Origin of the sequence: Peribacillus sp. FSL K6-5616 (assembly GCF_038008245.1) — a bacterium.
In the GTDB taxonomy this organism is placed as follows: Bacteria; Bacillota; Bacilli; order Bacillales; family DSM-1321; genus Peribacillus; species Peribacillus frigoritolerans.
In genome coordinates this window covers 1719271-1949956 of the sequence record NZ_JBBOYT010000001.1, presented here as the reverse complement: position 1 = coordinate 1949956, position 230686 = coordinate 1719271, and the positions used below count along the sequence as shown (strand labels likewise).

The window sequence follows — 230686 nt, the reverse complement described above, 5'->3', positions numbered from 1 at the left end:
ATTTGGGGGCTATGTTTTGTTTGCTTCCCTTTTTATCGGTACTCTGCATGCAGAGGGTAAACTAGATGACCACGACAAGACTTTATCTATTTCTTTTTTCATTCTTAAGTCTTTTAACGTGAGCTCTCATTTTATCTAATTCCTTTTGTTTCCCTTCTTCATCATTTGCCAATGCAGAAAATAAAGCTATCGTGCCTAATTTGTCGAATTCTACATCTCCAGATCCACCTTTAGTAAAACTAAAGTATAGTTCCGTAAACGCCTTAGCCATTAATTCGTAGTTCTTTTCTTGGTTTACTCTTTTTCACATTAGAATAGTCCTTTCAATTAAACTATTTATTCTTTTCCTTATACAAAAATAGCCTACTTTCTTCTTTGGCTATACACTCGAAAAGCTTCCTTCTAAAATATTCATTAATATCGATATTATCCGCTGAAATAACTTCTACATCGGTCATATCGACATCATTAAGATTAATTTTCTTTGACTTTTTATCCAATCAATATCACTCTCCTGTCCTACATAATAATCTCCAAACAAAATATCTTATATTCACATTTCACTAAATTATCTATGAAAATAGTAACGAGTAACATTATAGAAAATAAAAAATCACCAATCGTATAGACTGGTGATTTCTATTCATTTTGTATATTTAGCTAAGATTAACTTCACTTCTTTTTTCAAGTATTCATCTACTGTAAATTCATTTAGGAATGTTCTACTCTTAATCCACAGTTTTCTTTTTGGTTTTGCTTTAGTCATTTTTTCACTCCCTTACCTCTACCCCAACAATATCCTCAAACTTCACCCTAATAATATGTCCCTTCTCATTTTCCAACTCTAAATGTATCATCTTTGTCAAAGGATCTAACCTATGTATCATTCCTGTATATTCCCAATCAAATCCATCTTCCCAAACAGTAAACATTACAGGTGAAGCAAACTCCATAGCAGTGTGTATCTTGTCCTCAAACTCCTCTAACTGGTACTCATCTAATATTGGCTTTAATTGACGGTAATAATCCTTATTTACATGATTAAGTAATTTAACGTATTCGGGAAGCATTAAAGCTGGTTGCCATTTTAACTTTCCTCGATCTTTTATAGACATAAGAACATCTCCATTTCATTCTATAAATACATTATAGAACATTTGTTCTTAATTTAGTCAAAAAAATGAACAGGAATGCTGCCCCGTTAGTTTAAGTACATTCTTTCACAATCTCAATGGTGTAGAGCCTTTTTAGACACAATCCAATCACCTAAAAAATAGAGTTGATAATGGGGTACAAGATATTCGTATGGTACTTTATCCTGTACAAAGAACTTCCAACCATTACTTTTGCATTATGTTATTGTATAATTTAGGTATTACATAAAATGAGGTGGCATGCATGGAAACTATCCAAACAGAATTAGTAGACGGCTGGAAACTTATAGCACATCCTGATTATACGGTTTTCTCTAATGAAAAAAGCTATATTGTAGTGCAGAAAGACGATATGAACGAAATGATTATAGCCTTTTCTATCAACAACAACACATTTAGTGTAACTAGTTGTAATTGGGGATTAAAATTCGATTTCCGTAGCGATGAAAAAACAATTGCCATAACCACCGATCCAAATGAATATGAAGAAGATGAAGATGAAGATTGAAAAGTAAAGCATCCTTTCGAGGGTGCTTTCTTTTTATCTAAAGCACAACAGGGTAAGATGGGGTTAGAAACTCTATGTTTCTTTACTTTTATATTCCTACTTTTAGGGGTACCTCCAACATTTCGAAAATAAGCAAATATCAACCTAAAAAAGTCGATTTCCTGTATTGATAAGGAATCGAATCGACTTTTTTGTTCGCTTGTTAGACTAACGCACCCGTTCGTATTATAAGGTCATCCAGAAAATATTTCTGGTTGACCATTTTTTATATCGATATATGATAACCGTAGCCGGGGTAGAACGTCCGCACCTGTGGGACTAGATCCCGTCAACTAAACAGTTCGCCCCCTACTTGTAGAAACATGATTGAGGCTGGTTGGGACTATGATCTCGTATAACAAGCGAAGCTATGATACTACAAGAAGGAATTGGGGTACCGGTGACTTTATATTAGGAGGAGATAATTTATGAATCCAGTTGTTGGTCTGGATGTGGCAAAAGGGGAAAGTCAGGTTCAAGCGTTCTTGGATAAAAAGCAGCCTTACAAAAAAGGCTTTAAAGTAGCACATACTCTTGAAGGGTTAGCTAGTCTTCTAGACTTTATTAGAGAAGTAGAAAATGTATCCGGGGGACGGCCTCCCATTGTATTAGAATCCACTGGACATTATCATACACCAGTTGTCCAGTATTTCGAGGATAGAGGGTACTTATTGATTATCGTAAATCCACTCATATCGTATCGAGCTAAGAGTTCTAGTTTACGCAAGGTAAAGACAGATGTTATTGACGCTCGTCATCTCTGCGAGCTGTATTATAAAGAGGACTTAGAGCCGTATAAACAGCGAGGAATCCAACTCTTAAACTTACGTAACCTTACAAGACAGCACGAAAATATTACAGGCCTGTTTGTACAAACTAAATTACAATTTCAAGCAATTTTGGATCAAGTGTTTCCTGAATACCGTGGGGTTTTTGGTGACTTACATTCATATGTTTCTTTACTAACCTTACAAACATTTCCTACATCACAAAAAATCCTGGATACTGGTGAAGAGAAAGTTGCCAAGAAAATAAAGGAATTATGTAAAAGTCGTTCGCAAAAATGGGCAGACAGTCAGGCAGAAAAACTGATGGCCGCCGCAGTTCAAAATCCATTTCAGAAAAACTTATATCATAGTCTGACCTTAAGCCTGGATATGTATATTAATATGCTTCTTGAATACAAAAAGCATCTATCCAAGCTTGAAGATGAGATAGATGCTTTAGCAAAAGGTATTGAAGAGTGTAAGGTTATCCAATCGATCCCTGGTATCGGTGAAAAAATCGCTGCCAAGATAATTTCTGAAATTGGGGAAATTGATCGGTTTAATCACCCTAAGAAGCTGGTTGCATTTGCCGGAATCGATCCAAGTGTTTTTGAATCTGGTACATTCAAAGGTACTTTAAATCGGATTACCAAAAGAGGTTCTAGTAGGCTACGACACGCCTTATATATGGCTGTAAAATGTGCCATTCGTGATAGTCGCAAAAAGAAAACGACAGATGAAATCATTCCTCGTAACAAGAGATTACGAGAGTTTTATGATAAGAAACGTGAGGAAGGAAAGCCCTTTAAAGTAGCTGTGATAGCATGTGCCAATAAATTCTTACATTGGATTTATGCACTTTTAAAAAGCAAATCAACTTTCCAAGATCTAGCCTAGTTTTAAAGTATAACTAAATAGCCCAAAACTTTCCAAACACAGAACCTTGGAAGGTTATTTGGCATACGCAAATTTAGTATAACATGAAACATTTTAAGTGTTTATTGAAAAATGTTGACAAACTATTGGCTGGTTTAGTTGCATAAGAAAAGGAGCTACTGATTAGCTCCTGTTAATGAAGTAAAGCACCCGTTCGCACAATAAGTGATATTGATTTTTTTTACATTAAACCTATTACTACCCCAATAATTGAAAAAGAAAATACTAATAAAATCAATAAGATTATTAAAGGAGCTATCTTCTTTAGAAATCCTTCTTCTTTGTTTTTAAAACTTATATAACTAAAAACCAGGCTAAGTACACCTGTAATAAAAGAACTAGAAAATAATACTTTTAGGAAAACAACCATCATACCTTCAGGTTTATCAGGAGCAAATTCATAAGCAATAAACATTGTTATTGCACTTATAATGCTTAATATCGCAGATCTTTTGCTGTATTTTTCGTTCATTTGTTTTAAACTCCCTCATCTTTAACTAAGAAACCTTAAGTTAAACAATTTTTTATATGAAAATATTATAATTCCACAAATCACAGTTACTCCTACAAATGTGAAAAAGTAAAGAAAAGGAGAATTTACCTTACCAAAAACTACTTCATTTTGAAGTGTTTCTACTTTATCCCATGCACTTGCAATATCTGGTTTATAGTTCCTTGTTTTTATATATCCGACTAACATCATACCGACTAAATAGATTATATGAATTGCAATTGAACCAATAAATGCTTGAAAAACCAGCTTCATTTAGACCCTCCTTTACAACCTCATACTACCATAATAACCCATATGTGTTAATGAACTAAACTGCCCCGTTAGTTTAAGTACAATATTTCACAAACTTTCTTTTGGTAAAAGAAAAAGAGGGAATTCACCCCATAATCCATTCATATAAAAAATATCCGCCTGTACCTATTAAAAAGTATTTAAGAAAAATCAAAAGTTTACTTGGCTTATCGTGATTTGCAAGTAACATAACTAATCCAAATAGAACCCCAAATCCAAGTGATTTAAATAAAAGTGTCATTTTAACCGTCCTTAAACAAAAGTTAATGTGATTATAAATTTTAGATAACAGTATTTTTTAAAAGTAACCTGCCCCGATAGTTTAAGTACATTTCTTCACAATCTTATAACAACCTAAACATAAATTTCCAATTTTTGTTTAGGTTGCTGAACAAAAGTAAAAAAGCAAACATTTCATAAATAAATTATTATTTGTCCCAAAACTCGTCCTTTTCTGAACACACCACTGTTCGATTTGAAAAAGACGTTTTTTATTACCTTTCTCGTAACAAAACCCTGTTCATTATTCTTCGTTCAATAACCTAACTCTTTTTATCTTATATTACAATAAATATAAAGGAAAAATAAGAAAGAGTGATTTGAGTGTTAATTGGATATGCACGTGTGTCGACGGGATTACAAAATTTAGATTTACAGATGGACGCCCTTACGCAATATGGGTGTTCCAAAATTTTCCACGATAAAATGAGTGGGGCAAAAAGGCAGCGTCCTGGTTTAGAGGAAGCGCTTCAGTATGCACGTGAAGGCGATACGATTGTTGTTTGGCGATTGGATCGATTAGGACGCAATATGCAAGATTTAATTCAAATTGTGAATAGCTTAAATGAACGTGGTGTGGGCTTCCACAGTCTACAAGAAAATTTAACAATGGAAAAAAGTAATGCCACAGGCCAATTGATGTTTCATCTATTTGCGGCATTTGCGGAATTTGAACGTAATTTAATTGAGGAACGTTCGGCTGCCGGGAGATCTGCAGCTAGAGCACGTGGTCGTCTTGGAGGACGTCCTGAAAAATTTGGACCGAAAGATATTGAAATGATGAAGTCACTAATTGAAAATGGTACACCGATTAAAGACGTCGCAGAAAAATGGGGTGTATCTCGAACAACGATTTATCGGTATTTAGAAAAACAGTAAATCGGAAAGGTTGATGTCTATGCAAAATGAACTTCCTCCATTAACAGCTTATTCAGAAAAACAGCGAGAAACAGCCAAGGAAAAATATAAAGTCATTGCGCCGTATCTTCAAAATGAGAAAACATTAACTGTCCTTACTGAAGAAACCGGCATCGCAAAAAGAACGCTACAATACTGGATTCGGGACTATAAACAATTTGGATTAAAAGGTTTAATTAGAAAAACAAGAAATGATGCTGGCAAAATACTTTCAGAACCGGAAGTTGTCGTGTCGATTGAACAGTTGATTTTGAAGTACAAAAGGAACTCACTGACGTCTATTCATAGAATGATCTGTGAGCAATGTCTGAAACAAGGATGGCAACAACCAAGTTATTATCAAGTGTATAAGATATCGCAGTCTCTTTCGCAAAGCTTAAAGACGTTAGCGCATGATGGCCAAAAAGCATACGGAAATCAATTCGATCTAATTCATCGAAGAGAAGCAAGCTATCCCAATGAGATTTGGCAAGCCGACCATACGTTACTCGATATCCTTGTGCTTAATGAAAAAGAACAACCCGAACGACCTTGGTTGACGATTATTTTAGATGACTACAGCCGAGCAGTCGCTGGCTATTTTTTAACCTTTCAAGCACCTTCGGCTATCCAAACAGCACTCGCTTTACATCAGGCCATTTGGCGAAAACGAAATCTAGATTGGCCAACCTGTGGAATTCCTGAACAGTTTTATACCGATCATGGTAGTGATTTTACATCGAATCATTTAGAGCAAGTGGCCATTGATTTGAAAATGAACCTCGTTTTTTCAGCAGTGGGCGTTCCAAGAGGTCGTGGGAAAATTGAACGCTTCTTTTCAAGCGTCAACCAATTGTTTTTACAAGACTTACCTGGATATATAGGAAATGGTACAAAGGATACCCTTTTGACGTTGAAAGAACTGGATGGAAAATTAGCCGATTTTATTGTGTACAATTATCATCACCGTACTCATGGAACAACTAAAAAAGCACCGATTCATACTTGGAATGATACAGGATTTTTACCAAATATGCCGGAAAATTTAGAAAGTCTAGACCTATTACTGCTACATGTTGCCAAAGCAAGAAAAGTACATTCGGACGGGATTCATTTCCAAGGTCTAAGATATATTGATGTCACACTTGCTGCGTACGTCGGTGAAACGGTTGTGATTCGTTACGATCCACGAGACCTTGCTGAAATAAGAGTTTTTTACGAAGATCACTATTTATGTACGCCTATTTCTCCTGAAATTTCCGATTATACAGTGGATTTAAAAGACATTATTTCTGCTAGAAATAAACGGAAACGTTCTTTAAAAAATCAAATCACCCCAGAGAAAACCCTCATTGAAGAAATTATCCATTCTAAACAAAGCCAAATAGAAGTGGGTTCGGAGAAAACTGAACCAATCAAATCAAAATTGAAGAGGTATTTCAATGAGTAACACACAAACATTTATTGAAACGAAGGAATATAAGCGATTCGCAGAGTTTTGTGATGCATGTATCAAGTATCAATATATGGGAATTTGTTATGGTCTACCTGGTGTGGGGAAAACATTGTCTGCTAAACAGTATGCACGATGGGATTACCTCGAGAAGCAGATTAACTATGAAAAAGTTGAATTTATAGACGCTCATGCAGACGAAAAAATTTTAGAATGTCATACGCTTTTCTATACTGCCCCACCTGTTAGTGCAACGAAATTAACTGGTGCCATTCATGTGATAGGAGCTCGATTAAATATAGTGAAAGATGTCTATCGGGCACGTATTGGTGAGAAGGAATTAAATACTTCGAAGGCTTTTAAAGGGATTAACTTAATTATAGTGGATGAAATCGATCGTCTGAAACTACAACATTTAGAGCAACTTCGTGACATCTATGACCAACATGACTTAGCCATGGTTTTCATAGGGATGCCAGGGATTGAAAAAAGGTTAGCACGTTATCCCCAGCTTTATTCCCGCATTGGATTTGCACATGAATATCAGAAACTCAGTAAAGACGAGATGCACCATATTTTAGAATATAAATGGGATGAATTAGGTATTTCTATTAAACGAGAGGACTTTTCCGATTATGAGGCACTTACTAGCATAATGAAAGTCACAAATGGTAACTTTAGACTTATCCACCGTCTATTTACACAAATTGAGCGAATCCTTGAAATCAATAACCTTTCATCAATTACCACCGAAGTAGTAGAGGCTGCACGAAATAGTTTAGTGATTGGACATAATTAATGAAGAAACCCAGCTGATCTTCTAATGTGAAGGTTGCTGGGTTTTATAGTTGAGTGTGCAAAATAGTACTTAAAAAAGGTGCAAAATAACTCCTAAAATGACAGATTAACATTAATAGTAAAATCAGCATTATACAAAAGTTAATACTTTTAGACAGTTGTTCAAAATTTAATTGCATTTTCTATTGACTAAACGTTCATTCAATAATAAAATAAATCTGAAAATTCAGTGATAAAAAAGGAGGGGTTGCATTGGATTTACATTTCGAGGTTAATGGCAAGGGGCTTCCTGTTGTTCTTATTCATGGTAGTGGTGTTGATTTAAGGCAATGGACATTTTTAGCATCTCTTTTAACAAAAAATTACCAAGTGATCGTTTTTGATGGCCGTGGTGCCGGAAAATCCCCATCCCCCATAAAACATGCAAACTATGTAGAGGATGTATTGGCACTAATGGATTACCTGGAACTTAATCAGGCAACGATTATAGGTCATTCCATGGGCGGGCAGATTGCCACTGATTTCGCCCTTAATTACCCAGAAAGGGTATCGAAACTTGTATTAATTGCTCCTTCTTTAACTGGTTTTCCCTATTCAAAGGAGTTTGAACAATATCATAACAAGATATTGGAAAGTGCCCCCAATATAGATAAGATGTTAGAGCTTGCCCTTCATTCACCAACATATCAAGTTGTTATCGATAGTCCGCACAAAGATCTCACTGTCCAAATGCTCAGGCATCATTTCGGGCGCTTGCTTAAGTGGCCCGCTGAATTCTGCATGATATGGCCACAGCCGCCAGCAATGGAACGATTAGAAGAATTGAACACCGAAACTTTATTCTTTATCGGCAAAAAGGACTTGGCAGATAATTTCCGAGTTGCCGATTGTTTCCGAAAGGTTCCAAACATCCGTTTCATCGAAATAGAGGATGCCGATCATATGCTGCCCCTCACCCATTCTGAAGTTTTATATCAAGAATTCACTGCTTTTATGGAGGATTGAAGACAAAATGCCACGTACACCAGAAGAGAATGACCGTATTCGCCAAGCATCCAAAGAAAAAATTCGCGCTGCAGCCATGGAGTTATTTATAAAACAAGGCTATTACACTACTTCCATAAGCGATATAGCCAAGCAGGCGGGCATTTCGAAAGGGTTACTCTATAACTATTACAAAGGAAAAGAAGAGCTGCTTTCTGAAATGGTCGAAGCCAGAATCAGGGAAGTGGTGGAAGTCATGGAAGAAGCGTTCACGCTAAATACACCTCGTGAACAGCTTGAACATATTATCAATGGTGCCATTGATAATATCCTCCAAAAACCAGAAGTCCACCGGTTCTATCTACACCTTCAAACTCAGCCAGAGTCTGATGAAGAGTTGATAAAATACAGTCATCTCATACTTGAAGAAAATGCTAGACAATTTGAGTTTCAATGTAAAATATTTGAAAGTATGGGTGAAAAGGATCCAAGGAAACGATCGTTATATTTTTCATCTGTGCTACAAGGAATTATGTTGATGATATCCACCTATCAACAAGGGTTTCCGGTAGAAGAAATAAAGAACCAGATTATAAGCGAGTTTTGTAACTAATCTGAATGAAGATTTAAAGAGGAACTTCCACAATCGGGCGCTAATATGGAGAAAAATGAGATCGTCAACAAAAAAATCTCCATGATTATCTATAGGCCCTATTTTATGCCTAAAGTTTTAACAATTAATAGCTGAATTCTTTGTGATCTTGATAAGATGATCCCGTAATAAAAAAATCTCTTCAGAAACCTAACTGAAGAGATTTTTTTCGTAACGGCCCGCTTGAACCCAAAACGATAAATGAAGACGATAACTCTGCCCATCTATTCTACTAACAGAATACCGTCGGCAATCGGGCGTTCACCTGCTGCATCAGATGGTCTTGTGACTCGGTCATCCCCAACTGTCATGGTCGTCGATCCGCCGCCGTCAAGATTGATGGCATCGACTGCCCCTAATGACTTCATGACTTTCGCACTTTCTTCAAAATTAGCTCCCACGCTCCATCCGGGTGCGCGTCCATCAATGGTGACAAATAATAAATTGCCATTCTCTTTGATTCCTGCAAGCGTTCTTGGATTACGACGTTCCCCAAAACGATAATAAAAACCTGGATCTTCTTCCCAGTGAAAGCCTTCCTCTACGGCATTAATGGAAATTTCTCCGTTTTCCAATAATCGAGGACCTCCATTAATCATACTTGAAGTTTGGTCTAATTTTAATTGCTTTCCATCCCCGATGATTTTACTTTTCACTTGAATCTTCATTCCTTGTCGGGCATGGTCACGAAGCCACTCTGCCGCCTCCCCCGTTCCCGCAAGAACAGAACCACTGCTTGGAATGTCTCCCCCACGCTTGTTACGGATTTCCGCCACTACCCCGGCATGATTTACTACCACTTCCATACCGTCGCCCGATTCTGTCTTTTCACCAAATACGGACGTATATTGGATAAGTTCACTTTCATCCTTACAAGTAAAATCATGTTTTGCCCGTTCTGTTGTCGTATCCCCTCCAACACCGCCACAATTGCGGATTAATCCTGGCTTCCGATTTAACCCATCCACTTCCCTAACCGCACCATCAGATGAAGTAGCCTGTATCGACGTGGACACAGATGCAATGTTTGCCTTCTCTTCAACAGTAGATAAAATCAGAGCTGAACGGCCATTTATAGCTTCACTGACAAGTTGACCTTTGCTTGCAAATATACCGGCAAGATCGCCTGGTGTTCCATCCTTCTCTCCCATAACGAAGTATCCAGCATTAACTCCTGCAATGGCATCCTTTCTATCAGAGATTTGGGTCAATGTTTCTTTTCCTGCCACTGCATCATTTGCTAATTCAGGCACCACATGCCCATTAAATCGATCCTGATCCACTTCAAGGACGTTCACTACCCATGGTCCTGTTGTTTTCTCTCCGTCTTCACCCGTATACACAGTCCGAAGTCCCGTATATCCTTTTTCAGATAACTTGTTTCTCATTTCGGCTGCATCCGCTTCCAGCTGATATTGACCGATGCGAACAATGTACCCAAGCGCTCCCTTTTTCCGGTCATCCACGGCCCGATCCGATTCTTTTATGATATGAGCATTTTTGAAACCGTCTTTCTTTAAACTTTCCAACAATTTCTTTGCCTGCTTTTGTGTTTCTACAAATGCCACATCCACTGTATAAAAGTCTTTAGAAGATGTTTCACCACGATTGATTTTGGTATACTTCACTCCTGGTGCTAGATTCATGGAGGTTCTTTTCTCCTGCAAATTTGGCGTTCCTAGCGGAAGCAAATGATTTTTCATTTGCACTTGTGATTGAACATTCAATTTTGCTTGAACTGGAGTTTCGGGAATGGCATTTACAAACATCACAGATGCCAGACTAATAGAGGCGATAGGCAAAATTGGCTTTTTCCATAATTTTTTCATTTTTTTCCTCCAATAAAGTTATGTCCTCCTTTAACTTTATTGTCTAAATGTGATGGAAAATTAAAAAAACTATTATATTTCAGTCAATTTTAAGTGAACAAAAATGAGTATAAATACTCGATAAATATTACAATTCAGATTTGTGATTGAATAAATTTTGAGTATTTTGTCTTTGTATACAGTTAATCAAAATTTTTGCTGGCTAATCGTGAATATTATAAGATATGTGTGGGGTTATCTCCTAGGAGGCGAAATTTATGGAGACAGTAAAAAAGAACTTGTTGTTAATACCAATCATTTTGTCGGTTATCAATGTTATCTGCCTTGCTTCATTCCTTATTGGACTTAGTGTTATGAACCACCCAATTTCAAGCATTTTAACTGATTTAGGGTTGTTATGCCCATTGATCGCAACTTTATCATTCTTCTATTTAGTGATTAAAGTCAAAAAGCATTCCGCATTAAAGTACTTTCATTTCGTAAATGCGGTTACATTTCTTGTCCCCATATGTATTCTTACGTTTCTTATACTTCGATTCTTAAACGATTGGGATATTTACTTTTAAAATGACTGCTATTTTTTCATTTATACAAAAAAAGCCCTCATAGGGCTTTTTTGCTAAGCTAATTTTAAGCATAATAGTTCTATTCCATTTCAAATATCATCCAAATAGTTTTGCAAAGGTATTTTCACCGGCGATGCCGTCTGCAGAAAATCCATTGGCCCTTTGAAATGCCTTCACAGCTATTTCCGTTCCGCTTCCAAAGATACCATCCATGCCATGTGGATTATGTCCTTCCAAATAAAGTGCAGCTTGAAGGATATAGGTGATATTCCCTTCCGCCCCTTCCCTAACATTAGGTGAAGCCGCTTTTGTTTGGGGTCCCCATATTCCATCAACCTTAATCTTTGCACCATATTGTTTATTCAATTCGGTTTGAAAACCCTTGATCAGGGCTTTTTTAGTATTGGGACCATAATATCCATCAACATCTATTTTTGAACTATATCTGCTATTTAATGTCCTCTGAATTGACTTGATAGTTTGATTGCCGCTGTCCTTTGCTGGTGTATCTTTTACAATGACTTCAGATTCGACTTGTGTAGCTGGTGGAGTGGTTCCATTCACTTTTGATATCAGTCTAGGCTTTGTTCCCGCATTTAACTGAGAATAAGTCAGTCCGCCCGTCATATCCAAGTGCGGATAATCTTTAAAGTTTGACCAATCCCCGCCCCATGCAAAGCCCAAGGATTTACCAATAGCCGCTACACGTCTCCATTTTGCATCAACTGTCCATTTGGCATTCTTTCCATCATCGCTGACGATGAAATAATCAATGGCTAGTCCATAGTTATGATAAGATTGACCTGGCTTCGCGTTGGTCACTCTCGGTTTCGATAAATCACTATAGTTTTTACCATCGTATATATAACCTAGGCGACCTTGACCATATAGCTTTGCTTGCTCTTCCATAGACCGATAACCTGCGCTGATTTGCACGAAAATGCTTTCTTGGTATGCCCGTTTAACCATTTCCAAGGCTGATTCTTTTACGACTGGATGAATTCCGCTGCCCATATTCTTTTCTGAACGATCCAATAAAGTTTCTAATTTAACCGTCAATTCAATCACCTCCTAATATGTTATGGTGCTAATTAGGAAATGCTTGTACACCTACCTTGACGTTACAAAAAAATCGCCCTTTTTATGTGAGTCTAGTAAGCTTTCATCGTTCTAAAATAAAAAAGGCACAACCCCTAATGGAATTGTGCTTTTTTATATTGGCTGTTTTCGCATACTTAGTTCCTATTTACCAAGTAGTGCGGTGTGGTTGATTTCCCCTCCAGATGCTCGCTTTCCGCGGGGCGGGCGGTGAGCCTCCTCGGCGTAAACGCCTGTGGGGTCTCACCTGTCCCGCTACTCCCGCAGGAGTCTCGCACTTCCGCTCCAACCTTAAATAGTTTCGTTTTAAAAACAACAATCTTTACGAAAAGAGCCTTTATATTATAGTGACTTATTTTGATCTTCTTGATCTTTTCCAATGACTTTTATCAATTCATCCAGCTTTTCATTTCTTTCTTGATCTAATCTTGTCTTTGCATTGATGAATTTTATGATCTTAATTATGAAATAAACACTTAAAAAAATAAGTCCCAAATAAAACAAAATCGGTATGATTGCAAAAAGCCCTATTAAACTGCTGGCTTGGTCCATGAATAATCCCTCCCAAATGTAAAATATAGTATTATTATACAGGAAAAACAAAGAAGGCGTCCGATATCGATTTATTATTCAATTAATTTGCTTAAAAAAACTGAAGCTAGCTTTTAATTGTTCCAATTAGTCATTAGATAGGGTAAAACAATATTCAAGGATTTGGGTCAGAAAAAGGGAGATGTTTAAGTTACCCATACAAAAACCCTTTATCTATTAAAATATAATATCATGACCATATTTTTCTTAGCGATCTAATCAGAAAATGCCTCGTATTTCTTTTATACATGATCCCTTTTTATAATAAGGCTTTCCATATCAAGGAACCTTGTCGACCTTTTCCGGGTATTAGAGGTTCGTGTATACGTAAGACCAAGAGTTTCCAAAAGTCTTGAAACTCCACCAAATGTATACCACTATCCTCATTCCTGTTCAAGCTCAGACAATTTTCAGCTAAAGTGTAATTCTTTAATTCGAATAAGGTTAGTGTTAACATATAGTAAATATATCTTCCAATGAAGGAGCCAATCATGAATTCCAATATTTTATTGCGTAATAATGTAAAGATTAGAGGAAGAGGTACACGACCAATGATATTTGCACCAGGTTTTGGTTGTGATCAAAATGTATGGCAATCAGTTGCAAAAGATTTCGAAGATGAATACCATATTATTCTATTTGACTATGTTGGGTCAGGTAATTCAGATATACAGGCATATAATGTGGAAAGATACAGTACTCTTGATGGGTATGCACAAGACGTACTTGATGTTTGTTCCGCATTAGACCTAAAAGATGCTATATTTGTTGGACACTCTGTTGGATGTGTGATAGGCATGCTGGCATCAATTAAACATCCTGAATATTTTTCTAAACTTGTCCTGGTTGGTCCTTCCCCTTGCTACCTGAATCTCCCTAATGATTATTACGGGGGATTCGAGAAAGAACAACTTTTAGGATTGATTGATATGATGGACAAAAATTACATAGGCTGGGCAACCGCTTTTGCGGGAACGGTCATGAGTAATCCAGATCGCCCAGGGCTTAAACGGGATTTAGAGAATCGTTTTTGTTCTACTGATCCCATTATCGCAAGACAATTTGCGGAGGTTACCTTTTTTGCAGACAACCGTAAAGACTTAGCGAAAGTAAAAGTACCATCACTCATTTTGCAATGTTCCAATGATGTTATTGCACCGTCAGCAGTAGGTGAATATATTCATAAGCATCTTCCTGATAGTACATTGAAAATGATGAAAGCAACAGGACACTGTCCACATATGAGTCATCCTGAAGAGACGATATTCTTAATTAGACAGTTTTTGGATGAATTTCCGACAAACGATTTATAGATAGAGATGGGTGTGAATTTTTGTGAATGAACAACTAAATGAGGCACCCTGCGGATATTTAACTTTATCAGAAGAAGATGATATTTTATCCGTTAATCAAACCTTACTTAAATTATTGGGGTATAATCTCGATCAATTGCAAGGGCAGCCTATTAATTTTATCCTTTCGGCTTCAGCTATACTCTTTCATCAGCTTTATCTGGTTCCTCTGATTAAGTTAGAAAATCAGATTGAGGAAATATATATATCCTTAAAGTCTGTAGATGATGAAGAAATACCTATGTTACTCAACGCTGTTCAAAGAGAGCGAGATGGAAGAACCATTATTGAGTGTGTGGTGATTCCAATGCGAAAAAGAAACGAATTAGAAAATGAGCTTCTTATAGCGAAAAAAGAGGCAGAGACCGCACTAAATGCTAGGAATAAGGCTTATGCTGATTTAGAGATTGCTCATGAAACGATGAAAATGCAAAAGAATAAGCTGATTGAATTGAACGAAAAAAATGAAAAATATAAAGTAGATACAGAAAGAGAACTGGGTCTTGCCAAAAAAATCCAACAGACACTATTACCAGTTCCTATTATTAATGAACATCTTGAAATTCAAGCGTATTATAAAGGATCCAATCAATTATCGGGTGATATATATGGTTTTTACCAAATTGACGCCAAACGGTATGGCCTTATCCTACTTGATGTGATGGGGCACGGGCTTTCTTCTGCCCTAATAACCATGTCCCTACATTCCATATTTGAAAGATTAATTTTAAAAGGTTCAGAAGTGAAAACGGTGATGAAGGAATTAGATGACCATCTCCATTCTTTATTCAAAAACACAAGTAAATCTTCTCATTACTGCACTGCCGTCTACCTTTTAATCGATACTGATAAGAGAGAAATTAATTATATCAATGCCGGCCATCCATCCGTTCTTTTACAGGATATAAACGGAAAACAATATGAGTTGCGTTCTAATCGGCCACCACTCGGGATGTTTGAAGATATAATTTTTAAAACAAATACCCTTACATACAATAAGGAAAGTATGCTATGCCTTTATACAGATGGAGTTGAAGAACCTATAGGTTCAGACCGTTTATGCTCATTGTTAAAGACCTATTCTGCTGCCCCTTTATCTACACTTAAGGAAGAAGTTATACAATCGCTTAGATATGAAGAGGACACTCTCCAACGTAAAGATGACCAATGTCTTATTTTAGTTAAACTAAAATAAAAAATCAGGGTTGTGCCATCTGCTACATAAACTAATCCAAGTTACTGTTCAATTTCTTGGGAGTTCGTATAGTGGATACTATGTTCGAAACGCCCTTCTATTTAGGGATTAACTTTAGTTCAATGAACTTTAATTTTCTATGTCCCATGCTTAAAAACACTCAGCCATAATGGTTGAGTGTTTTTTTCATCTTTATATATTTCAGCGCTATTCCACTAATATATACCACGCATGCCCAAATAAAAAAGGCAGCCACTAGGCCTGCCTCTGTTGAACAACTTATATCCAGTCATTCATTTAGTGATTAATAAAAACGGCGCCTGTTTTTTTTGCATTTGCACTTACATTTACAACGCTTTCCAGGAAACCATACTGTACTTGGGTCATTGTTCTCAAAACATTTTTCTTCATAACAACAATTTATCTCCATCCTAACACCCTCCTTACTATTGTATATGCATGGACTGATGGAAGGTGTGGACAAGTTGCTAAAAGTTTAGACTGAATGCAAATCAATTCATCTTCCATGATTCTGGACAATTTCCAATGTATGTGGAAGCAAACTGAAATCTCCCCAAGTTTTATGGCCAGGAATACAATCTTCGCATCATTATAAACATACATTAAATTCTTCATCGTATTGGCCAAGCTTCCAGGTTAGCTTCATCAATGATTCCAGAATTCTTTTGTTCAAGCTCGAATATCATATCACCAAATAATAAAGCCATTCGCACCGACCTTATTACCTTGGATTTCCGTATATGTTGTATGAACCCATACATCCTTCTTTATTTGAGTTAATATTATTGATCCATCTTCACTCGTTAATACCGTTGTTTTTGATTTGGTCACATGAGCTGAAGCCGGCGTGGGAAATGTTTAGTAATAAAAAACAAAAACTTGCTAACACGATTATAAAAATCCTTTTTTTAACTTTTTCATATAATTCTTCCTTTCTAAACTATATTTATAGATTTATATGCACTTCCAAATTTCAGTTCAAATATATGATTTCTCAACGATTAAACCATAATATAGTTATGTAAACAAATATTCTTCATAATTTTAAAAAGAGTCAATCGGAAAACCTCAATATCAAGTATTTAACGACGCATGCGGAAAATGATAACGCGAACCGAGCAATTTTATCCCTCTTCTTAAGATGCGGCATCCGGTTGAATGAGTTATTCACCTTTAGCTACTAGACTTGGTTTGCGAAGAAAAAAGCAATACTAGCAGGGATGACGGTTTAGTTCACGGAGTTTAGCAATCTGGCAAAAGTTATTGACAATGATTATCATTCCTATTAATATGTTGATGTAGTCATTGAAAATGAATATCATTATTAATTAGACATTTTTTGGTATATTTTTAACCTACATTATAAACAGTAAGGAGAAAATCAAAATGAAAAAGCTATTCATACCCTTCCTGCTCTTGTTCGTACTTATTCTTAGTGCCTGTGGGAACAACGAGAAAGCGAACGAAAATAATGATTCCAAGACAAAACCAGAAACAATTACATATCAATCAGAAACTGGTCCTGTTGAGATTCCTAAAAACCCAAAAAGAATAATTGCTCTCTCCAATGGACCTAATGTATTGGCTTTGGAAGGTAATATTGTTGGAATAGATCAATGGACTAATATGAATCCCCTTTTTCAAGATAGACTAAAGGGAGTGGAAGTCGTTTCAGAAGATGATCTGGAGAAAATCATTGAACTGGAACCAGACCTAATCATAGCGGGATCCGAGATGAAAAATATCGGAAAGCTAAATGAAATTGCTCCGACTGTTGTATTCACTTGGGGAAAATTAGATTATTTATCACAGCAGATAGAAATCGGAAAACTTTTAAACAAAGAAAAGGAAGCAAAAGAATGGGTTAAAGATTTCGAAACGCGTGCAGAAACAGCAGGAAATGCAATACGTGCAAAAATTGGTGAAGATGCAACCGTTTCTGTCATTGAAAATGATGCTAAAGAGTTTTATGTATTTGGAAATAATTATGCACGCGGAACAGAAATATTGTATCAAGCAATGGACTTGAAAATGCCTGAAAAAGTAAAAGAAAAGGCACTTAAATCCGGCATTTATGTCCTCTCATCTGAAGTGCTTCCTGAATATACTGGAGATTATATTATCTTTAGTAAAAACCCGGACGTAGTTAATTCATTTGTGGAGACCGAAACATGGAAAAATATACCTGCAGTTAAGAACGATCGTATATTTGAAATAAATAGTAAAGCATCCACTTACAGTGATCCAATCACTCTAGAGCATCTTCTGGAATTTTTCGAAAAATCATTTCTTAACAAATAGTATGCAAAGAAGGAATTCTTTAAATGAGAATTCCTTCTTTTATGTGTTTTATACTTGTATCTTCGAAAAAACAAAAAGCACTTTTGCCTAAAAGGCAATCAAGTGCTAAATATAACTGATATTCATATCAACAATGAAAAGGCCTAAACTTTACCGTTAAGGTCATACAAAAAAACAAGCTTTTCTTATCCTCCATTATTCTTTCTTGAGGTATTCTTCTAAAATACTCTTATCATATTCAGTTTCAGGTAAAAGACCCAAACGATTATATTCCCAAATAACCCTTCTTTCGTGATCATCTGCATCTGATAGATCTTCATAATCATAGTCAACCTTAAATTTTCCTGTACTTTCTAAAGTAAAAGTTAAATTGGTCCATTGTTCTTGATTATTATCTTTAAATTCATCTGATAATTCTTTTAAAACCTTCATTAACCTCCGCCATGTATCTCTATACTCTATTCTACTAATACTATGTAATTCAGGGATATCGTGACTATATATGAGTTTATCATTAATATTAGACTGATAGAAAAAGAACGCAGTCCCTGTCCCCTCATTAACTTCTCCATACAAAATTACTTTACTCCATTCTTCTGGAATCATCTCATTTACAGTTTGAGCTATTTTCTGATAATATTCATTTAGTTTTGATTCATTCATTTTTTATCCCCCCTGCTCTATTTTCAATTTTTCTTAACATTCCCAGGTTCACCTAATAAGTATTGTTAAGTAAAAAAACCTTCTCCCTTAGCAAGAAGGTCTATTTTATGTTGTTAGAACAACGGTAAACTACCCCTTTTTATATAATTATAGTTTTCAATATTATGGTTTAATGAGTAGTTTTCCAATAAGTATTTTTTTACATTATTTAGACTTTCAATATTAAAATAACCAGATTCAATTGCATTTTCACCTAATATTCTTAACGTTTCATCATCAATCACTTCAATCACTTGAGGAACAAAGTCTCTTTTTTCCTTTTTATATGCTTGATAAGTTGTATAAGAAACAGCATCTAAAACTGAATACATGCATATTGTTTTTGTACATCTTTTTCTTTATTTGCAAACTCAGCTACATCTACAAAATCTTCGCTATCTATGTAGTTACACAAATCATCCGCATCGATTTTTTCTCCTTCAAGCCATTTCCAACAGGAATCTAGAGCTTCTCTACCAGTTTTATATCCGGGTTCGTCCATACTAATTATGTTATACATATTTTCAGCTATTACCAATCCTATTGCAACCTTAGCGGCTGCGTTTAGATTATTGATAAAATCCATAACTATCATTCCCTCTTTCTGCTACTGAATCTATTTGTCTAGTTGGCTACACTTTACCCGTACCCTTAGAAACACTCTCCCCTGAAACACCCTCTACTTTTCTATCCTTCACCGTGAATCTCTGATAGGCTTCCTTAATTGTCTGCTTTTCCATCACAACTTGGGGAAGGCTTGGTCCTCCTGCGAGGGATACTTGTTCCACACTTATACGTTTAGGAATTTCTTTTTTACAGATTTCTTCACCTATATTTTTTAACGTGGTTTTTCCTGATCTCGCGATGTCTGTTATTGTAGCCTGAACCTTCTGAACCTGCTTTTGCGCAAATTCCTTGCTGTAAGGGACGAACTTTGTACCACTTGCCACTTTATCAGCGACTTTGGCCGCCCAGCCACACCGCCGATTCCAAGTGCCATTAACAGGCCGTTCTGGCGCTGTTCCTCGGTTAGCTGGTTGCCGAACATGTCTTTGCCTGTGGCCGCTTCACCGAGGCCGTTGGCTGCGAGGAGCCCGTATATCCCGTATTCGGTTTTCTGGAGGAGGCTAAAGCCTTTTGTCGTTTTATAGGCATCTAGTTCGTGGTTCGCTGGACAGCTTGCGCCCTGTTACTGGATCGACTCCGTTATTTGATTTGATTGCTTTACTTTTCATGTCACTTTATCCAACCACTTGCGTACACTCCCAACCCGATTTTAATCCATATATGTGATTACTTTAACCTTAAAACAATTAAAGCAAAAAAGCCTTGAAAGGCAAAAGCCAATCAAGGTCTTATTTACAAATTCCTTTGTTTCACATCTTCGAACCATATATCAAAGATATCATCAGGCAATAGTTCGTCATCATTAGAATATACTAAATCATATTTGTATTGACCTTTTAAACTGTTTTGTTTCACATTATAATGTAATTTTATCTCAGTAGGCATTTCTTTATTAAACTCTTCACACTTTTTATGGATAAGTTTCAAATTTTCATTCCCGATTCTTAAAGTAGCCTTTTGTCTTTCTCTTGAAACATCATACACTACATTATGTTGACCCTCAGAGTTTTTTATTGCTTCATTTAATTGATGTTTATGAACAATCTTTCCGTTGATTTTGTAGAAAACATCAAAAACATACATTTTTGGTTCATAAGAACAATATATATATATGTCATCTGCTTTATTATCGACATACTCTAAACAAATGGCCACCATATCTGATTGGTACTCTGAAAAGTAATCTTCAAATACCTTTTCCATAGCTATACCTCCTAATTCTCTATACTAATGAATCTCACACGTCCATCTATTTCATATTCTATATCGAAACCACTCGGTCTCATTTTATCCCCATCATAATTAACTTTAACATTGACGGAAACAAATTTACCTTCTTTTATAGCTGTAGCCCATTGATTTTCTAACTTCTTGTATTTACTCAAATTTACACTACTCGATTGAGATACAAGATTATCTAAATCAGGAGAACCTCCAAATCTATCAGCAGCTAAATGTCCAGCATGATCTCCGGCTTCTTTTCCTGGCGTATTAGATTTATGTGGTAATCTACTTGCTCTTTCTGTTAATTTTAAGTCATCTGCATTAAACTCTTTAAGCCTCCCCATGTTGTCTGTCTCATATAAATACTCATATTCTCCTGCTTGATACTTAACATTTGGTTTTAACGTTCTATCTTTATGCATATGACTACCGTCCCTAATGATACCATCTGGAACCTGACTTGTTTTATTACCCGTACCCTTAGGAACACTCTCCCCTGAAACACCCTCTACTTTGCTATCCTTCACCGTAAATTTCTGATAGGCTTCCTTAATTGTCTGCTTTTCCATCATAACTTGGCGAAGGGTTTGTCCTCCTGCAAGGGATACTTGTTCCATACTTATCCGTTTAGGGATTTCTTTTTTACCGATTTCTTCACCTATATTTTTTAACGTGGTTTTTCCTGATCTCGCTATGTCTGTTATTGTAGCTTGAACCTTCTGAACCTGCTTTTGCGCAAATTCCTTGCTGTAAGGGACGAACTTTGTACCATTCGCTACTTTATCGGCGACTTTGGCCGCACCTGCCACACCGCCGATGCCTAGTGCCATCAACAGTCCGTTCTGGCGCTGTTCCTCGGTTAGCTGGTTGCCGAACATGTCTTTGCCTGTGGCCGCTTCACCGAGGCCGTTGGCTGCGAGGAGCCCGTATATCCCGTATTCGGTTTTCTGGAGGAGGCTAAAGCCTTTTGTCGTTTTATAGGCATCGAGCGCGTGGTCCGCTGCGTTGAGTCCTTTGGCCGTTTTGTATAGGGCGCTTCCGCCTTTGATGGCCCGGCCGGCCCAGCCGACGACGGGGATGAATCCAGCGGCGGCCATGGCGCCGGCGGCGATTCGTTCGGCATCGGACAGCTTGCGGCCCGTTACTGGATCGACTCCGGTTGAGGCCCTGATAGAATCATAATATCCCGTGAATTCCCCTGTAAAGGTTTTTGTCGTATCCCAGGCCTTTTCGTACCATGGGCGGTTTTCGAGTTCTTCCATTTCCTGTTCGATTTTCCGGGCTTCGGCTTGCTGCTTTTTGAAGGTTTGATAGTCTTTCATCTGACCGGCGACTTCATCCTTCACTTGATAGACGTCACTGCTCTTGAATGCCGATTGATCGAACGTCATCGGCGAAACGTTGCCGTCCTGTTTGGTGGCATCAAGCAAGGCACGGAAGAGGCCAACGGCCACGTTTTCCTGCCCGACGGACACATCATATTCCTCGACCAATTGCCGGTCGACATTCTCGACCTTTGTCACGGTGTCATCCAGCCTATGCCCGGCCAGCGTGATTTTTTCATTAAAGTCCTTTTGATCGAACATATCAAGAGGCAGGATATCATCAATGCTGTTCAGGATTCTTTGGAGATCGTTCGCTTGTTCATCGACAAGCGATTTCGCTTGGTTGATGCCGTTCGTCACTTCGCCATCTAAAAAGGGAACCTCGACCACCGTATTTCCGGAGAGGTCCGCCTCTTCCAGACTGGCCGGTATGCCTTCCAAAAAACTGATTTGGGTCGTGAATAGTTCCATCCAGGCGTCCGCCACCTCGATTTGCGCTTCATAGAAGCTTTTGATGGCGGTAGCACCAGCTCCCTGAAACTCGTTATCCAGGCCGACAATGCCCTGAAATTCCTTTTTCAGGGCTGCGACTTCCTTCTTTAGGTCTTCATATTGCTTGGCACGCGACTGGGTTGCGGCCGTCAATGTCTCGGCTTCATATATTTTCATCTCACAGGATACCCATGTGAAGACGTATGAGCGATGGCTTCATCCTGTTCTTTTAATAAGTCAATGTTGGCACGGGTATCTTCCACATTTTTCTGGACGATTTTGATATATTGCTCGAAGACCTTCTCCAGGTTCGTTTCCCGATCGATCCATTTCGAAGTGAATTCCAATTTATTGTTGCCAAGCTCGCCTGCCGGCAAATTTCCAAGCGTGACTGTACCAAGTGCCGTCTTCACTTGATCGACTTGCTTCATTACGGCAGGATGATTCAGTTTGATTGTCGTCATTAAAACAACCGCCTTTTTAAATCGGATATTTTACTTTCCAGCTGCTCAAATGCCTCTTCTCCTTTGTTCAAAAGGGAGTCGGCTTCTTGGGCTATATTCCCCGCTATGCTCAGAAGTGTATTCTCGGCATTCAGCTTTGTAATCATCGCCTCGATTTTCCATTGGTAATCATCATAATCATCATGAATGATACTGAACATCACATTATAGGCATCATGACGGGCATCCTGAAAGTGATCCGAACGGTTCCCTGTCCAGCTGCCACCAAGCTCAGGGTCTTTTATTTTCCTAATCTCGTTAAGACACATGCTCTGCTCTTTTATAATATCGTTTTTCGCATTTTCTAATCGATCAATTTTCACATTTAAATCAGCTTTTTTACTGGAGATAGCAGAGTGTATATTACTCAAAATATCTGCATATACCATGAAACTCACCTCAGAAACAGTATAATCCTACACTAAATGTCATATTTTCCTATTTAATATTATAAGGATTATAGTCCGAGAGTTAAATAGGGATAAATATGCTATTTTATCAGTTAAAAGAGAAGATTGGCATAAAAAAGTTCCTACATACCATATTCTTTATACCCGGCATTTTACCAATTTTAAACAAGTAAACCCTTTGAATTCTCTATATAAATTTCCGACACTTCATTCAAACTGTCCTTGACTGTATCTATGCAGCAAGTCATCCCGAACAAATTCCCTGCAAGAGGAAGATAAATGTGACCGCTCGGGATGTATTAAATCACCAAAAGGCAAATCACCGACAAATTTAACTTCACCTTCAAAGTCCTGTCCGGATTCAGCATCAAAACCGATGAACTTCACAAAGCAAGTTTTGTGTCCGGTTTTCATAAAATCAATTACTGTTAACACATGATTATGTATATCATTCATACTTTTTCCTCCAACCATGAAATCATTAAGTAAAAATATTTTTTTCTAGCATTCCGATTAAAACAATTATGGTTTAGATCGCTAAGGTGTAAAACATTGGAAATAGGCACTCCTGCTTTCCATGAATTACTTTATTTTTCTATGTATTTTGTTCAATCTTTTGCTGAAGTTACATGAACTGATTTCTTCATTCATTTATGTTTTTTGTTCGTTTCCAAGCATGTTTATGATTTCCCATTACTTCCACCGAAGGTCAGTCTGGGAGCCTCGATGACCTTCCCTCTTCTATATAGATTTATAACCTGCTATAATCTAAGGATTGGAGGTGTGAGAAATGAAAGAAATCATCCAGATATTAGCTGAAATCGTCAATAATCTTCACGATTTCATCCTATTCTTTGTAAGTGACACATTAAATTCAAATGCAACGGACAAAGATTTGCATTTTTGGATAATGGGAATCATCGGTATCATCATATTTTTGTTCGTGTTATTTTTATCTAATTTAATTGCCCGGATGCGTTTTGGTATAACGATACTCTCTTTCCTTTATACCTTTACAGTCATGGTTGTTTTAGTATTTGCCATTGAGATACAGCAAGCCCTTACCAGCAGAGGAAATATGGAGTTTCAAGATGCGGCGATAGGCCTATGGGGGTTCATCGTATTTTTCATGGTTTTTGCTGTACTATCATCCTTATTCCTATTGGTGAAGAATTTTTTCAAGCAATCAAAATAAAGGTAACGATAGGTCACCTTGCTTAAAACATTCCTAATGCCTTTCAATAACTGGAAATTTGGGTTTTGTATTGGCGGGAATGATAAATTCTCTGTAGAATTATCTTAAATCGAAAGCAAGGTTACAGAGAAGCAAATATGATTCGGGGAATTACTTCGATTCATTTTCATTGAATAAATCAATGCTGAACAGATTAAAAGAATCGTCGTCATTAATACGTTCCTGATCATTTCCTGTTATATCAGGACTATTTTCCCTGCGGCGGCGATTTACTTCCCTTAATTCCGCTTCCAGAAATTCTGCTTGTTCGTGGGAAAGCTTGATCGTGATTTCATTATTTTGATCATCTGCAGCTTTCAAGAGGACATAGCTATCCGCAGCATTACGTAAAGTCACATTGCTTACTGTTAAGTTCATGTTCGCTAGTTCATATCTTGCCTTCATAATGTAAAAAGAACCTCCATCGGAAAATACCGGATAAAATAAAGTATATTAAATATACTCTACTTCAAGATATTTAAATATACAAATTCTTTGTTTGGAAAAGCCTTGAAACCTAAGAAAGCTACCTCCTTAAAGATTTCCGACAATAAAAAATTGGTGTGCCGCATCATAAAAGATTCGTTCTTGAATAAGGGTACAGAAGGGGTTCTTCACTTGAAACTCCAGAAGTTCTGGAACCAATTTAGCAATTGAATGCGAAATCGTCCCTTTCTTAAAAAATACTTGAATGAATTCGGATTGACTATAAACAATGGAACCCTCCATTAGTGGAAAGGTTCCATTTATTTTTATACTTCCTTCTCGATCGCTCTAGTAATATGGTATGGACCCATGCCTTTATTTGAAGTAATGACGGTTCTCAATCGCTTTGCCGGATATACCGCAGAATTGAAACTTACCCCCGGGTCATACCCCATAAGGTGGTATTTGAAAATCGCGTCATTTTTTTTACGGATCCATATACCATAGCCATAGTATTCCCCTTCATCTTCTGTAGCAATATGGGTTTCCAATAAGAGATTGGTATATTCTTGATTCAGTAACTGATTGGAAAATAACCCATCCCAAAACCTGAACATATCTGATGTGGTAATATACGCCCCTCCATCCGCACTGCCTTTGATGGGAAGGGAATAAACGTTGGTTCTCCATGCTCCATTTTCTTCGTCTATGTACCCTAATGCAGTATTTTTAGGTAGCTGATCCATGGAAAAATAACCGGAATTTTTCATATCACAAGGCAGAAAGATGTTCTTGTCGATATATTCGGTAAATTCAAGTCCGGTTAGTTCCTCAACAATCAATCCTAATAAAATATAGCCTGCATTATTGTAATGAAACCTTTCCCCGGGTTGAAACATCATCACCTCATCTTGAAACATTGGCAGTAAATCTTTTAATCCTTTTACATGGTACATCGGATTATTCTTCCATAGCTCCTCAAAATCATCCATCACTTCTTCATCAAAGTAATCAGGGATGCCCGAAGTGTGTGTTAAGAGGTGATGTATGGTCACATTTTGATTGAAATTAGGAAACATGATCCGAACACAGTCTTTAAGCTTAGAATCGAACCTAAGTTTTCCTTTTTGTATTAACTGGCAAATGGCTATCGCGGTAAACAGTTTACAACCGGAAGCAATACCGAATCTTGTTTCGGTCGTATTCATGATTTCATCCGCCCGATTGGAATAGCCATGTGCTGAACTATGGATCAAATCATCTCCCGCTTTCACACTGATTACACCCGAGAATTCAATTTCCTTGCTCGTTGCTTCAATATTCCTGGATATATCCATATGTAAGAGTCCCCCTTTGCCGGTAAAATTTTCATTACTGATGTATTGGCCAAGGTGCTTGTTTGGTCTTGCAAAAAAAACCCGCATCTTATGTGATGCGGGATAACTTATCTTAGTTTTCACTCGTTATTTCCACCAAGTATCATAAACATTAATGGCTTCATTGCGTTTATGTTCGGTTTTAGTATACCATCCTTCGATGATTTCAGCTGCTTCCGTTCTGATTTCCTTGCCTTCAAGATAATCATCGATTTCATCATAGCTAACGCCTAAAGCCACTTCATCAGGAAGTAACGGTTTGTCATCTTCTAAATCGGCCGTTGGTATTTTCGTATAAAGGCGCTCAGGAGCACCGACGAATTTCAGGATTTCTTTTCCTTGCCTTTTATTTAAGCGGTATAAAGGAATGATATCCGCTGCACCGTCACCATGTTTCGTAAAGAAACCTGTGATCGCTTCAGCTGCATGGTCCGTACCAAGCACAACGCCTTTATACAGCCCGGCTAAATCATATTGCACCTTCATTCGCTCTCGTGCTTTAACATTTCCCCTTAAGAAATTCGATAGCTTTTCAGAAACTGCTTCTTCCACAGCTTTGACAGATGCATCCACCGCTTCCTTGATGTTGACTGTAACCGTTTGGCTTGGCTTAATGAATTTTAAAGCCAGCTGCCTATCATCTTCATCTGCCTGTACTCCATATGGCAAGCTTACAGCAACAAACTTATAGTCGCTGCCATTCGTTTCTTCATTTAATTCATTGACAGCGGTTTGGGCAATATAGCCCACCAGTGTTGAATCTTGACCTCCGGAAATTCCAAGTACAAAGCTTTTCAGAAACGTATTTTTCTTCATATACCCTTTTAATAGATCAACACTTTTCCTGAATTCGGCTTCGGGATCGATCGTTGGCTGGACAAGTAATTTTTTTACGATTTCTTTTTGTAATGGACGCATTGGCATTTCCCCGCTTTCTAATAAAATAGATTGGTCATTTCGTTAGCATTCTTTCAACTTTGGCTTTAACTTCATCTATATTCCTCATTTTATTATCCCAACAATCCTGGCTTAGATCTACCGGATATTCTTCAGGATTAAGTGCACGAAGGTACTCCGGCCATAATACTTGGAGATTTTTTTGCGTGAAGGCCTTGATCTCATCTATGGTCGGCAATTCATAAATCAAACTTCCATCCTTGAAAATATCCACATGCAGATCAACCGCATCGAAATCCGTGACGAATTTACTTAGGAATGTATGGACAGGATGAAACATTTTTAATTTTTCCTGTTCCTGCGGCTTCTCATATTCCATCGCCAAATAATCACCTTCAGCATGATGGTTCACTTTATTGATGATTCGATATACTCGTTTTAAGCCAGGTGTCGTAACCTTTTCAGGGTTAGAAGAAATTTTGATGGTATCTCTCATATTCCCATCTTCGCCCTCTATTGAAACCATTTTATAAACAGCACCCAGCGCTGGCTGGTCATAAGCCGTAATCAATTTGGTTCCGATGCCCCAAATGTCAATTCTTGCTCCTTGTTGTTTCAGATTGATGATTGTATATTCATCAAGGTCATTGGAAGCGACAATCTTCGCATCATGGAACCCTGCAGCATCAAGCATACGTCTTGCTTCTTTTGATAAGTAAGCTAAATCACCACTGTCAAGGCGGACGCCAATGAAATTGATTTTATCACCCAATTCCTTGGCAACACGGATTGCATTTGGGATGCCAGAACGCAATGTATCATACGTATCAACCAAGAATACACAGTCTTTATGGGAAACGGCATATTTATGAAAAGCCGTATATTCATCTTTATAAGCTTGGATCATGGAATGTGCATGCGTCCCTGAAACAGGAATGCCGAACAGCTTTCCAGCCCGTACATTACTAGTGGAATCAAAGCCAGCAATATAGGCCGCTCTCGCTCCCCAAATTGCGGCATCCATTTCTTGGGCCCGCCTTGAACCGAATTCTAGGGCAGATTCTTCTCCGATGACCTGCTTGATGCGTGATGCCTTTGTTGCCACGAGTGTGTGATAGTTCACAATGTTAAGCAACGCAGTTTCTATGAGTTGAGCCTCACCAAGCGGTGCTTCCACCCGTAATATCGGTTCATTGCCGAAGACGAGTTCCCCCTCTTTCATGCAGCGGATCTCTCCCGTGAAACGGATGTTCTTCAAATATTTCAAAAATTCTTCATCATAGTGCAGATCATTTTTTAAATAGTCGATATCACTTTCCGAGAAGGAAAAGTTTTGAAGGTAATGGACAATTTTTTCAAGTCCTGCAAAAATCGCATATCCGCTATTAAATGGAAGCTTTCTGAAAAATATCTCGAAAACTGCCTTGCGGTTATGTGTTTTGTCCTGCCAATAAGTTTGGGCCATATTAATTTGGTATAGGTCAGTGTGTAATGCGTAACTGTCATCGTTGTATTTTTTTTCCATGGATAGTTCCTCCCAAAAGAGAAGCATTCGCTTCCCTTCTATTCTGTTGCTTGAATCGAAATTATAGAATGGTTGCTCCAAGAGATCCTTTAAAATGTCCAAGCGCCCAATGATGACCGGCATCATTGAACGAGGCCACTGCATGTTCATATACAAAAATTTTATAGCCTAAATTATAAGCGTCGATTGCCGTATGCAAAATACAAATATCTGTACAAACTCCGACTAAATATACATCGGTAATGTGACGTTCCCGCAGGCGGATATCAAGGTCCGTTCCTGCAAAGGCCGAATAACGTGTTTTATCTATATAATGAACATTCTTTTGATTTTTATTTGTTTCATATTCCTCTTTTAACGCCCCATATAGGTCTCTACCCATTGTACCGCTAATATTATGCGGTGGAAACAAATTCGATTCGGGATGTAAGCGGTCTCCTTCTTCATGTAAATCAATCGCGAATACCGTATATTCGCCTTGTTTGATAAACTCCTTGGTTATGCTGACAAGTTCCTTCTCGATATCCTGACCTGGCTTCCCGCAGGTCAATGAACCCCCGTCTGCCACGAAATCATACGTATAATCTATATTGATCAATGCCTTTTTTCCCATATCACCAATTCCCCCTTAATAGTAAATAGAGTCCATGACAACCTCTGCATTAAACCGGTAAAGCTGTGAAGGCCGATACGAATTACGTTTCGTTTTCTTTTGCATTCCCTTTTCATCCAATACTTTCTCCAAAAACGGAAGTTTCGGGGCTTTTGCATAAAAAAGTGAGTCTGCACTGATTTTTGCATCATCTCTGGCTGTCAGCAAAACCCGTTGCAGTTCAGAAAGTGTAAATTCATCCGGCAGGAATTTTTGGGCTATCGTCGTTTGCACCATTTCTTTTTTCAATACATTCATCGCATCGTTAATAATTGTATAATGATCAAATGCAAGATCTAATTGTAAGGCTTCCTGAATCGTGAACAATTCAACCTCAGCTGCGTCGTCATTCGCTTTTCTTTGATGAAGAAACTCTTCCTGGACAATTGCATAAAAAGCATTGGATATGATCCATCCCCTGGGATCGCGCCCTGGGCGGTCATAAACCCCGAAATGCTTGACATGGAATCCAGCTACGCCCGTTTCTTCTTTCAATTCTCGTTTAGCTGCTTCATAGGCAGTCTCGGCAGCATTGACAAAGCCTCCGGGTAAAGCCCATTTATCTCCTTCAACATTGGGGCTTCCTTCCTTATCTTTTGAGGCACGTTTGATTAATAATAGCTTCAAAAACATTTCTGGCGGGGCTTTCTCTGCCGTTTTCTTCGTAGTAATAGTAAAAATCGCAATATCTGCTGTGTATCCATCTGGAGTAATATATTTCCTTTTTTCCTGCTGAGCCATGGCAACTCTCACTTTCTTTCACTAAGTATGGAATTAAGTAATTAGTAAATCTTTAATTACTAATTATAGTACTCTTCCTTGTGTGATTTAGCAACTCTAAATCAGAAAAATTTTCTAATTATTTAAATAACCATTCATTTTATTCCATGAAAAAAAGCCCAGTCATGATGAACTGGGCTTTTTTATTGAACACTTTATACGGGATAGACCCCATGCTTACGATCGGTAAATGTCAATTGCTTACTGCTATACGCTTCAAAGCGCGCGCTCAATTCATCACGCAGGTCATTCGGCTGGATGATGCCATCAACGATCATTTCAGAGGCTAAGCGGTAAATATCGATATCTTCATTATACTCATTGCGCTTCTGTTCGATGAATTTAGGGCGCTCTTCTGGTTCCATCGCATTGATTTTATTGGCATAGACTGCATTGACCGCAGCTTCAGCACCCATGACCGCTATCAATGCCGTCGGTAAGGCAAGAACGCAGTCCGGTTCAAAAGCGGGACCGGCCATCGCGTATAGTCCGGCACCATAAGCTTTACGGACGATAACGGAAATCTTGGGAACAGTGGCTTCACTCATGGCCGAGATCATTTTCGCACCATGGCGAATGATTCCTGCCCGTTCGACCTTCGTCCCAATCATGAATCCTGGAATATCCACCAGGAACAACAGCGGTATATGGAAAGCATCACATAAGTTGATGAACTTGGCAGCCTTATCAGCTGAATCATGGAACAGGACGCCGCCCTTGACTCGCGGCTGATTGGCTATGATCCCTATCGTTTGTCCATTCAGCCTTGCAAGCCCAGTGATTAATTCAGGGGCAAATAGCTTTTTGATTTCACAAAATGATTGCCTGTCTATAACCCTATCGATCAGGTCGTACATATTGAAGGCTGCATTCTGATTTTTTGGAATCAGTTCTTCCAAAGTTTTTTCGAAATTCGCAGGCAGCTCAGGTTTTACGCTTTTAGGTCTTTCTTGATAATTTCCTGGAAAATAGCTTAAGTACCTGCGCGCAAACGCGATCGATTCTTCCTCCGACTTGACAAGTACATCGCCGCATCCTGAAACGGAACAATGCATTTTCGCCCCGCCCATTTCCTCTTCGCTCACCTTTTCGCCAATGACCATTTCTGCCATTCTCGGTGAACCTAAATACATGGATGCATTGCCATCAACCATTACGACAATATCACAAAAAGCTGGAATATATGCGCCGCCGGCGGCAGACGGACCGAACAATAGACAAATTTGCGGGACTTTTCCTGATAGCTTCACTTGGTTGTAAAAGATGCGGCCAGCTCCGCGGCGGCCCGGAAACATTTCTACTTGATCCGTAATTCGTGCCCCGGCAGAATCGACTAAATAAAGAAGGGGCAGCTGTAACTTTTCGGCTGTTTCCTGAATGCGAATGATTTTCTCGACGGTCCTTGCTCCCCAGGATCCAGCTTTTACAGTCGAATCATTGGCCATGACACAGACCCTTTGACCATTGATTTTTCCGATGCCCGTAACCACACCATCAGCAGGCAGACCAACACTTGCACAATTGGCAAAGAAAGCGTCCTCTATTTCTACCCCTTCATCGAAAAGCAGCTCTAGACGTTCACGTACGAAAAGCTTTCCTTTTTCAGCGTTTTTTTGATGATACTTTTCTAAACCGCCTTTTTTAATCGTTTCAACCGTTTCGGTTAGTTTATCCGTCGTTACCATCCCTGTTCCTCCTTCAAAGAAATCATTGGCCTCTATATACCGGTTTGCGTTTTTCCTTGAATGCTGACAGACCCTCCAGTCGGTCAAGGGTTTTTAAAGTTGTCTGATAGCAGTCATTTTCAATTTGCAATCCTGTTTTCAAGTCAGTCTCAGCCCCTTGATTGATCGCCGCTTTTGCAGCCCTTAGTGCTAATGGGGCATTGACCGCAATCTCCTTAGCCAATTTTTTCGCTTCCTCAAGTAATTGTTGGGGTGAATATACATGACTGATGATTTTCAAGGCATGCGCCGTTTTTGCATCCAATCTCCTTGCCGTATAAATCAGTTCTTTCGCTGTCGGCATTCCGACTATCCGGGGCAGTCGCTGTGTACCGCCTGCACCAGGGATGATGCCTAATGACGTTTCAGTCAGCCCCACCTTTGCCGTATCCGATGCGATACGTATGTCACAAGCGAGTGCCAATTCCAGCCCACCGCCAAAAGCCGAACCGTTAATCGCGGCGATGACCGGTACTGGAAGGTTTTCTACAGTCGTAATCGTGTCTCCGATCAACTTGACTGTCTCCTTGACTTTATCATCATTCATACCCGCTCTTTCCTTAAGATCCGCACCTGCACAAAACGCCTTTTCACCTGCTCCGGTTATAATGACTGTTCGTAAATTGGAATCTCTCTTCAATTCATCCAGCCCTTCGACTAAGCAATGAAGCAATTCTGTGGATAAAGCATTAGCAGCATCCGGCCGATTCAAGGTCACGAGGGCAATTCCCTTTTCTTCATACCTTATATCAACTAATGAAGTCATACCTTCACCTCGATTTCGCTTATTGTGCGTTATTTACAGCCATCTGATGGCTAGGCAATGGTTTTTCCAAAAAGCTTTGAACCATGGCCGCAGCCTTCATAAGCTTTTCGGGATTGATTCCTGTGTGAATCCCCATTTTATGTAGCATATGAACCAGGTCATCCGTAGCCACATTTCCGCTCGCGCCTGGTGCATACGGGCATCCCCCTAAACCTCCGAGCGAAGAGTCGAAAGTGTCAATACCATAATTCAGTGATTCAAGAATATTTGCGAGTGCCATTCCCCTTGTATCATGAAAATGGAGGGCAATTTGGCTCATATCATATCTTTTTACAGCCTGTTCAAGGAACAGTGCAACCTGCCTTGGAGACGCGACCCCAATGGTATCACCCAATGAGACTTCGTCGATGCCATATTCAAAAAGTTGATCACAAACACGGAAAACCTGATCAGTCGAAACTTCCCCTTCATACGGACAGCCGAAAACGGTTGAAACATAGCCCCTGACCGTTTTCCCGCTATTTGCTGCTGTCCTGATGACATCCTTCAATATTGGAAAGGTATCGGAAATCGACTTATTGATATTTTTTAGATTATGCGTTTCACTAGATGACATGAACACGGAAATATCATCGATATTGGCTGCAAGGGCCGACTCCAGACCCCTTTGATTCGGTACAAGGGCCGCATAAGTGATACCAGGCTTGCGCTTTATTCCCTTAGCCACCAGGGCGGCATCACTCAATTGGGGAATCCACTTTGGGTGTACGAAAGAAGTCACTTCTATATAAGATAATCCTGTATCAGAGAGCTGATCGATCCACTCCATTTTGCTTTGTGCAGGTATTATGACCTTTTCATTTTGCAGCCCGTCACGGGGTCCAACTTCCTTAATTGTCACTTTTTCTGGCCAATTCATCATACCCCTCCGTCCCTTTATTCAATGACGGCCAAAACGTCGCCTTCATTTACGAAATCCCCTTCATTCACTTTTAGTTCTTTAATGGTGCCAGCTTCCTCGGCTGCAATGGGGATTTCCATTTTCATCGATTCCAAGATAATGATATCCTGTCCGTCGGTTACACTTTGCCCCTCATTTGCTACGATTTTCCAAACGCTTCCTGCCATGCTTGCCTTTAATTCTGCCATTTTATTTTCCTCCCGAACATTGTGTTTTAAGTTATACAGTCAATTTTTGAATATATTTCGCAATGAAATCCGTAGTCGTATCTCCTTGGGAAAAAGCTTCATGAGAAATTATTTCCATCAACAAAGGAAGGTTTGTTTTAATTCCTTCTATTTTATAGCATGCCAGCGCTTCTCTTAATCTCTCAATCGCTTTATCCCTTGAGTCGCCGCTCACCACCAATTTGGCGATCATCGGATCATAAAAGTGGGATACGACCGATGTTCCATGAACCGCCAATTCATGACGAATCCCTTCACCTTCCGGAAGTTCCATGGTGGTGATTCTCCCCGGTGCCGGATAAAAGGTTTTCGGATCTTCAGCATAAATGCGCACTTCAATGGAATGTCCGTCCTGTTTAATCTCACTTTGGGTGAAATCCAATTTGTTGCCAGATGCAATTTTAATTTGCTGTTCGACTAAGTCCAGTCCCGTAATTTCTTCAGTGACAGGATGCTCTACCTGAAGGCGTGTATTCATTTCCAGGAAATAAAAGTTTTTATCTGCATCTACTAAAAATTCGAGAGTGCCCGCATTGCTATAACCGATGGATTTTACCGCTTTCACTGCAGCCATTCCCATCCTGTTTCTTGTTTCTTCGTCAAGGAAAGAAGATGGAGCCTCTTCCACGACCTTCTGGTGGCGCCTTTGAACGGAGCATTCCCTTTCCCATAAGTAAACAGCATTCCCAAAGGAATCCGCCAATACCTGAATTTCGATATGACGAGGCTTCTCAATCAATTTTTCTATGAACATATCTCCATTTCCAAAAAATAATTGGGCACGTTTTTGATTCCCTTCGAAGGCTTTGGTTAGTTCATCTTCATTAGCAACGGCTTGCATGCCGATTCCCCCGCCGCCTGCTGCTGCTTTTAACATGACTGGATAGCCAATCTTTTCGGCAACGGCTGCCGCTTCTGCACTATCAATTAACGGACGTGAAAATCCAGGCACCAATGGAAGACCGGCTTGCTCCATCTTTTTCCTCGCCTCGACTTTATTGCCCATTTGCTGGATGATCTCTGGTTTGGGACCAATGAATATCAAGCCGGCTTCTTCGCATGAACGTGCAAAATCTGCATTTTCACTAAGAAAACCATAACCAGGATGAATGGCATCCGCTCCGGTTTCCTTAGCTATTTCCAAAATCTTATTGACGTTTAAATAGCTTTCCTGCACTCTCGGACCACCCAATAAATATGCCTCATCCGCCAATCCCACAAAAGGCGAATCCGAATCTGCTTCCGAATGGACAGCGACAGTAAGTATTCCAAGCTTTTTGCATGTACGAATAATGCGCGATGCTATTTCTCCCCTGTTTGCGATAAGAATTTTTCGAATCATTCGATATCCTCCTTATTTAGTGCGTTCCGTTAGTAGGTCAAGAGTTTGTTGCCGAAGCTTATACTTTTGGATTTTTCCGGATGCAGTCATTGGATAAGCATCGGTAAATTGAAAGTAACGCGGAATTTTATGAAAAGATATTTTCCCTTTGCAATACTCTATCAATTCTTTCTCCGTAAGGGTTTCTCCTGCTTTCAAAATGATCCATGCGGCTACCTCTTCCCCATACTTCTGATCAGGAACGCCGAGTACCTGGACATCGACAATTGCAGGATGTTGATAGAGGAATTCTTCAATCTCACGGGGATAAATATTTTCCCCTCCACGGATGATCATATCTTTCAGCCGGCCAGTAATCTTGCAATAACCCCTTTCATCCATCACCGCTAAATCTCCCGTATGAAGCCAGCCTTCCTGGTCAATCGCCTGCTCAGTGGCTTCCGCGTTATTATAATATCCCTTCATTACATGGTATCCCCTCGAACAGAGTTCACCCTGTGTGCCACGCGGGACTTCATCCCCTGTAGACGGATCGACAATTTTCACTTCCACTTTCGGCAACGCCCTTCCCACTGAAGAAACACGAAGTTCGATCGGATCATCCGTTCTCGTCATCGTAATTCCTGGAGAGGATTCCGTTTGACCATAAGTTATTGTAATTTCCGAGATGCCCATCTTATTCACCACGCTTTTCATGACTTCGATCGGACATGTGGAGCCTGCCATGATACCAGTCCGTAACGAACTTAAATCATAATCGTCAAAGTCATCGAGATTAAGTTCAGCAATGAACATCGTCGGTACACCATGAAGCCCCGTACATTTTTCGGCTTCAACTGTCTGAAGGACAATGCGTGGATTAAACTCCACGACCGGCACCATTGTTGCCCCTACTGAAACAGATGCCATCGTACCAAGGGAACAACCGAAACAATGAAAAAACGGAACCGGGATGCATAGCCGGTCAGCTTCGGTCAGCTTCATGCATTCCGCGACATTCAATCCGTTATTGATCAAGTTGGAATGCGTCAACATCACTCCTTTTGGAAATCCTGTCGTCCCTGATGTATATTGCATGTTAATCACATCGCCTGGAGCCAATTCCTCCATCCTCATGTCCAGCGATTCCTCCGAAACGGATTTGCCCCCGCTAATGACTTCATCCCATGAAAACGTTCCGGGATAACGTTTTTCACCTAAAACGATGATATTTTTTAATTTTGGCAGTTTCTCAGATTGTAATTTTCCTGGTTCTGCATTTTTCAATTCAGGAATGATTTCATACAGCGTATCTATATATGAATGATCCTTATATTGTTCCATCAGGATGATCGTCGTCGAATCGGATTGCTTTAACAGGTATTCCAGTTCACTTGTGCGGTAATTAGTATTGACCGTCACCAGCACCCCGCCCATTTTTGCGGTGGAAAATTGGGAAATAAGCCATTCCGGTTTATTGGATGCCCAAATGGCGATATGTTCACCTTTTTTTATATCCAGTGACATGAACCCCCTGGCAGCCTTTCGGCAAATCTTTTCAAATTCGCGATAAGAATGGCGCAGGCCTAGTTCATGGTACACAACCGCTTCATTATCACCATATTGTTCAGCTGTCCTTTCAAGCAATTTCCCGATCGTAACATCTAGCAAATCAGACATCAAACTCCTCCTAATCAAATAAAGGTAAGAATGAACGCTTTTTGCTGTATAGATAACATCTGCTTTTCACCTAAATGAACCCAAGCATCAAGTTCATTTTACGTTCCGTAAAGATTAACAGCCTAATTGCCTGGCGATAACGAGTCTTTGAATTTCGGATGTGCCTTCACCAATTTCCAATAACTTAGCATCTCTTAAATAGCGTTCCACTTCATATTCTCGCATGTAACCAGAGCCGCCATGTATTTGAATCGCTTGATTGCTGGCGCGGAACGCGGTCTCACTTGCAAAAAGCTTGGCGTATGCCGCTTCCTTTGCAAAAGGTTTTTTATTGTCTTTTAACCATGCAGCCTTATATACCATATTCCTCGCCAATTCGATTTCCATCGCCATGTCAGCAAGCTTGAATTGAATGGCCTGGAAATTCGATATGGTTTTACCGAATTGAATGCGCTCTTTTGAAAAAGCTAAAGCTCTGTCAAAGGCAGCCTGAGCGATACCGACGGCCAAAGCTGCAATGGAAATCCTTCCACCATCAAGCGTGAATAAGAATTGTTTGAACCCTTTGTCTGGATCTCCCAATAAATTTTCCTTTGGCACCCGGACATTATCCAGAATGATTTCACAAGTATTGGAAGCCCGGACTCCCATTTTTTCATAATTGCTATTGATCGTAATCCCTTGGGTATCGGTTGGCACGATGAATGCCGAGATGATGTTTTTGCCCCTTGTATCTTTGCCCGATACAGCAGTGACGGTAACCGTTCTTGAATAGCTGGCATTTGTTATCCATGTTTTCTCGCCATTAATCACATATTCATCACCTTCCAACACGGCAGTCGTTCTCGTACCGCCAGCATCGGAACCCGCATTAGGCTCTGTCAACCCGAAAGCTGCCAGGGTTTCACCGGTCGTGATTGGAACCAGATATTTTTGCTTCTGCTCTTCGGTTCCAAAATAGTAAATTGGACTTGCCCCGAGCGAAACGGCTGCTGCATAACTTAAGCCGGTTCCCCCGCACGCCTTGCCAACCTCTTCTACGGCAATGGCATACGAAATCGTATCTCCGCCCGAACCGCCATATTCTTCAGGAAACGGAATTCCAAGCAACCCGAGTTTCCCCATTTTTTTGAATACATCTTCCGCAAACATGGACTTTGCGTCCAACTCTATCGCAATCGGTTTAATTTCCTTTTCGGCAAACTCCCTAACCATTTCCTTAATCATCTGCTGTTCTTTTGTAAGTGAAAAATCCATGTGTTCATTCCCCTTTCTATTGAGACCGACTAGTTGGTCTGTACAAATCAAGTTGATTGTTCAATCCACAACAACTTGGTTCTTCAGTAAAAATGGCTGGGTGATTTCCGCTTCTTTTTGTTTATCTATCAATAGGGCATTCAGAATTAAATCCACGTAAATATCACCGATTTCGTCGATCGTTTTTCCGCCGTCCCTTTTGTACCATTTGTAGGACCAGTTCACCATGCCCAGAATTGACATCCCGGTAATTTCCACTGGCAATTCGCTGCGGAATACTCCCTTGTCAATACCTTCTTTGATAACGGAAAAAATGATTTCTTTATACGTTTGACGCTTTTTTTTGATTGCTTCAACATAAGGTGGTTTTAAGTAAATGCTTTCTTGATAGAAAACTGAGATGTGTGGTTTATAGAGGTCAAAAACTTTAACAAATGATTGAATGATCTTTTGCATTTTTTCTGTTGGATGGGTACTTTCTGAAATGGCTTCCTGTGCTTTTATTAAAACATATGAAATAAAGTAATCATGGATGACAAATAAGAGTTCATCTTTGGAAGAGAAATGGTGATAAAAACCACCTTTGCTAGTTCCGCATGCCTTAACGATTTCGTTGACGGAGACACCATGAAAACCATGCTGATCGAAGAGCGTCAACGATGTTTCAATTATTTTTTCTTTTAACTCCGTAAGACTGCACCCCCTTTGTATCCGCTTACATTCTTTCTATCCAGAATAAAGAGCTTGATTATGTATAAACTGGATTTATTTAGATTTTACCAAATAATTAAAAATTGTCAATTTTTAATTATCAACAAAAAAACAGCCCTCAAAACCAAGAGCTGTCAATCCAGTTTATTTAAGAAGCAGTCGATACCATGTCATTTACTACCCTTGACCGGTTTAACTTGGGCTTTTACAAGCTGCCACCCATTATTATATTTCCATACTGATTTGATCTCCAGTATCGGATCACGCTCATCGGACCCTTTTACATTTTGGATTCCAATAAGCGCTTTTCCTTTTCCAAAAACGGTCTTGAAATCCAGTGAAGAGTATGGATCAACCAAAAGCTCTGTCGGTTCATTTAGTTTTCCATTTTGATAAATGCCCAATTTATCATAAGCTTGTTTTCTGGAACTGACATCCATCACCACAGGTTTTTGACCTTCAATAATGATTTCCGCTTTGTATCCGTCAAGAAATTGTGCCATTACGGGAACGGATGGCGGAACTTCCAGCTCCTTCACTTTTCCATCCTTGAATGTATAGGCATAACTGGATATCAACCGCTCTCTACCTTCCATCAAAACCGTAACCAATACATCCCGGACCCCATCATCATTCAAGTCGGCAATCTTTAGATCTGGATTATACCCAGCTTCAAGCGGGACGTCGATTGTACGGCGATTGCTTTCCACACTTAACTCAATTTTTTTCAGAAACTTGCTGCCTTCCTCATAAGGCAGTCCCTGAACCTGGATGATGTCTATTTTCTGGTCACCTGTTACATCTCTTTTAGTTGATATATATGTGCCATCCACCTGAAAATTTTTATCATGCGCTTCAACCGCTTGATAGCTCAAAAATAGTGAGATGACTAAAACCGCATATTTTAGCAAATCTAACTTTTTCATAGTGATAACCTCTCTTTTCAAAGATGAACTAATTTGACATTTGTCGCCGTTTGAACTTTCGACGCTGATCTTTCATGAAGATGGACCAGAAATAATAGAACCCTGGGACTAATATCGCAAAGCCCACGATATACGTGGCAAACACGGCCCGGAATGAGGTTGGATCGGTAAATCCTGAAAGAATCGTGACATTTGGATAGATGATATAAGGTAAATGAGCGATACCATAAACATAACTGCCGATTAAATACTGTATGATAATCGCAATGACAGCGAGGCGTGGCATCCCTTTAACCTCCTGCTTAGAAAAATAGGGCAGGTACAGTGCTATCCCGCTAATGATGAAAAAAATGAGCGAGACGAATAACAATGCAGAGTTTTTCATCATTCCTTGGTAAATCCAATTCGCTTCGTATCTTAACGTAAGCATGACCAACAGAGCCATGACCAACATAAGCGGTCCCGTTATCATCGCATCCCTGCGATATATTTTGTATGCTTTCATTTCGTCGGCCTGTTTTGAGTAATCGGACAGGAGCAAAGAAGATAAAAAAAGCGTGCTCATAATTCCGAATCCCACAAATGCATACTCATTCGGACTCGTGAAAAGTTTAGATAAATTCAATTCTTCATTTCCTCTCATGCCTTCGACAAACCCAAGATGGGTGATTGGCAATACGCTGATTAATAGCCCCGGTATGATCAATCCCGTCAATCCTGAGATATACGTTAACGCTTTTTCATATTTGTCAACGCTATGCGAGAAAACCAAGAAAGCACTCCTAATACATAGCAGAACCAATATCAGGCTTGCGGGAACGATCAAGGCTACCCCAATCGGGAATACCGCACCTGGGAATAAACTGTAAATCGCAATGACAAGACCAACCACAAAAGTATTCGTCACTTCCCAAGTTGGTGATAAATAGCTATTCGCTATCTTGGTAGCATTCGTCTCTTCCTTTTTAATGTAAGTCATTGCCCAGAAGCCCGCGCCGAAATCCATAGAGGCCATGATGGCATAAAGAAAAATAAAGCCCCAGACCAGTGTTATTGCAAGAAGAGCATCACTCATTCGCCTTCCCCCCTTTTATGAATTCGAATCGAAAAGTCTTACATCTTTCTGTTCGGCTTTATATATATCATCCATTACGGAATGACGTTTGAAATAATACAAAAGTGTAAACACGACAGAAACGCATAAAATGATATATACAATAATGAACATCGTGAATAAGAATCCAAGGTTTTCGTACGAAGTGACTGAATCCTCAGTTGTCAGCATCCTGTATATCGTCCATGGCTGTCTGCCGGTACAGGCAAAAATCCAACCGCATTCTATCGAAATCACCGAAAGCGGCCCTGATGCAACAAACAGCCAAAGAATCCATTTTGGATATGTCTCCTTTTTCAGCCATTTATTCCATACCAATGCAAACAGTGCCAACGCGATTAAGCCTGAACCAATCATGACCATGGCGTTGAATAAGATATGGACATAAAGGGGCGGCCAATACTCTTCCGGAAAATCGTTCAAACCGGTCACAACCGTATCGAAGCTATTACCAGATAGAAAGCTTAATAACCATGGGAATTCAATCCCATACTTCACTTCCTGGGCTTCCCTATCGGTATAACCGAACAAGGTAAGTCCGGCATGGTCCTGTGTTTCAAACAACCCTTCTGCCGCTGCCAGTTTTTCCGGCTGTTCCCTATATAAATGCTGCGTAGTCGCATGACCATTCAATGCCGTCAAAAACGAAAAAACCAAGCCCAAGACAATACTGAGCCTCAGTGCCTTTTGGTGAAAATTAAATTCAGCAGTGCCATATTTATTTTTCAGCATCTTATAGGCTGCGACGGATGCCACGACAAAAGCGCCTGTTGTATAAGCAGTCAGGGCCGTATGTCCAGCCGTCACCAAGAAACTTGGGTTGAAAAATGCCGCCCAAGGATCGACATCGACGATTTCCCCATTTTCAAACCGGAACCCAGCAGGTGTCCCTTCAAAAGCATGGACATTCGAAATCAAAACAGCCGAAGCCAATGCTCCGAATGCAACAAAGAATAAACTCACGATTCGGGCCCATGGCTTGATTTTTTCAGCAGCATACACATAGATTGACATGAACAGTGCTTCAACCATGAATGCATAAATCTCGATCTGGAATGGAAGCGCCATGACGCGTCCAATTACTTCCATGAACCCAGGCCATAATAGTGAAAGCTGCACACCCGCAATCGTACCGGTCGGAATCCCGACCCCAAGCAAAACCCCTAATGTTTTGGTCCAGCGTTTAGCCATGACGACATACTGTAAATCCTTAGTCCTTTGAAACATCAATTCCGCTGCCAACATCATCATCGGCAACCCGACGCCGATCGTTGCAAATATGATATGTACAGCCATATTCGTCCCGAACATTGCGCGGGCCATTTGTATATGATCCATACTGTCTTCCTTTCTACCCTTTGTCTCTTGGTAGTATCTCCTCAGTAAAGGAAAATATTTAATAATATTCCACAAACTAATTTTTCATAGGTTTTGCAGTAGGTAGGTATTTACTTAATGATGTTTTTGGATGATTGTTTAGAATATATTCTATCGAGGTTATTTTTGGTATATATTTTACGTGGAATTCACCAATTCACTAAAAAAATTGGTTACTAAGCATTTAGATGACAAATTATTGAATATCCTTCATAAATGGTAACCCAATAGGAATAAGATAGCGTAAATCCCATATAGAAAGTGTAACAAGAGAGGAGAAAAACACTTTGTCCCTTTTCAAAGATCCGCTATCACCAGATCAAATGCTGGCTGTTATCAGAAATGGCCTGGGGCCTTCTCAGATCCCCAAAAAAATCATTATCATTGGTGCCGGCATGTCTGGGTTGGTTGCAGCATCCCTTTTAAAACAAGCGGGGCACGATGTTACGATATTGGAAGCAACCGGGAGGGTCGGAGGGCGTGTTTTGACGATACGGGAGCCATTTTCAGAAGGTTCCTACCTTGAAGCCGGTGCCATGCGCATTCCGAATTATCATTACTTAGTTGCTGAATACATCAAGAAGTATGGTCTACGAGTCAACACTTTTGTGAATGCGACTCCTAATGATCCCATTTATGCCAATGGAATCAAGACGACCGCTGCCATATATCAACGGAACCCGGATATACTGAGGTATCCTGTAGCTCCCCATGAAAGAGGTAAAACAGCTGAAGAATTACTCAACATGGCAATTAAGCCTGTGACTGACTTCATCATTCAAAACCCACGTAGAAATTGGGAAATTGTCATTAAAGAGTTTGATAAATACTCCATGAACTTCTTTTTGCAGTATAATCCAGTCGGAATCAGTCTATCTACAGGGGCGATTGAAAGCATCAAAGTCCTAATGGGTTTAGAAGGATTCCCGGAACTTTCTTTTCCGGCCATACTTAGGGAGCTTATGCCTCTCTTTAATCCAGACGTGAATTTTTTTGCAATCGAAGGTGGAAACGACCGGCTTCCTTATGCTTTTCTGCCGGAATTGAATGATAATTTAAACTTCAGATATGAAGTGACAAAGATCGTTCAACATGATAATCAAGTCACCATCCATTCCAAACATACTCAAAGTCAAAACCCCTTAATGGTTACCGGTGACCTTGCCATCGTGACGATCCCTCTTCAATTGCTGCAATTTATAGAAATTGAACCCCGGAATTCCTTTTCCCATAATAAGTGGAAGGCAATAAGGGAACTCCATTATGCCGCTTCCACAAAAATCGGACTTCAGTTCACGCATAGGTTTTGGGAAAAGGAAGGAATCTTCGGCGGTAAATTGACAACCGATTTACCCATTAGATTTTCTTATTACCCCAGCCAAACGAGCAACCAGCGTGAATCGGGTCTCATCATAGCTAGTTATACATGGGAAGATGACGCCACTTTGTGGGATATCCTTCCAGAAAATGATCGTATACAACACGCATTGAAAAATTTGGCAGTGATCCATGGAAAACAAGTATATGATCATTTTTTATCAGGAGCTTCTTATAGCTGGACACTGAACCAGTATTCCTACGGCGCTTTCTCCATGTTTAAACCTGGTCAGGAGACGGACTTGTTTCCATACATCCCAACCCCTGAAGGAAGGGTCCACTTCGCTGGGGAGCATACATCAACCGTACCAGCTTGGATTGAAGGAGCCATCCAATCCGGAATCAGGGTTGCACATGAAGTGACGAATCTGCCTAGAACTTTCGGCGGGCCTTGAATGGACCATTTCCTTGGCTATTAAGTAATCTCATCAACAAAGAACACTTGACAAAAAACCTTCCATTTGGAAGGTTTTCATTCTAATGCCCAGCTCGGCATGTCCAATTGGCCATCTTTTTCCAGCGAAAGTAAGCATCGCCAGCATCGACAATTTTTCAAGTCCCCTTAAAGTAGTCAAACTTCACTTTATCCCTCCTTTTGAACCAAAGTCTACGATCCTTAAGTCCACTTTATAATTAATATCGGCTTTACTGAAAACTTCGTCCCATTTATTCTTATTTTTCTCCCAAAACTTTGGATGCTGATTTTGCACATAACGATACAATCCTGCTACCCCTGTTTTATAATCATGCTGTAATTTGTCTACGATTTTCTCGACATCCTTTTTCACTTCATCCTCGGCAAGATGCTCAATCTCTTTTAGATAGTATTCTTCAAATGAATTCTCCTTACCATACCAATCTTCCGAAAGTCTTGCTGTATACCCGACCTTTATATTGATCGTCAAATGATCACCGTTCAATTCAGTCGTGATTTTCCTCCTTGTCCTATTGATCACTTCAACACTTATAGGCTTACCGTGTTGGAGCGTTTCAATTAGTCCACCTTTAACCTTTCCGTTTAACCAATTTAAAGCAGCTATATCCTCATCATTCATGACCCCGACCAACTTTGAATTGTTGATCACCCCTGCACCCTCCAATATTAATTTCCCACCCCTAATATCAACGGCCTGAATGGCAAAGCTTCCATCTGATTGCAAATTTGAGGATGCTTTGCCCAGTGTTTGAGTTGGGAGAATTTTATTCGTTCGCTTCTCATTATCTTTCAATTCATAGATTACATTCGAAGGAATTTCCCCATCGTCGGCTAATTCCAAAATTTCTTTCGTCGGTCTCTTTGTTAATAAAACAAGACAACTTCTCCTCGTATTGTTATCGCGTATAGACTGATTAATGATTGCCTCCATTGGGTATTTCCTCAACACATCTTCATTAATAAGGATGATACGCTGATGATTGGTTAAAACCGTATTGGTTATGAGTAACGAATCCCTAATTGCTTCATGCAGCGTTTTGGCACTGACGGTAACATTTTTATATTTTAGTTGAGCCTGATTTTCCTGAACACTATTTCCTGGAGGCACCAGAATTTGCTGTGTCAACATGATTTCGTCCTTCTTTTTGCTTTTATCAATTCCCATTCCCACCACGAGCGATAATTCTTCAATATTTTCACTGTCCCAACAGCCAGCCAGTAATGGAATAAGCAAGATTAACCATAATCTTTTCATCCGCTTCTTCTGCTCCTTTTCACTTGAACGATTGCAAAAGTAATAATTGGCAAGCCAAACAATATAAAGGGAAATATATATCCCAGCAAGTCGCTCATTTTAAAGATCTCGATTGTATTTTTCGGAATTTTGGCTAGAAAAAAAATAACAGGAACCAATACAATGAGGTTCGTTGAATAGGAATTATTAAAAATTTTCATAAGCCCTTCTGCTGCGAAGTAGTAGTAAATCGCATGAGTACAAAAAAACTGCAAAATCCAGGTTATTAAGAGAAATAGCTCCATACGTTCTAAAAATATTCCTGTTACTTCAAAGGACTGAATAAAAGAAATGGTTGGCCAAGTAACTGCCATGACCTCCGGGACAGTCAGCGTAGCCACTACCAGAACATATGTAATTACATATAAAATCAGCGGTATGAAAAAACCGATTAAAACGCCTCTTCGTATCTTGTTTTCATTTTTAACGACGCCAAACAAAAAAATGAAAAGTTCAATCCCAAAAAAAGACAAAGTCCCGGAACCCATTCCTTTCATGACAGGGAGAAACCCTTTCGCAAGAACAGGCTGCATATTTTTAAGATCGACTACCCTAAGACTAAACAAGTAAATGAGCAACACAATGACAATTGTCAGTGGGAGAAAAAAGATGCAGACCTTTGCTATGGCTTTAATTTGACCTGTCAATAGATGGGCACTTGCTAAAATCATGGAAAGTATCACGATCTCAACTGGGGTTTCCTCCAATAAATAAAAACGGACCATTTCACTCATCGCAAGAACTTCAAAGCTGGCCACGCCTATAAAGTACACCACCACGACCAACCCAATAAGTTTGGAGAGCCACTTACCATAGGCCTCCTCCATGTATGAGTAATAGCCTTTAACCTTATGTTTTTTTAACAGTACAACCAATAAGCATATGAAAAGGGCAATAATAATCCCATTTAAGATCAAGATGATCCATCCATCGGTCGAATGGACTTTTTCCGTTATCGTCCTTGGAAGCGTCAGCATCCCAATTCCTAGCATGCTGCAGGAAATGATCGCTGCCAATTCCCCACTAAGAATTTTGCCTTCGGACTGGCCCAAAAGAATTCCCCCCCTTTTTACGCTTCGGTAACCGTAGGAACGCATCCTTCCAAGTCTTTTTACCGATAAAATCCATTGGTTGAAAATAAGGTTCTTGGAAGCTGGTTAATTTTGACAAATGGCTGATAACGATGATAAAGAATAATGTGGTTCCGTATAAACCTAAAACGGCGGCAAAAATCATCGCCCCGAACCTTAATGCCCTGAACGCCAATCCAAAGCTATATTGCGGGACCGTAAAAGAGGTAATCGTCGTGATCGAAACGATAATGACCATGAGGGAACTTACAATATTCGCTTGAACTGCCGCTTGGCCAATAATGACTCCGCCAACCAATCCAACCGTTTGACCAATGGGCGATGGGAGCCGAATACCTGCTTCGCGAAGCAGTTCAATCGTTACTTCCATGATGATGGCTTCAACAAACGGCGGAAATGGCACGTTCTCCCTTGTACCCGCGATGGTCATCGCCAGTTCTGACGGAAGCAATCCAGGGTTGAACGAAACCAAGGATATATAAATCCCTGAAAGAAATACGGTAACAAATAAAGATAAATAGCGAAGTACACGTAAAAAAGAACCCGCTACCCACCTTTCATAATAATCATCCGGTGACTGCAGCAGCATCGTGATCGTCGTTGGTGCCATCAAAGCAAATGGCGAGCCGTCAACCATGATGACCACCCTTCCCTCCTGCAATGCAGCCAATACTTTATCTGGACGCTCCGTATTTTGGATTTGCGGGAAAGGGGTTAACGCTGTATCTTCAATTAATTCCTCGAGCATCCCCGAGTCTTGGAGATCAGTAGCTTTCACTTCATTTATCCGTTTATTCACTTCATTCAGCAGTGAATCGCTCGCTTTTCCTTCATAATAGATCAACGCAACTTCCCGTTTTTCCATCGTCCCGAACTTCTGTTGTTGGACGATAAGGTTGGGATGGTTCGAATATTGCCTTATCAAGCCGATATTTTCTTGAAGACTTTCGATAAACCCAAGCTTCGGTCCCCTGACAACCCTCTCAGTTGAAGGTTCACCCAGTGTACGAACTTTTTCCTTTTCCAGATTCAAGACATAACCATTTACAATTCCATCTATAAATAAAAGCGTTTTCCCGTCAAAAATATACTCTATGCCTTTTTCATATGTTTCAACATCAGCCTGTTCCCTGACTGAACAGATTTTGGAAATGACCAACTGCTCGATTGAAACCGGGTGCGTTGTTTCGACTTGGGCAGCTGATAAATCCAGGACTATATCATTTAATGCAGGGTAATCCATCGTTCCATTTAAAAATACGAATAATCCTGAAATTTCATAACCGGGAATGAATACCTCTTTAAAAACGACATCAGCCTGCATATTCAATTCAGATTTCAATTCTTCCTGTTTTTGATCCAATTTTATATGCAAGGGTTTACTTTTCATGGAGAACTCCTTTGGTTAAATGGGGTTTTATTGTATCAGTTTCCTCTATTTTCATTTTTTTTATGCGAACAGGATATGGAGGCAGCTTTTACACCATTTTATTATTGATATCCCTTTCTATAGCGAGCAACATTAACATCCAAAGTGGTTAATTTGTAATTAAATTGCAAATGCTAGGATAATAAGCTTTAGTGCAGAGGTGACAACATTGTTTAACCGCAGAACGTTCAAAAAAAAGCCCCATAAACCCAACGAAAAAAATGATGAATTAAATAAAGTTTCGGAAGTAAGGGACCTATTCAATACCCTATCTTTATCCAATGATTTCATAAACCATCAAGGAACATATAATGGCATTGGCTATTGGGTTTCTTTTTATCGCTCGTTGATCGATGCACAGGTACTTCATGAAAGTGTTCTTTCGGTCATACCTACTCTGGAAACGATAAACTTGGAGCAAATTAAAGAAAACGTACCTATTGAAAACACACTGATCACCAGTACCAAGGTTGTAATCGAAAAAAGGATCATGAGAGGCGAAATTGCACTTCGGTTAGATGGAAATCTTGATGAATGCCTATTAATCAATGTTGCGGCCCAACAAGGAAGACAAGTTGATAAACCTGAACTTGAATTTGGAATAATAAGTGCACAAGAAGCATTTGTCGAGGATCTTGATATCAATCTTAATTTAGTCAGAAAAAGGCTTCCTATCCCTGAATTGCAAGTAAATGAAATGACTGTGGGATCTCTGTCTAAAACGAAAGTGGCCGTTTTATCGATAGAAGGGATCGTTGATCAGGAAAATGTTGATAATGTTATCCAAAGGATCAATGACGTTGAGTTTGATGAAATATTGGACGGGTCATATCTCGCGCAAATGCTATATGATAATTCAAATACCTTGTTTCCCCTTTTCCTTAATACGGAAAGGCCTGATCGCATCGCAAGTGCCTTGGCTGAAGGCAAGGTAGCCCTGTTAGTCGATCGGTCGTCCTCTGTACTTATTACTCCAACCATTTTGTTGGAATACTTTATCACGATGGAAGATTATAATATGCCTTGGATTCCGGCATCGGCATTCCGTTTATTAAGGATTTTCGCGGTCGCTTTTTCGATATTTGCCACTCCCATTTATGTAGCCGTGCTGACGTATCATTATGAACTGATTCCTAAAGATCTTTTGGAAACGATCGTAACTTCAAGGAACTTAATACCTTTTCTGCCTTTAATCGAAGCATTATTCCTGGAGATCTCCATTGAGTTATTACGGGAAGCCGCTGCCAGGCTGCCAACAAAGGTAGGTCAGACATTAGGTATCGTCGGCGGTATCGTTATCGGTCAAGCCGCTGTAGTAGCTGGTTTGACCAGTAATATCTTATTAATCATCGTTGCCCTCTCGGCATTGGCATCATTTGTTACTCCCATTTATAAAATGGGGAATGCCATTCGGCTGCTGCGGTTCCCCTTTTTAATCGGTGCCCAAATTTGGGGGCTGCTCGGCATTACCATATCAGCTGTGTTTTTGATGACCCACCTTATCAAATTAACGTCAATGGGACACCCGTACCTTGAACCGATATACCCATTTCGCATGCCAGATTGGAAAGACAGCTTTGTTCGGCTTCCTTTCAATCTTTTCAAATCACGTCCTGTAAATTTACGACCAGATGATAAATCCAGACAGCCTCATCCAAAAAAAGCAAGAATCAAAAAAAATGATTTTAATGAATGATCTAAATGAGGGTCCCATATGAACCAAGCTGGTGTTAATGAAAAGTATAAAGTGTCACCGTTCTATGCGTTTTTTTTAGTGCATTCCATGCAAACGGGAGTAGGCGTTTTAAGTTTTCAAAGAGTTTTAGCGAAGACAACGGGAACAGATGGCTGGATTTCGATCCTACTGGCCGGCCTGATCGTCCATATAATGATTTGGGTCATTTATAAAATCTTCAGTATCGTTCCTGGTGATATCATTTCTGCAAATAATCAAGCATTCGGGAAATGGATGGGAAATTTCTTCAGCCTATTATTCATTCTTTACTTTTTTTTCCTCGGGATGACAGTCATGATTAGCTATATAAATGTCATACATGTATGGATGTTTGAAGAGGTACCATCTTGGGCTTTTTCAGTGGTCTTCCTGGTTTTGATTTATTATATTCATACGGGAGGATTCCGAACAATTACAGGTATTGCCTTTTTAAGCGTCCTTTTGACATACTGGCTTTTATTTGTCCTATTCTATGCCATGAAATACTCTGAATTCACCAATTTGCTTCCTGTTTTCCATCACACTCTATTGGACATATTGAAAGGAACCAGAGGTACTTCATTGACGCTGCTTGGTTTTGAAATGATCGTGATGTATTATCCGTTCATCAAAAATGCTAAAACTTCACAAAAATATGCCCATTGGGGGGCCTTAACGACAACCTTAATAACCGTATTCGTTTATTTGGTTTCACTTGTTTTTTATTCACAAAAACAGTTGGAACTGACTATATGGCCGACATTGTCAATGACCAGCGTTGTCGAATTGCCCTTTATCCAGCGATTTGAGTATATAGATGTTTCTTGGTGGGCCATCATTATCATACCCAACATGACCATCGCCTTGTGGTCAGCAAGCCGAGGTTTCAAGCGCTTGTTCAATGTTCAGCAAAAATATCCATTATGGGGGATGTCGATTATTATCCTGCTTACCAATATATTTATTTTTGATATCGATTCCCTCTATATATTGAATAAAATAATCGATCCATACGGCGTACTCTTTATTGCTTTATACTTGCCTCTTCTTTTGGCCATCATCTATATAAAGAAAATGAGGAAACGTATATGAGAAAATTATTTCTTGTTATCTTGGCTTTGCCCCTCCTTTGCAGCTGTGCCGAGCCAAGAGTGGTGGATGAAGTCAATATGTCCCAGGCCATTGGCTACGACATACTGAAGAATGATAATGTCGAAGGAATGTTCGTCATTCCTATCTTCCAGCAGGACATGATGGGTAAATATCAAATCTTAAGCGGAACATCGACGACAACAAGTGATGTCCAGGCTGTCGTTTCCAAAAAAGCGGATAAGCCGGTATTGCTTGGACAGACACGCATCATTTTATTCAGTGAGAAAATGGTTCGGGAAATCGGAATGACAGAACTGACCGATTATCTCTACCGTGAACCACAACTTGGAAACAGGGTCATTTTGGCCATCGTTGAAGGAAAGGTCAAGAATGTCATAAATTCGAAACCATCAAATAAGAATGTGAATATTGGAATTTTTTTATCAGGTTTGATCAATCAACAAATTGAAACAGGTAATGGACCGGATACTAACCTCCATCTTTTTTTAAGAAACTCTCTAGAAGATGGCGGCGATTCGTTTCTTCCTTTATTTATATTAATCAATAATGAAGTTTCGGTTTCTGGAGCCGCCCTATTTCATGAAAATAAGATGGTCAGCAAAGTCCCCACGGATGATATGTTCATCTTCAAAACATTAGTTCAACATCATAGGCGGGGAATATACAAATTCAAATTAAAAGACAAGAGAAAAAGCGATATTGTAGTGGAAAGTATCCGAAGCGGTTCAAGTTATGAGGTATCCAGCTCAGAGAGAAATCCCTCGATCACGATCAAGATCAAAATTAAAGGACAAATCAAGGAATCCATGCGAAGTGAAAACCTTACCAATAGAAAGATGATAAAAAAAATTGAAAAGGAAATGGAAGCTGATATAACCAAGCAAGCAAACCGTCTTATGAAAGATTTTCAGGAAAAATCCCTTGATCCGATTGGGCTGAAGGAAAAATATCACGCCAAAAATAAAAAATTGACCTATGAACATTGGAAAAAGATTTATCCGACAATGGACATTAATATAGAAACCAAAGTTAACATCACCCAAACCGGGGTCTCAGAATGATGAATTATCGATATGCCATTTAGAAATCTTCATCCGATTGGAAAAACTACATTCATACTAAATTGCTGGTGAACAGCTCAGTTATTTAACTGCATGGCTGGCAGATGCTTTTGAAACAGCAAGAATTGTGGTTAGCCGGATAAATGAATCTGATTATCTACCTATCGTCGTTACATTAATAACAGGAGCTGACTATATGAATACACCTATGAAATCGATCATCGCTTTCTCAGTATTAAGTATATGTTTAATCGAAGGATACTCATTTGCTTCCGCAGGTAACGAACAAAATGAATTGAAATCGGATAAAGTGACCTTTTTTGGGTCCCCAACTTCTGCGATTTCCAGTTCAGTTGCTGTGCCTCAAAGTTATAACCGGTTATTGTTTAGCGGAACAGTCGCTCCTCTTTTAAACAAGGATGGAAAAACCACTTATGAGAGATATGGCAATACAGAAAAGCAGGCAATCGGAATCTTAGAGAAATTAAAAGCAGATTTGAAAACAAAAGGACTTTCCCTCGCTGATGTAACCTATCTGCGTGTGTATGTCGCGCCAGATCCAAACAAGGGAAATACGCCAGACTATCAAGGTTGGTTCGATGCTTACGCTCTATTCTTTAATACAAAGGAAAATACAGTGAAAACAGCCCGTTCTACTGTAGGGGTGCAAAGTCTGGTTTCGCCGGATTACCTCATTGAGATTGAAGCAGAAGTAGCCTATAAAAATAACAGCAAGTCAAATAAATAGACGATCGATGTGTATGGACATGATTCAACATATCGATGTTCCAGCCACTCCGGAAAACCTTTGAATACCAAAAGAGACAGGAAATTATTCCTGTCTCAGACTGTAGACAAACTCGATGAAAATCGAGTTTGTCTATTTTTATGGCTTGTACAATTTGGACGTTGATTTCCACTCCAGGCACTCGCTTTCCGCGGGCGGTCGGGGAGCCTCCTCGGCTTTCGCCTGCGGGGTCTCCCCTAGACGCGCTTTTCCCGCAGGAGTCTCGTACCTTCCGTTCCAATCAACTTTGTCTTACCTTTTAGATAGAACACTTTTGCCTGGAGTCATGTTTGTTTTAAAATAGAAGTATTAAAACTTGAGGTGATGAGGATGCTTTCTAAACATGATTCTATTCAGCGAGATCAACTTGAAATGATTACTTTAGATCAATTGGTGCCACCGAACCATTTGGTTCGTAAAATGGAGGCTGCCATTGACTTCACTTTCATTTATGACTTGGTGAAAGATATGTATTCAGAGGTAGGACGCCCAAGTATTGATCCAGTTATTTTAGTTAAACTGACTTTCATTCAATATACCTTCGGTATTCGTTCCATGCGTAAAACGATTGAAGAAGTTGAAACCAATATGGCTTACCGTTGGTTCTTAGGCTATGGTTTCCATGATAAAGTACCTCATTTCTCTACGTTCGGGAAAAATTATGAGCGACGCTTCAAAGATACAGATCTGTTTGAACAGATTTTCTATCGCATTTTAATGACAGCTGCTAATAAAAAGTTAATAAGTGCTGAACACGTTTTCGTGGATTCCACACATGTGAAAGCCAGTGCGAATAAACGGAAATTTGAAAAGAAAATCGTTCGTAAAGAAACACGAGCGTATCAAGGACGTCTTCAAGAAGAAATCAATCAAGATCGTGAAAACCATGGAAAAAAGCCTTTTCCACCAGATAAATTTGATAAAGAAGAGACCAAAGAGATTAAAGAAAGTACAACGGATTCTGAGAGTGGCTACTATGTGAAAGATGAACGAACAAAACAGTTTGCCTATTCATTCCACGCGGCCGCAGACCGCAACGGTTTTGTATTGGGAACGATTGTAACACCTGGAAATACACATGACAGTCAGATCTTAGAGCCACTAGTTGAACAAGTGATTGAGAAAGTTGGAAAACCGGAAGCCGTTGCCGCAGATGCAGCTTATAAAACACCAGCGATTACAAGCTACCTATTTAACAAAGAAATCATACCGGCTTTACCTTATACACGTCCTCGCACCAAAGAAGGATTTTTCCGCAAACAGGACTATGTATACGATGAACATTTTGATTGTTACCTTTGCCCTTCGGGCGAAACTTTAAAGTACTCAACAACAAATAAAGAGGGCTATCGCGAGTACAAATCGCCAAAACAAATTTGTACAACATGCTCATTTTTATCTCGGTGTACAGAAAGCAAAGACTGTCAAAAAGTGGTGACACGGCATATCTGGCAAACACATGTGGAAGAAGCAGATCATCTGCGTCATCATCAAGATGTAAAACCTATATATGCAAAACGTAAAGAAACGATTGAGCGTGTATTCGCAGATGCAAAAGAAAAGCATGGTATGCGTTGGACTACTTTAAGGGGACTTAAAAAATTGTCGATGCAGGCGATGCTTACTTTCGCTGCCATTAATTTAAAGAAGATGGCCAATTGGACATGGCAAGGTCCAAAAATGGCCTAACATAGTGGGCTCGTAGAGCCCCAATCTCTAAACTTTAGGCGAAAATTCAAAGGGAATTTCAAAAGGGGTTCAGAATTTTTTAATTCCGAACCCCTTTTGTCTACAAACTGAGACAGGAAATTATTCCTGTCTCTCATTTGTTTTAATCAATCATGAAAATTCGTTCCATCCGTCACTTCTTTGACAATGCCTGCATTGATGACGAAGTCGCCGAAATGCTCTCCTTGCTGACGTTCTTTTGCATAACGGGAAAGAAGTACACGCAACTCTTTTAATATCTCTTCTTCACCGATGTTTTCACGGTACATTTTACTTAATCGGCTTCCGTCGAATGCCGCACCGAGATACATATTATATTTACCAGGTGCCTTACCGATAAAACCAATTTCACCGAGTGCATGCCGGGCACAGCCATTCGGGCAACCAGTCATGCGTATGGTGATTTCTTCATTCCTCAGGCCGTTTTCATCAACGATGGCCTCGATTTTATCAATCAGAACCGGCAAATAACGCTCTGCTTCGGCCATTGCCAACCCGCATGTCGGAAGCGCCACGCATGCAATCGAGCTGCGTCTGAGCGCCGAATGATGTGCACCATCCGTCAAACCGTACGTTTCAAGCAATTCTATGATTTTTTTCTTTTTCTGGCTTGACACATCTGCAATGATCAGGTTTTGATTGGCAGTCAATCGGAAATCACCCGTATGGATCTTTGCGATTTCGCGCAAACCGGTCATCAGCTTGTAATCATTGATATCGGCAATTCGGCCACCCTCGACAAATAGTGTAAAATGCCATTTACCCTGCATGCCTTTTACCCATCCATAGCGGTCGCCATTATTATCAAAATGGTAAGTTCTCGCTTCCTCCAGCTTCCATCCTAGACGATTTTCCAGTTCAGCTTTTACCGGTTCGAGCCCAAGCCTGTCTACCGTATACTTGAACCGGGCATTTTTCCGTACGGATCGGTTTCCGTAATCACGCTGAATCGTAATGATTTTTTCAGCCACATCCAGTATTTTGTCTGGCTGGCAAAAGCCGATTACCGTGGCTAGTTGAGGATATGTCGCCTTGTCACCGTGGGTCATTCCCATACCGCCGCCGATCGCCACATTAAAACCAACAAGTTTTCCATTTTCAACAATTGCTATGAAGCCAAGATCTTGGGAGTAGACATCAATGTCATTAGATGGCGGGACCGCAATGCCTATTTTAAACTTCCTTGGCAAATAAAGCTTTCCGTACATTGGTTCGACTTCCTCCAATTCCGGAGTAGCGACAACTTTTTCTTCATCCAGCCAGATTTCATGGTACGCCCTTGTACGTGGCAATAGATAATCACTCAATTTTTTCGACCATTCATATACTTCGGAATGGATTTCGGATTGAAATGGAATCGAATTGCACATTACGTTTCGGTTTACATCTCCGCATGCAGCGATTGTATCCAACATGGAAGCATGGATTTCCTGAATGGTTTTTTTCATATTCCATTTTAAAATACCATGCATTTGAAACGTCTGCCTTGTTGTCAATTTCAAGGTTCCGTTACCGTATTTCTGGGCAAGGTCATCCATAACAAGCCATTGAGAAGGCTGTGCAACCCCGCCGGCCATGCGGACACGCAACATAAATTGATAGGCAGGCTCCAGTTTTTGTTTTTGACGCTCATTACGCAGATCCCGATCATCCTGCAAATAGCTGCCGTGGTGTTTCATCAGTCGATTGTCATCATCCGGAATACCGGCGCTAATCCGATCCTGCATCACTGTTCCAAGTGTACCTCGCAAATAATCGCTTCTTTCTTTAATTTGCTCAACATCACTTGGCGGGCCTGCTGGTGCTTTCAATAGTGGGTTCACCATGTTGTAATCTCCTTTTCTTCCAAATTTCAATACACATCACGTTGATAGCGTTTATTCTGTTGCATATCTTCTAGATAAGCTTGCGCATCAGCATGGCTCATATTGCCTTCTTTTTCAATGATCTCAATAAGCGTATTATGGACATCATGTGCCATGTTTTTCTCGTCACCGCAAATGTATACAGCTGCTCCTTTTTGAAGCCATTCGTATAATTCCTCGCTTTGCTCGCGCATCCGGTCTTGAACATACACTTTTTCATCCGTATCGCGGGAAAAGGCCACATCCATTTTCGTAAGTACACCTGTTTTCAACCACTTTTGCCATTCAGTTTGATAAAGGAAATCCGTCACGAAATGCTGATCTCCGAAAAAGAGCCACGTTTTCCCTTTCGCTTCCGATTCTTCGCGATCCTGGATAAAGGATCTAAACGGGGCAATGCCCGTTCCCGGTCCAACCATGATAATTGGCGTATCTGGGTTCTTTGGCTGCTTAAAGTTCTGGTTATGCTGAATGTAAATGGGCAGCACGTCCCCTGGCTGTAATCTGTCCGCACATAAAATCGAGCAGACCCCTTTTCTTTCCCGCCCATGACTTTCATACCGAACAGCTCCGATTGTCAAATGCACTTCATCCGGATAGGCGGATAAGCTACTCGCAATCGAATACAGACGGGCTGGCATTTTCCGAAGGATCGATACAAACTCTTGCGCCGATTCACCCCATGAACCAAAATCACGGACAAAATCAAGCAAATCACGGCCTTCTCGATATTCTTTCAACCTTTCTTCATTACCAGGCTTTAAAAGCTCCTTTAAATCCTCGTTACCAGAAAGCTGTGCCGCTTGTTCAATGAGCGATTTGGTCAATACCGTTATTTCAAAGTCGGAGATGAGCGATTCCCTAAGCTGACGAAGTTCCCCCTGCTTATTGACCTTCACGGTTTCTTCAGGATCCCAATCCAGTTCCATAAGAAGCATATCCACTAAGTCCGAATCATTTTTCGGATAAATGCCAAGGCTGTCACCAGGTTCGAATGTAAGGCCTGAGCCTTCAAGAGATAACTCAAGATGATGAGTTTCTTTATTCGATCCACGGCCGTTCAAATTTATATTTTCCAACACTTCCGCTTTAAACGGATTTGTTCTCGAATAAGAAGTTTGTTCACCTACAGAAGCATTTGCTGCGGGAACTGCAGCAGCAGAACCGACTTGCCCTTCACTTAAACTGGAAATGACTCCTTCCAGCCATTCGGAAGCAGGCTCATCATAATCAAGGTCACAGTCCATACGCGGAAATAACCGTGTCCCCCCAAGTTCCTCCAAGCGTTTATCGAATTGTTTTCCCGTTTCACAGAAAAACTCATATGAGCTGTCCCCAAGCGCCAATACCGAATAGCGGAGACCCTCAAGGCTTGGTGCCCTCCTGCCATGAAGGTACTCATGGAAAGACAATGTATTATCCGGCGGATCACCTTCTCCATGCGTGCTAACGGCAATCAGAAGATTTTCGATTTTTTTCAAATTGTTGACTTTAAAGTCACTCATGGAAGAAATGGTAACCTGAAAGCCATTACCCTCAAGCTTACTCGCCGCATTTTCTGCCAGCCCTTGAGCATTGCCCGTCTGTGAACCATACAGGATGGTCACTTCTTTTGATATTGTCTTCCCGCCGCCTTGAGCTTCCAATACTGGGGCCTCGGCTGAACTTGAGTTCGAAACTGACAAAGATGCAGTCAGATAACCGCTCAACCAAATTTTTTGTGTTTCGTTCAAGCTTGGCAGCAGGCTGTTAAGGAGTTCTGCTTGCTCTTGAATAAAGGGACTGTTACTTACCTGAAGTTGCACGATTTCCACCTCACAAAGGATATTAACTTATCTTAGTTGATTATTATGTATAACGAGTGGGTTTAAAAATTTTATTTCGATCCATAAATTAATTAACTCGTTTACTCCTATAGACCAAGTCGGTTTTAACTGCAAAAAAAATGAAAAATACAGTTATATAGGTTCATAGCACGCAACAAAGGACAATAGCTTTCCCAGCCTATACTCTTCCTAAAATAAGTTTCTCATTAAAACTTTACTGGAAGGTACATCATTAGTAAAATATATATAATTTATTATAACTATTAAAAATATTAATAATAAGGAGAAATTTCTATGTACTATGATGCTTTAAAAACATTTGTGACCCTTGTGGAAGTCAAGAATTTTACAAAAACAGCAGAAATTCTACTTATGTCGCAACCAAGTGTTAGTTTACATATTAAAAAATTAGAAGAAGAGTTCCAAACCAAATTATTCCTCCGTTCTCCTAAATTTTTGAAAGTCACCTTAACGGGAGAAATTCTTTACGACCGGGCCAAGCAAATGATCACAATCTATGAACAGACCAGACAAGACATACAGGAACACGATAGGTCCATCAAGGGCGAATTAAAGATAGGTGCGAGTTTTACAATAGGAGAGTATATCCTTCCTTCTTTACTCATCGACCTTCAAGAGGAATATCCTGAACTTGAACTTCAAGTGGTAATTGGGAACACGGAAGAAATCGTTCAAGCCGTTCGGCTATACAAAGTGGATATTGGTTTAATCGAAGGTCAAACTAACGAAAAAGAGCTTTCTGTTCACCCATTCATGCAAGATGAGCTATTCATTGTGTCTTCTAACAATCATGGACTTGCTAATAAAGACGATGTGGAGATTACTGATTTACATGACCAAGCATGGGTAACGAGGGAAGTTGGATCTGGTACAAGAGAATACCTTAACCATGTCATACGTTCAAATGGTTTGAAAATTAAATCGATACTCACGATAAGCAGCAATCAAGGAATTAAAGAAACACTTATAAAAAACGGATCAGGGCTGGCCCTGCTTTCCCGAAGTGTCATTGAAAGGGATGTACAAAATAAAATCCTTTCTATCATTCAGGTAAAAGATGAATCCTTTAACAGGACACTTTCTTACGTCTATTCCCCCATTATGAAAGATAAAAAAAATGTAAAGACTTTTATAACTGAATTAAACAAAAAGTGGCCCATGAAAGCAAAGCCTATAGGATGATCATTGCAAAGAAAATAAAATTCCAAAGATGGAGTTACTGACATGGTTTTTGATCTTATTTGTGATTTTATTAAACAATCATAAGCCTGATGACGTGAACATCGGCTTTATTATACTTAATAAGAAGTCTCAGTAAATCCAAACTTGTCATTCTCATGTACATTAACTTATAAACAATTGGGTATACGAATAAATAGAAGATTGTATAGATAAAAAATAATATGGGAGCGGGTTTTATGAATATTGAGATTAAAGAAGCAGCGATTGAACAACTATTAAAAGTGAATTATAAAGAGAATGAAGGTATTCGTATCGAAGCCATTTATGTTGGGAGCTGTTCAATTTATGTGGAACATGAATTGAAAATTGATAATAAGAACGAAGATGATGAGAGATTCATAATTGCTGGAGTCCCCATATTAATTTCAAGTGAGTCTAAAAAGCATCTTCCGGATAAAGTCTTCCTCAATTACAGTGACGGACTTGGATATAAATTATATTCAGACGATGAAACATTGAGGTATAATCTCCAATTGAAGAGAGTGAATTAAAAAAATGAATATAGTAAAAAGCCCTTCTGTTTCAGTAGGGCTCAGACTGTAGACAAACTCGATGAAAATCGAGTTTGTCTATTTTTATGGCTTGTACAATTTGGACGTTGATTTCCACTCCAGGCACTCGCTTTCCGCGGGCGGTCGGGGAGCCTCCTCGGCTTTCGCCTGCGGGGTCTCCCCTAGACGCGCTTTTCCCGCAGGAGTCTCGTACCTTCCGTTCCAATCAACTTTGTCTTACCTTTTAGATAGAACACTTTTGCCTGGAGTCATGTTTGTTTTAAAATAGAAGTATTAAAACTTGAGGTGATGAGGATGCTTTCTAAACATGATTCTATTCAGCGAGATCAACTTGAAATGATTACTTTAGATCAATTGGTGCCACCGAACCATTTGGTTCGTAAAATGGAGGCTGCCATTGACTTCACTTTCATTTATGACTTGGTGAAAGATATGTATTCAGAGGTAGGACGCCCAAGTATTGATCCAGTTATTTTAGTTAAACTGACTTTCATTCAATATACCTTCGGTATTCGTTCCATGCGTAAAACGATTGAAGAAGTTGAAACCAATATGGCTTACCGTTGGTTCTTAGGCTATGGTTTCCATGATAAAGTACCTCATTTCTCTACGTTCGGGAAAAATTATGAGCGACGCTTCAAAGATACAGATCTGTTTGAACAGATTTTCTATCGCATTTTAATGACAGCTGCTAATAAAAAGTTAATAAGTGCTGAACACGTTTTCGTGGATTCCACACATGTGAAAGCCAGTGCGAATAAACGGAAATTTGAAAAGAAAATCGTTCGTAAAGAAACACGAGCGTATCAAGGACGTCTTCAAGAAGAAATCAATCAAGATCGTGAAAACCATGGAAAAAAGCCTTTTCCACCAGATAAATTTGATAAAGAAGAGACCAAAGAGATTAAAGAAAGTACAACGGATTCTGAGAGTGGCTACTATGTGAAAGATGAACGAACAAAACAGTTTGCCTATTCATTCCACGCGGCCGCAGACCGCAACGGTTTTGTATTGGGAACGATTGTAACACCTGGAAATACACATGACAGTCAGATCTTAGAGCCACTAGTTGAACAAGTGATTGAGAAAGTTGGAAAACCGGAAGCCGTTGCCGCAGATGCAGCTTATAAAACACCAGCGATTACAAGCTACCTATTTAACAAAGAAATCATACCGGCTTTACCTTATACACGTCCTCGCACCAAAGAAGGATTTTTCCGCAAACAGGACTATGTATACGATGAACATTTTGATTGTTACCTTTGCCCTTCGGGCGAAACTTTAAAGTACTCAACAACAAATAAAGAGGGCTATCGCGAGTACAAATCGCCAAAACAAATTTGTACAACATGCTCATTTTTATCTCGGTGTACAGAAAGCAAAGACTGTCAAAAAGTGGTGACACGGCATATCTGGCAAACACATGTGGAAGAAGCAGATCATCTGCGTCATCATCAAGATGTAAAACCTATATATGCAAAACGTAAAGAAACGATTGAGCGTGTATTCGCAGATGCAAAAGAAAAGCATGGTATGCGTTGGACTACTTTAAGGGGACTTAAAAAATTGTCGATGCAGGCGATGCTTACTTTCGCTGCCATTAATTTAAAGAAGATGGCCAATTGGACATGGCAAGGTCCAAAAATGGCCTAACATAGTGGGCTCGTAGAGCCCCAATCTCTAAACTTTAGGCGAAAATTCAAAGGGAATTTCAAAAGGGGTTCAGAATTTTTTAATTCCGAACCCCTTTTGTCTACAAACTGAGCCCTTCTGTTTCAGTAGGGCTTTTTTTGGTCATAGATTTTATTTCCCATAGGATAGCACTGCACTAACTGCTCCATTACCAGGAAAATGCTTTAACAAGTACTTTTATCTATTAATTGATTCAATGTTATTTTACAAATTAATAATGACCGAAAGTTTAAAGAATGATTGTTATTATTCTTCCATTCTTCTGGACTCGAGGTGCCGCTCCAGCTTCCTTTTTACCCGCTGAAGTGCATTATCGATCGTCTTTTTTTGAACATTCAGTTCCTTTGATATTTCTAAATAAGTTTTTCCTTTCAGGTACAAGTCCACAACACTGCTTTCCAACTCACTAAGGACTTCGGTTAAAATTAGCTCAATATCACAAATTTCTTCTGATTTTATTAAGATCGTGACTGGGTCATTTTGTCTCTGTTCAGGGATTAGATCAATTAGACCCTGTTCCGACTCCCCTTGATGGATAGGCATATACAATGAAACATAATTATTTAAGGGAGAATGCTTTTGGCGAATAGCCGCTTTTACGGCCGTTATGATTTGTCTTGTAATGCACAGTTCCGCAAATGACCTGAAAGACGCCTTTTTGCAATTTTTGTAGTCCCGAATGGCCTTATATAGCCCAATCATCCCTTCCTGAAAGACGTCTTCCTTATCTCCACCCGTTAAAAAATACTTCAATGCATTTGATTGAACGACACATCTGTATTTATTGATTAAAAAGTCCAGTGCATCCTCATCACCATTATGGATTTTCACTACCAACATTGCATCTTCCATATGAGTATAGTTTTCCATACGTTTCTTCTCGATGATTACACTCATTTATTTTCCTCCACTCACTTAATTGAGCCCCGATATAAAGAATGCATTATTACTTCAATGTATTAAAGTGCATTCAATATTATAATATCTCAGAAATGACGATAATGATATTCGCAAATAACGACATTTTTCAACAAAATCCAGATATTTATAACTAGAAACTTTCAGTCAGCTTTAATTGATTTGGTAAAGATTTCGTCATTATAGTCGTTTTGTTTAACTCCTTATCATTGACGGATATAGTTGTGCCGGCGGTTGTGGTAATTATGGTGGGGGTTCAGCATATGGCGGCTTATAAATAGCATGATTATAATAATAATCTTAAAGAACTATTCTGCACTAATGATTTAATAGAGCCTAACCAAAAGGAGAAGAACGAATCTATCCTACCTACATTAGCTTCAGATGGAAAATAAGGGTTGTATTTAAAACATCGTCTCTAAATTAGCTGATTTCATTTAAACCCTTCTTTCGTAAAATAAAAAAGCACCCTTCAAAGGATGCTAAAACATATTATTAACTCAGTCATAATATGGAGTACTAGAATTTAATTATTCGCCAATGCCCAGTATGTAGAAGATCCTAACTTAAGCATTCATAAGTCATTAAAGCGGTGGATTTTCCACACCTAAATGAATCCAATCTTCTTTTGGCGGTCCATAAACCCCAAAAGGTTTAATTCCTGCTTGACGCATCAGAACCGTAACTTGTCCGCGATGATGTACAATATGCTTGATTAGCCCCATAAGGATGGAAGCATTTGTTTCCTGTCTTCCGAACGCTTCTTGTATTTGTCCCAGGGATTCGTCTGTCCATTGTTGTTCAATAATTTTGGCTGCATGAGAACTTACATTTTTAAAAGTGATGGCAATTTCGCGGGCTGAAGATGGAACGTTTTCCGAACTTTCTATCCGGTCTATCTTTAACCCGAAATGAGCTAGATAATCTGGAATATTCGTGGTGAAATGCCACACAATTCTTCCTAAAGTGCGACCTTCAGGATAAACTTGTTGTTCTAAGGATTCATCAGTCAAACTATCCAAGACATTTTGAGTGAGTATGGCTTCTTTATTCCATTCTTTAATAAAATCTGAAATTGAAATATACATATAATACCTCCCCTATTTCGATTGATAATTACTTAAAGTATATTATAAAACATATGTTCCCACATTACAAATTCCTCATTAAACATGCAATAAATAATATCCATTCTAATTGGAAAACCATTGCTTTTGCTTTGTACTGGCCGCCTGGAAGTTTCGGTTACAAGTTTCCAAGAAAAACTGTTGAACTGTACTACCTCTTCTGCATTTTAAACCTTTAAGTCCAAAAAAGTATATTCATTTCAAGAGCTGAAATGGTTAACCCTGTTTAAATCGAATACTGGACGTTAAGTTTGTGACTGCAATTTTATGAAAGCGGTGCTCTACAAATATTCCTGGCACTAGCTATACACAACAGGAATCGCTACTTTATAATAGGGGGAAATCATGTTATTAATATATATAAATTCAGTATTGGTTAGGAGAAAAGCCATGCAAAATAAGCTTAGTATAGGAGAAATGGCGAAGTTGCGAGGTGTAACCGTTGATACATTGCGTCATTACGATAAAATTGGATTGCTAAAGCCTTATCATATTGACCCCGAAACTGGCTATCGTTATTACTCCATTTCCCAGTATGAGGTTCTCGGAACGATCAAAGAGTTAAGGAGCATCGGGTTTTCCTTAGAGGAAATCAAGCAATTTCTTACGAACCGCAATGTCAAAAAGTCGGTTCAATCACTTCAAAAATCAATGGCTAATATACAGGAAGAAATTAAGAAATTGCAACATATCCATAATATTTTGATGACACGATTATACAATATTGAACATTTCACAAACAGTTACAGCAATTCGGATATCGTGATAAAACAATTTGAAGAACGGGAATACATCCAGCTAGCCAGATCGGTAAGTTGGGCGGATACAGAAAACCTTTATTTTGGATATTTGGAGCTCGAAAACAAGATTGGTGGAATCATTCCTGCTTTGGCCAGCAATAAATTTGGAGATTTTATCAAGAAAGAGTATTTTGATGAAATTCGTCAATCATCTGACTTCTCCGCTAACCTAAGTGACTATCAATCTCAATCATTCATTCTTGTTCAGGATGAGGAGTCAGAGCAACCAACCCAAAAAATTGAAAATGGGCTATTTTTATGTTCCTATTATGGAGGACTCACAAGGGAGAAAATGCTAACCCAGCTAAAAAAGCTACTCCATCATTGCGATACTCATGACTATATTATTACCGGTGACGCCTTTCGAATTATGCAGGTTGACGTTTCTCTGACCGATCAATATGATGAAGCTTATTATGAAATACAAATTCCGATTAAAGAAAAAGTAACAAGTGAACAGCCTTCGAAATGAAAGTATTATCATTTCGATGGCTGTTTTTTTTGTATCGAAGCTGTTTACTCTGGTGTTAGACGAGACTTTATAATGGATTTATACATATTGAATGGAGTGATGCATTCCTAAATGAAAATAGTAAACCATTATTTTGAAAAATCATTTGGTTCTAAGGAGTGATACCTTTTATTAAAAAGTGTGAAATCAAAAAGACAAGGCCATGTTGTTCCTTGCATTATGCTACTCTTCTTTACCAACTCCTTTCTGCGGCCGATTAGAGGACAGGCAATTGTGAAAAAATGGTTAAAAACATTCAGTCATAGCTCAAGTTGTATCCGTTTACAAGTAGATACTATTTATGTTGGTTATCCTTAAAAACAAAAATGAGCCCAGACAAATAACCTTTCAATTAACTGAATATGCGGAATTTTTAATTAAACAATCCGAATAATCCAGTTATTCGTGAAGTGCACATTAATGAATGTGTACGATCGTTAGTAAAAAATTCACAAGGAGGATTGATTAATGTCGAATTCACCAACTCTTAAACGTACTCTTACTTTGAAGTATGTCGTCTTTTTCGGATTGGCTTTCATGGCTCCAAAAACGTTTTTCTCAACATATGGGGTTGCTGTAAACAGCACCAGCGGGATGATGCCAACGGCTTATGCTATTGCTTTAGTTGTCATGTTATTTACAGCTTATAGCTATGCCCAATTAGTGAAAGCGTTCCCAAAAGCAGGAGCAGCATATACGTTTACGCAAAAATCAATAAGTCCACATATAGGGTTTATCGTTGGTTGGACAATCATCATTGATTATATATTTAGCCCGATGATCAGCGCCCTAATCGTCGGAATTTCATTGAAAGCTTATTTTCCATCCATTCCGATGTTTGTTTGGATCATTTTATTTATTGTGATTATTACTGCTGTCAACATCCTTGGCATTAAATTAGCAGCGAAACTTAATACGTATATGCTTTTCTTGCAATTTTTATTGTTTGCACTATTTTTTATTTTGTCCATTAAAGGTCTTCTTGAAGGAAAAGGAGCAGGGATATTATTTTCCACCGTTCCCTTTTATGATCCTGAAATTAGCGCACCTGCTCTCCTATCTGTTATCCCTATTCTATGTTTTAGCTTTTTAGGCTTTGATGCAGTAACTACTCTGTCAGAGGAGACGAAGGACCCTACGAGAACGTTGCCAAAAGCGATCTATTTCATAACGATGATTGGCGGATTTTTATTCATCACAAGTTCTTATTTTGCACAACTAATTTATCCGGAGTTCCATTCTTTCACTAACCCTGAATCCGCCTATTTAGAGATCGCGATGTATATCGGCGGAAACATTTTTGTGAGCTTCTTTGTGGCAGTGGGGCTAACTTCCACCACAGCTTCAGCCGTGGCATCAGGAACGAGCGCCTCTCGTATTTTGTATGCGATGGGAAGGGAAAATGTATTGCCGAAAAAAATCTTCGGCTATCTATCACCGAAATACCGGACACCTGTGTTCAATATTCTACTCATTGGCGGGATTGCATTAAGCGCTCTTTTCTTAAATCTAACAACAGCTGCATCAATTATTAGTTTTGGTGCGTTATTTGCCTTTTTCTTTGTGAATCTTTCAGTTGTTTCTTACTATTTTTTTCAAAAGAAACAGAGATCTTTTAAAGGAACGATTCAATATTTGATTATCCCGCTTATTGGAGCAGCACTAATTGGATTGTTTTTCATAAATCTAGATAAACATTCACTAATACTAGGTGGAACTTGGCTTCTTATCGGATTTATTTATCTATTAAACTTAACGAAAATGTTTAGGCAGCCGCCTCCTGAGCTTGCCTTTGAGGAAGCTTAATAATAGAGCTATAAAAGAAGGGAATGATTGATGATGAGTCAACAAGTAGCTGACGTAATTATATCAAGTAATACTGTATTTACAGGTCTTTCCGACCAACCTGAACCCGCCTCCATTGCAATTAAGGACAACAAAATTGTTGCGATTGGTACTGAGGAAGAAATTAAACACTGCGCAGGTGAGCACACGAAAATCTATCAGTTTAAAGACCAATTAATTATGCCGGGATTCCATGATTTCCACCTTCATATCATGCAAGGTGCCGTTGCCCTCAATAGTGTCAATCTGTTCGCCGCTCGCTCAGAAGATGAAGCGCTGGAAATGATTGGCGAATTCGCCGAATCAAAACCGGAAAATCAATGGGTAATCGGATTTACTTGGGATGCAGGTTATTGGGATACACAACAATTACCGACTCGCCATTCATTGGATCATATTCTTCCAGACCGTCCGGCACTCATGTTTCACGCTGAAGGCCATTATGCATGGGTGAATACGAAAGCTTTGGAGATTGCTAATATTACTCGTCATTCGGAAAATCCTTTCTATGGCATTATAGGAAAAGATGAAAATGGCGAACCCAATGGTATTTTATATGAAAAAGCAATGGATGCGGTTATCCGCCATGCCTTTAATTTTTCAAATTCACAAAAAAATGAAATCTTCTCCAATTTCTTGGCACACGCAGCAAGCTTAGGGGTCACTTCTGTCAATGACTTACATGGTTTAAAGACAATAGAATCACTAGATGTTTTCAAAGAATTCGAAGACAACGGTAAATTAACAACGCGTATTCATTTATGGCCTGCATTAAATGGCGATCTTGGGCACTCCAAACAATTGCGAGAGACATATCTATCGGATAAGCTCCGTGTGTCGGGACTTAAACAATTTATCGATGGTGTCATTACCGCCCGTACAGCTTATCTACTCGAGCCTTATGCGGATCAACCAGAAACACGCGGTGAGACGTCTTTCCCTCCTGAAACGATCAAAAAATGGGTCGTTGATGCAGATAAAGAGGGCTTCAGCATTCGTTTTCATGCGATTGGAGATGGAGCAATCCGTCTTGCCTTAGATGCCTATGAGGAAGCGCAAAAGACAAATGGTAAACGAGATTCACGACATTCCGTCGAACACATTGAAGTTATTCATCCAGATGATATTCATCGTTTTAGTGAGCTGGGTGTTACGGTCTCAATGCAGCCAGATCACTTAGCTATGTCTGAAAGAGGTGTTTACACCGAACAAGTTGGTGCTGAACGAGAAAAGTATGTCTTCTCGATTAATACTTTGCAAAAAACCGGTGCGAAACTGGCTTTTGGAACGGACTTCCCAATTGATATTTTGAATCCGCTCCTCCAAATTTATCGTGCAGTAACGAGAATCGACAGCAGCGGAAAAACGGTATGGCATCCACATGAGTGCATCACACTTGCCGAAGCATTGAAAGCTTATACCAGTGGCCCAGCCTACGGTACATTTAGAGAGCAGGAATTAGGGACATTGGAAGCAGGTAAACTTGCTGATATTATCGTCTTGGAACGAAATCTCTTTGAAGTACTCGTGGAAGAAATACCAGATATAAAGGTACTGTTAACAATAGTTGACGGTCAAGTAGTTTATGATTATGCCGGGTCTTTAGTAAGATAAGTAAACGATTCGGAATAAGAGGATCAACTAGCGGATGTACATCTTTGTCATCAAACGTTTACTTAATATGCAACTTATTATTTTTATAAATTCAATAAGAAAATAGACCATTCTATGGAAAATAAAAACTATAGAAAAGTTGGGCATGGAGATCGGTCTGCTTTGCGGAATCAGTATGGGATTGGAATAAAGAATGACTATGATGGCCATTTAAATAGGGGGACTGATATATGAATAATTCAAACTCACCAACTCTTAAACGCTCACTTCCATTAAAATATGTTGTGTTTTTTGGTTTGGCCTTTATGGCCCCAACTACTTTGTTTTCAACATACGGAGTTGCTGTTCATAGCACGAACGGGATGATCACTACTGCTTATATCGTTGCCTTTATCGTTATGCTATTTACAGCCTACAGCTATGCGCAAATGGTCAAAGCCTTTCCAAAGGCGGGTGCAGCCTATACGTTTACGCAAAAATCCCTAAGTCCTCACATTGGTTTTCTCGTAGGTTGGACCATTATACTGGATTATATGTTCAGTCCAATGATCAGTGCTCTATTGTTAGGAATTGCAATGAAAGCCTATTTCCCTTTAATTCCTATGTACGTCTGGATTATTCTCTTTATCGTCACGGTTACGATTATAAATATTCTCGGTATTAAGGTAGCGGCTAAGCTTAATATGGGGCTTCTATTCTTGCAATTCGGAACACTTGCGTTGTTCATCATTTTTTCAATAAAGGGGCTTTTAAATGGTCAAGGTGCAGGAACGCTTTTTTCGATCCTCCCGTTTATTGATTCAAATATAAATATGCCGGGCTTCCTATCCATCATCCCTATTTTATGCTTTTCCTTTTTAGGATTTGATGCAGTAACAACTCTTTCTGAAGAAACGAAAAACCCGCGAAAATCCATACCTAGGGCCATTTATCTTGTAACAATCATTGGTGGATTATATTATTTTATCGGTTCGTACTTTTTACAGCTTGTCTGGCCTGACTATCAATCATTTAAAGCCCCGGAAGCTGCCTATATGGAAATTGCAATGTATATCGGGGGTAACTTTTTGATAAGTTATATGCTCGCTGAAGGAATCATGTCAAGTTTTTCATCAGCTATTGCGTCAGGAACAAGTGCTTCACGTATTTTATTTGCAATGGGACGTGAACGTGTACTTCCTGCCAAAATATTTGGATATCTTTCTCCTAAATATCGTACACCTGTCTTCAACATATTAATTATAGGAGGCGTTGCTCTAAGCGCACTTTTCTTAAGCCTTACAACTGCCGTATCTCTTATAAATTTTGGTGCATTATTCGCTTTTACTTTCGTTAATATTTCGGTTATCGCTCACTATTATTTCCGAAAAAAGCAGCGTTCCTTAATGGGGACCATTCGGTACCTTATCATTCCGTTAATTGGTGCTTCTCTTACAGGTTTCTTTTGGATAAAGTTAGACATCTATTCGTTAATACTGGGAGGAACTTGGTTTGCGATCGGATTTGTGTACCTTCTTAACCTTACAAAAATGTTTAGACAGCCGCCTCCTGAGCTTGCCATTGAACAAGCTTAATAATAGAAGCTATTCTATAGAATTGAAAGGAATGATAGATAATGAATCAACAACTAGCTGATGTAATTATTTCAAGTAATGCTGTATTTACAGGAATTTCTGATCAACCGGAGCCCGCCTCGATTGCGATTAAGGACAATAAAATCATTGCGGTTGGATCTGAAGAGGAGGTTAAACCTTATTCAGGCGAGGAAACCAAAATCCATCAATTTAATGACCAATTTATTCTACCGGGTTTTCATGATTTCCATCTTCACATGATGGATGGGGCTGTTTCGATGAATAGTGCCAATTTATTCCCAGCCCGTTCAGAAGATGAAGCGTTGGAAATGATTCGTGAATTTGCCGAATCGCGCCCGCAAGATCCTTGGATAATCGGCGCTTCATGGGATGCAGGATATTGGGATACGCAGCAATTACCGAATCGGTCTTCATTGGACCGCATTCTCCCCGACCGTCCGGTGCTTATGTTTCACGCCGAAGGTCATTACGCATGGGTAAATTCAAAGGCACTTGAAATCGCTAATATTACCCGTCATACGGAAAACCCTTCGTATGGAATGATTGGAAAAGACGAAAATGGGGAACCTAATGGTCTTTTATACGAAAAAGCAATGGAAGCGGTTATCCTCCATGCCTATGATTTTACAAAAGAACAAAAGAGAGAACTTTTCACGAATTTCCTCACTCATGCGGCTGGTTTAGGAGTAACATCCGTCCACGACTTATTCGCAATAGAAGCATTGGAAATGCTTAATGATTATGATGTTTTCAAAGAATTTGAAGACAATGGAGATTTAACTGCCCGCATTCATTTATGGCCAGCTTTAAATGGCAATCTTGAACGTGTCAAAAAATTACGAGATACGTATCAATCGGACAAACTTCGTGTGTCAGGACTTAAACAATTTATCGATGGCGTCATTACAGCCCGTACCGCGTATTTACTTGAACCTTATGCTGATCAACCGAATACACGAGGTGAATCATCGTTCCCTCCTGAAACAATCAAAAAATGGGTCGTTGATGCTGATAAAGAAGGCTTCAGCATTCGTTTTCATGCAATTGGCGACGGAGCGATTCGCCTTGCTTTAGATGCCTATGAGGAAGCGCAAAAGACAAACGGTAAACGAGATTCGCGTCATTCTGTTGAACACATTGAAGTGGTCCACCCTGATGATATTCATCGTTTCAAAGAGCTAGGCGTGACCGCTTCAATGCAGCCGGATCACTTTGCGATGTCTGAAAGAGGTGTTTATACCGAGCGGATTGGTACAGAACGAGAAAAGTATGTTTTCTCGATTAATACACTGCAAGAAGCCGGAGCGAAATTGGCATTCGGAACGGACTTCCCAATCGATACCCTTGATCCGCTTCTGCAAATCTATCGGGCAGTAACGAGAATCGACAGCAGCGGAAAAACGGTATGGCATCCACATGAGCGCATCACACTTGCCGAAGCATTGAAAGCTTATACAGCCGGATCAGCTTATGGTTCCTTTAGGGAGAAGGAATTGGGAACATTAGAAGTAGGAAAACTTGCTGATATCGTAGTATTAGAACGAAATCTCTTTGAAATACCAGTAGAAGAAATTCCCAATACAAAGGTACAGCTAACGATCGTAGATGGAAAAGTTGTTTTTGATCATACGACATCTTTAATCGAAAAGTAACATTAAAGGAGGATTCTACAACTGTGGAATCCTCTCAGACTGTAGACAAACTCCAAATCGAGTTTGTCCTTTTTTATGACTTGTACAATTTGGACGTTGATTGGAACGTAGGGCACTCGCTTTCCGCGGGCGGGCGGGGAGCCTCCTCGGCTTTCGCCTGTGGGGTCTCCCTAGGCGCGCTTTTCCCGCAGGAGTATCGTTCACCCGCTCCAATCAACTTTGACTTACCTTTTAGATAGAACACTTTTGCCTAGAGTCTTTTTTGTTTTAGGCTATTTCCACATACTTTGTTGCTATTTACCAGGTAGTGAGTTGTGGTTGATTTCCCCTCCAGATGCTCGCTTTCCGCGGGGCGGGCGGTGAGCCTCCTCGGCGTAAACGCCTGTGGGGTCTCACCTGTCCCGCTGCTCCCGCAGGAGTCTCGCACTTCCGCTCCAATCAACCTTAAATAGTTTCGTTTTAAAAACATCAATCTTTACGAAAAGAGCCTTGTTTTAAAATAGATCTATTAAAAACTTGAGGTGATGAGGATGCTTTCGGAACATCATTCTATTCAACGAGATCAACTTGAAATGATTACTTTAGACCAACTGGTGCCGGCGAACCAGTTGGTTCGTAAAATCTCAATTAAAGAGAGACGTATTGGCGTATAGCGATGAAGCACCGCCAGAGTGAACAAATAGAATGTTATCCTCCGGCTTAAAGGTGCCTTTTTGTATTAAATCGATGAGTCCTGCTGCCGCTTTCCCCGTATATACCGGATCCAGCAGTATCCCTTCCGTTCTTGCCATTAGCTTGACTGCTTCCACCATTTCAGGTGTAGGCAAAGCATAACCCGGGCCGACATACTCATCAAAACACGTAACAGCCTCACGAGGAATTGAATTCGGAATGCCGATATGTGTTAAAGTTTCCTTAACAAGCTGAAAAACTTTCTCTTCTTGTACAGCTTTCCCTCTGCTTACGTTTATTCCAATTACCGATACTCCACTGTGATTTCCATGAAATCCTGCCACCAAACCAGCATGCATTCCTCCACTGCCGCTTACACAAATAACTGATTTCAAATCAATTCCTTGCTCAAAGGACTGGGCCAAGATCTCCTGAGCACATGCAACGTATCCCGTCGCACCAATGACATTGGATCCCCCAACCGGGATGATGTAAGGTTGATGTCCTTTCTCTGTCACCTCTTTAGCCACTTTTTGCATTTCTTGCATTAAGTCAGCTCCATTAGGCACTACTTTGATTTGTTCAGCGCCTAATAAATGGTAGAGAAAATAGTTACCATTAAAATCCGGTTCAGAATTTGAAAGGCCCTCTTCCAACACTAGGATGCATTTCATTTTCTCTTTAACCGCAGCAGCTAGTGTCAAGCGGCAATGATTGGATTGAATGCCTCCACATGTAATCAATGTATCCGCGCCTTTGTCCAATGCATCGGCAACAAGGAATTCCAGTTTCCTTGTTTTATTTCCGCCTGCCGTCAGACCAAGCATATCGTCTCGTTTAACGTAAATGGATGGGCCCCCAAGAACTTCAGAAAAATGATCTAGTCTCTCAACTGGTGTATATGTCGGTGTATATCGTTTCCTGGGAAATTGTGCTAAGTTCATTAATAACTCCTCCTGCTTCCTCTATGTATATTAAAGAAAGAAAATATCAATCTGATATTCTCTTTCGTTTAAAATAAGCTTCGTTTTCAATCATAGCATCTTTATGTAATCGAGCAACATGAATCACCCTTCTAGCATGGTTATCTGTTAAAAAGAATTTTCATATCCATCATTCGTCAGGGCAAAATGATATCAAAACCTACTATTAGTGCTTCCCCTTATTCTATGACCACCTTTTTTCCGCAAAAGTATCAGGCAGTTTCCCAGTTACAGCATGGGTGGGGGCTCCCCTGATTTATCCCCTGCCAATATGGACAGATAGCCTTTTGAGCGTCTTTAGTAATAAATAGTTTCATCCATCCCATTGAATTTTATAAATAATAAAAAGTATGAAGCGTTGAAATGACTTCACTCGTTTTTTAAGATAAAATAAATATACTTTTATATTTTTCAAGAAACACCATGGAAACCAGTCACTATCAATATAGTACAGAACAATATAGAACATTATTATTCTAAGCCCTTAAGGGAAGCTATATTTTTTGTTATTATAAATGCGATCATTGAAGGGATATTTTTACCCGGAGTCCGTTTAACGGAAGATGATATCGCCCAGCAATTCAATTGTAGCCGTACACCGGTTTGTGAAGCTTTGGGAAATTGGAACAGGAAAATTTGCTTCAGGTGAAACCTGTGCATAGGGATGGTCATATCCAATGTGGATATTGAACTTTTGCAGGAGGAATTGGAAATCAGAAAAATGCTCGAAAACCATTCTATACAAAAAGACTGTGAAGGAATTACGGAAGAGGAGAAAAAGACTGGAATGGGCAACGGATAAACTGCAATAAGCAATAAATAAAAATGACCGAATAGCGAAATTCGTGCAAACATTGAATTTCACCGCTTATTATATTCCTACTCGAGAAATACCTTTCTCCAAAAGACTACAGATTCATCATGGCTTTCTTTTCGAATTTCCTTTTTATCGGCCCGTAACGAGGATGTTACATTGGTTGATAAATCTTGATATGAGAAACGAAACAACGAGCACTTACAGTTAATCCAGGCAATTCGTGACAAAGATGTAGAAAAATCAATAAAGGACAATACGATCCATATTGATGTTAAATTTTTCACTTTTATTCGAACCGTACAAGGCCATGGTTGAAGTCCCCTTCCCGACCATTGCCTTGTATGCTTTTTACGGTTGCGCTTCTAGGTAGTTAATCAGCTGATTAGGTGGGAAAACGGCTAGGTTTTTCGATTGAATGACCCTTGGGGTTCTTATTTCTAATTATGTAAGTTCCAATTGCCCAGACAATTCATCCAAACACCTTTTGATGATCATTGTTACTTGTTTACTCATCAAAACGTTCCAGCAATTCAATAATCACTTTAAAGGTCGCTTTTGTATCCATATAGGCATACCGGCCTTTTCCGTTAAAAAAGTTTCCTGTCTGTATGACCGGATAGCCCATTTCTTCCAGCATCTTCATTTTAGCCTCCATGTCTTTGACGACAAAAGAGATGTGGTGAACACCCTCACCATATGTTTCAAGATGATCTTTTCACGTACTGGGTGATTCGCCAGGCTCGATCAATTCAATTTGAATGAACGGAGTATTGATGAACATATATTTTGATTTGCCTTCAGTGGGCTTCCCTTTGTAAATCACGTTTGTAATATCGGATGAACCAGAATGGATGATGGGAGGTTTTTCAACACCCAACAACTTACAATATGCATCTGAAGCCGCATCAAGGTCTTTGACAACAAACGCAAGCTGTTCCACTTTGTTAGTCCCTAGTAGCGGTTGAATGCTGTCATCTTCCGGTCTTTCCCATGCCGTTACTCTTGGCTCCGCACTTTCAAGCAGTTCAACTAACGTTTTGTGATCATCTAGTGTATCCACATATACATATCGGCCGTCACTTGAAGTGAATTCACCCGTTTGCAAAGCTGGGTAACCATTTTTCTCCATGATTGGCAGCCTCTTTTGGATAGAGTCCACATCAAAAGCTATATGGTGGATCCCTTCACCTACTTCATCCAGGAACTCACGCATCGTTCCTGGATTTTTATCGGGTTCTATTAGTTCAAATTGGACGGTCGGTGTATTCAGGAAAGCCAGTTTGGATTGCGATTCCGTTGGTACACCTCTAAAAGTGACTTTCGAAACAGAACTGTCACCAGTTAGAAATGGTTCTGCCTTCTTAATGCCCAGCAGTCTTGTGAAAGCTATATTAGCAGCTTCAATATCTTTTACAACAAATGCGAGTTGATTAATATTCCTATTGCCCAATAGTGATTCAGCCATACTAATAAACCTACTTCCCATAGTTTATTTTATTATGAACTCAACCCAGTCCGCGAACGGACAATCCTCCATCACTGGAGATGACTTCGCCGGTGATTGCACGCGCTGCGTCTGATGCCAATAGGACATATGCAGCTACATGATCTTCGGGCAGCTGTGCAAGCTGAAGAGGGTTTCTTTTTTTTATGCTATTTGCCTTCGTTTCATTATCCACGATTTTAACGAATGGACGTAGGGGAGGAATGACCGATAATGCGGTCAGAGTGCCACCAGGCGCTACAGCATTCACCCTGATGTTAGGAGCGAGTTCAAAGGCAAGTTGGCGCATCAGCCCTATTTGGGCATGCTTGCTTGCTGTGTACCACACCCCGCCGCCATCCGGATAAAAACTGGCACCGGACACGGTGAAAATAATATTGCCATTCGATTTTTGCAGTTCTTCAAGAGCGGCTTTAGCACCGAAGAAGGATCCTTTAACGTTAATATCGATCAGAAAATCATATGCATCGGAAAGTGCATCGGGAGCTACGTCGGCAAATTTAGCAAATCCATCAAAGACTCCTGCATTGGCAACGAAAACATCCAGCTTTCCAAATTGCTCGACAGTGGCCTGGACAGCCCTCTCATTGTCTTCATATTTGCTTACATCGCCTTGGTTAATGAGAATCTCTTCACCAAATTCCGCTTTCATTTTCTTTAGCGTTTCTATCGAGCGGCCGATGATGCTGACTTTTGCCCCTTCTTGTATGAAACGTCTAGTGACAGCCTCCCCGATACCTGAATTGCCACCGGTAATCAACACTACTTTATCCTTTAACGCCATTGCCATTGTAACCAGCCTCCTCTTTTTAACCAAGTCAACATTATACGAAGATAGCAAGATTTCTGGTATTTATCGTTGATTGATCAACAATGAATATTCGTTTGGAAAGTTTCCATTTACCTTCTTCGAAAATGAATTCATCATTTCGTTCCCCCGAAATCAGATCATGTTGAATATCCGTGCTGCGGCTACGATAGATGAGCAGGTAGCTCTTGACGACTGCCTTTTCACCTTCAACATAGTCTTTAACGCGTACATTTGAGACAAAACGCCGTGTTCTTGATGGCGGTATTTCCGCCCATGCATAATCCGTTTTCAAACGATCCACTCGCAGTTTCAGCAGCTCAATATCATCATTAAATGTAAACATTTCCGTTGAATAATCCGGGCGTTCCACCCCTTCTTTATTAACACGTACAGGCATTTGATAGCGTAAGCTCGAGTGCATTAAATCGAACCAATCATCAAATTCAATATCATCCAGTAATTGAGCTTCATCATACAGCCATTGTTCAAATTGACATTTGAGCAACATTTTCTCCACATTCATTTCCGTTCCCCCTCCCGTTTTTCATTTCGTCATCAATTCAAGCCAGTACTTGTAAAAATTCCTTTGGCTCGCTTCAGTGAATTTATCATCGTAAGCAACACCAGGACCTATAAAATCAACTGGTTCACGATGAAGACCCATTGTATAATTGTAGGTTAGATTCTTTAGGAAAGGCATTGGTCCTTGGGCTGCTTCAGTGATATCAGTAAAAACTTCCGTATCATCCTGTTCGAAAATACCGGATGGGCTAAAGGTCAAGATAAATGAATCTCTTGATCTATCTTTCCAATCTTGGGAGGCTTTCTTTTCCACGAGCATCCAAGCAATCACTTCCATTTTATTGTGACCGATTGGCCGCCACATCCTTATTGAAGTGTTGGAGATGAATTGGTCTTTGATTTTTGTATGGGATATTAAAAATGATAAGTTAGGGAAGACATTCCCAATCATATTCTTTAAGTTTGATAACACTCCATATTGTTCTTCAGACAAATTAGTTTTAAATTCATCTTTCAATTCTTCCGGGAAAGCGAAGTCAGGATTAGGAGTCCCTAAGTTTAGTCCATGCCCGTTATCCGTATGGATTTGAAAACCGCGCTTTGAATAGGTAGCATTGGGCACCATGCCCAGTTTGGCAATGGATCCGTGTGTGACCATCGTGTGATAGGAATCACCAACAAAGTTATCGGAACCAACTTTCCAGTTTGAATTAACAACGAATCTTTGCGGAACTCCGATTACTTCCATTTCTGCACGTCCTACAAGGATATCCAAATACCATTTAATGTCTCCAAGAAACTCTTCAAGCGGCTCTGCATCTTCATTCCAAGTTCCAAATAAAAGACCTTTATAGGATTCAAGCTTTACTTTGTGAAGGCCCATTTCCGAGCGGTCAAGGTTCCCCCCATATATATCCTTTTGTAATGGCACTCCTACGAGTTCACCAGTGTTTTTAAAATTAAAACCATGGTAGGGGCAAGTAAATAATGACTTGTTCCCTTTATCTGCACGGCATAGTTTCATTCCGCGATGGGTGCACATATTATAAAACGCCCTGATTTCCCCTTCAGCATCACGGGTAATGATGAGCGAGTAGCCAGCAAGTTCACGGGTCATGAAGTCTCCTTTGTTCGGTACTTCAGAATCATGGCCGATAAAAACCCATGTTTTCAAAAACACTTTTTCATGTTCTATATCATAAACCTTTGGGTCTCCAAGGAGGTATGCAGGTATAACGCCTTCCTCTGGTTTAACCGTTTCGTTCAAATAGTCAACAACTTGCTGTTTCGACATTTCTTCTAAGGATTTTTCAGTTTTAAGCATACTTTTTCTCTCCCTTCCAAGCTTTACATCATTATGCATTACCCGATCTGAACGCTTTTTTCCTTGTTTTGTAGAGTCGCCAAAACGCTTAATGCCGCTAGATAACTCGTTTTCGGGTTATTTGGCATCGGATCATTTTCCACTTCCAGTTTCAGTTTCCCGAACGAACCTGACGCTTCTATCAGGTGATTGTTTTTTAACACATTTGGATCGGCAATGATTTTCACTTTCGTCTTTTCTGATCCAAGACCAGCCATAGACAGCACAATCGCAACATTAATGTTTCTCGGAAACTGCTTGATCGCTTCTGCAGCAGTTCCTTCAAATAATACCGTTTCTTCTGTCACTGAAGACCCTGCCGGCAATGCGTTTGGCGGTTTTCTTGTGGTGATGCAAACAGATTCAAGGCCATTCACCGCTTTTGCCGATTTAAGTACATCTAGACCTCCAATCGCACCAGACGGAAGGAGAATATTCACGTTATTCAATTTACAAATCTGGTTTGATTGTTCTTCAAAGGCGGAATTCGCCATAACGCCAATGCTGCTTAGCAAGAGATCCTTCCCGCTTTTAAGCACTTTCAATGCATACTCTTCAGCTGCTTCTATCGTTGCAGCCTCTATGACTAAATCAACATCGGATTTAAGAAGTTCGTCGACATCACGATATGGCTGTGTCCTGAATTCTTCAGCTAATTGTGCCGCAACTTCTTCACGGCGGGCATAAATCGCAACGATTCTTCCACCTGGAAGAAGTCCGTCGTTATTAATGGCCTGAAGCAGAAATTTTCCGATATTACCGCACCCGATTAAACCTAACTTCATGTAGTTTCATCCTTCCTCAATCAGCAAACCCGTATGAGTCCGCAAAGAATTCCAACCCGCAATGTCTTGTTTCCCGCGAAACACCGCTTTCTTTTAAGCCAGGGAAGTCCAGGGCCAAGTCGCTGAAAACGGTATGATTATTATGGAATACCGCACCAGCTTCAAGGCGATCTGCCATTTCGACAGCGATATCTTCATTCTCGGTCCAAACAGATGCACGCAGCGCAAACTCACTATCATTCGCTAATTTTACAGCTTCATCGATATCATTGAAAGGTAAAATTGGAATGATCGGTCCGAATTGTTCCACTCGAACCAATTCGCTCTGCTGATCGACGCCAGTAATAATGGAAGGAAGCATATAATAACCTTTATCCCAAGTTTCCGGATTCAGCTGGATGCCGGTTGTGATTATATTTCCTCCTGACTTAGCGGTACGTTCGATCAAGCCATTCACAAAGTCATATTGTGCTTTATTATTCAATGGACCCATGGTTACATCAGGCTGAATTCCATCACCGATCACCATCCGGCTGAACTCTTTGGTCAGCTTCTCCACAACTTCATCATATCGTGATTCTTGGACGTACACTCTTTTTACAGCAGAACAAACCTGACCCGCTGCTCGTAAAATCCCCATCCTCAAACGTTTGATAGCCGCTTCATCCAAATTGGCATCTTCCAAAATGATGGCAGGATCATTGCCGCCAAGTTCCATATATACTTTTTGCAGATTTCCAGCTGATTTCTGCATGATATCTTTCCCGGTTTCCGTACTTCCGACAAACGCCAATGTCCGTACGCGTGAATCGGAACATAGTGTGTCGCCGATTGCTTTTCCTGATCCTGAGACTATATTGATGACTCCTGGAGGAAAATGTTCAGCAACTACTTTTAAACAGGTCATGATCGTTAAGGGACAATTCGTTGCAGGTTTTACGACAACGGCATTGCCTGCCAAAACAGCGGGTATGACCCTTTTAAATGTTAATATCATCGGAGAATTCCACGGTGTGATTATTGCCGTGACACCTCTTGCCCTTCTTCGGATTTGGACTTTTTGTTTTCCTGGAAGCACTTCAGGCTTCCACCAATCAAGTAACTCTGCTGCACAGCCCTTCATTACTTCAACACAGCGCAGTAAATCCTTTTTAGCTTCAACAAGTGTTTTGCCATTCTCACGTACAAACACGGTAACATTTTCCTCGATAACTTTTGATAGTTCTTCTGCCGCAGTGTTCATCCTGTTTGCCCGTTCCCCGATATCAGAGCGAGACCACGTTTCAAAAGCATTTTCTGCCGCTTCAATAGCGCCATTCACGATTTCTTCAGAGCATTTTGCCACCTGGCCAACTACTTCCGATGTATTTGCGGGATTTACAACATCGACTTTTTCCGGTAATTCTATCCATTCTCCATTAACTAGATATTTTCCTGAAACAAATGGGTATGTCGAAATCATTCTCAATCCTCCTTATAGTTTTTTGGGCTTGAATGCTTCCGCAGCTCCCGGTGGTCCGCCAAATGGTTTGGCCATTGGCCCCACAGCTTCCATATCAACGACGATCATTGAAGGTTTACGTCTTTCCTTAGCCTTTTTCAGTTCGGATATGAACTCATCTCCAGAACCAATACGCACTGCATCAAAATGCATGGACTCAGCCAGTTTCACAAAATCAGGGCTCAATAAGTCCACAGCTACCTGCCGACCATATGCGGCTGTTTGAATATTGCGAAGAACTCCATAGCCTGAGTCATCGAACAATACGATGATAACTGGTAAGTTTTCTTCGGCTGCCGTAACCATTTCCCCGACGTTCACCATAAACCCACCATCTCCAGCCATAAGAACGACGGTTTTATCTTGACATCCCATTTGGGCACCGATTGCTGTTGGAAGACCTTGACCAATTCCGCCGCCTGATGCATGAATCGATGTTCTCGGTTCAGAGATTTCAAATAAACGGCTGCCCCAAACATTTGCCTGTACGGTCACATCACGAACTAGAATGGTATCCTCTGGTAATATCTCCCTCATGCCATCTACAAATTGCTCATACGGTCCAAGCGTTTCCCTGAGTTGAGCGCGCACTTCATTTCTAAGTGAAAGAACTTCTTGTAAATAAGATGGCTCTGCATGAACTGAACGTTCTTCAAGCTTTTGAATGATGGCAGCAAGCATATCTTTTGCATCGCCAACCAAACCTAACGTGGCTTTATAGTTCCGGTTAATGGCCTGCCAATCCGCATCGATCGCTATATGTTCTTGTGGCACCGGCACTTTCCAGTTGGATGTTTCATTCCCCCTAAACCTTACACCTACGCTAATCAATAAATCTGCATTTCTTAAAAACTCTTTTGTAGTTTCATATGCCGCAAAATGTCCGATGCATTGTTCATGGTTTTCTGGAATCGAACCTTTTCCTGACTGACTGGTTATTACCGCTGCACCAAGGATTTCCGCCAATTTTTGCAGCTCTTTCGAAGCATTGGCACTGATGACTCCACCACCGGCCCATATGACAGGACGGCTTGCGCTTACCATTTTTTGAACGGCTAGTTCAGGAATAATTGGCATTGAATTTGTTTCAGTGGGTGAAGTTCGCAGCCCTTCGAGTGAAAGATCCTCTATGATCACCGATTGATAGTCAATTGGAATTTCCAATGTAACCGGACCCGTTGGTGTAGTTAAAGCTTCTTGGATTGCCTTCCTTACTACTGCTGCGGTTTGGTCAGGGTTTCTAAGCCTCACTGCATTTTTACAAGCTCCGCTCATCATTGAAAGCTGGTCTTTACACTCATGTATGTATCCTTTGCCTGTACCAAGATAAGAAGAAGCCACCTCACCTGTTAGATGAAGAAGGGGGACACCAGCTGCCCAAGCTTCCACTAGTGAACCAGCTGCATTTCCTGCCCCTGTTCCAGTACTGGTAATCACTACACCCAATTTCCCGGTGGCGCGTGCATATCCATCAGCCATATTTACGGCACCGCTCTCACCGCGTGAACAAATGAGTTTGATGCTCCCTTCCCTAAGAATTGCATCATAGATGGGCATATTGTGAATGCTGACAATCCCGAAAGCAGCTTCCACACCTGCTTGAACAAGCTCCTTTACGATGGAATCGGCGGTCGTAAACTCTATTTCTTCTTGTATTTTCATCGCGTTATCCTACCTTTTTCAGTAATATATTTATATTGCCTTTCCGATCGCTCCTGCCGTCTCAATCGTCGAACCCGCTACATAACTTGCTTTGTCTGAAGCAAGGAAAACAATGACACTGGCCACTTCTTCCGCTTCCCCTACGCGGCCGAGAGGGATATTCCGTTTTTTCGCTAGGTCCCCGTAATACTCTTCAGGGTCCATATCAGGCGCATTTTTCAACCTTCTTCGCTCCCATTGATCGGTCCGGATCAATCCAAGACTCACTGAATTCACCAATATATTGTCAAAGGCCAATTCCTGGGACAAGGTTTTGCTTAAATTAAGGAGGCCAGCCCTTGCTGCTGCAGTCGCTACCATGTGACGTTCAGGTTCTTTGGCAAGCGTTGCATTAATATTAATGATCCGCCCTCCTCCCCTTTTCACTAAATGAGGATGCGAAGCACGAACGGCATATATGATGGCAAAGAACTTTAACTGAATCTGTTCTTCCCACTGCTCATCCGTTATGTCAAAAAAGTGACCCATCACGCTTTGACCGGCTGCATTCACCAAAATATCGATTCCGCCAAACCTCTCAGCGGTACCATTAATGAAAGAATCCACATCCGATTTTGAGGTGACATCACATGTTGATGCAAAAATATCTTCCTTTTCACCAAATGAGAGCAATTGACTTTGTGCACTTTCCATACGCTCAGCACTTCTGCCGCAAATAGCCACTTTCGCTCCTTCAGCTAAAAACATTTCTGCTGTTTTTAATCCCACTCCCGACGTGCCGCCCATAATGACAGCCACTTTTCCTTGCAATCCTAAGTCCACTCTCTTCACTCCTTTTCAAAGCCATTTTCCTCAAATGCTGTCCTTTAATCAACAAGAAGCTAACTACGCAAAAGAATCATGGGAGGAAATCAAACTCCTCCTCATTTTTTCGCCATGACAGAACCTTCTATATGAGAATCAACCCAGCCTGGATCGGGATCTCCTCCCATTGCTTTGCGCGCTTCAGGTTTCGGCGGCCCTGCAATCCCCCACTGATCCATTAAATGCGGTACCCGTTTCCATACACGTGCTCTCCACTCAGATTCATCTTCGATCGTTTCCAGATAACATGTATACTCCATTACAAAACCGCCTGGGTCTTGAAAATAACAGAAAATATTGTCTCCCGGCCCATGACGTCCAGGTCCCCAAAGTTCTGACAAGCCCGCTTTTCGCACATTGCTTATTCCTCGCATCAATTCATCCACGGAATCGACTTCGTATGCGATATGATTGACTGACGCATGCTCATCTTGATTGAAGGCGATGGAGTGATGCTTTCTGTTGCACCGGAGGAATGACATTTGGTGCTCACTCCAATCAGTGACTTTAAAACCAAGTACATCCGTATAAAACTCAACGATCATATCTAAGTTCTTCGTGTTCATTACAACATGATTCAATTTCACTGGATCAACATTTTTCTTGCTCCAAATGGACGTTTGCACTTCCACCCAAGCCGAGAGCTCGATCACGCGGTTTTCCGGATCAATAAACCGCAGGCCATAACCGGCACCTGCTTCATCCAAATATCCAGGCGGTTCAATAATTCGAACGCCCTTCGATTGTAATATCCCTGCTGCACGGTCCACCGCATTTTTATCGACCATGCCAAAAGCTATATGGTGCAATCCTCGTTTTTCTCCCCTGTGAAGGCTAAGAATATGATGTTCCGGTCCAGCCCCCCGGAAATAAACCATATTCTCCTCTTCCGGAACATCCACCCTATCCAGACCCCAAACCTTTTCATAAAACTCTGCTTGATCGTCGAAATTCGGAGTTATCATGCTTATATGCCGTAAATGAGTAATACCAAGCATTTTTTATACCTCCCATAATTTAGATTGCCGTTTTGATATTCGCATTGGCCATATTTAACAATCTAATCGAAAAGGGCGCCTCATTAATTATCATAATGCAGGTGCCCTTTCGGCTAAATGATCAATCTTTAATGATGGCTTCTCTTTCTTTAGAGCGTTGTTTACGCAGTTCTTCCAGTTCACTGCCTTCAGGGTATGTCGGTAAGTTAGGCTTCACTGCCCCAAGCATCACTAGCATGCGCGCCTCTACATCCCCGTCATTCCTAATTCCCCGATAAACCCCTGGCGGGCTGCTTATGCAGTCTCTCGCACTTAATTTGATTTCATGCACTTCACTGTTGCTGTCCTCTTGAATTAATGCCGTGACTTCACCCTCAAGAATGAAAAACACTTCTTCAACATCGTCATGAAGGTGCAAAGGACCGATACATCCCGGAGGAAGCACCATCGTACTTAAAGTGAAATGTTCACCTGCAATTACATTCGTATCGTTATTGGCAGTGGCACCACGTCCAATATATCTCATCTGTGCGCGTCTATAAGCGGGATCAATTTCTTCTTGGAACTTCAAGACATTCCAATCAAGAGTACGGTCTTTCAATCGGGCAACATATTTTTTTTCAAAATCCTTCACTGAAAAAGTTTCTTTTGTCATTTTAAAATTCCTCCCTTATTTGTTGTTTCTAAACCGAATTATGTTTCATAAGCAAAACATTGTTTTGTCTATGAATTAAGTCTAAAATGAAACCGCTTTATTGTCAATGAGTTTTTAGAATATTTAAAACTATTTCTATAATCCGAACGTTCACCACTATGAGATAAACTTGTAACGATTTGCTTTTCTTAACACAAAAAAGTGTGGATTTCCCTAATGGGAGATCCACACTTTCGAAAGAGGTTATTCACTTATTAATCGATTTTAAATCGTTCAGACATCTTCGTGTTGATAAGGCTTAACCCCGCTGTATCCCATATAAACGGATAACTGACGAGAAACTTCCAACAGTTTCGGCAAGGCAATTTTATCGATGAAATCCTCCTGATAAGCAGACTCTGTTGCTACGACATTCAAGGCAGCCAATACTTTCCCGGTCCTATCAAAGATCGGGGCGGCAACCGAACGGATGCCAGGGTGGAATTCCCCGCTTGTCATCGAATAACCATTTTGCCGAATCGAATCCAGCTGTTTTTGAAATTCACCAGGCGCGGTGAGTGTTTTGTCTGTATAAGGAGTAAGGTTCGATATTTTGAACATTTGCATGAGCAATTCTTTCGGTTGATATGCCAAAAGTAATTTTCCATTGGCCAAAGCATGTGCCGGCAGCCGCAAGCCTATGTTCACATTGACAGCGGATACACCTCTGATCGGGGCACTTCCAACATAAACAACTTCCTGTCCATCCAAAATGGAAAGATGGCAGGAGGCTCCGATTTCATCACGCAAGGTCTCCATATAAGGTTGGACAATTTCTTGGAATTTCAAGCTATTCAAATAGCTGAACCCCAATTCAAGAACTTTAGGAGTTAAACTATAACGTTTGGTATGTTCATCCTGAGACAAGTAACCAATATTTTGTAATGTGAATAATAAACGATATGGTACGGTTCTGCTTACTCCCAGTTGTTTTGCTATTTCTGAAAGAGACAAGCTCGGCTGTACCTCATTAAAGAGCTTAATGATTTCCAAGCCCCTAACCAATGAATTAGCACTATATTTCTCTTTCTCTTTTTCTTCGCTTGCCATTCGAGTATTCCCCCCGTTGTGAATAAATCTTATTTTCTCCTGACTATAACCCATCAGTAAGAAGAACTTGCAGTATATGTACATTTTTTTCTGATCGTTCATTTGGTGAATATTTTGATGCATACTTCAATGGTTGCCTGTTTTCTGATGCTTCCTTAACAGGAACATTGGTGCCTTTAGCTGCGCACTGCCCTCTGCTTTGCAAGTTCACTCGATCACATTTCAATTAATTGTAATCAATTCAGAAGTTTCCGTTTACTTTCTTTCATTACAACAGCTACCCAACGAGTAACATCAGATATACTCAACGCTTTCACCGCTTCCGGAAAACGGCTAGTAAAAGCCGGGAACTTTTAATCGAGCTGGTGTCTTCGAGCGCTATTCATTATCCCTATTCCTGATAATGAAGCGGGCAGTACTGCAAATTGGCAACCATTACTACCTCACAATCCTTTACTCTTCATGTATAAATAGAATAGTGTTTATGTGTCAATTAAAGCATAGTTACATATATAAAACTATTTGGAATGCCTAGCTTAATTGACGTTTCGATAGAAAAGCTCGTTGTTATATAACCAAATATAACCAAATATTCAAGTAAAAACAATAAAGAATTTTCATACATCGATATTCTCTGCCAAATCACGAAATTTTCCGTAATAAGTATTTCATATACAAAACAATATAAATGAATTATAGATTTTCCTGATTTTAAATTCAATATCAACAAGTCAGAATTTTTAATAATTTGTAAATAATTTGTTTTTTGGACACAAAGAATCAGTATTACTTCCATTTTAAGTCCTGGTTGATAGAGCTCCATCTACTCAATAGGATGAAACAAAGTTCGTTTTATAACCGAAAGTACTTATATTCTAAAAATAGAAAATTGTCAAAATATTAAATTGACAATCAAATTATTTTAATTTATCGTTAAGAAAGTAAAACTTTGTTTTCCTTACAAAACACTTCTGTTTCTTTTTTTCTATCAAAATTTTAAAGAAAGGCGGGAAAAATCAAAACAAACTAGTACCTTTCTAAAGGGATAACCGAAAAAACACTTATTCTCAAATGTAAGCGTTTTAAGGAATGTTAAAAAGCAATAGGGAGATGGTATTATGTTAAATGGGCAAAAAAGATGGTTGTATATTGCCGTACCAATTTTTTTCTTTTGGTTTTTTGGACAAATTGATAAGGTTGGCATTTCCATCATTCAAACAGATCCAGAATTCTTGCATGCACTCGGTATGACAGGTGCTGACAAAAATGCAAAGATCGGTCTTCTATCTTTTGTATTCACCATTGCTTATGGAGTTTCAAATCTTTTTTGGGGCTTCATCATTGATAAATTAGGTGCCCGAAAAACAGCCATCGCCGGTTTATTCGTTTGGACAATCACGATGATTATGTCAGGACTGGCAAATTCATATGAAATATTTTTAATTAGCAGGATCATTCTTGGTTTTGGTGAAGGGATGATGATTCCGGTTTCCGGAAAGCTCATTTCTAACTGGTTTAATAAACGCGAACTGGGGAGGGCCCAGGCATCTTGGCTTACCGGAAACTATTTAGGACCGGCAATGGGAGCCGTTGTTTTGGTGCTTGTGATATCTTTACTTCACTGGCAAGCAGCTTTCTTTATGCTTGCAGCTTTCAACTTATTTATAAATATCCCGATGTTCATCTTAATGACGAGGAATACACCAGAAGAGCACCCCCGTATAAGTAAGGAGGAATTGGCATTCATTCGCCAAACGGATGATGAAATAAAAGAAACCGCCCATTCCGAGAATAAGAAAAGTTTCGCCCAAGATTATCGTTTCTGGATCGTTTGGTTCGGCATGCTCGTATGCTCCTTCTTATTTTTCGGAATCAGCATTTGGCTTCCTACATATCTCATTGAAGCAAAAGGATTCGAAAAGGAAGGAATGTCAAGCATTACTTCACTTTCCTGGCTATTCGCTTTAGGATTTGTCTTGGCATGCGGTTTTCTGGCTGACAAAACCAGACGTCCAAGTTTGATGGCCACGATTCTATTTTCATTGACGGCTGTCTTTTTGACTGTAGCTGTCTTCATCCCCAATCCTATTTTGGCCGGACTATGTATGGGACTGGCAATGGGATGTCAAGGCGGTGTGTTCCACCTAAGCAATATGCTCATGGTAAAATATTCAACACCTGAAACGGCAGGACGAGCCGCAGGTCTAATTGGATTCACGAATATCATGGGCGGTTTTTCGAGCTATATCATGGGATGGCTTCGTGACTTGTCTGGCGGGGACTTCAGTTCATCGATCGCCATGCTGATTTTTACAGCCCTCTTAGGTTTGGCAGCTTATTTATTCTCCATTAAGAGAGAATCCGCAGAACTGCGCTTATCACCTATACATGTACAAAAGATACAGGCATGAAGTCCTTGTAAAATCAGTTTTATACCTCCAACCCTTGATTTATCAGGGGTTTTTCTTGTGCCGACTTAAAAGTGAGTCGAAATAATATCGCTCATTTTTTGCATTACCCGATAAAATTTCCCACCGGTTACTCCGAATCACTCCTTTATTTGTATAAATATGTCGATAGTTAAAATATTCAAAAAATGATAATTTTTTGAATGCCCATGTTATATTATTTATGGAAAAAAATACTTGTCAAGTAAGGTGAGTGTGTGAATATAGAAGTTTTAATTCTCCATTATATTCAGGAAAAACGTCAAAAGCCTAACCATGCCAATGATTTATTGGATTATATTCAGAATGAATATGTAAACGGGAAGCTGTCAATCTTGCAATATAGAAGTCTCTGTCAGGACTTATATCTTCGAGGAGCCAAACAAACATCTCCTGGATGAAGCTACACCCTTGTCACTAGACTAACTACTCCCCATTGTGGATGACTTTTGTTTCTGTTTTTCCGCAACGACCTATCTTTAAAAATACAGCCGGTCATTTTCTCATCCCCAGTATGTTCATAAATATATAAAAGCCTCCGTGATCTGTCACCCCAAGACAGTTCACGGAGGTAAATGTTACTTAATCAGACATTGCAGAAATTCATTTTAATTAAATGAATATATCGAAAATTAAAACCAAACCGAATGCAACGAAGGAAAGTAATGTTTCCATCACTGTCCAAGTTTTGAAAGTTTCTTTAACGGTTAGTCCCATGTATTCTTTCACTAACCAGAAACCGGCGTCATTAACATGGGAGAACATGAGTGAGCCTGCTCCCGTGGCAATTACGAGCAATTCTAGATTAACACCCGTCATATTGGCAACGACCGGTGAAACGATCCCTGCTGTCGTGGTCAAAGCGACGGTTGCAGAACCTGTGGCAATCCGAATCAATCCGGCCACAAGGAATGCAAGAACGATCGGTGATAAAGAAATTTCTTCAGACATGGAAGCAATTGCAGTCCCTACGCCACTATCAATTAAAATTTGCTTGAACCCTCCGCCAGCACCGATAATTAGAATAATGGATGCTAATGGCAATAAGCATTCTTCCGTCAACTTTTTAATTTGTGATTTGTCCATTCCCTGTCTGTAGCCCAAGAAATAGTAAGCTGCAAAACAGGAGATTAATAGGGCGATCACTGGACTTCCGATAAACAATAAGAATTTTTCAATCGAACCCGGTAGCGGCAGATAAGGCGCCACTACAGTTAGAACCATCAACAATACTGGCAAAAGGATGATGAAGAACGATACTCCAGTGCCGGGTAATCCACTTGACTTTGTTTCAACACGGATCAATTCCGGTTCTCCAACAGGAATAACCCGTTTATGAATCCATTTTGCGAATAGCGGTCCCGCAATTACAGCCGTCGGGAATGCGATGATCAATGAGTACAGAAGTACCTGCCCCATGTTAGCATTATAAATTCCAATAGCTGTCATGGCTCCAGGATGCGGAGGCACCAGCCCATGTACGATCGATAAACCAGCAAGTACTGGAATGCCAATTAACAAGATGTTCACTTTGGTTGATTTACGAATGGAAATGACCAAAGGAAGCAATATTACTAAACCAACCTCGAAAAATACCGGAATGCCGATGATGAAACCAGATAAAAGCATGGCCCATGGCAGGTTTTTCACACCGAATTTATTAATGAAAAAGTCAGCAACCTGCATTCCGGCTCCAGAGTCGGACATCATCTTTCCTAGGATGGTCCCTAAGGCCAATATTCCAATAAGGTGCCCAAGGACCGCTCCGACACCCGTTTCATAAGCACCAACGATCTTGTCCATTGGCAGTCCGGAAAAAATCGCTAAAAATAAACTGGCAACAGTCAGGCTGATGAACGCATGCCATTTCCACAATGATACCCCCAAAATGACAATTACGATTGCTATCAGCGTGATTCCTAATAAATATAGATCCATATATTCTCCCCATTCCCAAGAAATCGCTTACATTCAAACCAATACAATAAATGGGATTATTGTACCGGCTCGTTATATGTCACAATGTAGTTCTGTTTAGCCGTGTTGTAATATCCTTCACTGTATTCCGTAACATTTCCGTCCCCATCACTGGAAATCCGAATCCTCTTTAGTACTGGACTATTGTTTTCGATTTTCAGTGTTTCGCAAATGTGATCCGGAGCGATAGCAACGGCAAACTCATCTCTGAATGTTTCAAGTTTGACGTTTTGCTCTTCCAAAAAGCGGTACAAAGAATTGATTTGGACCTCTTTAATCTCTTCTTGGTTTAAATCAAGTGAAATATAATGTGTAAAGTAAATATAAGGTTCATTGTCCAATAAATATATCCGTTCGATACTTATGCAACGGGCACCAAATAAAGAATGCAGCTTAGAGTCTGAAGAAAGGTCAATCTGACTTATGTTTAACACCTTTTTTAAAATGGAGTGCCCTTCCTCCACCAACAGCTCTGTGAAACGTTTCCCTTTGGAAAGTTTGACAATCGAACCATTAGCTATGACTCTAGTGCCTTTGCCGCTTTTCTTTTCAACATACCCCTCTTGCACGAGTTCTTTGATTGCATTACGGACAGTAACCTTACTTACGTTAAATTCTTCTTCCAAAAGAGGCTCGGAGGGAATGTTTGTGTCGATGGCATAAACCCCATGTAAAATACGATCCTTTAATATTTCTTTTATCTGTAAATACATCGGTCCATTTTTCCTGTTCACATTCATTCCTAATCTCCTGCCTTATCTTTTAATATCTTCCATTTTACCTTCCATTGCCGAGAGTATCTCCTTTTCGGTTGCCAAAGGAGTATCTCCAACGACAGTACATGCCAGCATTCCTGATACAGCAGCAAATCGTACTGTCTTTTCCGGGGAATATCCTAGCAATTCGCCATGTAAGATTCCGCTGGTGTAAGCATCGCCTGAACCTATTCTATCATATACGGAAAATGATAGGATATCGGAAAAGTAAAATGTTTCTTCTTTGTATATATACCCCCTCAAGGTATGACTATTATCACTGTTGATCGAACGATGTGTCCCCGCTATCGATTGAATTTTGAATCGCTTGGCCACTTCAGGGATCAACTCAACAAGCTGTTCTTCCCTTGTGGAGCCTTCTGATTTCATTCCTAAAATATAAAGCGCGTCTTTTTCATTCATCATGACGATATCAGCCAAAGAAAGCATTTCTTCATAATGAGGCTTTGCGTCAGCGTAACCTCCCTCCCATAAGGAAGGTCGGTAATTGCAGTCGAAACAGACTGTACCGCCCTTTTCTTTGACTTTTCTAGCCAGCACCTTCATGCTTTCCCGTACATTTTCCGCCATTGCAAGCGTGATTCCGCAAAAATGGATGATATCCGTCTTTTCCGAAATCATATCCATATCATAATCGGATAAGGTGGCAGTATTAAAACTGCTTTCCAGTCGATTGGAATATGTGACACGGCTCGCCCGCTGTCCAAATCCATTTTCCAAAAAGTACATCCCCATGTATTTGCCGCCTCTAGAGATGTAGTTCCTGCCGATTCCTAAGCCCTGCAAATCTGAAATTGCTGAATCACCAAGGGGGTTATCCGGTAACATTGTCACAAGATACCCATGATGTCCAAGTTTTGTCATCGCAGAAGCCACATTTACTCCCGTGCCTGAAGAGGAGTATTGCAGCGTGTTAGCCTGTGATAGCAATTCATGCCCTGGTACCTGCAAACGCATCATTACTTCCCCGAATGCCACAATTCTTTTAGGCATATTTTTCAACCAATTTTTTCGTCATGGCCAATAATTTCCGTACGTCCTCCCCATTCGTTTTACCAGTCGCTTCATCAATGATGGAAGAATATACGTGGGGAATGACTTTAGGCACTTTTGCTTCTAATGCAATTTCTAATATCGTCCCGAAATTATTTAAGTCGATTCCACCTGTTGGTTCCAAAGCAAATCCCTCTTCACCACAAGCTTTTGCTACAGCACGATATTCATCTTCATGCTTCAGCCCTTTCATAGGGAAATATTTCAAAGCATTTCCTCCCATATCGCGAACGAGCGCAATGGCAGCTTTGATTGGCACAATGGCAGTTTCACTTGCGCCTGCACTTACTGGACCAGTGGAGATATTCACATAACCGACTTTCCCAGTTGGAGAAACAAGTGAATTTATCCAGCTATCCTTCTCGTCTAAATTGGCCCTCGTAGCACCAACAGCCGGAAAAACCTGGTTAATATGACTGCCTGGATAGTATTTTGCTATTTCTGCGACAACTGCAGCCTGTCTATTATCGCCTGCGCCCAATCCAATTGAAACGGCCTCATCAATGGCTTCCCCGTATTCTTTCATTGCTGTAACACCTGCTTCGACAGTTGGATAATCCTTTGAGAGTACACCAACCAATACATGTCCTTCAGCTGCTTCAAAGACTTCCACTGCATTTTCCACACTATTTGCAAGTACATTTAAGGCTACACGATCATTCAATAACCGTTTGTTTATGTTTGTCATCCTTGTTTTCCTCCTAATATGGTTCTTAATCGTGATTCAATAACATTTATATCATCACCTTGCAATGGACGCGGATCTATATCGAAAAAGCCTTGCCGTATCCCATAATCCCGTGTATAAATGGCGATATCCCCATTTTTGAGCTGCTCGTTCACTTCTTTCGCCGTCGTTTCCGTCAAAGGATCTATGGAAATACGTGCTCTATATATGGCACGTCCGGCTTCATCCTGAACTATCGTTACTTTTACGCCATCAATCGAGTCAAGTGATGTGAGAACTTGTAAACTAGCTTTTTCTTTTTCGCTATTATCCGTCTTGACAAAATACTCATCCAATGCCTGAAGCAGCCCAAAGGTCGTTTCCTTTCCAACCTTCATGCTCCTTCCTATACAGTGCAATTGAACCTTTACCCATTCGATATATTTTTTTCTGCCAGCAACGATACCGGATGTGGGTCCTTCAATGGCTTTTGAACCACTATAAATCGCCAGGTCGGAGAATTGTACATATTTTTCCAAATCTTCTTCCGCTGCTGCATCGACAATCAGAGGGATATTATTCGTTTTGGCCACTTCCCATGCTTCTTCGACCGATATCATATTTTTCTGGACGGCATGATGCGATTTCACATATAAAATAGCGGAAGTATTTTCATTTATGGCCTCCGCAATATGTTCTGCTTTCCCTTCATTTGCATATCCAACTTCAACCAATTTTCCGCCGCCAAGATAAATCATGGTTTCAACCGGTGCACCATACTGAACGTTATGGCCTTTCAGCATGATGATTTCATTCTTTTGAATACGATCTTGATGAAGCCTTTCGCTTTTCCTTCTGTTTCCTTCAGTAACGATTGCCGCTACTGAAAGCGCAATTCCGCTTGATGCTGAGTTTACGACCACCGCTGCTTCAGAATGAAGCAAATTCGCTATATGCTGGCCTGACTTATCGACTAAATCAGAAATTTCAACATAATTTTGCCCACCTTTTTTCATCGCGTCCATCACTGTGTCAGTTGGGGCAGAGACTCCCAATATGCTCATTCTTCCGCTTGCATTGATGACTCTTTTCAAACCGTATTTAGCATTCAATGAATTCTCCATTTATAACCACTCCTTTTACAACAACTCTTTTTTCTGCCATCCTTTTTTCGCCTTCGGAATCCAATAAAAGGGTCGGCTCATTCTCGATCGAGAATAAAGTCAGGTTCGCAATATCCCCAGCTGAAATCCTTCCAAGCTCTGGTTTATTCAACCAAGCTGCTGCATTGACCGTAACCGCATCTATTACTTCTTTTAATGGATAACCGAGGTACAAAAATTTTGTAAGCACATTTGCCATATTAAAAACTGGCCCATTCTCTCTGTTTTTCCGATATATATCCGTACTGATCGTATTGAAGCCGATTCCCCGCTTTTTAGCCATTTCTGCAGTTTTAAAAGAAAAGCTTGCCGTTCCATGACCTACATCCAAATGTACACCACGTTCAATTGCCTTAATCAACTCAGGCAGCGGCTCTTCTCTTTCATCAAATAAATTATTCGCTTTACCATTTAGAAAATGAGTAATAATGTCCTTTTCCTCAAGTAATTGAAGGACTTCCTTAATATCAGGCGGCCCTGAACCGATATGAACCATTAATGGTAAACCCGTTTCAGCCGAGAACTTCCTTGCGATTTTTAATGGCTCGACACCATTTGGACCAACTACACTTTTACTTATTCTCGCTTTAAGTCCAACGACAAAATCCCCGTACTTGGAAATTGCCTTCATTAATTCCCCTTCGTCCAGCCATGAAATATCCGATAACTCATCAACCCTTTTCAATCCAATCCGCGAAATATTCAGAAAGGCGAAAACATTCGTTTTGGAATTTTCACAACTTCCAACCAGATCGGTTATCCTATCTGCCCCCGTGCTTCCCGCATCTATGACCGTTGTTACACCAGTTTTATATCCAATCTCATCAACCTCATCACCATAAGGATCGAATTCCGGGAAAGCATGTACATGCATATCAATCCAACCGCTCGAAACAAAAACTTTTTGATCATAATCTATTATCTTATCTCCTGTTGCAGTTCCGGGTCGTGCAATTTCCTTAATCATCCCATTTTCCAGGATGATATCCGCTGCTTTTCCCTCTACCATTTTTACATTCTTCAGAACTAACGTATCTGTCATTTCCCTCATCCTTTTCGGTACATCCTATCGATTGAAAGTACTTTGTATACGGTTACACTGAATTGTATAAGAATTCATTAATTTCGCTTTACAAAAATAGATTATCATATTTTGTTGAACTAATCAATATAACGTTATAATGTTTGATTTAAATTTACAGAATTTTTATAAGATCAAGGCTATTTTTTCTTTGTGCTTCTTAGTTTCTTCATATAATATAATCTCATTAGGTTTTTTGAAATTTTTCATGCTACCCATAAAAAAAAGGCGGGAAGAAAAACATTCTGTTTTTCTTCCCGCCTTTTTTTACGAATTCACAAAATCCATTGATGAAAGTTTCTACTCTAATTATCGGAAATAATGCTTTTTCTTAAAAAACTAACTCTAAGTCAGAATAAAGACTAATGGGTTTAAAGGGTTTGAACGGTTCCTCCAAGACACTCGCTATAGAACCCCTTTTGTCTCCAAACTGAGGAATTAGATCCTTTTTTTCTTTTTATTCAACCATATAGTTAATCCAATTATTGCTATAAATAAAATTAATATCTAGGTTTTATAATCAGGATGTCCTCAGTAATACTAGCTGATCGAAATTTATTTTCTATGTACAACATAGACCTCATATAGAAATAAGTACAATTATTACTGTTTTAAAGCTTTTTTCCTTAGTTTCCATATTTATTTTGACCTCAACATATAGTTATATAGTATGGTATTATACCAATTTTTCAAAAAATATTAGATATTGTTATGAAAATGAAGAAAAAATCCTTATTTTCAATACCAATAATAAGTTTATTAGTATTCTCACATGTCCCCAATACATTGGCCGAAGAGAAAAATGAAACAATACCTTCATCAACAGTCAACCCCATTGTGGAAGTCAAATTAATTAGTGATGATGTTATACAAATACAATCAACAGCAAGCATCATTGAAATGAGCAAACCTATTGCTCATCAAGCTAAACTAACAAATACCCAATTAGGAAAGATGGTAAGGCTCATCAAAAGGGACAACATGGTTAAGCATCGTAAGTACCCTTGTGTTTGCAGGTGGCCCAACCGCACAGCAGGAGTAGCTACTGCACTGGCAGTCCTAATTGTTTAATAGCAGCATATTATTCCGGAAAACACGCTTATCATGTATCAGTCTATGCTAGTGGTATAAAACCAAGTTTATCTAAAATAACGTATATATATTACACTAAGTCAAATCTTTCATTTAGAAGCCCTCAATTAATCCTTCCTGTTCCTAGTATTACAGAGGAAATGTTGATTTCCATAATATAAAAACCAAGAATGCTTATTTAAAAGCGTTCTTGGTCTTGTTAATTGTAATACTCCATTTAATTTTCCTTTTTATGACTTTCACTTAATATATATCCCGTTCCTATGAAAGCCTTTAATTTACCTTTTTCGATCCTTTCCAATGGATTTCCCTCAAACGGTATTTTTGTAGCTTACCTGTTGCCGTTTTCGGTAAAGACTCTACGAATTCAACTTTTGTCGGTGCTTTAAAGTGAGCCATTTTTGAGCGGCAAAAGGTGATGATCTCATTTTCTGTCACTTTTGCATTGGGATGCAGCACAATGATTGCCTTAGGCGTTTCTCCCCATTTATCGTCTGGGATGGCAATGACCGCAGCCTCCAAAACATCTGGATGTTTATACAATACCCCTTCTACCTCTGTTGAAGAAATATTTTCCCCGCCGGAAATGATTAAATCCTTAGCCCTGTCTAGTATCTCAATATATCCATCAGGATAGGTAACTGCCAGATCCCCGGTATGAAACCAGCCATCCCTAATTGCTTCGGCCGTCTTTTCCGGATCCTTATAATATCCTTCCATTACAACATTGCCGCGAGTAATGATTTCCCCCAGTTCCTTTCCATCCCAAGCGACTTCTTTCCCTTCTTTATTGACTACCATCGTTTCCCCATTGAAAACCAATTCAATCCCTTGTCTTGCCTTTATTATTGCTTGTTCGTCCGCCGATTTAGCTTCAAACTCATCCTTCCACTCGTTATATAGGATGAATGGGGAAGTTTCTGTTAATCCATATACGTGGATCATATTCAAACCAAGGATTTCTTGTGCCTTTTGAATAAGCGCTGCTGCTGGAGGAGCACCTGCTGTTGCCATCCGTGGACGCACTTTGATATTTGTTTCTTTTGCTTTAGGATCATTTACCAGCATATTGACGACAGTAGGCGCTCCACATAACAATGTAATATTATGAAGGGCGAATAATTTGAGGATAAGAGGGGGATCGACTTTCCTTAAACATACATGAGTCCCGCCAGTAGCCGTTACCGACCATACCCCTCCCCAGCCATTAGCGTGGAACATTGGCAAGGTATGTAAGTATACATCGTCATGCTTCACTCCTAGGTGATAAATGAAGTTAGCGGAGTTCATGTAATTCCCACGATGAGTTAACATGACCCCTTTTGGTTTTGAAGTCGTTCCACTCGTGTAATTTATAGTCAAAAGTTGATTTTCATCGATTTTAACCTCTGGCAGTCCATCATCATTTGCATGCAAGATGAAACTCTCATAATCTATTCCAGGTAAAGTGGTTTCATATCCTTCAACAGGCACGATGATGATCTTTTCCAAGGAAAGTTTAGTAATGATCTTTTCGATCGGAGCGGTGAATTCTTCATCGACTATCAACATTTTTGAATCGCTATGCTTGATGATAAATTCCAAATCCTCTGCAGCAAGCCTATAATTCAAAGGAACCATTACCGCTCCCATTTGACAAATGCCATAAAAACATTCCAACATATAATGCGTATTTGGCAACATAACTGCAATATGGTCACCTTTTTCAATTCCCGAAGAATACAAAGCTTTGGAAAGTTGATCTGTTCGCTGCCCGAATTCCTTATATGTAAACTTTTTCTCTTCATCGATGACTGCCACTTTATGGGGATAATATTTTACGGCCCTGCGCTTCCAATCAATTGGAGTTAATGGGGAAAACATTTTTACCATCTCCTTCTTTCCAGATTCACTGTATACAGCACCCTGCTGGGTTCGTCATGATGGATCCTGAGAAAAAAACTTCGTATCCTTTTAATACATATTCATTTTCCAGCCGTCATATCTTCTTTAATGGATTTCCATATAAAGATTTTTGAATGACCTATCCGCTTTACTCAAGGGGATGAATAATCCAAATATTTTTTAATTATTCTGATAATTTAACCTCCTAAAAAACAGTGAAATTCACTGCTTTAATAATATATAGTGCTTCTTCTTTCTATTATAATGGAAACTGTACACGTCAGGAAGATTATATTTTATTATCTATGCATGCCGATAGATGTTCGGTAAGTTTCCCAACGATTTGTTTGAGTCGTTCCGTTTCCTCTTCATTCAGGACGCTATAAAAGTCACGAAAGGTTTTGGTAAAACACTTATTTATGGAATGATAGGTATTCCTTCCACTTTCGGTGGATTGGATAAAAACGACCCGCCGATCATCCTCACTGTGTACCCTCTCAATCAACTTCTTCCGTTCAAGCCGATCAATTAGTGCAGTTCCTGCTGCAGGTTTAATTTTCAAATGATTCGAAACATCTTTAACAGCTATGGATTCATTCAAGACTATTAATTGCAATGCGCGATACTGCACAGTAGTTAAATCATATTTAACCAATAACGGTTCCACCAATTCCTGTGATAGGCTGCTTAATTCCCTGATCTCTAGATGTAAATTATACAATTCACTTGAATGCATGTTTGACAATCCTTTCTTATTGACACTATCTATCTAAAACTATAACATAATTAACGTATCAAAAAATTAACCATGCGAATTAAATTGGTTATTGATTTTTAAAGAGAGAGAGAGGCTGTCCATGTCAGCAGAACAACGCAAAAAGATCATTATCCTCATGATCAATATGTTTATCGCAATAGGGAGTTTCGGCATCATCATTCCCATTTTACCAGCATACCTTGCCTCCATTAATCAAGGTGGAACCGCCGCTGGCCTAATGATTGCCATTTTCGCAGGTGCACAACTTATCTTTTCGCCAATTGCCGGAAAATGGACTGACCAATTCGGGCGCAGAAAATTGATTATTTATGGATTGGTCGGTTTGACATTATCCATGTTTATTTTTTATGCAGTCAATTCCATTTGGTTATTATATGCTTCACGTATCATTGGCGGAATCGGGGCAGCTTTGCTTATACCCGCAATTTTTGCTTATGTTGCTGATATCACCACATTTGATCAACGCGCTAAAGGCAATAGTTTAGTATCTGCCGCCATGTCCCTGGGAATTGTAGTCGGTCCAGGAATTGGAGGTTTTTTAGCTGACTTTGGCTTGAAGTTTCCTTTTTTGATTTCTGCGCTGGTATCCCTATCAGCAGTCGTATTTTCGATTTTTGTTTTAAAAGAAAGCGAAACGGCACAGGTTACTCAATCCATGGATGCAAAAACTGAAACGATGCTTCGGAAGATCGCTTTATCCGTGAAAAAGCCCTATTTCATCCCACTCATCATTACTCTTGTAATGAGCTTTGGCTTAATGGCGTATGAATCTGTAATTGGTCTTTATCTTGATAATCAATTCAATTCAACTCCAAAGGACATCGCCGTAATGGTTACAGCCACCGGTATCGTCAGTGTAATAGTTCAATTGTTTGTCGTCGACCGGATCGTACAGCGTTTCGGGGAAGTGAATGTGCTGAATATCTTTATCAGTGTTGCAGCCATCGGTTTCCTTCTATCACTTTTTGCATCAAATTACCTGATTTTCTTTTTAATTTCACTTATCATCTTCCTTTCCACTTCCATCTTACGTCCAGTTCTTAACACACTGATTTCCAAGATGGCAGGGAATGAGCAAGGCTTTGCAATGGGTATGAATAATGCGTATATGAGCATCGGAAATGTGCTCGGACCAACACTTGCCGGAATGATGTATGATGTCCACATTACCTATCCGTTCATGTTGGGCCTTATCCTCTTATTCATTACTTTAATGATTACTATGGCTTGGCAAAAGCGATCTCTTCATGCAAAGGCCTTATCTTAGAGCTTAAATGGCATTTCAAAATTTATTCATTAACGAAACCCCCGAGTAGCATCCGCTATCCGGGGGTTTTCATTAGGATTTTTTTATCCATTCTTCTTTTAATTGAAATCCTCCAAAACAGTTTAATAACGAGTAACACTTCAATCTCTTGAGAACTAGCTCCATTTTCTTGCGGAAACTGCTCATATTTTTGTGTAACACTCAAACTCACGAGTATTTGTTCTGAATTCACGAGTAAACAGCTTACAACTCATGCGTAATATTCAATTCACGAGTAAATGCATCGAATTCACGAGTATTTACTCCAAATTCACGAGTAAATGCCTCAATTTCACGAGTAAATGACAGAAATTGCGAGTAACGCTTCTAACTCTCGAATATTCACTTCCATTTCATGCGGAAATTGCTTAAAACTCATGCGTAATATTCAATTCACGAGTAAATGCCTCAAACTCACGAGTAAATGCATCAATTTCACGAGTATTTACTCCAAATTCACGAGTAACGTCCCCAACTCTTGAATATTTGCTTCATTCTCACGAATAAACAGCTCAAAATCATGCACACTCTCTCTAATTTACAAGTATTTGCTCCATTCTTTCCTTAAGTTGAAGCTTATATCTCACCAAAATAAAAAGCGACCTTATTTTTAGAATAAGGTCGCTTATCATTCAGTTTTCTCATTTCATCTTGTTATAAAGGGAAATTAATTTCATTTAATATAAATGGCTTTCTTTCCTTTACTGCTTTCAAAAGCCGCATCAATGATTTTAATGACCGCTAACCCCTCTTGGGCAGTGACTGGAGCTTTTTTCCCGTTCAATATACTATCGGCAACTGCCTGGTAATACGTTAAATAAGAATCATGCAGTGTTTCAATGGTTTCATGTATCTCATTTTCTCCTTCAACCGTAACCAGCTTACCATAGAATTCGGGATCATCTGCACCCCAAGAGTCATCCAATGGTTTTTTTCCATCACTTAAGTCTGCCTCTTGGCAATCAAGACCGTATTTGATAAATGATCCTTTACTTCCATGCACCTGATACCGCGGTCCATTATACGGAACGATTGAGCCTGAATGCAAGATAACCCTCAGCTTTTCATATCCTAATATCACATGGAAATAATCATCCGTTTCTGCATTTTCTTTTTGGGAAAATACATCTGCCGAAACGAATTGCGGCAATCCAAACAAATGAAGTGCTTGATCGATGAGATGCGATCCTAGATCATAAAGCATGCCTGATCCCGGGCCCGGTTTTTCCCTCCATCTATCCCTGACCACAGGCCGGTATCGATCATAATGGACTTGGTATGTATTGATTTCCCCAAGCACTCCATCATCCATAAGTTTTTTCACGGTCAAAAAGTCATTATCCCATCTCCGGTTATGATAGACACTTAAAAGAAGATTCTTTTCTTCAGCAATCTTGATGAGCTCCTCCGCCTCCCAAGCCTCCACAACCATCGGCTTTTCGAGGATGACATGCTTCCCGGCTAACAAGCTTTGCTTGGCCATTTCATAATGCAAACCACTCGGTGTCGTAATAACAGCCATATCAATGGATGGGTCTTCAAGAATTTCCTCTAAGCTGCCTACCACTTCCACATCTTTCAAATCTTTTTGGACTTTTTCCTTATTGGAGCTCACAACTTTCGCTATTTGAAACTGCTCTAAAACACTTAGTAATGGCGCGTGGAAAGTAGCTCCTGACAATCCGTACCCAACTATGCCCACTTTAATTTTTTTCATTTTCAATCCCACTCGCTTTCTTGTTCCTCTTAAACAAACATTTTATTATATTTCATTGTCCGGGTATGTATCTCTCAAAAACTTGACAGATTGATTAATCAATTCTTTCAATACATTAATATTGATATCTGCCACTTTATTGATGTACACACACGCTTTTCCGGAAGTGTGTTTTCCAAATGCCTGTAATAATTCTTCTCTTTTTTTATCCCCTGGAGCAAAGTATAAACTGATTTTTGCTTTTCGAGGTGAAAAGCCTACCAGGGGGGCATCGCCTTCGTGACCTGATTCATATTTATAATGATAGGTTCCGAACCCAATTATGCTCGGTCCCCACATCTTTGCCTCATAACCTGTCGTTTCGGTAAAAACATTCAACAATTCGTAGGCATCTTCACGTTTTTTCGGATTATCGACGTTTTCGATGAACTCAATGACACTACTGTCCGTCTCTTTGGTTTTTTGTTTATACATGACCGGAACCTCCCTTATATTAAAAGGCAGAAAAAATTCATAAGATATTGCTTGCTCAGTATCTTAGTACCCTGTTCAATCGTGTTTTAAAGGTTGTTATGTATGTATGCAGCCTTCATCACCGATGTATCAATGATTGACGGACGAGCTCCTTTACTATTTCTCTAAGCTTCATGGCAAATCCTTCATTATACCCTTATATATTATAGAACATTGATTCGTTTTATTCTATTTTAAGAGCAGAGTTTATTAAGTAAATCTTTCGCGCTTTAAAAATCATTACTTTACCATAATAATCTCTACGATCAGAAATTATTATTCTGATCGTAGATTTTTTCATTAAAAGGCAAAATGCAGTTTTACTAGATCTATTGCCGCCTGATCTTTTCTATTTCATCTGCTATGAATTGTACCTGTGTCCCTACGATGACTTGAATGCTTTGGGGACCCACAATATTGATTCCGGCAACCCCTGCTGATTTGATTTTATTCTGATCGACAGCTCCCATATTTTCCACTTCAACCCTTAAACGGGTAACACAGTTATCTACAGATGTTACGTTAGCGTCTCCGCCTAATCCCTCATAAATAGTGGAAGCCATTCCAAAGAATTTGCTCTCATTATTCCCGCCTTGACCGCTGTTTGCTTCCGCAATCGCTCCTCCGCCATCAAGCTCATCTTCTGTATCATCTTCTCTGCCGGGAGTCATTAAATTGAACCTAGTTATCAAGAATCGGAATAAGAAATAGTAGATGACTGCAAAAGCCAGTCCTTGAAGAAGCAGCATATAAGGTTCATTTGCCATTGGCAATCTTGAGCTTAAAACAAAGTCAATGAATCCTGCACTAAAACCGAACCCTGCTGTCCATTGGAAAGTCGCAGCAATAGCCAACGATATTCCTGTTAATAAGGCATGCACAACGAATAGGGCTGGTGCAACAAACATGAAAGCAAATTCCAAAGGTTCAGTAACGCCTGTGAAAAATGAAGCGAAGCCGGCTGCGAGCATTAATGAGGCCACTTGTTTTTTCTTCCGTGATTTTGCCGTATGGTACATGGCAAGAGCTGCTGCCGGCAAACCGAACATCATCACGGGAAAGAATCCGGCTTGATACATGCCTGTGGTTCCTTTTATTCCTGTTCCAGCCCAGAATTTACCGATATCGTTAAGTCCTATTACATCGAACCAGAATACGGAGTTTAACGCATGATGTAAACCTGTTGGTATCAAAAGCCGATTAAAGAATCCATAGAGTCCTGCTCCAGCAGCACCTAATTCACTTATTCCTTCCCCGAATATAACTAACCAGGAGTAGATGAGTGGCCATACGAAGAATAATATAAGGGAAACCAGTAACATGATAACCGCAGTAAGGATCGGGACTAGGCGTTTACCGCTAAAGAAGGCGAGTGCATCAGGCAGCTCGACCTTACTGAACCGATTATACATAGCTGCCGCTATAAGGCCCGAAAGGATTCCGACAAATGCATTCTCTATTTTCACAAATGCTGGATTTACATCTTTTGCCTCAATTCCTTGCAGCATCGCCACCGAGTCCGTGGAAAGCAATGTCGTTACGACTAGATAGGCTACGAGCCCGCTCAAAGCGGCAGCTCCATCTTTTCCTTTCGACATCCCCAACGCCACTCCAACGGCAAACAAGATAGCCATATTGTCAATGATCGAAGAACCTGCTTTGATTAAGAAAGCTGCTAACGGACTTCCCGCTCCCCATCCTGCTGGATCTATCCAGTAACCGATCCCCATTAAAATGGCGGCTGCCGGCAATACGGCTACTGGCAGCATCAAGGAACGCCCAATTTTTTGAAGATATTTTTTCATTCCGCTTTCCTCCTGACAATACTGATTTAGGGGAAACCCCATATTCTATTAGACAACGGTTCCTTCCATTTTAGAACTTCATTTCATTTATAAATTTGACTATATTCAGGAATAAAGTCTTAGCGATTTACTCCTCCTTCGAAAGCCCATAAAAAAAGAAAAGTCCAACCCGGACTTTTCTTTTTTCACTTATTTATAGAGCAAGTAATTTTTGCGAACCTTTTTAAAGGCATCCTGCTTTACTTGATATTCTTTCAAGATTTCATTTACTGTTGAACCTTCTTTAATTCTAGACATTATCCAGCCATTTCCAATCAATAAATTGAAATTGTTGGCTGCAAGGAATTCGAAATCACCGGGATATAGATCCTGAATGGTCTTGATGATGTGAAGTCCAGTTGGGACAGCCTTGAACGCTTCTCTATCCGTTATATAAATTTCCACCCCGTGGCTAAGTCTACCTGCATGTTTTGAAAATGTAGGTGTAAAGGACGCTGCCCTGAATTTCACACCGGGTAACCTTAATGCATTTAATTTCCCAGCAAGCTCATCACTATTTATATATGGAGCACCTATCAACTCGAATGGTTTGGTCGTTCCTCTGCCTTCTGAGACATTTGTTCCCTCGATCAAGCCTGTAGCCGGATATACGAAAGTAGTGGAAACTGTCGGCATATTCGGTGACGGCAAGACAAAAGGGAGACCAGTATCGTCATAATCCATATCTCGCTTCCAGCCTTTCATCTTGATGACCTTGAGATCTGCTCCAATTTTAAATTCCTTATTGAACAAAGTCGCGAGTTCCCCAACCGTCATCCCATGCTTAAGCGGGATTGGATACAACCCAACAAACGATGAGAATTCAGGTTCAAGGACCGGCCCATCTACCGACTCCCCGCCTTGTGGGTTCGGCCGGTCCAGCACGATAAAGGGGATATCATTTTCTCTGGCTGCTTCCATTGCATAAGCCATCGTGTAGATATAAGTGTAATAGCGTGTTCCGACATCCTGGATATCAAAAACAAGGACCTCAACATCCTTTAACATTTCAGGCGTCGGTTTTTTCGTTTTGCCATATAAACTATAAACGGGCAATCCTGTTTTTTCATCAATATAATATTCAACGCTTGCACCAGCTTGCGCATCTCCACGCACTCCATGTTCAGGACCAAATAAAGCCGTTAAATTAATATCCGGATCATCATGAAGGAGATCGACGATGCTGGTTAATTTAGAGTCGATGCCAGTTGGATTCGTAATCAAGCCAACTTTCTTTCCGCTTAAAACGTTCTTTTCTTCTTTTAAAAGAACTTCAATACCAGGACTGACCTTTTGTTTTTTCTTCTCTTTAACAGCTGTTACACTTTTTGAGGAAACGATGCCGAAAGAAAGCATGCAAATGGCAAATAGGATTATCATTCTTTTCAAATTGCTTCTCTCCTTATTTTTTAATGGGTCTTCCAGATTTAATGTCTAATCCATATCCATAGTTATAAAGGCTTTCAGAGGGCTTAGTTACTGAAGGTATATCGACCGGCAACGTGCCTTTAGGTCTTGATTCTCCAAAAATAGTCGAGATGCCTGCCGGGATATTCGGCTGTCTATAACGCCCATTCGAATACCCTTTAAACCCGTAAACAGCAAGAACCGCCTTCGCTTCTTCAAAGTTTGCAACATCATAAGGGTTTCTTAAACTCATTAAAACAAATTCTTTGTCTTTTTTCTTTGCATGATTCATGACCGCTCTAGGGAAGGCTGTTGCCCACTTCGACGAATCTTGAATGCTGTCATCTATCACTCCATCATTGACAGCCGGATCATTTTTGACAATATAGGAACCAGTTATGACAAAATCCGATTCATCAATGAGTCTGGCCACTTGATCTGTAAATGACTTTCCTGAAAAACTCATACCCGTTATTTGGACTTTCTTTATTTTCTTTTTTTCAGCTAATTCGCTGATGCTCCTGGACATGGATTCAACTTGGTCATCAAAAGGAGCAAGAATTAAAACTTTATCATTTTTCTTAGGTTTGAAAGGCAATGTTTTGTGTTCATTTTTCAATAGAGTGATGGCATCTTCCGCCATTTTCCTTTCTTTTTTTAAATGATCTTCATTCCCGACTACTTGAAGCGCGGTTTCGATTTTTTTATCTATAGGAGTATCTTCCGGGTTTAATATCCCTCTTTTCACTTTTAGTTCAAGTATCCTCGTTACAGAATGATTGACTTGATTTAGAGGAATTTCCCCGCTAGCTACTGCCGCCTTCACTGCATTGAATACAGAGGTTATATTCTTTTCCATTTGAAGCGAATTAACCTGTGCCGGCATCAAAGCAATATCAACACCAGATTTCAGGGCAAGGACCACAGCTTCTTCCTGTCCGAAGTTGTCCGCGATGGCTTTCATATTCAAAGCATCTGTAACCACAACACCGTCAAATCCCATTTCTTCACGTAATAGACCCGTGATGACCTTTTGTGACAGCGTTGCAGGAACCATAATTTCTTGACCGTCTTTTTTACTGATATAGGTAGTGTCATCGAATGCAGGAAATTGAACATGTGCAGTCATCATCATATCAACTCCAGCATCGATGGCTCTTTGGAAAGGAAGCAGCTCGATGGAGCGCAAACGCTCTTTATCATGAGAAACAAGGGGAAGACCATAATGACTGTCGACTGCTGTATCTCCATGGCCAGGGAAATGCTTGGTCGTCGCTATCATGTTCTGATTTTGCAATCCTTTTATCATCTGAATGCCAAGCTTTGATACAAGTTCCGGATCGGAACTGAAGGAACGAACGCCAATAACAGGATTTCCGGGATTATTATTGACATCGACAGACGGTCCGAAATTGACATTTATGCCAAGTGCCGACAGTTCCTTACCAATAATTTCTCCAGATTGATAAGCGTAACTCTCTTTTCTGGCTGCACCAAGTGCCATATTACCAGGAAGGTTCGTTCCAGTTTGAAGACGAGTTACGATTCCTCCTTCCTGATCAATCGTTATGAACAGCGGAAGGTCCGGGCTTGCCATCTGCAAACCATCCGTGAGACGAACCGTTTGTTCGGTATCGACTACATTCTCAGCAAACAGAATCACACCGCCCAGATGATATTTTTTGATGATGCTTGCAACTTCCGAGTTCATTTCAATAAACCCGGTTGCCTTTGTTTCTCCTTGTTTTTGCCAATTACGAAAATCCGGCATGAGCATTTGACCGACTTTTTCATCGATTGTCATGTTTTCTACGATTTCCTGAATATCAGAAACCGTTTTTTCATTCTCGTATCCCTTTGCTGTCGCATTCCCTCCCATAATGGATAAAACCAAACATAATGCGATTCCAGCTGGGGCACATATCCTTTTTATCATTCAGGCATCCTCCCTTGTATTCTTTTTAGTTCTGTTAGCAACAATTCCAAACCACTGCCGTGAAGGGGAAAAATGAATGGAAATGAACTATATAGATCCTATAAAGAAATCAAGGCAGCATCGGGAATCCCAGCAGCCGCCTCTTTAAAAAGCCTTCATGAAATGTATCCATTTATCCCTGGATTCTTTGAGTCCAATTGTTTACTCAATTATAAGTTTTATTGTTTGACCAGGCTTTAGAAGGGACAGCAAGGGAATATCTTCTTCTATAACTCTTCCTATAACGTTGACTCGGTGGTCTGCCCCTAGGTCTCTTTTGCAAATTTGAACCTCTCCCCGATACCTTCCATAAGCATCATTGTCCATCGTTATGGATCCAAGGCTTCGTGCAGCTGTATTACTCGGCTCAACATTTGCGGTGACCCGGGTATTCTGCAGCCGGAAAACATCTTGAGAAACATCTGGCCTCAATTTATACTGACCGCTTTGCAAAAGTCGGGATTTCACTCTAATAGTTAGAATGTTCAGATTTTTATATACGGTTAGATTCTCAAGCAAATTACCCTCCGTTCCTTGATCACCAACGTAAACTTCTTCCACATGCTGGATCAGCTCAATTCCGGCGGCGTAAGGATTCATCAACCTGTGTTTTTCAAGCGTTGGAAGACCCTCATGAAGAGGACCGCGTTTACTTCCTGCACCCGGGATGAAAGCAAAGATCGGTATGCCGTATTTCTTGAACATTCCATTTTGTTCATGAAAGAACTCTTCTTCAAGGCCCGTTTCAGGCCTTGGATAAAAGTTGTGCCAAGCTATCAGACTTTCCGGTTCCACTCCGCCCCCAAGCACGGCTAAAAGTTCCTCTTCATTCAACGTACTTGCATTTAGTGAGAGTGAAAACACCTTAGATAAAGATATGACCGTTTCTTTATCGAACCCATCATCAAGGCGAATCCCTTTAATACCTAATGGCCATAAATCCGTAAATTTGTTAATCCCCAAATGATCAAGCGTATTTAACGAGACATCTGCATGGATTTCCATTCCATAGTCCTCTGCAAGCTTTAAAAGCCTGATCATCCTCTTCACGAGGTCTCCCTTTTCTTCAGGAATATGGAGCGAGGTAAATGCTCTCTTCACTCCTAGGTTAGCAGCATGTATAATTTGTGTTTCTGCATGCGGGTCCTGTAGATAAAAAGAAATTCCGATCACTTAAATTCAACCGCCATTTCATCTTTAAATCCGAACAGATACGTAAAAATAAACCCTGCTATATAGGAAATGAACAACCCAGCAAGGAACAGGGCGATTTGGTTTGGATGAACTAGAAAGGTAAGCGGCAGTCCGGACACACCGATGGAAGACGTGGCGATCCCGAATTGAGCTTGGAATGCTCCGCCTACTCCTGCACCTAAACATGCAGTTAAGAAGGGCCGGCCCAATGGCAGGGTCACTCCAAATATAAGGGGTTCACCAATACCTAGCATTCCTGAAGGAAGGCCTCCTCCGATAGCTCTCTTCAAACTTGCTTTCTTCGTTTTCATATAGATGGCAAATGCCGCTCCCACTTGACCCGCGCCACCCATCGCCAAAATGGGGAGCAGTGGATCATCACCAATCGAATTTATCAATTCCAGATGGACAGGCGTTAAACCTTGATGTAAACCAGTAATGACGAGAGGGAGGAAGGCCGCCCCAAGCACGAATCCAGCTACAACACCACCGAAATCCAATACATTCAATAACCCATTCGTAATGGCATCCGATAAAAACCCTCCTACCGGCATAAATACAATGTAAGTGACAATCCCGGTAATGAGTAAAGCGATGGTTGGCGTCAAAATGATATCCAGTGATTGAGGAATGAATTTCCTGACCTGTTTTTCCACCAAGGCTATGAAAATAGCTGCAAAGAGTACTCCTATCAATCCACCGCGGCCAGGGAGCAAATTTTCACCGAACAATGAAATGTCGCCGACGGCCGGGTTTATGACCAAGATACCAGCAAGGGCACCAAGTGCAGGTGATCCGCCGTATTCTTTTGCAGCATTGGTCCCAACCAAAATCCCCAAGTAGGCAAACAGACCGGATCCGATAACGGTTAAAATGATGGCTAATTGTGATTCTGCTGCAAGCCAGCCCGCTTGAACGATTGCCTTTGTAATACCGGTAATCAAACCAGATGCCACTAAGGCGGGAATTAAAGGGATGAAAATACTTGCAATCCTGCGTAAAAAAAGTTTAAACGGTTTTGCGTTTTTCCTATCAATCTCTGATTTATTCTTCGAGGCTACTTCTTTTAAGTTCAAATCTCCCGAAGCTTCCTCCAGAAGCTTTTCAAATTCTGTATGAACCTTGTTCACCACACCTGGCCCGAGGACGATTTGTATCGTTTCCTCTTCAATGACGCCAAAAACGCCTTCCGTATTTTTTATATCTTCCATTTTTACTTTCGATCGATCGATTGGCAATACCCTCAGTCTGGTCATACAATGTACAGCATCGGCAACATTAGATGCCCCACCTAATTTCCCCAATAACTCTTCTGCTAAACTGGCGTACTTATCCCCCTTACCCATTCATAAGCCCCCTTTGTCAAATCTCGCATTAATCATTTATATCGATCTGTCATCGATTTAATGGCAGTCCTGGTATTATCAATATATTGGACAGTTTCTTCATATTGCTCTGAAGCCATCCCCAAAAACAAAATGTCAATCATATATAATTGCGCCAATCGTGAGGATGTTGCTGCACTTCGAAATGGTGCTTCATTCGAATAGGATGTAAACAAAGTGGCATCACACAAAGAAGATACCGCTGTTTGGCCATAATGAGTCAGCCCGATTGTCTTGACCCCACGTTCCTTTGCCAGCTTCAATATATTGACAACTTCAGGTGTTTCCCCAGAGAATGAAATGGCAAAAACGATGTCATTCTCATCAGCATTTGCAATCAGGGTTGCAACTAAATGCATATCTGTAAAAGCCGTTGCTCCTTTATTGATGCGAAGTAATTTTTGCTGAGCATCCGCAGCAACTATATTCGAAGCACCCACACCGCAAAAGTGGACGGTTTTTGCATTCAGCATCAGCGTTATGGCATGTTTGAGATTATCATGATCGATTATTTCAGATGTGTCCCGGATGGTCTGAATCGAATTACTCGTTGTTTTTTCCACAATCCGGTACAGTGATTCAGAAGGCTCGATATCCCGGTAGCCCTGTTCAACCGTCTTCATCAAATCTCCAGCAATCCTTATTTTCAGATCTTGAAATCCTTTTATTCCAAGCGATTTACACAACCTAATAACAGCAGCCCCGCTTGTTTGGGCAGACGTACTTAATTCCTGTACAGTGCTGTTCACAACTTCATGAGGATTCTGTAGAATATATTCCGCTAGTTTTTGTTCTGATTGCGGCAGCTTGCTCAACATCGTCTGTATGATGGATAATCCTCCTGTAGCCATTGCTTCCCTCCTAATCTTCATAGATCGAGATGGCTTTTCTGACATCTCCATCCGCTTTTTCCAGTAACTCCATTGCTTTTTCATAATCTGTTGCCGTTTTTATCATGACAATCGCTGGCTTAACTTGATTATTTGCCTTTTCAAGCGTATTCAAAGCTTGATCATAGTCAGCATTCGTTACTGTTTCTATGATGTTTACTGCACGGTCCTTCAGTTTTTGATTACTGACATTTACATCGACCATCAGATTTTCATAGACTTTGCCCAATCGGATCATGGTTGCCGTTGAAATCATATTGAGTACCATTTTATGTGCGGTTGCCGCTTTCATTCTCGTGGATCCTGTTAACACTTCCGGCCCGACCACCACTTCAATCCCTATATCAGCTTCGTTCGTGATGCTCGCGTTATTATTGCATGATAAAGCGACCGCTTTAGCCCCGACCTTTCTTGCATAACGTAAAGCGCCTTTCACATAAGGAGTGCGCCCGCTTGCCGCAATGCCAATAACCGTATCATTTGCTGTAAGCGCCACGTCAATCAGGTCATTTTCCCCAAACTCTTCTTTATCCTCTGCACCTTCAACAGCCCGAACAAATGCCTTTTCCCCTCCTGCGATTATTCCCAGCACCCTATCAGGCGGAGTGCTGAAAGTCGGCGGACATTCCACGGCATCCAGCACTCCGAGCCTTCCGCTCGTTCCTGCTCCGATGTATATGAGTCTCCCTCCTTTTTTTAACGACTCGCAAGCCCATTCAACTGCCTTTTCAATCTCTGGCAATACCTCCTGAACTGCTGCTGCCACTTTAAAATCTTCTTTATTGATTGCAGAAATGATGTCCATTGTATTAACACTGTCGATATTCATCGTCTTTTCGTTCCGTAATTCAGTCGTTAATGAACGCAAATGTTCTTCCATAGACAATTGAATCCTCCTATAAACAATCACTTAAATATAATTTCATTTTTTAATATAAAATAATGAAATTATATTTCATATTATATTCAATGATAGCGTTTTCATTACTGAGAGACAAGATATTTTTGTAAAATTTGTTAACCGGCAATCTCCGTTCATCAAAACCCCGATGCTGGCGGACTTTCATCTATCCCTTTCAGAGTGGCTTAATTTACCCAAAGGAGCCTACTATTTTTAGTGTGGATTTTTTCAACAAAAAAAACGTGTACCGTCACCTTATTAGGAACGATACACGCAATTTTGCAAAATGCTAAACTAGTATACTACGCCAGACCCGGTACACCTGCACTCCTTTACCCAGTTAACGGATAGGGACCACTTTCCCGTTTTCTACTGCACCGACGACAATAGTTGATGCAAATCCTCCATTTTCATCAATCGAGGGAATATCGTATATTTTTTGATCTGGCCCTATATTTGAAAGTCCGTCTTGCATATGTTTACGGATGGCCTTGGCATCATCAACGCTGCCTGCAGATTTCATGGCTTCCACAAACGCATACATGGCGATATAATTCAATCCTACTTCGGAGCTTGGATCTTCCTTATAATTCTTTTGATATTTCTCGACGAATGCAGGCACTGCTTCTTCATCTGAGTCCATCAATGGCAGAACGCCAATCGAGCCTTCCAATGTTTCATATGAACCTGCAATAGGCTTCATTTGATCCAGCTTTGCTTGATCCATGATAATGAAACCGCCTTTAAATCCTAGCTCCCGAGCTTGCTTCGCCACTTTTGCCGTAGGTTCCGAAGCTCCACCGATGAATAGCACATCAGGATCTTTTTTCAAGGCATTTGTGACAATCGTAAAGAAATCGGTTTCTTTGGCGAAATCAATCGAAGAATTATAAACGACTTTTCCGCCTTGCTTTTCCCAATGTGGGAGCACGGCTTCCGTCCAGTCTTTACCGTATTGCGAAGATGTTGGCAAAGCGGCAATTTTCTTGCCGAAGTTTTCCATCGCATATGTTGTAAAAGGCTCGATATACCCCTCGTAATTCGGTGGAATTCGAACAGTTAATGAATTTCCGCTCTCGGTCACTGCCGGTTCACTCGTATATGCACCAATGATGAATTCCTCTTGTTCATTAAAAACCTGAAGTGCCAGCACGCCTCCGCTGTGAGGCGTGAAAATGATCGGCGTATCATATTCCTGAATTAAACGTTTAGCATTCGACCCGGTTTCATTAGGTAAGTATTTATCGTCCAACGATACTAAGTTCAACGTGTATTTCTTACCATCTACTTCAAAACCACCAGCATCATTAATTTCATTGACGGCCATTTCGACACCATTCAATGTCCGTTTCCCATATAACGCTGCTGCCCCGCTTAAAGGACCGCTAAAACCGATGTTTACGACATTGTCATTTTTTCCTTTACTGCCACTGCTAGACACAGGGCTATCCCCTTTATTGCACCCGGTCAAAACAGTGATGGTTAGCAGGAGAAAGACAAATAGTACTTTCAGTTTTTTCATAAAAATCCCCCATTCAATTTATTCAGGCCCCAATATACGCTTTCCTTACTTCATCATTGGCTAATAACTCACTTGCTGTCCCTTGAACGACAATTTCCCCATTTTCAAAAACATATCCTTTATCTGCAATGCTTAGGGCAGCATTCGCGTTTTGTTCAGCAAGCAGGATTGTGATTCCTTCGCGGTTTATTTCTTCAATGACTTGAAACATTTGTTCGACAATGAGTGGAGCGAGTCCCACCGAAGGCTCATCAAGCATCAACAATTTCGGTTTCGACATCAAAGCCCTTCCAATTGCTAGCATTTGCTGTTGGCCGCCGCTCAGGCTTCCCGCTTCATCATGATGCTTTTCTTTTAAAATCGGGAATAAGTGATAAACGTATTCCAAGGAATCCTTGATCTCCGCTTTTTTCTTTCGATGCACATAGGCACCCATCCGCAGATTTTCCTGAACGGTCATCTGTGGAAACAGTTTACGTCCTTCGGCACACTGAACGATCCCCTCCCGGACATTCCTATCCGGGGCACGGCCCCCTATCGGCATGCCTTGAAAATGGATTTCCCCCTTGGAAAGCTTACTGATTCCGCTTATGGAACGAAAAGTCGTGCTTTTTCCTGCCCCATTAGCTCCTAGCAAAACAACGATCTCTCCCTCGGCAACTTCGATATTCACATGGTTTATCGCAGTGAAACTTCCATAATTCACGGCGACATCTGTTAACTTAAGCACTGGCACTCCCTCCCAAATAGGCTTTAATGACCGCTTCATTTCCGCGGATTTCCTTGGGTGTGCCCTCGGCAATTTTTTCTCCGTAATTAAGGACCATGATGTGGTCTGCCAAGTTCATGATCATATGCATTTTGTGCTCGATTAAACAAACGGTCAGTCCCGATCGATTCAATTTTTTAATCAGTTCTGTCAAACCTTCCGTTTCATCCGGGTTGATTCCCGCAGCAGGTTCATCAAGAAAGATGATTTCCGGTTCTGTCGCTAGGGCTAGGGCAATGGCTGTCCGTTTCTTTTCCTCCTGCGAGATGCTCGAGACCATTCTGTCAGCCGATTCCGTTAATCCGACAATATCAAGCACCTCCATAGCCTTATCCCTGCAAGCCGCTTCCTCCCGTTTTAAACGTTTTGTTCTTAGAATGGCATCCACCAAATTGGATTTTGTTCGCAGTCTATGACCGACAATGACATTATCCAACACGGTCGATTGATCGAAAAGGCTTGTCGTTTGAAAGGTTCTTGAAATTCCGAGCCCCGCTATTTCATTGGCAGGAAGTTTGGTGATATCAATCCCTTTAAAAAGAACCGTCCCGGAAGTTGGTCGATGAAAGCCACTGATCAAGTTAAAAAAAGTGGATTTCCCTGCACCATTTGGCCCGATTATTGCATTGATTCTACCTTTTTCAATTGAAAAATCCACATTATTGACGGCCGCCAATCCTCCGAAACGCTTTGTCAAATTCTTAGTTTCGATTAGCAAATTCATCCCTCCTCAGCTTTTATGTGCAATTCGCCCCTAACCCCGGACAGCGCATTATCTTTTCGCTTTCTTTGCCAATCAAAGAAGGCCCCTGCTATTCCGCGCGGATAAAAGATAATGATCACCGTAAGTAATGGTCCGAATATCAGCATTCGATATTCTTGAAGGAATTGCAGATTCTGCGACAGGATTACTAATAATAATGTTCCTACCAATGGACCTGAAAGTGTCCCGATTCCACCAACCAATAAATACATCAATAGATCGAACATGATGGCAGTTGACCCGATATCAGGTCCAATGAAACGAATGAATGAAGCATACAAGGCACCTGCCAAACCTGCGAAGAATGTGGATAGGACAAATGCGGTTAACTTATTCTTCATTGTGGATATACCAATCGTTTGTGCAAGGTCCTCGCTGTTCCTGATGGCTATATACGTTCTGCCGGTCAACGAGCGAATAATTCGATACACGATTAAAATCACTGCAAGCAGGAAAATGAGAACGAGATAATATTGGGATGCTGCAGTATCGAATGTGACCGGCCCTATATTCCCAGGAGCAGGGATCCCGATCAATCCCCTAACCCCCTCTGTAAGTCCCTCCCATTTATCGATCACAAGATATATGATGTAACCCACACATAGGGTATAAATCGCGAAAAAGTGTTCCTTTGTCCTCAGCGCAATCAAACCGATTAAAAACCCAATGGCACATGTGATTAAACATGCACATATTAGTGCCAGCCAAAAGTTCATTCCCGCTTTTACTGTGAGCAGGCCAAGAGAATATGCTCCAATCGCAAAAAATCCAGCATGTGCAAGCGAGAGATATCCAGTATAGCCTGATAATAAATTGATTCCATAAACAGCTATCGCCCAGATGAACGAAAGTGTCAGCATATGGAGATAATAATCGTTTTGCGCGATATAGGGGAATGAAAAAGCAAAGACGATAAGAGCGATAATCCCATTTCTTTTCGTTAATATCTTCACACTACCTCTCCCCCTTTGCAAAAAGACCTGTTGGTTTCACCGTTAATATGATGACTAGAAGTATGAATGCAATGATGTCTTTATAATCATTTGAAATATAAGTTGCACCCAGGCTCTCACTGAAACCTAGGATATATCCACCTACGATCGCCCCCGGGATGCTGCCCATCCCACCCAATATGATAATGACGAAGGCTTTTAGGATGACTAAATGCCCCATGCCGGGAAAAACAAGATTAATCGGTGATGCAAGGGATGAAGCGATGGCTGCTAATCCCCCCGATATCATGAAGGTAAGCATCGCGACTTTATTAATGTTGATCCCTACTAATGATGCCCCTTCACGGCTTTGGGACATTGCAATTATCGTCGAACCGGTATAAGTTTTTTTTAGGAAAAGGTAAAGTAAAACCATTACTGCGATAGCTGACACGATGATCAATAATCGCTGAAGTGTGAACGTCAGTCCCAGGATATTGACGACTTGACCATATGGAGAAGTCATAGTATGGAAGTCGGCACCCCAGACAAATTGGGCAAAAGCTTCAAGAAAAAGGAGAATGCCGATTGCTGCAATCTTATCGTGCAACGGAGGTGCCTCCCTTAACAGGCGGAACACGAAACGTTCCAAAAGGACTCCCAACAAACCAACAACGATAATGGATACGAACATGGCAATCCAGTAATTGACCCCATATAATGTCATCATTGACAACGTGATATATCCTCCCAACATATATAGGGCACCGTGTGCAAAATTCGGAATATGCAAAATCCCATATACTAGCGTCAATCCCAGTGCAACAAGACTATATACGCTGCCAATCGTCAAACCATTAAAAAGCTGCTGGATCAAAATTTCCATTTACTTCCTCCTTGAAAATTAATGAATTTCACTTTGCTGTTCATTCCCTGGCTCACATCCTGTCCATATTTGAAACTGCGACGAAACACTTTCACTTACTCTCCCATAGCATCAACATCTCGGGAAGGGCCAATAAGCTTTAATTCCCTTTATTCTCCGCCTATAGAAATAGCTTAGGTGTTGCGGAATAATCTCCTGATTCGTTGTTAGCGCTTTCATTTTTTTCAGACGTAACGATTGTGCAGACAAGCTGTAATTAGGGAAAGCCAATGATTCCATTTTCTGTTTAATGACGGTTTTTCCATGGTAGCCGTCTGTTTCTTTCACCCCTTTCACCTCGTACCTTCCATGGGAGGATCATTCCGTAGATTAATTTCCTGTTATTAAATGCAAGTGCCGTGCCAAACATTAAATTACCTTCACTAAGGCTATTAACCAGTCTGTGAATTCATAATTGAATTGTAAAACCTCAAAAGTATCGGTTCCATACGGGATGTCCTTCATTCACTATTGACTGAAAAAATCATTTCTGAATCAATAAAAAAATTAAAATAAAAAGGAACCAAAAAATCCCGTTTATAACTTCCATCATTCATACATTAGCAGGTATAAGAACCAATAATTTTTCTAAGGTAATAAAGCCCTCATCCCCCAAAAAAGCGTAAATATATTAGGAATTCAGTTCAAAAAGACAGCACCTCCAATTTGGATAATATCCAAAATTGCAGGTGCTGTTCATACTTTCCTATTCTTTTTCCACTGACCTTTAATCGATATTTTATAAGTTTCCTCACAATTGTTGCCTGACTGGAATCAAGCGCTTCTCCGATTTCATGGTAATTTGCTAGGTTTAAGCCGCTTTCGTCAAGATTTCCTTATCAGCTTTTACCACAGAGATCACCTATTAAATTATTGTTATTCCTCTAATCTCTTACCGATCGAATGGGTCACGCATTCATAATGTCTAAGAACCGTTACCTTGCTGGTGTACTTAACTCACGATTTAATGTTACCTCACTTTTTAGAGTTAGTTCATCCTTAGGAATTTTTCTACACTTCTCAGTTTTTTTCATTCTCACGCTTACGATTCATGGTTTTTAAAGCTTTTCTATATTCTTCATCCTTCATAGCCAATCGCTTGAGGTTTAAATCTTCCTGCGTCGTATCCTGGAAACATTGAAGGGCTTGGCGGTAGGCCTGATCGTTCATGTGCTTAACCTTCCCAGCGGAACCGGTTAGAGTCTCCTCTGGAACCAATTCAGATTTGTCAGGTGAATGGAAAGCTTCCTTACCAATTTCGTTTATAACCGTTTCATGTACCTCTTCTTCTTTTGAGGATGACCAAAAATTTATCTTGAACAATCCCGCGATAACAGCCATAGCCAATCCTATACAAGCAATAATGGTCACCATCTGCCCAACTCCTTACTGTACATGTGCTAGAGTTTGTGTGACTTCGGCTACACGTTTTCCTAAAGCTCTTCCTAACTCTTGGGCTTGCTCAGGAAGCAAATCTGTACTATCAACAGGACAGGACACCCCTACCCCATAATAAGATCCATATAAAGCATTTTCCGGAATATTACCAGGTAAACCCACGATAATCATCCCTTGGTGAAGCATGGGAGTAATGAGGTTAAGCATCGTTGCTTCTAATCCTCCATGGACGGTAGCAGTCGTACAAAATACAGCACCAATTTTGTTTATCAGCTTACCTTCTGCCCATAAGAACCCTAATTTATCAATCCAAGCTTTCAATCCAGAGCTAATCGTACCGATATGTCCAGGACATCCCCATACAATCGCATCCATTTCTGATAGCTTATATACATCTGCCTGATCCACATGATCTATATTAACTTCTGCACCATACACTTCTTGAGCCCCTTCCACTATTGAATATGCCAGTGCCTTTGTATGTTCACCTTCACTATCATAGACTACATGGATTTTCATAAAATTCCCCACTCCTCTTGGATGCATTGATGCGAATTTACATCTACAACGAGATTTTGATTTTAGCATTCATACCAGGAAGTACTTTGGCAGATGGATTCATAATTGAGATTTTAACAGAAACTTTTTGAGTGACCTTTGTGAAATTGCCCGTATTCGATTCTGGTAAAGTCGAAAATACAGATTTAGTAGCATAGCCGATTTCTTCTACTTTTCCTTCGAAAGTTACATCAGTATCGCCATCTACGTTTATATCCACTGAATCGCCTTTTTCAATATCCTTTAAATCTGTTTCCTTGATGTTAGCTGTAATGTATAAATGCTTGAGGTCTGCAGCTTGGGCTAGCACTTGGCCACCTTGTACTAACTGGTCATTTCCGGCTCCATTTTTAATAATCGTTCCCTCCATGGTAGACTTTATGGAAACGGCTTGACCTTCTTCCTCAATTGTTCCTATTGCCTTTCCTTTTGTAACTTCTTTACCTTCTTTAATATCCCAATCTTTGAGCATACCAGAAGCTGGTGCTACAATTTGAACCATGTCTGCAGATACTTTCGCATCATCAGTTTTAACAAAGTTCTCATTTTGATAATAAAAGTATGCACCGCCTGCTAGAAAAGCAATTACAACAAGAACACCCAAAATATTGGCTATTATTAAACGACCTTTACTCATACGTATTTCCCCTTTTTATTCGTTTTTTCCAATGGTGCTGGAAGTAAAATGTGCTGCTCTTTCTGCACTAGCGACCTTCCTTTGCCCGTTACAGCCTTTCCGATGGAAGCTAACAACATGATTATGCCTAATACCAGGAGAATGGTAAATAAATCATGGTAAGCTCCTAGAAGCGCACCTTTTTGACTATTCACAACCATTGAATAATAGGCCATGCTTTTTGCCTCTGTCAGTGTATGTCCATTATTGATATAATTGCGGACCAATCCGGCCATCTCTGAGTTAGTTTCGGGGTTCAATAGTGATATTTCCCCTCGAACATCTTCATAGTGAATCGCATGCATTCGATAAGCAAACCATCCTATTACTGGTCCAGCAATTGAACCAAATAAATTTCTCATAGAATGCAGGGATGACGACCGTAGTACTGCCTTGTGAATGTCACCTGATAGTGCTGTTCCCAATGCCCCTGATAAAAGCACCATGCTTACGCCTACGCCAATACAAGCCATTTGAACATTTATTGCCGTTAAAGAAACCTCGGTTCCCATTGATCTCCATTGAATACTGATCATTATTATGATGATGGAACCTACCATTCCCAGCCTGCCTGCACCCCATTTGTCATACAGCAGAGTACATACGATACCAGACGCCAAGAATCCAACAAAAAACCACAAATAAAAATAAGTAAGGTATATGAATGGAGGATCAAGAATGTTACGCAAAAACCCATTAGCTCCTGCAATCGCAACGATAAGAGCAATATGTGCAGTTAAAGCCATAATTGTTCCTGAAACTGTTTTTGCTGACCACAATGATCGGATTGGAATAAAGGGATCAACAGCATTAAAATCAACCGCTATGAACAATAACGCCAATAGAAGAGCAATCACAAAAAATGGCCAAACCTGATTTGATGTAAATCCGTGTTCTTGTAAGTTATACAGCGGGAAAATCAAGTCCAATATTAATAAGGTGAATAAGAAAATTCCTTTCATGTTATGTTTCATCGTTCCTGAATTTAACTCTGGCTTCGTTTTGGGTAAGATTCTGAACCCGATTATAAGGCAAATGAGGGATGAGAGAATATTTAACAAGAATATCCATCGCCACTCAGAAACACTTAAAGATAAGGATCCAACAAATGCACCTACCGCGCTGCAACCAAATAAACCACCTATCGCAAACAATATAAACAGATTCCGCACCTTGTTTGGGTAAGACCTTAAACTAAGCGGTAGGATTGTCAGAAACAATACACCTGCCCCTAAACCTTGGAGTGATCTGCCAATGGTGAGCGGAATGATCCCCCAGCATAGAATATTGATGATCGTTCCACCAAGGAATATGAAAATGAAAGTAAGATAAATTTTTCTTGTTCCATATTTCATGGGAAGGATACGTCCAAATGGGAGACCTAGCGAAAAAGCCAAATTTGAGCAAATGGATGGAAGTAACATAACGTGTGTACTTAAGTTAAGTCCATTTTGAATAACCATTTGATTCAAGATATAGGAAAGACTTGTAAAGTATTGAGGCCCAAATGAAAATAACGTTAATATAGACATGAGCACATATTCAGGCAAGAGGGGTTTCTTTATCTCGCCACTCAAAACATGATTTTGTGAATTCATATAATTCCCCCTTTCTTTCTAAGCTAATTTTGAATGTCAAATTCCATTCATTAATATTTTTAAAAGAAAAAAGTCTTCACCATCCATTCATATTGAGCAGTTAAACATACAACTTACCCAAACTTGCTATTTGCAATTTGTATTATACAATATATAAAAAATATAGCAATAAAAATATTACCCAAACAAACCTATAACACGGAAAAATGAAAAAGCCTAATTCAAAAGAACATTTGAATTAGGCTTTTTCATGAAAAGGTTCATTAAAATATGTAATAAACAATACTGTTTCTGCTTATCAAAATTCGGATTATCTTTGTTTCCAGTTCTTAATATCCTGATTCAAACGTGTTAAATTCCTCTGAAGAACGTTTAAATCTTCCTCTGACCAGTCTTTAAGAATATCGGATAATCTTTCTTGACGAGACTTCTGAGCATTATGTAATATTTCTTGCCCTTCTTTCGTCATGACAATTAAGCTGATCCTTCCGTTTTTCGGATCTGGATAGCGGCGAATGAATTTCTTTGACTCCATCGCGGCAACCTGGCGACTTGCGGTAGACACGTTCAGTCTCAATTGGTCTGATAATTCATTAATGCCTAGGGGCCCATGCTTATCCAATTCACTTAGCAATAAAAACTCGGATCGATCTAGGTTGCCTATTTGTCTACTGGGGGATGTTGTTAGACGTACAAGCAGGGCTATGTCATATTCAATTAACTGGAGTGAGTCCAAATTCTATATCTCCCTTCTAGTGATTTATTTGAAAATAATTAGGCTGAACTAGTGTAGCTGGTTCTTTATATATATTTTCCAATTAAAATGATCCACTACCCTTGTATGTGTATAAAAACAATATACATGATTTTCAATGGCTTACCAAGCTTTAAAGCTTTAATAAACCCGTTTAAATCAATATATTGAATAGGATTTAATCAGATATCTTATGGATAATTTCCCCTGTTTGTCTCTGACATTCTGAAGCTTTGAGCTAAAATCTGTGTTGATAAATTAATTCTGTAATCCTACATATTCTTCCTCTCCTGTATAAATCGGCTTTTCCTCTTATTTATCGGAACTGTAAATAAATATAGTTTTATTCTACCACGCTGTATCATACCCTCTCCTGCTATTCCTTCCAATAATCGTGGTTGTGGGTGCAGACTGGTTTCCTCAGTAAGATCGTCCTCTAGCCAAAGATGTTTACAGCTGGTGAATCTAGGTTGGACACTGCTGCTCCATTCTATTTTTTCGTCTTTGGTTTACATTCAATCTATATATTTTTATTGAATTTTCGACTATCGTATAATCAGTCAAAAAACTGTACCTCCCATTTTTCTAACAATGGGAGGTACAGTTCAAACTCATCTATTCTTTTCCACTGACCTTTAATCGATATTTTTTAAGTTTCCTTACGATTGTTGCCTGACTGGATTCCAGGGCTTCTGCTATTTCATATGTAGTTTGGTAAGTTTGAGCCGCTTTCGTCAAAATTTCCTTTTCGGCTCTTTCCACCGCTTCTTTTAAAGTTAAGGTAGCATTGAGGTTCGGTTGATTCCGATTTTCCGGCTGATATTCTTCCGGAAGGTCGTTAATCGATAATATTCGATTATCCGTCAGCACGACGAGCCTTTCCACTATATTAATCAATTCACGGACATTTCCCGGCCAATCATGTTGATAAAAATATTCCTTCAACCGCGAATCTATTTCTTTTGAGAATTTATATTGTTCGTTTGCTTTTGTTAAAAACAAGTCAGTCAATGCCAAGATATCCTCTCTTCTTTCCCTTAGAGGAGGGATCGTGATCGGAATGACATTCAACCTATAAAAGAGGTCTTCTCGAAAATCACCCGATTTGACCATTTCCGAAAGATTTCGGTTCGTGGCTGCTATTATGCGAACATCGATTTTCTTTGGTTTTGTACCTCCGATTCTTTGAATCTCCCTTTCCTGAAGGGCCCGGAGCAGCTTCACCTGAAGTTGCAGGGGAAGCTCACCGACTTCATCCAGGAATAGGATACCACTCTCTGCCAGTTCAAACATCCCTGGTTTTCCTTTTTGATTGGCTCCGGTAAATGCCCCTCCTTCATATCCAAAGAGCTCGGATTCCAATAAATCAGCGGGAATTGCCCCGCAATTTATTTTGATGAAGTCTCCTTTTTTAGATCGGATGCTCCGATTATAGATATTTCGGGCAAGGACATCCTTTCCAACACCCGTTTCCCCCAGTATGAGTACTGTCGCATCAATATCCGATATTCTTTCTGCTATCTCATAAATCATTTTCATTTTATCACTGACGAATACGACTCCATCTTTGCTCGTTATCTTCCGCAGTTTCTCAATTTCCTGCTTATATTGATTATTCAGTTCATTAGCTTTCGTCAACTCATGCATCAGTTCATTTAAATCAGATAAATCCCTTATATTCGTAACGACTTGCTCTATTTCCCCTTCTGCATTAAAAACGGGACTCCCTGTTATCAATGTTTCCTTTCCCGCAAAATTATCCTGTACGACTGATACCGTTCGTCTCAGCTTCACTACCTTATGAGTCACCGACGCATTCAGTATGCCTCGTTTAATCAATTGGTCCACAGATTTGCCGATATAATACTCTTTTGGTATGCCTGTGATCCGTTCAATTGCCGAATTGGTATAAAGTGTGATTCCATCTTGATCGGTGATGTATATTCCATCATAGGAATTTTCGATTATTGCATCCAGTGCGCGATTCAATTTATCCGTTTCATGAGCATCAATCAGTAAATCGTCCAAAAATTCTGTTTCCCTGCCTATATAAAGAATATTGTCAGCATCCATTTGTTTCATTAATAAAAATAAATACCGTTTATCATGCAGCCTTGCAGCTGCAAGCCTTTTATTATCGAGAAATTGCCACTCATCGAATTGTTCGGTTAATGTATGATTACCATCCTGGCTTAACAATTGATTAAAATAGTTTCCCCAATCCTTAATCCGATCTGCAGAATCCACGACTAGTGCAGGAAAGGTCCACTCTTTGAGCAAATTAAGCTGAGAATCCTGTTTCACTTGATTCATTACTATTCACCGCCGCAAAAAGAATTCTTTTTAAGTACAATTCTGGATAATTTTCGAAACTCCTTTAAAATTGTCGAATTTCGCTCCTAAAAAAAGTAGTGATGAAATAATTTTCATCACTACTTTACCTCAGTAAGTCTTAAAAATAACCTCTCCACTGATCGCTTCCTTACCTGACTGGTTAGTGGCCGCCACGTTGAAAAAATATCTATTCCCATTTTTTTCTTTTAGATCCGCTTGAAGAGTTATGACATCATTCAGGAAAACCATGCCTTTGAAACGAATCTTGTATTCTTCGATAAATCCAATTTCATAAAGATTACTGAATAGCTTTGCGAGATTTCCCATCGTCCACATCCCATGTGCGATGATACCTGGAAGACCAGCATTTTTTGCTTCCTCATCAATGGTATGAATAGGATTGAAATCACCTGATGCGCCGGCATATTTAATGAGGTCCAGTCGCGTTACAGGTGCAAGCTCGATAGAATGTAACGAGTCACCAATATGAATTTCGGTTAATGTCGTCACTTACTCATCACCATCCTTCTGATCGTTTCATTTAAAATGACAAGCTGTTCAGCAGTGAAGACAATTTCCCCATTTAGATCCGTCCCATAATTTTTAAAGGCTAGAAATCCCATTTCCCCTTGTTTCCCTTTTTTCTCATAATAGTCTTTCACTTCCGTATAACAGGTGATTTCTTCCCCTACCTTCAGCGGCCTGTTATAGCGATATACCTGCTCACCGTGAATCAAGCCTTTATTCGGGAGATTTAAGCTTTCAATCGTCCCAAAATCAAAGACCCTTGGGAAAGTTGGTGGAGCGATATTCGTACCGTACCTTGATTGCCTGCCTGTTTCTTCATCAATGAAAATCGGGTGGGGATCACCAATCGATAATGCGAATTTTTTAACTGCTCCCCGTTCAACTATATTTTTAACGGGTTTGGATCGTTTTCCAATACTATCGTTGAACATAACATCCCGCCTTTCCCCTTAATTTTTTGGACCGCCCGCAACATATAAAACCTGCCCGCTAATGAATGAGGATGCCTCATCGGCAAAAAATGCAACAGCATGAGCAATATCACTTGGCAAACCGCTTCTGGCAACCGGAATACTATTTGCCCTATCCTGGATGAATTGTTCAAAACTCACTCCCACCCGCCTAGCTGTTTCTTTCGTCATTTCGGTTTCTATAAAGCCTGGTGCGACCGAATTAGCCGTTATCCCATATTTGCCAAGTTCAATCGCCAGTGTTTTTGTTAACCCCTGAAGCCCAGCTTTTGCGGCTGAATAATTAGCCTGCCCGCGGTTCCCAAGGGCCGAAGTGGATGATATATTGATGATTCTTCCGTACTTATTTGCAACCATATGCTTCTGGGCGGCACGTACTGCATTAAAAGTACCTTTTAAATGCACATCCATTACCGTCTGCCAATCTGAATCGGTCATTTTAAAAAGTAAATTATCCCGGATGACCCCAGCATTATTCACGAGAATATCAAGCGATCCGAATGTGTCGGCTATTTCTTTTATCGATGCTTCCACCTCTTCTGGATTGACCACGTTGGTCACTTTGGTAAAAATGGTATAACCCTTGTCCCTTAATTCATTTCCTGTTGCTGTCAAAACCTCTTCGTTGATATCGATAATCGCCACGTTTGCGCCTTCACTGGCAAACAGTTCGACGATCGCCCGGCCAATCCCCCTGCTTCCACCTGTAACTAAAGCTGTTTTCCCTGAAAATCTCCCTGACATAATCGTTTCCTCCTAATCTATTATAAGAATTGTCCTAATTTAACATGACCCTTAATCAAATTTCGGGAAATGATCATACGCTGTATTTCATCCGTACCATCATAAATCCTCCAAAGCCTTGCCTCGCGGTACCAACGTTCGATGGGAAGCTCCTTTGTATAGCCCATGCCACCATGTATCTGCAATACTCGATCCACGACACGATTCCCCATATTGGCTCCATAAAGTTTAGCCATTGAAGCTAAATGGCGGTTGTCTTCTCCATTATCAAGTGTAAAAGCCGCATTCAATACAAGCCATCTTGCCGCTTCAATCTCTACAGCCGAATCAGCTATCTGCCATTGAATGGCCTGGCGCTCAGCGATCGGTTTACCGAATGTGACTCGTTCTTTAGCGTATTCTATTGCCATTTGCAGCAATCTTTCTGCAGAACCGACAGCGCGTGCGCCTACGATCCATCTTGCAAACCCTATCCATTCCAAGCCTAGTTTATAACCGCCATGCACTTCCCCTAAGATGTTTTCTTCGGGTACCCTGACATTATCAAAAACTAAACCGGCCGGTCCCCATTCTCCCATCGTATTGATATACTCTGATCTCCAGCCCATATCACGGTCTACAATGAAACAGGTTACCCCTTCCGTTCCGGTCGCTTGATGACGTTCTTTGTCTGTTACGGCAATGACCATGACGAAATCGGCATCATTTCCTCCGGTAATGAACGTTTTTTCACCGTTCAGCACCCATTCGTTCCCTTCTTTTACTGCCGTCATTTTAATATTTCTCGTATCGGACCCAGCTCCCGGTTCCGTCATGGCAAAACAGGACTTTTTCTCACCATTAATCGTAGGGATCAGATATTTCTGTTTCTGTTCTTCATTTGCATAATAAAGGATGTTATCAGCCGAACCTCCAAAACTGAATGGTACAAACGTTTTTGATACTTCCATCAAGACAATTGCCATCATGAGCTGACCTAGGTCTGCCCCGCCAAATTCCTCCGGAGTATTAATGCCCCAAAACCCGGCTTTTTTTGCTTTTTCCTGTAAATCTTTCAAAGTCCCCTCTGGTAAACTAGGTTTTCCTGCCATTTCATTGCGAAGTACTTCATTTTCCAATGGAATCAATTCATTTTCCACGAACTTGCGAATTGTTTTTTGCACCATTTTTTGTTCATCTGATAGTCGTAAATCCATTTTAACCCCTCCGCTTTCCAATTAGACTAGTTTTGATATTTTCTCTTTAATTGCCCGGTAATGATATTCTTTTGGATTTCGGACGTACCTTCATATATTCTGGTGATTCGGGCATCCCGATAGAAACGTTCAACTGGATAATCCTTCATATATCCCATCCCGCCATGAATCTGAACGGCCTTATCAGCGATACGATTATATACTTCCGAACCAAACAACTTGAGCATGGCCGCTTCTTTAATGACTTTTTCTTTCTGATCGACCATCCATGCGACCCTGTATGTGAATGAGCGAAGTGCTTCTATTTCCATTGCCATCTCTGCAATCATATGGGATACGGCTTGATGATCAATGATCGGGACATTGAATTGTTCACGTTCTGTGGCATATTTGGTAGAAAGATCGAGCAGGTATTGACAGGACCCTAAATTACGGGCAGCAAGGCCTGCCCGACCATTTGCAAGGATTTTCAAGGCATTTACATACCCTTGGCCGACGTCCCCCAGTACATTTTCAGCAGGAACCTCGCAATCTTCAAAAAATAATTCGGCCGAATGTGAGCCTCGAAGACCCATCTTCCTTTCCAGGCTACCAACTCTAAAACCCGGAAAATCCTTTTCTACTATAAATGAGGTGATCCCTTTCGCCCCTTTATCTTTGTCTGTAACGGCCATAACTGTAAAAATATCTGCTACATCTGCATTCGTTATATAATGCTTAGTACCATTTAAAATATATTTATCGCCATTTTTGACCGCCGTCATTTTGAGATTCGTAGCATGGGACCCCGCTGCAGGCTCAGTTAAAGCAAAAGCGCCAATTCTATTACCGCTTGCCATATCTGGTAGATATTTTTCCTTTTGCATTTCATTGCCCATTTCAACTATCCCTACCGTCCCTATACCGGTGTGGGCCCCAATCAGAGTGGTATATCCATTATGTGTTTTGCCGATTTCCTCATATAAAGCACATTTTCCCACCATCCCGATTCCGAGTCCGCCATACCTTTCCGGGATACTAAGTCCGAATAGCCCGATTTCCTTCGATAAATTTATGATGGATTCCGGGATATGATCTTCATCCTCTATCTGCATGGAGAATGGATCGATTTGTTCTTCGATAAACTGGCGTATATTTTCTTTAAGTAGCAGGATGTCTTCATCTAAGCGAAAGTCCATTTGCATTCCCCTTTATCTGCGAATTGGTTATTAACGCTTTCATATCTAGTTCGAATGAGCGATATGTTTTTCTTGAAGCTTGCGTTTTAAAATTTTACCGACCGCCGTCTTCGGAAGTTCACTTTCAAATGTGATTGCTTTTGGGACCTTGAAGGCAGCGAGCTGCTTTCGGCAATAATCCTTCAATTCGTTTTCAGTTATTCTTTCACTTGGTTTTAGAACTACCGCTGCATGTACCGTTTCACCGCGATATTGATCGGGAACGCCAAAGACGGCAGCTTCCAGAACCTTAGGGTGGCTGTATAGTATATCTTCAATTTCAATTGGATAAATATTGAATCCGCCTGCGATGATCATCTCTTTCTTCCGTCCCACAATGTAAAAGAAGCCATCTTCATCCATCTTGGCCATATCACCGGTATGCAGCCATCCGTTTTGAATCGTCTGCCGCGTCTCTTCAGGCATGCCCCAATAACCTTTCATTACCTGTGGACCCTTAATGACCAATTCACCTGGTGTATCAACCAAGAGGGCTGGCTCTCCTGTAATGCTGTCAATTATGGCTGCATCCGTATTTTGTATCGGAATCCCGATACTTCCGGGTTTTTGCAGGCCGCTGACTGGATTCCGGTGCGTGACTGGTGACGCCTCGGACAGTCCATAGCCCTCAGCAATCTTTGTTCCACTAAGTTCGTTAAACCTTGACAATACATTCAATGGCAATGGTGACGAACCCGAAAGATTTCAAAGTATGCAAATCAAATGGATGGGACTGGTAATATTGTAATAAAGCAATATACATCGTCGGTACCCCTGGAAAAATAGTCGGTTTAAGATTATTGATAATATCGACGATCTCCGTTACCTGAAATCGGGATACAAGAATTAATTCCCCGCCATTATAAAACGTCAGATTCATTCCTGAAGTCATGCCGTAAACATGAAATAATGGGGAAACGCCCAGTACCCTTTCCTTCCCCTTTTGAGTATTGGTTCTTGAAGTGGCTGCACTTTGCAGCGTATTGGCTACGATATTACGATGGGTTAGCATCGCGCCTTTAGAACGCCCTGTCGTTCCTCCAGTATATTGGAGGACGGCGACATCTCTAGCAGGTTCAATCTCCACAGTGAAATCCGCCTCTGTTACAGATAGCAGTTTTTTTGTCATTTCACATTTTCCCTTTTCCAGAGACACGATCAACACCTTTTCAACATCGGTTTCAGCCATGACGGCTTCAACTATGGGCAATAAATCGTCGAGTACAATGATGTGCCTTGCACCTGAATCTTTCAGGACATGCATTAATTCGTTCGCCTTATACATTGGGTTGATTTGGACAACAATGGCTCCATTCAAAAGAGTTCCAAAAAAACCAATTGGATATTGGGGACAATTAGGAAGCATGAGAGCCACACGATCTCCCTTTCCAACCCCTTCATCAGCAAGCAAGCGGGCACATCTTTTCACTAACTTCCCCAACTCTGAATATGTATACCTTTCCTCCATGAACGTTACTGCTGTATTATCCGAATACTGTTCGACTGATTGAAAAAATAGTTCTGTCAATGAAATTTCAGGAATATCAATCTCGATTGGATTTCCGGACGGGATATGCTTTATCCAAGGTCTATCCATTGGTCCTCCCCTTTCTTCATTCAAAAATAAAGAAGTCATACTAACAATATGCAAGGAGTGTGCCAAAAATAAATCGTTTTGATACGTTGAGTCAGTTAATGCTAAAATTCAAAATTGAATTATTTGCTGCGTTCTTAATAATATAAGGTTCATAATACTAGGATTTAAATTTGACTCAATAAGTCATTTTTGAATTAAGACATTGCTTTCGTAAAAAGACTCAACTGTAGTGCTGGCCTGTGGATATAACTGCATTTTCAGGAAAATAAAACGGGATGCTGATCAAGGCCAGCATCCCGTTCAAAAAAATGATTCACTGCTCTATGGCGGTGTCATCTTCCAATGATATTTTCCATAATTCTTTCGCTTTTCCACTAACCGTTTCATCAAAAACAAATGATCCATTCGTATATCGATCATGATTTTTTAATGAAGCGGCATGAATCGTTTCAATGGTTCCCTTTTCGGAAAGAATGAATAGACTGTCGGTTTTGTTAATGATATCGAAACCAATGACCCTATGAGGATTCGATTTCAATTCCCTCAAGACCACGACACCGCGTTTTGCCCGGCTCGTTTTTTCAAACTCGGTTAATTTCATTTTCTTTATGGCCCCGCGCTGTGTAACGATAAAGATTGATTCTTTACTATCCTTGGCCAAAACTTTTCCGCCAATGACATAGTCATCTTCTTTCAAGTTAATCCCTTTGACTCCGGCTGCCCGGACACCGACAACACTTACTTCTTCTTCATCAAACCATAAACCATAGCCATTATGAGTGACTAGGAAAAGGTCAGCCTGCCCATCGGTATGATGGACATCGACCAGTTCATCGTCACCTTTTAAATTGACACCAACCAGCGGTTTTGAATGACGCTGGGCTTTATAGGAAGCTAATTCTGTCTTTTTCACCATACCATTTTTCGTGATGAACACTAAGAATTCCGGCATGGTAAAATCTTTGATTGGAATCGCTTTTATGATTTGTTCTTCCCTGTCGATTGGAATGATGTTCGCGATATGCTGTCCGGTTTCCTTCCAGCGAATATCAGGAAGCTGATGAACTGGACAATAGAGGTAGTTCCCTTTGGATGTGAACAGCAACAGGACATCTGTTGTATTCATCTCAAGCCTCTGGAGCAGGCGATCGGAATCCTTCATGCCAAAATCAAGACCTCCTGACGCTGCATAAGATCGTAACGATGTCCGTTTGACATAGCCTTCTTTCGTAACGGTAACCATCACGTCTTCACTCGCAATCAAGACTTCAAGATTTATTTTGATTTCTTCAATCTCTTTTTCGATTTTGGAACGCCGTCCGTCATCAAAGCCCTTTTTAATGAATCGAAGTTCTTTTTTAATTACTTGAAGAAGAACTTTTTCACTGCCAAGAATCTTTGTCAATTCCTCAATTTTGTCCTTCAATTCCGCTGCCTCTGCTTCAAGTGCTGTAATATCCGTATTTGTCAGCCTATATAACTGCAAGGAGACAATGGCTTCAGCTTGCGCTTCTGTAAAAGCAAATTTAGCTATGAGGTTATCTTTAGCGTTCCGTTTGTCTTTAGATGCCCGGATGACAGCGATGACTTCATCTAATATGGATAAAGCTTTCACTAATCCATCGACGATATGTGCCCTGTCATGTGCCTTTTGCAGCTCATAACGTGAACGGTTCACGATTACCTCTTTACGGTGTTCGATATAAGCATCGAGCATTTTAGGCAGGCTCATCAATGTTGGCCGTTTTTTATAAATCGCAACCATATTGAAATTGTATGCAATTTGGAGATCGGAATTTTTGTATAAATAATGCAGGACTCCATTTGCATCTGCTTCTTTTTTCAGTTCGATGACAATGCGCAGTCCTGTACGGTCGGTCTCATCCCTTACTTCGGCGATACCTTCCACTTTCCGGTCTAGACGGAATTCATCCATTTTCTTAACAAGGTTTGCTTTATTGACTTCATATGGGATTTCAGTGATGACGATTTGCTGTTTGCCGCCCCGAATCGTTTCCACTTCCGCCAACCCGCGAATGATTATTTTCCCTTTACCTGTTTCATAGGCCTTACGAATGCCCTCAATTCCTTGAATGATACCGCCAGTAGGAAAATCCGGCCCTTTAATGACAGTCATTAAATCAGCGACTGTCGCTTCCGGCTTATCGATTCGCATAATGGCAGCATCAATGACTTCACCTAGTTGATGTGGGGGGATTTCAGTGGCATAGCCGGCTGAAATTCCTGTAGAGCCGTTTACAAGCAGGTTAGGGAACATTGCAGGTAATACAATGGGCTCTTCTGAAGTATCATCAAAGTTCGGTACAAAATCGACCGTCCTTTTTTCAATATCCCGCAGCATCTCGGAGGCAATCGATGAAAGCCTTGCTTCCGTATACCGCATCGCAGCAGGCGGATCACCATCAATGCTACCATTGTTTCCGTGCATTTGGACCATGACCTTCCGCAGCTTCCAGTCTTGGCTCATCCGAACCATTGCCTCATAAACGGATGAATCTCCGTGAGGGTGATAGTTACCGATTACATTACCGACCGTTTTTGCGGATTTCCTGAATCCTTTTTCCTGAGTGTTTCCTTCGACATGCATCGCATACAATATCCTGCGCTGCACCGGTTTTAAGCCGTCCCTTGCATCAGGAAGTGCCCGATCTTGGATAATATATTTACTATAACGGCCGAAGCGGTCACCAATTACCTCTTCAAGCGGCAAATCCCGAAACGTTTCTTCAAATACCATCGTTAATGACCTCCTCTTCAATCGACATATTTTCATTATCTAAAATATTCGATTCCTCTTCGAGACCAAAAGCGACATTGGCTTCAATCCACTTACGACGCGGTTCAACCTTATCTCCCATCAAAGTTGTCACACGTCTTTCTGCACGTGCTCCATCATCGATCTTCACACGTATCAATGTCCTTGTTTCCGGGTTCATGGTGGTATCCCATAATTGATCGGCATTCATCTCACCCAGCCCTTTATAGCGCTGAATCATATAGCCTTTCCCTACCTTGTCTATCGCTCCCTGGAGCTCCTCATCGCTCCAAGCATATTCAATGACTTCTTTCTTCCCTGTCCCTTTGCTCACTTTATATAAAGGGGGCAAGGCAATGTAAACCTTTCCTGACTCTATTAACGGCTTCATATATCGGTAAAAGAAAGTCAGCAGCAGCACTTGGATATGGGCCCCATCCGTATCGGCATCAGTCATGATGATCACTTTATCATAGTTAGTGTCCGGCGTATTGAACTCCGCCCCGACACCTCCGCCGATGGCATGGATGATGGTATTTATTTCCTCGTTTTTAAAAATATCCGCCAGTTTTGCCTTTTCCGTATTGATAACTTTACCCCGCAAAGGTAGAACTGCTTGGAAACGGCGATCCCGCCCTTGTTTAGCGGATCCCCCAGCAGAGTCACCTTCTACAAGATACAATTCATTTCGTTCGGGATTTTTCGATTGGGCTGGTGTTAATTTCCCGGAAAGGATGGCATCGGATTTTTTCCGTTTCTTCCCGCTTCTTGCGTCTTCACGGGCTTTACGTGCCGCTTCCCTTGCCTGGAACGCTTTAATCGCTTTTTTAACCAATAGGGTACTCGTGGTCGGATCTTCTTCAAAAAAGTAGGCTAGGTGCTCTGATACGATGGAATCGACTGCAGAACGGGCTTCGCTGGTTCCAAGCTTGCTTTTGGTTTGTCCTTCGAATTGAAGAAGTTCTTCAGGGATGCGCACTGAAATGATTGAAGACAAGCCTTCACGTATATCGGTACCTTCGAGGTTTTTATCTTTTTCCTTTAATAGCCCCATTTTTCTGGCATAATCATTAAATGCCCGTGTCATGGCCGTTTTTGCACCAATCTCATGGGTGCCTCCGTCTTTTGTACGAACGTTATTCACGAAGCTTAGAATATTTTCTGAATAACCATCGTTGAATTGAAAGGCAAGTTCGACTTCAATCCCATTTTGTTCCCCTTCTAAGCTGACTACACTATGGAGTGTTTCTTTCTCTTCATTTAAATAATCGACAAACGCTTCAATGCCATTTTCATAGTGGAAAATTTCATTATGGTCGTTACGCTCATCCGTCAATTCTATCTTCATGCCTTTTAAAAGAAAAGCTGATTCGCGAAGACGCTCACACAGGATCTCATAATTAAAAGTCGTCACCGAAAATATTTTAGGATCGGGCTTGAAGTGGATTTTGGTCCCAGCTTGATTTGTTTTGCCGATTTTCTCCAGAGTGGTTTCTGGCTTTCCGCCATTGAAAAAACGTTGTTCGTAAATGAACCCGTCCCTCTTGATTGTCACGACAAGCCATTCAGACAACGCGTTAACGACCGAAGCACCGACTCCATGAAGGCCTCCACTCGTTTTATATCCGCCTTGTCCAAATTTACCTCCAGCATGAAGAATCGTTAATATGACCTCAGGCGTCGGTTTACCTAATTTATGCATGCCAATAGGCATTCCACGCCCTTTATCGGACACACTTACACTGTTATCTTTATGTATTTTCACACTAATTTGGTCTCCATATCCAGCTAAAGCCTCATCTACGGAGTTATCTACAATCTCGTACACTAAATGATGAAGTCCGCGTGCATCAGTACTGCCGATATACATACCGGGACGTTTTCTGACCGCTTCGAGTCCTTCCAGTACCTGAATTGCATCATCATTGTACTCGATTGTTTTTACTTTCTTTGCCACAGAAATTCCCCTTTCCTTACTAAACACAATTTCCGGGCCAAATCATACTGCAATGAAATGACTCACTAGCTTAACAAATCCATTAATACATACGTTATTATCATTATAACAAGTATAATACTTTCACGAACAAAGAACAAGTGTTCTATTTTTTTGTCCTTTTTATTAGCGTTAGCACATTTGTATGGAACAAAACGTATCATAGCTACCATTCTAATTGTAGCGGTAAATTTTCATTTGGCAAATATACTTTTATTATTTTAATCAAATTAAGCTTTAATGGCTTAATTTTGCCCGACCGCTCAATGCCCGCTATGGCTGCCTTTCAGTTTTTCTCCAGAAATAAAGCGATACCTTAAAAAAAGAGCGGAAGTTCCGCTCTTCATTTTACTTAGTAAGGGCGTGTTCGACTTTTATACATCGATTCATGATGACAGTATGTCCTTTTTCTTTCAAAAAATTATAGGCTTCTTCATTTTCCACCCCTAGCTGCGCCCAAAAGATATCTGCATCGATTTCTGCAAAGTCCTTGGCTATCTCCGGAAGGAACTCTGAACGGCGGAAAACATTGACGATATCGACGTGCCCTTCAATATCCTTCAGTGCCTTAACTGCCTTTACACCGAGCACTTCGGATACAGAAGGGTTTACAGGAATGATTTCATATCCGCTATCCTGCATGGCCTTCGATACCATATAAGAAGTGCGCTCAGGGTTATCAGATAAACCAACGACAGCGATGCGCTTCGATTTTTTCAACATCTTTCCCATTTCTTCTCTGCTTGGATTTTCTATCATTCTTTTCAATCCCCTTTATAATAAAATGTAATATTTGATTAAAGAGTATTCCTAACAAAGGTATTTTACAGAGAAAAGCTGTTTATTACCATTATTAAGAAAAATCATTATACAAGATAGAATAAGTTTCGAAAAGGCATTACCCACTTAACTTTCTTATGTTCATACAGACTACCACGTATTGTAACAATTTATACAAGGAGGCATCGTTCATTTTATATTTACGAAAATAAGGAAGTCTAAACCTTTTACCGTTCATGAACTTAACGTATATCAAAAGATGTAGGTCCATCAAGGAAAATTCATTTTTTTAGTGGATTTTTTTTGGACAGCCGTACCATTTTGTCACGAAAATGTTACAATAAGAGAAGCTTAACAGGTATTTCAGGCTGTTTTTAGCTAATTTCTACACGTTTATTTTTGAAAAAGGGAACAATCTTCCTTAAACGTGATAAAAAAAGAAGATTTTTCTTAAAGAAAGGGTAATAGAATGCTTACATTTATCACTATACTGGCTGCCTACCTGATCGGTTCGATTCCGTCCGGTTTAATAATCGGTAAAACATTTTACAAAATCGACATCCGGGAGCATGGCAGTAAAAATCTAGGCGGGACAAATACCTTCAGGACACTTGGTTTCAAGGCAGGACTAACCGTTACTACCATGGATATTCTTAAGGGTACCCTAGCAACTCTTCTGCCGGTTCTGCTTGGCCTGGGAATGAATCCATTGCTAGCCGGAGTATTTGCGGTCATCGGTCATATGTTTCCCATTTTCGCAAACTTTCGGGGCGGTAAAGCTGTTGCAACTTCTGCTGGTGTCATTCTTGCATATGAACCATTGTTTTTCGTTTTTGCCGTTTTCATATTCTTCATATCCTTATACATATCCAAATATGTCTCGCTTTCTTCCATGATTGCTTGTCTACTTGCTCTCATCTACAGTTTAGTGTTTCATACTGGTGATTTGCCGCTCATTATTGTAATCGGTATAATAACGATCTTCATTTTTTACCGGCATCGTGCAAACATCAAGCGGATTATCGATAAAACTGAACCTAAAGTAAAATGGTTATAAGAACATGTGCATTACCATGTGAAGATAGGCCCGTACATGGGCCTATTTTACTTTCTACAATTCATTTGCCGTGTTATTCAGGATACCGGCATGCCTCGAAACCTTTTCAGTAGCGTTACCGATTTCCTGGATGATTGACACTAAACCCTGAATTGTCATTTCCATTTCTGCAGAATCCGTTATATTCCCTTTGATGACTCCGATTATTTCATTGAAGGAATTTTCCGTTAATCCAGATTCCTTCTCACCTGCTTGAACCACTTCTTTGACCCTTAGGACAGAATCAACAACATCTTTCATATATACATTTGATGATTGCACGATTGCATCTATTTCAGCTATCGACTTTTTAGTCTGTTCAGCAAGTTTCCTGACCTCTTTCGAAACAACCGCAAATCCATTACCATGTTCACCTGCCCGTGCTGCCTCGATGGCTGAGTTCAAAGATAGTAAATTTGTCTGGTCGGCCATTCCCTGTACAAGCTTAACAAACTCGGTGATGCTTAAGAAAGATTGGTTTAATAAAACGATCTTTTCATCAACATTTTTCATGAAATTAACAAGGTTTTGTTTCTTTTCCGTTAAGATCTGCATACGCTTCTGCCATTGTTTTTGAACCAAGGGATTATTCAGCGCGCGTTGCGATCTGCATTTTGACAAATTGCCCGTTTTCTATCAATTGCTTAACGGAAGCATCCGTTTCTTCACTTAAATACAAGACTTCTTCACTAACCAACGAGATTTTCCTTTTTACTTCCTCTTTTATTTCTTTATATTGATTTTCCCTAGCCTTTAAATGTTCCACTTCATATGCCTCAAGGACTAATGCCCGCTGCTCATCTTCATTCTTGGTTTGTTCAAAGACAATTCTTTGCAAGTGATTCTGTGCATTTTGAAAACCGGATGAATACCACCGGGGCTGTAAGCCAATACGATAATGAGTCTTCGCCACCTTTGTCCGCAATTTAACAAAATCATCGTCAATCACACCATTGAATAAAGATAACATATGAGTAATTAACGTTTTTCTCAATCTTCCCACTGTGCTGTGCGCCGAACCTGCAGAATCGATTGATAAAAGGCATCCACAACTTCCTCGACCTGAGGTTCGATTGCCTCTCTAAAAGCATGGATCAGCTTTAAATCGTATTCCGTTAAATCGATGATATTAACCTGAAGTTTCACCTGTTCACTGCTTACATCCAATATGCCATCTGTTTCATTTGCTTTTTGAAACCAGTTTGCTTTTATTGGCTTCACTTTTATGAAAATCCCCATATCCCACTCCCCCTGATTTTGTAAATCACGAAAAAGCTAATCCATTATATCCAAACAAAGAAACGTGAATCTTTATACCCGTTTAATTGAAAGGAAGTCAGACCACCCTTGAAAAAATGAACTATTTAGACTATTTATATTCCATTCTGGACTCTGCACGATTCTTTTGTCAAGGTAAAAGAACCTAAACCATTTCTACATTACTTCAAATCGAAAGAATGGTTTGGAATTCGTTTATTGGAGAAAGAGTCAAGTAAGGATTGAATAATTGTTGAACAGAGGCTACACTGGAACTAGTTATTACATATCGATAGGAGAAAGTGCCATGAAGCCACTGCAAATATCACCGGAAACTGCATTAAAGTTATCCAAGTCACTTAACTTGCCTTTAGAGCAAATCATGCATATGCCCACACCAGTCTTGCTGAGAAAGCTTGCCGAGGCTGAAGCAAAAGAAAAAGGCAATACAAAATAGCTGCAGGAATCTGCAGCTATTATTGTGTGTGCTCATATGTGTACGAAACGATCTTACGGGCAATACCATTCCGTATACCCTTTTACCGGCCCCGTCTTTATGAGGAAATTAATTAGATGGCATTTCGTTTTATCCTCACAATATATAATTTCAGAGTCTTGTATAACTCATAAATATATCAATAGTCCGAATATTCCCCTGCCACTTTGTTAGATGGCTCAGGAATCAAAAAGGCGGTTTTCAATTGTAAGTCAATTCTTTTGCCATATCAGGCAGAGGCTTCTTTTTGACTGATATTAAATGTTCATTTTCATAGGTGCATGCAAATTCTTGTGGTGGTTCATCCTGTAATATATCTTTCAGGTAATACTTTATGTTGGACACTACATCACTTGCCTCCATAACCCATTGAAATGGCTTCCAGGCAAGTTCCCCTTCATCACAGGCAGATAGCCCTCCCACTGCATCTTCAGCTCTGTAAACATACATTCCACCTGTTTCATTCCATGTCACGATCCCTCGAAAGCTCATCCCCTTTACTTTCAAACCAGTTTCTTCAAGAATTTCGCGTTCCATCGATTCATCGATGGTTTCACCTTTTTCTATTTTCCCGCCTATGCCATTCCATTTATGCCGATTGGGATCCTTTTGGCGAAATAGCATCAACACTTCGACTTCGTTGGATCTTTTTCGAGTTATGAAACAAATATTGTATATAATATTCATGGTTGTTTCCTTTCTTAAACGCACATTATTAGCATCTACCGCATAATTACTTTATACTTAAATAACCAACCTCTAGGAAGGAGAATGAGTATGAAACTGACCATTTCCGATCAAGCAGCTAAGTGGTATATTGATGAGCTAGGGCTTCAAGAAGGCTCTCATTTGCGTTTTTATGTAAGATATGGCGGGCATAGTACCGTCCAAAGCGGCTTTTCATTAGGTATCATGCAAGAAGAACCGGAAAATGCAGCGGCCGCAACGACTATGAACGAGATTAATTTTTATGTAGAAGAAAAAGATTTATGGTACTTTGATGGTCACGATTTACTTATTACTTTTAATGAAAAACTGACTGAACCAGAATTTCAATATGAAAAGAGTGCTTGACAATAAAGCAGCGGTGTAAACTGCTGTTTTTTCTTGTTCAATCGAGCAGGCGCTCTTCAATATTTTCCGCCCTAAGAATTTCTGCTTGTTTATCCCCTAAAAGATCAAAATGAGAATAACCATCCTTCCTGTGATGAATCCACTCTTTTTTAAGCCCGTATTGCTTACCCCACTCCGATAAACGCCGTAAATCATTGCATCCGACTTTTGTAACCGTCTTACAACCGGGAAATCGGTCGTCCAGCCAATAATGGGTTAAAAAAGCTATTTGGCCTTGATCGATTTTCTGCTTCCAGGCTACGACGTCTACCCGTTTGATCCCAAAAGCCATTTTTGATCACCTCAATAAATGTAATTAAACCAATTCATCCTGCTTTTTATTTTTCTCATAGGCCTCATGCCATTCAGGATACATGCGTTTAATGGATATCGGGCGGAAGCTCTCCTTTTTAACGCATACGTGGGAAGAAAGACCTGTAGCCGCTACTTCATTTTTTCCATTTACGATCTCATACCCATAAACGACGCGTAAACCGTCATATTTTTCAATCCAGGTTTTAATTTTTACCTTATCACCATATCTAACAGGGGTTTTATACGAAGCCTGAATATCCATAACAGGTGAGAGGATGCCATCCGCTTCCATATCAGCATAATAAAACCCTAAATCATTTATCAATTTTGTCCTGCCTAGTTCCATCCATATTAAATAATTCGCATGGTAAACGACACCCATTTGATCTGTCTCTGCATACCGCACTTCAATTTCGTTTTCAGCTATGAACATTTTGTTTCCCCACTTTCATTTCTCTTGCAATAAACATTTTACCATAACAATTGTGCAAATTTCATTTAAGCTGTCTTTATAGACTGTTTCCCTGCGTTGAACCTAAAATGAAAGGGGAGAAAGATTTCTCATCTCTTTCTCCCCTTTTTGTTTAAATATTATCGTTACTATAACCGCTTTCCCGTGCTTCCTGCTCATCTTGCATTTCTTCCTTCATTCCATCAATGCTCTTTCTTCTTCGTTCATTTTTAGCCTGAATTGCCTGTTTTTCTTCCCCTGAAGAGAATGATAACGTTTCATTTGCAGCGGTTATGTTCTCTTCCGTATTTTCTATTGCATCTTGAATTTTTTCAACATTATCCAAACGATTATCCGGATTGTGCTTATTTGTGCCCATTATTTTCACCTCATGTTTTATTATTTACAAAATATTATTACGATTACTTTATTAGCTTGTCCCTTGATTACTCGCCTTTAGTTTGAATGACCTGAGCATGTTTGCCGGATTTGTCCTGCATTTTCTTACCATTGTTCCCACCCGCTGCTATTGGCTGTGTTCCTTGATGGCTCGGTCTAAAGTGTTTGGAATCTTTTTTTGGATTACCCATTCTATCGCCTCCTTCTCTTATCATGGATATAAAAGAGGAAATTCATGAATGCCATTTTTTGAAATAGTTATGAAAAAAGAGCCAGCACCTTGAAGGGATCTTCATGGCCCTGACTCTTTTTAAACAAAGACTATTCAGCCTTTTGCATATGTTTTTTTTCAAGACGTTCTTCGAGTCTTTCCATTTGTTTAACGTCCATCAATAATTCCCTTTTGTTTTCTTTAATTAATTCTTCAAATGTCCTTTTTCTTTTTTTCATGCTTTTCACCTACTTATTTTTAATATACTATTCAGCATTGCCAAATTAACGTAAAATTATGACTATATGGTTTCCATACCTTAAATTGTCATAATTATCAGATTTTTAACCTGATAAAAACACCATAATCGCCGCTCTCTATACTTTAACCCTTTTTTCATAAACTTTAACCATATTTTTTTAAATTTTTTGATTTTTCCATTAAAATTTGACAACTTTGTTAACACCAATAAAGACGGAACCCCATAAGGTTCCGTCTTGTAATAAAAAACGTTCCTTTTTTTCAGAAATCGTCTGTCGCCTAGTAACATGCCGGGTTTTCGGCAGAAGTGTGTCGCAAAAAATCACTTCAAACTTCATGAGATTACCCTACTGCATACTATTTATATTTCGTTCCATATCTTTTAATGTCATGGCTGAAATTACCTTATTCCTGATAATGCCTTTTTTGTCGATGAAATAAGTTGTCGGTATGCTAAGAATTTTGTAGCGCTCATTCACTGGATTTTTTGCACTTTGACTGTCCAGCGGTATGGTAAAAGTAATTCCATTATCCTTCACAAATGCTTGTACATCATTTTCAGGGTCAATATTGACTGCAAGTACGACGACGTCATCACCCGCTTGTTGTGTGTATTTCTCCATATCCGGCATTTCCTTCTTGCAAGGCGGGCACCACGTTGCCCAAAAATTCAGCATTACCTTTTTGCCCTCATAATCCGATAATTCAACTTGTTTACCATCCAAAGTTTTCAAAGAGAAATTGGGTGCTTTAGCTCCAATTTTCAATCCGCCCAAAGCATCTTTTTCGTCATTTCCCTTCGATTCATTATCCATCGCCTGCACGATCGCTACAGTAATAAGTGATAGTAAGGCCACCGAAGCAATAATTTTTTTAAGCATACTCGTCCTCCTAGTCCCATTACAATAAAAATATTAGTCCATTTCCAGAATTAGAACAACTTCCCTATTCCATCTTAACAATAAAAGGGTATGCGGAAAAGTGCAATTCCTATAAATCATATCATGATATCTCATTGTTTCATAAACTTGACACAAAAAAAGCGGTAAACCTATTATAGGTTTACCGCTTCCCAAAAGCTGAAATCAGCCTTTTAATTTATTACGTAATACCATTTGAAGGATACCACCGTGACGGTAGTAATCGATTTCGATTTCGGAATCGAAACGAACAAGCACATCAAATTCTTTTACGTTTCCAGCTTCATCAGTAGCTGTAACTTTTACGATATCACGCGGTTTAACCGTTTCGTCGATTTTAACTGCGATCGCTTCTTTACCAGTCAATCCAAGCGTTTCAGCGTTTTCGCCTTCTTTGAATTGAAGTGGAAGAACACCCATTAATGCAAGGTTAGAACGGTGAATACGTTCAAAGCTTTCAGCGATGACTGTTTTGATGCCAAGAAGGTTAGTACCTTTCGCAGCCCAGTCACGAGAGCTTCCCATACCATAGTCTTTACCAGCGATTACTGCAAGACCTGTTCCATCAGCTTTGTATTTCATACAAGCATCATAGATAGCCATTACATCGCCTGTTGGCCAGTAAGTTGTGTATCCACCTTCTGTACCTGGAGCAACTTGGTTACGGATACGGATGTTTGCGAATGTTCCGCGCATCATCGCTTCATGGTTACCACGACGAGAACCGTAAGAGTTAAAGTCACGCGGTTTCACACCGTTTTCACGAAGATAGATACCAGCTGGTGTATCTTTACCGATTGCACCTGCAGGAGAAATGTGGTCAGTTGTAACTGAGTCACCGAATTTACCAACTACACGCAAGCCGGAAAGTGGGTTAACTGAACCCGGTTCTGGTGATAATCCTTCAAAGAATGGAGGATTTTGAATGTATGTTGATTTAGAATCGAAAGCATAAATCGCTTCGTTGCTTGTTTGGATTTCATTCCAACGTTTGTTATCGTTGAATACTGTTTCGTATTCTTTACGGAATAATTCCGGTGTAACTGTTGCTTTAACAGCAGCGTTAACTTCTTCTTGTGATGGCCAGATATCAGCAAGATATACATCGTTACCATCTTTATCTTTACCAAGTGAATCATTGTTAAGATCGAAGTCCACAGTACCAGCAAGTGCATATGCAACAACCAAAGTTGGAGAAGCAAGATAGTTCGCTTTAACTAGTGGATGAATACGGCCTTCAAAGTTACGGTTACCAGAAAGTACTGAAGTTACCAGAAGATCTGCCTCAGCAACAGCTGCTTCGATTTCGTCAGCCAATGGACCTGAGTTACCGATACATGTTGTACAGCCGTAACCAACTACGTTGAATCCTAATTGATCAAGGTATGGTTGAAGACCTGCATCACGAAGGTAACCAGTAACAACTTTAGAACCTGGTGCCAATGATGTTTTTACATAATCCGGAACAGTCAAGCCTTTTTCAACTGCTTTTTTAGCAATAAGACCTGCTCCAAGCATTACGTACGGGTTAGAAGTGTTCGTACAGCTTGTGATTGCAGCAATTGCAATCGCACCTGTTTTCATTACCGTTTCTTTGCCATCGGCAAATTTAACAGTTACTTCTTTATCCAATTCAGAATTGTCCATACCAAAACCTTGGTTGCCCATAGGTGCATTGATTGCGTCATGGAAAGATTTTTTCATTTGAGAAAGTGGAATCAAATCTTGCGGGCGTTTAGGGCCTGAAAGGTTTGGTTCAATTGCTGAAAGGTCGATTTCCACAACATCATTGTATGCTGGATCTTCGTTTTCAGGAGAGTAGAACAAACCATTTTCTTTGCAGTATGATTCAACCACTTTAATTTGTTTTTCATCACGGCCAGTTAAGCGCATGTAATCGATCGCTTCTGCATCAACAGGGAAGAAACCAACTGTAGCACCGTATTCAGGAGCCATGTTAGCGATTGTTGCACGGTCAGCAAGTGGAAGGTATCCTACTCCTGGGCCGTAGAACTCAACGAATTTACCAACTACGCCGTGTGCACGAAGAACTTGTGTTACTTTCAATGCAAGGTCAGTAGCTGTTGTACCTTTAGGAAGTTGGCCAGTCAGTTTAACACCAACGACTTTTGGAACTGGGAAGTAAGAAGGCTGTCCAAGCATGCCTGCTTCTGCTTCGATACCGCCGACACCCCAACCAAGAACACCAATACCGTTGATCATTGTAGTATGTGAATCTGTACCGAAAACAGAATCAGGGAATACTTCGAAGTCACCGTTTGGAGTTTCAACAGCATGAACCACGTTCGCAAGGTACTCTAGGTTAACTTGGTGAACGATACCAGTAGCCGGTGGAACTGCACGATAGTTGTTGAAAGATTTTTGAGCCCAGCTTAGGAACTGGTAACGCTCTGCATTACGTTCGAATTCAAGATCCATATTGGCATCTAGGGAATCCATTGTACCCGCTTTATCAACTTGTACAGAGTGGTCAATTACAAGGTCAACCGGGATTTCCGGGTTGATTTTGTCAGGATCTCCACCAAGTGCTGCGAAAGCATTACGTAAAGAAGCTAAATCAACAACAACTGGAACACCAGTGAAATCTTGTAGGATTACACGTGAAGGCTTGAACGGAACATCTATATCTTGTTGCTCGCTTGTTCCCCATTTAGCAAGGTTCGCAACGTGTTCTTTTGTGATTACTCTTCCGTCTACTTGGCGAAGTACCGCTTCAAGTAATACTTTAATGGAATATGGAAGGCGTGATACTTGGCCATCCCCTGCTTTTTCAATAGCGTCTAGGCTGTAGTAGTTGTAGCGTTGCCCATCAATTTCAAAGGACTTACGCGCTTGGTATACGTCATTTTTCGTCATGAATATTACCCCCTATTAAACTGTCAGAACGTATTCTGCACATGAAAGTAAAACCTGGTTCACTGAAACCATGTTTACTATAAATATAAGTAAAAAAGTTAGTTTGTCGAATTTTCTCTCTCTTCTCCCACCCTAACTCTTCCTTCAACTTAATACTAATATAGAAATGAGTATAAGTAAATAACAAGAAAGTTATTGTTTTTGATAAGTTTCTCTTATAGAAAAAAATCCCCCACATATTAAAGTGCATTTAAGAAGCCTTGCTAATATGCATTTTCTTGAAAATACCTCTATTTTCGGCCTGATAAATTATTCCAGCAAAACATATTGATACTTCATACATAATCATTCGACATTATCGCATTCTATGGGTGGAGGTGTCGAAATGACAAAACAAAAAGCAAATCATGTTATACCAGGTATGAATGCAGCAAAAGCGCAAGGTAATGGGGCTGGATACAATGATGAACTGGGAAATGAACCGCCATTATCGGAAATGCAAAGGCAGAACAATAAAAAAAGAAAGAAAAACCAATGATTCCCCTCATTTCTAGGCTTTAAATAGGATAGGCTTTTTGAAATGGCAGATGTCCTGCATTTTTCAAAAAGCCTATTCCTTTCTAAAATCAGGAAACGCACAAGTAAAACGCGCAAAACTCACGACTAATGCGCATGGACTCATGACGAAAGAACCTGTCACTCAATAGTCCTCAGAATTGACCTCATTGACGATCGCCTGGATATCCTGTTCGAATTTTTTCAATTGTTCTTTCTGATGTTCGGAAGCGGTGACTAAAGCAGATTGTATTTGTTGATAGGCCTCGTTCACTTCCTGCTTCACATGTTTCAATTCCGTTCCGTAATTCGGTGCGCTTTTCTCAATGGATGAGTAAACATCAAATACTTGTTGATAACTTTGCTGGGCTTCCTGGAAAGTCCTTCGCTTATCTTGTTTATCCTGCATTTGGAATCAGCTCCTTAAATATAGTGTCCATCAATAGCATGTACGAGGTTTGCAAATATATGTATGTGAATAAAATTTCACGGACTGATTATCTTAAGTGATAGGAGGGATCGAACATGAACAAAAACGATGGTAAAGATATGCGAAAAAATGCTCCTAAAGGAAATAACCCAGGTCAACCAGCACCGTTAAGCGGTTCTCATAAGGTGAAAAACAGGCAGCACTCCCGTCAGAAGCATAATAGCAGTCATGATATGTAAGCTGCTTATATAATCGTTCCATAACAAAGCGGTGCCGCCCCAAAAAGGCAGACACCGCTTTCGTTTTATATTTCTGAGCAAATAAGTCACATTGGGAAAATGTTCGATACCTTCCTATTATAAGGGCATCTTTTTTTGGCACTCTTTCACGGGTATAAACGTGAATTGCAAGTCGGTGCCATTTCAGCCAAAATAACGATGATATAACGTTTTTGCTTCTGCAATATCTTTTGTTCCATGAATCAACGCCCGCCCGTCTTTAAAAACGACCAACCGATGGGTTCCAATGGTAAATGAAAGTAAATAAGGATTCCTGTCGATCTTACCTCCTTGTGCGATAAGATTATTTTCGAGTTCCGCTAAGTCTCTTTCAACCTTCACTGCCGGCCGGATTTGGACAGAATCCCTTCCGCATAAAACGGCGGTCTTTGTTCGATTTGAATAAGAGAGGTGGGGATACGTTCGATTTGACCCACATGACAAACAAGTATCCTTTTTTAATTTCGCTACATTTATGGATGAATGTTCATTTTTCCAAAGATCAAATGAAACGATTTTGTTTCTCAGCGATTCATGATCTTCGACAAGGATTTTTAAAGCTTCCGCTAATTGATGGGCAACGACCGTTAGAACGGCAGGGCTGATGATTCCCGCCGTATCACAAGTCAGTCCTCCAATCGGCACCGTTTCCAGCAAACAATTCAAACATGGTGTCGTCTCTGGGATTACCGTGTAACTTATCCCATAACTCCCTACACAGGCACCGTAAATCCAGGGGATTTTATATTTTTGTGCAGTATCGTTAATAAGCATCCTTGTATCGAAATTATCAGTGGCATCCAATATCAAATCCACGCCTTCAACAAGCTTTGCCAATTCATCTACCGAAACATCCGCCACAAGTGATTTTACGATTACATCTGAATTTAGCGCATTCAGGCGATTCTTCGCTGCCACTGCTTTCGGTATTCTTTTTTGTGCATCATCTTCACAATAAAGCTGTTGTCTTTGAAGGTTGCTCCACTCTACATAATCCCTGTCAACAATGGTGAGTTTCCCAATTCCGGCTCGTACAAGGCCTTCCGCAGTTCCCGTACCGAGAGCACCCGCTCCAATCACCAAAACGTGTTTTTTGCGAATTTTCATTTGCCCTTCTTCCCCAATAGGACAAAAAAGTTCCTGACGTGAATAACGCTCATTCATCCAATGCTCAATCCTTCAACCGGGCTGCTTGCAATCGCATAATCATTCTTTTCGATTCTTCCTGCTTCATACCCCAATCGCCCTGCCTCAATGGCAAGTTTCATTGCCCTCGCCATTTTGACTGGGTCTTTTGCTCCGGAAACAGCAGTGTTAAGTAATACGCCATCCGCCCCTAATTCCATGGCGATTGCTGCATCAGAGGGTGTTCCGATCCCTGCATCAACAATTACCGGCACCTCTGATTGTTCCATGATGAACCGTAAGTTCAGTGGGTTTATAATGCCTTGACCAGAGCCAATTGGTGAAGCTCCGGGCATGATTGCATGGCACCCTACTTCTTCCAGGCGTTTAGCGAGCAAGACATCATCCGAAGTATAAGGTAATACGGTGAATCCCAGCTTCACTAATTCTTCAGCAGCTTTCAATGTTTCAATCGGGTCAGGCAGCAGTGTTTTTTGACAGCCAATGACTTCAACCTTAATCATGTCACATAAGCCAGATGCTTTTGCAAGCTGGGCTATGCGCACTGCTTCTTTGGCTGTTTTAGCTCCTGCCGTATTGGGAAGGAGTGTGTATTTCTTCAAATCAAGCTTTTCCAAAAAATTGGGCTGACTGGCTTCAAAAATGTTCATTCTCCGGACCGCGAATGTTAATATTTCCGTCTCCGAAACCTCCACTGATTGTTTTTGAATATCGAAATTTGGATATTTTCCAGTACCTAATAATAATCTTGAGGAAAATTCATAAGAACCAATCTTTAACATATCATCCGCCTCCTACAAAATGTACAATCTCTACCTTGTCTCCATTTGACAAAAGTGTTTCACTTAGACTTTCTTTTGCTAATATTTCATCATTCAATTCAACGATCACTACTTTTTGATGTAGATTAAAGTGTTGTAAAAGCCCTGTAACTGTTGATTCTTCAGCAGGAATCCGTATTTTTTCCCCGTTAATAATCAATTCCAATTCATCCACCTCCATCAAGAAAAAAGGGGCTGTATCGAACGGTCCAATCGAAAAGGGGACCATTCGGGATTTGCCTTCCTTTCCAAAATATCCGCTATAAGTACACCTGTAATTGGAGAAAGCAAGATGCCATTCCTATAGTGCCCCGTTGCAATGAAAAGTCCTTTGCATGCCGGATGTTCACCAAAGTACGGCAAGCCGTCCCCAGTTTGGGGGCGTATACCTGCCCATGTCTTTTCCAATTCGGTTCCTTTAATCGCCGGAAGCAATTGCGTTGCTCTTTCAATTAACGTAGAAATCCCGTTAAGACTTACCTTTTGATCGAAAGTGTACGCTTTAACCGTTGCCCCGACAATGATTCTTCCGCCAACTTTGGGCACAAGATAGCAGCCATGTGAGAAGATTGTCTTTTCAAGCAATGGACGATCGGTCAGGACGGAAAAGCACTCTCCCTTTACTGGATAACTGTCGAGCCTGATCCCTGATTTTTCTAGGAGGAAAGCACTCCAAGCGCCACCTGCCACGATGACATTTTCACTTGAAAATCCACCTATGTCCGTGACAACTCCCGTTACACATCCGTTTTCCGTAACCAAATCGGAGACATGAACAAATTCCTTTATATCCACACCAAGTGCAGCTGCAGATTCAGTAAAAGCGAGCGACAGCCTCGTGGCTGAAACTTGTCCATCATTCGGAATGAACATGGCTCCTTTAATCTCATCCGATAAAAGCGGTTCCGTTTTCCTTATTTCAGCGGTCGATAGCCATTCAGCCTCAAGCCCCGCACCTTGCTGGACTCTGATCATGTTCTTCAACTCGGCTACTTGATCACTCGATAACGCCACCTTAAACATGCCCTTGTTCACTAATTCGATGTCTATTCCACTTATATCTTTTAATTCTTCCGCCAGTGCTGGAAACATCCCCCTGCTTCGGCTTGCCAATGTAAAAAGGGGATTATCAGCATCTAACTCGGCTTGTGCCCCTAACATCCCGGCTGCAGCACTGGATGCTTTACTGGCAAGTCTGTCTTTTTCCAATAAAAGGACCTTTTTACCTCGCTTGGCTAATTGAAATGCAATGGACCCACCTATTACTCCTCCCCCTACAATGATTGCATCATATATGGAATTCATCTTATGTCTCCTTTCCCAAAGACTTCGCATATTCTTTAACAGCTTCAATCGGATTTTCAGCTTCAAGCACACCTGACATGACCGCAATTCCGCGTGCCCCCGCATCCAGCACGACTTGGCAATTAAAAGGTGTTATTCCTCCTATCGCAATTATCGGAAGATTGACATTTCTTGTGATTGCATGAAGCTCCTCAACTCCCTTGGGAGGAAGGCCCATTTTTGAATCCGTTTCAAAAACATGTCCATAAATCGCGTAATTGGCCCCTTTGCTGAATGCAGCTTTCGCTTCTTCCATGGAATGGATCGAACAGCCAACATTCATCCCTGGAAAAGCTCCTTTTACGACTTCTGCATCTAAACTATGAAAAGCCAATTGCACACCAAATACTTTGTGTACCCAGGCTACATCCACCCGGTCATTAATGATGATCTTAGAAAGCGGAATCTTATTATCATGTAATAGCCTCACTGCTTGATAGAGTTCCGTTGCACTCCTATGCTTTTCCCTTAGATAAAAGAAATCGACATGTTCCTGAATGTTTGAAGCGATTTCCACAAACTTTTCAATTGGCTGTTTCCCAGTGGAAATAATATGCAATTCATGTGCATTCATACTAAGAACCCCCAACTAGTAAAGTTACAATCTCATAAAATCAAATGGATACTAACGGGAATTGAATCGATAGATAAAAGCCGGCCAACAGCAGGATGATAAAATACAGAATGAAACCATGGTCCTTTATTGAAAACCCGAATTCATAATAGTATGTTCGATCCCGACTGTCTGTAAATCGCTTTGCCTCCATCGCAACCGCGATTCGGTGTGCACGTCTGATGCTTCCGGATAACAACGGGATGGAGTAGGCTTTCATTTTAAAATATACCGATTTTATTCCTTTTCCCCTTTCGAAACCGCGTACCTTCATCGCGTTCCGTATCGTTTGGAACTCCTCCATCATGATGGGAATCAGCCTTAATGCCGCCATGAAACTATAGGCATATTTCGGTTTAAGCCTAACTTGCTGCATTAACGAATAAAACAAGTTCACTGGTCTCGTCGTTAAGGAAAAAGTTAAACCAAGGACCGCAAAAAACAAAGCTCGAAAGCCTACGAGTAATCCCCTCATGAAACTTTCTTCCGTAATCGATATGAGTCCCCACTCAAACCAAAGCTTTTCACCTTGCCCGAATAATATCATGGCAGAAGAGGTGGATATAAAAATGAAACAAAAGGGAATCGACAAAAGCAGGATGCGTTTTATCGAATGCCCGGTAAAAAACAAAAATAAAAGTAATACGCCAATGGTGATATTCATCATATAATTCAGGTCGTGAATGAATAACGCCACGATGCATAACACAATCAGCACACCAAGTTTAAGGCTTGGATTAATTCCATAGAGCCATGTTTCTGCGTTTGAAACATTCATCTACATGACACTCCTTTTAACTTTGGTCTCAACAAATCCGGCTTGCGCGATGTTTTCATCACTTATTACGTTTCCGTCCTTAACCGTCCAGATCCTGGTTGCAAAGTTTTTTGAAATATGATCGTCATGAGTTACCATGATCACTGTTATTCCACGTCTTCGATATTCCTCAAACCATTCCAGTAATGCAAAGGTATTTTTCGAATCTTGACCAAAGGTCGGCTCATCCAGGAGAATGATTTTTTTGTCTATTACGATTGAGGCTGCTACGCTTAATCGACGCTTTTGCCCCATTGATAATTGAAATGGATGTTTATCCCGATGTGCCTCAAGACGGAAAACTTTAAGCAATGAGCGGACTCTCTCATCTATTTCTTGTTGCGGCCTTCTATCAATACGCAATGAATAAGCAATCTCTTCATATACAGTATTTGCAACGAACTGAAACTCAGGATTTTGAAAGACAAACGTCATATGATCCGTTGGTTTTTTCACCACTTTAATGGGGTTCCCCACTAATTCATACGTACCTTTCGTTTTTATGAATTGCATCAATGCATGCAAAAGTGTACTCTTGCCCGCGCCATTTTCTCCCCTGATCACAATCCATTCTCCTGAATGGACCTTCAGCTCTTCAACGTGTATTTTTTCCTCTTTATTCCGAAAACCGCTAAATCCTTGCACATCCAGAAGGGGTAAACCATCTGTAAAATGGTATTCCCTAGTGGGTGCATTACTCTGTATATATTCATCCCAAACACCAGGGAACCAAATTCCATGTTCTCTCATTTCATTTTTATATAGGGAAAGAATTGTGTCTCTTGGACCATCAGCTATGATTTGACCGTCATCGTTTAAAAGCACGATTCGTTCGATGAATTCTAAAACATGGTCAATTTTATGTTCGACGATAATAACCGTTTTGTCTTTTCCGACTTCCTTCAACAAGTCCCAGATTTCTTTCGTTCCTTCTGGATCAAGCATGGCGGTCGGTTCATCTAAAAATATAACTTCTGGTTCAAGGGCCAATACTGAAGCGATTGCCAGACGCTGTTTCATCCCGCCTGATAATGTGTCAATACTTGTATGGTCCAGGTTCAATCCTACTTTACGGAAATGATTTTGAATCTTCTCTTTCATTTCTTCTTTAGGGACGGAAAGATTCTCTAGGACAAAGGCAATTTCCTCATCGGCAAATGGCATGCAAAACTGGCTATCAGGGTCTTGAAAAACATACCCCCATGAAGAAGGGCATTTCAATTTCTCCGCTTTCATCGGGACTTCGATGGAATTCGGAATCAATCCGCTTAACACTTGCAACAGAGTGGACTTACCACATCCAGATGGTCCCAACAATAACACTTTTTCTCCCTGATCAAATGATAGTGATAGGTCCTTGAATATCAAAGATTCATCACCGGGAAATTTCATTCTTAACTTTTCAACAGAAACGATTGGTTCCATGGCCCTCAACCTCTTCTTTTAATCAAGTTCTGCATAATCTTTATTGGAAACCGGACGCACAAGATTAGTTACCCCTGTTGCTTCCAGGACTTTAACTAGATAATAAGCGGTCACACCTGCAAAGAATATGGAACCCACAAACCTCGCTATCATGAATAACGATAGATTCCAAGTAGAAAGCGCACCTATTTCCCCGTATGCAAAATCCATGATAACTGATGCCAGGCAGGAAGCCATCGCAGCTAAAACGGCCACCGGCATATTGAATTTTTTATATTTGAACCCCATGAACACCAGTTCCGCGAACAAACCTTGGACCACCCCATATAACAGTACAGTCAGCCCCCATGGGGAACCTAGAAAGAATTCCCCTGAAGCTGCAGCTATCTCCGCCAAAAGTGCCACACCCGGCTTCCGTAAAATGAAAAAGGCGACAGGGCCAGCTATAAACCACATTCCATAAATAAGTTGATCCAGATGTAATCCTAATGGTTTAACGGAATAATAAATCGAACCCCAAAGGATATAAACGATTCCAAATGCTACCGCAATCACGATCGTGACTAATATATCCGTTAATTTCAATCCTTTTTTCATTGTTTCATTCTCCTTTTATACTTCTAATGTTTCCTTATGAACGGGCCATGTCTCTAAACGATAAGCCATTTCCCAAAATGAGTATTCATATTGGCTGCTGAGAATAAAATGCTCTTTCATTCTCGCCTTATCTTCTTCAGTTACTTTTTCAGCAATCTCATCCAGCCTCGCAATTTGTTCTTCCACCAAAGTGCGGAACCACTCTCCTCCGTAAGCCGCTATCCATTCTTGATAAATCGGCTCTTCGGGCATGCACCCTTGCAGCTTTTCACCTATCTCATAATACAGCCAGTAACACGGCAAGATAGCTGCAATAACATCTCCTAAATGTCCCGAATAAGCCGCACGATACATATGGGAAGTATAAGCATAGGCAGTCGGGGCAGGCTTGAAATCTTCCCGTTCTTCTTTTGTGATGCCTAATCTCTCGGAAAAATTCTCATGAAGCTTCAACTCCGCTTCATATGTTCCTTGTGCATGGCCGGCAAGCCTGCTTGTTGTATGTAAATCTGTAGCTTTGACTGCCCCTAAGGCTTGAACTCTAGCAAAATGAGATAAATAATAGGCATCTTGCATGACATAAAAACGGAAACACTCCAATGGCAATGTGCCATCTCCTATTCCTGCTACAAACGGATGATTAAAACTAGCTTCCCAAATGTGATCAACTTCCTTACGGATTTCCTCTGAAAACTTCATGTCCATTACCTCCAAATTGTATTTTTTCATTGAACGAAACAGAAAAAAACACTTATCACCCCTTTTTTTGCAAACAAAAAACCACTTTCTTAAACGTAAAGAAAGTGGTTGTACAAGAAATAATACAGAAATGTATAGTTCCAGACCCCACTTCCCTACGCTGGTATAAACCAGATCAGGTTCTAAGGGTCTTAAAGTCATACTTCAATCTCAGCTTTTGTGGGTAAAAAATCAACTTTTACCTATAAAGCACCCCTAGTGGTACAAATTGTATATTAAAATTCATTTGCCTTTATATTAACACGATAAATCCAATTGTCAAACGTATTAGAAAAGTTTTCTTGATTTAGGGTTACTAAACTTTCAATCTTCCATACCCACTTAACCACGATCTATTAAACCATTGTTAATCCACCATTTACGGAAAGAGTTTGCCCCGTAATATACCCTGCCTCTTCCGAAACGAAATAGGCAACAGCACTGGCAATGTCCTCTGGTTGTGCTAGCCGTCGGAATGGAATCGCTTTTTCCAAGGCGCCTGCTATACCTTCGTTATATGAGCCTATTTCTTGAAATAGGGGCGTATCAGCAGGACCTGGCGCAATACAATTGATGTTGAGTTTATGACGTGCCATTTCTCTTGCTATCGTTTTTGTAAAGGCAATAACCCCTCCCTTAGCAGCCGAATAAACTGCTTCTCCACTTGATCCGACTCTTGCTGCATCGGATGCAATATTTACTACCTTACCGTATCCATTTTCAATCATGAGAGGTAAAATTTCCTTGCTAGTATGGATCTGCCCAAGTAAATTAATATCGATAATCCTTTTCCATGTGCTGGGATCACTTTTTAAAAAAGGTTCCACCTTATCCCAGCCTGCATTATTAACCAATATATCTATTCTATGATAATAGTTCACTGATTCTTCGACGGCTTTTTTTACACTTTCTAATTTCGTTACATCACAATGGACCGCTCTGGCTTCAAAACCCGACTTTTCGATTAAAGAAACCGTTTCCTCTGCATTTTTAAGATTAATATCAGCCACGATGACGTTAATATTGCGAGAAGCCAATTTTTTTGAAATTTCTCTGCCAATTCCGCTTCCAGCACCTGTGATAAATGCCATTCTTTTTGTCATCATATTCCCCTCCACTTTCACTATTTAGTCAATATGGATTTATTTAAGCTGCCTATATATTGTCGGTTATCCTTTCATTAATCATTTCCCGGAGCCGGAATTTCTGAATTTTCCCGCTTGCCGTACGAGGAAAGTCATCCATTATTTCAATAAATTCAGGCCAATATTGTTTTGCCAATCCCTTTCCCAGGAGAAATTCCTGCATTGAATCCATCGTGATCGGGCTCTTTCCCGTTTTCATACTGATACATGCACATGCTTTTTCCTGAAGACGGGAATCTGGAACCGCAATAACCTGAGCACTAGAAATATCCGGGTGTTCATACAATACATTTTCTACATAAGCGACTGGAATATTTTCACCGCCACGTATGATTATGTCTTTGTTTCTTCCAGAAATCCGGATATACCCGTCTTCATCAATGAATGCTCGATCACCGGTAATGAACCATCCGTCACTATACTCAGCTAACGTATCATTGATTCGTTTAAAATAGCCGACAAAAAGAGCCGGACCCCTTACTAATAAAGAGCCTTCTATATTCGGGGCACAGATTTCCCCTTCAAAATCCACTATCTTTAACTCCATACCCGGAAACGGGATTCCGTCGGTATTCGTCAGTTTTTCTTCTGTATCTTCAAGTCTCGTCAAGGTTACCAAGCCATCTTCCGTTTGTCCCCACCCTGACAATATCTTGAACGGTACTTTTTTCACGGCCTCCTTTACTAAATGCCTGGGAATCGGGGCACCCAAAGCTACGAAGACTCGCAGCGAATTGAGGTCATACCTTTCTATCCCCCCCATCTGAACCGTATCCTGCAGAAAAGGAGTGGCACCCGCCGTAAACGTTATCTTTTCCTTCTCAACCCATTCAATAAACTCTCTCGGATTCCAAATGTCTTGATAGATTCCCGTACCTCCAATATGTGTTGGGAGCCTGACTCCATAACCAAAACCCGTTTGGTGAGCGAACGTTGACGCCATGAAAAGAACGTCATCGGATTTTAAATGTAAGCGGTCAATCCAATAATTTGTAGATATACAAAGGGTATTATGTGTATGCATAACTCCTTTTGGACTTCCCGTGGTTCCCGAGGTAAAGATAATTTCAGTCACCTCATTGGGGTCATGTGTGATTTCATCCAAAATGGAAGAATCCATCCGGTCTTCCCAAGGTTCATCAAATAGGGAGGAGAACAGTTTCATCCCATTCGGGGCATTTTCCCCAATCACATATATATGTTTCATTGAAGGCCATTGATGGCTTAGTCTCTCAATCATGTCAGGGTAATAAAACCCACGGAAATAATCTGGTACAACAATCATTTTAGATTCTGCCATCCCAACCATATAGCCAATTTCCCTATCTCGATAAATCGGTATCAAGGGATTGCTGATGGCACCGATTCTTGTAACAGCATAGTGTAAGATTATAAATTCATTCCAGTTAGGCAGTTGAAAAGAGACAACATCCCCCTTACCCAATCCTATATGCAAGAGACCCAATGCGATTCGATCGACCAACTTACCAAGCTGCTTGTAAGTAAAACTACTTTTTTTATCGATAATCGCTATCTTCTCTGGATGCTTTACTATAGCATCATTCAAATAATCCAAAATCGTTCGGTTTGGCCAAACGTCTTGATATTTCTCCACATATTGCTGAGTCAAAATCGTCTCCAATTTCACTAGTTTTCTTCCCCCTCATCAACCTCTGAATTTATTAAAATCAACAGGCCTCTTTTCCAGGAAGGCATTTTTTCCCTCTTCCGATTCTGGTGTATTGTAAAACATCGCTAAACTGCCCATCGAAAGTTGTGAAATCCCTTGAATGTTGGCACTATCTGCATTAAAGGAATATTTGAGCATTTTTAGCGCAGTTGGACTCTTATCAAGGATCTTTCTTGCCCATTCTTCTGCTGCCTCGAGCAATTGTTCTGGGGCAACGATTTTGTTCACAAGTCCCATTTCCTTTGCTTCTTGTGCAGAATATTGTTCACACAAATACCAGATTTCCCTCGCTTTCTTTTCTCCGACAATTCGTGCTAAATAAGCTGAACCGAAACCTGCGTCATAACTACCGACCTTTGGCCCGCTCTGGCCAAATTTTGCCGTGTCAGATGCAATGGTTAGGTCACATATGACATGAAGGACATGCCCGCCTCCGATGGCAAACCCATTAACCGCTGCAATGACCGGCTTAGGAATGTTGCGGATCGTTTGATGCAGCGTTTCGATTTCCAGTCCCATTCCACCACCTAAACCACCAGAATGACTATATCCTCCTTCTTCTCCCTTTTCCTTTTGATCTCCACCTACACAAAATGCCTTCTCGCCAGCTCCAGTCAGAATCACTACACCCACACGATTATCATCCCAAGCGTCCCGAAAAGCCCAAATTAATTCTTGAATTGTTCTGGCACGAAAAGCATTGTAAACTTTAGGTCTGTTCATTGTTATCTTTGCAATGCCGCCTCTTTTTTCATAAATTACATCTGTTAATTCCATCGTTCTCATTCCCTTCGTTTTCTTGACTATTAAGGATGATCTGCCTTGCATCACATCAATTCTCTGTTCGTACCCAACACGACTGTAATAATGCTAATCCCTTGGATTAATGCGAACGAAACTCCTTTCCTATTATGTCCTTTGCTATGACCATCATATTGGCTTGTGCAGTGCCATCACCTATTTCCAACCCAATCACATCACGCAAGCGTTGCTCAAGAGGCATTTCCTTCGTATAAGCATAATGACCATTCAGCAGCAAACATTCATGGATAGCTTCTACACTATATTTAGGCCCTAACCACTTAACGGAAGCCGATTCTTTACTATGATTCAACCCTTGGTCACGAAGCCAAAGGCCCCGATAGGCTTGCCACTTCACCAGTTCTAATTGGGTATAGTGGGTCACAATTGGGAAGGAGACCCCTTGATATGTCGCCAACGGTTTACCAAATGAATGTCTGATTTTCACATGTTCGATGGTTTCATCGATACTTTGTGAAGCGGTGCCAACACATTGCAGCCCTATTAACAGCCGACTTAAATCAAACCCATTCATCACTTGGGAAAACCCTTTATTTTGAAGACCGATCATATTCTCTTCCGGAACCTCGACATCGGTTAAATATATCGAACCTCTTCCAATGGCGATATTCCCCATGTCTGCGTACCCTCTACATTCAACTCCTGGTATATCGGCAGGAACCATGAAAGCACTTATCCCTCGATTTCCCCATCCAGGTTCTGTCTTTGCAAATAAAACAAATGCATCTCCACACATAGCTACACTAATTCCAGACTTTTCTCCATTAAGCACATACTTATTTCCTTTATGTACTGCTGTTGTTTTAATTCCGCCTGCATCCGTACCTGCGGATGGCTCCGTAATGGCAATGCCAACAATTTTTTCACCACTTGAAACTTTGGGAAGCCATTCCTTTTTCAGTTCCTCGCTAGCATGATTATTGATAATTTCACCGATTAATGCATTCAACATCACCGCGTAAGTAAGATTGAAATCACCACGCCCTATCTCCTCTGCAGCTATCCCCGTTGTCACACAATCTGCACCGCTTCCGCCATATTCCACAGGAATCCGAAGACCATTTACGCCAAGGTCCCCCAGCTTTTTCCACAAATGTTTTGGAGTAATCTCTTCGCGATCCCATTTTGTATAATGTGGAAGCAGCTCTTCCTTAGCAAATTCCTTCAATATTTTACGAAAATAATCTTGCTCTTCCGAAAAAGAAAAATTCAGCATATCATTACCTCCTTGTATACTATTTATCTGTTTTTTGGACATTCTACTAAACACGAAACCTCTTACTTGACAACTATAATTGCAATTTGTGTGCCAACTTGAATTGGCTACAAATTTGGCTATAGTTTCTAAAACTTTCGCAGGTTTGCATTTTTTCGCAATACTGCAAATCAAAGTTGCGAATTTCAAAAAAAATACACACTTTTATAAGTGTGCCCTAATGGTTTACCTGATGATATTTCATTAGATGAAACTGTTATTTCAATTTGTATTTGGCAATTTTTCTATATAAACTAGCAACATGAATTTTCAGCTTTTGAGCTGCTAAAGAACGATCCCCTTCCGAATCTTTTAATGCTCGCTGAATGGCTGATTTTTCAGCATTACCTACAACTTCATCCAACGTACCGGAAAAAGGATTATTGATTCCAACTGAGGGAACCTCCAATATGAAATTAGGTGTAAAATATAAAGATTCCAGCGTTAGAGTCCCACCATCTACGATATTCATTCCGCGTTCGATTATCGCTTTGATTTCACGGATGTTACCAGGCCAATCATATTGGATCAACCAATCTTGGAGTTTAGGATCAATTTCCTTCACATGGGACCCTAACTTGTTATTGAAATACTCGACGAAATGATGTGCCAGAGGAAGAATATCTTCCTGTCGCTCCCTTAAAGAAGGAATTTTCAATTCAAAAACATAAAGTCGATAATATAAATCTTGGCGGAATTTCCCTTCTTGAATAAGGGTTCTTAAATCCCTGTTCGATGCAGCAATAATACGTATATCAACATTTTTAGTCCCCGTCCCGCCTAGCCTTTCCACTTCCCTTTCCTGTAAAACTCGTAATAGCTTACCTTGAGCCTGATAAGGCAATTCAGAAATCTCATCTAAAAACAACGTACCATGTTGAGCTAATTCTATTTTTCCAGGCTTACCTTCTTTTTTCGCCCCGCTAAAAGCGCCAGCTTCATAACCAAAAATCTCCGATTCAAATAATTCATCTGGAATCGCAGCACAATTTACTGGCACAAAAGGCTGTGCTTTTCTTGTACTCAAACCATGGATCGCTTGGGCAAAAAGTTCCTTTCCCGTTCCCGTTTCCCCTGTAAGCAGTACTGTTGAACTGCTGGTAGCTATTCTGGCGGCCAGCTCTTTTACCCTCTCAATCTCCTTACTCTTTCCAACAATCTCTTCGAAGCTATATCGACCTTGAACCACGGAATTTTTCTTGATTTTATTCTTCTCCAAGGAGTTGGTAAAATACACTAAATCACTGTATTCCAGTTCGTCTTGACGGATGATTATGGTATAAAGGGTATCAGCTTCTCGACGAAATACCCTTATGAAACAAGCATGTCCGCTGATCACACCAGAAAACACATGTTTATGGTCAAGACCTTTCAAAGAAAAGCTGGAAGAAGTGTGAATGATCCTCGTAATGGACTTTCCTATCAAATCAGTCGGCATAATCATGAAATATTCATAAAAATCAGCTGTTGCGCCTATAACTTTTCCATTTTCGTCAACTTCAATCGATCCCCAATTCCTAATTACGTTTTTAACATTTTCCATTCACATCACCTAGTATCTTGATTACTTAAAACAAAAATGACAACTTGCCCCTTAATGACTTCTATTCCTGCTTGATTAAAGCAAGTCACCTTTTGCGTAACCCAATCTCTATTCAAATTAATATCAATGACCTCGAGTTCCGCTGAAATTATATCGCCTATATGTACTGGATGATAAAAGACCAATTCCTTTTGTAAAAGTATACAGGCACTACCAGGGAGTTTTTCACTGATTACTTGAGTGATTAGGCCTTCCGTTAACAAACCAGGTACAATCGGCCTGCTGAAATTACTTTTCCATGCTTCTTTATTCACTTGATAAATAGGACTGTAATCTTTTGTTAATTCATTACATAATTTTACGTCAGATTCATTAAATGTGCGTTGCATACTAGCAACCTGGCCGATGAACAAATCAGTAATTGTTAAACTCATAACACCGCTCCTTAATTTTTCCGAATATTCAATTTTAATAATACAAAACTTTCCAAGTAATTACCATAAAAGGGGTCCTTTGTTGGTTTATTCTTGAATTCAGCTGCATTACTTGAGTTTAGCAATTTTACTCGTGAATTTAATGGTTACTCGTGAGTTTAACCGGTTTGCTCGTGAATTCAGCTGTTTTACTCGTGAATTTGACCGATTTGCTCATGAATTTGGCTGCTTTACTCGTGAGTTTAGCAATTTTACTCGTGAATTTGATGGTTACTCGTGAGTTTAACCGGTTTGCTCGTGAATTCAGCTGTTTTACTCGTGAATTTGACCGGTTTACTCGTGAATTTGGCTGTTTTACTCGTGAGTTTGGCCGGTTTACTCGTGAGTTTGATGGTTACTCGTGAGTTTGGCCGGTTTACTCGTGAATTCAGCTGCTTTACTCGTGAGTTTAGCAGACCCCATTTTCCCTTGATAAAAAGTAAGCGCTTCCAAATTTTCGAAATGCAACTCCTGTATTTCACCGATGAATAATACATGATCACCAGCATCATACTCTCTCCATGGTTTGCATTCCATCCAGGCAACACTTCATGTATTTTTGGCGAAACTTCCTTGTTATTCCAGTCAATTTCAAGTATTTTCTGTTTACTGCCCGCAAATTGCCATGCAATGGATTATTGTTCATCCGACAAAATATTTCATGCTAGTGCAAGCTTTTGCTTCTTTATGAATTGATACTAAAGCAAGCGGGGGATCCAAGGAAACCGAGGTAAAAGAATTCACAGTGATGCCCTTTTGAACTCTACGATCAAACCAGCTCACTATCGTGACTCCGGTTGGAAATTTACCAAAGCGATTTCTCAATTCGCGCCCATCCATCTTATCACCTCCTACTCTTTTATTATGAATTCATTATAGTAAACCTTAATCATTTTAATAATCATATAATTTCATATTATGAAATTTAAGGAAAAACTTTTTATAGCTCTTTTAATTGTGAACTATTGTATAAAAGAACTCCCCGAATAAAAGACTTTCATTACCGCATCATCAAAAATCAGTGTTAAACTAACCATGATCATTCATATTTCCAGCATAGTTAATAATGGTCTTTTTTTGGTTCTTGACTCGAATATTTGAAAGTGGTGAGGGAAGTTTCAATTTTGCGTTCCTTTAGAAAGTTCTACCAGTTAATTGTGGATATTCCTTTAAAAAAGAGTGTGGTTTTGAATTACCGCTACGAGGTAAAAGCTGTAATCGGAACAGGAAGCTACGGTATTGTTTATCGTTGCAATGATTTGAAAATGAATGAAAATATAGTGATCAAACAGCTCCGGAAAAGTAAACGCCGCAGCAAAAAAGAGCTGAAACAGTTTGAAAATGAAATTTCCATATTACGAATGTTAAACCACAGAAATATCCCTAAATTTCACGAGGAATTTTCGCAAGATGGAAATGTTTATTTTGTGATGGATTTCATAGAAGGGGATAATTTAGAAGACCATATTTTCTTGAATCAATTAACGTTCAATGAGAAAGAGTCTCTATATTTTCTAAATAAGCTGGTGGATTTAGTATCTTATCTACATGAGCATGACATTTTCCATCAAGATTTACGTATACCGAATATTTTACTTAAGAACAATCAGCCCATTTTGATAGACTTTGGTTTGTCCAAGATGATCAATTCGGCCAACCTCGCAAAAGAATCCATTTTGCAGCTGAAAAGGCAGGACTTTTACGACTTGGGGGAAATACTTCTATATGTACTTTATACGACGTACGCTTCCAAAAGTAAAAAAGCACTTCCTTGGACAGAAGAGCTTTCGTTAGAAAAAGAAACCGTGCATATACTGAAAAGGTTATTATGCATCCAAGAACCTTACTCAGATATTAAAGATATCTCAATGGACCTGCAGGCTGTATTGAAGTCAAAGAATTGGAATTAGCTGCTGCTGCCCCGCCCTTTTCTCTTGTAGCGGTCACTTCCACTCATGGGATACCTTTTGTACCCCCGGCTGCTGCTGCTGCCTCGGCGATAATGCCCATGTCTTCGCTCACTGCTGCCTTGGGAAAGCTGTTTGATTTTTTTCATTATTTTCTTCAGCATTTCTTTCACCTCTTTTATTTTGGTTTTAAAGCCTGTTATTCATTTAGCCTAACATAGTCACAGTATAAACCTTATTAATAAGTACTATAATTTTTTTTCATTTGTGTTACAGTCCATTACTGCTTCACGGAGTCGGCTTTTTTCATTGTTGGTCATGGGAACGCCCTAATCCCTTCAATTAATGAAACTCCAAATGGCTCTTACAAAATCTGAGTTACATTCGGTATATATTATCTGTTTTTCGAATCAGTCAGTAAACAAAAAACCTGGCGCATATTTCATCGCCAGGTTTTTTTCTTCGTTCACCTTTTATTTTACAGCTTCTTTTAATTCCTTACCTGCTTTAAAAGCAGGTACTTTACTAGCTGCAATTTGTATTTCTTCGCCAGTTTGCGGGTTTCTTCCTGTACGGGCAGCACGGTCACGCACTTCAAATGTACCAAAACCAACTAATTGGATTTTTTCATCTTTAGCAAGTGTAGCCGTGATTGTTTCAAACAATGCATCCACTACTTTTTTTGCTTCGTCTTTTGTCAGTTCAGCTTGTGCTGCAACACTGCTCACTAATTCTGTTTTATTCATATGAACACCTCATCCTTTTATTTTGTATAAAATATGTAGAGAAGACAACATAACATATCTTGTATGCCTCTGTCACTTATTATGGCTAAATAAAAGGAATTGCAGCTCAAAATTGATCTTTCTTGCAGATAAAAGGGCCTTGATCAACATACTAAGCACCGTCTGACTCTTGTTCAACTTTCTGCAGATTCGAGCTGCAGCCATTGATAGATGGTATCCATATCAATGTTTTCTTCCAGATGGGAAGCCAAGAGATTATACGCTTCCTCCCTGCGCTCCGAGTCGCTTTGAACGTTTTCCTTCACTTCATCCAACCCCTTGTTCCGTCGAATTTGGTTAACCAGTAATCTAGTGAACAAGCGATTATGGAATATTCCATGGAGATATGTTCCCATAACTTGGTTGTCATTGGAAATCGCTCCATCCTCTCTTCCATCCTTCAATAATAGAAAGGGCCTTACTTGTGACTTCAATGTCGTTCTGCCTAAATGTATTTCGAAACCGTTAAGATTCATTTGACTTTCCATTATCCCAGCAGAAAGTAAACCTTCCATTTGTACCGTCTTCTTTTCTGCTTGAAAGACGGTTTCCACCGGAAGAAGCGAAAGCCCTTCTGAGTTCTCACCGTCACCCTCGACCGCGTCGGGATCGAAAAGTTTAGTCCCAAGCATTTGAAAACCGCCGCATATGCCGAATATCATCGTTCCTTGTTTCCGCCGTTCATCGATGGCCCCATCCAATCCCATACGTTTCAACCACTCTAAATCTTCCATCGTGTTTTTTGTACCCGGCAAAATTAGCAGATCGGGATTACCTAACTCATGGACACTGCTAACAAGTCGGACACCTACTCCGGGTTCATCGAAAAAAGGATCCACATCTGTAAAATTGGAGATCCGCGGAAATCTCAGGACGGCTACATCGATCGGAAACTCAGCCTTTTTAGGTTTTTTAAAACGTAAGGAAGAGAGGGCAAGTGAATCTTCCGCTTCAATATTCACGTCTAGATAGGGCAGCACCCCGAGGACCGGAATCCCGGTTTCCTTTTCCACCCATTCAATGCCATCGTCCAACAATTCACGCATGCCACGAAATTTATTGATGATGATCCCCTTTACACTATCTCGTTCTTCTTGATCCAATAAGGCAAGTGTCCCGATAATGGACGCAAATACTCCACCACGATCAATATCGGCCACTAAAATGACAGCCGCATCCGTGAGTTTAGCCATTCGCATATTTGCAATATCCCGGTCCTTAAGGTTAATTTCAGCAGGACTTCCTGCCCCTTCGAGTACTATGATGTCATATTCATCTTGTAGTTTTTCCACCGATTTACGGATGATGGGCATGGCTTCCTGGACAAATTGGGACCGATAGCTTTTTGCATTCATATCAAGAAAATGCTTTCCGTGAACGATCACTTCCGAAACCATATCCTGCTTTGGTTTCAGTAATATCGGATTCATATCAGTCGTTGCCGTTATCCGTGCTGCTTCCGCCTGTACTCCCTGAGCCCGTCCGATTTCACCGCCATCCAAGGTTACATAAGAATTCAAAGCCATGTTTTGTGATTTGAAAGGGACGACACGTAATCCTTTATTGGAAAATACCCGGCAAAACGCCGTACAAATCAAACTTTTCCCTACATCGGATGACGTCCCTTGTATCATGATGGATCGTGCCTTCATTACGCTCACCCCCTAAAACTCTAATCCTTTGACTGCACCGATACCCTCGTCATAATAATGCTTGGTCGCCTCGATCGATGAAACCAAATCCGCCATTTCCATAAGCTCTGGCTTGGCGTCCCTACCGGTAATGACTATATGCATATGAGCGGGACGATTTCGAATTGCATCGATGACTTCAGCCAATGGCAAGACATCATCAATCGGGAATTTGGAAATGGCTAAAGCATTGTTCAGCTCATCCAAAACAAGTAAATCAATGCCCGGATCAGCAAGGGCCAGTTTCACCTTTTCCCAAGCTAACGCCAATGCATTGCGATGCTCTTCCGGGGTTTTGGTCCATGTGAAACCAATACCTAGCTGTTCCATTTTAACTCCTAATTTTCCCAATGCCAATGCTTCCCCATATGTACGCTCTGGAGATTTTATGAACTGAAGGTATTTGACATTCATTCCTCTGCCGATTGCCCTTAAAGTCACCCCTAATGAGGCAGTCGTCTTCCCTTTCCCGTTTCCCGTATAAATAAGCATTAATCCTCTGCGTGCCACTCACTCACCTACCCTCATAACCAAACTGTTTTTTCTATGTATGAAGTCCTTTTAGTAGCAGGAACCGGTTGATCTCCTTTAGGGTATCCGACAAAAATGGTGCCGATCACTTTTTTGTTATCCGGTGAGCCGATAAATTCGTGCAGGCGTTCATCCCTGACAAGACCCACTCCTCTAGTCCGCCAAACGAATCCAAGACCTAGCTCTTTTGCGGCAAGCCACATCGAATGGACAGCGCAACAAGAAGCGAATACATTGTCTTCGGATGAATCTGGATCGTCAGGTAAAATATCAGAAGTCACGACTATGATGAGCGGTGTCGTCTTTACAACTTCCAGTGAACTGTCAATCAATTTTGGTTTGGTAGGAAAGCGTTCATATAAATACCTTTCTGCCAATCTTTCATAACGGTGCTTCGCTTCCCCCTTGATAACATAAAAACTCCAAGGTTCACGCAATCGGTCGTTAGGGGCATAGGTAGCCGCTTCCAATAACTGCCTGATTTTTTCGTCTTCCACTTCTTTTTCTTCGTAATTCCTTATTGCCCGGCGTTCCTTCAATTCTTGAATGATGGACATTCCAACTCATTCCTTTCCTTAATGGACTCTGATTCAATCACTCTTTCAAACCATTGGATTTTTTCTCTTAATTGGACGACATCCCCTACTAGAAAGATTGACGGATTTTGAATTTTTTCTGTTACAGCCTTCGAAGAAATCGAACTCAAAGTACCGGTGATCGTCCTTTGTTTATCTGTCGTGCCCCATTCAATGACGGCCACTGGCGTTTTACCATCCCTGCCATGCTCCATCAATTTTTCACAGATGAACGGCATATTACCAATTCCCATATAAAAGGCAATGGTATCGATGCCTTGAGCCAACGCCTGCCAATTCAGGTTATCCTGCCCCTTGTAATCACGGCCATGGCCTGTCACAATGGCATAACTTGAGGCATGTTCACGGTGTGTTACCGGGATGCCCGCATAAGCCGGTGCTGCGATTCCCGCTGTGATTCCTGGGACGATATCATATTCAATCCCATTAGCTGCCAGTATCTCCGCTTCCTCACCGCCCCGCCCAAAGACAAACGGATCTCCACCCTTCAGACGGGTGACGTTTTTCCCCTGTAAGGCTTTTTCCACTAAAAGTTCATGTATTTCATTTTGAATGAGATGATGTTTCCCTGGTGATTTCCCGCAATATACAAGTTCTGCATCTTCTTTTGCATAGTTTAATAGTTCTGGATTGACAAGCCTGTCATATGCAATGACATCCGCCTTTTGGATACATTCCAGTCCATATACCGTAATCAATTTCGGATCTCCGGGACCCGCACCGACCAGATGAACTTTTCCCGGTTTCATGCTCGCGCCTCCTCTTAAGCTTCAAAAAATACCTTTTACTAGTTGATAGTTTCATGGGCAGATCTGTTTTTTTTGTTTTAAGCAAGCATCGATCCAGTTCTTAGCAAGTGTTGGATTGGAAGCAAAATGAAAGTGGGTATACCCAGCAACAAGGTTGCCCAATACACACCCCTCTTGTTTCGAACCGAATCTGCCTTTGGCTTGATAGGCATGTGTAAGATCAGCATCCGCTTCAAATGTCGAGTAGTGGAATTCATGACCTTTTGCCTGCTCCATTTCGTTGATCAAAAAATTGCCTGAAGTTCCTGTAATTTCACGATACCCAAGTGCTGCAAGCTTTTTCTGCATTTTAATCCTGCCCGGTATCATTCCTGCCATCTGATGCGTCTCTCCGGAAGTCGTTTCAATCGATTTGCTCAAAAACATGAAACCTCCACATTCCGCTAGAGTCGGCATCCCCTTTTCAATGGAGGTTCTGATGGATTTGATAGCATCCACGTTACCGGAAAGTTCAGCTGCAAATTCCTCAGGAAAACCGCCTCCAAGATATAAACCATCGGCATCCAATGGAACTTCTTCCCCTTTTAATGGAGAAAAATACTTGATGTTCGCCCCATATGCTTCAAGCAGCTCAAGGTTTTCCTGATAATAAAAATTGAAGGCTGCATCTTTTGCGACGGCAATGCACACGTCACTTTCATTTTTGGGTTGAAAAATATTTGAGTTCCCACTGGAAACGGGATTTGTCTTTGACAATCGGTACAACTGATCGATATCGATCGTTTCCATGACCAATTGTGCAAGCTTATCGAAAAAAGGGTTAAGTTCACCGCGTTCAATCGCAGGAATCAAGCCCAAATGACGGCTTGGAATATCAATATCCATTTCCCGTTTCATATATCCCAGCACCGGTACATCGCATTCTTGCTCAATGGCTGATTTGACGATTTTGTAATGGCCTACACTTCCCACTTGATTGGCAATGACCCCAATGATGTTAGGACCGGTCGAAAAGTCCTGAAATCCTTTTACGATGGCAGCTGCACTCCGAGCCATGCTTGCACAGTTGACTACCAACAGGACAGGGCTTTGCGTGATGATGCTGATTTCAGCCGTCGATCCTGTATTGGCTAACGGACTTTTGCCATCGAAGAAACCCATGACCCCTTCGATGATCGATATATCAGCTCCTGCATTTGCTTTGTTAAGAATTTCACGGACAGTGTCATGTTCAAACATCCAACTGTCAAGATTGCGTGAAACCCGTCCTGTAACTGCAGTATGATAAGTAGGATCAATATAGTCAGGACCACATTTGAACCCTTGAACGGTAAAGCCTTTCTTCTGGAGGGCTGCCATGATTCCGATGGTCAATGTCGTTTTTCCGACACCGCTTCCGGTACCCGCAATTACCAATCTTCTATCGTTCATATTTGTTTCTCCCTCCTTAAAAAGGAATGATCCCAACTGATATGGTTACGTTCCCCGATTTTTTCTTAACCAGCTCCAATTGTTCAGCTTTGGTATAAATCCTAACAGCCGGTTCACTCACACCATATGCACCCGTGTATTTAAATACTGTATCCGATGGAGCTTCGATTTTGGCTTGATTAAGCTCTTCCGGTTCATAATGCACGAATTCCCAGCCATATTTTTCAACTACTTCAATCAAGCCGAGTTCGTCTTTCTTTAAGGAAATTGTACAGATAGCCTTAACGCTTTTTAATGAAAATGATAAATCGGCTAGTGTTTCTGCAATCACCTGCTCAATTTCAGCAGCCTCCGTTCCCCTATTGCACCCGATACCGAGAGCGATGACCTTTGGACGGTATACGATTCCATTTTCCAGGATCCTCTTTTCCGACTGCTTAAGCATGCGGTGAGTCACGACCAGAGCAGCTTGCGGCTTTGCTTGAAGCGCTTCTTCAATGGATGGGTATACGATAATTCGTTCAGGTAATGCCGTATCATAAGGCCACCAGTTCCGTTCACCTGATTCCTGTACAACGGCAACATGCTCTTCATTTACTACGGAAGCACTTACTGGCGTCAATTTTTCTGCGGAATCCCAAATCCAGCCGAAGCGCTGGCCGAATAAGTCGACAGGAATCGTTTTTTGTACATCCGAAGCCGTCGTGATTATGGCTCTTGCGTCAAGCGCTGCAGCCACTTCCTTTGTCAGTTCATTTGCCCCTCCCAGATGCCCTGAAAGTACACTGATAACATTTTCCCCTTTATCATCAATGACTACGACACCTGGATCCGTTTTCTTATCCTTCAAAATGGGTGCAATCATCCTGACTACTGCCCCGAGAGAAATAATTAGTATGATTCCTTTATATTCCTTGAATAAAGCTGGCAATAGCATACGGACGCTGCCCGAAAAAAGCTGGATCTGTTTATGCTCTTCGTCCCCTTTTTCAAACTTGCTCATGTAATATAGATCGGAATTCGAAAAAACGGTATGTAATTTACGTGCCAGCTCGACACCATGCTTTGTAATCGCTACGATCGCATAAGTATGGGACCGTTTAATGGGAGCAAGTTCCGTTTCTTTCAATTCAATGATCATGGTTTAACACCTTTTCTGAAACCGTGGGTAAAACTCGCATCATATAGTTTGGAACGGTATTCATCTTTATCATGGATGTCAGGGTCCAAAGCCCATCCAGCCAAAATCATCGCGTGCTTGCGGATACCGTTTTGACGCATGGCATCATCTAAGTTCACTAATGTGGTACGGACAATTTTTTGATCCGGCCATGTTGCCCGTTGAATGACTGCGACCGGTGTTTCATCCTTCCAACCGGCTTCCTGGAGTTCTTTAACGATTTTTTTTGTCAAGGTCGCACTCAAGAAAAGGGCAATCGTACAATGATGACTAGCCAAATCACGTAATTTTTCAAATTCCGGAACAGGCGTACGTCCTTCAGCCCTCGTTAATATGAGTGTCTGGGTTAAATCAGGGATAGTCAGCTCTGCTCCTATTGCCGCTGCTGAGGCGAATACCGAACTCACTCCAGGGATCACCTCATAACCAATACCCTCTTTCTTCAATAGGACAATTTGTTCCATGATTGCACCGTACATGGCAGGATCCCCTGTATGGATTCTGGCAACCATCTTTCCTTCTTTAACACGATCGACCATGATTCCAACAATTTCTTCCAAATGCATTCCTGCCGTTTTTAGCACCTCGGCATCGGGTTTTGCCTTAGCAATCAATTCTTCATTCACTAATGAATCCGTATATAAAATCACATCGGCCGTTTGGAGAATGTTCAATCCTTTTACAGTTATCAAATCCGGATCACCCGGGCCGGCCCCTACAATATATATCTTCATTTTCTCACCACCATCAATGTTAAGTATTCTAGTTCAAGCCCTTCCAATTCACTCACTTTCCAAATCACTTCTTCATCGGAAGTGACTTTGGTTACGACCGATGCCTTTTCTAGTAAGTCCAGATCTTTTAAAACGGAAATCATTAAATCGATGACCTTTGCCACTTTGATGAACACCACGGCATCATGATCCTCGATCGCCTTCTTCATCGCTTCATAATCATCCCTTGCAGGAACTATCGCTACATGATCATCACCATCAGCCAAAGCGATGCCCAGCCTTGACGCTGATCCATTAAAGGAAGAAATGCCCGGGACCGTCTTGATTTCGACTTCGGGATGCAACTCCTGCATCAATTTCATCATATGTATGAACGTACTATATAAAAGCGGATCGCCTTCCGTAACGAAAGCTACATCTTTACCTTCATTTAATTTTTGCCAAACTTTTTCAACCGTTTCGTTCCATTCCCGATCCAAGATCGTTTGATCTTTCGTCATCGGAAAAACAAGGCCAAGCATATCCTTCTCTTCAGGACGAATGTAAACTTCAACAATGCGGTGGGCGTAGCTTTTACTCCCTTTTCTTTTTTTGGGATACGCAATGACCGGAGATTCCTGAATCACGCGAAATGCCTTTACCGTAATAAGTTCTGGATCGCCCGGGCCCACGCCAAGGCCATATAATGTACCAAGATTACTCATTCATGTCTTCCTTTCGTTGTGCAGTAATGATATAAACCGGATTAAGCGGTACAAATCTGTTCATTCCCAATATTGGCTTACTTCTGGAGATTTGCGCATGCATGATGGAGGTGTGAAAACCAGCTTCAGCAAATGCCTCATTAGCCCTGTAAAGATTCTCAATCGTCGCAGCATTCAGAACGATCCTGCCGCCAACTTTAAGCCGTTTGCAGCAAGTATTGATCAGCTCTCCCATTTCGCCGCCGGTCCCGCCAATGAAAATCGCATCAGGATCTGGAAAAGTTTCCAATCCCTGCGGGGCTTTCCCATGAATCGCCGTTATATCGGTACGGAATTTACGTTGGTTTTGATAACAGTTTTCTAAATCAGGCTCATTTTTTTCAATTGCGAAGATTTGACCTTCGGATGCAAGCTTGGCCGCTTCAATTGCCATTGATCCCGTACACGTCCCAACATCCCAAACTATGCTTTTTTTCCTTAGATTCAACGCATGCAGACTCAATACTCGAATTTCCTTTTTGGTTATGAGGCCTTTGTCCGGCTTACGCTGCGAAAATTCTTCATCTTCTATCCCCAAGGACCAGCTTGGACCTTCTGATTTTCTTTTCAAAATGACGACATTCAAGGGAGAGAATTCCCGCTCCATCATTTCATCAAGTTCATACCAGCCAGATTCTTCGTCTTCTCCTTGAAGGTTTTCAGCCACAAATGCCCGGTATTCAGTCATTCCGAATGAAAGGAGATATTTAGCCAGTTGATTAGGACTATTTTCGCTGTCTGTAAGTAAGGCCACTTTCGCTTTCCCATCAATCCTTTGGGCCAGCCCTTTCATACTGCGGCCATGAATGCTGACGAGGAAGGCATCTTGCCAGCTTTCCCCCATTTTTGCGAAAGCAAGCTGAATGGAACTGAAATATGGGTAAACCTCCATGTTGATTTTGCTGGAAAGATAGCCTCCCATTCCATAAAACAATGGGTCACCGGAAGCTAAGACAACGGTTGGACGAGTTTCATCCTGCAGTTGTTCCACGACCTTTTTCAAGCCGCCCTTTATGGCGATCTTCTTGCCAGAATAGTTCGGAAAGAAGGATAAGATCCGTTCACCTCCGACCAGCACTTCACTTTCTTCTATCCATTGGGTATATTGAGGCAGTAAGCTTTCCTGACCGTTATCCCCTATCCCAATTAATTTAATCGATTGACTCAATTCCAACAGCCCTTCCCAGTAATTGTCCTTTCAACGAATAAATCGCCGTTTCCATTTCAATGCCGCCCTTCACTTGGTTTATCGCAGAATGACAGCAAGATTCACATAGTTTATTAAAAAAATCAAAATTATTAATGGCTGACATCATGTCCCCGACTTGTGATGCTGTGTTTGCATTCTTGATTTCAAGAACAAGGTCATCATCGGCTCCAACGCTTTGGGCTATTTCCGATAGAAAACCGAAGTCGACCGGGGCACTTTTTGAATGCACCATCATCACACCTTGGGCCACTTTGGAGAATTTACCCATCATGCCGACCAGTGAGACCTTTTTAATTCCCTGCCTCTTACATTGCTTAAGTGAGAAGCCTACAAAATCACCCATTTCAATAAAGGCTTCCTCAGGTAAATCTGGAAGTAGGCCCATTGCATATTTTTCACTGCGCCCGCCAGTCGTTAAGACAAGGTGCTCACACCCACTCGCTTTGGCGACACTGATGGCCTGGACGATACTTGCCATATAGGCGGAACTGGAAAAAGGGACGACAGTGCCCCTTGTTCCCAAAATGGAAATGCCTCCCACAATCCCTAAGCGGCCATTTAATGTTTTTTTCGCTATTTCTTCACCTGCGGGTACGGAGATGACGATTTTCACTCCTCTATTGATCTTGAATTCTTCCAATGTTTGCTGCACAGTTGTTAAAATCATCTTGCGCGGTACAGGATTAATGGCTGCTTCCCCTACAGGAACGGGAAGCCCGGGTTTTGTCACACGACCAACTCCGGTCCCTCCATCCAGGATAATCCCGGGTGCATCCGACCAGCTGACAGTAGAGATAATATGGGCCAGATGTGTGGCATCGGGATCATCTCCGGCATCTTTGATCGTTTCAGCACTAACCGCATTTTCTGATATATCATATTTCTCAATAGTGAAAGTGGCATCTCGGCCGATGGGCAAGGAAATCGTTGCCTCCTCAAGTGCATCCCCCGTGATCAAAGCGGTCAATGCCGCTTTGGTCACGGCAGTTGAACATGCTCCTGTCGTATATCCATGACGCATTTGTGAGGGGTCTTTTTTCACTTTCTTTTCCATGTTTTTTAACTATCAGCTAAAAGGGAAATCGCGTTCAATGCAGCAACAGTGACAGTACTTCCACCTTTTCGGCCAATATTCGTAATGAATGGAACTTCTGTGATCTTAGCGAGTTCCTCTTTCGATTCTGCTGCAGAAACAAACCCAACAGGCATTCCAATGATTAAGTCCGGTTTTGCAATCCCTTCTTTAATAAGGCGAATGAGCTCAAGTAAAGCGGTAGGTGCATTGCCAATGGCATAAATGCCCCCTTCATTTTCCTTTACGGCTTTTTGCATCGAAATGATTGCCCTTGTTGTATTCAAACGTTTTGCTTCGACCATCACATCCGGATCTGAAATATAGCAATGAACGTCCCCGCCGTGTTTTTGAAATCTTTTTTTGCCTGTACCGCTCTCGATCATTTGCACATCAGCAATGACATGCCTTCCTTTGCGAATGGCTTCCACACCAGCTTGAATGGCATTTGGATGGATGATGACACTTCTTCCCAATTCAAAATCCGCTGAAGCATGAATGACCCTGCGGACGATCTTCCATTCATCTTCAGAAAAATCATGATTGCCCATTTCTTCAGCAATGATTGAAAAGCTATAATCATATATTTTGTCAGGGTCTACCGTTAGTGGTTTAAAATCCGTTTTAAAATCCATCTTGCATTCCTCCTATTTTTCAATTAGCTGTTTATTCAACTCGGCAATGACATGATCAAAACTGGAATGAACATTTTGATAGTCAACATCCGGTCGTGATATCATGATCGTGTCTATTCCACATTCCAACGCGGCTTCCAATTTCTCATCAACCGCACCGACCTTGCCACTTTCTTTCGTTATCATCAATGTGACCCCATACTGTTCATATAGAGCTTTATTTAATTCTTTGGAAAATGGCCCTTGAATCGCAACGATATTTTTTTGTTCAATGCCCAACTGCGCACATTTTTCCATATTGTCCATTCGTGGCAGCATTCTCGCTATGACTCTGGTATTCTCGAGCCCCACCAATTCTTTTGCAAACACGGCTAGGGTTTTACTTCCGGTCGTGAGCATGATGACTCCCCGTTTTTCTGCGGCAAGCTTGGCAGCTTCCTCATAGCCACGGACAACTATCAATTTATCATTCTGAAACCGTTGACTTTCACGCTCATAACGAATATAAGGAACATTTGCTGCCTTTGCTCCAATAAGGGCGTTTTTGGATGCTTCTTCGGCAAATGGGTGACTTGCATCGACTACAGCCTGAAAACCTTTTGCAGAGATTAAAGATGTCATATCTTCTGCAGATAATCGGCCAATCCGGGTGGATATCCCTGCATCCTGCAAACTCTTGGCCGCCGATTCGGTTACAACAGTTGCCAAAACCTTGAACCCAACCTGCTGCATCTCAATCGCTAATTCCCTTGCATCACTTGTACCCGCCAAGAACAAAATCATTTTGATGTCCCCACCGCTTGCCCATCATGATCGTGGTGATGATCATGGTCGTGATGGTGTTCATGGTCGTGATGGTGATCATGGTCGTGGTCGTGATCGTGATGGTGATGATGGTGAGCATGTCCATGTTCCTCGACATGTTTACGATAGTTTTCCAAATCACGCGCCCCGCTTGATTTGCCTTCACTGGCTTCAATTACTCGTTCTTGCAGAATGTTCTGTAAGGTTGGATGATATCCAAAATACTTTGCCAATATGAATTCTCGATCATGATATTGCTCTTGATAGCCTTTCAGCATATCCTCCATTCTTTCCATCAACACCCCAGTGAAGAGGAAATATGGCAGCATCACTATTTTTTTTGCCCCTAAGCGGATGCATCGTTCAATACCTTCATCAACGTGAGGGTCCGTTACACCCATGAAGGCTGTTTCGACCCATTTAACGTTTAATTTTTCCCATAATAATCGTGAAATTTTAAATATATCACTATTTGCATCAGCATCACTGCCGCCTCGGCCAATTAACAATATCGCTGTCTCTGAATGTTCAGAGGTCGTATCGAATCCCGCTTCCTCAAGACGGTCTGTCAGGATCGTCAATACATCATGGTGGACCCCGATCGTTTGGCCATATGTGAATTTCACTTCTGGATACTTGGTTTTCCCATCCTCTATTTCAGCTGGGATATGTAATTTCGAATGTCCTGCATGCAACAAAATGATCGGTATGACGATAACTTCAGTAGCCCCTCGTTCTACACAATTATCAATTCCTTTGGATATATTCGGTGCCGCAAATTCCAAGAAGCACGTTTCCACTAGGAAACGCCCGTCCATTGACGGAATCATATTTTCAATAAAATGACGGACTTCTTCATTTCCCGAAGCCAACCGGCTTCCGTGTCCTACGAACAAAACTGCTTTCATTTACTTTCCCCCTCTTGACTAGTCTTCACAAGGCGCAGGCTCTATGTTTATTTTGGGAGCGATGTCCTGATAAGAAAAATTCTGTATCTTTTTCGAACGTTTGAAGTATTTAAAAAGCCGCTCATTTGGATGGGCATTTTGCTTATACTCGCCGACAATGTCCGTGATCAGTTCTACAAGTTGTTCCGGTTCAATGCCTTCCGCTACCGGCTGACCCGGATGGGCTGTTCTTCCAACCGGTTTAGCTCCAAGAAATAAGTCGAACTTCCCTTTTCGGAAGACAATCCCGATATCATCCATCACAGCACTATAACAAGCCATCCCACACCCATTAAAGCCGATGTTCAGTTCCTTGGGCATGCTCATTCCGCCAAGCACCCGGTGTATTTCGTCCGCATAAGGAATGGATTCCGCTTTTTCACCATCACAGAAATCACAGGCTTTTAATGTCAGTACATCTCCAATCGGCGACAAAAGAAAGTTTGCTGATTGCAATTTCCCCGTAATGACTTCCGGATCCGTTGTCGGAATCTTTAAGACGATTTTATGATTTGGCGTGTATTCCATCGTTCCCTTTTCCCCGACAACTTCCGCAAGTGTCATCATTTGTTTGGGAGTGAATTGTTTATTCGCCACACCTGGACTAACGGCAAGTTCGAACACCGACTCCATTTTTTGCTGAACAACCGGCTTAATGGATTGCTGAACGGCTTGACCCTTGACTCTGGACAGAGCTTCCATTGCCATTTCAAAGGAAGCTTGCTTCTTTTCAGGTGCTTTTGTAAGTAAGCCAACTCCTCCAGCGGACTCGGGTAAGGCTTCTTGATCTAATGCCCACGGTTCCGCTTCTTTTTGCAGTCGCTGATGCGGCTTCAAAGTTTGCTTTTCCGAATTTAACGTATATTTTCTTTGATAGCCTCTCGGTGTGATGATTTTGTCGTCATATAAAAAGGTGGATGAATTACCGATAATGACGGTGGTCAACATTCCAATATCGTGATTCAACATATCCTTCAAATTGGTAATGACAATATCCTGCCTATCGCGATAAGCACTTTTCACCAACCCGACAGGTGTATCCGGCGAGCGGTAGCGAAGGAGAATTTTCTGTGTTTCAACAATTTGCCGGGTCCGCCTGCCGCTGCGCGGATTATACAGTGCAATGACAAAGTCTGCCATTGCAGCTGCTTCAACCCTTTTAGCGATCAGTTCCCAAGGAGTTAAATGATCACTGAGGCTGATCGTACACGAATCGTGCATGACGGGCGCCCCAAGTAAAGACGCACATGAGTTGATTGCTGAGATGCCAGGAATGACTTCTATGCCCACTCCAGTTTCTTCTTTCCAGCCTTTTTCAATCAATACTTCATAAACCAACCCTGCCATCCCGTAAACTCCGGCATCCCCACTGGAAATCACCGCCACTTTCTTTCCCAGCTCCGCTTGTTTCACTGCTTCCTGTGCACGTGATACCTCTTCGGTCATCCCCGTACTAATGATCGTTTGATCTGTTAGCAGTCCCTGAATGAGTTCAACATAAGTTTTATAACCAATGATGTAGTCACTTTCTTGAAGGGCTTCGACGGCACGTTTGGTAATGTGTTCAAAATTCCCGGGCCCAAAGCCCACGACGAATAATTTACCGTTTGTACTCATTAAGACATCTCCTTTTACGCTTTGTTCTTTGAAATACCCGTATGAGCAGGAAAATCTGGATTAGGGGTCATTTCCCCGTCTTTGTATTGATAGATCATCTGTGGAACAAACTCACCATCATCGATATTACTGACGATCTGCCGACCGAAATCAGGCGTTTCCACTCGATACCAGTTTCCTTGGGGATAGGCAATCACTACGCAGGCATCCTTACATCTCCCGTTACAGCGTGTCCTCGTTGTATGGATTTTCAGATCCAGTCCTTTTGAAGCAATTTCATCGCGAATCGCTTGGGTTACTTCTTCCCCGCCCTTTTTCATGCAGCTGCTCCCATTACAAATCAACAGATGCGTATTTGTACCCGTCAAGTTCCAAGTAGTCATTTTCTTCCTCCTGAGTTCAGGGAAAAGGCAAAATAAAAAACCTTAACATAAGAGTCAAGGTTTAAAAAAACTATATGAATGAGGAGCCAAAGGCAAGCTTGCCAAACCCTCCCAAAATCGTCATAGTCCTTCTACCTTTCCCTCCGAAAAGTATCATGCAATTTTAAAAGCAGGTTTCCTGGCTTACGCTTCATTTTACTTTGTCCCTTCCCGGCATCATGCCAGTGGCTATCGACAATTTCATCAGCGTTTACAGTAGCGGGGGCTGCATCGGATTTTCACCGATTTCCCTATTATCCCTTGCTTATTCACACAAGGGCACTTTTAAAATGAAATATTTGGTTTTATTATACATTTCCAACTAACTTAATCTATCATATAACAACTTTGTCAAAATTCAATAGTTTATTCCGACTGTTTAGAAAAGTTTAAACGTGTAAAACCAGTTACAATCCTTTCCTCGCAACAAACTTCGACCAAAAAAAAAAGATAGTGTAGCTGGAATTATTTCTTTATGGTACACTATACGAGAATTTTCTAAATAATTACATAAGTTTCATGGTGTTGAATTTCTCGGAATTCAGCTTAAAAGGGAAGCCGGTGAAAATCCGGAGCGGTCCCGCCACTGTAAAGGGAAGTTCCATTACTTTAACTTTAATCCACTGTCAAATGAGATGGGAAGGATGTAATGGGATGATGAACCAAAGCCAGGAGACCTGCCATGAAGCGTGAAACTGTTTCAGCCTACGAGGATGGGCGTGCGGATCAGGCAGAATGGCCCAAGGTTGGTTCATGCTGCAAAATTCCTGTTCATTACGCACTTCTTTCCTTTGAGAGAAGTGCTTTTTAGTTTGGGCGCCGCTTTTCTTCTCAAGATTGATCAGAACAATTAAAAGTGTTGAAAGGAGAAAGAATGAAAAGAACCAATTGGAAAATTATTTATTTTGTCATTTTACTGCTTTTTGTCCCGAAACGGGCATTGGCCATGCATATCATGGAGGGCTTTTTACCCATAGAATGGGCTATATTCTGGTGGGCCGTGTCGCTTCCATTTTTAATCTTGGGGTACCGGTCCATTAGGTCCAAAGTAAGGGAAAACCCAGAAACAAAAATGATACTAGGCCTATCGGGCGCATTTGTATTTATATTATCGGCCCTAAAGATTCCTTCCGTTACGGGAAGTTCTTCGCACCCTACCGGAGTTGGTTTAGGTTCCATACTATTCGGACCATTGGCCATGAGTGTCGTCGGCTCCATCGTTCTGTTATTTCAAGCTGTTTTACTGGCACACGGAGGATTGACGACATTAGGGGCCAATGCATTCTCCATGGCCGTTTGCGGACCGTTCATTGCTTACTTTGTCTTCAAGGGCGCAACTAAATTGGGGTGGTCTTTTTCACTTGCCGTATTCTTGGCAGCTGCTTTTGGGGATTTGGGCACCTATGTAGTAACTTCCGTTCAACTTGCCCTTGCTTTCCCTTCCGAGGTTGGAGGATTCATGGCCTCTTTCAGTAAATTTGCAGGGATTTTTGCCCTGACCCAAATTCCCTTAGCGATCAGTGAGGGGTTATTGACAGTCGTCGTGATGAATTTCTTGAAAAAATACAATCTAGGCGAATTGAAATTGCTGCGAGTTTTATCTAAGGAGGCCCGTTAATATGAAAAAAAGTTTACTGCTGCTTTTCCTGGTCGTCATTCTTGCTACCATACCGTTGATCACCCAACAAGGAACGGAATTTGGCGGTGCCGATGGCGAAGCTGAGGAAGCCATCACTAAGATCCATCCGGAATACAAGCCATGGTTCAACAGTATTTGGGAGCCGCCAGGTGCAGAAACCGAAAGCTTATTATTTGCGCTGCAAGCTGCAATCGGAGCCGGTTTCATTGGATACTTCATTGGCGTGATGAGACAAAGGAATAAGCAAACCAAACAAGAAATTCCCAAAAAATCGAAGCATGTTACTCATTGATAAATATGCCTATTTCAATGGGCTAAAGGATGTACATCCGTTGGAAAAGATGGTTTTTGCACTCTCCCTTTTGCTTTTTTCGTTAACGGTAAGGGATATGGCCGTTTCGCTCATCACTTTTACGGTGATGAGCGCTTTAATCATTTTTGCGGCAAAAATCCCGCTTTCTTATTATCTTAAATTACTTCTATTACCAGGATTTTTTATACTATCGGGAACCATTACCATCCTTTTTTCTTTCACTGGTAAATCCACTTCGATTTCGAATATATGGTGGTCCTGGAAGATCGGGAATTGGCAAATATTCATCAGCGATGACAGCTTTGGTACGGTGGCCAATTTGGTCACTGTCGTATTCTGCAGCATCAGCTGTTTATATTTCCTTACCTTAACTACACCCATTACCGTCATCCTATCCGTGCTGAGAAAACTTAAAGTGCCTTCGTTATTGGTCGATTTAATAGAATTGACCTATCGATTCATCTTTATTTTTTTAGATACGGCATTGGCCATTCACCAATCACAAGCTTCACGGCTGGGGTATGGTTCGTTTAGGAAAGGCATTCGATCTCTCGGATTACTAATTTCATCATTATTTTTAGGAGTATTGCAGCGCTCTGGACAGTTGACGATGGCCATGAACGCAAGAGGCTATCAGGAGAACCTTTCCTATATCGAGGATACTTACACCTATTCCTCACGCAATTGGCTGATCGCGATTGTCATACTAGGAAGCTTAATCCTTATTAATGGATATTTGTAAATTGGAGGCAACCCAACAATGGACGAGCATATTTTTCATATAGAAGGCCTCACCCATCAATTCGCAGATGGAACCTTCGCTTTAAAAGGACTTTCGCTAACGATCCAACAAGGTAAAAAAATTGCATTATTAGGCAATAATGGTGCTGGCAAATCGACTTTATTTCTCCATTTAAATGGTCTATTACAACCTACTGAAGGAAAGATCAGATTTAAGGGCAAGAAAATGAAATATGACCGGAAAGCATTATTATCATTACGAAAGCAAGTCGGTATCGTTTTTCAAGATCCCGACTCTCAGCTCTTTTCCGCTAATGTACAACAGGATATATCGTTTGGACCAATGAATTTAGGATGGGATAGAATTGCAGTCCAGGAGAAAGTAAATTGGGCAATGGCTGAAACGGAAGTAACCGAACTAAAAGATAGACCTACCCATTTTTTGAGCCTTGGGCAAAAAAAACGGGTCGCCATCGCAGGGGTACTTGCCATGGAACCCGATGTCTGGCTCCTGGACGAGCCTACCGCTGGATTGGATCCTTATTTCTCAAGACAGATCATGAATCTGCTGGACAGTATTCACCACCCTGACAAAACGATAATCCTCTCAACTCATGATGTTAATTTAGCTTACCAATGGGCTGATGAGGTCGTGGTCATGAACGATGGTAAGGTCATATATCAAGGGGACCCTGTTTCCGTTTTCCATGATGAAGACGTTTTGCTGCAGGCACATCTGGAGAAACCGTGGGTTTTTGAAATGTTTCAAGCCCTTCTTCAATCAAGGAATCTTGCAGAAAGGGACCTTTTCCCAAGAACGAAGGAAGAATTGCTTCAAAATTTGGAGACAGAAAAGATTTATTAATTAATTATCCCCTAGCTTCGGCTTTCCTGAAGCTAGGGGATCTAACCGATATATCTTAAAAATAGCGGGCGATAATCCTTCCTAAAACAAAAATCCCAGTATTACTTTTCTTCCTTTTCTTTTGTAATCTCAATATCTCTTCCATTTACATCATCAATGACTGCCTTTATCTCGCCTTCCGCATAAGTATCCGAGACTTGTTCGTGGGTTCGAGCCAGTCCAGAAGATAAAGGATCTTCCCGTTTATAATCGCTGACATCATATATTCTCCCGGCAACTTCTGAAGATTCATTTTTTGATTGCTTGCTATCCATTTTTTCACTCCTAGTTTTTAAATTATCATTGCAGTATTATAGACAAAGGTATTTTGTGTAAAAAACGAAGCAATATTCAATAATGATGAAAAAAGGAGGAAAAAGACAAAAAGCTTACAAGTAAAAACCCCTTTCAAGGACTTACTTGTAAGCTTAATGAGAATTTAGGCTTCCTTCTTCACATCCACATTATCGGATGGGTCACCCCAACATTCCACATTCTTCAAACCTTTAATATTGTTCACATGGAAAACTGGATTTTTCCCACTTTTCTTTTGCTTTTGATAATCCGCCAGTGCAGCAAAAGCAATTTTCCCTAGCAATGCTATGGCAATCAGGTTGATAATGGCCATAAGGGCCATAAGCAAGTCAGCCAGTCCCCAAACAAAATCCAGTGAGGCAAGCGAACCGAATATCACCATCCCTACGACTGCGACACGATAGACATTCAGCCAAACCTTATTTTCATTGATGAAGCCGATGTTCGACTCTCCATAATAATAGTTGCCCACAATGGAGCTAAAGGCGAATAAAAGTACGATAATGGCAAGGAAAATTCCTGCCCAAGATCCCAATGCCGTTCCGAGGGCATTTTGGGTAAGGACGATACCGTCCGTTTCCTTCGATGTATAAAGACCGGAAAACAAAATGATGAAGGCTGTCGAGCTGCAAATGATGAGCGTATCGACAAAAACACCTAGAGACTGAATGAGCCCTTGTTTGACGGGATGACTGACATCAGCCGTTGCACCAGCATTTGGTGCACTACCCATCCCGGCTTCATTTGAAAATAGGCCGCGCTTGATTCCCTGCATCATGGCAGCTCCCAGTACTCCGCCAGCCACTTCTTTTATTCCATCGAATGCACTTTCAAAGATCAAAGCAAAAACACCAGGTAACTCGGTAATGTTCATGATGATGATAATCAACGCCACTATTACATAGGCTCCTGCCATGATCGGAACGATGACTTCAGAGACTTTTGCAACCATTTTGATCCCGCCAAAAATGATGACAGCCGTGACCATAGCCAAGATTATTGCCGTAACCCACTTTTCAATCCCAAACGATTCATTGAATGCGCTTGTAATCGTATTGGCTTGTACCGAGTTGAAAGCCAATCCAAATGTAAGCGAAATCAACACAGCGAAAGTGATTCCCATCCAACGGGCATTCAATGCCTTTTCCATATAATAAGCAGGACCGCCGCGGAATGCATCCCCATCCTTGACTTTATAGATTTGAGCAAGTGTACTTTCAATGAATGCGGAAGCAGATCCGATCAATGCTATTAACCACATCCAGAAAACGGCTCCAGGTCCGCCCGTCGTGATCGCGATGGCAACACCCGCAAGGTTACCCGTTCCTACCCGCGATGCCGTGCTTATGCAAAATGCCTGAAAGGATGTTACACCTTTTTTATCCGCAGTGGCCCCTTCTCCCAAAAGCCTGAACATTTCCCCTACCATTCTGAATTGGACAAACTTCGTGCGGATGCTAAAATAAAGACCCAATCCAACCAACATGATGATCAATATGGAAGACCATAACACACCATTAGCCTCACTAATAAATTTTTCTAAGAATTCCATTAAAACAAACCCCTCTACTTAACTCTGATTATTATTATAAAAACATATACAACTATAATTTATTTCCCCGTGCATCGAGAAGATAAACAAAAGAAGCCCGTAAAAAAAAGGAAATTCCACAATGAATCTTCAATACAATAATATATTATATCCTAACACTCCATTTTTTTCATTCATGAATTGGTGGAATCAATCGAAAAATAAAATATATCAGTATCATTTCCTATAGATAATAATCATACTTCCTCACTTCATTTAACACTTCAACGTTAATTATACTCATATTCCAAACACATCTTGGATATAGCACATAAAAGCCTCACACGTCCTGATTCCAGGTAAACGTGCGAGGCTTATTTGCATTCCTCTGCTCTATCTTATATTTGCTATAAGTCTCAATTTTGCTAAATGGTTAGAATACCTTGTGAAAACATCTTTCTTAATTCTTTTTTATCTATTTTTCCAGTAGGCGTTAATGGGAACTTATCAAGAAAATAGGCAATTTTAGGAACCATATACTTAGAGGTCCTTTGTTTGCAGAAATCCATTAATTCCTCACTAGTACAGCTCAATCCTTCATGCAATGCTATCACGACACACACTACTTCTCCCCAATCTGGATGGGGAACGCCAATGCATGCGCTCAATGCAACAGAAGGGTGCTGGTTCACCACTCGCTCCACTTCTGAAGAATATACGTTCATCCCGCCTGTAATGATCATATCTTTCTTCCTGTCTACAATATAAAGGTAACCGCTTTCATCCCATTTACCAATATCCCCCGTGTAGAACCAGCCATCACGGATGTATTCACGGGTAAGATCCGGTCTTTGATAATATCCAACCATCATGGCTGGTGACTTTACGATGATTTCTCCAAACTCGGTTGGTTTTACATCATTTCCATTCTCATCAATCAGTCGAACTTCGGTAAGGATGCACGGTTTTCCACAGCTTTTCAAAACTTCCGGATTATTATGATAAGCCCATACATGAGCGCTCTTCGATAGTCTTGAAATGACAATATTACATTCTGTCATGCCGTATTGCTGGCGCATGATAGGCCCGAATACTTCAAAAGCTTCTTTTAGGCGCTTCTGTGAAATAGGTGACGCACCGTAGAAGATATTGCGCATGGAGCTCATATCATATTCCATCTTCTTGGTCTGATCAAGTAGCCTGTATAACATGGTCGGTACCATGAATGTCGTCGTAATTTTGTGTTCCTTTATCGCCTGTATGAATGCTGCAGCGTCGAATGAGCCCATCACATAAACATGGACGCCCGAAACAAGGGATCTCCAAAGTAGTGAACCGGCTGAATGCACAATGGGCGTACTTAGCAATACCCGGTCACGGTCGTCCAGCGGGTCTTCGATAGCTGCAGAAAGTATCGCGGCGCCGAGTCCTTTCTGGGAATGCATGACGCCTTTGGGTGTACCCGTCGTCCCTCCTGTATAGGACAGAAGGGCAATGTCATCTTCTTCAGCTATTGGCAAGTCTACATTATTTTTTTCACCAGGCCATTTAAACAGTTCAAACTCCTCCGGATAATTACTATTAAAGCCAGGGAGCCCAATGACATGGACATCCTCCTTCTTCATTTCTTCCAAATACTCTAAGAAGGTGTCAAAGTGTGTCTGTGTAGCAATTATGACCACTTCTGGTTTTGCTTCCTTTAAAATGAATTGTATTTCTCGTTTCCCCAGTTTTTCACTTAATGGCACCAAGGTAGCCCCGCATTGCTGGACGGCCAAACCAAACATCACACTTTCCAAACTGTTTGGAATGATGGTCGCTATGCGGACGCCCCTTCCTGCACCTAAACGCAGTAAATAAGAAGTGATAAGTTCTGTTTTCTTCCATAACTCGTCGTAGGTTATCGTTTCTCCGTTTGGCAACAAGGTAATAGCCGGCAGGTCACCGAATCGTTTCATTCCTTTATTCATCAGTGACTGAAATGTCAACTTATGCAGCATGAATTTTTTCCTCCCCCGAAAAAGTTTTCACCCTTTTAATAGTGCTTTGGCAATTGTATTTTTTTGAATCTCTGAGGTTCCGCTCAGAATCCGATACATCCGTGCACTCCTGTACATTTTTTCTACTGGATGCCCTTTTGCCAAGCCTTTGGAGCCAAAGATTTGGATGGCCTTGTCAGCAACACGGCTATTTACCTCTGAAGCAAACAGCTTGGCCATGGACGTACCGGCCCGATCCTCTTTTCCCTGATCAATTTTATCAACCACATCATAGACCATGCATTTTGCTGCATAGATTTCCGTCGCCATATCTGCTAGCATATGCTGAATTGCCTGGAAGTCACCGATGGGCCGGCCATACTGGACTCGCGTTTTGGCATGTTCAATAGATAAATCGAGTAGGTGTTGAGCCATTCCGATGAAGCCGGCGGCATGGGAAGCGCGATTTGTGTTTATTCTTTTTAATCCGAGCAGCAATCCTTTTCCTGGTTCACCGATTATATTGGCGGCAGGCACTCGACATTGATTGAAATTCAATTCAGCATGTATGCGCTCTCCTGATAGGGGAACTTGGATGTCTCCTAGTTCAAACCCCGGCTGTTGGGGTGTTTTTTTATCAACTAGGAAAGCAGTGATCCTTTCTTTTTCTCCTTTCCGGATTTCTTTCGCTATGACAATGGCGAAATCAGCATAGGGTGCAGCACTGATAAAATGTTTTTTTCCGTTTAATATATAATCATTGCCGTCTTTAACGGCTGTTGTTTCGATAGCGAAGGCATCCGATCCGGCATTTGGTTCTGTAAGGGCAAAGCAGCAACTCACTTCTCCCGTCACAACGGGCATCACATATTTTTCTATTTGCTCCGGTGTAAAACTTTCCAACATCTGACCAATTCTTAGCGGCCCGCCAATTTCCCCTATAACCTGCCCCCATAAAACCGCACCGGAACGTGCCAATTCTTCCTTGAACATGCATAATCCTTTTAAGCTTACATCTTGTCCGCCATATTTTTCAGGGAGGTTAATTCCGTAAAAGCCCAATTCCCTGGATCGTTTCCTTGCCCATTTTATGGCTTCCATCGGAATATCCTCTTCAGCATTCAAGCCATTCTCCTGTTCATATGGAAGCAGTTCATTTTGGATGAAATCCTGCAACTTTGTTTGAAGTACCTCTAATTTCTCTTCCTGGGTCGTAACCATAAGTTTCCCCTTTCGCTTTTTATTTTCATCTTACTTTTTAAATATTTGAAATGTTATAAAATTAATTTTAAATGTAAATAATATTTAAGTAAAATAAGGATATATGATGTAAATATAAAAAAAAATGATGTAAACAAAAAAATATTAGTTCCCTATCATCATAGGAAACTAATATTTAAGAGTGGTGTAAAATTCGAGACATTTAATAAACTCCCTGGCAGCTTTTGAAAAATACTGCTTCTTAGAGCGAACGTAACCGAATTCCATTGTATTATTTTCCAGCTCCACCAAAGGAATGGCCACAAGTTCCCCGCTTAGGAAATAGGGGTCGCTGTTAACTCCGATATCATAAGAAAAGGCAATCGCTAATCCCTCAGCGACGGTTTTTTTGATGATTTCTGTATTATTTGTGAAAAACAAAATATTCATCTCACCGTAATGATCAAAAAAACCTTTAATGAACGACTTCATTCTTGGTCCATTGTAAATGACCAAATTTTGGTCCATCAGCTCTTGTGGGGTTATGCTTTTACGGTTCACTAAAGGGGAGTTCTTACTGACCATCACAATCACTTTTGCTTCCATCAAAGGTTGGAATTCCAACTCAATTTCTTTTGGTTTAACCTTTGGGATATTCAATAGCCCGATGTCTATCTTACCATTCCGTACTTCTTCGGTTATCTCTTGCCCCCCTTTTTCTTCAATGACAATTTTCACTTCGGGATACTTCTTCTTAAATAAGGCCAAGGATTTAGGCAAAACCGTTAGAAATAAACCTTGTGTTGATGAAAGGCGCAACTCTTTTTCCATCGTATCTGAATGTATTTGGGCACTGTCTCTTATTTCTTCCAATTTGCTTAATACTTCAAGAGCTTTCTGGATGATTTCCTTTCCGTCTTCTGTAGGTATGGTTCCTAACCTTGACCGCTTGAAGATTTTTATACCTAATTCCTTCTCCAAACTCGTAATGGCCATACTGATTCCAGATTGAGAGATATGGAGGCTTTCTGATGCCGTGGAAATCGAGTTAACCTCGGCTACCTTGATGATATATTCCAATTGTTCAATATTCATGGTTTATTCTCCTTCTAGCCTATTACTACTATCATACCTCGAACAGAAAGCCCTTTCAATTTTAGAGAAGTGGAATCAGAACACCTCAAGCTGTATTCTCAAAAGCAGAATCCAGTTTTAAACAATGGTAGATGTTTTTTCGTATTCTTTAGCGGGTTGTGCCTGATTATTTTTAATGGATACGGCAACAATCGTTCCCAATAACGCTATTATCACCAAAAACAGGAAAGCGGCATTATAGGAGTCATTAAACAGACTGATAATCAAACCGAGGGCTAAAGGAGAAACCGCACCTGCAATTTGACCGGCGAAAGTTACGAGTCCGGAGGCAGAGCCCGTTAGTTCCTTTGGTGAGTATTTTATGATGATCGTATATAGAACGGTTCCAAAGAAAGACAGTGCTACGGAGTTGAGGGTGAGATACGTGATGATAAGTCCTATAGACGTGGCGTTAGACATTAAAAAGAGAAAAATTGCCGATAATAAAGCGCCTGCAGCGGCAAGATACTTCTCCCGGTTAGCCATATGTTTATCCAGAAGCCACCCGCTTACATTAAACATCAAGAAACCAAAAATATAAGGGATTGCCAATAAACCTCCGGCGGCTATTAAATCCACTCCTTTTTCTTTAACCAAATATATAGGCATCCAAGTGATCAAACCATAGTTGATAATATTTGATATAAACTTGAATGTTATGAGTTTCCAAATATTTTCGATTTTAAATAACAGTTTCAGAGCAACCTTTTTTTGTTTCGGTTTGTCTTTTTTAACCTCTTGATTTCCTTGAGGCTTGAGAATGAACCAAATTCCGAAAGAAGCCAATATCCCTAGAATTCCGGCAATGGTAAACATGCCCCGCCAACCGAATGCCACCACCATTGAAGCAGCAAGTGCAGTACCTAATATCCCGCCAATATTTTGGGCAGACAGGAAAAACGAATTTGCCCGGCCCCGTTCTTCTTCCGGGAAGTTATCTCTTATAGTGGACATACTGGCAGGATAGAAAGGCCCTTCACCTAACCCGAACAGAAAACGGATGAATAATAAAGACATAAATGACCAAGCAAACCCAGTCATTACAGTGAACAAGGACCAACTAAACAAAGAAACAGTAACCATGACCCTGGCGCCATACTTATCGGTCATCCATCCACCAAGCGGTTGCATGAGTGAGTAGCTAACAAAAAATATACTAATTAAAATACCTGTCTGGGACGTAGTGAGATGAAACTCTTCTGCAATAGGAATAATCCCTACATTTATGGCAACGCGATCAAAAAAACTTAAAATCATTCCAACAAATAAAAGGCCGCTAATCATTATTTTTCGTTTATTACTTGCATATAACTGCATTCCCCATCACCCCATTTTTTCATATTTTCACAAAACCTCAATCGCATAGGAAGCGCTTATAATTCCTTTCGAATTACAAAACTTGAAATTTTCTTTTTACGGTTATTGACTTTTGTTCTGTAACTATTAGGAGCGTTTTATAAAAAATAAAAACGAAACAGGATGCCTACAGGAATAATTAATACATTCAAACCCACGAGACTGCTAAGTAGACTCGTGGGTAACCGATCCATCCTGGTTTCAGAATATGAAGTGGTTGATTATCATGGAGTTACGATATTAACCTTTGGTTGGAATTGATCCAGCAAAGTCAGGAAGTCTTCAAACTGTTTTTTATCACCGGAAATCACAACTTTGCCGGCTGCTTCCATTTTGGATAAATCTTCACGTCCCAGAGCAATCTGATAGAATGTCATTTTATCTAATGTTAATGTTGCATCAGGGGTGGACGCCATTTTCCCTTTTTTGAAGTTCAAAACAGAATTATTCAGATCGATCGTGTAATTGGTTTTCGAATCAGTAAATGTTAAATGGAATGCCATATTTTTATTTTCCGCTTTTATTCCGTTTAATTTAATGGACAAGAATTTCAGGAAATCATCCATTGGCATATTGAGCAGCGTATCGAGATTCATCATTCCACCACTTCCCTTCGAGTCCGCCACGCCGTTCCTTAACTCATCTGCGCCGGTAAGATAGAAATTACGCCACACAGAAGATTCTGCTGTGTATCCTAATTGCTCATAAGCTTGAGCCAGTAAATTTTTTGCTTCTGTATTTTTGGGGTTAGCCATGACTACATGCTTTAAGACTTGAGCCACCCAGCGATATTCCCCTTTTTTATAATCAAGTTTTGCCTGTTTAATGACCTTCTTTTCTCCACCCATATATTGTACATATTTAGCGCCCGATTCCTCTTGTGGTAATGGATCCAAGTCGGATGGATTACCGTTGAAATATCCTAAGTAAAAGTTGTAAACCGCCTTTACGTTATGTTTCAATGTTCCGTAATACCCCCGATTGGCCCAGACTTTATCCAACTTTTCAGGAAGCTTTAACTTTTCCGCGATTTCGTCAGGTGTGAGACCTAAATTAGCTAATCGTATGGTTTGGTCATGAATATATTTGTACAAATCACGCTGACTCTCCAACTGCTCCAAAACATTGTCCCTTCCCCATATGGGCCATGTATGGGCCGTAACCATAGCATCTATATCCTCGTTTCCAAACAGATCAACTGTTTCATCAAGTGCTTTCACCCATTTTAAGGTATCTCTGGTTTTAGCTCCCCTTAATGTATAAATATTGTGTAACGTGTGCCCGGTGTTTTCCGCTACCACTAAAGTTTTGTAATCATTGATATAATAATGCATTTCAGATGGAGCTTCCGAATCCGGCGTCAATAAAAATTTAAATGTTATTCCGTCTATTTCCATCGTTTGAATATCATCCTTCACTTCCATTGTTGGAGGTAAATAGCTAAAAGTTCCGTTACTTAATCCAGGGCCAATACCAGAAGTAACAAATCCCCTTTCATTTGCGGGTAAGAGATTTCCAAACATATAACCTGCACGGCGAGACATTATATTGCCTAAAAGAATGTTTTCACTTAGCGCTTCTTCGTTAAAACCTGCTGGGACAATAACCGGTACCTTAGCTGGATTTACAGCATATTGAGCAATGCCTTTTATACCACCAAAGTGATCCGCATGACTGTGACTAATGACAATTGCACTTACTGGGGATTTAGGCCGATGTTCAAAATAAAGCTCCATGGCTGCTTTGGCTGTTTCAATAGTAGAAAGTGTATCCAAAACTATTAATCCTGTTTTTCCTTCCACAATGGTAAGCACTGATAAATCCTGGCCCCGAACTTGATAAACGCCATCCACCACTTTAAACAAGCCTGTTATATTTTGTAACTGAGCCTGTCTCCACAAGCTTGGGTTTACAGTAAAGCTTGCCGGCTGATCTTCTTTGATGAATGAATATCGATTACTATCCCATACCACGTCACCTTTTGAATTTTTAATGGGATTCATATTCAAAGGCGCAATGAATCCTTTATGTGCATTCTTGAAATCTTCCTTGTCTGTAAAATTCAACTGTTCATAAACAGCCTTATTTGCTGAGATTGTTGCATCTGTTGCCGGCATTGGCTTATCTGAAGCAGCATTTGTAACAGAAGAAGAACCTGCCAGTAAAACAAAAACAATGGGAACGGTTACAATTCCTTTTATAAAAGATATTTTGGACATTTCATACCCCTTTCTAAGTAGATATCATGTATCTATTCCGAATTTTGCAGCAGAAACTTTCTCATTTTTTAGAAATTTTTTAGAATAATATGAATTTATTTTATAATTAATTTGACTTTAAGTATATTTCCTATTTTTAATGGTAACTTCAATTTTATTTATATAAAGGCTATGTTAAATTCTAATGTTGATATTTGACCATTAGAAAACCGCCTTGGTGAAAAGGCGGTTCATTGAGCTATCGTCCCCGTAGTTAAATACATTAGTTGTGTCTGTTTTATTGAGTGTCTGCGTCGCTTTTGTTCTCCAAAAATCACCTGGCTGACAATCCAAAGTCTTACATATCCGTTAATCATTTATTTTTTGACATTATATCTGGGGCATTTTTTAATGGCTTTTGAAGTGCGTCCACAACGGCTGCGATGATACTTGTTGCTAAAATACCCATTAGACATAATGATGTAGGACCCGCTGCATCATCACTACCCGTGACTTTAGCAAGCACCCTTAAGCTTACTATTCCTAACAAAATGAGGAAAATGACTGTAAAAGTACATTTCTTTATAATCTTCAAAGATTTAAGGGATAATTCAGAGAAAGCATTGTTCTTTTCGATGTAGGTTAATAGTTTATATGCTTGATACAACGCAACAGAAAACGCAATACAGAATCCGTATGCACATACTAAAAAGGGGATTAGGAAGTAAGCCGTATCTGGATGTACCCTTGCATCTCTAACGGCTATCTCAGGCAACCAGATACACAAAGCAAGCACTGCAATTCCAGCCAGAAAAATAATTACCTTTAAGAAAGTCGTTGAACCTCGTTTAACATTCATTCAAAACACCTCACTTATTTAATGACAACATGATTTTAGCATATTATTTATTGTATTACAGTAAATTTATATTGTTTTTATTTATATTATTATTGTTATTGAAATATCTTTTTAATTTTGACAAAAATAAAAAGCACTTCTCATTACAAAGAAATGCTCTTACTTTAAAATGTTAAATTTACAACTTGTTCAACAAAACTGCCCGTTTAGATTTATGTGGTCTTCTGGTGCATTGAAGAGGTGTGTTTGTGAGGTCGTTGAAGGTTTGATGGCAGGCTTTACAGCGGTAACACTGCTGTATTTTCACCTCTCCTGTTTTGATAACGTATTTACCAAATCGCACAACAAAATGGCTGTCGCAATGTGGGCAGACAAGACTAGCTTTATGATTTTGTACCTGGATTTCATCAATTGCACGAATAGGAGCCGACATCGGTTTCGTTCGAGACTGCAAGAATTATACAAGTTGCTGTTTACCGCTTTCATTTAATGCTTCGGCGAGCTTCTTTATTTCCTTTAACTCCACGCTATATCATCTCCGAACCATCATTATATCTTTTATTATGCCCATTAATCCCTTTGTTTGTCTAACCGAAGGCTTAACAACCAAATTCAAAATGCCCCTCCCGATAGACAAGAGCTTTTATAATCAATGCGGTATATTCATTTTACCATGACTTTTGCTTGCTGCCGGGGCTACGCCGTTAACCACGAAACTGAAAATGCTGCCAATTATAAGTGTGAACAAAGGCAGCGTCCCATCCTTATTGAAGAAAATCAACAAATTTAGACACTCCTATTTTATTAAAACGCTTGTTTTTCCTGACTAGCCATAAATTTCTTGCCATATTTATTCTGTATATATCCACTTCCCGTAAAAAGCCTTGCTCCAATTCTCTGGCCACTGTCAACCTTGGCAAAATGCTGATTCCAAGTCCAGCTTCAACCGCACTTTTTATCGCTTGTGTGCTGCCAATCTCCATGTAGCTTTCAATTTTTTCTAAAATCCCATGCTCCCTTAGCATATTTTCAACGATAAGCCGTGTTCCGGAAATGGATTCACGCCAAATCATCCTTTCATTTCCCAATTCCTCTAGCTGAATTTCTTTTCTTTCTTTCCATGGGTGGTCGGATGGACATACCAATATCAATTCGTCTTCGGCGAACTTGTCTACAATAAAATCTGTGTTTTCCACAAGTCCTTCCACCAAGGCCAAATCAATGACATCGTTTGAAAGATCCTCCAAAACCCGGGGCGTATTTTTTATCGTCAATGTCACTTTTATTTCTGGCTGTTGTTTTTTGAATCTCCCAAGCAAGCTAGGCAACAAATACTCGCCGATAGTCAAGGAAGCCCCTACAATGAGATTTGCATGGTATTTACCCGTCGATTGCTGAATCACTTCTTTTGAATGGTTGAAGTCATTTACTATGGCTTTAGCAAAAGGGTATAACAGCTTTCCTGCTTCTGTAACTCTCAGCCTTCCTTCCTCACGGTCGAATAACAAAGTGTTATAATAATTTTCCAGTTGATGGATCTGCCGTGTTACAGCGGGCTGAGATAGGAAACTTAACCTCGCTGCCTGGCTTATACTTCCTTCATCCACCACTAAACAAAACATTTTCAGATTTTCCAATTTCAAGAAAACGACCTCCATGTTTTTAGATAGTTTATTAAAATGATAGCATCATTAGGTAAATGGTGAAATGAAAATAGTGAGATACATTCTAAGGCTATTCAATTATTGGCGGCATTCTTTATAAAACGGATGAATCTTCTGGGTATAACGTTTTGTTATACCCGATGATTTTGTTGCAATTTACCCAGCCCTTTTTCTTTGATATGTTAATGATAAGAATTAAACAAAGCATGCAAAGGAAGTGACTGATGTCAATGAAAGGACAATGGAAAACTCTATTCCAATTATTTTGGACCTTTTTTAAAATAGCACCTGTCACATTCGGAGGCGGGTTTGCGATGATCCCTTTAATCGAAAATGAAGTGGTCGAAAAGAGAAAATGGATGAAAAGCGAAGAAGTTACGGATGTTTTTGCTTTATCTCAGTCCGTACCGGGAGCTGTCGCCATTAACTCCGCCACCTTTATCGGCCATCGAATTGCCGGAATGAAGGGGGCAATGGCAGCCATGATCGGTGTTTCATTACCTACCTTTTTAATTGTTCTGCTCCTGGGCATTGTGTATTTTTTCATTCAGGATAATCCGAAGGTAGAATCTGCATTCATATCGATCAGAGTTTCCATAGTAGCCATCATTGCATATGCGGCTATCAAGATAGGAAAATCGGCAGTTGTAGACAAATCAACTTTCTGTATTTTAATAGTAGGAATTCCCGTCCTCTTCTTTCTTCACCCTGTGATGGTTATATTAGCAGGAGCTCTAGCGGGTATTGTGACCATCTCCATTAAGAGAAAATTAGGTTACGATGTCAAAATGGACAAAAAGGATAGGAAAATAGAAGAAAATGATTTCGAACCGTTCATGGGTGCTGGCATATAGGTAAATCAAAATAGGGTCTAACTAATTTTTAAGAAAGCATGTGATGGAATGATGGAATTGTGGGAGTTGTTTAGCACCTTCTTTATTATCGGCTTTGTATCTTTCGGAGGCGGATACGCCATGATTCCCGTAATAGAATCGGAAGTCTCACAGCATGGATGGATGACAACGCAGGAATTCACCGATATAATCGCCATTTCCGGAATGTCCCCAGGACCTGTCACCGCCAATAGTGCCATTCTTGTTGGCTATTCGACTGCTGGGTTAGCAGGAGCCATATCATCTGCTCTAGGAATCTTGCTTCCTGCCATTATATTCGTAACCGTTATAGCCACATTTTTCAGCAAATTGAATCATTATCCAGTTGTTCAATCCATGTTTTATGGATTAAGACCGATTGTCACTAGTTTGATCATCTTTGCAGCGATCAGTTTAGCACTTTCCAATCATATGATAGCCGTGAACTTTTCATGGCATACGATAAGCTTATTACTCGTTTTTGGTTTATCGTTATTTGCCCTAATGAAATTACGCTGGCATCCAGCCTATGTAATTATTCTTTCCGGTTTAGTTGGTGTTGTCCTCTATTCATGACAGTTGTCTCACACACAACCATCATTAATTTGGACCGGAATTAAGCAGAAAAATTGAAAAATGATTGATACTATATAAGTGCGAGAAAACTTTATTATGTTTATGTATTTACCATACAGAAAACACCCTGCATCCAATGATTCAGGGTGTTCAGACTGTAGACAAACTCAATGAAATTTTAGGGGTTCGTTTTAACTTTTAGTTCTTCGATCCATCATTTCCCGGCTGCAACCGTGGAAAACCAATCAGGATGGCAAGGACGCCACAAATTCCAATCAGGATTGGGTAATATGAATATGGCAAGATGCTTATCGGTGAAATCTTTGCTACCCCTGCTGCAACAAGCAGTTGTGCTCCATATGGGATCAACCCTTGGATACAACATGCAAAAATGTCAAGGACGCTCGCCGATTTCCGCGGATCAATCCCATATTTTTCAGCAATATTTTTGGCAAGTGGCCCAGCAATGATAATTGAAATCGTGTTATTTGCCGTTGAAAGGTTCGTCAAACCAACAAGCCCCGCAATGCTGAATTCCGCCCCTTTTTTCGATTTGCTATTTCGCGTCACAAGGTGGAGTAGAAAATCGATACCACCATTATGTTTGATTACAGCTACCATACCTGCAATTAAAATGGCAAGGAAGGAAATTTCATACATTCCAGCCATTCCTTCTCCAACTTTTTGGATGACACCCAACGGTTGATAACTTCCATCCGCCAACCCGATAATTCCGGCAAATACGATTCCGATCGAAAGGACCAAGAACACATTGACTCCTGCCAATGCAGTGACCAATACGCAAAGATAAGGAAGAATCTTCACCCAATCATAAGACTGTTGGGAAATGTCAGCTTGTTCACCCATCGTTAAAATTCCTAGGATGGCACATGTGATGATGGCTGCAGGTAAAACGATGAAAAAATTCACTTTAAACTTATCCTTCATTTTCGTTCCCTGAGTTCGGACTGCAGCGATTGTCGTATCTGAAATGAATGAAAGATTATCCCCAAACATCGCACCACCAATAACGGCCGCCATTGAAAGGGCAAGCGAAATATCTGTTTGCTCACTAATTCCAACCCCGATAGGTGCCAGGGCAACAATCGTTCCCATGCTTGTCCCCATGGATAGTGAAATAAAACAAGCGATGATGAAAATTCCTACCATTAATAGATTTTGGGGAAAAACAGCTAAGGCAAGATTCACTGTTGATTCAACTGCCCCCATACCATTGGCAACTTCGGAAAAAGCTCCGGCTAAAAGGAAAATGATTACCATTAACATAATATTGGCGTCACCGGCACCTTTACAGAAGATATCAACCTTTTCATTGAATGTCTCTTTCCGATTCATCGCCAATGCAGCTGCCGATGCAATGGATATCGCTACAATCACCGGAAATGAATAAAAATCTTTAGTGATGATTCCGGATCCAATAAATAAAATTAAAAATACGACAAATGGGATCAATGCCCATGGATTCCCTTTATTGTTTGCACTCATGATGTACACCTCTTTTTATTTTTCCCGCGACATGTGTCACAGCTCTTATTCTTTTAACAGTTTTCGCAAATAACTCCAATTTGAACCTACCTGATTATCCAGTCATGGAGCTGTAGCAAAAAACTGGCATAAAAAAGACCCCTTCTATTTAACAACAAGAAGAGGTCTTTTAATTTATAAAAAACACCCTCCTTATCTTTCAGGCGAAAATCAGCCTGCTGGATTTGGCACAGCACTCCATTTAAGTCCGCTGCCGAGACATCTTCGGGCCAGTCCCTCCGTCTCTCTTGATAAGAAGATTACATTATATAATTTATCTAAAATTACGATGCCTGCCAGAAAAGTGCCACGCTGGAAACTTGCCTGAGTTCGTGACATCGAAAGTCGTTTTGAAAAGCAAATATAACAGTACAGCATTTTGTCTATTTTCGCAAGGGGTAATTTTTAAAGTGTTTCACATGTACTCCTTACTGTTCATTAAGAGAATCTAAGTTGATTGGAGCGGGTGTGCGAGACTTCTGCGGAAAAAGCGAGTGCCTGGAGGCAACGTCAAATTGTACAAACCATAAAAAAATGTAGACAAACTCGATTTTCATCAAGTTGTCTACATTCTAAGAGATCTAATGAACTCTCAGCAAATTTGTTGGATTAGGTTAGGTGAATTATTTTTAGTCGAGTTTACATCTGTCGATACTTCAAATGCTTCCATCTGTTCCGAATCGAATGACTTTAAATACTGTTGCAGATATGCAGGATCATTAGTGGAAGGATTCAACCAATCCTTTTCATCTTCTGGTTTTAGGATGACAGGCATGCGGTCATGAATGCTGGTCATTAGCTCATTAGGCACAGTTGTTATAACGGAGCACGAATAGATGCTGATGCCTTCAGGAGATTTCCAGGATTCCCAGAGACCGGCCATTCCAAATGGTGCATGATTCTTCAGTTTTATTCGCATCGGTATTTTTCTTTCTGGTGTCTTCTTCCATTCATAAAAAGAGTCAGCGATTATCAAGCATCTCTTCTTCTTATACGCATTCCTGAAGCTTGCTTTCTCAGCAATGGTTTCCGCTCTGGCATTGATCATTTTGTAGCCCGCTTTTTCGTCTTTTGCCCAGAAAGGAATGAGTCCCCACCGAAGATATCCAAGCCGATTCCTTACCCCGTCATTAATGACGGAGAGCACGGATTGGGAGGGAGCAATATTGTAGCTGAATTGGTATTCCTCATCAAATGACCCTTGAATATCAAACCGTTCTTTTATTTCTTCTATGTCAGTGAAAAGGGTGAAACGTCCACACATAATATCGCCACCGTATTAAGATTTATTACAGTGTATCAAATGGAACGGGCAGTCACAAATCAGCGTTCTAAAATCCTGATATCAGTAAATGGTTGATTAAATAATTCGCTGGAAATCAAAAGAGTGCCAAGGACTTCTCTTTCATCTTCAGCTTTAATGATTTCCGACAAAATTAAGGTACTGCCATTCCTGACCGTTACTTTATATTCATTCATGGAATCCCTCCTCAAAAGGCTAGATGGTTGTTATTATAAACCAAAAACCCACAAGTATCAGTATTGAACTTAGCAGAGTCATGGAAAATCTACTTCCCTTTATTCTTTAAATGGTTAGTCGAACGAAGCAATGCCTTGGACCATGAATCCTTGTGAAGGAGGCGCAAAAAACTGTCCATGAATGATTCATGGACAGTCTGGGCGCTTTAAAGGTTTTTCGCTTCAATACTGAAGATAACATTAAGGAAAGCACCAACAGTCGATACGAAAAGAAACGCTCTTTCTGGGAAGACCGAATTGGAGTTGCCGCCATCCCATGTCCATTATTTAAAATGCAGCAAAACCTCATTTATTAAATGCCCTGCCAATGTAACGGTCTTATTATTTTCGTCCAATGAAGGGTTCACTTCAGAGATATCAAATGAGAGGATCTTTTCATTCGATACGATATGCCTAATAATGGCACGGACCAATTTCGGATCCAGTCCAAACGGCGATGGTGCACTTACCCCAGGTGCGTAGGCTGAATCAATAACATCCGTACATAATGTAAGCATGATATAGTCATTTTCCTTAGCGAATTCATTTATCCTCCGCTTCGTTTCATCCATTTCGTATAATGACAAATCTTCTTCCAATATGTAGTCGACCTTACTCCTCTCTGCAGTTTCAAACAGTGCCTTCGTATTCCCCTGCTTCTGAATTCCGACACATAAATAGCCACAACTTTGATCTTCGTCCAAAATCTGCTTAAACATCGTTCCAGATGAAGTTTCATTTTCATAAGGTCTCATATCAAAGTGAGCATCAATATTAATAATCCCTAGTCTAGCTTTTGGTCCAATGGATTTCCTAATCCCAAGATAATGGCCATACAAGGTTTCGTGACCTCCCCCAAGTATGATAGGAATCGCGTTACTCTCCAAAATCCGGGCAACAGCTGATCCCAGTTGAGATTGGGCGGCTTCCATATCTGTACTTTCACATATTACATCGCCAGCATCCACCAGCTCGGTTTGGGAAGGTAAATGACAGGGTAATTTTGCCAACGACTGCCTAATATGATCAGGACCCTCGGCAGCACCAACCCTGCCTTTATTCCTTTTGACTCCTTCATCACATTTAAAACCAATGAGTCCAAAAGTTCGGGATGCATTGGAAGAGGTGGCTAATTCCGAAATTGGTGCCAAGCGCACTCTTTGGTGATATCTGAAGCTGTCTAGGTCAGTTTGGGAATCAATTCTTCCATTCCAATATTTTAAAGTCGGGTGAGTATACATAATTTCTCCTTTATTTTAAAAATTCCGAAATATCTTTCTTAAAAATTATAATGGAGATAATGTATAATTACCAATACAAAAATTTAATATTTCTATAGAAGGTATAACCGCTTTCAGCGTGCATTTATGATATTGACAGATATATCTGTTGGAGAATATCTTTCTCGTATCCGTTTGACATTGCTGCTCAAGCCAGTAGATTTAGCAAGAGATAATCGATTTTGCCTATAAATAAAATCCACAAAAAGCCCAATTTCTCGGTGTTGTAAGCGAGAAATTGGGCTTTGGCATCATATAATATCAACATTTAACAGAAGGCTCAACCTTAAGATGTTCTTACTAAACTTTAGTATCAATTTTCAGTTACTGCCCCCTTATATGACCTAGTGACAAAGGGCTTTGCCATAAACCGCAAAGCATCATGATTTCAATGATTCTCTTAATTCGAATGCTCTTCTTTAAATCTAATGAATTATAGTATTTCTATATAACCTTCTGTTCCATTTACTCGAATACGTTGCCCATCTTTTATCAGCTTGGTGGCATTTACCACACCGACAACGGCAGGTAAGCCATATTCACGTGCGATGACTGCTCCATGGGTCATCAGCCCGCCAACTTCGGTGACTAGTCCTTTTATGGATACAAATAATGGTGTCCAGCTAGGATCGGTGAAGGTTGTAACCAGTATATCTCCATCTTCTAGATCTGCATCTTCCATGTTTAAGATGACGCGTGCTCTGCCCTCTATAATTCCGGAAGAAACCGGTAGACCTACAATAGCTTCGGCCATGAGATTGTCTCGTTTATACTCCCCTACAATGATTTCACCATCAGACGTGATAACACGTGGTGGAGTAAGTTTTTCATATAATCTGTACTCGTCTTTTCGTTTGCTGATCATCTGGTAATCTAGTTTATTTTTGCGTACGACTTCGTGAAGTTCTTCTAAAGTGAGATAATATATATCTTCTTTTGCATGAATAACGTTGGCTTGTACGAGTTGTTCGGCTTCTTTGAGTAAAGCCTGCTTATAAACGAAGTAGCGGTTAACCATGCCGTATTTTGGATATTCCCGATAACCGATGAAATTCCGGATTAGGCTGATCATTCGTTTTGTTTCTTTGACTTTTTGTTCACCATCCGGTAATTGCTTCAATCGATCTAATATCTCTAGTTCTTTTTTCAAAGCTTCCTGTCGCCCTTGCTCAAATTTCAGATTGCTAGCATTAGGCTCAAAGTTTTTGATATTACTAAGAATCACGGGGACAAGTGTAGTTGGTTTTTCGCTCCAACGAGTTTTAGTAATATCGATTTCTCCAGCACATCGCATTCCGTATTTGCCGAGATAATCATAGATAGCATCCTGGGTTTCCTGACCACCATCAAACTTAACTAGTTCATCCATAAAATTATCATCTTTTACTTGTTGTAAATAATCAATTACTTTTGGATAAGGACGTATCACATCTGCAACATCCAATAGCTCCAGACCCATTTCTGAAGTAATATTGTTTGGTACAGATTGAGAAAGCGTGTCGGCCGCGTTTTTTTCTCCTAACCACTTATTCATTTTTTCATTGATCCATGATGATGCATCTATAGCAGCCATAAACACAGCTGAACTTTGTGGGTCAAATAAAATCTTCTTTAATACCTGGATATCTTCCAGAATAAAATCAAATAACTCCAATCCTGATTTCGTTTGGATGTTTTGTTTTAATTCTTCTATCGATGTTTGACTACGTTTAATCAAATCAGAAACGATTGTCGGGTCGTTTTCAATTTGTGCCCTAGAATCCGCAGACGACACACTTTTATTGCTTTTACCGGAACTCTGTTCTTGCTTATTATTTGGTAAAGGTTTTATGAAATCTCCTCGCTCTATTATGTTAATGAGTGCGTCTTTCATAAGCGGGTCGTGTTGTCCCATGGCCTCTACTAACATTTTTCTGCTTTCAGGTGAAGCCACCATATGTGTGACATCAACAAACAACCTTCCGCCAGCTTTACGCATGGGTGCAGGAGTCGTTAACAGCCAAAAAGATAATCCCAATGGTTTCATGGCGTCAGTCATCATTTGTTGATGACCGACAGATACATAGACGTGATTCTCTTGATCATTCGCTTCAGGGATGGGGTATAAAGTAGTGATTGGACGGCTCTGGACAATATAAAATGTATCATCAGCCAAACACCATTCGATATCTTGCGGACAGCCAAAATGCGCTTCAAGCTTTCTGCCGATCCTTTCAAGCTCCAACACTTGCTCATCTGACAGGGTCGATAAAACCTGCTGCCCCGGCTCAATTTCCTTTTCCATCGTTCCGCCTTCTTTTCCTGCATATATAGCCAACTTTTTGGTAGAAATCTTCTTCTCCACAATCCTACCTTCTTGAACTTTATAATTGTCCGCAGACACTAAGCCAGAGACAAGTGCCTCACCCAGCCCAAAGCTAGCATCGATCGAAAGCACCTTGCGGTTTGAGGAAACTGGATCAGCTGTAAATAGTATTCCGGAAGCTTGTGGAAAAATCATCCTTTGAATAACAACAGACAGATAAACCTTGCGATGGTCAAATCCGTTTTGCATTCGGTAAATCACAGCACGATCAGTAAATAGTGAAGCCCAGCACTTACTAATATGTTGTAAAATTGCATCTTTTCCTTTGATGTTTAGATAGGTATCCTGTTGACCTGCAAAGGACGCAAATGGAAGATCTTCGGCTGTAGCGCTAGAACGAACAGCATATGCATGCTCGAAGCCAAAAGTTAAGAGACATCGGTCGATATCTTCTTCGATCCCCTTGTCGATCTCAATTCCCTCAATCAGATCACGAATCTTCCTGCTAATTTCACTTATTCTTCTTCGTTCGTCCACTTTTTGTACTGCAAGCTGATCGAGTAATTGATGAAGCTCATCATTTTCCCCAATGACTCTTTTAAATGCCTCAGTGGTAACACAAAATCCTTCTGGTACAAGAATTCCATCTATCCTCGAGCATTCGCCCAAATTCATCCCTTTGCCACCGACCACCATTTGTTTCGTTTTGTCGATCTCCCGAAACTCCAGTACATATGGTTTCATTTCTTTCCCTCCCATTTATCGCTCAATACCAAGACAACCATATGACAAAAATTGTTCATGTGGTCAACCATTCACGCTGTCCAGTCGTTCTTGCTCCTACTGAAGTTCCATGTTCCTTCTCAGTCAATCCTTTTTTTAAAAAAGGATTGACTGAGAAGGAATTTACGTTGTATAATTATAATAGGGTATAAACTATACAAAAATATTAAATTAGTGTATCTATATAAATTTATCACAGTTTCTCATTGTTTTCAATGTATTTCCATGACCACAATTGAAGTAAATGCAATGGCAGAAAAACACCATTTTACAAGGTACTCACATAAAATGATATTCAATCATTTATTGCAGCGTCAGGGGAAATACGGATTTACAACCTTACAGAAATCCCAATAGTAAAAAGCCCGATTTCTTAATAAGAAATCGGGCTTTTTTGGTTACTCCATTAAAGCGTCCGAGTATTAATCAGGATTTTAAAAATTTTAACCTTCCCAAATAATTGTACTTAAACGACTTTACAAAGAAGGCTGTCTTCTGGATTTAGATTCAAGAATAGTTTTAATTGACAGTAAACATCCATGAAACACCAAATTTATCCTTCAACGAACCATGAAGTTTCGCAAAGAATGTTTCATGAAGATCCATATGTATAGATCCCTCTTCTTTTAATATTTTCCATGCCTTTCTGGCTTGTTCCTCCGAGTTAAGCTCCACACTTACAACCACTTTGTCACTATCCTTCAATTCACGGTTTGAATCAGAACCCATTATAATTCCATCTTCTGTTAATCTTAATTGTGAGTAAAGAACAAGGTCTTTATCACTCTCTTCAACAGGAAAGTCTGGGCTTAATGGGATTTCACTATATTTTTGCATAGCAATAAGTTCCCCGCCAAATGCCTCAACATACAGTTTGAAAGCCTCTTCACATTCTCTGTTAAACATTAAATATGGTTTAATCATTTTCATTCTCCTTTGAATCAAGTTTGGATTCCTTAATAATAACCGGTACCTAGATTATCATCGTTACAAGCATACAAGAACATTAGTTCTGTTTTCAAATAAAAATCATTCTTTTTTATAATAAAACTTAAACCTGTATCATTATGCACAAAAATAGCATTGTTATATTCTCGACGTACAGCATGGTAAACGGTTTCCAAAAATAGAAAGTGATTTCATCAACAAAACTTATAATAATTCCCACAATGTGGCTCTATCCCGGAACAAGGATCAGCGCTCATTTTTCATTTTAGGGGAAGGATATTATTGGTACCGCCTCGTGTAGGACAACAAAACAAGAAAACTGCCTCCCCTTGCTACATGAAGTTAATTCGAGATAAATATTTTCTCCAATATTACTTGACGGGAATATTCCTGTTTGTTTATATCTCACCCAAAGGACTATAATTCTAATAAAACGTGGGGTAAAGATGAATACTACATTATTAATTACTCTTCGAGTGGGGGTGGTGACCTCATTAGAAACGGCCCTTTCACCGCGGGAGAATATGCGGAACGACTTCAAATTCGGCACCCATTGGCATCCAAACATCTAAGTGGGCTTCATAAATCAGGAGCGGCGGAATTTATGCGGAAGCAATTCGTCGAATTTACAAGCTTCGCCCAGAGCCATTTAGCATTAAACATTTGGTTCGAACAGTATTGTGAAATATTTGAAGAAAGACTCGACAGCTTGGAACTTTATCTGAAGAAACTACAAAAATTATGATTGGAGGAATAAAATGTTCCAAAAAACCGAAATCACCCGCAGTTTCAATGCTCCTCGCGAGCTTGTATTTAAGGCTTTTACCGAATCAGAACATCTGCAGAACTGGTGGGGCCCAAAAGGATGGGCTTTTGATATTTCTAAGTTCGAGCTTCGCCAGGAAGGTGTCTTCCATTACAGCCAGACATCTCCTGATGGTAATGTAATGTGGGTCAAATTTGTTTATCATGAAGTAAATGCCCCAGATAAACTCGTTTACACCTCTTTCTTTTCTGATGAAATGGGGAACATCGTACGTGCTCCTTTTAACGACAACTGGCCATTGGAAACGCTCAATACTTTTACATTCACCGAGCATGAAGGTAAAACAACACTTACGATGATTGGGGCACCTGTATCCCCAAGCGAGGAGGAAATGAAAACGTACGAGGAGTCGCGGGAAATGGTTCAGGAGGGCTTTTCAGGAACCTTCGTTCAACTGACTGACTACCTCTCTACTATTTCATATAACTAAAAAACAACCCCAGATCTCTCTTTACATAGAGAAATCTGGGGTTGTCAGTTTAGGTTCATTTAGAATTCAATTTCCCGAGCAGACTTGGAAGGCAATCAATTCGTGACACTGCCATCTTCGTCCGGATCTTCAATATCCGCCGGATCTTTTTCCAATAGGGCCTCTTTGTCTTTTTCGTTCCATTTTGTTTTATACCCTAATGATTTCGCTACTCCTAACACGGGTAGATACGATTTTTTATCTGGTTTAAATGTTTCTAAATCCCCTGTTTGGATTACACCCAAACCTAGTAGCAATTTATCTGATTGGATATAGGGTTTTTCATCGATCAGTTTCATTTGATCAGCTGTATAAGGATAAACGGCTCCATTCACTTTTAATGTAAACGGTCCCTTTTTTTCTTCTTTTATTTCTTTTGGCTTTTTCGATTTATGGGAAACATTATACACACCCTGAACAGTTCCTTCTCTCGTATTATCGGCTCCTCCATACATTTTCCCCTTTTCATAATCATAAATAACAGCTTGCACATTTCCGATATGTTGCGGTTTCTCTTCATAAACATGGCCTTTAGCCATTAACTCCAGTCTTGTATTTTGTTCAATTCCCGGTTCCCATCTTACTGTCGGATAACCAGCAGAATAAATACGTGGCGCATATATGGCATCTTGAATGAGCATTTTATGATCAAGCACGTTCATGATCGTTTCAGATACCGATGCGATTATCGTCGCTCCTCCTGGTGAACCAATGGCCATGAAGGGGTTCCCATCTTTTAATACGAAGGTCGGGGACATACTGCTTCTCGGTCTTTTTCCCGGTTCCACCTGGTTAACTCCACCTGGTGTGGCATCAAAATCCGTCATTTCATTATTTAGCATGAATCCATAATCAGGTACCATGATACCTGATCCGAATACTTGCTCGATTGTAGTCGTATAAGCAACCATATTTCCCCACTTATCCATTACAGAAAAGTGAGTCGTTTGTCCGATTGGGGTTTTCTCTTCTTTTACCATCTTCATTGCAGTGGGTTCTTTGCCCTCATACTTCCATGGATCGCCTGCTTTGACATCAGCTGTTGATCTATTTGGATTGATGAGTTTTCTTCTTTCTTTAATATAATCTTCATCTAATAGTCCTTCTGTTGGTACATCATAAAAATCTTCATCCGCCATATAGGCAGCGCGATCGGCAAAAGCCAGATGCATGGCTTCGGTTAGATGATGAAGATACTCAGGCGAGTTGGCCCCCATCTTTTGCACATCGTATCCTTCCATAAGCTCCAGGATTTGCAGAACAGTCAAACTGCCTGAGCTCGGTGAAGCTGCCCCTACCACTTCAAATCCCCTATATTCCGATTTAATCGGCTCTCTTTCTTTCACTTCATAGTTTTCCAAATCCTCAGTTGTCATCGTTCCTTTACGCTTTTGAACTTCTTGGGTAAGTGCTTCCCCGATTTCACCTTTATAAAAAACGTTAGAACCTTGTTTTTTTATTAACTTAAGAGTCTTTGCCAGATCTGGCTGAACGAGGATGTCTCCCTCTTCCAATGGCTTTCCGTCTGGTACAAAAACTTTTGCAGCCGCTTGGTTATTTTTAAGCTTTGTTACATTTTCATCGATATATTGTGCTGTTGCCCAATTGACTTTCACCCCTTCTTCAGCCTGTTTAATGGCCGGGCCAGTGACTTGTGATAATTTCAATGTTCCATATTTCTCAAGAGAAGTCTCCACCCCCATCAGAGTCCCAGGAACTGCAACCGCTTTCCCTGATGTGTGCCGCTTACTAAAAGGAATAGGTTTTCCCTTTTCATCTAAAAAAAGTTCAGGCGTAACATTTTGAGGTGCCATTTCGCGATTTTCGATCATCGTTATTTTATTTTCCTTTTTATTATAAATCATGATAAAACCACCGCCGCCGATTCCAGACATCATTGGCTCAACTACATTTAATGATAATTGAATGGCAGCTGCTGCATCGACTGCATTTCCACCTTGTTTTAGTATCTCTATACCCGCTTCAGCTGCTAACGGATGAGAAACTGAGACGATTCCATTTGTAAAACCCTTTCCCATTGACCCATCCACTCCAGGAACACTTGCAAAAGCTGGTGTGATCATACAAAAGAAACTGAAAGTAACTAAAATAAAACTTTTTAAAAATTTCATGAATTAGTCTCCTTTCAAAATAAAACAAATTAGGGCTTTATCATAAGGCAAGTGGATATACGAGTATAATTCTCTAGTAGGAATATGCTGGTTGTCTCGATAAAAAGCAGTCTGCACATTCCCATTTGGCGTTGCGTTCTCAATGATGCTTCACTTCAAAAAATCACCCCCCGAATGGTTAAGCTCTACCCTTTACTTCCGGATCGATATTCACAAACTCAATTTTTCTCTATGCTTTGACCATTTTCCAAGATTTTGGAGCTGTCGTGATTGTCATTTTTCCAAAGATATTGTAAAGCCAGCAACACGATAAAAGCGGATATCCCAATGATGTCCGATACCGTTTCAGGGTAGATCAATAGTAAACCTACGATTATGGCGAGGACTCTTTCTAACCAGTTCATTCCCCTCATCCAGTAACCTATGACACCCGCCCCAATCGCAATCATACCTGCCATTGCAGTAAGTACTACCCACGCAACCTCCATCCATGTTGTATCGATCATTAGCATTTGCGGGGAGAGAACAAAAATATATGGAATGATGAATGCAGCGATGGCAAGTTTCGATGACTCAATCCCCGTTTTTATCGGCTCGCCTCCCGCTACCCCTGCCGCTGCAAATGCCGCTAAAGCAACAGGAGGAGTTATATCTGCTATAATGCCAAAATAGAAAACGAATAAATGTGCAGATAAATCGGGAACACCAAGCAAAATTATCGCAGGCGCTGCAATCGTCGATGTGATTACATAATTGGCGGTCGTAGGTGAACCCATTCCTAATATAAGTGCCGCTACCATAGTGAGCATCAGAGTTGGAATCAAATATCCACCAGATAAATCGATCAAGCCATTAGCCAGCTTAAGTCCTAGCCCAGTTTTCGTGACGATACCGACAATAATGCCCGCTGCTGCGGTTGCCGCTGCAACCGCAAGTGCTGTCCGGGCTCCATCCACCAATGCATAAATGATATCGATGAATTTCATGCGGACATCCTTGTTAATGAAGCCTACAAGAACCGAGATGGCAATGGAGTATAGTGCTGCATGTGTAACCGTGATATTCATCATGAGCAATAGAATAATGGCAAGGATCGGTATTAGTAAATAAAGCTTGCCGAACACTTCCTTTTTACTTGGCATCTCTTCTTGAGTTAACCCTCGCAGCCCAAGTCGTTTCGCTTCAAAATGGGTCATGATCCAAATTCCTGAAAAATAAAGGATAGCTGGAATCGCAGCCGCCTTTGCTATATCCCAATACGTAATTCCATTCCCAATGAACTCAACCATTAAGAATGCCGCTGCCCCCATTACCGGAGGCATCAATTGCCCGCCTGTTGAAGCAGCCGCCTCCACTGCCCCAGCAAATTCCTTCTTATATCCAAGATTTTTCATCATCGGTATCGTAAATGCTCCTGATGTGACAACATTAGCCACAGAGCTCCCGCTAATCGTTCCTTGAAGAGCACTTGAAAAAATCGCAACCTTTGCAGGTCCCCCTATCCTTCTGCCGGCAATGGCGGTAGAGAGATCATTAAAGTATTGACCGACGCCTGTTCGGACCAGAAATGATCCAAACAGTAAAAATAGGAAGATGAATGTCGATGACACCGCTAACGGAGTACCCAAAATGCCCTCTGTCGAGAAGAACATCGTTTGCACCAGACGCTCCAGAGTCAAACCGCGATGAGCAAGGAATCCTGGCATATACTGTCCAAAAATCCCATAGAAAATGAATAATATAGCAATGACCATGATAGGAAGACCAACTGCACGCCTGGTTGCTTCCAAAACCAGCAGAATGGCCATAAAACCGACAGCAAAATCCAATACGCCTAAACGCCCTACATTCATGACGATATCTTCGAAAAATAAGGGCCAATATGCACCAACCCCAATACTAAGGATTGCTAATATGATATCGTACCAGGCAATTTGAAACTTTCCTTTTTGACGCTTCTTCCGGTTTGCAGGAAATAGTAAAAATACTAAGGAGAGTGCAAACCCTAAATGTATCGTCCGTTGGATTTGTGCTGTAAAAACACCAAATATGGCAGTATATAATTGGAATAGCGAAAAAGCCAGGAGTCCAAAAAACGCAATGTGGCCCAAGACACCAGTTAATTTCCTTGTCCCGGCTTCTGGATCATATTTTTCCAATAACTCCTGCTGCTCTGCTTCGGTTAAATATTTGATTTTTTCATTATCAGCCACTAATCTTCACTCCCTTCAACTGTTCCCACAATGAAATCCTTTCCGATGAAATCCTGACCCATGTCCCTGGTTTCATGAAGTCTGCCAATGTGTATGTTTTTTCATCATATATTAATCGATGATTGGCTTTAACTTGTCCTACCCGTAAATCTATATAGGTGAAAGTGCGTTGCATATTTTTTATGAAGTAGGTATCGTCTTTTACTTCAAACACTTCCTCACCCTCTGCATTGGAAGGCATACCGACCGCAAAATCATCATAGGCAAGTTCGGTTTGTTCGATTTGCTTATCCGATAACCGGTATGATTCCACAACATCTGTGAGGTGGATGGAGTGTGTATATTTAATCTTGAATTCTTTTTCTTTTTTCAAAGGAAAGTATGCCACTAATTCCCCTTGATCCTCGAAGGAAAAGGCTATTACATGCTTATAAGGAAAAAAGAATAAAAAAGCGATGAGCAGAGGTATACCAAAAGCCATGAATTTCTTGAATATCATAGGTACCCCTTTCACAACCAGTGTCCCATTTAGAAAAAAATGAAGCCGATAGGCCACATAAAGCGAGCTACCGACCCAATTGCCTTACTTGGAAACACCTTTTTCTTTAAAGTATTTTGCTGCTCCAGGATGCACTTCCATATCCCCTAATCCTTCAAGTGCAGTCTTTGCTGTAAGGAACTTGCCTTTTGCATGTGTGATTTGATCTGTGTTTTCATATACAGCTTTAGTCATTTCATAAACTAAATCTTCATCAAGATCCTTTGTAACCACTAACATCGCTTTAACAGCAACTGTCTTCACCTCGGATTTGATTTTGTACGTACCACTTGGAATGGTATCTTCAGCATAGTATGGATACTTTTTAACCAATGCTTGAATTTTGTCATCTGCAATAGGCAGAACCAAAATATCATTTTGGACGGATAGCGCCTCAACTGCACCAGTAGGCGTGCCTGCCGTGATGAAAGCTGCATCAATATTGCCTGCTTGGATTCCTTCGGTCGACTCATCAAAAGATAGATTCTGCCCTTTAATATCCTTTTCAGACAACCCATGAATCTCCAAGATTTGCATGGCATTAATGTAAGCACCAGAACCCGGAGCACCTACCGATACCTTTTTTCCCTTTAAATCCTCGATTGATTTAATTCCGCTTTTTGCAGTCGTTACAATTTGAACAGTTTCAGGATATAAAGAGCTGATCGCCATTATATTGTCAATGGGCTTCCCGTCGAACATTTCTGTTCCTTCAATTGCATACGCGGCGATATCCGTTTGCGAAAATGCGATTTCAGCCTCTCCAACCCTTAACGTTTCCATATTTTCAGCGGAGGCGCCAGATGTCTGAGGTGTTATGTTTGCTTTTGTTTTATCGGAAATGATTTTTCCAATTTGTCCTCCAAGCGGATAGTATGTACCTCCCGTTCCACCAGTCAACAGGCTCAAGTTTTGGTTACCGCTTCCTGAGGCACCTTCATTACTGTCTTTACAAGCCGTGATAATACCGGTGACCGTCAAAATCATGACCAATAAAAAGCACTTATGAAATTTTTTCATAAAAATCCCCCCTCATGTATATTCATCATCTGCAAAAGATGATTATGTTATTATTCTACCGACCGACTCACTTTCCCTTTTTTTACAAAATTAGACACATCACCCATAAGAACTAGTAATACATTAATAAGTTTTATAGAAATTAAATCACCAAGCTTAAATGTGTACAAAAACCTATTAAAAACAAGGGATATCTGCTATTCAATAGTAATATTTTACCGTTTATTACCTATTCTTCCTTTCTTTAAGGATAATATTGACTCTTCCATTTTAGAAATATATTATTGTTATAAACTTATAAGTAGATGTTATAAAATCATCCTAGCCCTTTTAACCATAAATCGTTATATCCAGCTTTTGTTTGAGAGGGAATTAAAAGTCAACCCTTTCCATTTTCAAATCCAATTGAAGTGGGTGATTGTTTGAATTACCTATCCCTTCGCTATTTCATAGAGGTTTCTAACCATCTTAGTTTCAGCGAGGCTTCCAAAACCCTGCATATATCCCAGCCCGGACTTAGCCAACAGATTTCATCCCTCGAAAAACAATTAGGCTTTAAATTATTGAATCGAACGACAAGAAAAATTACATTAACGGAAGAAGGAGAATACATCTATAAAAAGCTTGCGCCCTCCTTTGAAGATATCGAGAAAACAGTGAATTACATAGTTGAAAACAAAACCATCCCCAAGCCTAAACTGAAGATTGCTACCGTACCCTCTGCAGCTAGTATATATATCCCGAAGTTATTGAAAAAGATCGTGGGGCAATACCCGGAAACAGAGTTTTACGTGCATGAAACAACATCTTCAAGAGCAGTAAAACTCGTAAACCAACAAAATTATCACATCGGTTTCATCCGAACGCCCATTCACAGTAACATCATCGCCAATGAAGGATTAAGCATGATTGAATTCATGAGGTTCCCTTTACAATTAGTCGTCTCCACGAATCATACACTAGCCCAAAAAGACGCTATACATTTATACGAAGCAAAAGACGAACCTTTTATCCATTATGATGCCGTTCAAGCACACTCCCTTCAATTCCTTTTGGAAAAGGCTTGTCTGACGGCTGGATTTTCACCTAAAGAATTATGTAAAGGCTCTGAATTACTGACGATTGCCAATCTAATATCCAATAACTTAGGCGTAGCCCTCATGCCGGAAGATATGGTTAGTTTGTTGGGAAAAAGCCAAGTAAAAGCCTTGAACATCGATAACTCGGAATTAACCAGTTCGATATCGGCAGTTTGGAAAAACACGGATGCCTCAATTCTGACTAAGCATATTTTGGAAACGTTAGAGAATGATGATGATTTTAACAATATATAAAGTTCTTGGTTGGGATATTGCTGCGAAGCGAGGCAATTATAGTAAAATGAATGATACTTATCGGTGTTAAAAAGCCCCATTTCTCTTTTATGACACTGAGAAACGGGGCTGTTAAATATTCGATCATTTCACCTTTTAAACTTCTTATTGGCGATGGGGCGGTTCACCCCTATATAACTTATGAAAACCTTATCAAAGGACCCTTGTGCTTATTTGATCCGTATTTCCTGTAACTTTAATAAAGATTAACATTATGAAAAATCGCTATAGGGGCGTTACTTAAACCAATCTAAAAAGTCGAATTCCTAACTGTGGAGGAATTCGACTTTTAATTTTAACAGTCATATTAACCTGTTCCCTTGTTAAGTAACAAAACATGTAAAGCCTCGAATATATCAAACTTAACTTTTTTTCGATTATAACCTGGAAAATCGAGACCCCCTATCCATCACTTTTATCTCAGGAACCCAGCCTATGTACTTTAGTCTTCAGAAAAGTCTTGTTGTTAGAAAGAGGTCATCCAAATAATGAAGTACTATGCAGCGGCTGAACTTTCGCCAAAGGATCAATATAGGCTTTGGCATTACTAACTGCCGTAGGACCTTCACCGAATCCGGAAGCAATTAATTTAACCTTTCCATCATACGTACAAATATCCCCGGCTGCGTAAATGCCTGAAATATTTGTTTCTTGTTTTGAATTAACGATAATTGCATTTTTATTGATGTTTAGACCCCATTCTTTAATCGCTCCAAGAGAAGAGACAAAGCCGTAATTAATAATTAAATCATCTACGTCAACCACTTCTTTTTGTTGAGTCTTAGTGTGTTCTAAAACTATTTGCGTAATGTAATCTGTTCCTACCAATTCGGAGGGAATATAAGGTGTTTTGACCTCAACAGAGGAATTCACTAATTTTTCTACACTATGCTCATGGGCACGGAATTTATCTCTTCTGTGTATCAATGTTACCTTTTCAGCAATCGGCTCTAACATAAGGGCCCAATCAACAGCAGAATCCCCACCGCCTAGAATCGCCACTTTTCTTCCTTTAAATCGGTTCATATCATTCACGAAATAATGCAAATTCTTATCCTCGAACTGTGTTGAATCTTCCAATTCTAGTTTACGAGGCTGAAAGGCCCCATTTCCAGCAGTAATGATCACTGATTTAGAGAAATGAGTATCGAGGTTTGTGGTGATCTTAAATGTTCCGTCTGCTTGCTTTTCCATTTGTTCAACTGCCTCTTCAAGACAAATGGTTGGTTCGAATACTTTCATTTGTTCTTTTAAATTCTCTATCAATTCCTGCGCCCTTACTTTTGGAAAACCAGCTATATCATAAATGAATTTTTCGGGGTAAAGAGCCGAAAGCTGTCCACCCAATTGAGGCAGACTTTCGAGGATTTTCACCTTCGCTTGCCTCATTCCGCCATAGAACGCAGTAAACAAGCCAACTGGGCCGCCGCCAATAATAGTTATGTCATAGACCTTCTTTTCTTCTGTCAATGCAATCACTCCTTGTTCTTCTAGGTTGGTTGTTCATACTGAACATGATCTACAGGTTGTAAGAGATCGACTTGTAATGTTTTCACAAGTAGCCCTTCCTTTTTTCTTTGATTCAGAAATGATGGATAAAAGCAATTGAATATCCACCCTTTCAAAGACAATCTGGATATGTCACCACATTAAAAATCTATATAGCTACTAGTCACAAACGCACCTAAAATTATTATTCAAATTTATTAGGGTTACCATCAAAGGATGCTTGAGCCACTTTTATAGAATCGGTTGGACATCCTTCTGAAGCATCTATCATATCTTCCTCGAGTTCTTCAGGTATAATCGCTGCCCCAACATTATTATCCAATAAAACGAACGCAATCCCTTCCTCATCGTAATCATAAATATCCGGAGCTGAAGCACCACAAGCCCCGCAAGCAATACACGTTTCTTTATCCACGATTGTATAATTAGCCACTTTTCCCATTCATTCCCCTCTTAAATCTCAGTCCTGTTTTTTCCTTACTCATTCCCGTTCAAAAATTCCAAAATGCTCGAATTAAACTTCCTTGGATTTTCCTGGTAACACAAATGACCGCCATCTGGAATAATCACTAGCCGGGAGTTCATTAGCTTTTCATGAATGGCTTCTGATTCCTTAATGGGAGTTACAGTATCCAACTCACCACAAATCACAAGAACAGGAACAACTATATGAGATAACATACTCATTTGATTTAGATGATAAAGTGAATATGCTACCGAACGATATCCTGCCGGTCTTATCTGTGTCATAATCTCTTTGACTCGTGTATGGACATTTTCTGAAGCATGGGGAGATAGCAGTGCTTGTATCCTCTTTTCCGCTATCTCCTTAGTAGAAAGGTTTTCAATTGAAAATAATCGATTTTTCAATTTCGTCTCGTTCTCTTCTGGGGATAGAGCAGCTGCCCCCCTTGTCGAATCTGCTAATATAAGTTTATTAACCTTATTAGGGTACAGGCTGCAGTACTCTATCGCAATTGCCGCTCCCATTGAATGGCCGAGCAGATCGATTTTTTCCAGCTTTAGCTGATCTAGCATACCGTTCAGAATACGTGCGAACTCTTTAAAATTTCTATATTCTTCTGATGGATCTGAACTTTTCCCATAACCCGGAGCATCCCATGCGATTACTGTATAATGCTCCTTTAATTCCTGGATTTGTTCCTTCCATGACTGTGAATTATTGCTCATACCATGTAATAATACTAAAGGTTCTCCATTACCTTCTATTTCATAATGAATACTTAAATCTTCTACTTTTACGAATGGCATACGATCAGTCCCCTTCTAAAGGTAAGTCTCTAACTCTTAAAGCCCCCAAACTTGATATAACTTTCTTAAATTAGAGAATGATTTACTATTTTTATATTTTGCTTGAAAACCCTATAAAGAAAGTGCTTTCTTTCCCGACTTACAATTTAGCTAACGTATTCAAATACCTTGCCAGCTTAGCCAAGGCCCCGCACTGACAATCCGCCGTCGCTGGAAATGACTTCACCGGTGATTGCTCGTGATTCGTCAGAAGCTAACAGTACATATGCCGCAACGTGATCTTCCGGCATCTGGGCAAGTTGAAGAATATTCCGTTTTTTAATGCTGCTTGCTTTCGTATCATTATCGACGATTTTCACAAATGGACACAGCGGTGGAATCACCGTGAGTGCTGTCAATGTACCCCCTGGGGCTACGGCATTTACCCGGATGGAAGGCGATAGTTCGAACGCAAGCTGGCGCATTAATCCAATTTGGGCGTGTTTGCTCGCTGTATACCAAACACCGCCGCCATCTGGATAAAAACTTGCACCGGACACGGTAAAAATAATATTGCCATTTGTTTTTTTCAGTTCTTCAAGAGCAGCTTTAGCTCCGAAAAAAGAGCCTTTTACGTTAATATTGAATAGAAAATCATACGCTTCGGAAAGCGCCTCGGGAGTCACATCGGCAAATTTGGCAAATCCATCGAACACGCCTGCATTCGCAACGAAGACATCTAACTTTCCGAATTGCTCAACAGTAGCTTGGACCGCTTGTTCATTGTCTTCGTATTTGCTTACATCTCCCTGATAAGTAAGGATATTTTCACCAAATTCTCCTTTCATTTTCGCTAATGTCTCTTTAGAGCGGCCGATAATGCTTACTTTTGCTCCTTCTTGTATAAAACGGCGTGTGACAGCTTCTCCTATTCCAGAAGCTCCCCCTGTAATCAAAACGACTTTATCTTTTAAGGCCATGCCCATTGTCTCCACCCCTTCTAATATCTCTCAAACATGATGAACGGTTATCCAAAGATCGGTTCAATTCAAGTATACGGTCTTGTAGCGAGGACATAACCCCAATAAACGTTTCATATATAAAACTATGTTTTTTTATATAAACAATTCTAAAATGTAATCGCTTCATTGTCAATGTAAGCTGTAAAAAAACTGAAACCATCGTTCGGGAATACGTGCCTTGTTCTATATCAAGCTGTGGTCATTCTTATTCCTGTGTACACGCCAATGAGTTATTCAAGATTTATTGTGGTTCTCAGTAAGAATCTAGCGTCCCTTCTTACTGAGAAACGTATGATAAGTACCTTTTTTGCTCTCTATAAAGTTACTTTGTTTCCTGTCGTATTACTTAGGTGATTTTCGGCAACTTCTTGTTTAATCATAAATAAGTACGCGACAAACCCCAGAGTGGCTGCTACAATCAGCATGGCAATGGAGGGACCAAAATCACCGCCAGACATATCGCGGCTCCACCCCATGATATAACTTGAAAATCCTCCCATAATGTTCGTGAATCCCATTAAACCGGCCGCGCGCCCCGCTGTTTCAGGTGTTGAAAATTTGATGATGAAGAAATTGGTCAGATGAAACATTCCTCCCTGAGTTCCCATGGCGAGCCCCATTGAAACCCCGGCCATAATAGGACTAGGTGCAAGGACCGCGATTGTCAAAAATACAGCTGTTAGTATGAAAAGAATCGTCGCAAGCAAGCTCGGGCGTTTCGTTTTGTCTGCCAGAAATCCTCCAGCTAGGACAAATCCTAGCGCGAATAGCCATGATAATGAGGTAATCCCAGTCATTGCATCTCTTTCAAAGCCTTTGGCCTCCACGAGATAGGTAGGAAGCCAAATACTGATTCCAAAGAAAAGAAAGGACGACATCAAATTGCCAAACCAGACAATCCAATAACGATAATCCTTTGCGAAGAATTGCTTCAACTGCACATCATGCGCTTCGTCCTTTTGGCGAATATAGGAGACTTCCTCTTTACTCATGCGTGGATGCTCTTCTGGCGTATTACGAGTCAAATAAAGGAACATTGGAATATTTATAAACAAGTTAAATGCGGCGAGAGCAAAGAACGCGGCCTGCCAATGAAATGTTGAAATAATGAGGATGAGCATAACGGTACCCACTGCCGGGCCAAGGTAGTTTCCAGTAATCCAGAATGACTGCGCCCTGCCAAGCTCTCGTTTATTAAACCAATTCGAAATGAATTTACCCGATATCGGGATCATCATGCCTTCCCCGATTCCGAGGATGACCCTACTAATTAAAAACATTTCGTATGTAGTGGACAGTCCTCCCATGACCATTGTCGCTGTCCATACCAGTAAACCTAAAACTGCTGTTTTCCGCGCCCCTAACTTGTCGATAATAACACCCCAAAAAATGTTGGAACAGGAGTATGAAATCATGAATATAAAGGAGATCAAGCCAATTTTCGCATTTTTATCCGGGCCAGTCAGACCAAGATCACTTAAAAATCCCGGATCGGTTTGGATAACAGAGATACCTACTTTATCAATCTGACCGAAAAACCAGAAGAAAAAAATAGGAATCGCTATGTACAACCATCTTTTTTGACCTTGTAACATGTTATTTCCCCCTTATCATAGGCTCATTTGAATGCGCTTTCATGATTTTCGATACAAAATGTCTATCATGCTATCAAACTTCACCAACTCCCCCTTTCAAAAAATAGCAGCAACTCTTGTTTCATATAAAAAACATTGTTACCGATATTTAATGTTATATTGAATTTTCGTAATAGTCAATAATATTCAGAATAATATTTTTCCAACAGAAAAACTAGTTTTATATACAAAACTAAATAAGGTATTGTTTCGATGAAAACAACCCGAAACAATACCTTGCCCACCTATCACAAAAAACGGATAACGTTTCTGCAAATCCTCGTAATTAAGGTAATGCAACTCCATAATTATTTGAAACTTCATTACCTGCAACAATAAAATGTCCTTCATGGGACTGAAGCACTGCTAAGTCTAGTTCCGTTCAAGTAAAGAGTTTTAACCGGGAATAGTATGGCGGTTTTCAGTCCATCACCACAACTTATGCTGCAACTTGAGGTGAAAAAGGCATACAGTTCCTGAACCGCCAACCAACGATTCCTTAGATAGGGAAACTCAAAATTGAAGAATGTTCTTCCGCTCATTCGGTTGCCGTCTTTCCTTTTATAACGATTCTTTATAAATATATAAAAATTAACTATTTTTATTATTTATCACTCAATGTTAGCATTTTGTTATAAATTATTTGAAAGGATGAGAGATGAATGACTATCCAATATTCTGAATTCGCAGTATTCGGGCTCGGTCCCATCGGAATTGAAATTGTACGCAGTGCTTATCAAACGAATCCTCAATCGATTATCGGTGTTGTCGATATTGATCCCGATAAGGTAGGGAAGGATATTGGCTTCCTGATCAATGAAAAGGAAACGAACAAGTGTGTAGTTCCCCATATCCAGGAAGTAAATACTAAAGCTGACCACCCTATCGCCCTCCATGCAACCGGTTCCAATGCACAACAAGTATGGCCCCAAATCAAAGAGCTGCTATATCACGGCTTTTCAGTTGTATCCACCTGTGAACAGCTTTCCTTCCCTTGGCATCGCTACCCTTTACTTTCAAAGGAAATAGATGATTATGCTAAAGCAAAAGGACTTAGTGTCATCGGGACCGGAATCAATCCAGGGTACATCATGGATACTATGGCCATTTCTTTTACAACAGTATTGACCACTGTTAACCAAATTAAGGTCATTCGTAAAGTTGATGTTTCGAAAAGGCGCCTCCCTTTACAAAAAAAGGTCGGAATCGGGATGACCAGAGAAGAGTTTGAATTATTGGCCCAACGGAATGAAATTGGGCATGTAGGTCTTGAGGAGTCTGTAAGGTTAATCGCTTACGGGCTGAATTGGAAACTTTCAAATGTTATCAATACAATTGAACCAACGATTGCAAGCGAAAATATGACCGTTCCGCTAACTACCTTAAAACGAGGGGATGTTATGGGGCTTCATCAAATTTCCACAGGCAAGACTGTGGACGGAAAGGAAATTTCCTTGGATTTAACGATGTCTGCAGGTATTAAACAGGAAGATGAAATCGTTATTGAGGGGAACGAAACCCAAAGGTTGATTGTTCCAAACGGCATTTTTGGAGATACTGCAACCGCAGCAATGATCATCAATACCGCTAAGCAAATTGATGCCCTCCGTAAACCAGGTTTACTTACAATGGCTGACATCGGGGTGCCAAGAAATATAAATCAATCACACTTTGTGTGTATTTAAGTGGGTGACTAACAATCTTGCGATAAAGTATTACGATATAGGAAAAGGTGAACCCCTAATGGTTCACCTTTCAGTTTGTAGACAAAAGGGGTTCGGAATTAAAAAATTCTGAACCCCTTTTGAAATTCCCTTTGAATTTTAGCCTAAAGTTAAGAGATTGCGACTCTACGAGCCCACATGTTAGGCCATTTTTGGACCTCGCCATGTCCAATTGGCCATCTTCTTTAAATTAATGGCAGCGAAAGTAAGCATCGCCTGCATTGACAATTTTTTAAGTCCCCTTAAAGTAGTCCAACGCATACCATGCTTTTCTTTTGCATCTGCGAATACACGCTCAATCGTTTCTTTACGTTTTGCATATATAGGTTTTACATCTTGATGATGACGCAGATGATCTGCTTCTTCCACATGTGTTTGCCAGATATGCCGTGTCACCACTTTTTGACAGTCTTTGCTTTCTGTACACCGAGATAAAAATGAGCATGTTGTACAAATTTGTTTTGGCGATTTGTACTCGCGATAGCCCTCTTTATTTGTTGTTGAGTACTTTAAAGTTTCGCCCGAAGGGCAAAGGTAACAATCAAAATGTTCATCGTATACATAGTCCTGTTTGCGGAAAAATCCTTCTTTGGTGCGAGGACGTGTATAAGGTAAAGCCGGTATGATTTCTTTGTTAAATAGGTAGCTTGTAATCGCTGGTGTTTTATAAGCTGCATCTGCGGCAACGGCTTCCGGTTTTCCAACTTTCTCAATCACTTGTTCAACTAGTGGCTCTAAGATCTGACTGTCATGTGTATTTCCAGGTGTTACAATCGTTCCCAATACAAAACCGTTGCGGTTTGCTACCGCGTGGAATGAATAGGCAAACTGTTTTGTTCGTTCATCTTTCACATAGTTGCAACTCTCAGAATCCGTTATACTTTCTTTAATCTCTTTGGTCTCTTCTTTATCAAATTTATCTGGTGGAAAAGGCTTTTTTCCATGGTTTTCACGATCTTGTTTGATTTTATCTAAAAGGTAAGACAAAGTTGATTGGAACGGATGGTACGAGACTCCTGCGGGAAAAGCGCGTCTAGGGGAGACCCCGCAGGCGAAAGCCGAGGAGGCTCCCCGACCGCCCGCGGAAAGCGAGTGCCTGGAGTGGAAATCAACGTCCAAATTGTAAAAGCCATAAAAGTAGACAAACTCGATTTTCATCGAGTTTGTCTACAGTCTGAAAGTTGAACCCCTAATGGTTCACCTTTTCGTTTTGGTTCAACTGGGCATGTGACATGACAAAAAACCACCATAAGCGGTGGCTTTACTTCCTATATGTAGAATGCAGGAATCAACTATCTTAAATAAGTTATCTTATTTCAGAAAAATATATTCCGAAAATGAAATGACTTTTCTATTTTCATTAATGTGTTTGAGAACCAAGTTTCACGGAAATGGCTTTGGCAGCTTTCGTTACTTTATCAATCAATTCAGGCAAGCGATCTTCCTGAAATCTTGCTTCAATCCCAGCGACACTAATACCAGCTACTATTTCATCTTTACCATTGAGTATCGGTGCACTCACCGCTTTTGTATAATCCTCAAGTTCTGATGAAGTTATCGTGTAACCATTCGATCTCGCTTCATCCATTGCATGACGGAGTTTAGTTTTATCCGTAATCGTTCCCATGGCGATTGGTTTTAATCGGATGTTTTCCAAATAATTTTCACGCTCTTCTTGTGGCAAAAATGCCAGGATGATTCGAGAATCGCCAGCGTACAATGGCGAACGCCTTCCAATGGATGTATAAAGACGAACAGGATGCAGGGTATCCACCTTTTCAATATACATCGCTTCATCCTTATCCCTCACAATTAAATTCACCGCTTCTTCAACATCATCCCGTAGGTCTTTCATGATCGGATAGGCGATTGACCTGATATCCAAACGCTCCCCTACCAGTTGACCAAACTGCAGGAATATCAATCCAAGTGAATAGTGCCCATTATCGTCCTTTGTTAGAAACCCCATTTCCTCCAAAGATCCCACCATACGGTGTAACGACGTTTTCGGCAAATTGGATAGTTCCATCATTTCATTAAAGGTCAGTTTTGGATGATTTATGAAAAGGGTTAGGATTTGCATGGATTTCACGACCGTTTTGTTATGTGCCTGCATACAATGTCTCCTTTCATGATACATGTTTTCCTTAACTATCATTCTATTATAAAACATGAAAAAAGGGATGTAATGCCTTCAGTAAAATATATATTTAAGCGTGAACAATAAAAGAAAGCACTCTTTAAGAGTACTTTCTCATCTTTTGCGATAATTGCAGAAGCATTATATATCCAACCATTTTTTCAAGGCCAATGAAATTGAAACTTTCAATTCCTTCAATTGCCGTTCTTTTTGAAGGAACAGCCGTTCAGCCTCCTTTAAATTCACCCGTGAGAACTGAATCGATTCCCCTGGTTTAACCTGAGCGATAATTGGTAAATCCGCCGTAATCACCTGAGCTATCTTAGGATATCCGCCCGTTGTTTGGCTATCTGAAAGGAGGATGATCGGATTTCCATCTGGAGGAACCTGAACGGACCCATTTGTAACCGCTTCGGATAATAACTCCCCATTATTCTTTAATTTCAGTGCAGGGCCCGATATTCTATATCCCATGCGGTCGGATTGATTGGAAACTTTAAATAACCTCTCTACAAAACTATCTTTACTTGAGTCTGTGAAATATTCATATTGGCTTCCATCGATGAAACGGATGAGAGGTTTTCCTCCTGGCATGAACTCCTTCTCATTGACAAACCACTTTGGGAAGTAAAATGAACCTTTGAACGTTCGATCACCAAGATTTTTCGAAGGTTCATTCAACTCCAAGACATCGTCAGCCTTTAGTGCCCTCCCCAAATAGCCGCCAATCCCAGCCCTTAGATATGTGCTTTTACTCTCCATAACTTCAGGAATAGCAAAGCCTCCCGCTACAGTTAAGTACGCCCTGCAACCTGATTTACACCCTTCAAATCGAAGAATCGATCCATTTTTCACAAGAATGGGCTTCCACATCGGTACCGCCTTATTATCAAGTGTAGGTGATAAATTTCCACCTGTTATCGAAATCAGGCAATTTTTCTCTACTTTAATGGTCGGACCCATTAATGTAATTTCCAAGGCCGCTTCTCCTTCTTCATTGCCAACCAACATATTGGCAATTCGTAAAGAATGTGCATCCATCGCCCCGCTTACAATCACCCCATGTTGCTTGAATCCTTTTCTTCCAAGATCCTGTATACTGGTCAATAATCCCGGTTTGATTACGCGCAGGCTCACTGTACCCCCTCCTTAAGAATCATTTCTTTATATTCTTGATCCGTAATCGGATGGAACTTCACAATGTCCCCTGCTTGTAATAGACTTGGAGGATTTACATTCGGTAAAAATAATTTGGTTGGCGTTTGTCCGATCAATTGCCATCCACCAGGCGTTGATATGGGATATACTCCCGTTTGCATACCGGCAATCCCTACTGCCCCTGCCGGAATGGTCATTCGGGGAGAGGAACGCCTCGGTGTCGCGATGTTCTCTGAAAGTCCGCCAAGAAACGGGAAACCCGGTGCGAACCCGATCATATAAGCCAAATATTCACCGGTTGAATGAATATGAATGACTTCATCAGTAGTCAAATCATTATAGCGGGCGACATATTCCAAATCGGGTCCATATTCATACCCATAGCACACGGGAATGGTAACCGTTCGATGTATCAGTTTCTTATCTTCTTTTAAATCCTGTAATTTCATTTCCAAGATGGAACGGACCACTTCAAAGGGAGATATGGTTTCATTACCATTGCTTTTATTTTGTTCCTTATAAATAATGAGTGGATCATAAAAAACCGTCAAATTGGTATAAGCCGGTACACATTCTATAAACCCTGCAAAAGGTTCATCTTCCAGCAAATCCTTTAACAATTTTATTTTTTTGTGAACGCTGTATTCCATTCCATTCCCGAATGTTATCACGATTGCGGAATCGCCTAATGGAGAAAGTGTACATGCAGTTTTTTTCAAAAGCTTTTCCGGCATAGGAATCATCTCTTTCTGTCAGTTATAAAACTCCTAATTTTTCATCACGAATGTCCGTTATGAACATATGTCCAGGTGCATGCGTGATCATGATCTCCGGTTTAGTTTCCATAGCAATGGATTGAGGTGTTACACCACATGCCCAAAATACTGGGACTTCCCCTTCACGAATCGTTACTGGATCACCAAAATCCGGATGCTGAATGCTGGAAACACCGATCGCTTCAGGGTCGCCAATATGGATTGGAGCGCCATGAACGGCCGGAAACCGCGATGTCACTTGAGCTGCCCTCACCACATCCTTTTGTGGAATCGGCCTCATGCTAGCCACCATTTTCCCATGAAAAATCCCTGCTTCAATACAAGGGATATTGGTTTTATACATGGGTACATTGCATCCCTCTTCAATATGGCGAATCGATATATCATTATTTAATAGGGCGTGTTCGAATGTAAAGCTGCACCCAATTAAAAATCCAACCATATCGTCTTCCCAGTAGTTTGAGATATCCGTTACTTCTTCCACTAATTCTCCATATTTATATACCCTATATTTCGGAATATCGGTGCGGATATCCCCAGACTTTGCTGCAAATGCGGGAATGGGTGAACCAATTTCCGTAACATCCAGCAATGGACAGGATTTAGGGTTACGCTGACAGAATAATAAGAAATCAAAAGCATGCTCTTTTTTTAAGATGGCTAGGTTCGCTTGTGCATAACCGTTAGCCATGCCAGCAGTCGGTTTTATCAATTCGTTGTTTCGAATCATTGAACGCAATTCAGCCGGGGTAGCTTGAGAAAGGTCGATCATTAGTATTCATCTCCTATTACGAAGTGGAAGAAAGTTACAAACTGGCACGCCACTTCCACCTTTATTTATTGGATTTTCATTCATTGATCATTAAAAAAGTGCTGGCAGTTGTTTCATTAATGTATATACGCCCATCAACGCCATGATGACTACCACGAATACACCGGAAATCGTTAACCATAAAGGATGCTTATAATCACCCACGATATTTTTCTTATATGCGGCAATAAGCAATGTTCCAAGAGCAATTGGTAAGATGAGTCCATTAATGGCACCAACTATAAGCAATACTTTAACCGGTTGACCAATCAATAGAAAGCAAATGGTCGATACGGCTATAAAGCCAATGATTATCCAGTTTGCCTTCTTATTTATCTTTTCGCTGAAGGTTCTGACAAATGAAACCGAAGTATATGCCGCTCCAACAACAGACGTGATCGCTGCAGCCCACATGACGACACCAAAGATTTTATATCCTATATTACCCGCAGCCAGTTGAAAAACGGATGCTGCAGGGTTATCCGGATTAATTTGTAATCCTTTCGATACAACACCCAGTACTGCCAGAAATAAGGCAACGCGCATGACAGTCGTTATCAAGATCCCCATTACCGAGCTCTTCGTGACCTGTGGTAATGAGTCAACGCCCTTCACGCCTGCATCCAATAGACGATGGCCCCCCGCAAAAGTAATGTAGCCGCCAACTGATCCACCCACTAATGTAACGATGGCGATAATATCGATTTTATCAGGGGCAAAGGTCTTCACTACCGCTTCCCCTACAGGAGGAGAGGTTGTCCATGCAACGTAAATCATCAAACAAATCATGAAAAATCCAGCGATTTGCGTAAAACGATCCATCGCTTTCCCTGCTTCTTTCACTACAAAAATCAGTACGGCGATGACTGCGCTTATTGCCGCCCCCGTAGTTGGGGATATTCCCGTCATCGCATTCAGACCTAATCCGGCTCCTGCGATATTTCCAATGTTAAATGCCAGCCCGCCCATGACGATCAGTGCTGCCAGTACATAACCCAGCCCAGGAAGGACCATGTTTGCAATCTCTTGACCCCGTTTTTCGGATACAGCAATAATGCGCCATACATTTGTTTGGGCAAATATATCAAGAATGACCGAAATAAGGATAACGAAACCGAAACTTGCCGCAAGGCTTTGGGTATAAACGGTCGTTTGCATTAAAAAACCTGGTCCTATTGCCGATGTTGCCATTAGGAATGCTGCACCTAACAATAAAGTGCGGTTCGTTTTTGGCTTAGTCAAATTCTTTTTCTGTGCTGTTGTATTTTTGTTTGGCTCCAATGGAATCTGCCCCCTGATTGTTTAGTTTTTTTTCAAGAAAAAGACTTGACTTTTATTTCAGATAATTGCAAAGATTCCTTGACATGACGTGCAAAGGATAAAGCATGTGCCCCGTCCCCGTGAATACAAATGGTATCTGCTTTTAAAGCCACATCTGAGCCTTGCTGGGACAGTACCTTCCCTTCCTTCACCATGCGAATGACTTGGGCAACTGCAACATCATCGTTTTCAATCAGTGCGTCCTTTTCCAATCGGGAAGTCAATGAACCATCATGTTGGTAGGTGCGATCGGCAAATACTTCACTCCCTGTTTGCAATCCGATAGCCTGTCCGGCTCGTATTAATTCACTGCCCGACAAACCAAATAAGATAAGCTCGGGATTCACTTTATAAACCGCTTCGGCAATGGCCATGGATAACTCTTTGTTCTTTGCGGCCATATTGTACAAAGCCCCATGCGGTTTCACATGCTGCATACTTCCGCCTTCGGATTGCAGGAAGCCATTTAATGCTCCAATTTGATAGACGACAATATCATAAGCTTCCTGTGGAGAAATATTCATATTGCGTCTGCCAAATCCTATTAAATCCTGTAAACCTGGGTGGGCTCCGATTTTGACTTCTTTCCCTAAAGCAAGCTGAACCGTTTTTCTCATGACTGTCGGATCACCGGCGTGGAATCCACAAGCTACATTGACAGATGTTACATAATCCAAAATCTCTTGATCATTACCCATCCGGTAAGCGCCAAAACTTTCTCCTAAATCACAATTCAAATCAACCTTGTTCATACTACCCTCTCCTTTAATAACGGAAATTTTAGTAAACCTTAAAAATATGTAAGTACTCCTTCAATCATTCAAATGCGTATGTTCCGAAATTCGGAACCTTAGTTTCATATTTCGGAATATTCTCATTCTAGCATATTTTAATTATTTCGACAATATTTTGTTAGAAAACCTAACATTACAGTTTGATACAAAAAAGCCGTTGTTTCCTTTGAAAGGAAGCAACGGCCATGATTACAGTTTTTATGTTTGGAGTCTATTAATTCAAAATCGGTTAATCGAAAACAATGAAATATCTTCCTTGGTCGTACCAGAGATAATCAAGTCACTCAAAATTTCTCCCATGACACTGCTGAACTTAAAACCGTGTCCAGAGAAACCTGCCGCTATAGCAATATGTGGATAATAAGGATGTTTATCCACTATAAAATGCTCATCAGGGGTCATGGTGTAGATGCAAGTTTTACCATATTTCATTTTTTGATCAGCAGGCATAAATTGCCCTAAAAACCTCATCAAATCTCCCTCATCCTCATCCAATTCACCAAAACACTTGATACAGCCATCAGGATTGATCCGCTGTCCTCCATCATGTCTCCCTATTTTCAGTCCAGAACCATTTATACTAGGAAAGCCATAGTATGTACCAACTGAAGTATCAAAAGTAAAAGCCGGAAAATCATTATGATTATATAATTTTTCATTTGCATGAAACCAGGCAAATGTTTTTCTGATGGGTTCCAGCGGGAGATTCAAATCTAACATCGCCAATATTTTCGGTGCCCACGCCCCAACTGCAACCACTAAAGATTCCGAGTGGAATGTCTGTTCATCCGTTATAACCGTGACCCCGTTACTATGAGCAACTATATTCCTTACTTCACTGTTTACAATGATGTCGGCACCATGGGATTTCGCAAGTTGTTGATACGCCCTTAAGCACTCTTCACTTTTCAACACACCCGAAGTCGATTCATAGCACCCAATGTAGTCTTCCGGCAGTGTTATTCCTGGCCACCTATCATGAATTTCATGGTTATCCAATATTTTCATAGGTAAACCATATTCCTTTGATCCTGCTTTCACTTGTTTAATGAAAGGGGAATTTTGGCTTCCAGCATTCAGGACCCCCGTTGGAAGAAATAATTGTTGACCCGAAATTCTTTCCAATTCACCCCAAAGCTTTTGTGATTTAAGTGCCAAAGAAACATACTCCCTGCCTTCACCATAAGCATGCCTAATAATTCTTGTTTCCCCGTGATGGCTCCCCTTATTATGAGGAGGAGCAAAGGAATCCAATAATAATACTTTTTGTCCTTTTTTTGATAGATAATAACCTGAAGACATTCCCATGGATCCAGCTCCAATTACAATTACATCATAATGCATCTTTCATCCCTCCTCCTTTAAATATGGTCCTTCATTTTAAAAAAAGGAAGCCATTTTACCTTATAAAATAAAGTAAAACAGCTTCCACATGGTTTTAGAACTCTATTTCCCCGATCGCCCTTTCAACGAGCTTCACTATTTCCCCTTCATGAATTTGCCTATAAATCGCTTCAATGTCAGGATGAAAAAAGCGATCTTCTTCAACCATCGGGACTTCGCTCCGAACTAAATGATATACCTCCTCCGTAACAGGTGACGGTTTCAAAGGTAGATGAAAATCCATTGCTTGTGTTGCCGTCATCAATTCAATGGCTAAAATATATTCAAGTTTCTTCGAAATCCGATATGCTTTCCTCGAAGCAAAATAGGCAAAACTTATCACGTCTTCTTGATTTGCACATGTAGGGATATTATCTATTGTCGCTGGATGCGAGAGCACCCTGATTTCATTTAATAGCCCGGCAGCTGTATATTGCGGAATCATGTAGCCACTATTTAAACCTGGATTAACCACTAAGAAATTAGGTAATTCACTAAGGTGATGGTTTACAAGGCGATCTATTCTGCGTTCTGTTATTTTTGCTAAGTTTGCTAACGCTATGGATATCGCATCCGCATAAATCCCAACAAATGAACCATCAAAATTCCCAGCCATCAGGCCAATTCCATCTTCCTCTTCAGGAAAAATCAGAGGATTGTCACTTACAGAGTTCATTTCATTCCCGATTGATACAGCAGCGTCTTTCAATACTCTTTTTATGGCTCCATGGACTTGTGGAATGCATCGTAAGCTAAGTGCATCTTGTAATCTATGTTCCTTGTATGTATCAATGATTTGGCTACCTTCAAGAATCCTTGATACATTTCTGGCTGTCTTAGCCTGTTCCTCATGTTTTTTCAATGAGTGGGGACGGGGATCAAATGCTTTTATAGTACCTTTCAGCACTTCTAAGGACATGGCTCCCGTAATATCAGCGGTTTTCGCCGCCTGCATGCTATTGTATAAAGCCAGGACAGCCATCGCGGTGACGGAAGTAGTCCCGCTTGTAAGTGCCAATCCTTCTTTAGCACCCAACGTAACAGGTGTTAATCCCGCTTTCCCTAAAGCTTCCATGCCAGGTAAGAGCTCATCTTCATACCATGCCTTCCCCTCACCCATCACCACTAAGGCCATGTGAGCTTCGGGAGAAAGATACCCCACTGACCCATCACCTGGAACAAACGGAATGATATCGTGATTTAATAGTGAAGCAATTAGATTTAATACCTGTAAACGAACTCCTGAATACCCTTGGCCTAAATTCACTAGGATCATCAATTGAATGGCCCTTACGACTTCTTTTTCAAGAGTTTCCCCAACAGAAACGGCATGTGAACGAACAATATTCCGTTGAAGGGTTTCTGCGTCCTTTGGAGAAATCACCTCGGTCATATTACTGCCAAAACCCGTAGTTACACCATAAATCAATCGATTTTCATCTAAAAACTTGTCTATTAAGCTACGTGATTTATTCACCCTATCACAATATGTTCGTGTAAAGGAAACCATCGCCCCATATCTTGCAACCGCAATTACCTCTTGGATTGAGATGGCGTCATCCCCTAGTACAACCTCTTTAATATCCTTAGGATGTAAACAATCGGCAGTTGTCATCCTTATACATCTCCTCTCTTATGACTCATCAAAGAAGGAGAAAAAAGTTTTGGTCCTTCTCATTTATTTACTGGAAGTTATCTTATGTTATTTTTTCATTTTTTGTAAAGGGAATAGCGGTTCCTTTTGGAGAATTCTCCGTTTCTAGCAATGGATCACTTGCTTCATGTAAAGAAAGATTCTTCGTTTCAGGTGCCCAGGCGATCGATACGATCAAGCCCACCAGCAGAATGGCTGCCATTCCTGCCATTGAGGCACTTAATCCGAATGAACTTAAAGAAACAGGAAGCAGAAATGTTCCAATTGCAGAACCAATCCGACTAATTGCCGTAACCATACCTATTCCCGAGCCACGGATTTCAGTTGGAAAAAGCTCTGCTGGGTATACTAATGTAAGGTTCGATGCTGCTGACATGAAAAAAGTAAAGATCAAGAAGGCTACCAACATTAAGAATTGAGAACCATTGTGTAAGAAGCTGAGTGAAAACAATGAAACAGTTAGGATTGTGAAAGCCCCGATGGTAAATCCTCTACGAGAAAATTTTGCAAGCAGCCAAAGACCAATAATTGCCCCGACAAGCAAGAATAGATTTAACATGGTATCGGCAAAAAAGTTCTGTTCAAAACCCATTGTACTAAGTATGGAAGGCAGGAAAGTGTAAATGGCAAAGTAGGGAATAACAAGGGTCAATTTGAATATTCCACCAAAAGCCAACCGCTTACGAAGCCTTTTACTGAAAAGCCCACGAAACCCCAGAGTCTTTTGATTTTCTGTGCCAGTCGCCGTTTCTCCCATTTCAACGTTCGCACCAAGGTATTTTTTTACAATCTGGCGAGCTTCTTCGACACGCCCCATGCTGACAAGCCACCTTGGTGATTCAGGCGTCCCTATTCTTAAAATCAAAACCACAATTGCCGGAATGGCAGCGCTGACAAGCATCCAACGCCATGAATCTGAACCAATCTGGCCCAAGTAATGACCAACAAAGTTTGATGCAACATAACCAAGCGTCCACACTACGTTTATAGAAGCGAGGAGCGAGGAGCGATACTTTTTGGGAGAAAACTCGGCAAGCAAGGTCGTACCTACAGCGTAATCCCCTCCAAGTCCAAAACCAATCAGCAACCGTAAAATAAAAAGCTCTTCCGGGCTGCTAACAAAAAATTGTAAAATAGTAGCTACCGTGATGAGTAAAAAGTTTACGAGAAAGATTTTCTGTCTTCCTACACGGTCAGAAAGTCTTCCAAGTATTAAAGATCCCGCAAACAGACCGATTAAAGCAGAGCTGCCGATCAGCCCTGTCCACAATGAATTCATATTCATCTGAGGCCCGAATACTGTCAGGGCCATCGCAATGATTCCTAGAGAATAGCCATCACAAAAGCTGGAACCGAATGTAAGTCCTGAAATTCGAAAATGAAACCTATTAAATGGGGCATCGTCAATCGTGAATTTTTGTTCGTTCAAAGAATCCCCTCCATATTTTGATTTATCAGATATATTGATTCAAAAAAAACACTAGAACTGTAACACTCCGTGAGTGGCGCTGAAATTGAATGGAACGATTAAGCTTAATACCATAAAAAAATTGAGCAAAGAATATTATGAAATATACTCTTTTTATAAACTATATCAAATCATTCTACCTTTTAAT

General features: G+C 40.5%; 219 protein-coding genes, 4 pseudogenes and 4 riboswitches. Of the genes and pseudogenes, 48 read left to right on the top strand and 175 right to left on the bottom strand.

Going from position 1 to position 230686, the window contains the following annotated elements; genetic code table 11:
* Positions 1-82 precede the first annotated feature (82 nt).
* The 4 genes from MHB45_RS09300 to MHB45_RS09285 form a co-directional block, all read right to left on the bottom strand.
* A complete protein-coding gene (locus tag MHB45_RS09300; protein WP_072272953.1) occupies positions 83-271 on the bottom strand; it encodes a hypothetical protein in 189 nt (62 codons plus the stop codon).
* 61 nt (positions 272-332) lie between these two features.
* Complete coding sequence (locus tag MHB45_RS09295; protein ID WP_153246107.1) at positions 333-500, bottom strand: hypothetical protein; 168 nt, start codon at positions 498-500, stop codon at positions 333-335.
* A gap of 143 nt (positions 501-643) precedes the next feature.
* Positions 644-766: a hypothetical protein gene (locus MHB45_RS09290; RefSeq protein ID WP_260089139.1), complete on the bottom strand. Its 123-nt coding sequence runs from the start codon at positions 764-766 to the stop codon at positions 644-646.
* A gap of 4 nt (positions 767-770) precedes the next feature.
* Positions 771-1115, bottom strand: coding sequence for a YolD-like family protein (locus MHB45_RS09285; RefSeq protein WP_048681572.1), 345 nt, complete (start codon positions 1113-1115; stop codon positions 771-773).
* Positions 1116-1398: 283 nt separating this feature from the next.
* On the opposite strand from MHB45_RS09285, the gene MHB45_RS09280 reads away from it, so the two are divergent.
* The gene (locus MHB45_RS09280; protein WP_063574958.1) at positions 1399-1662 is read left to right on the top strand and encodes a hypothetical protein; all 264 of its coding nucleotides are present in this window, start codon (positions 1399-1401) and stop codon (positions 1660-1662) included.
* A gap of 467 nt (positions 1663-2129) precedes the next feature.
* Complete coding sequence (locus MHB45_RS09275; protein ID WP_338566496.1) at positions 2130-3365, top strand: IS110 family transposase; 1236 nt, start codon at positions 2130-2132, stop codon at positions 3363-3365.
* Between the two features lie 220 nt (positions 3366-3585).
* Here MHB45_RS09275 and MHB45_RS09270 read toward each other — a convergent pair whose 3' ends face one another.
* From MHB45_RS09270 to MHB45_RS09260, 3 genes are all read right to left on the bottom strand, one after another.
* A complete protein-coding gene (locus MHB45_RS09270) occupies positions 3586-3876 on the bottom strand; it encodes a hypothetical protein (protein WP_340907704.1) in 291 nt (96 codons plus the stop codon).
* A 21-nt stretch (positions 3877-3897) separates the two neighbouring features.
* Positions 3898-4170, bottom strand: coding sequence for a membrane protein (locus tag MHB45_RS09265; protein WP_048682476.1), 273 nt, complete (start codon positions 4168-4170; stop codon positions 3898-3900).
* 124 nt (positions 4171-4294) lie between these two features.
* Positions 4295-4450, bottom strand: coding sequence for a hypothetical protein (locus MHB45_RS09260; protein WP_153246111.1), 156 nt, complete (start codon positions 4448-4450; stop codon positions 4295-4297).
* A 362-nt stretch (positions 4451-4812) separates the two neighbouring features.
* On the opposite strand from MHB45_RS09260, the gene MHB45_RS09255 reads away from it, so the two are divergent.
* The 5 genes from MHB45_RS09255 (at position 4813) to MHB45_RS09235 (ending at position 9233) form a co-directional block, all read left to right on the top strand.
* A complete protein-coding gene (locus tag MHB45_RS09255) occupies positions 4813-5367 on the top strand; it encodes a recombinase family protein (RefSeq protein ID WP_048682472.1) in 555 nt (184 codons plus the stop codon).
* Between the two features lie 19 nt (positions 5368-5386).
* On the top strand, positions 5387-6835 hold the full coding sequence (locus MHB45_RS09250) for a Mu transposase C-terminal domain-containing protein (protein WP_048682469.1): 1449 nt from the start codon (positions 5387-5389) through the stop codon (positions 6833-6835).
* Entirely contained in the window at positions 6828-7637 is an 810-nt protein-coding gene (locus MHB45_RS09245) for an AAA family ATPase (RefSeq protein ID WP_048682466.1), read from the top strand. The genes MHB45_RS09250 and MHB45_RS09245 overlap by 8 nt, the downstream gene beginning before the upstream one ends.
* A gap of 251 nt (positions 7638-7888) precedes the next feature.
* On the top strand, positions 7889-8641 hold the full coding sequence (locus MHB45_RS09240) for an alpha/beta fold hydrolase (protein WP_072272940.1): 753 nt from the start codon (positions 7889-7891) through the stop codon (positions 8639-8641).
* Between the two features lie 7 nt (positions 8642-8648).
* A complete protein-coding gene (locus tag MHB45_RS09235) occupies positions 8649-9233 on the top strand; it encodes a TetR/AcrR family transcriptional regulator (RefSeq protein ID WP_048682462.1) in 585 nt (194 codons plus the stop codon).
* Positions 9234-9496: 263 nt separating this feature from the next.
* Here MHB45_RS09235 and MHB45_RS09230 read toward each other — a convergent pair whose 3' ends face one another.
* Positions 9497-11101: a phosphodiester glycosidase family protein gene (locus MHB45_RS09230; protein WP_048682458.1), complete on the bottom strand. Its 1605-nt coding sequence runs from the start codon at positions 11099-11101 to the stop codon at positions 9497-9499.
* 257 nt (positions 11102-11358) lie between these two features.
* On the opposite strand from MHB45_RS09230, the gene MHB45_RS09225 reads away from it, so the two are divergent.
* Positions 11359-11667, top strand: a complete 309-nt coding sequence (locus tag MHB45_RS09225) for a hypothetical protein (protein ID WP_048682452.1) — start codon at positions 11359-11361, stop codon at positions 11665-11667.
* A 96-nt stretch (positions 11668-11763) separates the two neighbouring features.
* Here the strand turns inward: MHB45_RS09225 and MHB45_RS09220 are convergent, their stop codons facing one another.
* Both MHB45_RS09220 and MHB45_RS09215 read right to left on the bottom strand, forming a co-directional pair.
* Positions 11764-12726 carry a peptidoglycan-binding protein gene (locus MHB45_RS09220; protein WP_048682448.1) on the bottom strand — a complete coding sequence of 321 codons (963 nt, stop codon included), beginning with the start codon at positions 12724-12726 and terminating at the stop codon, positions 11764-11766.
* A 381-nt stretch (positions 12727-13107) separates the two neighbouring features.
* Entirely contained in the window at positions 13108-13317 is a 210-nt protein-coding gene (locus MHB45_RS09215) for a hypothetical protein (protein ID WP_048678963.1), read from the bottom strand.
* A gap of 530 nt (positions 13318-13847) precedes the next feature.
* Between MHB45_RS09215 and MHB45_RS09210 the strand changes: the two genes are divergently transcribed.
* The 3 genes from MHB45_RS09210 to MHB45_RS09200 all read left to right on the top strand — a co-directional run bounded on the left by MHB45_RS09210 (position 13848) and on the right by MHB45_RS09200 (position 18225).
* Positions 13848-14669 (top strand): alpha/beta fold hydrolase, encoded by an 822-nt coding sequence (locus tag MHB45_RS09210; RefSeq protein WP_048678960.1) that lies wholly within the window; start codon positions 13848-13850, stop codon positions 14667-14669.
* A 22-nt stretch (positions 14670-14691) separates the two neighbouring features.
* Positions 14692-15903, top strand: coding sequence for a SpoIIE family protein phosphatase (locus MHB45_RS09205; protein WP_048678957.1), 1212 nt, complete (start codon positions 14692-14694; stop codon positions 15901-15903).
* A 1407-nt stretch (positions 15904-17310) separates the two neighbouring features.
* Entirely contained in the window at positions 17311-18225 is a 915-nt protein-coding gene (locus MHB45_RS09200) for an iron-hydroxamate ABC transporter substrate-binding protein (RefSeq protein ID WP_048678955.1), read from the top strand.
* A 195-nt stretch (positions 18226-18420) separates the two neighbouring features.
* Here MHB45_RS09200 and MHB45_RS09195 read toward each other — a convergent pair whose 3' ends face one another.
* From MHB45_RS09195 to MHB45_RS09160, 9 genes are all read right to left on the bottom strand, one after another.
* Positions 18421-18888, bottom strand: coding sequence for an antitoxin YezG family protein (locus MHB45_RS09195; RefSeq protein WP_048678953.1), 468 nt, complete (start codon positions 18886-18888; stop codon positions 18421-18423).
* Between the two features lie 113 nt (positions 18889-19001).
* A complete protein-coding gene (locus tag MHB45_RS28275; RefSeq protein WP_373689731.1) occupies positions 19002-19259 on the bottom strand; it encodes an Imm6 family immunity protein in 258 nt (85 codons plus the stop codon).
* Positions 19244-19513 carry an Imm6 family immunity protein gene (locus MHB45_RS28270; protein WP_373689730.1) on the bottom strand — a complete coding sequence of 90 codons (270 nt, stop codon included), beginning with the start codon at positions 19511-19513 and terminating at the stop codon, positions 19244-19246. The genes MHB45_RS28275 and MHB45_RS28270 overlap by 16 nt, the downstream gene beginning before the upstream one ends.
* Positions 19514-19559: 46 nt before the next feature.
* Positions 19560-19877, bottom strand: coding sequence for a hypothetical protein (locus MHB45_RS09185; protein WP_161922536.1), 318 nt, complete (start codon positions 19875-19877; stop codon positions 19560-19562).
* Between the two features lie 409 nt (positions 19878-20286).
* Complete coding sequence (locus MHB45_RS09180; protein WP_048685322.1) at positions 20287-20757, bottom strand: hypothetical protein; 471 nt, start codon at positions 20755-20757, stop codon at positions 20287-20289.
* Positions 20758-20768: 11 nt separating this feature from the next.
* Positions 20769-22772 carry a T7SS effector LXG polymorphic toxin gene (locus MHB45_RS09175; protein WP_161922537.1) on the bottom strand — a complete coding sequence of 668 codons (2004 nt, stop codon included), beginning with the start codon at positions 22770-22772 and terminating at the stop codon, positions 20769-20771.
* A complete protein-coding gene (locus tag MHB45_RS09170; RefSeq protein ID WP_054395992.1) occupies positions 22769-23059 on the bottom strand; it encodes a YwqI/YxiC family protein in 291 nt (96 codons plus the stop codon). The genes MHB45_RS09175 and MHB45_RS09170 overlap by 4 nt, the downstream gene beginning before the upstream one ends.
* Positions 23059-23487 (bottom strand): DUF5082 family protein, encoded by a 429-nt coding sequence (locus MHB45_RS09165; RefSeq protein WP_048680710.1) that lies wholly within the window; start codon positions 23485-23487, stop codon positions 23059-23061. The genes MHB45_RS09170 and MHB45_RS09165 overlap by 1 nt, the downstream gene beginning before the upstream one ends.
* Positions 23488-23715: 228 nt before the next feature.
* Positions 23716-23964: a hypothetical protein gene (locus MHB45_RS09160; protein ID WP_048680708.1), complete on the bottom strand. Its 249-nt coding sequence runs from the start codon at positions 23962-23964 to the stop codon at positions 23716-23718.
* A 334-nt stretch (positions 23965-24298) separates the two neighbouring features.
* Between MHB45_RS09160 and MHB45_RS09155 the strand changes: the two genes are divergently transcribed.
* Positions 24299-24703, top strand: a complete 405-nt coding sequence (locus MHB45_RS09155) for a hypothetical protein (RefSeq protein ID WP_048680706.1) — start codon at positions 24299-24301, stop codon at positions 24701-24703.
* A gap of 150 nt (positions 24704-24853) precedes the next feature.
* Here the strand turns inward: MHB45_RS09155 and MHB45_RS09150 are convergent, their stop codons facing one another.
* The 17 genes from MHB45_RS09150 to MHB45_RS09070 form a co-directional block, all read right to left on the bottom strand.
* On the bottom strand, positions 24854-25147 hold the full coding sequence (locus MHB45_RS09150) for a hypothetical protein (RefSeq protein ID WP_063593415.1): 294 nt from the start codon (positions 25145-25147) through the stop codon (positions 24854-24856).
* A gap of 347 nt (positions 25148-25494) precedes the next feature.
* Positions 25495-26505, bottom strand: a complete 1011-nt coding sequence (locus MHB45_RS09145) for a serine hydrolase domain-containing protein (RefSeq protein ID WP_072272935.1) — start codon at positions 26503-26505, stop codon at positions 25495-25497.
* Positions 26506-26631: 126 nt separating this feature from the next.
* Entirely contained in the window at positions 26632-27462 is an 831-nt protein-coding gene (nadE, locus tag MHB45_RS09140) for an ammonia-dependent NAD(+) synthetase (RefSeq protein WP_048680694.1), read from the bottom strand.
* Positions 27463-27496: 34 nt separating this feature from the next.
* Positions 27497-28966, bottom strand: a complete 1470-nt coding sequence (locus MHB45_RS09135; RefSeq protein WP_034312208.1) for a nicotinate phosphoribosyltransferase — start codon at positions 28964-28966, stop codon at positions 27497-27499.
* A gap of 61 nt (positions 28967-29027) precedes the next feature.
* Entirely contained in the window at positions 29028-29579 is a 552-nt protein-coding gene (locus MHB45_RS09130; RefSeq protein WP_034312211.1) for a cysteine hydrolase family protein, read from the bottom strand.
* A 15-nt stretch (positions 29580-29594) separates the two neighbouring features.
* Entirely contained in the window at positions 29595-30359 is a 765-nt protein-coding gene (locus MHB45_RS09125) for an NUDIX domain-containing protein (protein WP_072272934.1), read from the bottom strand.
* Positions 30360-30553: 194 nt separating this feature from the next.
* The gene (locus MHB45_RS09120; RefSeq protein ID WP_048680689.1) at positions 30554-32083 is read right to left on the bottom strand and encodes an acyl-CoA carboxylase subunit beta; all 1530 of its coding nucleotides are present in this window, start codon (positions 32081-32083) and stop codon (positions 30554-30556) included.
* Positions 32084-32105: 22 nt separating this feature from the next.
* Positions 32106-32888 carry an enoyl-CoA hydratase gene (locus tag MHB45_RS09115; protein ID WP_048680684.1) on the bottom strand — a complete coding sequence of 261 codons (783 nt, stop codon included), beginning with the start codon at positions 32886-32888 and terminating at the stop codon, positions 32106-32108.
* Positions 32889-32907: 19 nt separating this feature from the next.
* Positions 32908-33810 (bottom strand): hydroxymethylglutaryl-CoA lyase, encoded by a 903-nt coding sequence (locus MHB45_RS09110; RefSeq protein ID WP_048680681.1) that lies wholly within the window; start codon positions 33808-33810, stop codon positions 32908-32910.
* A 14-nt stretch (positions 33811-33824) separates the two neighbouring features.
* On the bottom strand, positions 33825-34037 hold the full coding sequence (locus MHB45_RS09105) for an acetyl-CoA carboxylase biotin carboxyl carrier protein subunit (RefSeq protein ID WP_034312225.1): 213 nt from the start codon (positions 34035-34037) through the stop codon (positions 33825-33827).
* A 31-nt stretch (positions 34038-34068) separates the two neighbouring features.
* Positions 34069-35418: an acetyl-CoA carboxylase biotin carboxylase subunit gene (locus tag MHB45_RS09100; RefSeq protein WP_048680678.1), complete on the bottom strand. Its 1350-nt coding sequence runs from the start codon at positions 35416-35418 to the stop codon at positions 34069-34071.
* A gap of 12 nt (positions 35419-35430) precedes the next feature.
* The gene (locus tag MHB45_RS09095) at positions 35431-37068 is read right to left on the bottom strand and encodes an AMP-binding protein (protein ID WP_048680722.1); all 1638 of its coding nucleotides are present in this window, start codon (positions 37066-37068) and stop codon (positions 35431-35433) included.
* A 123-nt stretch (positions 37069-37191) separates the two neighbouring features.
* Positions 37192-38334, bottom strand: coding sequence for an acyl-CoA dehydrogenase (locus MHB45_RS09090; protein WP_048680675.1), 1143 nt, complete (start codon positions 38332-38334; stop codon positions 37192-37194).
* Between the two features lie 60 nt (positions 38335-38394).
* Positions 38395-39045, bottom strand: coding sequence for a TetR/AcrR family transcriptional regulator (locus MHB45_RS09085; protein WP_048680671.1), 651 nt, complete (start codon positions 39043-39045; stop codon positions 38395-38397).
* Between the two features lie 170 nt (positions 39046-39215).
* Positions 39216-39971 carry a hypothetical protein gene (locus tag MHB45_RS09080; RefSeq protein ID WP_072272932.1) on the bottom strand — a complete coding sequence of 252 codons (756 nt, stop codon included), beginning with the start codon at positions 39969-39971 and terminating at the stop codon, positions 39216-39218.
* A 28-nt stretch (positions 39972-39999) separates the two neighbouring features.
* A complete protein-coding gene (locus MHB45_RS09075) occupies positions 40000-41046 on the bottom strand; it encodes a cytochrome d ubiquinol oxidase subunit II (protein ID WP_048680667.1) in 1047 nt (348 codons plus the stop codon).
* Between the two features lie 15 nt (positions 41047-41061).
* Positions 41062-42423 carry a cytochrome ubiquinol oxidase subunit I gene (locus tag MHB45_RS09070; protein ID WP_048680664.1) on the bottom strand — a complete coding sequence of 454 codons (1362 nt, stop codon included), beginning with the start codon at positions 42421-42423 and terminating at the stop codon, positions 41062-41064.
* 362 nt (positions 42424-42785) lie between these two features.
* Between MHB45_RS09070 and MHB45_RS09065 the strand changes: the two genes are divergently transcribed.
* On the top strand, positions 42786-44234 hold the full coding sequence (locus MHB45_RS09065) for a flavin monoamine oxidase family protein (RefSeq protein WP_048680719.1): 1449 nt from the start codon (positions 42786-42788) through the stop codon (positions 44232-44234).
* A gap of 33 nt (positions 44235-44267) precedes the next feature.
* On the opposite strand, the gene MHB45_RS09060 is transcribed toward MHB45_RS09065, so the two are convergent.
* From MHB45_RS09060 to MHB45_RS09045, 4 genes are read right to left on the bottom strand one after another with little or no spacing between them, the layout of a single operon-like run.
* Entirely contained in the window at positions 44268-44414 is a 147-nt protein-coding gene (locus MHB45_RS09060) for a hypothetical protein (protein WP_161922539.1), read from the bottom strand.
* A gap of 3 nt (positions 44415-44417) precedes the next feature.
* On the bottom strand, positions 44418-45530 hold the full coding sequence (locus MHB45_RS09055; protein WP_072272931.1) for a Ger(x)C family spore germination protein: 1113 nt from the start codon (positions 45528-45530) through the stop codon (positions 44418-44420).
* Positions 45527-46621 (bottom strand): GerAB/ArcD/ProY family transporter, encoded by a 1095-nt coding sequence (locus MHB45_RS09050; RefSeq protein ID WP_048680658.1) that lies wholly within the window; start codon positions 46619-46621, stop codon positions 45527-45529. The genes MHB45_RS09055 and MHB45_RS09050 overlap by 4 nt, the downstream gene beginning before the upstream one ends.
* Positions 46593-48050: a spore germination protein gene (locus MHB45_RS09045; RefSeq protein WP_053087376.1), complete on the bottom strand. Its 1458-nt coding sequence runs from the start codon at positions 48048-48050 to the stop codon at positions 46593-46595. The genes MHB45_RS09050 and MHB45_RS09045 overlap by 29 nt, the downstream gene beginning before the upstream one ends.
* Positions 48051-48258: 208 nt before the next feature.
* Between MHB45_RS09045 and MHB45_RS09040 the strand changes: the two genes are divergently transcribed.
* The 5 genes from MHB45_RS09040 (at position 48259) to MHB45_RS09020 (ending at position 54453) form a co-directional block, all read left to right on the top strand.
* Positions 48259-49785: a spore germination protein gene (locus MHB45_RS09040; protein WP_048680653.1), complete on the top strand. Its 1527-nt coding sequence runs from the start codon at positions 48259-48261 to the stop codon at positions 49783-49785.
* A gap of 18 nt (positions 49786-49803) precedes the next feature.
* Positions 49804-50895, top strand: a complete 1092-nt coding sequence (locus tag MHB45_RS09035; protein WP_048680650.1) for a GerAB/ArcD/ProY family transporter — start codon at positions 49804-49806, stop codon at positions 50893-50895.
* Positions 50892-51977 carry a Ger(x)C family spore germination protein gene (locus tag MHB45_RS09030; protein ID WP_072272930.1) on the top strand — a complete coding sequence of 362 codons (1086 nt, stop codon included), beginning with the start codon at positions 50892-50894 and terminating at the stop codon, positions 51975-51977. The genes MHB45_RS09035 and MHB45_RS09030 overlap by 4 nt, the downstream gene beginning before the upstream one ends.
* A 196-nt stretch (positions 51978-52173) precedes the next feature.
* Positions 52174-52725 (top strand): RidA family protein, encoded by a 552-nt coding sequence (locus MHB45_RS09025; protein ID WP_072272929.1) that lies wholly within the window; start codon positions 52174-52176, stop codon positions 52723-52725.
* Between the two features lie 369 nt (positions 52726-53094).
* A complete protein-coding gene (locus MHB45_RS09020; RefSeq protein ID WP_072272405.1) occupies positions 53095-54453 on the top strand; it encodes an IS1182 family transposase in 1359 nt (452 codons plus the stop codon).
* A 146-nt stretch (positions 54454-54599) separates the two neighbouring features.
* Here MHB45_RS09020 and cysI read toward each other — a convergent pair whose 3' ends face one another.
* Together cysI and MHB45_RS09010 are read right to left on the bottom strand one after the other, a co-directional pair.
* Positions 54600-56318, bottom strand: a complete 1719-nt coding sequence (gene cysI / locus MHB45_RS09015) for an assimilatory sulfite reductase (NADPH) hemoprotein subunit (protein ID WP_072272928.1) — start codon at positions 56316-56318, stop codon at positions 54600-54602.
* A gap of 26 nt (positions 56319-56344) precedes the next feature.
* Positions 56345-58162 (bottom strand): assimilatory sulfite reductase (NADPH) flavoprotein subunit, encoded by a 1818-nt coding sequence (locus tag MHB45_RS09010; RefSeq protein WP_072272927.1) that lies wholly within the window; start codon positions 58160-58162, stop codon positions 56345-56347.
* 315 nt (positions 58163-58477) lie between these two features.
* On the opposite strand from MHB45_RS09010, the gene MHB45_RS09005 reads away from it, so the two are divergent.
* The 3 genes from MHB45_RS09005 to MHB45_RS08995 all read left to right on the top strand — a co-directional run bounded on the left by MHB45_RS09005 (position 58478) and on the right by MHB45_RS08995 (position 61611).
* Positions 58478-59386, top strand: a complete 909-nt coding sequence (locus tag MHB45_RS09005) for a LysR family transcriptional regulator (RefSeq protein ID WP_048681546.1) — start codon at positions 58478-58480, stop codon at positions 59384-59386.
* 236 nt (positions 59387-59622) lie between these two features.
* Positions 59623-59937: an iron-sulfur cluster biosynthesis family protein gene (locus MHB45_RS09000; protein WP_048681548.1), complete on the top strand. Its 315-nt coding sequence runs from the start codon at positions 59623-59625 to the stop codon at positions 59935-59937.
* A gap of 315 nt (positions 59938-60252) precedes the next feature.
* The gene (locus MHB45_RS08995) at positions 60253-61611 is read left to right on the top strand and encodes an IS1182 family transposase (protein WP_072272405.1); all 1359 of its coding nucleotides are present in this window, start codon (positions 60253-60255) and stop codon (positions 61609-61611) included.
* Between the two features lie 285 nt (positions 61612-61896).
* On the opposite strand, the gene sigH is transcribed toward MHB45_RS08995, so the two are convergent.
* Together sigH and MHB45_RS08985 are read right to left on the bottom strand one after the other, a co-directional pair.
* Positions 61897-62547 (bottom strand): RNA polymerase sporulation sigma factor SigH, encoded by a 651-nt coding sequence (sigH, locus tag MHB45_RS08990; RefSeq protein ID WP_072272925.1) that lies wholly within the window; start codon positions 62545-62547, stop codon positions 61897-61899.
* Between the two features lie 605 nt (positions 62548-63152).
* Entirely contained in the window at positions 63153-63656 is a 504-nt protein-coding gene (locus MHB45_RS08985; protein ID WP_048683816.1) for a DinB family protein, read from the bottom strand.
* Between the two features lie 429 nt (positions 63657-64085).
* Here MHB45_RS08985 and MHB45_RS08980 point away from each other — a divergent pair, with 429 nt between their 5' ends.
* From MHB45_RS08980 to MHB45_RS08960, 5 genes are all read left to right on the top strand, one after another.
* On the top strand, positions 64086-64967 hold the full coding sequence (locus MHB45_RS08980) for a MerR family transcriptional regulator (RefSeq protein ID WP_142398470.1): 882 nt from the start codon (positions 64086-64088) through the stop codon (positions 64965-64967).
* Between the two features lie 507 nt (positions 64968-65474).
* On the top strand, positions 65475-66812 hold the full coding sequence (locus MHB45_RS08975) for an APC family permease (protein ID WP_340907693.1): 1338 nt from the start codon (positions 65475-65477) through the stop codon (positions 66810-66812).
* A 33-nt stretch (positions 66813-66845) separates the two neighbouring features.
* Positions 66846-68465 carry an amidohydrolase gene (locus MHB45_RS08970; RefSeq protein ID WP_072273784.1) on the top strand — a complete coding sequence of 540 codons (1620 nt, stop codon included), beginning with the start codon at positions 66846-66848 and terminating at the stop codon, positions 68463-68465.
* Between the two features lie 230 nt (positions 68466-68695).
* Positions 68696-70039 carry an APC family permease gene (locus tag MHB45_RS08965; RefSeq protein WP_340907691.1) on the top strand — a complete coding sequence of 448 codons (1344 nt, stop codon included), beginning with the start codon at positions 68696-68698 and terminating at the stop codon, positions 70037-70039.
* A 41-nt stretch (positions 70040-70080) separates the two neighbouring features.
* Positions 70081-71712 (top strand): amidohydrolase, encoded by a 1632-nt coding sequence (locus MHB45_RS08960; protein ID WP_048683831.1) that lies wholly within the window; start codon positions 70081-70083, stop codon positions 71710-71712.
* Between the two features lie 623 nt (positions 71713-72335).
* Here the strand turns inward: MHB45_RS08960 and MHB45_RS08955 are convergent.
* A complete protein-coding gene (locus tag MHB45_RS08955; protein ID WP_048678816.1) occupies positions 72336-73328 on the bottom strand; it encodes a D-cysteine desulfhydrase in 993 nt (330 codons plus the stop codon).
* A 433-nt stretch (positions 73329-73761) separates the two neighbouring features.
* Between MHB45_RS08955 and MHB45_RS28265 the strand changes: the two genes are divergently transcribed.
* Positions 73762-74016: a GntR family transcriptional regulator gene (locus MHB45_RS28265; protein WP_081088771.1), complete on the top strand. Its 255-nt coding sequence runs from the start codon at positions 73762-73764 to the stop codon at positions 74014-74016.
* Positions 74017-74689: 673 nt separating this feature from the next.
* On the opposite strand, the pseudogene MHB45_RS08950 reads toward MHB45_RS28265, so the two are convergent.
* The 12 genes and pseudogenes from MHB45_RS08950 to MHB45_RS08895 form a co-directional block, all read right to left on the bottom strand.
* Positions 74690-74869 (bottom strand): annotated as a pseudogene (locus MHB45_RS08950) (VOC family protein); the annotation flags it as partial.
* 30 nt (positions 74870-74899) lie between these two features.
* A complete protein-coding gene (locus MHB45_RS08945) occupies positions 74900-75649 on the bottom strand; it encodes a VOC family protein (protein ID WP_318266046.1) in 750 nt (249 codons plus the stop codon).
* Positions 75650-75689: 40 nt separating this feature from the next.
* Complete coding sequence (locus MHB45_RS08940) at positions 75690-76478, bottom strand: SDR family NAD(P)-dependent oxidoreductase (RefSeq protein ID WP_237766606.1); 789 nt, start codon at positions 76476-76478, stop codon at positions 75690-75692.
* A gap of 34 nt (positions 76479-76512) precedes the next feature.
* A complete protein-coding gene (locus tag MHB45_RS08935; protein ID WP_048678819.1) occupies positions 76513-77022 on the bottom strand; it encodes an aromatic-ring-hydroxylating dioxygenase subunit beta in 510 nt (169 codons plus the stop codon).
* A gap of 21 nt (positions 77023-77043) precedes the next feature.
* The gene (locus MHB45_RS08930; protein ID WP_048678822.1) at positions 77044-78345 is read right to left on the bottom strand and encodes an aromatic ring-hydroxylating oxygenase subunit alpha; all 1302 of its coding nucleotides are present in this window, start codon (positions 78343-78345) and stop codon (positions 77044-77046) included.
* 38 nt (positions 78346-78383) lie between these two features.
* On the bottom strand, positions 78384-79169 hold the full coding sequence (gene nadX, locus MHB45_RS08925) for an aspartate dehydrogenase (RefSeq protein ID WP_034312299.1): 786 nt from the start codon (positions 79167-79169) through the stop codon (positions 78384-78386).
* Positions 79170-79185: 16 nt separating this feature from the next.
* On the bottom strand, positions 79186-80631 hold the full coding sequence (locus tag MHB45_RS08920) for an aldehyde dehydrogenase family protein (protein WP_048678827.1): 1446 nt from the start codon (positions 80629-80631) through the stop codon (positions 79186-79188).
* Between the two features lie 12 nt (positions 80632-80643).
* Complete coding sequence (locus MHB45_RS08915; RefSeq protein ID WP_340907685.1) at positions 80644-82332, bottom strand: thiamine pyrophosphate-binding protein; 1689 nt, start codon at positions 82330-82332, stop codon at positions 80644-80646.
* A 30-nt stretch (positions 82333-82362) separates the two neighbouring features.
* Entirely contained in the window at positions 82363-83154 is a 792-nt protein-coding gene (locus tag MHB45_RS08910; protein WP_055348419.1) for an SDR family oxidoreductase, read from the bottom strand.
* Positions 83155-83255: 101 nt separating this feature from the next.
* Positions 83256-84194, bottom strand: a complete 939-nt coding sequence (locus MHB45_RS08905; RefSeq protein WP_072272921.1) for a VOC family protein — start codon at positions 84192-84194, stop codon at positions 83256-83258.
* 121 nt (positions 84195-84315) lie between these two features.
* Positions 84316-84849: a cupin domain-containing protein gene (locus MHB45_RS08900; RefSeq protein ID WP_048678841.1), complete on the bottom strand. Its 534-nt coding sequence runs from the start codon at positions 84847-84849 to the stop codon at positions 84316-84318.
* A 273-nt stretch (positions 84850-85122) separates the two neighbouring features.
* Positions 85123-85938, bottom strand: a complete 816-nt coding sequence (locus MHB45_RS08895) for an IclR family transcriptional regulator (protein ID WP_048678846.1) — start codon at positions 85936-85938, stop codon at positions 85123-85125.
* 1118 nt (positions 85939-87056) lie between these two features.
* Here MHB45_RS08895 and MHB45_RS08890 point away from each other — a divergent pair.
* Together MHB45_RS08890 and yppF are read left to right on the top strand one after the other, a co-directional pair.
* Positions 87057-88349, top strand: coding sequence for an MFS transporter (locus MHB45_RS08890; protein ID WP_048678849.1), 1293 nt, complete (start codon positions 87057-87059; stop codon positions 88347-88349).
* 254 nt (positions 88350-88603) lie between these two features.
* A complete protein-coding gene (yppF, locus tag MHB45_RS08885) occupies positions 88604-88786 on the top strand; it encodes a YppF family protein (protein ID WP_055348417.1) in 183 nt (60 codons plus the stop codon).
* Positions 88787-88997: 211 nt separating this feature from the next.
* On the opposite strand, the gene MHB45_RS08880 is transcribed toward yppF, so the two are convergent.
* The 6 genes from MHB45_RS08880 to MHB45_RS08855 are packed head-to-tail and all read right to left on the bottom strand — an operon-like array spanning position 88998 to position 95063.
* Positions 88998-90323 (bottom strand): GntT/GntP/DsdX family permease, encoded by a 1326-nt coding sequence (locus MHB45_RS08880; RefSeq protein WP_340907682.1) that lies wholly within the window; start codon positions 90321-90323, stop codon positions 88998-89000.
* Positions 90324-90379: 56 nt separating this feature from the next.
* On the bottom strand, positions 90380-91102 hold the full coding sequence (locus MHB45_RS08875; RefSeq protein WP_048678855.1) for a GntR family transcriptional regulator: 723 nt from the start codon (positions 91100-91102) through the stop codon (positions 90380-90382).
* Positions 91103-91117: 15 nt separating this feature from the next.
* Positions 91118-92131 (bottom strand): sugar kinase, encoded by a 1014-nt coding sequence (locus MHB45_RS08870; RefSeq protein ID WP_340907681.1) that lies wholly within the window; start codon positions 92129-92131, stop codon positions 91118-91120.
* Positions 92124-92879, bottom strand: coding sequence for a 2-dehydro-3-deoxy-phosphogluconate aldolase (gene dagF / locus MHB45_RS08865; RefSeq protein ID WP_072272919.1), 756 nt, complete (start codon positions 92877-92879; stop codon positions 92124-92126). Before dagF ends, MHB45_RS08870 begins: the two co-directional genes overlap by 8 nt.
* Complete coding sequence (locus tag MHB45_RS08860; RefSeq protein ID WP_048678861.1) at positions 92876-93982, bottom strand: DgaE family pyridoxal phosphate-dependent ammonia lyase; 1107 nt, start codon at positions 93980-93982, stop codon at positions 92876-92878. The genes dagF and MHB45_RS08860 overlap by 4 nt, the downstream gene beginning before the upstream one ends.
* A complete protein-coding gene (locus tag MHB45_RS08855) occupies positions 93960-95063 on the bottom strand; it encodes an amidohydrolase/deacetylase family metallohydrolase (protein WP_072273782.1) in 1104 nt (367 codons plus the stop codon). Before MHB45_RS08855 ends, MHB45_RS08860 begins: the two co-directional genes overlap by 23 nt.
* Positions 95064-95813: 750 nt before the next feature.
* On the opposite strand from MHB45_RS08855, the gene MHB45_RS08850 reads away from it, so the two are divergent.
* Positions 95814-96173 carry a hypothetical protein gene (locus tag MHB45_RS08850; protein WP_048678863.1) on the top strand — a complete coding sequence of 120 codons (360 nt, stop codon included), beginning with the start codon at positions 95814-95816 and terminating at the stop codon, positions 96171-96173.
* 294 nt (positions 96174-96467) lie between these two features.
* Here the strand turns inward: MHB45_RS08850 and MHB45_RS08845 are convergent, their stop codons facing one another.
* Positions 96468-98057 (bottom strand): long-chain-fatty-acid--CoA ligase, encoded by a 1590-nt coding sequence (locus MHB45_RS08845; protein WP_072272918.1) that lies wholly within the window; start codon positions 98055-98057, stop codon positions 96468-96470.
* Positions 98058-98367: 310 nt separating this feature from the next.
* A complete protein-coding gene (locus MHB45_RS08840) occupies positions 98368-98814 on the bottom strand; it encodes a MarR family winged helix-turn-helix transcriptional regulator (protein WP_048678868.1) in 447 nt (148 codons plus the stop codon).
* A 121-nt stretch (positions 98815-98935) separates the two neighbouring features.
* Here MHB45_RS08840 and MHB45_RS08835 point away from each other — a divergent pair, with 121 nt between their 5' ends.
* On the top strand, positions 98936-100123 hold the full coding sequence (locus MHB45_RS08835) for an MFS transporter (RefSeq protein ID WP_072272917.1): 1188 nt from the start codon (positions 98936-98938) through the stop codon (positions 100121-100123).
* A 712-nt stretch (positions 100124-100835) separates the two neighbouring features.
* Here MHB45_RS08835 and MHB45_RS08830 read toward each other — a convergent pair.
* The 30 genes from MHB45_RS08830 to MHB45_RS08685 form a co-directional block, all read right to left on the bottom strand.
* On the bottom strand, positions 100836-101879 hold the full coding sequence (locus tag MHB45_RS08830) for an oxidoreductase (RefSeq protein WP_340907677.1): 1044 nt from the start codon (positions 101877-101879) through the stop codon (positions 100836-100838).
* A gap of 45 nt (positions 101880-101924) precedes the next feature.
* Entirely contained in the window at positions 101925-102353 is a 429-nt protein-coding gene (locus MHB45_RS08825; RefSeq protein ID WP_063593369.1) for a DUF1801 domain-containing protein, read from the bottom strand.
* A gap of 368 nt (positions 102354-102721) precedes the next feature.
* Positions 102722-104197 carry an N-acetylglucosamine-specific PTS transporter subunit IIBC gene (gene nagE, locus MHB45_RS08820; protein ID WP_072272916.1) on the bottom strand — a complete coding sequence of 492 codons (1476 nt, stop codon included), beginning with the start codon at positions 104195-104197 and terminating at the stop codon, positions 102722-102724.
* A gap of 189 nt (positions 104198-104386) precedes the next feature.
* Positions 104387-105592 (bottom strand): exo-beta-N-acetylmuramidase NamZ family protein, encoded by a 1206-nt coding sequence (locus MHB45_RS08815; RefSeq protein WP_235443566.1) that lies wholly within the window; start codon positions 105590-105592, stop codon positions 104387-104389.
* A 46-nt stretch (positions 105593-105638) separates the two neighbouring features.
* The gene (locus MHB45_RS08810; RefSeq protein WP_081088592.1) at positions 105639-107579 is read right to left on the bottom strand and encodes a glycoside hydrolase family 3 protein; all 1941 of its coding nucleotides are present in this window, start codon (positions 107577-107579) and stop codon (positions 105639-105641) included.
* 201 nt (positions 107580-107780) lie between these two features.
* Positions 107781-108791 carry a MupG family TIM beta-alpha barrel fold protein gene (locus tag MHB45_RS08805; RefSeq protein ID WP_072272915.1) on the bottom strand — a complete coding sequence of 337 codons (1011 nt, stop codon included), beginning with the start codon at positions 108789-108791 and terminating at the stop codon, positions 107781-107783.
* On the bottom strand, positions 108788-110158 hold the full coding sequence (locus MHB45_RS08800; protein ID WP_048678557.1) for a PTS transporter subunit EIIC: 1371 nt from the start codon (positions 110156-110158) through the stop codon (positions 108788-108790). The genes MHB45_RS08805 and MHB45_RS08800 overlap by 4 nt, the downstream gene beginning before the upstream one ends.
* A gap of 32 nt (positions 110159-110190) precedes the next feature.
* Entirely contained in the window at positions 110191-111048 is an 858-nt protein-coding gene (locus MHB45_RS08795) for a MurR/RpiR family transcriptional regulator (protein WP_048678560.1), read from the bottom strand.
* A 10-nt stretch (positions 111049-111058) separates the two neighbouring features.
* Positions 111059-111967, bottom strand: a complete 909-nt coding sequence (gene murQ, locus MHB45_RS08790; protein ID WP_048678563.1) for an N-acetylmuramic acid 6-phosphate etherase — start codon at positions 111965-111967, stop codon at positions 111059-111061.
* Between the two features lie 361 nt (positions 111968-112328).
* A complete protein-coding gene (locus MHB45_RS08785) occupies positions 112329-113510 on the bottom strand; it encodes an ABC transporter substrate-binding protein (RefSeq protein WP_048678565.1) in 1182 nt (393 codons plus the stop codon).
* A 22-nt stretch (positions 113511-113532) separates the two neighbouring features.
* Positions 113533-114279: an ABC transporter ATP-binding protein gene (locus tag MHB45_RS08780; protein WP_207118035.1), complete on the bottom strand. Its 747-nt coding sequence runs from the start codon at positions 114277-114279 to the stop codon at positions 113533-113535.
* Positions 114233-115003, bottom strand: coding sequence for an ABC transporter ATP-binding protein (locus tag MHB45_RS08775; protein ID WP_375564063.1), 771 nt, complete (start codon positions 115001-115003; stop codon positions 114233-114235). The genes MHB45_RS08780 and MHB45_RS08775 overlap by 47 nt, the downstream gene beginning before the upstream one ends.
* Positions 115000-115995 carry a branched-chain amino acid ABC transporter permease gene (locus MHB45_RS08770; protein WP_048678571.1) on the bottom strand — a complete coding sequence of 332 codons (996 nt, stop codon included), beginning with the start codon at positions 115993-115995 and terminating at the stop codon, positions 115000-115002. Before MHB45_RS08770 ends, MHB45_RS08775 begins: the two co-directional genes overlap by 4 nt.
* Before the next feature lies 1 nt (position 115996).
* Positions 115997-116860, bottom strand: coding sequence for a branched-chain amino acid ABC transporter permease (locus MHB45_RS08765; protein ID WP_063593359.1), 864 nt, complete (start codon positions 116858-116860; stop codon positions 115997-115999).
* Positions 116861-117919: 1059 nt separating this feature from the next.
* Positions 117920-118273, bottom strand: coding sequence for a hypothetical protein (locus tag MHB45_RS08760; protein WP_048678575.1), 354 nt, complete (start codon positions 118271-118273; stop codon positions 117920-117922).
* 12 nt (positions 118274-118285) lie between these two features.
* Positions 118286-118816 carry an NAD(P)H-dependent oxidoreductase gene (locus tag MHB45_RS08755; RefSeq protein ID WP_072272909.1) on the bottom strand — a complete coding sequence of 177 codons (531 nt, stop codon included), beginning with the start codon at positions 118814-118816 and terminating at the stop codon, positions 118286-118288.
* A gap of 43 nt (positions 118817-118859) precedes the next feature.
* Positions 118860-119492 carry an efflux RND transporter periplasmic adaptor subunit gene (locus MHB45_RS08750; RefSeq protein WP_048678579.1) on the bottom strand — a complete coding sequence of 211 codons (633 nt, stop codon included), beginning with the start codon at positions 119490-119492 and terminating at the stop codon, positions 118860-118862.
* Positions 119489-121129 (bottom strand): MFS transporter, encoded by a 1641-nt coding sequence (locus tag MHB45_RS08745; protein ID WP_048678581.1) that lies wholly within the window; start codon positions 121127-121129, stop codon positions 119489-119491. The genes MHB45_RS08750 and MHB45_RS08745 overlap by 4 nt, the downstream gene beginning before the upstream one ends.
* A gap of 310 nt (positions 121130-121439) precedes the next feature.
* Positions 121440-121865 carry a MarR family winged helix-turn-helix transcriptional regulator gene (locus MHB45_RS08740; protein ID WP_048678582.1) on the bottom strand — a complete coding sequence of 142 codons (426 nt, stop codon included), beginning with the start codon at positions 121863-121865 and terminating at the stop codon, positions 121440-121442.
* Between the two features lie 633 nt (positions 121866-122498).
* Positions 122499-124196, bottom strand: a complete 1698-nt coding sequence (locus MHB45_RS08735) for a sigma-54 interaction domain-containing protein (protein ID WP_081088591.1) — start codon at positions 124194-124196, stop codon at positions 122499-122501.
* A 129-nt stretch (positions 124197-124325) separates the two neighbouring features.
* The gene (locus MHB45_RS08730) at positions 124326-124727 is read right to left on the bottom strand and encodes a MaoC/PaaZ C-terminal domain-containing protein (RefSeq protein ID WP_048678585.1); all 402 of its coding nucleotides are present in this window, start codon (positions 124725-124727) and stop codon (positions 124326-124328) included.
* Positions 124724-125176 carry a MaoC family dehydratase N-terminal domain-containing protein gene (locus MHB45_RS08725; RefSeq protein WP_048678588.1) on the bottom strand — a complete coding sequence of 151 codons (453 nt, stop codon included), beginning with the start codon at positions 125174-125176 and terminating at the stop codon, positions 124724-124726. Before MHB45_RS08725 ends, MHB45_RS08730 begins: the two co-directional genes overlap by 4 nt.
* An 18-nt stretch (positions 125177-125194) precedes the next feature.
* Positions 125195-125959 (bottom strand): SDR family oxidoreductase, encoded by a 765-nt coding sequence (locus MHB45_RS08720; RefSeq protein WP_048678590.1) that lies wholly within the window; start codon positions 125957-125959, stop codon positions 125195-125197.
* Positions 125960-125979: 20 nt separating this feature from the next.
* Positions 125980-127155: an acyl-CoA dehydrogenase family protein gene (locus MHB45_RS08715; protein ID WP_053534833.1), complete on the bottom strand. Its 1176-nt coding sequence runs from the start codon at positions 127153-127155 to the stop codon at positions 125980-125982.
* A 26-nt stretch (positions 127156-127181) separates the two neighbouring features.
* Positions 127182-128333 carry an acyl-CoA dehydrogenase family protein gene (locus MHB45_RS08710; RefSeq protein WP_340907670.1) on the bottom strand — a complete coding sequence of 384 codons (1152 nt, stop codon included), beginning with the start codon at positions 128331-128333 and terminating at the stop codon, positions 127182-127184.
* A 45-nt stretch (positions 128334-128378) separates the two neighbouring features.
* Positions 128379-129056 (bottom strand): AMP-binding enzyme, encoded by a 678-nt coding sequence (locus MHB45_RS08705; protein ID WP_340907669.1) that lies wholly within the window; start codon positions 129054-129056, stop codon positions 128379-128381.
* A complete protein-coding gene (locus tag MHB45_RS08700; protein WP_340907667.1) occupies positions 129028-129969 on the bottom strand; it encodes an AMP-binding protein in 942 nt (313 codons plus the stop codon). Before MHB45_RS08700 ends, MHB45_RS08705 begins: the two co-directional genes overlap by 29 nt.
* A 313-nt stretch (positions 129970-130282) precedes the next feature.
* Positions 130283-132727 carry a DNA topoisomerase IV subunit A gene (gene parC, locus MHB45_RS08695; RefSeq protein WP_048678599.1) on the bottom strand — a complete coding sequence of 815 codons (2445 nt, stop codon included), beginning with the start codon at positions 132725-132727 and terminating at the stop codon, positions 130283-130285.
* Positions 132717-134702 carry a DNA topoisomerase IV subunit B gene (gene parE, locus MHB45_RS08690; RefSeq protein ID WP_048678600.1) on the bottom strand — a complete coding sequence of 662 codons (1986 nt, stop codon included), beginning with the start codon at positions 134700-134702 and terminating at the stop codon, positions 132717-132719. Before parE ends, parC begins: the two co-directional genes overlap by 11 nt.
* 387 nt (positions 134703-135089) lie before the next feature.
* Positions 135090-135500: a CoA-binding protein gene (locus MHB45_RS08685; protein WP_048678602.1), complete on the bottom strand. Its 411-nt coding sequence runs from the start codon at positions 135498-135500 to the stop codon at positions 135090-135092.
* A 490-nt stretch (positions 135501-135990) separates the two neighbouring features.
* On the opposite strand from MHB45_RS08685, the gene plsY reads away from it, so the two are divergent.
* A complete protein-coding gene (gene plsY, locus MHB45_RS08680; RefSeq protein WP_048678604.1) occupies positions 135991-136578 on the top strand; it encodes a glycerol-3-phosphate 1-O-acyltransferase PlsY in 588 nt (195 codons plus the stop codon).
* A gap of 54 nt (positions 136579-136632) precedes the next feature.
* On the opposite strand, the gene MHB45_RS08675 is transcribed toward plsY, so the two are convergent.
* On the bottom strand, positions 136633-137172 hold the full coding sequence (locus tag MHB45_RS08675) for a methyl-accepting chemotaxis protein (protein ID WP_202186939.1): 540 nt from the start codon (positions 137170-137172) through the stop codon (positions 136633-136635).
* Between the two features lie 31 nt (positions 137173-137203).
* Positions 137204-137856: pseudogene (locus MHB45_RS08670) on the bottom strand (protoglobin domain-containing protein).
* Between the two features lie 325 nt (positions 137857-138181).
* Between MHB45_RS08670 and MHB45_RS08665 the strand changes: the two are divergent.
* Entirely contained in the window at positions 138182-138331 is a 150-nt protein-coding gene (locus tag MHB45_RS08665) for a YycC family protein (RefSeq protein ID WP_065310839.1), read from the top strand.
* A 240-nt stretch (positions 138332-138571) separates the two neighbouring features.
* On the opposite strand, the gene MHB45_RS08660 is transcribed toward MHB45_RS08665, so the two are convergent.
* Entirely contained in the window at positions 138572-139057 is a 486-nt protein-coding gene (locus MHB45_RS08660; RefSeq protein WP_202186938.1) for an NUDIX hydrolase, read from the bottom strand.
* A gap of 90 nt (positions 139058-139147) precedes the next feature.
* Between MHB45_RS08660 and MHB45_RS08655 the strand changes: the two genes are divergently transcribed.
* Entirely contained in the window at positions 139148-139444 is a 297-nt protein-coding gene (locus MHB45_RS08655; RefSeq protein ID WP_034312410.1) for a HesB/YadR/YfhF family protein, read from the top strand.
* 37 nt (positions 139445-139481) lie between these two features.
* Here the strand turns inward: MHB45_RS08655 and MHB45_RS08650 are convergent, their stop codons facing one another.
* From MHB45_RS08650 to acnA, 7 genes are all read right to left on the bottom strand, one after another.
* Complete coding sequence (locus tag MHB45_RS08650; RefSeq protein ID WP_048678616.1) at positions 139482-139775, bottom strand: hypothetical protein; 294 nt, start codon at positions 139773-139775, stop codon at positions 139482-139484.
* 24 nt (positions 139776-139799) lie between these two features.
* A complete protein-coding gene (locus tag MHB45_RS08645; RefSeq protein ID WP_048678617.1) occupies positions 139800-140231 on the bottom strand; it encodes an acyl-CoA thioesterase in 432 nt (143 codons plus the stop codon).
* Between the two features lie 151 nt (positions 140232-140382).
* Positions 140383-140628, bottom strand: a complete 246-nt coding sequence (gene tlp / locus MHB45_RS08640) for a small acid-soluble spore protein Tlp (protein WP_048678618.1) — start codon at positions 140626-140628, stop codon at positions 140383-140385.
* A gap of 67 nt (positions 140629-140695) precedes the next feature.
* The gene (locus tag MHB45_RS08635; RefSeq protein ID WP_048678620.1) at positions 140696-140839 is read right to left on the bottom strand and encodes an acid-soluble spore protein N; all 144 of its coding nucleotides are present in this window, start codon (positions 140837-140839) and stop codon (positions 140696-140698) included.
* A 130-nt stretch (positions 140840-140969) separates the two neighbouring features.
* Positions 140970-141098, bottom strand: a complete 129-nt coding sequence (locus tag MHB45_RS08630) for an FbpB family small basic protein (RefSeq protein WP_072272906.1) — start codon at positions 141096-141098, stop codon at positions 140970-140972.
* Between the two features lie 369 nt (positions 141099-141467).
* Positions 141468-142001: a redoxin domain-containing protein gene (locus MHB45_RS08625; protein WP_048678622.1), complete on the bottom strand. Its 534-nt coding sequence runs from the start codon at positions 141999-142001 to the stop codon at positions 141468-141470.
* Between the two features lie 204 nt (positions 142002-142205).
* The gene (acnA, locus tag MHB45_RS08620; protein WP_048678624.1) at positions 142206-144917 is read right to left on the bottom strand and encodes an aconitate hydratase AcnA; all 2712 of its coding nucleotides are present in this window, start codon (positions 144915-144917) and stop codon (positions 142206-142208) included.
* Between the two features lie 385 nt (positions 144918-145302).
* On the opposite strand from acnA, the gene sspO reads away from it, so the two are divergent.
* Positions 145303-145455: a small acid-soluble spore protein O gene (sspO, locus tag MHB45_RS08615; RefSeq protein ID WP_034312428.1), complete on the top strand. Its 153-nt coding sequence runs from the start codon at positions 145303-145305 to the stop codon at positions 145453-145455.
* A 162-nt stretch (positions 145456-145617) separates the two neighbouring features.
* Here sspO and MHB45_RS08610 read toward each other — a convergent pair whose 3' ends face one another.
* A complete protein-coding gene (locus tag MHB45_RS08610; RefSeq protein WP_048678629.1) occupies positions 145618-145881 on the bottom strand; it encodes a hypothetical protein in 264 nt (87 codons plus the stop codon).
* 116 nt (positions 145882-145997) lie between these two features.
* Between MHB45_RS08610 and MHB45_RS08605 the strand changes: the two genes are divergently transcribed.
* On the top strand, positions 145998-146141 hold the full coding sequence (locus MHB45_RS08605) for a small acid-soluble spore protein P (RefSeq protein ID WP_063576391.1): 144 nt from the start codon (positions 145998-146000) through the stop codon (positions 146139-146141).
* 183 nt (positions 146142-146324) lie between these two features.
* On the opposite strand, the gene MHB45_RS08600 is transcribed toward MHB45_RS08605, so the two are convergent.
* The 15 genes from MHB45_RS08600 to MHB45_RS08530 all read right to left on the bottom strand — a co-directional run bounded on the left by MHB45_RS08600 (position 146325) and on the right by MHB45_RS08530 (position 160570).
* Complete coding sequence (locus MHB45_RS08600; protein WP_202186686.1) at positions 146325-147344, bottom strand: thiazole biosynthesis adenylyltransferase ThiF; 1020 nt, start codon at positions 147342-147344, stop codon at positions 146325-146327.
* Positions 147341-148108: a thiazole synthase gene (locus tag MHB45_RS08595; RefSeq protein ID WP_048678633.1), complete on the bottom strand. Its 768-nt coding sequence runs from the start codon at positions 148106-148108 to the stop codon at positions 147341-147343. The genes MHB45_RS08600 and MHB45_RS08595 overlap by 4 nt, the downstream gene beginning before the upstream one ends.
* A gap of 1 nt (position 148109) precedes the next feature.
* Positions 148110-148313 carry a sulfur carrier protein ThiS gene (thiS, locus tag MHB45_RS08590; RefSeq protein WP_034312438.1) on the bottom strand — a complete coding sequence of 68 codons (204 nt, stop codon included), beginning with the start codon at positions 148311-148313 and terminating at the stop codon, positions 148110-148112.
* A 14-nt stretch (positions 148314-148327) separates the two neighbouring features.
* On the bottom strand, positions 148328-149452 hold the full coding sequence (thiO, locus tag MHB45_RS08585) for a glycine oxidase ThiO (RefSeq protein ID WP_048678635.1): 1125 nt from the start codon (positions 149450-149452) through the stop codon (positions 148328-148330).
* A 1-nt stretch (position 149453) separates the two neighbouring features.
* Positions 149454-150065 (bottom strand): thiazole tautomerase TenI, encoded by a 612-nt coding sequence (gene tenI / locus MHB45_RS08580; protein ID WP_048678637.1) that lies wholly within the window; start codon positions 150063-150065, stop codon positions 149454-149456.
* Positions 150066-150105: 40 nt separating this feature from the next.
* Complete coding sequence (locus MHB45_RS08575) at positions 150106-150882, bottom strand: energy-coupling factor transporter transmembrane component T family protein (protein WP_072272904.1); 777 nt, start codon at positions 150880-150882, stop codon at positions 150106-150108.
* Entirely contained in the window at positions 150883-152346 is a 1464-nt protein-coding gene (locus tag MHB45_RS08570; protein WP_072272903.1) for an ABC transporter ATP-binding protein, read from the bottom strand. It lies immediately after the preceding gene.
* An 18-nt stretch (positions 152347-152364) separates the two neighbouring features.
* Positions 152365-152943: an ECF transporter S component gene (locus tag MHB45_RS08565; protein WP_034312445.1), complete on the bottom strand. Its 579-nt coding sequence runs from the start codon at positions 152941-152943 to the stop codon at positions 152365-152367.
* A gap of 15 nt (positions 152944-152958) precedes the next feature.
* A complete protein-coding gene (gene tenA / locus MHB45_RS08560) occupies positions 152959-153642 on the bottom strand; it encodes a thiaminase II (protein ID WP_063593338.1) in 684 nt (227 codons plus the stop codon).
* Positions 153643-153777: 135 nt separating this feature from the next.
* Positions 153778-153909: riboswitch (TPP riboswitch) on the bottom strand.
* 128 nt (positions 153910-154037) lie between these two features.
* Complete coding sequence (locus MHB45_RS08555; protein ID WP_202186685.1) at positions 154038-154784, bottom strand: SDR family NAD(P)-dependent oxidoreductase; 747 nt, start codon at positions 154782-154784, stop codon at positions 154038-154040.
* Between the two features lie 52 nt (positions 154785-154836).
* Complete coding sequence (locus MHB45_RS08550) at positions 154837-156474, bottom strand: AMP-binding protein (protein ID WP_048678650.1); 1638 nt, start codon at positions 156472-156474, stop codon at positions 154837-154839.
* 18 nt (positions 156475-156492) lie between these two features.
* A complete protein-coding gene (gene menB / locus MHB45_RS08545; RefSeq protein WP_105718799.1) occupies positions 156493-157293 on the bottom strand; it encodes a 1,4-dihydroxy-2-naphthoyl-CoA synthase in 801 nt (266 codons plus the stop codon).
* 106 nt (positions 157294-157399) lie between these two features.
* Positions 157400-158554, bottom strand: coding sequence for an acyl-CoA dehydrogenase family protein (locus MHB45_RS08540; RefSeq protein ID WP_176702851.1), 1155 nt, complete (start codon positions 158552-158554; stop codon positions 157400-157402).
* Between the two features lie 256 nt (positions 158555-158810).
* Positions 158811-160136, bottom strand: a complete 1326-nt coding sequence (locus tag MHB45_RS08535) for a sigma-54 interaction domain-containing protein (protein ID WP_072272901.1) — start codon at positions 160134-160136, stop codon at positions 158811-158813.
* Between the two features lie 5 nt (positions 160137-160141).
* Positions 160142-160570 (bottom strand): MaoC/PaaZ C-terminal domain-containing protein, encoded by a 429-nt coding sequence (locus MHB45_RS08530; protein WP_048678652.1) that lies wholly within the window; start codon positions 160568-160570, stop codon positions 160142-160144.
* Positions 160571-160722: 152 nt separating this feature from the next.
* Between MHB45_RS08530 and MHB45_RS08525 the strand changes: the two genes are divergently transcribed.
* Positions 160723-160974 carry a hypothetical protein gene (locus MHB45_RS08525; protein WP_202186683.1) on the top strand — a complete coding sequence of 84 codons (252 nt, stop codon included), beginning with the start codon at positions 160723-160725 and terminating at the stop codon, positions 160972-160974.
* Here the strand turns inward: MHB45_RS08525 and MHB45_RS08520 are convergent.
* Both MHB45_RS08520 and MHB45_RS08515 read right to left on the bottom strand, forming a co-directional pair.
* A complete protein-coding gene (locus MHB45_RS08520) occupies positions 160946-161146 on the bottom strand; it encodes a flavin reductase family protein (RefSeq protein ID WP_072272900.1) in 201 nt (66 codons plus the stop codon). The two genes, MHB45_RS08525 and MHB45_RS08520, sit on opposite strands and share 29 nt — an antisense overlap.
* A gap of 105 nt (positions 161147-161251) precedes the next feature.
* Positions 161252-161449: a flavin reductase family protein gene (locus MHB45_RS08515; protein WP_072272899.1), complete on the bottom strand. Its 198-nt coding sequence runs from the start codon at positions 161447-161449 to the stop codon at positions 161252-161254.
* Between the two features lie 284 nt (positions 161450-161733).
* Here MHB45_RS08515 and MHB45_RS08510 point away from each other — a divergent pair, with 284 nt between their 5' ends.
* A complete protein-coding gene (locus MHB45_RS08510) occupies positions 161734-162519 on the top strand; it encodes a serine/threonine protein kinase (RefSeq protein ID WP_226990381.1) in 786 nt (261 codons plus the stop codon).
* On the opposite strand, the gene MHB45_RS08505 is transcribed toward MHB45_RS08510, so the two are convergent.
* From MHB45_RS08505 to MHB45_RS08425, 17 genes are all read right to left on the bottom strand, one after another.
* On the bottom strand, positions 162516-162680 hold the full coding sequence (locus MHB45_RS08505; RefSeq protein WP_170974019.1) for a hypothetical protein: 165 nt from the start codon (positions 162678-162680) through the stop codon (positions 162516-162518). The two genes, MHB45_RS08510 and MHB45_RS08505, sit on opposite strands and share 4 nt — an antisense overlap.
* 309 nt (positions 162681-162989) lie before the next feature.
* Positions 162990-163262: an HU family DNA-binding protein gene (locus MHB45_RS08500; RefSeq protein ID WP_034312477.1), complete on the bottom strand. Its 273-nt coding sequence runs from the start codon at positions 163260-163262 to the stop codon at positions 162990-162992.
* Between the two features lie 173 nt (positions 163263-163435).
* Positions 163436-164953 carry a cobyric acid synthase gene (locus MHB45_RS08495; protein ID WP_340907656.1) on the bottom strand — a complete coding sequence of 506 codons (1518 nt, stop codon included), beginning with the start codon at positions 164951-164953 and terminating at the stop codon, positions 163436-163438.
* A 12-nt stretch (positions 164954-164965) separates the two neighbouring features.
* The gene (locus tag MHB45_RS08490; RefSeq protein WP_048678477.1) at positions 164966-165502 is read right to left on the bottom strand and encodes a cob(I)yrinic acid a,c-diamide adenosyltransferase; all 537 of its coding nucleotides are present in this window, start codon (positions 165500-165502) and stop codon (positions 164966-164968) included.
* A gap of 14 nt (positions 165503-165516) precedes the next feature.
* Positions 165517-166080 (bottom strand): nitroreductase family protein, encoded by a 564-nt coding sequence (locus MHB45_RS08485; RefSeq protein WP_048678474.1) that lies wholly within the window; start codon positions 166078-166080, stop codon positions 165517-165519.
* The gene (gene cobA / locus MHB45_RS08480) at positions 166059-166868 is read right to left on the bottom strand and encodes a uroporphyrinogen-III C-methyltransferase (protein ID WP_048678472.1); all 810 of its coding nucleotides are present in this window, start codon (positions 166866-166868) and stop codon (positions 166059-166061) included. Before cobA ends, MHB45_RS08485 begins: the two co-directional genes overlap by 22 nt.
* A 51-nt stretch (positions 166869-166919) precedes the next feature.
* Complete coding sequence (locus tag MHB45_RS08475; RefSeq protein WP_340907655.1) at positions 166920-168299, bottom strand: cobyrinate a,c-diamide synthase; 1380 nt, start codon at positions 168297-168299, stop codon at positions 166920-166922.
* 16 nt (positions 168300-168315) lie between these two features.
* Positions 168316-169440: a cobalt-precorrin 5A hydrolase gene (locus MHB45_RS08470; protein ID WP_048678468.1), complete on the bottom strand. Its 1125-nt coding sequence runs from the start codon at positions 169438-169440 to the stop codon at positions 168316-168318.
* Complete coding sequence (cobM, locus tag MHB45_RS08465; RefSeq protein WP_048678465.1) at positions 169437-170213, bottom strand: precorrin-4 C(11)-methyltransferase; 777 nt, start codon at positions 170211-170213, stop codon at positions 169437-169439. Before cobM ends, MHB45_RS08470 begins: the two co-directional genes overlap by 4 nt.
* Positions 170210-170917 (bottom strand): precorrin-2 C(20)-methyltransferase, encoded by a 708-nt coding sequence (gene cobI / locus MHB45_RS08460; protein ID WP_048678463.1) that lies wholly within the window; start codon positions 170915-170917, stop codon positions 170210-170212. The genes cobM and cobI overlap by 4 nt, the downstream gene beginning before the upstream one ends.
* Positions 170910-172130, bottom strand: a complete 1221-nt coding sequence (cbiE, locus tag MHB45_RS08455; RefSeq protein ID WP_373689727.1) for a precorrin-6y C5,15-methyltransferase (decarboxylating) subunit CbiE — start codon at positions 172128-172130, stop codon at positions 170910-170912. The genes cobI and cbiE overlap by 8 nt, the downstream gene beginning before the upstream one ends.
* Entirely contained in the window at positions 172108-173220 is a 1113-nt protein-coding gene (locus MHB45_RS08450; RefSeq protein ID WP_048678462.1) for a cobalt-precorrin-5B (C(1))-methyltransferase, read from the bottom strand. The genes cbiE and MHB45_RS08450 overlap by 23 nt, the downstream gene beginning before the upstream one ends.
* Positions 173221-173225: 5 nt before the next feature.
* Complete coding sequence (locus MHB45_RS08445; protein WP_034312499.1) at positions 173226-173873, bottom strand: precorrin-8X methylmutase; 648 nt, start codon at positions 173871-173873, stop codon at positions 173226-173228.
* Between the two features lie 12 nt (positions 173874-173885).
* Complete coding sequence (gene cobK / locus MHB45_RS08440; RefSeq protein ID WP_048678459.1) at positions 173886-174656, bottom strand: precorrin-6A reductase; 771 nt, start codon at positions 174654-174656, stop codon at positions 173886-173888.
* Positions 174653-175585, bottom strand: coding sequence for a sirohydrochlorin chelatase (locus MHB45_RS08435; protein WP_260088843.1), 933 nt, complete (start codon positions 175583-175585; stop codon positions 174653-174655). The genes cobK and MHB45_RS08435 overlap by 4 nt, the downstream gene beginning before the upstream one ends.
* Before the next feature lie 18 nt (positions 175586-175603).
* The gene (cobJ, locus tag MHB45_RS08430; RefSeq protein ID WP_048678454.1) at positions 175604-177241 is read right to left on the bottom strand and encodes a precorrin-3B C(17)-methyltransferase; all 1638 of its coding nucleotides are present in this window, start codon (positions 177239-177241) and stop codon (positions 175604-175606) included.
* Between the two features lie 14 nt (positions 177242-177255).
* Positions 177256-177624 carry a (2Fe-2S) ferredoxin domain-containing protein gene (locus MHB45_RS08425; RefSeq protein ID WP_048678453.1) on the bottom strand — a complete coding sequence of 123 codons (369 nt, stop codon included), beginning with the start codon at positions 177622-177624 and terminating at the stop codon, positions 177256-177258.
* Positions 177625-177775: 151 nt separating this feature from the next.
* A riboswitch (cobalamin riboswitch) is annotated at positions 177776-177965 on the bottom strand.
* A gap of 201 nt (positions 177966-178166) precedes the next feature.
* A riboswitch (cobalamin riboswitch) is annotated at positions 178167-178362 on the top strand.
* Between MHB45_RS08425 and MHB45_RS08420 the strand changes: the two genes are divergently transcribed.
* From MHB45_RS08420 to MHB45_RS08400, 5 genes are all read left to right on the top strand, one after another.
* Complete coding sequence (locus MHB45_RS08420; RefSeq protein WP_260088844.1) at positions 178346-178474, top strand: hypothetical protein; 129 nt, start codon at positions 178346-178348, stop codon at positions 178472-178474. It overlaps the preceding riboswitch by 17 nt.
* Positions 178475-178537: 63 nt before the next feature.
* A complete protein-coding gene (locus MHB45_RS08415; protein ID WP_048679235.1) occupies positions 178538-179281 on the top strand; it encodes an energy-coupling factor ABC transporter permease in 744 nt (247 codons plus the stop codon).
* A gap of 1 nt (position 179282) precedes the next feature.
* Positions 179283-179594 carry an energy-coupling factor ABC transporter substrate-binding protein gene (locus MHB45_RS08410; RefSeq protein WP_048679232.1) on the top strand — a complete coding sequence of 104 codons (312 nt, stop codon included), beginning with the start codon at positions 179283-179285 and terminating at the stop codon, positions 179592-179594.
* Entirely contained in the window at positions 179581-180357 is a 777-nt protein-coding gene (gene cbiQ, locus MHB45_RS08405; RefSeq protein ID WP_048679229.1) for a cobalt ECF transporter T component CbiQ, read from the top strand. The genes MHB45_RS08410 and cbiQ overlap by 14 nt, the downstream gene beginning before the upstream one ends.
* 18 nt (positions 180358-180375) lie before the next feature.
* Positions 180376-181221 carry an energy-coupling factor ABC transporter ATP-binding protein gene (locus MHB45_RS08400; protein ID WP_048679226.1) on the top strand — a complete coding sequence of 282 codons (846 nt, stop codon included), beginning with the start codon at positions 180376-180378 and terminating at the stop codon, positions 181219-181221.
* Positions 181222-181322: 101 nt separating this feature from the next.
* Here MHB45_RS08400 and MHB45_RS08395 read toward each other — a convergent pair whose 3' ends face one another.
* From MHB45_RS08395 to MHB45_RS08350, 10 genes and pseudogenes are all read right to left on the bottom strand, one after another.
* Entirely contained in the window at positions 181323-181535 is a 213-nt protein-coding gene (locus MHB45_RS08395) for a YozQ family protein (RefSeq protein ID WP_048679223.1), read from the bottom strand.
* A gap of 164 nt (positions 181536-181699) precedes the next feature.
* A complete protein-coding gene (locus tag MHB45_RS08390; RefSeq protein WP_034312526.1) occupies positions 181700-183127 on the bottom strand; it encodes an alanine/glycine:cation symporter family protein in 1428 nt (475 codons plus the stop codon).
* A gap of 404 nt (positions 183128-183531) precedes the next feature.
* Positions 183532-185106 carry a class I adenylate-forming enzyme family protein gene (locus tag MHB45_RS08385; protein WP_340907648.1) on the bottom strand — a complete coding sequence of 525 codons (1575 nt, stop codon included), beginning with the start codon at positions 185104-185106 and terminating at the stop codon, positions 183532-183534.
* Positions 185107-185133: 27 nt separating this feature from the next.
* Complete coding sequence (locus tag MHB45_RS08380; protein ID WP_048679217.1) at positions 185134-186306, bottom strand: acyl-CoA dehydrogenase family protein; 1173 nt, start codon at positions 186304-186306, stop codon at positions 185134-185136.
* A 168-nt stretch (positions 186307-186474) separates the two neighbouring features.
* On the bottom strand, positions 186475-187380 hold the full coding sequence (locus tag MHB45_RS08375; protein WP_048679214.1) for a LysR family transcriptional regulator: 906 nt from the start codon (positions 187378-187380) through the stop codon (positions 186475-186477).
* Between the two features lie 117 nt (positions 187381-187497).
* Positions 187498-188736, bottom strand: coding sequence for an MFS transporter (locus tag MHB45_RS08370; protein ID WP_048679211.1), 1239 nt, complete (start codon positions 188734-188736; stop codon positions 187498-187500).
* A 263-nt stretch (positions 188737-188999) separates the two neighbouring features.
* The gene (locus MHB45_RS08365) at positions 189000-190994 is read right to left on the bottom strand and encodes an alkyl/aryl-sulfatase (RefSeq protein WP_202186679.1); all 1995 of its coding nucleotides are present in this window, start codon (positions 190992-190994) and stop codon (positions 189000-189002) included.
* A gap of 352 nt (positions 190995-191346) precedes the next feature.
* Positions 191347-191832, bottom strand: a complete 486-nt coding sequence (locus MHB45_RS08360; protein WP_048679206.1) for a DUF2975 domain-containing protein — start codon at positions 191830-191832, stop codon at positions 191347-191349.
* Positions 191833-192046: 214 nt separating this feature from the next.
* Positions 192047-192358 (bottom strand): annotated as a pseudogene (locus MHB45_RS08355) (transposase); the annotation flags it as partial.
* Positions 192359-192596: 238 nt separating this feature from the next.
* Positions 192597-193475, bottom strand: a complete 879-nt coding sequence (locus tag MHB45_RS08350) for a LysR family transcriptional regulator (protein ID WP_048679202.1) — start codon at positions 193473-193475, stop codon at positions 192597-192599.
* 245 nt (positions 193476-193720) lie between these two features.
* Between MHB45_RS08350 and MHB45_RS08345 the strand changes: the two genes are divergently transcribed.
* Both MHB45_RS08345 and MHB45_RS08340 read left to right on the top strand, forming a co-directional pair.
* Positions 193721-194350: a chromate transporter gene (locus MHB45_RS08345; RefSeq protein WP_226990397.1), complete on the top strand. Its 630-nt coding sequence runs from the start codon at positions 193721-193723 to the stop codon at positions 194348-194350.
* 48 nt (positions 194351-194398) lie between these two features.
* Complete coding sequence (locus MHB45_RS08340; protein ID WP_226990396.1) at positions 194399-194944, top strand: chromate transporter; 546 nt, start codon at positions 194399-194401, stop codon at positions 194942-194944.
* Positions 194945-195142: 198 nt separating this feature from the next.
* Here the strand turns inward: MHB45_RS08340 and MHB45_RS08335 are convergent, their stop codons facing one another.
* The 6 genes from MHB45_RS08335 to MHB45_RS08310 all read right to left on the bottom strand — a co-directional run bounded on the left by MHB45_RS08335 (position 195143) and on the right by MHB45_RS08310 (position 203299).
* Positions 195143-196450, bottom strand: a complete 1308-nt coding sequence (locus MHB45_RS08335; RefSeq protein ID WP_048679199.1) for a Na+/H+ antiporter NhaC family protein — start codon at positions 196448-196450, stop codon at positions 195143-195145.
* A gap of 189 nt (positions 196451-196639) precedes the next feature.
* A riboswitch (SAM riboswitch) is annotated at positions 196640-196747 on the bottom strand.
* 334 nt (positions 196748-197081) lie between these two features.
* On the bottom strand, positions 197082-197753 hold the full coding sequence (locus tag MHB45_RS08330; protein WP_048679198.1) for an SOS response-associated peptidase: 672 nt from the start codon (positions 197751-197753) through the stop codon (positions 197082-197084).
* 59 nt (positions 197754-197812) lie between these two features.
* Positions 197813-197968, bottom strand: a complete 156-nt coding sequence (locus MHB45_RS08325; RefSeq protein WP_153246094.1) for a hypothetical protein — start codon at positions 197966-197968, stop codon at positions 197813-197815.
* A gap of 323 nt (positions 197969-198291) precedes the next feature.
* Positions 198292-199248, bottom strand: coding sequence for a formimidoylglutamase (gene hutG, locus MHB45_RS08320; RefSeq protein ID WP_048679195.1), 957 nt, complete (start codon positions 199246-199248; stop codon positions 198292-198294).
* Between the two features lie 472 nt (positions 199249-199720).
* The gene (gene ppsA / locus MHB45_RS08315) at positions 199721-202336 is read right to left on the bottom strand and encodes a phosphoenolpyruvate synthase (RefSeq protein WP_072272891.1); all 2616 of its coding nucleotides are present in this window, start codon (positions 202334-202336) and stop codon (positions 199721-199723) included.
* A gap of 558 nt (positions 202337-202894) precedes the next feature.
* Positions 202895-203299, bottom strand: coding sequence for a VOC family protein (locus MHB45_RS08310; RefSeq protein ID WP_072272890.1), 405 nt, complete (start codon positions 203297-203299; stop codon positions 202895-202897).
* A gap of 782 nt (positions 203300-204081) precedes the next feature.
* Here MHB45_RS08310 and MHB45_RS08305 point away from each other — a divergent pair.
* Complete coding sequence (locus MHB45_RS08305) at positions 204082-204579, top strand: SRPBCC domain-containing protein (protein ID WP_048679185.1); 498 nt, start codon at positions 204082-204084, stop codon at positions 204577-204579.
* 95 nt (positions 204580-204674) lie between these two features.
* Here the strand turns inward: MHB45_RS08305 and ggt are convergent, their stop codons facing one another.
* From ggt to MHB45_RS08285, 4 genes are all read right to left on the bottom strand, one after another.
* Positions 204675-206750 carry a gamma-glutamyltransferase gene (gene ggt, locus MHB45_RS08300; RefSeq protein ID WP_072272889.1) on the bottom strand — a complete coding sequence of 692 codons (2076 nt, stop codon included), beginning with the start codon at positions 206748-206750 and terminating at the stop codon, positions 204675-204677.
* Positions 206751-206968: 218 nt separating this feature from the next.
* A complete protein-coding gene (locus MHB45_RS08295; RefSeq protein ID WP_072272888.1) occupies positions 206969-208963 on the bottom strand; it encodes a TRAP transporter permease in 1995 nt (664 codons plus the stop codon).
* Positions 208956-209462, bottom strand: a complete 507-nt coding sequence (locus MHB45_RS08290; protein ID WP_072272887.1) for a DUF1850 domain-containing protein — start codon at positions 209460-209462, stop codon at positions 208956-208958. Before MHB45_RS08290 ends, MHB45_RS08295 begins: the two co-directional genes overlap by 8 nt.
* Positions 209463-209546: 84 nt before the next feature.
* Positions 209547-210521 carry a TAXI family TRAP transporter solute-binding subunit gene (locus MHB45_RS08285; protein WP_048679174.1) on the bottom strand — a complete coding sequence of 325 codons (975 nt, stop codon included), beginning with the start codon at positions 210519-210521 and terminating at the stop codon, positions 209547-209549.
* Positions 210522-210943: 422 nt separating this feature from the next.
* Between MHB45_RS08285 and MHB45_RS08280 the strand changes: the two genes are divergently transcribed.
* Positions 210944-211855: a LysR family transcriptional regulator gene (locus tag MHB45_RS08280; protein WP_072272886.1), complete on the top strand. Its 912-nt coding sequence runs from the start codon at positions 210944-210946 to the stop codon at positions 211853-211855.
* Positions 211856-212371: 516 nt separating this feature from the next.
* On the opposite strand, the gene MHB45_RS08275 is transcribed toward MHB45_RS08280, so the two are convergent.
* The 5 genes from MHB45_RS08275 to MHB45_RS08255 form a co-directional block, all read right to left on the bottom strand.
* Positions 212372-213364: an NAD(P)/FAD-dependent oxidoreductase gene (locus tag MHB45_RS08275; protein WP_048679165.1), complete on the bottom strand. Its 993-nt coding sequence runs from the start codon at positions 213362-213364 to the stop codon at positions 212372-212374.
* 223 nt (positions 213365-213587) lie between these two features.
* A complete protein-coding gene (locus tag MHB45_RS08270; RefSeq protein WP_048679242.1) occupies positions 213588-213836 on the bottom strand; it encodes a ferredoxin in 249 nt (82 codons plus the stop codon).
* Between the two features lie 44 nt (positions 213837-213880).
* On the bottom strand, positions 213881-214675 hold the full coding sequence (locus MHB45_RS08265; protein WP_072272885.1) for an alpha/beta fold hydrolase: 795 nt from the start codon (positions 214673-214675) through the stop codon (positions 213881-213883).
* Positions 214676-214851: 176 nt separating this feature from the next.
* Positions 214852-215640: an SDR family NAD(P)-dependent oxidoreductase gene (locus tag MHB45_RS08260; RefSeq protein WP_226990395.1), complete on the bottom strand. Its 789-nt coding sequence runs from the start codon at positions 215638-215640 to the stop codon at positions 214852-214854.
* A gap of 350 nt (positions 215641-215990) precedes the next feature.
* Positions 215991-217271 (bottom strand): MFS transporter, encoded by a 1281-nt coding sequence (locus MHB45_RS08255; protein WP_048679157.1) that lies wholly within the window; start codon positions 217269-217271, stop codon positions 215991-215993.
* 701 nt (positions 217272-217972) lie between these two features.
* Here MHB45_RS08255 and MHB45_RS08250 point away from each other — a divergent pair.
* Positions 217973-218995, top strand: coding sequence for an NAD(P)H-dependent amine dehydrogenase family protein (locus tag MHB45_RS08250; protein ID WP_072272884.1), 1023 nt, complete (start codon positions 217973-217975; stop codon positions 218993-218995).
* A gap of 180 nt (positions 218996-219175) precedes the next feature.
* Here the strand turns inward: MHB45_RS08250 and MHB45_RS08245 are convergent.
* The 10 genes and pseudogenes from MHB45_RS08245 to MHB45_RS08200 all read right to left on the bottom strand — a co-directional run.
* A pseudogene (locus MHB45_RS08245) lies at positions 219176-219991 on the bottom strand (transposase); the annotation flags it as partial.
* A 403-nt stretch (positions 219992-220394) separates the two neighbouring features.
* A complete protein-coding gene (locus tag MHB45_RS08240; protein ID WP_072272883.1) occupies positions 220395-221150 on the bottom strand; it encodes an IclR family transcriptional regulator in 756 nt (251 codons plus the stop codon).
* Between the two features lie 165 nt (positions 221151-221315).
* Positions 221316-222311, bottom strand: a complete 996-nt coding sequence (locus tag MHB45_RS08235; protein ID WP_048677976.1) for a 5-oxoprolinase subunit C family protein — start codon at positions 222309-222311, stop codon at positions 221316-221318.
* The gene (pxpB, locus tag MHB45_RS08230) at positions 222308-223066 is read right to left on the bottom strand and encodes a 5-oxoprolinase subunit PxpB (protein ID WP_105718978.1); all 759 of its coding nucleotides are present in this window, start codon (positions 223064-223066) and stop codon (positions 222308-222310) included. Before pxpB ends, MHB45_RS08235 begins: the two co-directional genes overlap by 4 nt.
* A gap of 22 nt (positions 223067-223088) precedes the next feature.
* Complete coding sequence (locus MHB45_RS08225) at positions 223089-223880, bottom strand: putative hydro-lyase (protein WP_048677978.1); 792 nt, start codon at positions 223878-223880, stop codon at positions 223089-223091.
* A 90-nt stretch (positions 223881-223970) separates the two neighbouring features.
* Positions 223971-225110, bottom strand: coding sequence for an NRAMP family divalent metal transporter (locus tag MHB45_RS08220; protein ID WP_105718979.1), 1140 nt, complete (start codon positions 225108-225110; stop codon positions 223971-223973).
* A 122-nt stretch (positions 225111-225232) separates the two neighbouring features.
* Positions 225233-225991 (bottom strand): 5-oxoprolinase subunit PxpA, encoded by a 759-nt coding sequence (gene pxpA, locus MHB45_RS08215; protein ID WP_048677980.1) that lies wholly within the window; start codon positions 225989-225991, stop codon positions 225233-225235.
* A 261-nt stretch (positions 225992-226252) separates the two neighbouring features.
* Entirely contained in the window at positions 226253-227377 is a 1125-nt protein-coding gene (gene solA / locus MHB45_RS08210) for an N-methyl-L-tryptophan oxidase (RefSeq protein WP_048677981.1), read from the bottom strand.
* Positions 227378-227471: 94 nt separating this feature from the next.
* Complete coding sequence (hutH, locus tag MHB45_RS08205; protein WP_072272882.1) at positions 227472-229031, bottom strand: histidine ammonia-lyase; 1560 nt, start codon at positions 229029-229031, stop codon at positions 227472-227474.
* Between the two features lie 82 nt (positions 229032-229113).
* Positions 229114-230499 (bottom strand): MFS transporter, encoded by a 1386-nt coding sequence (locus MHB45_RS08200; protein WP_072272881.1) that lies wholly within the window; start codon positions 230497-230499, stop codon positions 229114-229116.
* Positions 230500-230686 lie beyond the last annotated feature (187 nt).

Bases quoted from the DNA above. Each gene is read 5' to 3' on its own strand.
- MHB45_RS09265 (WP_048682476.1), bottom strand. From the start codon at position 4,170: ATGAAGCTGGTTTTTCAAGCATTTATTGGTTCAATTGCAATTCATATA.
- MHB45_RS09155 (WP_048680706.1), top strand. From the start codon at position 24,299: ATGAAAGAAATCATCCAGATATTAGCTGAAATCGTCAATAATCTTCAC.
- MHB45_RS08970 (WP_072273784.1), top strand. From the start codon at position 66,846: ATGAGTCAACAAGTAGCTGACGTAATTATATCAAGTAATACTGTATTT.
- cobM (WP_048678465.1), bottom strand. From the start codon at position 170,213: ATGAAGATATATATTGTAGGGGCCGGCCCGGGTGATCCGGATTTGATA.
- MHB45_RS08250 (WP_072272884.1), top strand. From the start codon at position 217,973: ATGACTATCCAATATTCTGAATTCGCAGTATTCGGGCTCGGTCCCATC.
- MHB45_RS08505 (WP_170974019.1), bottom strand. From the start codon at position 162,680: ATGCTGAAGAAAATAATGAAAAAAATCAAACAGCTTTCCCAAGGCAGC.
- MHB45_RS08915 (WP_340907685.1), bottom strand. From the start codon at position 82,332: ATGAAAATACAAGAAGAAATAGAGTTTACGACCGCCGATTCCATCGTA.
- MHB45_RS08935 (WP_048678819.1), bottom strand. From the start codon at position 77,022: ATGAATGTGGAGAAAATGTTGCTCAAATGTCAATTTGAACAATGGCTG.
- MHB45_RS09100 (WP_048680678.1), bottom strand. From the start codon at position 35,418: ATGATTCGAAAAATTCTTATCGCAAACAGGGGAGAAATAGCATCGCGC.
- MHB45_RS08955 (WP_048678816.1), bottom strand. From the start codon at position 73,328: ATGAACTTAGCACAATTTCCCAGGAAACGATATACACCGACATATACA.
- MHB45_RS08495 (WP_340907656.1), bottom strand. From the start codon at position 164,953: ATGAAGGCACGATCCATCATGATACAAGGGACGTCATCCGATGTAGGG.
- pxpB (WP_105718978.1), bottom strand. From the start codon at position 223,066: ATGCCGGAAAAGCTTTTGAAAAAAACTGCATGTACACTTTCTCCATTA.
- thiO (WP_048678635.1), bottom strand. From the start codon at position 149,452: ATGAATTCCATATATGATGCAATCATTGTAGGGGGAGGAGTAATAGGT.
- MHB45_RS09250 (WP_048682469.1), top strand. From the start codon at position 5,387: ATGCAAAATGAACTTCCTCCATTAACAGCTTATTCAGAAAAACAGCGA.
- MHB45_RS08370 (WP_048679211.1), bottom strand. From the start codon at position 188,736: ATGCAGTTATATGCAAGTAATAAACGAAAAATAATGATTAGCGGCCTT.
- MHB45_RS08415 (WP_048679235.1), top strand. From the start codon at position 178,538: ATGAAAAGAACCAATTGGAAAATTATTTATTTTGTCATTTTACTGCTT.
- MHB45_RS09115 (WP_048680684.1), bottom strand. From the start codon at position 32,888: ATGACTTCATTAGTTGATATAAGGTATGAAGAAAAGGGAATTGCCCTC.
- MHB45_RS09300 (WP_072272953.1), bottom strand. From the start codon at position 271: ATGGCTAAGGCGTTTACGGAACTATACTTTAGTTTTACTAAAGGTGGA.
- tenA (WP_063593338.1), bottom strand. From the start codon at position 153,642: ATGAAGTTTTCAGAGGAAATCCGTAAGGAAGTTGATCACATTTGGGAA.
- ppsA (WP_072272891.1), bottom strand. From the start codon at position 202,336: ATGAAACCATATGTACTGGAGTTTCGGGAGATCGACAAAACGAAACAA.
- MHB45_RS08285 (WP_048679174.1), bottom strand. From the start codon at position 210,521: ATGAAAAAATTTCATAAGTGCTTTTTATTGGTCATGATTTTGACGGTC.
- MHB45_RS08845 (WP_072272918.1), bottom strand. From the start codon at position 98,057: ATGTTTTCCCCATTAACTCCAATTGATTGGAAGCGCAGGGCCGTAAAA.
- MHB45_RS08570 (WP_072272903.1), bottom strand. From the start codon at position 152,346: ATGGAACCAATCGTTTCTGTTGAAAAGTTAAGAATGAAATTTCCCGGT.
- MHB45_RS08715 (WP_053534833.1), bottom strand. From the start codon at position 127,155: ATGGATTTACGACTATCAGATGAACAAAAAATGGTGCAAAAAACAATT.
- MHB45_RS08360 (WP_048679206.1), bottom strand. From the start codon at position 191,832: ATGAATGTTAAACGAGGTTCAACGACTTTCTTAAAGGTAATTATTTTT.
- MHB45_RS08750 (WP_048678579.1), bottom strand. From the start codon at position 119,492: ATGAGTAAAGGTCGTTTAATAATAGCCAATATTTTGGGTGTTCTTGTT.
- MHB45_RS08535 (WP_072272901.1), bottom strand. From the start codon at position 160,136: ATGGAAAATGTTAAAAACGTAATTAGGAATTGGGGATCGATTGAAGTT.
- MHB45_RS08435 (WP_260088843.1), bottom strand. From the start codon at position 175,585: ATGAAAGCAGTTTTGTTCGTAGGACACGGAAGCCGGTTGGCTTCGGGA.
- MHB45_RS08880 (WP_340907682.1), bottom strand. From the start codon at position 90,323: ATGGATCTATATTTATTAGGAATCACGCTGATAGCAATCGTAATTGTC.
- pxpA (WP_048677980.1), bottom strand. From the start codon at position 225,991: ATGAACAAGGTTGATTTGAATTGTGATTTAGGAGAAAGTTTTGGCGCT.
- MHB45_RS08700 (WP_340907667.1), bottom strand. From the start codon at position 129,969: ATGGATAGACCTTGGATAAAGCATATCCCGTCCGGAAATCCAATCGAG.
- MHB45_RS08860 (WP_048678861.1), bottom strand. From the start codon at position 93,982: ATGGAGAATTCATTGAATGCTAAATACGGTTTGAAAAGAGTCATCAAT.
- MHB45_RS08420 (WP_260088844.1), top strand. From the start codon at position 178,346: ATGAAGCGTGAAACTGTTTCAGCCTACGAGGATGGGCGTGCGGATCAG.
- MHB45_RS09025 (WP_072272929.1), top strand. From the start codon at position 52,174: ATGAATACACCTATGAAATCGATCATCGCTTTCTCAGTATTAAGTATA.
- cobA (WP_048678472.1), bottom strand. From the start codon at position 166,868: ATGAAACCGGGAAAAGTTCATCTGGTCGGTGCGGGTCCCGGAGATCCG.
- MHB45_RS08855 (WP_072273782.1), bottom strand. From the start codon at position 95,063: ATGACAGATACGTTAGTTCTGAAGAATGTAAAAATGGTAGAGGGAAAA.
- MHB45_RS08655 (WP_034312410.1), top strand. From the start codon at position 139,148: ATGAAACTGACCATTTCCGATCAAGCAGCTAAGTGGTATATTGATGAG.
- MHB45_RS08660 (WP_202186938.1), bottom strand. From the start codon at position 139,057: ATGAATATTATATACAATATTTGTTTCATAACTCGAAAAAGATCCAAC.
- MHB45_RS08975 (WP_340907693.1), top strand. From the start codon at position 65,475: ATGTCGAATTCACCAACTCTTAAACGTACTCTTACTTTGAAGTATGTC.
- MHB45_RS08800 (WP_048678557.1), bottom strand. From the start codon at position 110,158: ATGGGTAAGGGGGATAAGTACGCCAGTTTAGCAGAAGAGTTATTGGGG.
- MHB45_RS09215 (WP_048678963.1), bottom strand. From the start codon at position 13,317: ATGGACCAAGCCAGCAGTTTAATAGGGCTTTTTGCAATCATACCGATT.
- MHB45_RS09165 (WP_048680710.1), bottom strand. From the start codon at position 23,487: ATGGTATATGCAGATATTTTGAGTAATATACACTCTGCTATCTCCAGT.
- MHB45_RS08240 (WP_072272883.1), bottom strand. From the start codon at position 221,150: ATGCAGGCACATAACAAAACGGTCGTGAAATCCATGCAAATCCTAACC.
- MHB45_RS08225 (WP_048677978.1), bottom strand. From the start codon at position 223,880: ATGATCGACCTTTCTCAAGCTACCCCGGCTGAATTGCGTTCAATGATT.
- MHB45_RS09055 (WP_072272931.1), bottom strand. From the start codon at position 45,530: ATGAAAAGATTATGGTTAATCTTGCTTATTCCATTACTGGCTGGCTGT.
- MHB45_RS08390 (WP_034312526.1), bottom strand. From the start codon at position 183,127: ATGGAATTCTTAGAAAAATTTATTAGTGAGGCTAATGGTGTGTTATGG.
- MHB45_RS09135 (WP_034312208.1), bottom strand. From the start codon at position 28,966: ATGGAAAAAAAATACAACGATGACAGTTACGCATTACACACTGACCTA.
- MHB45_RS08940 (WP_237766606.1), bottom strand. From the start codon at position 76,478: ATGGCAATGGCGTTAAAGGATAAAGTAGTGTTGATTACCGGTGGCAAT.
- MHB45_RS09030 (WP_072272930.1), top strand. From the start codon at position 50,892: ATGAGAAAATTATTTCTTGTTATCTTGGCTTTGCCCCTCCTTTGCAGC.
- MHB45_RS08625 (WP_048678622.1), bottom strand. From the start codon at position 142,001: ATGCTTAAAAAAATTATTGCTTCGGTGGCCTTACTATCACTTATTACT.
- MHB45_RS08650 (WP_048678616.1), bottom strand. From the start codon at position 139,775: ATGGCTTTTGGGATCAAACGGGTAGACGTCGTAGCCTGGAAGCAGAAA.
- MHB45_RS08345 (WP_226990397.1), top strand. From the start codon at position 193,721: ATGTCAATGAAAGGACAATGGAAAACTCTATTCCAATTATTTTGGACC.
- MHB45_RS08830 (WP_340907677.1), bottom strand. From the start codon at position 101,879: ATGAAAAAAATTAAAGTGGGCATAGTTGGGTACGGATTGTCAGGAGCT.
- MHB45_RS09125 (WP_072272934.1), bottom strand. From the start codon at position 30,359: ATGGCTCAGCAGGAAAAAAGGAAATATATTACTCCAGATGGATACACA.
- parC (WP_048678599.1), bottom strand. From the start codon at position 132,727: ATGGTATTTGAAGAAACGTTTCGGGATTTGCCGCTTGAAGAGGTAATT.
- sspO (WP_034312428.1), top strand. From the start codon at position 145,303: ATGACAAAACAAAAAGCAAATCATGTTATACCAGGTATGAATGCAGCA.
- MHB45_RS08290 (WP_072272887.1), bottom strand. From the start codon at position 209,462: ATGATATTCAAGAAATTCATGGCTTTTGGTATACCTCTGCTCATCGCT.
- hutG (WP_048679195.1), bottom strand. From the start codon at position 199,248: ATGTATACTCACCCGACTTTAAAATATTGGAATGGAAGAATTGATTCC.
- MHB45_RS08335 (WP_048679199.1), bottom strand. From the start codon at position 196,450: ATGAGTGCAAACAATAAAGGGAATCCATGGGCATTGATCCCATTTGTC.
- MHB45_RS08825 (WP_063593369.1), bottom strand. From the start codon at position 102,353: ATGTATAAACAAAAAACCAAAGAGACGGACAGTAGTGTCATTGAGTTC.
- nagE (WP_072272916.1), bottom strand. From the start codon at position 104,197: ATGAAAAAATATCTTCAAAAAATTGGGCGTTCCTTGATGCTGCCAGTA.
- MHB45_RS09035 (WP_048680650.1), top strand. From the start codon at position 49,804: ATGAACCAAGCTGGTGTTAATGAAAAGTATAAAGTGTCACCGTTCTAT.
- MHB45_RS08530 (WP_048678652.1), bottom strand. From the start codon at position 160,570: ATGAGTTTAACAATTACTGATTTGTTCATCGGCCAGGTTGCTAGTATG.
- MHB45_RS08565 (WP_034312445.1), bottom strand. From the start codon at position 152,943: ATGAAAAAAGGATTGAAATTAACGGATATATTAGTCACGATCGTGATT.
- MHB45_RS09160 (WP_048680708.1), bottom strand. From the start codon at position 23,964: ATGAATGATATACATAATCATGTGTTAACAGTAATTGATTTTATGAAA.
- MHB45_RS08555 (WP_202186685.1), bottom strand. From the start codon at position 154,784: ATGACAAAAAGAATGGCATTTATCACAGGTGCTGGAAGCGGAATTGGC.
- MHB45_RS09195 (WP_048678953.1), bottom strand. From the start codon at position 18,888: ATGAATGAATCAAAACTAAATGAATATTATCAGAAAATAGCTCAAACT.
- MHB45_RS09225 (WP_048682452.1), top strand. From the start codon at position 11,359: ATGGAGACAGTAAAAAAGAACTTGTTGTTAATACCAATCATTTTGTCG.
- MHB45_RS08725 (WP_048678588.1), bottom strand. From the start codon at position 125,176: ATGTTCAACGATAGTATTGGAAAACGATCCAAACCCGTTAAAAATATA.
- MHB45_RS09170 (WP_054395992.1), bottom strand. From the start codon at position 23,059: ATGACGACAATCAAACTGAATCATCCTGCCGTAATGAAGCAAGTCGAT.
- MHB45_RS09000 (WP_048681548.1), top strand. From the start codon at position 59,623: ATGAATATTGAGATTAAAGAAGCAGCGATTGAACAACTATTAAAAGTG.
- MHB45_RS08735 (WP_081088591.1), bottom strand. From the start codon at position 124,196: ATGAATCAAGTGAAACAGGATTCTCAGCTTAATTTGCTCAAAGAGTGG.
- MHB45_RS09245 (WP_048682466.1), top strand. From the start codon at position 6,828: ATGAGTAACACACAAACATTTATTGAAACGAAGGAATATAAGCGATTC.
- tlp (WP_048678618.1), bottom strand. From the start codon at position 140,628: ATGGGCACAAATAAGCACAATCCGGATAATCGTTTGGATAATGTTGAA.
- MHB45_RS08385 (WP_340907648.1), bottom strand. From the start codon at position 185,106: ATGCTGCATAAGTTGACATTTCAGTCACTGATGAATAAAGGAATGAAA.
- cysI (WP_072272928.1), bottom strand. From the start codon at position 56,318: ATGGTGAACCCACTATTGAAAGCACCAGCAGGCCCGCCAAGTGATGTT.
- sigH (WP_072272925.1), bottom strand. From the start codon at position 62,547: ATGAGTGTAATCATCGAGAAGAAACGTATGGAAAACTATACTCATATG.
- MHB45_RS08840 (WP_048678868.1), bottom strand. From the start codon at position 98,814: ATGCATTCAAGTGAATTGTATAATTTACATCTAGAGATCAGGGAATTA.
- cobK (WP_048678459.1), bottom strand. From the start codon at position 174,656: ATGATTTTGTTCTTGGCGGGTACAAGTGATGCAAGGGAATTAGCGATT.
- MHB45_RS08795 (WP_048678560.1), bottom strand. From the start codon at position 111,048: ATGGCTACAGGAGGATTATCCATCATACAGACGATGTTGAGCAAGCTG.
- tenI (WP_048678637.1), bottom strand. From the start codon at position 150,065: ATGAATGCACATGAATTGCATATTATTTCCACTGGGAAACAGCCAATT.
- solA (WP_048677981.1), bottom strand. From the start codon at position 227,377: ATGCATTATGATGTAATTGTAATTGGAGCTGGATCCATGGGAATGTCT.
- MHB45_RS08365 (WP_202186679.1), bottom strand. From the start codon at position 190,994: ATGTCCAAAATATCTTTTATAAAAGGAATTGTAACCGTTCCCATTGTT.
- cbiQ (WP_048679229.1), top strand. From the start codon at position 179,581: ATGTTACTCATTGATAAATATGCCTATTTCAATGGGCTAAAGGATGTA.
- nadE (WP_048680694.1), bottom strand. From the start codon at position 27,462: ATGCGTCCATTACAAAAAGAAATCGTAAAAAAATTACTTGTCCAGCCA.
- MHB45_RS08265 (WP_072272885.1), bottom strand. From the start codon at position 214,675: ATGCCATTCGTAAAAGTAGAAGATTTAAGTATTCATTATGAAATAGAA.
- MHB45_RS08485 (WP_048678474.1), bottom strand. From the start codon at position 166,080: ATGTCCATCATTCAAGAATTGAAGGAACGCCGGGCAATAAGGAATTAC.
- MHB45_RS08635 (WP_048678620.1), bottom strand. From the start codon at position 140,839: ATGGGTAATCCAAAAAAAGATTCCAAACACTTTAGACCGAGCCATCAA.
- MHB45_RS09120 (WP_048680689.1), bottom strand. From the start codon at position 32,083: ATGGTAACGACGGATAAACTAACCGAAACGGTTGAAACGATTAAAAAA.
- MHB45_RS08875 (WP_048678855.1), bottom strand. From the start codon at position 91,102: ATGAATGTGAACAGGAAAAATGGACCGATGTATTTACAGATAAAAGAA.
- MHB45_RS08890 (WP_048678849.1), top strand. From the start codon at position 87,057: ATGTTAAATGGGCAAAAAAGATGGTTGTATATTGCCGTACCAATTTTT.
- MHB45_RS08665 (WP_065310839.1), top strand. From the start codon at position 138,182: ATGAAGCCACTGCAAATATCACCGGAAACTGCATTAAAGTTATCCAAG.
- MHB45_RS08780 (WP_207118035.1), bottom strand. From the start codon at position 114,279: ATGAAGCGGTCATTAAAGCCTATTTGGGAGGGAGTGCCAGTGCTTAAG.
- MHB45_RS08310 (WP_072272890.1), bottom strand. From the start codon at position 203,299: ATGATTAAACCATATTTAATGTTTAACAGAGAATGTGAAGAGGCTTTC.
- MHB45_RS08985 (WP_048683816.1), bottom strand. From the start codon at position 63,656: ATGTATATTTCAATTTCAGATTTTATTAAAGAATGGAATAAAGAAGCC.
- MHB45_RS08945 (WP_318266046.1), bottom strand. From the start codon at position 75,649: ATGGCTGAATCACTATTGGGCAATAGGAATATTAATCAACTCGCATTT.
- MHB45_RS09285 (WP_048681572.1), bottom strand. From the start codon at position 1,115: ATGTCTATAAAAGATCGAGGAAAGTTAAAATGGCAACCAGCTTTAATG.
- MHB45_RS08685 (WP_048678602.1), bottom strand. From the start codon at position 135,500: ATGATAGAAAATCCAAGCAGAGAAGAAATGGGAAAGATGTTGAAAAAA.
- hutH (WP_072272882.1), bottom strand. From the start codon at position 229,031: ATGACAACTGCCGATTGTTTACATCCTAAGGATATTAAAGAGGTTGTA.
- nadX (WP_034312299.1), bottom strand. From the start codon at position 79,169: ATGAAGTTAGGTTTAATCGGGTGCGGTAATATCGGAAAATTTCTGCTT.
- acnA (WP_048678624.1), bottom strand. From the start codon at position 144,917: ATGACGAAAAATGACGTATACCAAGCGCGTAAGTCCTTTGAAATTGAT.
- MHB45_RS09130 (WP_034312211.1), bottom strand. From the start codon at position 29,579: ATGGGAAAAAAGGCATTGATCAATATAGATTATACGTATGATTTCGTG.
- MHB45_RS09290 (WP_260089139.1), bottom strand. From the start codon at position 766: ATGACTAAAGCAAAACCAAAAAGAAAACTGTGGATTAAGAGTAGAACA.
- MHB45_RS09020 (WP_072272405.1), top strand. From the start codon at position 53,095: ATGCTTTCTAAACATGATTCTATTCAGCGAGATCAACTTGAAATGATT.
- MHB45_RS08645 (WP_048678617.1), bottom strand. From the start codon at position 140,231: ATGTTCATAGCTGAAAACGAAATTGAAGTGCGGTATGCAGAGACAGAT.
- MHB45_RS08540 (WP_176702851.1), bottom strand. From the start codon at position 158,554: ATGCTGAATTTTTCTTTTTCGGAAGAGCAAGATTATTTTCGTAAAATA.
- MHB45_RS08710 (WP_340907670.1), bottom strand. From the start codon at position 128,333: ATGGACTTTCGCTTAGATGAAGACATCCTGCTACTTAAAGAAAATATA.
- MHB45_RS08255 (WP_048679157.1), bottom strand. From the start codon at position 217,271: ATGTTACAAGGTCAAAAAAGATGGTTGTACATAGCGATTCCTATTTTT.
- menB (WP_105718799.1), bottom strand. From the start codon at position 157,293: ATGGAATTAACAGATGTAATTTATGAAAAAAGAGGCGGCATTGCAAAG.
- MHB45_RS09145 (WP_072272935.1), bottom strand. From the start codon at position 26,505: ATGGATATATCCAGGAATATTGAAGCAACGAGCAAGGAAATTGAATTC.
- MHB45_RS08815 (WP_235443566.1), bottom strand. From the start codon at position 105,592: ATGCTTTCTTTCGGCATCGTTTCCTCAAAAAGTGTAACAGCTGTTAAA.
- MHB45_RS08900 (WP_048678841.1), bottom strand. From the start codon at position 84,849: ATGACAAAAGAAACTTTTTCAGTGAAGGATTTTGAAAAAAAATATGTT.
- MHB45_RS08515 (WP_072272899.1), bottom strand. From the start codon at position 161,449: ATGGATGGGCGCGAATTGAGAAATCGCTTTGGTAAATTTCCAACCGGA.
- MHB45_RS08965 (WP_340907691.1), top strand. From the start codon at position 68,696: ATGAATAATTCAAACTCACCAACTCTTAAACGCTCACTTCCATTAAAA.
- MHB45_RS08775 (WP_375564063.1), bottom strand. From the start codon at position 115,003: ATGAATTTGCTAATCGAAACTAAGAATTTGACAAAGCGTTTCGGAGGA.
- MHB45_RS09065 (WP_048680719.1), top strand. From the start codon at position 42,786: ATGCTGGCTGTTATCAGAAATGGCCTGGGGCCTTCTCAGATCCCCAAA.
- MHB45_RS09260 (WP_153246111.1), bottom strand. From the start codon at position 4,450: ATGACACTTTTATTTAAATCACTTGGATTTGGGGTTCTATTTGGATTA.
- MHB45_RS08995 (WP_072272405.1), top strand. From the start codon at position 60,253: ATGCTTTCTAAACATGATTCTATTCAGCGAGATCAACTTGAAATGATT.
- MHB45_RS28270 (WP_373689730.1), bottom strand. From the start codon at position 19,513: ATGGATTTTATCAATAATCTAAACGCAGCCGCTAAGGTTGCAATAGGA.
- MHB45_RS09005 (WP_048681546.1), top strand. From the start codon at position 58,478: ATGTACTATGATGCTTTAAAAACATTTGTGACCCTTGTGGAAGTCAAG.
- MHB45_RS09105 (WP_034312225.1), bottom strand. From the start codon at position 34,037: ATGGCAGAATTAAAGGCAAGCATGGCAGGAAGCGTTTGGAAAATCGTA.
- MHB45_RS08380 (WP_048679217.1), bottom strand. From the start codon at position 186,306: ATGGTTACGACCCAGGAAGAGAAATTAGAGGTACTTCAAACAAAGTTG.
- MHB45_RS09110 (WP_048680681.1), bottom strand. From the start codon at position 33,810: ATGATGAATTGGCCAGAAAAAGTGACAATTAAGGAAGTTGGACCCCGT.
- MHB45_RS08470 (WP_048678468.1), bottom strand. From the start codon at position 169,440: ATGATCATTGAATTGAAAGAAACGGAACTTGCTCCCATTAAACGGTCC.
- cobJ (WP_048678454.1), bottom strand. From the start codon at position 177,241: ATGAGTACAAACGGTAAATTATTCGTCGTGGGCTTTGGGCCCGGGAAT.
- MHB45_RS08895 (WP_048678846.1), bottom strand. From the start codon at position 85,938: ATGGCAAGCGAAGAAAAAGAGAAAGAGAAATATAGTGCTAATTCATTG.
- MHB45_RS08765 (WP_063593359.1), bottom strand. From the start codon at position 116,860: ATGGAAATTTTGATCCAGCAGCTTTTTAATGGTTTGACGATTGGCAGC.
- MHB45_RS09200 (WP_048678955.1), top strand. From the start codon at position 17,311: ATGAAAAAGCTATTCATACCCTTCCTGCTCTTGTTCGTACTTATTCTT.
- MHB45_RS08785 (WP_048678565.1), bottom strand. From the start codon at position 113,510: ATGAAAAAACTGAAAGTACTATTTGTCTTTCTCCTGCTAACCATCACT.
- MHB45_RS08425 (WP_048678453.1), bottom strand. From the start codon at position 177,624: ATGACTACTTGGAACTTGACGGGTACAAATACGCATCTGTTGATTTGT.
- MHB45_RS08810 (WP_081088592.1), bottom strand. From the start codon at position 107,579: ATGATAAAAAGGATATGTGCCCCAGCTGGAATCGCATTATGTTTGGTT.
- cobI (WP_048678463.1), bottom strand. From the start codon at position 170,917: ATGAGTAATCTTGGTACATTATATGGCCTTGGCGTGGGCCCGGGCGAT.
- MHB45_RS08610 (WP_048678629.1), bottom strand. From the start codon at position 145,881: ATGCAGGATAAACAAGATAAGCGAAGGACTTTCCAGGAAGCCCAGCAA.
- MHB45_RS09175 (WP_161922537.1), bottom strand. From the start codon at position 22,772: ATGAAAATATATGAAGCCGAGACATTGACGGCCGCAACCCAGTCGCGT.
- plsY (WP_048678604.1), top strand. From the start codon at position 135,991: ATGCTTACATTTATCACTATACTGGCTGCCTACCTGATCGGTTCGATT.
- MHB45_RS09280 (WP_063574958.1), top strand. From the start codon at position 1,399: ATGGAAACTATCCAAACAGAATTAGTAGACGGCTGGAAACTTATAGCA.
- MHB45_RS09230 (WP_048682458.1), bottom strand. From the start codon at position 11,101: ATGAAAAAATTATGGAAAAAGCCAATTTTGCCTATCGCCTCTATTAGT.
- MHB45_RS09080 (WP_072272932.1), bottom strand. From the start codon at position 39,971: ATGAAAAAGTTAGATTTGCTAAAATATGCGGTTTTAGTCATCTCACTA.
- MHB45_RS08475 (WP_340907655.1), bottom strand. From the start codon at position 168,299: ATGAACGATAGAAGATTGGTAATTGCGGGTACCGGAAGCGGTGTCGGA.
- MHB45_RS08755 (WP_072272909.1), bottom strand. From the start codon at position 118,816: ATGAAAATCCATGTAGTCTATGATAGTGAAGGTGAACATACAAAGGCA.
- MHB45_RS09270 (WP_340907704.1), bottom strand. From the start codon at position 3,876: ATGAACGAAAAATACAGCAAAAGATCTGCGATATTAAGCATTATAAGT.
- MHB45_RS09235 (WP_048682462.1), top strand. From the start codon at position 8,649: ATGCCACGTACACCAGAAGAGAATGACCGTATTCGCCAAGCATCCAAA.
- MHB45_RS08920 (WP_048678827.1), bottom strand. From the start codon at position 80,631: ATGATTTCGACATACCCATTTGTTTCAGGAAAATATCTAGTTAATGGA.
- MHB45_RS09180 (WP_048685322.1), bottom strand. From the start codon at position 20,757: ATGGAAAAGGTATTTGAAGATTACTTTTCAGAGTACCAATCAGATATG.
- MHB45_RS08720 (WP_048678590.1), bottom strand. From the start codon at position 125,959: ATGTCAGGGAGATTTTCAGGGAAAACAGCTTTAGTTACAGGTGGAAGC.
- MHB45_RS08760 (WP_048678575.1), bottom strand. From the start codon at position 118,273: ATGGTGACCATTATTGCTTGTATAGGATTGGCTATGGCTGTTATCGCG.
- murQ (WP_048678563.1), bottom strand. From the start codon at position 111,967: ATGGAAGAACATTTGCGTTCATTAACGACTGAATTACGGAACGAAAAG.
- MHB45_RS08630 (WP_072272906.1), bottom strand. From the start codon at position 141,098: ATGAAAAAAAGAAAAAGGACATTTGAAGAATTAATTAAAGAAAACAAA.
- MHB45_RS08330 (WP_048679198.1), bottom strand. From the start codon at position 197,753: ATGTGTGGACGTTTCACCCTTTTCACTGACATAGAAGAAATAAAAGAA.
- MHB45_RS08675 (WP_202186939.1), bottom strand. From the start codon at position 137,172: ATGCAGATCTTAACGGAAAAGAAACAAAACCTTGTTAATTTCATGAAA.
- MHB45_RS09070 (WP_048680664.1), bottom strand. From the start codon at position 42,423: ATGGATCATATACAAATGGCCCGCGCAATGTTCGGGACGAATATGGCT.
- MHB45_RS08500 (WP_034312477.1), bottom strand. From the start codon at position 163,262: ATGAATAAAACAGAATTAGTGAGCAGTGTTGCAGCACAAGCTGAACTG.
- MHB45_RS28275 (WP_373689731.1), bottom strand. From the start codon at position 19,259: ATGTATTCAGTTTTAGATGCTGTTTCTTATACAACTTATCAAGCATAT.
- MHB45_RS08375 (WP_048679214.1), bottom strand. From the start codon at position 187,380: ATGAATATTGAACAATTGGAATATATCATCAAGGTAGCCGAGGTTAAC.
- MHB45_RS08870 (WP_340907681.1), bottom strand. From the start codon at position 92,131: ATGCCTAAAAGAATTGTGGCATTCGGGGAAGTAATGATGCGTTTGCAG.
- MHB45_RS08835 (WP_072272917.1), top strand. From the start codon at position 98,936: ATGTCAGCAGAACAACGCAAAAAGATCATTATCCTCATGATCAATATG.
- MHB45_RS08450 (WP_048678462.1), bottom strand. From the start codon at position 173,220: ATGGAAAAGAAAGTGAAAAAAGACCCCTCACAAATGCGTCATGGATAT.
- MHB45_RS09090 (WP_048680675.1), bottom strand. From the start codon at position 38,334: ATGGATTTTTCACTTACAAAAGAACAGCAGATGATTAAGGAAATGGTT.
- MHB45_RS08850 (WP_048678863.1), top strand. From the start codon at position 95,814: ATGAAAATGAAGAAAAAATCCTTATTTTCAATACCAATAATAAGTTTA.
- MHB45_RS08595 (WP_048678633.1), bottom strand. From the start codon at position 148,108: ATGTTAAAGATTGGTTCTTATGAATTTTCCTCAAGATTATTATTAGGT.
- MHB45_RS08520 (WP_072272900.1), bottom strand. From the start codon at position 161,146: ATGGAATGCAAACCATGGAGAGAGTATGATGCTGGTGATCATGTATTA.
- MHB45_RS08960 (WP_048683831.1), top strand. From the start codon at position 70,081: ATGAATCAACAACTAGCTGATGTAATTATTTCAAGTAATGCTGTATTT.
- MHB45_RS08395 (WP_048679223.1), bottom strand. From the start codon at position 181,535: ATGGATAGCAAGCAATCAAAAAATGAATCTTCAGAAGTTGCCGGGAGA.
- dagF (WP_072272919.1), bottom strand. From the start codon at position 92,879: ATGACAAACATAAACAAACGGTTATTGAATGATCGTGTAGCCTTAAAT.
- MHB45_RS09150 (WP_063593415.1), bottom strand. From the start codon at position 25,147: ATGAAGGCAAGATATGAACTAGCGAACATGAACTTAACAGTAAGCAAT.
- MHB45_RS08575 (WP_072272904.1), bottom strand. From the start codon at position 150,882: ATGAATGTTTCAAACGCAGAAACATGGCTCTATGGAATTAATCCAAGC.
- MHB45_RS09210 (WP_048678960.1), top strand. From the start codon at position 13,848: ATGAATTCCAATATTTTATTGCGTAATAATGTAAAGATTAGAGGAAGA.
- MHB45_RS08980 (WP_142398470.1), top strand. From the start codon at position 64,086: ATGCAAAATAAGCTTAGTATAGGAGAAATGGCGAAGTTGCGAGGTGTA.
- MHB45_RS08605 (WP_063576391.1), top strand. From the start codon at position 145,998: ATGAACAAAAACGATGGTAAAGATATGCGAAAAAATGCTCCTAAAGGA.
- MHB45_RS08745 (WP_048678581.1), bottom strand. From the start codon at position 121,129: ATGAATTCACAAAATCATGTTTTGAGTGGCGAGATAAAGAAACCCCTC.
- MHB45_RS09045 (WP_053087376.1), bottom strand. From the start codon at position 48,050: ATGAAAAGTAAACCCTTGCATATAAAATTGGATCAAAAACAGGAAGAA.
- MHB45_RS08220 (WP_105718979.1), bottom strand. From the start codon at position 225,110: ATGGCAACATCGGCAATAGGACCAGGTTTTTTAATGCAAACGACCGTT.
- MHB45_RS09275 (WP_338566496.1), top strand. From the start codon at position 2,130: ATGAATCCAGTTGTTGGTCTGGATGTGGCAAAAGGGGAAAGTCAGGTT.
- MHB45_RS08340 (WP_226990396.1), top strand. From the start codon at position 194,399: ATGATGGAATTGTGGGAGTTGTTTAGCACCTTCTTTATTATCGGCTTT.
- MHB45_RS08445 (WP_034312499.1), bottom strand. From the start codon at position 173,873: ATGGATTTTAAAACGGATTTTAAACCACTAACGGTAGACCCTGACAAA.
- MHB45_RS08905 (WP_072272921.1), bottom strand. From the start codon at position 84,194: ATGCTTGGTATTACTCATTTACGGCATATAAGCATGATAACTCCGAAT.
- MHB45_RS08600 (WP_202186686.1), bottom strand. From the start codon at position 147,344: ATGAATGAGCGTTATTCACGTCAGGAACTTTTTTGTCCTATTGGGGAA.
- MHB45_RS09075 (WP_048680667.1), bottom strand. From the start codon at position 41,046: ATGAGTGATGCTCTTCTTGCAATAACACTGGTCTGGGGCTTTATTTTT.
- MHB45_RS08260 (WP_226990395.1), bottom strand. From the start codon at position 215,640: ATGGGCATGGCCTTAAAAGATAAAGTCGTTTTGATTACAGGGGGAGCT.
- ggt (WP_072272889.1), bottom strand. From the start codon at position 206,750: ATGAAATTTTTAAAAAGTTTTATTTTAGTTACTTTCAGTTTCTTTTGT.
- MHB45_RS08930 (WP_048678822.1), bottom strand. From the start codon at position 78,345: ATGCTTAAAACTGAAAAATCCTTAGAAGAAATGTCGAAACAGCAAGTT.
- MHB45_RS08410 (WP_048679232.1), top strand. From the start codon at position 179,283: ATGAAAAAAAGTTTACTGCTGCTTTTCCTGGTCGTCATTCTTGCTACC.
- MHB45_RS08325 (WP_153246094.1), bottom strand. From the start codon at position 197,968: ATGAATGAATATAAAGTAACGGTCAGGAATGGCAGTACCTTAATTTTG.
- MHB45_RS08305 (WP_048679185.1), top strand. From the start codon at position 204,082: ATGTTCCAAAAAACCGAAATCACCCGCAGTTTCAATGCTCCTCGCGAG.
- MHB45_RS08400 (WP_048679226.1), top strand. From the start codon at position 180,376: ATGGACGAGCATATTTTTCATATAGAAGGCCTCACCCATCAATTCGCA.